General features: G+C 35.4%; 221 protein-coding genes, 1 other RNA gene, 8 pseudogenes and 3 riboswitches (2 of these 233 running past the window's edge). Of the genes and pseudogenes, 165 read left to right on the top strand and 65 right to left on the bottom strand.

Annotated features, from left to right (window positions below; all coding sequences use genetic code 11):
- The 14 genes from MUA40_RS10655 to MUA40_RS10590 form a co-directional block, all read left to right on the top strand.
- Positions 1-740: the 3' portion of a lipoate--protein ligase family protein gene (locus MUA40_RS10655; protein ID WP_262569556.1), read on the top strand. Its footprint begins 97 nt before the window's first position; only the last 740 of its 837 coding nucleotides appear in the window; its start codon lies off the left edge, out of view; it ends in the stop codon at positions 738-740.
- 357 nt (positions 741-1,097) lie between these two features.
- Positions 1,098-1,430 (top strand): YuzB family protein, encoded by a 333-nt coding sequence (locus MUA40_RS10650; protein WP_167732947.1) that lies wholly within the window; start codon positions 1,098-1,100, stop codon positions 1,428-1,430.
- A 280-nt stretch (positions 1,431-1,710) separates the two neighbouring features.
- Positions 1,711-2,247: a flavodoxin family protein gene (locus MUA40_RS10645; protein WP_016424353.1), complete on the top strand. Its 537-nt coding sequence runs from the start codon at positions 1,711-1,713 to the stop codon at positions 2,245-2,247.
- Positions 2,248-2,335: 88 nt separating this feature from the next.
- Positions 2,336-2,815: a GNAT family N-acetyltransferase gene (locus MUA40_RS10640; protein WP_050331720.1), complete on the top strand. Its 480-nt coding sequence runs from the start codon at positions 2,336-2,338 to the stop codon at positions 2,813-2,815.
- 25 nt (positions 2,816-2,840) lie between these two features.
- Entirely contained in the window at positions 2,841-4,139 is a 1,299-nt protein-coding gene (locus MUA40_RS10635; RefSeq protein WP_016424355.1) for an HD domain-containing protein, read from the top strand.
- 206 nt (positions 4,140-4,345) lie between these two features.
- Complete coding sequence (locus MUA40_RS10630; RefSeq protein ID WP_016424356.1) at positions 4,346-4,864, top strand: YwhD family protein; 519 nt, start codon at positions 4,346-4,348, stop codon at positions 4,862-4,864.
- 107 nt (positions 4,865-4,971) lie between these two features.
- Entirely contained in the window at positions 4,972-5,382 is a 411-nt protein-coding gene (locus MUA40_RS10625) for a YwiB family protein (RefSeq protein ID WP_016424357.1), read from the top strand.
- Position 5,383: 1 nt separating this feature from the next.
- Entirely contained in the window at positions 5,384-7,042 is a 1,659-nt protein-coding gene (argS, locus tag MUA40_RS10620; RefSeq protein ID WP_016424358.1) for an arginine--tRNA ligase, read from the top strand.
- A gap of 245 nt (positions 7,043-7,287) precedes the next feature.
- The gene (locus MUA40_RS10615) at positions 7,288-8,169 is read left to right on the top strand and encodes an ABC transporter substrate-binding protein (protein WP_016424359.1); all 882 of its coding nucleotides are present in this window, start codon (positions 7,288-7,290) and stop codon (positions 8,167-8,169) included.
- Positions 8,159-9,109 carry a FecCD family ABC transporter permease gene (locus tag MUA40_RS10610; RefSeq protein WP_016424360.1) on the top strand — a complete coding sequence of 317 codons (951 nt, stop codon included), beginning with the start codon at positions 8,159-8,161 and terminating at the stop codon, positions 9,107-9,109. The genes MUA40_RS10615 and MUA40_RS10610 overlap by 11 nt, the downstream gene beginning before the upstream one ends.
- A 56-nt stretch (positions 9,110-9,165) precedes the next feature.
- On the top strand, positions 9,166-9,870 hold the full coding sequence (locus tag MUA40_RS10605) for an HAD family hydrolase (protein ID WP_016424361.1): 705 nt from the start codon (positions 9,166-9,168) through the stop codon (positions 9,868-9,870).
- Positions 9,870-10,670, top strand: coding sequence for an alpha/beta fold hydrolase (locus MUA40_RS10600; protein ID WP_016424362.1), 801 nt, complete (start codon positions 9,870-9,872; stop codon positions 10,668-10,670). Before MUA40_RS10605 ends, MUA40_RS10600 begins: the two co-directional genes overlap by 1 nt.
- Positions 10,671-10,756: 86 nt before the next feature.
- Complete coding sequence (locus MUA40_RS10595; protein WP_016424363.1) at positions 10,757-11,263, top strand: SA0570 family protein; 507 nt, start codon at positions 10,757-10,759, stop codon at positions 11,261-11,263.
- A gap of 239 nt (positions 11,264-11,502) precedes the next feature.
- Positions 11,503-12,219: a hypothetical protein gene (locus MUA40_RS10590; RefSeq protein WP_016424364.1), complete on the top strand. Its 717-nt coding sequence runs from the start codon at positions 11,503-11,505 to the stop codon at positions 12,217-12,219.
- A 366-nt stretch (positions 12,220-12,585) separates the two neighbouring features.
- Here MUA40_RS10590 and sarA read toward each other — a convergent pair whose 3' ends face one another.
- The 3 genes from sarA to MUA40_RS10575 form a co-directional block, all read right to left on the bottom strand.
- Positions 12,586-12,957: a global transcriptional regulator SarA gene (sarA, locus tag MUA40_RS10585; RefSeq protein ID WP_016424365.1), complete on the bottom strand. Its 372-nt coding sequence runs from the start codon at positions 12,955-12,957 to the stop codon at positions 12,586-12,588.
- Between the two features lie 367 nt (positions 12,958-13,324).
- The gene (locus tag MUA40_RS10580; RefSeq protein WP_126496078.1) at positions 13,325-14,227 is read right to left on the bottom strand and encodes an efflux RND transporter periplasmic adaptor subunit; all 903 of its coding nucleotides are present in this window, start codon (positions 14,225-14,227) and stop codon (positions 13,325-13,327) included.
- A gap of 454 nt (positions 14,228-14,681) precedes the next feature.
- Complete coding sequence (locus MUA40_RS10575; RefSeq protein WP_016424367.1) at positions 14,682-15,611, bottom strand: DMT family transporter; 930 nt, start codon at positions 15,609-15,611, stop codon at positions 14,682-14,684.
- A 281-nt stretch (positions 15,612-15,892) separates the two neighbouring features.
- On the opposite strand from MUA40_RS10575, the gene MUA40_RS10570 reads away from it, so the two are divergent.
- Positions 15,893-16,144, top strand: a complete 252-nt coding sequence (locus MUA40_RS10570; protein WP_103356360.1) for a hypothetical protein — start codon at positions 15,893-15,895, stop codon at positions 16,142-16,144.
- A 68-nt stretch (positions 16,145-16,212) separates the two neighbouring features.
- On the opposite strand, the gene MUA40_RS10565 is transcribed toward MUA40_RS10570, so the two are convergent.
- Together MUA40_RS10565 and sroA are read right to left on the bottom strand one after the other, a co-directional pair.
- Positions 16,213-16,428 (bottom strand): DUF2922 domain-containing protein, encoded by a 216-nt coding sequence (locus MUA40_RS10565; protein WP_016424369.1) that lies wholly within the window; start codon positions 16,426-16,428, stop codon positions 16,213-16,215.
- Between the two features lie 16 nt (positions 16,429-16,444).
- Positions 16,445-16,648 (bottom strand): sigS mRNA-stabilizing protein SroA, encoded by a 204-nt coding sequence (sroA, locus tag MUA40_RS10560; RefSeq protein ID WP_016424370.1) that lies wholly within the window; start codon positions 16,646-16,648, stop codon positions 16,445-16,447.
- Between the two features lie 143 nt (positions 16,649-16,791).
- On the opposite strand from sroA, the gene MUA40_RS10555 reads away from it, so the two are divergent.
- From MUA40_RS10555 to MUA40_RS10520, 8 genes are read left to right on the top strand one after another with little or no spacing between them, the layout of a single operon-like run.
- Positions 16,792-17,340, top strand: a complete 549-nt coding sequence (locus MUA40_RS10555) for a tyrosine-type recombinase/integrase (protein ID WP_016424371.1) — start codon at positions 16,792-16,794, stop codon at positions 17,338-17,340.
- Positions 17,341-17,364: 24 nt separating this feature from the next.
- A complete protein-coding gene (locus MUA40_RS10550) occupies positions 17,365-19,746 on the top strand; it encodes a DUF4040 family protein (protein WP_167732945.1) in 2,382 nt (793 codons plus the stop codon).
- A complete protein-coding gene (locus tag MUA40_RS10545) occupies positions 19,733-20,158 on the top strand; it encodes a monovalent cation/H+ antiporter subunit B (RefSeq protein WP_016424373.1) in 426 nt (141 codons plus the stop codon). Before MUA40_RS10550 ends, MUA40_RS10545 begins: the two co-directional genes overlap by 14 nt.
- Entirely contained in the window at positions 20,155-20,502 is a 348-nt protein-coding gene (mnhC2, locus tag MUA40_RS10540; RefSeq protein ID WP_016424374.1) for a Na+/H+ antiporter Mnh2 subunit C, read from the top strand. The genes MUA40_RS10545 and mnhC2 overlap by 4 nt, the downstream gene beginning before the upstream one ends.
- Complete coding sequence (locus tag MUA40_RS10535; RefSeq protein ID WP_016424375.1) at positions 20,492-21,991, top strand: Na+/H+ antiporter subunit D; 1,500 nt, start codon at positions 20,492-20,494, stop codon at positions 21,989-21,991. The genes mnhC2 and MUA40_RS10535 overlap by 11 nt, the downstream gene beginning before the upstream one ends.
- Positions 21,992-22,474, top strand: coding sequence for a Na+/H+ antiporter subunit E (locus MUA40_RS10530; RefSeq protein WP_262569554.1), 483 nt, complete (start codon positions 21,992-21,994; stop codon positions 22,472-22,474).
- Positions 22,471-22,764, top strand: a complete 294-nt coding sequence (locus MUA40_RS10525; RefSeq protein ID WP_016424377.1) for a monovalent cation/H+ antiporter complex subunit F — start codon at positions 22,471-22,473, stop codon at positions 22,762-22,764. The genes MUA40_RS10530 and MUA40_RS10525 overlap by 4 nt, the downstream gene beginning before the upstream one ends.
- Positions 22,748-23,188 (top strand): Na+/H+ antiporter subunit G, encoded by a 441-nt coding sequence (locus tag MUA40_RS10520; RefSeq protein ID WP_016424378.1) that lies wholly within the window; start codon positions 22,748-22,750, stop codon positions 23,186-23,188. Before MUA40_RS10525 ends, MUA40_RS10520 begins: the two co-directional genes overlap by 17 nt.
- A 221-nt stretch (positions 23,189-23,409) precedes the next feature.
- Here the strand turns inward: MUA40_RS10520 and mntC are convergent, their stop codons facing one another.
- Genes mntC through MUA40_RS10505 form a run of 3 tightly spaced genes read right to left on the bottom strand, consistent with a single transcriptional unit; the run spans position 23,410 to position 25,929 of the window.
- Positions 23,410-24,339 (bottom strand): manganese ABC transporter substrate-binding lipoprotein MntC, encoded by a 930-nt coding sequence (mntC, locus tag MUA40_RS10515; protein ID WP_016424379.1) that lies wholly within the window; start codon positions 24,337-24,339, stop codon positions 23,410-23,412.
- Positions 24,336-25,175 carry a metal ABC transporter permease gene (locus MUA40_RS10510; protein WP_050331699.1) on the bottom strand — a complete coding sequence of 280 codons (840 nt, stop codon included), beginning with the start codon at positions 25,173-25,175 and terminating at the stop codon, positions 24,336-24,338. Before MUA40_RS10510 ends, mntC begins: the two co-directional genes overlap by 4 nt.
- On the bottom strand, positions 25,150-25,929 hold the full coding sequence (locus tag MUA40_RS10505; protein WP_016424381.1) for a metal ABC transporter ATP-binding protein: 780 nt from the start codon (positions 25,927-25,929) through the stop codon (positions 25,150-25,152). Before MUA40_RS10505 ends, MUA40_RS10510 begins: the two co-directional genes overlap by 26 nt.
- Before the next feature lie 119 nt (positions 25,930-26,048).
- Here MUA40_RS10505 and MUA40_RS10500 point away from each other — a divergent pair, with 119 nt between their 5' ends.
- The gene (locus MUA40_RS10500; protein ID WP_016424382.1) at positions 26,049-26,699 is read left to right on the top strand and encodes a metal-dependent transcriptional regulator; all 651 of its coding nucleotides are present in this window, start codon (positions 26,049-26,051) and stop codon (positions 26,697-26,699) included.
- A gap of 234 nt (positions 26,700-26,933) precedes the next feature.
- Here the strand turns inward: MUA40_RS10500 and MUA40_RS10495 are convergent, their stop codons facing one another.
- Positions 26,934-27,686 carry a M50 family metallopeptidase gene (locus MUA40_RS10495; protein WP_016424383.1) on the bottom strand — a complete coding sequence of 251 codons (753 nt, stop codon included), beginning with the start codon at positions 27,684-27,686 and terminating at the stop codon, positions 26,934-26,936.
- A 379-nt stretch (positions 27,687-28,065) separates the two neighbouring features.
- Between MUA40_RS10495 and tarA the strand changes: the two genes are divergently transcribed.
- Positions 28,066-28,833 (top strand): N-acetylglucosaminyldiphosphoundecaprenol N-acetyl-beta-D-mannosaminyltransferase TarA, encoded by a 768-nt coding sequence (gene tarA / locus MUA40_RS10490; RefSeq protein WP_051116762.1) that lies wholly within the window; start codon positions 28,066-28,068, stop codon positions 28,831-28,833.
- A gap of 304 nt (positions 28,834-29,137) precedes the next feature.
- Here tarA and tagH read toward each other — a convergent pair whose 3' ends face one another.
- The gene (gene tagH, locus MUA40_RS10485; protein ID WP_016424385.1) at positions 29,138-29,932 is read right to left on the bottom strand and encodes a teichoic acids export ABC transporter ATP-binding subunit TagH; all 795 of its coding nucleotides are present in this window, start codon (positions 29,930-29,932) and stop codon (positions 29,138-29,140) included.
- Positions 29,933-30,211: 279 nt separating this feature from the next.
- On the opposite strand from tagH, the gene MUA40_RS10480 reads away from it, so the two are divergent.
- From MUA40_RS10480 to tagD, 3 genes are all read left to right on the top strand, one after another.
- Positions 30,212-31,015 (top strand): ABC transporter permease, encoded by an 804-nt coding sequence (locus tag MUA40_RS10480; protein ID WP_016424386.1) that lies wholly within the window; start codon positions 30,212-30,214, stop codon positions 31,013-31,015.
- A 79-nt stretch (positions 31,016-31,094) separates the two neighbouring features.
- Complete coding sequence (tarB, locus tag MUA40_RS10475; RefSeq protein ID WP_016424387.1) at positions 31,095-32,186, top strand: teichoic acid glycerol-phosphate primase TarB; 1,092 nt, start codon at positions 31,095-31,097, stop codon at positions 32,184-32,186.
- 95 nt (positions 32,187-32,281) lie between these two features.
- A complete protein-coding gene (tagD, locus tag MUA40_RS10470) occupies positions 32,282-32,680 on the top strand; it encodes a glycerol-3-phosphate cytidylyltransferase (RefSeq protein ID WP_016424388.1) in 399 nt (132 codons plus the stop codon).
- A gap of 108 nt (positions 32,681-32,788) precedes the next feature.
- Here the strand turns inward: tagD and pbp4 are convergent, their stop codons facing one another.
- Positions 32,789-34,066: a penicillin-binding protein PBP4 gene (pbp4, locus tag MUA40_RS10465; protein WP_194513326.1), complete on the bottom strand. Its 1,278-nt coding sequence runs from the start codon at positions 34,064-34,066 to the stop codon at positions 32,789-32,791.
- A gap of 283 nt (positions 34,067-34,349) precedes the next feature.
- Here pbp4 and MUA40_RS10460 point away from each other — a divergent pair, with 283 nt between their 5' ends.
- Positions 34,350-36,095 (top strand): ABC transporter ATP-binding protein, encoded by a 1,746-nt coding sequence (locus MUA40_RS10460; RefSeq protein WP_016424390.1) that lies wholly within the window; start codon positions 34,350-34,352, stop codon positions 36,093-36,095.
- A gap of 184 nt (positions 36,096-36,279) precedes the next feature.
- On the opposite strand, the gene MUA40_RS10455 is transcribed toward MUA40_RS10460, so the two are convergent.
- The 3 genes from MUA40_RS10455 to MUA40_RS10445 are packed head-to-tail and all read right to left on the bottom strand — an operon-like array spanning position 36,280 to position 38,676.
- Positions 36,280-36,438, bottom strand: coding sequence for a FeoB-associated Cys-rich membrane protein (locus MUA40_RS10455; RefSeq protein WP_016424391.1), 159 nt, complete (start codon positions 36,436-36,438; stop codon positions 36,280-36,282).
- 14 nt (positions 36,439-36,452) lie between these two features.
- On the bottom strand, positions 36,453-38,447 hold the full coding sequence (gene feoB / locus MUA40_RS10450) for a ferrous iron transport protein B (RefSeq protein WP_262569553.1): 1,995 nt from the start codon (positions 38,445-38,447) through the stop codon (positions 36,453-36,455).
- Positions 38,440-38,676, bottom strand: coding sequence for a FeoA family protein (locus MUA40_RS10445; protein WP_016424393.1), 237 nt, complete (start codon positions 38,674-38,676; stop codon positions 38,440-38,442). Before MUA40_RS10445 ends, feoB begins: the two co-directional genes overlap by 8 nt.
- Before the next feature lie 466 nt (positions 38,677-39,142).
- Between MUA40_RS10445 and MUA40_RS10440 the strand changes: the two genes are divergently transcribed.
- From MUA40_RS10440 to MUA40_RS10395, 10 genes are all read left to right on the top strand, one after another.
- Positions 39,143-40,369, top strand: coding sequence for a NupC/NupG family nucleoside CNT transporter (locus MUA40_RS10440; RefSeq protein WP_016424394.1), 1,227 nt, complete (start codon positions 39,143-39,145; stop codon positions 40,367-40,369).
- Between the two features lie 496 nt (positions 40,370-40,865).
- The gene (locus MUA40_RS10435) at positions 40,866-41,699 is read left to right on the top strand and encodes a YitT family protein (RefSeq protein ID WP_016424395.1); all 834 of its coding nucleotides are present in this window, start codon (positions 40,866-40,868) and stop codon (positions 41,697-41,699) included.
- Positions 41,700-42,052: 353 nt separating this feature from the next.
- The gene (locus MUA40_RS10430) at positions 42,053-42,856 is read left to right on the top strand and encodes an ABC transporter ATP-binding protein (protein WP_016424396.1); all 804 of its coding nucleotides are present in this window, start codon (positions 42,053-42,055) and stop codon (positions 42,854-42,856) included.
- 24 nt (positions 42,857-42,880) lie between these two features.
- On the top strand, positions 42,881-43,885 hold the full coding sequence (locus MUA40_RS10425) for a FecCD family ABC transporter permease (RefSeq protein WP_016424397.1): 1,005 nt from the start codon (positions 42,881-42,883) through the stop codon (positions 43,883-43,885).
- Positions 43,882-44,898, top strand: coding sequence for a FecCD family ABC transporter permease (locus MUA40_RS10420; protein WP_126496085.1), 1,017 nt, complete (start codon positions 43,882-43,884; stop codon positions 44,896-44,898). The genes MUA40_RS10425 and MUA40_RS10420 overlap by 4 nt, the downstream gene beginning before the upstream one ends.
- 166 nt (positions 44,899-45,064) lie before the next feature.
- Positions 45,065-45,562, top strand: a complete 498-nt coding sequence (locus tag MUA40_RS10415) for a hypothetical protein (protein WP_016424399.1) — start codon at positions 45,065-45,067, stop codon at positions 45,560-45,562.
- 271 nt (positions 45,563-45,833) lie between these two features.
- Positions 45,834-46,001, top strand: coding sequence for a hypothetical protein (locus MUA40_RS10410; RefSeq protein ID WP_016424400.1), 168 nt, complete (start codon positions 45,834-45,836; stop codon positions 45,999-46,001).
- Between the two features lie 92 nt (positions 46,002-46,093).
- Entirely contained in the window at positions 46,094-46,276 is a 183-nt protein-coding gene (locus tag MUA40_RS10405; RefSeq protein ID WP_154840298.1) for a hypothetical protein, read from the top strand.
- Positions 46,277-46,902: 626 nt separating this feature from the next.
- Positions 46,903-47,970, top strand: coding sequence for a YkvI family membrane protein (locus MUA40_RS10400; protein WP_016424401.1), 1,068 nt, complete (start codon positions 46,903-46,905; stop codon positions 47,968-47,970).
- 42 nt (positions 47,971-48,012) lie between these two features.
- Positions 48,013-49,038, top strand: coding sequence for an alpha/beta hydrolase (locus MUA40_RS10395; RefSeq protein WP_016424402.1), 1,026 nt, complete (start codon positions 48,013-48,015; stop codon positions 49,036-49,038).
- Between the two features lie 160 nt (positions 49,039-49,198).
- Here the strand turns inward: MUA40_RS10395 and MUA40_RS10390 are convergent, their stop codons facing one another.
- Complete coding sequence (locus MUA40_RS10390; protein ID WP_016424403.1) at positions 49,199-49,726, bottom strand: GNAT family N-acetyltransferase; 528 nt, start codon at positions 49,724-49,726, stop codon at positions 49,199-49,201.
- A 145-nt stretch (positions 49,727-49,871) separates the two neighbouring features.
- Between MUA40_RS10390 and MUA40_RS10385 the strand changes: the two genes are divergently transcribed.
- The 8 genes and pseudogenes from MUA40_RS10385 to MUA40_RS10350 form a co-directional block, all read left to right on the top strand.
- Positions 49,872-50,792, top strand: coding sequence for an NAD(P)H-binding protein (locus MUA40_RS10385; RefSeq protein WP_262569551.1), 921 nt, complete (start codon positions 49,872-49,874; stop codon positions 50,790-50,792).
- 5 nt (positions 50,793-50,797) lie between these two features.
- Positions 50,798-51,478 (top strand): response regulator transcription factor, encoded by a 681-nt coding sequence (locus MUA40_RS10380; protein WP_016424405.1) that lies wholly within the window; start codon positions 50,798-50,800, stop codon positions 51,476-51,478.
- Positions 51,465-52,487, top strand: coding sequence for a sensor histidine kinase (locus tag MUA40_RS10375; protein WP_016424406.1), 1,023 nt, complete (start codon positions 51,465-51,467; stop codon positions 52,485-52,487). The genes MUA40_RS10380 and MUA40_RS10375 overlap by 14 nt, the downstream gene beginning before the upstream one ends.
- A 104-nt stretch (positions 52,488-52,591) precedes the next feature.
- Positions 52,592-53,353: an ABC transporter ATP-binding protein gene (locus MUA40_RS10370; protein WP_016424407.1), complete on the top strand. Its 762-nt coding sequence runs from the start codon at positions 52,592-52,594 to the stop codon at positions 53,351-53,353.
- Positions 53,343-55,241, top strand: a complete 1,899-nt coding sequence (locus MUA40_RS10365) for an FtsX-like permease family protein (RefSeq protein WP_016424408.1) — start codon at positions 53,343-53,345, stop codon at positions 55,239-55,241. The genes MUA40_RS10370 and MUA40_RS10365 overlap by 11 nt, the downstream gene beginning before the upstream one ends.
- A 684-nt stretch (positions 55,242-55,925) precedes the next feature.
- The gene (locus MUA40_RS10360) at positions 55,926-56,543 is read left to right on the top strand and encodes a DUF47 domain-containing protein (protein WP_016424409.1); all 618 of its coding nucleotides are present in this window, start codon (positions 55,926-55,928) and stop codon (positions 56,541-56,543) included.
- A gap of 14 nt (positions 56,544-56,557) precedes the next feature.
- The gene (locus MUA40_RS10355) at positions 56,558-57,559 is read left to right on the top strand and encodes an inorganic phosphate transporter (protein WP_016424410.1); all 1,002 of its coding nucleotides are present in this window, start codon (positions 56,558-56,560) and stop codon (positions 57,557-57,559) included.
- Between the two features lie 271 nt (positions 57,560-57,830).
- Positions 57,831-58,007, top strand: a pseudogene (locus tag MUA40_RS10350) (transposase); the annotation flags it as partial.
- 303 nt (positions 58,008-58,310) lie between these two features.
- On the opposite strand, the gene MUA40_RS10345 reads toward MUA40_RS10350, so the two are convergent.
- The 3 genes from MUA40_RS10345 to MUA40_RS10335 form a co-directional block, all read right to left on the bottom strand.
- Positions 58,311-59,126, bottom strand: a complete 816-nt coding sequence (locus tag MUA40_RS10345; protein ID WP_016424411.1) for a LysM peptidoglycan-binding domain-containing protein — start codon at positions 59,124-59,126, stop codon at positions 58,311-58,313.
- A 509-nt stretch (positions 59,127-59,635) separates the two neighbouring features.
- A complete protein-coding gene (locus tag MUA40_RS10340) occupies positions 59,636-60,880 on the bottom strand; it encodes an aminoacyltransferase (protein WP_016424412.1) in 1,245 nt (414 codons plus the stop codon).
- A gap of 651 nt (positions 60,881-61,531) precedes the next feature.
- Positions 61,532-61,870: a helix-turn-helix domain-containing protein gene (locus MUA40_RS10335; protein ID WP_037559186.1), complete on the bottom strand. Its 339-nt coding sequence runs from the start codon at positions 61,868-61,870 to the stop codon at positions 61,532-61,534.
- A gap of 78 nt (positions 61,871-61,948) precedes the next feature.
- On the opposite strand from MUA40_RS10335, the gene MUA40_RS10330 reads away from it, so the two are divergent.
- The 4 genes from MUA40_RS10330 to MUA40_RS10315 all read left to right on the top strand — a co-directional run bounded on the left by MUA40_RS10330 (position 61,949) and on the right by MUA40_RS10315 (position 64,852).
- Entirely contained in the window at positions 61,949-62,629 is a 681-nt protein-coding gene (locus MUA40_RS10330) for a type 1 glutamine amidotransferase domain-containing protein (protein WP_016424414.1), read from the top strand.
- Positions 62,630-62,643: 14 nt separating this feature from the next.
- Entirely contained in the window at positions 62,644-63,312 is a 669-nt protein-coding gene (locus MUA40_RS10325) for an SDR family oxidoreductase (protein WP_016424415.1), read from the top strand.
- A gap of 133 nt (positions 63,313-63,445) precedes the next feature.
- The gene (locus MUA40_RS10320) at positions 63,446-64,450 is read left to right on the top strand and encodes an NADP-dependent oxidoreductase (protein WP_016424416.1); all 1,005 of its coding nucleotides are present in this window, start codon (positions 63,446-63,448) and stop codon (positions 64,448-64,450) included.
- A gap of 42 nt (positions 64,451-64,492) precedes the next feature.
- Entirely contained in the window at positions 64,493-64,852 is a 360-nt protein-coding gene (locus MUA40_RS10315) for a DoxX family protein (protein ID WP_126496498.1), read from the top strand.
- Positions 64,853-64,943: 91 nt separating this feature from the next.
- On the opposite strand, the gene MUA40_RS10310 is transcribed toward MUA40_RS10315, so the two are convergent.
- A complete protein-coding gene (locus MUA40_RS10310) occupies positions 64,944-65,633 on the bottom strand; it encodes a response regulator transcription factor (protein WP_016424418.1) in 690 nt (229 codons plus the stop codon).
- Positions 65,634-65,654: 21 nt separating this feature from the next.
- On the bottom strand, positions 65,655-68,270 hold the full coding sequence (locus tag MUA40_RS10305) for a sensor histidine kinase (protein ID WP_016424419.1): 2,616 nt from the start codon (positions 68,268-68,270) through the stop codon (positions 65,655-65,657).
- Between the two features lie 167 nt (positions 68,271-68,437).
- Here MUA40_RS10305 and kdpF point away from each other — a divergent pair, with 167 nt between their 5' ends.
- The 14 genes from kdpF (at position 68,438) to MUA40_RS10240 (ending at position 81,328) form a co-directional block, all read left to right on the top strand.
- Positions 68,438-68,518, top strand: a complete 81-nt coding sequence (kdpF, locus tag MUA40_RS12165; protein WP_081635118.1) for a K(+)-transporting ATPase subunit F — start codon at positions 68,438-68,440, stop codon at positions 68,516-68,518.
- Positions 68,519-68,543: 25 nt separating this feature from the next.
- The gene (gene kdpA / locus MUA40_RS10300; RefSeq protein WP_016424420.1) at positions 68,544-70,220 is read left to right on the top strand and encodes a potassium-transporting ATPase subunit KdpA; all 1,677 of its coding nucleotides are present in this window, start codon (positions 68,544-68,546) and stop codon (positions 70,218-70,220) included.
- A gap of 15 nt (positions 70,221-70,235) precedes the next feature.
- On the top strand, positions 70,236-72,260 hold the full coding sequence (gene kdpB / locus MUA40_RS10295; RefSeq protein WP_016424421.1) for a potassium-transporting ATPase subunit KdpB: 2,025 nt from the start codon (positions 70,236-70,238) through the stop codon (positions 72,258-72,260).
- A 10-nt stretch (positions 72,261-72,270) separates the two neighbouring features.
- Complete coding sequence (kdpC, locus tag MUA40_RS10290; protein WP_016424422.1) at positions 72,271-72,834, top strand: potassium-transporting ATPase subunit KdpC; 564 nt, start codon at positions 72,271-72,273, stop codon at positions 72,832-72,834.
- A gap of 549 nt (positions 72,835-73,383) precedes the next feature.
- Positions 73,384-74,010 carry a Bax inhibitor-1 family protein gene (locus MUA40_RS10285; RefSeq protein WP_262569550.1) on the top strand — a complete coding sequence of 209 codons (627 nt, stop codon included), beginning with the start codon at positions 73,384-73,386 and terminating at the stop codon, positions 74,008-74,010.
- A gap of 19 nt (positions 74,011-74,029) precedes the next feature.
- Positions 74,030-74,137: riboswitch (TPP riboswitch) on the top strand.
- Between the two features lie 74 nt (positions 74,138-74,211).
- On the top strand, positions 74,212-74,796 hold the full coding sequence (locus tag MUA40_RS10280) for a thiamine phosphate synthase (RefSeq protein WP_016424424.1): 585 nt from the start codon (positions 74,212-74,214) through the stop codon (positions 74,794-74,796).
- A 5-nt stretch (positions 74,797-74,801) separates the two neighbouring features.
- The gene (thiS, locus tag MUA40_RS10275) at positions 74,802-75,002 is read left to right on the top strand and encodes a sulfur carrier protein ThiS (RefSeq protein ID WP_016424425.1); all 201 of its coding nucleotides are present in this window, start codon (positions 74,802-74,804) and stop codon (positions 75,000-75,002) included.
- 2 nt (positions 75,003-75,004) lie between these two features.
- A complete protein-coding gene (locus MUA40_RS10270) occupies positions 75,005-75,772 on the top strand; it encodes a thiazole synthase (protein WP_037559188.1) in 768 nt (255 codons plus the stop codon).
- Positions 75,772-76,779: a ThiF family adenylyltransferase gene (locus tag MUA40_RS10265; RefSeq protein ID WP_016424427.1), complete on the top strand. Its 1,008-nt coding sequence runs from the start codon at positions 75,772-75,774 to the stop codon at positions 76,777-76,779. The genes MUA40_RS10270 and MUA40_RS10265 overlap by 1 nt, the downstream gene beginning before the upstream one ends.
- A gap of 74 nt (positions 76,780-76,853) precedes the next feature.
- Positions 76,854-77,567 (top strand): YebC/PmpR family DNA-binding transcriptional regulator, encoded by a 714-nt coding sequence (locus MUA40_RS10260; RefSeq protein ID WP_016424428.1) that lies wholly within the window; start codon positions 76,854-76,856, stop codon positions 77,565-77,567.
- Between the two features lie 23 nt (positions 77,568-77,590).
- Entirely contained in the window at positions 77,591-78,067 is a 477-nt protein-coding gene (locus MUA40_RS10255) for a cupin domain-containing protein (RefSeq protein WP_126496502.1), read from the top strand.
- Between the two features lie 374 nt (positions 78,068-78,441).
- Positions 78,442-79,005 carry a ribonuclease FAU-1 family protein gene (locus tag MUA40_RS10250; protein WP_016424430.1) on the top strand — a complete coding sequence of 188 codons (564 nt, stop codon included), beginning with the start codon at positions 78,442-78,444 and terminating at the stop codon, positions 79,003-79,005.
- Between the two features lie 123 nt (positions 79,006-79,128).
- Positions 79,129-79,995, top strand: a complete 867-nt coding sequence (locus MUA40_RS10245) for a LysR family transcriptional regulator (protein WP_016424431.1) — start codon at positions 79,129-79,131, stop codon at positions 79,993-79,995.
- 127 nt (positions 79,996-80,122) lie between these two features.
- Complete coding sequence (locus tag MUA40_RS10240) at positions 80,123-81,328, top strand: sugar efflux transporter (protein ID WP_016424432.1); 1,206 nt, start codon at positions 80,123-80,125, stop codon at positions 81,326-81,328.
- Between the two features lie 253 nt (positions 81,329-81,581).
- Here the strand turns inward: MUA40_RS10240 and MUA40_RS10235 are convergent, their stop codons facing one another.
- On the bottom strand, positions 81,582-82,265 hold the full coding sequence (locus tag MUA40_RS10235; protein ID WP_126496504.1) for a DUF1129 family protein: 684 nt from the start codon (positions 82,263-82,265) through the stop codon (positions 81,582-81,584).
- A gap of 97 nt (positions 82,266-82,362) precedes the next feature.
- Between MUA40_RS10235 and MUA40_RS10230 the strand changes: the two genes are divergently transcribed.
- The 4 genes from MUA40_RS10230 (at position 82,363) to MUA40_RS10215 (ending at position 84,473) form a co-directional block, all read left to right on the top strand.
- A complete protein-coding gene (locus MUA40_RS10230; protein ID WP_016424434.1) occupies positions 82,363-82,818 on the top strand; it encodes a GNAT family N-acetyltransferase in 456 nt (151 codons plus the stop codon).
- 184 nt (positions 82,819-83,002) lie between these two features.
- Positions 83,003-83,383 (top strand): SA0632 family lipoprotein, encoded by a 381-nt coding sequence (locus MUA40_RS10225; protein ID WP_016424435.1) that lies wholly within the window; start codon positions 83,003-83,005, stop codon positions 83,381-83,383.
- 128 nt (positions 83,384-83,511) lie between these two features.
- Positions 83,512-83,811, top strand: coding sequence for a hypothetical protein (locus MUA40_RS10220; protein ID WP_016424436.1), 300 nt, complete (start codon positions 83,512-83,514; stop codon positions 83,809-83,811).
- 86 nt (positions 83,812-83,897) lie between these two features.
- Positions 83,898-84,473 carry a GNAT family N-acetyltransferase gene (locus MUA40_RS10215; RefSeq protein WP_016424437.1) on the top strand — a complete coding sequence of 192 codons (576 nt, stop codon included), beginning with the start codon at positions 83,898-83,900 and terminating at the stop codon, positions 84,471-84,473.
- A gap of 122 nt (positions 84,474-84,595) precedes the next feature.
- On the opposite strand, the gene MUA40_RS10210 is transcribed toward MUA40_RS10215, so the two are convergent.
- The 4 genes from MUA40_RS10210 to MUA40_RS10195 form a co-directional block, all read right to left on the bottom strand.
- Entirely contained in the window at positions 84,596-85,162 is a 567-nt protein-coding gene (locus MUA40_RS10210; RefSeq protein ID WP_037559190.1) for an LOG family protein, read from the bottom strand.
- A 168-nt stretch (positions 85,163-85,330) separates the two neighbouring features.
- Positions 85,331-85,780 carry a YaiI/YqxD family protein gene (locus tag MUA40_RS10205; RefSeq protein ID WP_016424439.1) on the bottom strand — a complete coding sequence of 150 codons (450 nt, stop codon included), beginning with the start codon at positions 85,778-85,780 and terminating at the stop codon, positions 85,331-85,333.
- Positions 85,781-85,783: 3 nt separating this feature from the next.
- Complete coding sequence (locus MUA40_RS10200) at positions 85,784-86,500, bottom strand: hypothetical protein (RefSeq protein WP_167732943.1); 717 nt, start codon at positions 86,498-86,500, stop codon at positions 85,784-85,786.
- A gap of 190 nt (positions 86,501-86,690) precedes the next feature.
- Positions 86,691-87,542, bottom strand: a complete 852-nt coding sequence (locus MUA40_RS10195) for an undecaprenyl-diphosphate phosphatase (protein ID WP_262569548.1) — start codon at positions 87,540-87,542, stop codon at positions 86,691-86,693.
- 365 nt (positions 87,543-87,907) lie between these two features.
- Between MUA40_RS10195 and MUA40_RS10190 the strand changes: the two genes are divergently transcribed.
- Together MUA40_RS10190 and cydC are read left to right on the top strand one after the other, a co-directional pair.
- Positions 87,908-89,542 (top strand): ABC transporter ATP-binding protein/permease, encoded by a 1,635-nt coding sequence (locus MUA40_RS10190; protein WP_126496506.1) that lies wholly within the window; start codon positions 87,908-87,910, stop codon positions 89,540-89,542.
- Positions 89,543-91,231, top strand: coding sequence for a thiol reductant ABC exporter subunit CydC (gene cydC, locus MUA40_RS10185; protein ID WP_016424443.1), 1,689 nt, complete (start codon positions 89,543-89,545; stop codon positions 91,229-91,231). It abuts the gene before it with no gap.
- A 383-nt stretch (positions 91,232-91,614) separates the two neighbouring features.
- On the opposite strand, the gene mgrA is transcribed toward cydC, so the two are convergent.
- Complete coding sequence (gene mgrA / locus MUA40_RS10180; protein WP_016424444.1) at positions 91,615-92,052, bottom strand: global transcriptional regulator MgrA; 438 nt, start codon at positions 92,050-92,052, stop codon at positions 91,615-91,617.
- A gap of 225 nt (positions 92,053-92,277) precedes the next feature.
- On the opposite strand from mgrA, the gene MUA40_RS10175 reads away from it, so the two are divergent.
- The 4 genes from MUA40_RS10175 (at position 92,278) to mdh (ending at position 95,818) form a co-directional block, all read left to right on the top strand.
- Complete coding sequence (locus tag MUA40_RS10175) at positions 92,278-93,270, top strand: CobW family GTP-binding protein (RefSeq protein ID WP_167732944.1); 993 nt, start codon at positions 92,278-92,280, stop codon at positions 93,268-93,270.
- 26 nt (positions 93,271-93,296) lie between these two features.
- Positions 93,297-94,205: an aldo/keto reductase gene (locus MUA40_RS10170; protein ID WP_016424446.1), complete on the top strand. Its 909-nt coding sequence runs from the start codon at positions 93,297-93,299 to the stop codon at positions 94,203-94,205.
- A gap of 80 nt (positions 94,206-94,285) precedes the next feature.
- Positions 94,286-94,567: a hypothetical protein gene (locus MUA40_RS10165; RefSeq protein ID WP_016424447.1), complete on the top strand. Its 282-nt coding sequence runs from the start codon at positions 94,286-94,288 to the stop codon at positions 94,565-94,567.
- Between the two features lie 291 nt (positions 94,568-94,858).
- Positions 94,859-95,818 carry a malate dehydrogenase gene (mdh, locus tag MUA40_RS10160; RefSeq protein ID WP_187364092.1) on the top strand — a complete coding sequence of 320 codons (960 nt, stop codon included), beginning with the start codon at positions 94,859-94,861 and terminating at the stop codon, positions 95,816-95,818.
- A 558-nt stretch (positions 95,819-96,376) separates the two neighbouring features.
- Here mdh and MUA40_RS10155 read toward each other — a convergent pair.
- From MUA40_RS10155 to MUA40_RS10145, 3 genes are read right to left on the bottom strand one after another with little or no spacing between them, the layout of a single operon-like run.
- Positions 96,377-97,090: a CPBP family intramembrane glutamic endopeptidase gene (locus MUA40_RS10155; protein WP_262569547.1), complete on the bottom strand. Its 714-nt coding sequence runs from the start codon at positions 97,088-97,090 to the stop codon at positions 96,377-96,379.
- 35 nt (positions 97,091-97,125) lie between these two features.
- Positions 97,126-97,398: a hypothetical protein gene (locus MUA40_RS10150; protein ID WP_016424450.1), complete on the bottom strand. Its 273-nt coding sequence runs from the start codon at positions 97,396-97,398 to the stop codon at positions 97,126-97,128.
- Positions 97,395-98,012, bottom strand: a complete 618-nt coding sequence (locus tag MUA40_RS10145; RefSeq protein ID WP_016424451.1) for a DUF1361 domain-containing protein — start codon at positions 98,010-98,012, stop codon at positions 97,395-97,397. The genes MUA40_RS10150 and MUA40_RS10145 overlap by 4 nt, the downstream gene beginning before the upstream one ends.
- 404 nt (positions 98,013-98,416) lie before the next feature.
- On the opposite strand from MUA40_RS10145, the gene norA reads away from it, so the two are divergent.
- From norA to MUA40_RS10105, 8 genes are all read left to right on the top strand, one after another.
- Positions 98,417-99,580, top strand: coding sequence for a multidrug efflux MFS transporter NorA (norA, locus tag MUA40_RS10140; protein ID WP_016424452.1), 1,164 nt, complete (start codon positions 98,417-98,419; stop codon positions 99,578-99,580).
- Between the two features lie 254 nt (positions 99,581-99,834).
- Positions 99,835-102,159, top strand: a complete 2,325-nt coding sequence (locus tag MUA40_RS10135) for a CDP-glycerol glycerophosphotransferase family protein (RefSeq protein ID WP_126496147.1) — start codon at positions 99,835-99,837, stop codon at positions 102,157-102,159.
- Between the two features lie 23 nt (positions 102,160-102,182).
- Positions 102,183-102,662, top strand: a complete 480-nt coding sequence (gene ybaK, locus MUA40_RS10130) for a Cys-tRNA(Pro) deacylase (RefSeq protein ID WP_016424454.1) — start codon at positions 102,183-102,185, stop codon at positions 102,660-102,662.
- A gap of 152 nt (positions 102,663-102,814) precedes the next feature.
- Entirely contained in the window at positions 102,815-103,570 is a 756-nt protein-coding gene (locus MUA40_RS10125; protein ID WP_016424455.1) for a DeoR/GlpR family DNA-binding transcription regulator, read from the top strand.
- Positions 103,567-104,490, top strand: coding sequence for a 1-phosphofructokinase (pfkB, locus tag MUA40_RS10120; RefSeq protein WP_016424456.1), 924 nt, complete (start codon positions 103,567-103,569; stop codon positions 104,488-104,490). The genes MUA40_RS10125 and pfkB overlap by 4 nt, the downstream gene beginning before the upstream one ends.
- Before the next feature lies 1 nt (position 104,491).
- A complete protein-coding gene (locus tag MUA40_RS10115) occupies positions 104,492-106,393 on the top strand; it encodes a PTS fructose transporter subunit IIABC (RefSeq protein ID WP_262569544.1) in 1,902 nt (633 codons plus the stop codon).
- Positions 106,394-107,124: 731 nt separating this feature from the next.
- Positions 107,125-108,480, top strand: a complete 1,356-nt coding sequence (locus MUA40_RS10110; RefSeq protein WP_016424458.1) for a hemolysin family protein — start codon at positions 107,125-107,127, stop codon at positions 108,478-108,480.
- 281 nt (positions 108,481-108,761) lie between these two features.
- Positions 108,762-109,721, top strand: coding sequence for a glycosyltransferase family 2 protein (locus tag MUA40_RS10105; protein WP_016424459.1), 960 nt, complete (start codon positions 108,762-108,764; stop codon positions 109,719-109,721).
- Between the two features lie 271 nt (positions 109,722-109,992).
- Here MUA40_RS10105 and MUA40_RS10100 read toward each other — a convergent pair whose 3' ends face one another.
- The 6 genes from MUA40_RS10100 to queC all read right to left on the bottom strand — a co-directional run bounded on the left by MUA40_RS10100 (position 109,993) and on the right by queC (position 113,760).
- Positions 109,993-110,412, bottom strand: a complete 420-nt coding sequence (locus tag MUA40_RS10100) for an Msa family membrane protein (protein ID WP_016424460.1) — start codon at positions 110,410-110,412, stop codon at positions 109,993-109,995.
- 431 nt (positions 110,413-110,843) lie between these two features.
- On the bottom strand, positions 110,844-111,098 hold the full coding sequence (locus MUA40_RS10095; RefSeq protein ID WP_016424461.1) for a GlsB/YeaQ/YmgE family stress response membrane protein: 255 nt from the start codon (positions 111,096-111,098) through the stop codon (positions 110,844-110,846).
- Between the two features lie 65 nt (positions 111,099-111,163).
- A complete protein-coding gene (locus tag MUA40_RS10090; protein WP_016424462.1) occupies positions 111,164-111,763 on the bottom strand; it encodes a hypothetical protein in 600 nt (199 codons plus the stop codon).
- A 191-nt stretch (positions 111,764-111,954) separates the two neighbouring features.
- Positions 111,955-112,668, bottom strand: a complete 714-nt coding sequence (gene queE / locus MUA40_RS10085) for a 7-carboxy-7-deazaguanine synthase QueE (protein WP_126496149.1) — start codon at positions 112,666-112,668, stop codon at positions 111,955-111,957.
- A complete protein-coding gene (queD, locus tag MUA40_RS10080; protein WP_016424464.1) occupies positions 112,661-113,092 on the bottom strand; it encodes a 6-carboxytetrahydropterin synthase QueD in 432 nt (143 codons plus the stop codon). The genes queE and queD overlap by 8 nt, the downstream gene beginning before the upstream one ends.
- Complete coding sequence (queC, locus tag MUA40_RS10075; protein WP_016424465.1) at positions 113,089-113,760, bottom strand: 7-cyano-7-deazaguanine synthase QueC; 672 nt, start codon at positions 113,758-113,760, stop codon at positions 113,089-113,091. Before queC ends, queD begins: the two co-directional genes overlap by 4 nt.
- A gap of 267 nt (positions 113,761-114,027) precedes the next feature.
- Between queC and MUA40_RS10070 the strand changes: the two genes are divergently transcribed.
- From MUA40_RS10070 to ltaS, 6 genes are all read left to right on the top strand, one after another.
- A complete protein-coding gene (locus MUA40_RS10070) occupies positions 114,028-114,621 on the top strand; it encodes an anthranilate synthase component II (RefSeq protein ID WP_016424466.1) in 594 nt (197 codons plus the stop codon).
- The gene (locus MUA40_RS10065) at positions 114,605-115,738 is read left to right on the top strand and encodes a chorismate-binding protein (protein WP_126496151.1); all 1,134 of its coding nucleotides are present in this window, start codon (positions 114,605-114,607) and stop codon (positions 115,736-115,738) included. The genes MUA40_RS10070 and MUA40_RS10065 overlap by 17 nt, the downstream gene beginning before the upstream one ends.
- Positions 115,739-115,740: 2 nt before the next feature.
- Complete coding sequence (locus MUA40_RS10060; RefSeq protein WP_016424468.1) at positions 115,741-116,352, top strand: aminotransferase class IV; 612 nt, start codon at positions 115,741-115,743, stop codon at positions 116,350-116,352.
- Positions 116,353-116,580: 228 nt separating this feature from the next.
- Positions 116,581-117,261, top strand: coding sequence for a carboxyltransferase domain-containing protein (locus MUA40_RS10055; RefSeq protein WP_167732961.1), 681 nt, complete (start codon positions 116,581-116,583; stop codon positions 117,259-117,261).
- The gene (locus tag MUA40_RS10050; protein WP_016424472.1) at positions 117,261-118,265 is read left to right on the top strand and encodes a 5-oxoprolinase subunit C family protein; all 1,005 of its coding nucleotides are present in this window, start codon (positions 117,261-117,263) and stop codon (positions 118,263-118,265) included. Before MUA40_RS10055 ends, MUA40_RS10050 begins: the two co-directional genes overlap by 1 nt.
- A 403-nt stretch (positions 118,266-118,668) precedes the next feature.
- Positions 118,669-120,609 (top strand): polyglycerol-phosphate lipoteichoic acid synthase LtaS, encoded by a 1,941-nt coding sequence (gene ltaS, locus MUA40_RS10045; protein ID WP_016424473.1) that lies wholly within the window; start codon positions 118,669-118,671, stop codon positions 120,607-120,609.
- 152 nt (positions 120,610-120,761) lie between these two features.
- Here the strand turns inward: ltaS and MUA40_RS12160 are convergent.
- Together MUA40_RS12160 and MUA40_RS10030 are read right to left on the bottom strand one after the other, a co-directional pair.
- A pseudogene (locus MUA40_RS12160) lies at positions 120,762-122,060 on the bottom strand (ISL3 family transposase).
- Positions 122,061-122,454: 394 nt separating this feature from the next.
- Entirely contained in the window at positions 122,455-122,727 is a 273-nt protein-coding gene (locus MUA40_RS10030) for a hypothetical protein (RefSeq protein ID WP_228446255.1), read from the bottom strand.
- A gap of 195 nt (positions 122,728-122,922) precedes the next feature.
- Here MUA40_RS10030 and MUA40_RS10025 point away from each other — a divergent pair, with 195 nt between their 5' ends.
- The 11 genes and pseudogenes from MUA40_RS10025 to MUA40_RS12185 all read left to right on the top strand — a co-directional run bounded on the left by MUA40_RS10025 (position 122,923) and on the right by MUA40_RS12185 (position 130,618).
- Positions 122,923-123,171: a hypothetical protein gene (locus MUA40_RS10025; RefSeq protein ID WP_016424478.1), complete on the top strand. Its 249-nt coding sequence runs from the start codon at positions 122,923-122,925 to the stop codon at positions 123,169-123,171.
- A 12-nt stretch (positions 123,172-123,183) separates the two neighbouring features.
- On the top strand, positions 123,184-124,044 hold the full coding sequence (locus MUA40_RS10020; protein WP_126496162.1) for a DNA/RNA non-specific endonuclease: 861 nt from the start codon (positions 123,184-123,186) through the stop codon (positions 124,042-124,044).
- A 16-nt stretch (positions 124,045-124,060) separates the two neighbouring features.
- Positions 124,061-125,038 (top strand): annotated as a pseudogene (locus tag MUA40_RS10015) (DUF1002 domain-containing protein).
- A gap of 327 nt (positions 125,039-125,365) precedes the next feature.
- A complete protein-coding gene (locus tag MUA40_RS10010; RefSeq protein ID WP_167732739.1) occupies positions 125,366-126,355 on the top strand; it encodes a YncE family protein in 990 nt (329 codons plus the stop codon).
- 46 nt (positions 126,356-126,401) lie between these two features.
- Complete coding sequence (locus MUA40_RS10005; protein ID WP_016424482.1) at positions 126,402-127,052, top strand: hypothetical protein; 651 nt, start codon at positions 126,402-126,404, stop codon at positions 127,050-127,052.
- 4 nt (positions 127,053-127,056) lie between these two features.
- Entirely contained in the window at positions 127,057-128,259 is a 1,203-nt protein-coding gene (locus MUA40_RS10000) for an MFS transporter (protein ID WP_016424483.1), read from the top strand.
- Positions 128,234-129,352: a DNA glycosylase AlkZ-like family protein gene (locus tag MUA40_RS09995; protein ID WP_167733290.1), complete on the top strand. Its 1,119-nt coding sequence runs from the start codon at positions 128,234-128,236 to the stop codon at positions 129,350-129,352. The genes MUA40_RS10000 and MUA40_RS09995 overlap by 26 nt, the downstream gene beginning before the upstream one ends.
- Before the next feature lie 273 nt (positions 129,353-129,625).
- Positions 129,626-129,847: pseudogene (locus MUA40_RS12200) on the top strand (transposase); the annotation flags it as partial.
- A 47-nt stretch (positions 129,848-129,894) separates the two neighbouring features.
- Positions 129,895-130,308 carry an IS3 family transposase gene (locus MUA40_RS12195; RefSeq protein ID WP_081635120.1) on the top strand — a complete coding sequence of 138 codons (414 nt, stop codon included), beginning with the start codon at positions 129,895-129,897 and terminating at the stop codon, positions 130,306-130,308.
- Complete coding sequence (locus tag MUA40_RS12190) at positions 130,238-130,393, top strand: hypothetical protein (RefSeq protein WP_476726650.1); 156 nt, start codon at positions 130,238-130,240, stop codon at positions 130,391-130,393. The genes MUA40_RS12195 and MUA40_RS12190 overlap by 71 nt, the downstream gene beginning before the upstream one ends.
- A 6-nt stretch (positions 130,394-130,399) precedes the next feature.
- On the top strand, positions 130,400-130,618 hold the full coding sequence (locus tag MUA40_RS12185) for an integrase core domain-containing protein (RefSeq protein ID WP_081635123.1): 219 nt from the start codon (positions 130,400-130,402) through the stop codon (positions 130,616-130,618).
- 515 nt (positions 130,619-131,133) lie between these two features.
- On the opposite strand, the gene MUA40_RS09985 is transcribed toward MUA40_RS12185, so the two are convergent.
- The gene (locus tag MUA40_RS09985; protein WP_037559058.1) at positions 131,134-131,949 is read right to left on the bottom strand and encodes a ZIP family metal transporter; all 816 of its coding nucleotides are present in this window, start codon (positions 131,947-131,949) and stop codon (positions 131,134-131,136) included.
- A 111-nt stretch (positions 131,950-132,060) separates the two neighbouring features.
- Here MUA40_RS09985 and MUA40_RS09980 point away from each other — a divergent pair, with 111 nt between their 5' ends.
- The 6 genes from MUA40_RS09980 to MUA40_RS09955 all read left to right on the top strand — a co-directional run bounded on the left by MUA40_RS09980 (position 132,061) and on the right by MUA40_RS09955 (position 140,602).
- Complete coding sequence (locus tag MUA40_RS09980) at positions 132,061-133,941, top strand: ABC-F family ATP-binding cassette domain-containing protein (RefSeq protein ID WP_262569537.1); 1,881 nt, start codon at positions 132,061-132,063, stop codon at positions 133,939-133,941.
- Between the two features lie 10 nt (positions 133,942-133,951).
- On the top strand, positions 133,952-135,733 hold the full coding sequence (gene recQ / locus MUA40_RS09975) for a DNA helicase RecQ (protein ID WP_016424488.1): 1,782 nt from the start codon (positions 133,952-133,954) through the stop codon (positions 135,731-135,733).
- 378 nt (positions 135,734-136,111) lie between these two features.
- The gene (locus MUA40_RS09970; RefSeq protein ID WP_262569536.1) at positions 136,112-137,071 is read left to right on the top strand and encodes an ABC transporter ATP-binding protein; all 960 of its coding nucleotides are present in this window, start codon (positions 136,112-136,114) and stop codon (positions 137,069-137,071) included.
- Positions 137,068-138,582 carry an ABC transporter permease/substrate-binding protein gene (locus MUA40_RS09965; RefSeq protein WP_016424490.1) on the top strand — a complete coding sequence of 505 codons (1,515 nt, stop codon included), beginning with the start codon at positions 137,068-137,070 and terminating at the stop codon, positions 138,580-138,582. Before MUA40_RS09970 ends, MUA40_RS09965 begins: the two co-directional genes overlap by 4 nt.
- Positions 138,583-138,899: 317 nt before the next feature.
- A complete protein-coding gene (gene hisC / locus MUA40_RS09960) occupies positions 138,900-139,949 on the top strand; it encodes a histidinol-phosphate transaminase (RefSeq protein WP_016424491.1) in 1,050 nt (349 codons plus the stop codon).
- A gap of 98 nt (positions 139,950-140,047) precedes the next feature.
- On the top strand, positions 140,048-140,602 hold the full coding sequence (locus MUA40_RS09955) for a 5' nucleotidase, NT5C type (RefSeq protein WP_016424492.1): 555 nt from the start codon (positions 140,048-140,050) through the stop codon (positions 140,600-140,602).
- Positions 140,603-140,673: 71 nt separating this feature from the next.
- Here MUA40_RS09955 and MUA40_RS09950 read toward each other — a convergent pair whose 3' ends face one another.
- The 3 genes from MUA40_RS09950 to MUA40_RS09940 form a co-directional block, all read right to left on the bottom strand.
- On the bottom strand, positions 140,674-141,603 hold the full coding sequence (locus tag MUA40_RS09950) for a diacylglycerol/lipid kinase family protein (protein WP_016424493.1): 930 nt from the start codon (positions 141,601-141,603) through the stop codon (positions 140,674-140,676).
- A gap of 180 nt (positions 141,604-141,783) precedes the next feature.
- A complete protein-coding gene (locus tag MUA40_RS09945; protein ID WP_126496557.1) occupies positions 141,784-143,286 on the bottom strand; it encodes a peptide MFS transporter in 1,503 nt (500 codons plus the stop codon).
- A 690-nt stretch (positions 143,287-143,976) separates the two neighbouring features.
- Positions 143,977-145,482: a peptide MFS transporter gene (locus MUA40_RS09940; RefSeq protein WP_262569535.1), complete on the bottom strand. Its 1,506-nt coding sequence runs from the start codon at positions 145,480-145,482 to the stop codon at positions 143,977-143,979.
- Positions 145,483-145,827: 345 nt separating this feature from the next.
- Between MUA40_RS09940 and MUA40_RS09935 the strand changes: the two genes are divergently transcribed.
- Both MUA40_RS09935 and MUA40_RS09930 read left to right on the top strand, forming a co-directional pair.
- The gene (locus tag MUA40_RS09935; protein ID WP_194513308.1) at positions 145,828-146,208 is read left to right on the top strand and encodes a transposase family protein; all 381 of its coding nucleotides are present in this window, start codon (positions 145,828-145,830) and stop codon (positions 146,206-146,208) included.
- Positions 146,166-146,333: pseudogene (locus MUA40_RS09930) on the top strand (transposase); the annotation flags it as partial. The gene MUA40_RS09935 and the pseudogene MUA40_RS09930, both read left to right, overlap by 43 nt.
- Before the next feature lie 299 nt (positions 146,334-146,632).
- On the opposite strand, the gene queF reads toward MUA40_RS09930, so the two are convergent.
- Together queF and MUA40_RS09920 are read right to left on the bottom strand one after the other, a co-directional pair.
- On the bottom strand, positions 146,633-147,133 hold the full coding sequence (gene queF, locus MUA40_RS09925) for a preQ(1) synthase (RefSeq protein ID WP_016424497.1): 501 nt from the start codon (positions 147,131-147,133) through the stop codon (positions 146,633-146,635).
- 16 nt (positions 147,134-147,149) lie between these two features.
- Positions 147,150-148,037 carry a DMT family transporter gene (locus MUA40_RS09920; RefSeq protein ID WP_050331612.1) on the bottom strand — a complete coding sequence of 296 codons (888 nt, stop codon included), beginning with the start codon at positions 148,035-148,037 and terminating at the stop codon, positions 147,150-147,152.
- A gap of 622 nt (positions 148,038-148,659) precedes the next feature.
- On the opposite strand from MUA40_RS09920, the gene nrdI reads away from it, so the two are divergent.
- The 3 genes from nrdI to nrdF all read left to right on the top strand — a co-directional run bounded on the left by nrdI (position 148,660) and on the right by nrdF (position 152,252).
- The gene (nrdI, locus tag MUA40_RS09915) at positions 148,660-149,058 is read left to right on the top strand and encodes a class Ib ribonucleoside-diphosphate reductase assembly flavoprotein NrdI (protein WP_016424499.1); all 399 of its coding nucleotides are present in this window, start codon (positions 148,660-148,662) and stop codon (positions 149,056-149,058) included.
- Positions 149,021-151,126, top strand: coding sequence for a class 1b ribonucleoside-diphosphate reductase subunit alpha (nrdE, locus tag MUA40_RS09910; protein ID WP_016424500.1), 2,106 nt, complete (start codon positions 149,021-149,023; stop codon positions 151,124-151,126). Before nrdI ends, nrdE begins: the two co-directional genes overlap by 38 nt.
- Before the next feature lie 145 nt (positions 151,127-151,271).
- Complete coding sequence (gene nrdF, locus MUA40_RS09905; RefSeq protein WP_016424501.1) at positions 151,272-152,252, top strand: class 1b ribonucleoside-diphosphate reductase subunit beta; 981 nt, start codon at positions 151,272-151,274, stop codon at positions 152,250-152,252.
- 503 nt (positions 152,253-152,755) lie between these two features.
- On the opposite strand, the gene MUA40_RS09900 is transcribed toward nrdF, so the two are convergent.
- From MUA40_RS09900 to MUA40_RS09890, 3 genes are all read right to left on the bottom strand, one after another.
- Complete coding sequence (locus tag MUA40_RS09900) at positions 152,756-153,070, bottom strand: CHY zinc finger protein (protein ID WP_016424502.1); 315 nt, start codon at positions 153,068-153,070, stop codon at positions 152,756-152,758.
- 24 nt (positions 153,071-153,094) lie between these two features.
- Positions 153,095-154,027 (bottom strand): UDP-N-acetylmuramate dehydrogenase, encoded by a 933-nt coding sequence (gene murB / locus MUA40_RS09895; protein ID WP_037559060.1) that lies wholly within the window; start codon positions 154,025-154,027, stop codon positions 153,095-153,097.
- Positions 154,028-154,171: 144 nt separating this feature from the next.
- Positions 154,172-154,690 carry a GrpB family protein gene (locus MUA40_RS09890; RefSeq protein ID WP_016424504.1) on the bottom strand — a complete coding sequence of 173 codons (519 nt, stop codon included), beginning with the start codon at positions 154,688-154,690 and terminating at the stop codon, positions 154,172-154,174.
- 115 nt (positions 154,691-154,805) lie between these two features.
- Here MUA40_RS09890 and MUA40_RS09885 point away from each other — a divergent pair, with 115 nt between their 5' ends.
- The 3 genes from MUA40_RS09885 to MUA40_RS09875 all read left to right on the top strand — a co-directional run bounded on the left by MUA40_RS09885 (position 154,806) and on the right by MUA40_RS09875 (position 157,686).
- On the top strand, positions 154,806-155,702 hold the full coding sequence (locus tag MUA40_RS09885; protein ID WP_262576391.1) for an EMYY motif lipoprotein: 897 nt from the start codon (positions 154,806-154,808) through the stop codon (positions 155,700-155,702).
- Positions 155,703-155,908: 206 nt separating this feature from the next.
- Positions 155,909-156,229 (top strand): bacillithiol system redox-active protein YtxJ, encoded by a 321-nt coding sequence (gene ytxJ, locus MUA40_RS09880; protein WP_016424506.1) that lies wholly within the window; start codon positions 155,909-155,911, stop codon positions 156,227-156,229.
- Positions 156,230-156,567: 338 nt separating this feature from the next.
- Entirely contained in the window at positions 156,568-157,686 is a 1,119-nt protein-coding gene (locus MUA40_RS09875; protein ID WP_016424507.1) for a glycerate kinase, read from the top strand.
- A 174-nt stretch (positions 157,687-157,860) separates the two neighbouring features.
- On the opposite strand, the gene pepT is transcribed toward MUA40_RS09875, so the two are convergent.
- The 4 genes from pepT to gdpS all read right to left on the bottom strand — a co-directional run bounded on the left by pepT (position 157,861) and on the right by gdpS (position 161,814).
- Positions 157,861-159,093, bottom strand: a complete 1,233-nt coding sequence (gene pepT, locus MUA40_RS09870) for a peptidase T (protein ID WP_016424508.1) — start codon at positions 159,091-159,093, stop codon at positions 157,861-157,863.
- A gap of 22 nt (positions 159,094-159,115) precedes the next feature.
- A complete protein-coding gene (locus MUA40_RS09865) occupies positions 159,116-159,610 on the bottom strand; it encodes a threonine/serine exporter family protein (protein ID WP_037559194.1) in 495 nt (164 codons plus the stop codon).
- 26 nt (positions 159,611-159,636) lie between these two features.
- The gene (locus tag MUA40_RS09860; RefSeq protein WP_016424510.1) at positions 159,637-160,398 is read right to left on the bottom strand and encodes a threonine/serine exporter family protein; all 762 of its coding nucleotides are present in this window, start codon (positions 160,396-160,398) and stop codon (positions 159,637-159,639) included.
- A 345-nt stretch (positions 160,399-160,743) separates the two neighbouring features.
- Positions 160,744-161,814, bottom strand: a complete 1,071-nt coding sequence (gene gdpS / locus MUA40_RS09855; RefSeq protein WP_016424511.1) for a GGDEF domain-containing protein GdpS — start codon at positions 161,812-161,814, stop codon at positions 160,744-160,746.
- 672 nt (positions 161,815-162,486) lie between these two features.
- On the opposite strand from gdpS, the gene MUA40_RS09850 reads away from it, so the two are divergent.
- Positions 162,487-163,539: a glycosyltransferase family 4 protein gene (locus tag MUA40_RS09850; protein ID WP_016424512.1), complete on the top strand. Its 1,053-nt coding sequence runs from the start codon at positions 162,487-162,489 to the stop codon at positions 163,537-163,539.
- Positions 163,540-163,803: 264 nt separating this feature from the next.
- Here the strand turns inward: MUA40_RS09850 and MUA40_RS09845 are convergent, their stop codons facing one another.
- Positions 163,804-164,439: a YigZ family protein gene (locus MUA40_RS09845; protein ID WP_016424513.1), complete on the bottom strand. Its 636-nt coding sequence runs from the start codon at positions 164,437-164,439 to the stop codon at positions 163,804-163,806.
- Positions 164,440-164,997: 558 nt separating this feature from the next.
- On the opposite strand from MUA40_RS09845, the gene fakB1 reads away from it, so the two are divergent.
- The 21 genes from fakB1 (at position 164,998) to MUA40_RS09740 (ending at position 189,769) form a co-directional block, all read left to right on the top strand.
- Positions 164,998-165,882, top strand: coding sequence for a fatty acid kinase binding subunit FakB1 (gene fakB1, locus MUA40_RS09840; protein ID WP_126496226.1), 885 nt, complete (start codon positions 164,998-165,000; stop codon positions 165,880-165,882).
- A gap of 249 nt (positions 165,883-166,131) precedes the next feature.
- Entirely contained in the window at positions 166,132-167,421 is a 1,290-nt protein-coding gene (locus MUA40_RS09835; RefSeq protein WP_016424515.1) for a DEAD/DEAH box helicase family protein, read from the top strand.
- A gap of 14 nt (positions 167,422-167,435) precedes the next feature.
- On the top strand, positions 167,436-168,089 hold the full coding sequence (locus MUA40_RS09830; protein ID WP_037559062.1) for a ComF family protein: 654 nt from the start codon (positions 167,436-167,438) through the stop codon (positions 168,087-168,089).
- Between the two features lie 64 nt (positions 168,090-168,153).
- Positions 168,154-168,714 carry a ribosome hibernation-promoting factor, HPF/YfiA family gene (gene hpf / locus MUA40_RS09825; RefSeq protein ID WP_016424517.1) on the top strand — a complete coding sequence of 187 codons (561 nt, stop codon included), beginning with the start codon at positions 168,154-168,156 and terminating at the stop codon, positions 168,712-168,714.
- A gap of 279 nt (positions 168,715-168,993) precedes the next feature.
- On the top strand, positions 168,994-171,522 hold the full coding sequence (gene secA / locus MUA40_RS09820) for a preprotein translocase subunit SecA (RefSeq protein WP_167732768.1): 2,529 nt from the start codon (positions 168,994-168,996) through the stop codon (positions 171,520-171,522).
- Between the two features lie 29 nt (positions 171,523-171,551).
- Positions 171,552-172,656, top strand: a protein-coding gene (gene prfB / locus MUA40_RS09815) for a peptide chain release factor 2 (protein WP_126496224.1) whose coding sequence is annotated in 2 segments (ribosomal slippage) — positions 171,552-171,623 and positions 171,625-172,656 — 1,104 coding nt in all. Because the reading frame shifts where the segments join, the coding sequence is not laid out codon by codon here.
- A 596-nt stretch (positions 172,657-173,252) separates the two neighbouring features.
- Positions 173,253-173,894, top strand: a complete 642-nt coding sequence (locus tag MUA40_RS09810) for a YfbR-like 5'-deoxynucleotidase (protein WP_016424521.1) — start codon at positions 173,253-173,255, stop codon at positions 173,892-173,894.
- A 5-nt stretch (positions 173,895-173,899) separates the two neighbouring features.
- A complete protein-coding gene (locus tag MUA40_RS09805; RefSeq protein ID WP_037559196.1) occupies positions 173,900-174,145 on the top strand; it encodes a CsbA family protein in 246 nt (81 codons plus the stop codon).
- A gap of 226 nt (positions 174,146-174,371) precedes the next feature.
- Positions 174,372-176,354 carry an excinuclease ABC subunit UvrB gene (gene uvrB, locus MUA40_RS09800; protein WP_016424523.1) on the top strand — a complete coding sequence of 661 codons (1,983 nt, stop codon included), beginning with the start codon at positions 174,372-174,374 and terminating at the stop codon, positions 176,352-176,354.
- A 5-nt stretch (positions 176,355-176,359) separates the two neighbouring features.
- The gene (gene uvrA / locus MUA40_RS09795) at positions 176,360-179,203 is read left to right on the top strand and encodes an excinuclease ABC subunit UvrA (protein WP_262569526.1); all 2,844 of its coding nucleotides are present in this window, start codon (positions 176,360-176,362) and stop codon (positions 179,201-179,203) included.
- Positions 179,204-179,206: 3 nt separating this feature from the next.
- Positions 179,207-179,581: an SHOCT-like domain-containing protein gene (locus MUA40_RS09790; protein ID WP_016424525.1), complete on the top strand. Its 375-nt coding sequence runs from the start codon at positions 179,207-179,209 to the stop codon at positions 179,579-179,581.
- 448 nt (positions 179,582-180,029) lie between these two features.
- Complete coding sequence (gene hprK, locus MUA40_RS09785) at positions 180,030-180,971, top strand: HPr(Ser) kinase/phosphatase (RefSeq protein WP_016424526.1); 942 nt, start codon at positions 180,030-180,032, stop codon at positions 180,969-180,971.
- Positions 180,971-181,807, top strand: coding sequence for a prolipoprotein diacylglyceryl transferase (gene lgt / locus MUA40_RS09780; RefSeq protein ID WP_016424527.1), 837 nt, complete (start codon positions 180,971-180,973; stop codon positions 181,805-181,807). Before hprK ends, lgt begins: the two co-directional genes overlap by 1 nt.
- On the top strand, positions 181,808-182,290 hold the full coding sequence (locus MUA40_RS09775) for an acyltransferase (RefSeq protein WP_016424528.1): 483 nt from the start codon (positions 181,808-181,810) through the stop codon (positions 182,288-182,290).
- Between the two features lie 17 nt (positions 182,291-182,307).
- On the top strand, positions 182,308-183,747 hold the full coding sequence (locus MUA40_RS09770; protein WP_016424529.1) for a tetratricopeptide repeat protein: 1,440 nt from the start codon (positions 182,308-182,310) through the stop codon (positions 183,745-183,747).
- 63 nt (positions 183,748-183,810) lie between these two features.
- Complete coding sequence (gene trxB / locus MUA40_RS09765; RefSeq protein ID WP_050345948.1) at positions 183,811-184,749, top strand: thioredoxin-disulfide reductase; 939 nt, start codon at positions 183,811-183,813, stop codon at positions 184,747-184,749.
- 376 nt (positions 184,750-185,125) lie between these two features.
- The gene (rapZ, locus tag MUA40_RS09760; RefSeq protein ID WP_016424531.1) at positions 185,126-186,034 is read left to right on the top strand and encodes an RNase adapter RapZ; all 909 of its coding nucleotides are present in this window, start codon (positions 185,126-185,128) and stop codon (positions 186,032-186,034) included.
- 1 nt (position 186,035) lies between these two features.
- Positions 186,036-187,031 carry a gluconeogenesis factor YvcK family protein gene (locus MUA40_RS09755; protein ID WP_016424532.1) on the top strand — a complete coding sequence of 332 codons (996 nt, stop codon included), beginning with the start codon at positions 186,036-186,038 and terminating at the stop codon, positions 187,029-187,031.
- 46 nt (positions 187,032-187,077) lie between these two features.
- Complete coding sequence (gene whiA, locus MUA40_RS09750; protein WP_016424533.1) at positions 187,078-188,022, top strand: DNA-binding protein WhiA; 945 nt, start codon at positions 187,078-187,080, stop codon at positions 188,020-188,022.
- Positions 188,023-188,535: 513 nt separating this feature from the next.
- Positions 188,536-189,117: an ATP-dependent Clp endopeptidase proteolytic subunit ClpP gene (gene clpP, locus MUA40_RS09745; RefSeq protein WP_016424534.1), complete on the top strand. Its 582-nt coding sequence runs from the start codon at positions 188,536-188,538 to the stop codon at positions 189,115-189,117.
- Between the two features lie 163 nt (positions 189,118-189,280).
- Entirely contained in the window at positions 189,281-189,769 is a 489-nt protein-coding gene (locus MUA40_RS09740; RefSeq protein ID WP_016424535.1) for a GNAT family N-acetyltransferase, read from the top strand.
- A 148-nt stretch (positions 189,770-189,917) separates the two neighbouring features.
- On the opposite strand, the gene MUA40_RS09735 is transcribed toward MUA40_RS09740, so the two are convergent.
- The gene (locus MUA40_RS09735) at positions 189,918-190,820 is read right to left on the bottom strand and encodes a TIGR01777 family oxidoreductase (RefSeq protein ID WP_016424536.1); all 903 of its coding nucleotides are present in this window, start codon (positions 190,818-190,820) and stop codon (positions 189,918-189,920) included.
- 666 nt (positions 190,821-191,486) lie between these two features.
- On the opposite strand from MUA40_RS09735, the gene MUA40_RS09730 reads away from it, so the two are divergent.
- Positions 191,487-192,170, top strand: a complete 684-nt coding sequence (locus tag MUA40_RS09730; protein WP_016424537.1) for a prolipoprotein diacylglyceryl transferase — start codon at positions 191,487-191,489, stop codon at positions 192,168-192,170.
- A 235-nt stretch (positions 192,171-192,405) separates the two neighbouring features.
- Here MUA40_RS09730 and MUA40_RS09725 read toward each other — a convergent pair whose 3' ends face one another.
- Positions 192,406-192,627 carry a hypothetical protein gene (locus MUA40_RS09725; protein ID WP_016424538.1) on the bottom strand — a complete coding sequence of 74 codons (222 nt, stop codon included), beginning with the start codon at positions 192,625-192,627 and terminating at the stop codon, positions 192,406-192,408.
- 311 nt (positions 192,628-192,938) lie between these two features.
- Here MUA40_RS09725 and MUA40_RS09720 point away from each other — a divergent pair, with 311 nt between their 5' ends.
- The 12 genes from MUA40_RS09720 (at position 192,939) to ssrA (ending at position 205,301) form a co-directional block, all read left to right on the top strand.
- Positions 192,939-193,952, top strand: coding sequence for a sugar-binding transcriptional regulator (locus MUA40_RS09720; RefSeq protein WP_371665245.1), 1,014 nt, complete (start codon positions 192,939-192,941; stop codon positions 193,950-193,952).
- A 76-nt stretch (positions 193,953-194,028) separates the two neighbouring features.
- Positions 194,029-195,036 carry a type I glyceraldehyde-3-phosphate dehydrogenase gene (gene gap / locus MUA40_RS09715; protein WP_126496223.1) on the top strand — a complete coding sequence of 336 codons (1,008 nt, stop codon included), beginning with the start codon at positions 194,029-194,031 and terminating at the stop codon, positions 195,034-195,036.
- Positions 195,037-195,168: 132 nt separating this feature from the next.
- Positions 195,169-196,359 (top strand): phosphoglycerate kinase, encoded by a 1,191-nt coding sequence (locus MUA40_RS09710; RefSeq protein ID WP_016424541.1) that lies wholly within the window; start codon positions 195,169-195,171, stop codon positions 196,357-196,359.
- A 54-nt stretch (positions 196,360-196,413) separates the two neighbouring features.
- Positions 196,414-197,175: a triose-phosphate isomerase gene (tpiA, locus tag MUA40_RS09705; protein ID WP_050331581.1), complete on the top strand. Its 762-nt coding sequence runs from the start codon at positions 196,414-196,416 to the stop codon at positions 197,173-197,175.
- 2 nt (positions 197,176-197,177) lie between these two features.
- A complete protein-coding gene (gpmI, locus tag MUA40_RS09700; protein WP_016424543.1) occupies positions 197,178-198,698 on the top strand; it encodes a 2,3-bisphosphoglycerate-independent phosphoglycerate mutase in 1,521 nt (506 codons plus the stop codon).
- A gap of 129 nt (positions 198,699-198,827) precedes the next feature.
- Complete coding sequence (eno, locus tag MUA40_RS09695) at positions 198,828-200,132, top strand: surface-displayed alpha-enolase (protein ID WP_016424544.1); 1,305 nt, start codon at positions 198,828-198,830, stop codon at positions 200,130-200,132.
- A 211-nt stretch (positions 200,133-200,343) separates the two neighbouring features.
- Positions 200,344-200,811 (top strand): hypothetical protein, encoded by a 468-nt coding sequence (locus tag MUA40_RS09690; RefSeq protein WP_016424545.1) that lies wholly within the window; start codon positions 200,344-200,346, stop codon positions 200,809-200,811.
- Positions 200,812-200,879: 68 nt separating this feature from the next.
- Positions 200,880-201,113 carry a preprotein translocase subunit SecG gene (gene secG / locus MUA40_RS09685; RefSeq protein ID WP_016424546.1) on the top strand — a complete coding sequence of 78 codons (234 nt, stop codon included), beginning with the start codon at positions 200,880-200,882 and terminating at the stop codon, positions 201,111-201,113.
- Between the two features lie 97 nt (positions 201,114-201,210).
- A complete protein-coding gene (locus MUA40_RS09680; RefSeq protein ID WP_016424547.1) occupies positions 201,211-201,951 on the top strand; it encodes an alpha/beta hydrolase in 741 nt (246 codons plus the stop codon).
- A gap of 82 nt (positions 201,952-202,033) precedes the next feature.
- Entirely contained in the window at positions 202,034-204,388 is a 2,355-nt protein-coding gene (gene rnr / locus MUA40_RS09675) for a ribonuclease R (protein ID WP_167732552.1), read from the top strand.
- Between the two features lie 15 nt (positions 204,389-204,403).
- Positions 204,404-204,868 (top strand): SsrA-binding protein SmpB, encoded by a 465-nt coding sequence (gene smpB, locus MUA40_RS09670; RefSeq protein WP_016424549.1) that lies wholly within the window; start codon positions 204,404-204,406, stop codon positions 204,866-204,868.
- Between the two features lie 73 nt (positions 204,869-204,941).
- Positions 204,942-205,301, top strand: a transfer-messenger RNA (tmRNA) gene (gene ssrA / locus MUA40_RS09665).
- 136 nt (positions 205,302-205,437) lie between these two features.
- On the opposite strand, the pseudogene MUA40_RS12150 reads toward ssrA, so the two are convergent.
- The 6 genes and pseudogenes from MUA40_RS12150 to MUA40_RS09635 form a co-directional block, all read right to left on the bottom strand.
- Positions 205,438-205,608: pseudogene (locus MUA40_RS12150) on the bottom strand (ISL3 family transposase); the annotation flags it as partial.
- A gap of 507 nt (positions 205,609-206,115) precedes the next feature.
- The gene (locus MUA40_RS09655) at positions 206,116-206,469 is read right to left on the bottom strand and encodes a hypothetical protein (RefSeq protein WP_016424551.1); all 354 of its coding nucleotides are present in this window, start codon (positions 206,467-206,469) and stop codon (positions 206,116-206,118) included.
- Complete coding sequence (locus MUA40_RS09650; protein WP_228446186.1) at positions 206,462-206,617, bottom strand: hypothetical protein; 156 nt, start codon at positions 206,615-206,617, stop codon at positions 206,462-206,464. Before MUA40_RS09650 ends, MUA40_RS09655 begins: the two co-directional genes overlap by 8 nt.
- Before the next feature lie 483 nt (positions 206,618-207,100).
- Positions 207,101-207,526 carry a hypothetical protein gene (locus tag MUA40_RS09645; protein ID WP_016424552.1) on the bottom strand — a complete coding sequence of 142 codons (426 nt, stop codon included), beginning with the start codon at positions 207,524-207,526 and terminating at the stop codon, positions 207,101-207,103.
- Positions 207,527-208,240 (bottom strand): annotated as a pseudogene (locus tag MUA40_RS09640) (SAR2788 family putative toxin); the annotation flags it as partial.
- Between the two features lie 158 nt (positions 208,241-208,398).
- Positions 208,399-209,529, bottom strand: a complete 1,131-nt coding sequence (locus MUA40_RS09635) for an NAD(P)-dependent alcohol dehydrogenase (RefSeq protein WP_126496220.1) — start codon at positions 209,527-209,529, stop codon at positions 208,399-208,401.
- 1,816 nt (positions 209,530-211,345) lie between these two features.
- On the opposite strand from MUA40_RS09635, the pseudogene MUA40_RS12080 reads away from it, so the two are divergent.
- Positions 211,346-211,492, top strand: a pseudogene (locus MUA40_RS12080) (DUF3885 domain-containing protein); the annotation flags it as partial.
- A gap of 172 nt (positions 211,493-211,664) precedes the next feature.
- Here the strand turns inward: MUA40_RS12080 and MUA40_RS09630 are convergent.
- Entirely contained in the window at positions 211,665-212,921 is a 1,257-nt protein-coding gene (locus MUA40_RS09630) for an MFS transporter (protein ID WP_262569512.1), read from the bottom strand.
- 38 nt (positions 212,922-212,959) lie between these two features.
- Complete coding sequence (locus MUA40_RS09625; RefSeq protein ID WP_126496218.1) at positions 212,960-214,324, bottom strand: LLM class flavin-dependent oxidoreductase; 1,365 nt, start codon at positions 214,322-214,324, stop codon at positions 212,960-212,962.
- A gap of 66 nt (positions 214,325-214,390) precedes the next feature.
- Positions 214,391-214,502: riboswitch (SAM riboswitch) on the bottom strand.
- Between the two features lie 850 nt (positions 214,503-215,352).
- Between MUA40_RS09625 and MUA40_RS09620 the strand changes: the two genes are divergently transcribed.
- Positions 215,353-216,564, top strand: a complete 1,212-nt coding sequence (locus tag MUA40_RS09620; RefSeq protein ID WP_262569511.1) for a serine hydrolase domain-containing protein — start codon at positions 215,353-215,355, stop codon at positions 216,562-216,564.
- A gap of 209 nt (positions 216,565-216,773) precedes the next feature.
- On the opposite strand, the gene MUA40_RS09615 is transcribed toward MUA40_RS09620, so the two are convergent.
- Positions 216,774-217,277: a GNAT family N-acetyltransferase gene (locus MUA40_RS09615; RefSeq protein WP_126496216.1), complete on the bottom strand. Its 504-nt coding sequence runs from the start codon at positions 217,275-217,277 to the stop codon at positions 216,774-216,776.
- 375 nt (positions 217,278-217,652) lie between these two features.
- Positions 217,653-218,072, bottom strand: a complete 420-nt coding sequence (locus MUA40_RS09610; RefSeq protein WP_016424563.1) for an organic hydroperoxide resistance protein — start codon at positions 218,070-218,072, stop codon at positions 217,653-217,655.
- 140 nt (positions 218,073-218,212) lie between these two features.
- On the opposite strand from MUA40_RS09610, the gene MUA40_RS09605 reads away from it, so the two are divergent.
- Genes MUA40_RS09605 through MUA40_RS09595 form a run of 3 tightly spaced genes read left to right on the top strand, consistent with a single transcriptional unit; the run spans position 218,213 to position 220,571 of the window.
- Positions 218,213-219,217, top strand: coding sequence for a D-2-hydroxyacid dehydrogenase (locus MUA40_RS09605; protein WP_126496215.1), 1,005 nt, complete (start codon positions 218,213-218,215; stop codon positions 219,215-219,217).
- A gap of 21 nt (positions 219,218-219,238) precedes the next feature.
- The gene (aroD, locus tag MUA40_RS09600) at positions 219,239-219,970 is read left to right on the top strand and encodes a type I 3-dehydroquinate dehydratase (protein ID WP_016424566.1); all 732 of its coding nucleotides are present in this window, start codon (positions 219,239-219,241) and stop codon (positions 219,968-219,970) included.
- A 52-nt stretch (positions 219,971-220,022) separates the two neighbouring features.
- Positions 220,023-220,571, top strand: a complete 549-nt coding sequence (locus tag MUA40_RS09595) for a nitroreductase family protein (protein WP_126496214.1) — start codon at positions 220,023-220,025, stop codon at positions 220,569-220,571.
- Positions 220,572-220,706: 135 nt separating this feature from the next.
- Here MUA40_RS09595 and MUA40_RS09590 read toward each other — a convergent pair whose 3' ends face one another.
- On the bottom strand, positions 220,707-221,027 hold the full coding sequence (locus MUA40_RS09590) for a thioredoxin family protein (RefSeq protein ID WP_016424568.1): 321 nt from the start codon (positions 221,025-221,027) through the stop codon (positions 220,707-220,709).
- A gap of 299 nt (positions 221,028-221,326) precedes the next feature.
- Between MUA40_RS09590 and MUA40_RS09585 the strand changes: the two genes are divergently transcribed.
- The 8 genes from MUA40_RS09585 to MUA40_RS09550 all read left to right on the top strand — a co-directional run bounded on the left by MUA40_RS09585 (position 221,327) and on the right by MUA40_RS09550 (position 226,712).
- Entirely contained in the window at positions 221,327-221,683 is a 357-nt protein-coding gene (locus MUA40_RS09585; RefSeq protein ID WP_016424569.1) for an arsenate reductase family protein, read from the top strand.
- Positions 221,684-221,754: 71 nt separating this feature from the next.
- On the top strand, positions 221,755-222,135 hold the full coding sequence (gcvH, locus tag MUA40_RS09580) for a glycine cleavage system protein GcvH (RefSeq protein ID WP_016424570.1): 381 nt from the start codon (positions 221,755-221,757) through the stop codon (positions 222,133-222,135).
- 78 nt (positions 222,136-222,213) lie between these two features.
- Complete coding sequence (locus MUA40_RS09575) at positions 222,214-222,609, top strand: toprim domain-containing protein (protein WP_016424571.1); 396 nt, start codon at positions 222,214-222,216, stop codon at positions 222,607-222,609.
- Complete coding sequence (locus MUA40_RS09570; RefSeq protein WP_016424572.1) at positions 222,575-222,889, top strand: thioredoxin family protein; 315 nt, start codon at positions 222,575-222,577, stop codon at positions 222,887-222,889. Before MUA40_RS09575 ends, MUA40_RS09570 begins: the two co-directional genes overlap by 35 nt.
- Positions 222,890-222,929: 40 nt before the next feature.
- Positions 222,930-223,040: riboswitch (SAM riboswitch) on the top strand.
- Between the two features lie 95 nt (positions 223,041-223,135).
- On the top strand, positions 223,136-224,164 hold the full coding sequence (locus tag MUA40_RS09565) for a methionine ABC transporter ATP-binding protein (RefSeq protein ID WP_167732566.1): 1,029 nt from the start codon (positions 223,136-223,138) through the stop codon (positions 224,162-224,164).
- On the top strand, positions 224,157-224,852 hold the full coding sequence (locus MUA40_RS09560) for a methionine ABC transporter permease (protein WP_016424574.1): 696 nt from the start codon (positions 224,157-224,159) through the stop codon (positions 224,850-224,852). The genes MUA40_RS09565 and MUA40_RS09560 overlap by 8 nt, the downstream gene beginning before the upstream one ends.
- A 25-nt stretch (positions 224,853-224,877) precedes the next feature.
- Positions 224,878-225,699, top strand: a complete 822-nt coding sequence (locus tag MUA40_RS09555; protein WP_016424575.1) for a MetQ/NlpA family ABC transporter substrate-binding protein — start codon at positions 224,878-224,880, stop codon at positions 225,697-225,699.
- Between the two features lie 191 nt (positions 225,700-225,890).
- Positions 225,891-226,712: a MetQ/NlpA family ABC transporter substrate-binding protein gene (locus MUA40_RS09550; protein ID WP_016424576.1), complete on the top strand. Its 822-nt coding sequence runs from the start codon at positions 225,891-225,893 to the stop codon at positions 226,710-226,712.
- A 255-nt stretch (positions 226,713-226,967) separates the two neighbouring features.
- Here MUA40_RS09550 and popT read toward each other — a convergent pair whose 3' ends face one another.
- Complete coding sequence (popT, locus tag MUA40_RS09545) at positions 226,968-227,819, bottom strand: polyprenyl-phosphate transporter PopT (protein ID WP_016424577.1); 852 nt, start codon at positions 227,817-227,819, stop codon at positions 226,968-226,970.
- 309 nt (positions 227,820-228,128) lie between these two features.
- Between popT and sufC the strand changes: the two genes are divergently transcribed.
- The 3 genes in view from sufC to MUA40_RS09530 are tightly spaced (at most 28 nt apart) and all read left to right on the top strand, a layout consistent with a single transcriptional unit that may run on beyond the window.
- Complete coding sequence (gene sufC / locus MUA40_RS09540) at positions 228,129-228,899, top strand: Fe-S cluster assembly ATPase SufC (protein ID WP_016424578.1); 771 nt, start codon at positions 228,129-228,131, stop codon at positions 228,897-228,899.
- Between the two features lie 21 nt (positions 228,900-228,920).
- Positions 228,921-230,228, top strand: coding sequence for a Fe-S cluster assembly protein SufD (gene sufD, locus MUA40_RS09535; RefSeq protein WP_126496213.1), 1,308 nt, complete (start codon positions 228,921-228,923; stop codon positions 230,226-230,228).
- Positions 230,229-230,256: 28 nt separating this feature from the next.
- Positions 230,257-230,686, top strand: partial view of a cysteine desulfurase gene (locus tag MUA40_RS09530; RefSeq protein ID WP_262569504.1) — the start only. Its footprint extends 812 nt past the window's final position; 430 of the gene's 1,242 nt are visible here — the first part of the coding sequence; its start codon is at positions 230,257-230,259; its stop codon lies off the right edge, out of view.

Here is a 230,686-nt window from a genome sequence, read left to right as displayed (position 1 = left end):
CGTTTTCGGAAAGTGTGGGCAAAGATTTATCTCCGAATGTAGTAAGAACATGGGTTCATCAACATACAGTGATTTTAGGTATTCACGATTCGCGACTCCCTCATTTGCAAGACGGTATTCGTTATTTGACAGATACACGCGGTTATAATGCGATTGTCCGTAATTCAGGTGGTTTAGGTGTTGTTTTAGATCAGGGTGTATTAAATATTTCACTGATGTTTAAAGGTAAAACGGAAACCTCTATCGATGAAGCTTTTACAGTGATGTACTTATTAATTAGCAAAATGTTTGAAGACGAAAATGTAGACATAGATACACACGAAATTCAACATTCTTATTGCCCAGGTAAGTTTGATTTGAGTATCAATAATAAAAAGTTTGCTGGCATCTCACAACGGCGTGTACGGGGTGGAATAGCTGTGCAAATTTATCTTTGTGTTGAAGGCTCAGGCAGTGAACGTGCTGAATTAATGCGTGCATTTTACGAACATGCGCTTCAAGGTGAGAAGACAAAGTTTACGTATCCAAGCATTGAGCCAGATTGTATGGCATCTTTGGAAGAACTTTTAGGTCATTCTTTAACTGTACTAGAGGTCATGTTTAAATTGCTTTATGCGATTAAAGATTTGGGCGGTACACTGAATATGGATCCGATTACTTCATTTGAATGGGAGCGCTATGAAGGGTATTATGAACGAATGTTAGCGCGTAACGCGAAAATGAATGCAAAAATGGAATAAATAGTGCTGTATTGATTCAAATGATCGATATTAATGAGACATAGTGAGAGTTCGATCTCCGAAAAGTTTTAAATAAAATAAAAGCAGTAACTGACTGGATTGCACATATGCTTAAAGCAGGCTTTACTCAATTCTAGTCATTTTTGCTGGAGTGGAACAACGAAATTAAACCGATTTCTGTTCCACTCCTTTTTTATGGGAACTTTAACGTTGGGCGAAGGACGGTCTTAATAAAGTTTTTTAAGTGGCGTATAAATAGGGGTTGACGTTCAATATCTCTAAAGATTTGTAACTTGAAAAATATTGAAAAAAGAGTAAAATGGATAGAGCTAAAAAATTGAGAGGTGGGACGCTAAAGTGAAAAATAAATTCATGGTTTGCGATGATTGCCAAGCGGTTAACATTAAAACATTGACGCAAAAGCTTAAAAAGTTAGACCCTGAAGCGGAAATTGAAGTGGGCTGTCAATCATATTGCGGACCAGGAAGACGTAAAACTTTTGCGTTTGTGAACAATCGACCACTCGCTGCGCAAACTGAGGAAGAATTGATGGAAAAGGTGACGAAACAACTTCAAAAACCAAGAGATACAGAGGAAGAAGAACGTCTCAGAAAGCGTAATGAGGAGCGTAAGCGTCGAAAAGAAGAACAAGATCGTAAGCTGAAAGAAAAACTCGCTAAACGTCAATAAGCGATTAAATCATTGAATTGATTCAAAATAAATAAGAGAGAAATGGCAACAGGCATGTACGGATACAAAGTTGTTTTATGGTGTGGCGTACCTAGAAATAATGATGTCATTTTAAATCCTTAAAAAGGTTAAGACGTGATGGTGTCTTAGCCTTTTTTTATGAGTTATTGCCGGTTTTGAAAATGTTGTCCACATGCAAGATAAAGGAATTCATGCATATTTAGCGCTTTACATGGGAATAGTATTCATACATTCAAAAAAGTAAAAGGGATGATATTTTATGATTACGGTGCTATTCGGGGGAAGTCGAGATCACGGCAATACGGCTGCACTGGTTAAAGAAGCATTAAACGGGCACGACCATGAATGGATTAATTTGACAAAATTAAAGTTTAATCCAGTGAGAGATGTCAGACATCAACATGAAACGATACTGGATTACAATGATGACTATCAAGAAGTCATTGATAAAGTACTACAAAGCGATGAAGTGATATTTGCTTCACCGGTTTATTGGTACAGTGTGAGTGCGACATTAAAATCATTTATTGACCATTGGTCGGAAACATTACAAGATCCGCGTTACGTTGATTTTAAAGAAAAAATGGCGAAAATCAACTTTAGATTAATTATTGTGGGTGGCGATAGCCCTAGAATTAAAGCGCTGCCTTGTGTGCAACAGATTGAATATAGTTTGCAGTATTTAGGTGCACACTTACAAGATTATTTAATTGGCTATGCAGAACGTCCTGGTGATATTCGTGATGATAACTATGCAATGAAAGAGGCAAAGCGTTGGAACCAGTTTTACGCGTGACGAAATAAATATTTTCAATCCTATTTAATTGTGCATTTATGGTATAATAGTATGTATTCTATAATGCAAGTAAGGAGCGAAATGTTGAATGTATGAAGTAAGAATTGCTACACCTGATGATGTCATTGGTATCCGCGATGTTGCGACCAAAGCGTGGTACAATACGTATTTGAATATTTATGCGGCTTCCACTGTGAACGAATTACTCGCGGCTTCATATAACGAAGAGCATTTGCGTAAAAGATTAGAAGACCAACTCTTTATTGTCGCAATTGAAGATAAAGAAGTAGTAGGTTTCGCTAACTTTATACAAGGAAGCGAACTTTATTTATCAGCGCATTATGTGCGTCCACATTCACAAAATAAAGGTTATGGACGTTTATTGTTAGAAAAAGGACTTTCGCACTACGATGGTCAATATGATGCTGTCTACCTTGAAGTCGATACGCAAAATGAAAAAGGTGTCGCATTTTATGAACAAGAAGGCTTTGAAGTATTACGTACATATGAACATGTGATGTATGGTGAAACGATGCATCTCGCCCTTATGAAAAAAAGACTGAGATAAAATTGCGATTAAGGAGGATTTTCGATTGACGAAATCAACTTATGCAGCACGTAAATTACCAGAAGAAAAAGTTTTCAAAGATCCGATTCATCGCTATATACACGTACAAGATCAATTGATTTGGGATTTAATCAAAACGAAAGAATTCCAGAGGTTACGCCGAATTAAACAGCTCGGTACACTCAATTTAGCATTTCATACTGCTGAACATAGCCGTTTTGGTCACTCACTTGGCGTTTATGAGATTGTTCGACGCATGATTGACGAATCGTTTAGAGGACGGCCAGAGTGGGATGATGCAGATCGACCACTAGCGATGTGCGCGGCCTTGTTACACGACTTAGGACATGGGCCATTTTCCCATAGTTTTGAAAAAATATTTGATACAGACCATGAAGCATATACTCAGGCGATTATTGTAGGAGACACGGAAGTCAATAAGGTACTGAAACGTGTCAGTGATACTTTTCCAAATGAAGTCGCCGAAGTGATTAATAAAACGCATGACAATAAGTTAGTTATTTCAATGATTTCATCACAAATTGATGCAGATCGAATGGATTACTTACAACGAGATGCTTATTTCACGGGTGTGTCTTATGGTATGTTTGATATGGAGCGCATTTTAAGATTGATGCGACCTTCGAAAGATGAGGTACTGATTAAAGAGAGCGGAATGCATGCCGTTGAAAACTTTATTATGAGTCGTTATCAAATGTATTGGCAAATCTACTTTCACCCTGTAAGTCGGGGTGGAGAGGTTTTACTTAATCATTGTTTTAAACGCGCGAAATACTTATATGAACAAGGCTACGCTTTTAAAATCTCTCCAAGAGATTTTGTGCCTTTTTTTGAGAATAGAGCAACAGTTGAAGAATATATTAAATTAGATGAAACAGATGTTACATATTACTTAAAAGAATGGATGGAAGAAACCGATCCGATTTTAAGTGATTTGTCGCGTCGCTTTATTAATCGTGATTTATTTAAATATCTACCATTTGATGGTTCAATCATTACGATTACTGAGTTGCGCGATTTATTTCAACAGGCAGGTATCGACCCTGACTATTATTTTGTCAGTGATTCATTTTCAGACTTACCTTATGATTATGACCGACCTGGATCTAATAGACAACCGATACATTTATTACAAAATAATGGTAGTATTCGAGAAATCAGTAGCCAATCGCTCATTATTTCAAGTATTACAGGCATTAAACGTGAAGACTATAAGCTCTATTATCCTAAAGAGCTCATTATTAATATTGAAGATCTCGAGATAAAAAGTACTATTATTAATCTTTTGAATGAGTTAAATTAATCAATTAGTGATTGAGTGAACCATGCGTCTTGCCCATATGAAAGGGCACAAAAGATCATGTTGCCGTTAAGGATAGGATTGGGCATTCGCTTTGAATGAGGCGTGTCTTACTTCTTATCATTCTTACTGATTGGGAAGACGTCTTTCAAATCAATTTTTATTCTTCACTTGTATTTGAGAGATTATGTTTGATGGAGGGACATGCAATGGCGGAGAAAAAAGGCTTTAATTTTAATATTATTAAAAAAGACCCGCTAGATGGTCATAAAGGAACGAATTTAGGTTCCATTAGTTTAGATAATGTGGCACCTGTTTTTATAGATATCGAAGCACAAGAAGCGTTTATAGATATTGGTGCGATGCATGCACGTGCTAAAGTAGAGCGTGGTGTGAAATGGATAACAGACAAGGAAGTTGTTGATGTTGATGGCGCAAAAGCCTATTGGTTATGTTGGGTCACAACAGAAAGAGGCGAGCAAGGACCCTATTACGCTGGCGTGACTGCAGCTTATATGCTTGTTAATAAGTCGATTCGTCGGGGATATAAAAGTATGCCTGAACATGTGAATATGATGGATAAATCGATGAAGCACAAAGTCATTGTCGACCATATTGGTGCAGACAATCGTAAAGTCCTCGCTGAATTTTTAAAATCGCATCATCCTGAAATGTGGCGCAACTCAGATGTGACGTTGCATCAAGCGTTGAACGATGAAGCAAACTAACATTTTCCAGAAAAAGGGAGCCGGACATGATGTCTTGCTCTCTTTTCTTTATTGTATTGTGTGATATAATGGCTTGTATTATTCTATAAAGTAAGGTGAATGACACTGTGGAACATAATATCAAAGTTGATGTGCGTCAAATTGTAAAAAAAGATGGAGAGAAGGACATTTTCTCCCATCAAACGACTGGGCAATGGTTGAAAAAAGATGCAGACTTCATTCGATATCATGAAAAAGTGGATGACGCTGCTGTAAATGTGACCGTGAAATTAGCGGATGACAGTATCAAGATTATTCGTAAAGGTGATATCAATATGACACTTCATTTTGTTGAAGGTCAAGATACGACCACGTTTTATGAGTTTCCGCATGGTAAAATGGTATTAACCGTCCACACAATGAGTATATTACATTTTGTGAGCGAAAATGGTGGGAAACTTAAAGTGTATTACGCCTTATTTCAAGGAAATGAACAAATTGGAAAATATCAATACGAAATTAAATATAAGGAGATATAAGATGAATATTATCGATCAAGTTAAAGACACTTTAGTTCAAGAAATTAAAAATAGTATTCAACAAGCGCAAATCGTGGACACAATTCCTGATATTAAAATTGAAATCCCAAAAGATAGTAAAAACGGGGATTACTCAACAAATATCGCTATGGTTTTAACAAAATTAGCAAAGCGCAATCCGAGAGAAATTGCGCAACTTATTGTTGACCATTTAGATACGGAAGCGGCACATGTAAAATCTATCGATATCGCTGGACCAGGGTTTATTAATTTTTATTTAGACCCAAGTTATCTCAATGTTGTGATTGATCAAGCGTTAGAACAAGATCTCGCATTTGGTCGTGTAGCTGAACCTAAAAACGAAAAGATTCTAGTTGAATATGTATCAGCCAATCCTACTGGGGATTTACATATTGGGCACGCACGTAACGCTGCAGTCGGGGATACGTTAAGTAATGTACTTGATGCAGCCGGCTATGACGTAACACGTGAATATTATATTAATGATGCAGGTAATCAAATTACAAACCTAGCCAAATCTATTGAAGCACGCTATTTACAACAATTAGGACATGATGCGGAAATGCCACAAGATGGTTACCACGGTCAAGACATTAAAAACATAGGTGCAGATTTAGCAGAAAAACAACCGCATCTAGTTGATTTATCAGAAGATGAACGTTTAAAAACGTTTAGAAAACTAGGTGTAGATTATGAAATGGAAAAATTAAAGCAAGATCTTGCTGATTTTAATACGCATTTTGATCATTGGTTTAGTGAAACATCACTCTATGAGAAAAATGAAATTAAAGCGGTTCTCGCTAAAATGGATGAATTAGGCTACACATATGAAAAAGATGGCGCAACGTGGTTACGTACGACTGATTTTAAAGACGATAAAGATCGTGTATTAATCAAAAAAGATGGTACTTATACGTACTTCTTACCTGATATTGCGTATCATTATGATAAAATTCAACGCGGCAATCAAAAACTAATCAACTTGTTCGGTGCAGATCATCATGGCTATATTAATCGTCTGAAAGCTTCATTAGAGACATTTGGCGTTGACAGTAATCGTTTAGAAATACAAATTATGCAAATGGTACGTTTAATGCAAGATGGTGAAGAAGTCAAAATGAGTAAACGTACAGGTAATGCCATTACACTACGAGAAATTATGGACGAAGTCGGTGTAGATGCAGCGCGTTATTTCTTAACAATGCGTAGCCCAGACACGCATTTTGACTTTGATATGGCGCTTGCAAAAGAGCAATCACAAGATAACCCTGTTTATTATGCACAATACGCACATGCACGTATTTGCTCTATCTTAAGACAAGCAAAAGCACAAGGTTATCAAGTAGAAAAAGGTGCAGATTATCAAACAATCACAAATGAAAAAGCGATTGAATTATTAAAGAAAATCGCTGAATTTGAACCGATGATTGAAAGTGCAGCAGAAGCGAGAGCCCCTCATCGTGTGACAAATTATATTCAAGATTTAGCTGCGCATTTCCATAAATTTTATAACGCAGAAAAAGTATTAACAGAAGATGATGCAAAAACTCAGGCACACATCGCATTAGTTGATGCAGTGCGTATCACATTACGAAATGCATTACATTTAGTTGGTGTTTCTGCACCAGAACAAATGTAAAATTAGTTTGTAAATCATAAAATTAAAAGTAAATTAAGGTAGAAATCTAGCAAATGAAGCATAGATTTCTGCCTTCTTTTTGGTTATTCAATCTTCGAATATGCATGAAAATTGATTTTGGGGCATGGGCTGTCTGCGACAGGGCTTCAAATTTTACATTATTTATTATAGAAAATAATTTTTATGAACCATTAAACTTTAGAAAATGATAAGATATATGAAATAATTAAAATAGGAGTGAAACCATGAGGGGGAAAAGTTTTATAAGCACCTTACTACTCATTGTAGTTGTGCTTGCTGGCTGTAATTTTAATGCAAATCAATCTAAGGATACGGGAAAATCAACGAGTAGAGTACCAGAGCGCATTATTTCTTTGATGCCTAGTAACACAGAGGTATTATATGCATTAGGCATCGGTGATAAAGTTACCGGCGTTTCTACAGTGGATGATTATCCAAAGGAAGTAAAGCAAAAAGAAAAATTTGATGCGATGCATTTAAATAAAGAAGCTTTGATTAAAGCGCAACCAGATTTAATCTTAGCGCATGAATCTCAAAAAGCGACACAAGGAAAAGTGTTAAAAGATATGAGTGAAAGTGGTATTAAAGTGGCATATGTAAAAGATGCCCAATCAATTAATGAAATGTATGAATCATTTGAACAAATTGGAAAACTTACAGGTAGAGAAAAACAAGCAAAATCTTTAATCGATGAGACAAAAGCAAATATCAAGAAAGTAACAGATAGTGTTCCAAAACAGAAAAAAGAGCCTAAAGTATTTATTGAAATTGCTTCAGAACCAGAAATTTATACCGCTGGAAAAGGCACATTTATGAATGACATGCTTAAACAACTGCACGCTAAAAATGTATTTGATAATACAGAAGGATGGCCGAAAGTGAGTAAAGAGCAAATTATAAAGAAAAACCCTGATGTCATGGTGTCGACTGCAGGCGTCTCAACAAAGGACTATCAACAAAGCGTGAAACAACGTGGTGGTTTTGAACAAATTCGCGCAGTGAAAAAAGAGAGCGTCGTGGCTTTAAACGATGATATGTTGTCTCGACCTGGACCACGCTTAGATGATGCCATGAAATTGTTAAGAGATGCCATATATGAAAAATAAGGCCTTGCGTGGCTTAATCAGTATAATGCTTTGGATAATTGCACTGATTGTTGTCTGTGCGTATGGCCTTCTTAGCCAAATTGAATGGGGGAGTCCGTTGGCGGCAACATTGATATTAGAGGTCAGACTCCCACGCATATTATTAGCACTTTTATCAGGTATGGGTTTAACTTTAGCGGGGCAAATGTTTCAAATCATTTTGAACAATCCACTGGCAGACAGTTTTACGCTAGGGCTGGCAAATGGTGCGACAGTGGGTGCAGCATGCGCTGTTCTTTTAGGCCTATCTTTTAGTTGGATTGCCCCGTTTGCGATGATAATGGGGATGGTCTCACTTTTCATTGTGATTGCTGTCGCATATTTCATAACACGCGGTTATCCCACGCGTTCACTGATTCTAGCCGGAATATTAATTGGTTCTCTACTAAACGCGATATTATTTTTAATGGTGCAATTTAATCCTACAAAATTACGAAATATTGTGGCGTACATGTTCGGTGGATTTTCTGCTTCAGAATATCGAGAGGTCACCTATGTAAGTATTGTCTTAGCCCTAACATTAGGTGCAATATTGATATGTCTTCCTAAAATTAAGCTATTACAAATGAATACGTTATCGAGTGCTGCTTTAGGTCTTCACGTCGAACGTTTATCAATCGTCGTTTTATTATTGGCGACGGCGATTTCAACCGTTATTATAGGTTTTGTTGGCGTCATAGGATTTATTGGCATGGTGATTCCTCAATTTGTACAACGTATCAGTCAACAATCCCTTACGATTAAATTGTTGCTTAATCTCGTGATTGGGGGAACCGTGATGGTATTAGCCGACGTCTTAGGTGCGCAATTGCTTGCGCCGATTCAAATACCAGCAAGTATTGTATTGGCAATAATAGGTATTCCTTTAATGTTTTATCTCATGATAGTTGAACGGCGATAGGCAATTGACTATGATAGAGTTATGTAATTTTCAAGAATGACAATGAGGGGAAATCAATGGACTTAACACAAATTAAAGCAATAATATTTGATTTAGAAGGTACTTTATTGGATCGTAAAAAGTCTCGCGATAAATTTATCGAAGAACAGTATGAGCGATTTCATGATTACTTAGTACGTGTACAGGCCTCGGATTTTCGTAAAAAATTCATTGAATTAGATGACGATGAAGACCATGATAAACCGGACTTATACAAAGAAATTATTAAGCAGTTCAACGTTGATCGATTAAGTTGGAAGGACTTATTTCATGACTTTGAAATGCATTTTTATCGTTATGTGTTCCCATTTTACGACACGAACTATACGCTAGAAAGATTGAAAGCAGCGGGATATAAGATTGGCGTTATTGCAAATGGTAAATCTAAAATAAAACAGTATCGTGTTTATGCACTGGGTATTGAAGAATACGTCAATCATTTATCCACTTCAGAAACGGTCGGCTTCCGCAAACCACACCCACGTATTTATGAAGATATTTTAGAAAAGTTAGATGTTCAACCTGAAGAGGTTATCTATGTCGGGGATGACGCATTAAACGATGTTGCGCCGGCGCATGCGATGGGAATGGTGAGTGTTTGGTATCGTCATGAAGGACAAGAAGATGAAGTCGTCCCTCTAGATTCAGAGATGGATTATGAAATCACAACACTTGAAGAGTTGTTAGATATTTTAAATGTAAAGCGGGAGGCTGAAAAGTAATGGAACTATTTAGGACATCTGATGGTACGGCATTAAATTATCGCTCAATGGGTAAAGGTTATCCTATCGTCATGATACATTCGATATATATGAACCATACGGTTTTTGAAGACATTGCCACACGATTGGCACGTTATTTTCAAGTTATATTAATCGATTTACGTGGACATGGTTATTCCGATAAACCGTTGGCGATTGATTTTCATGAATATAGTCAAGATATAAAAGAGCTCATGGACTTTCTTTATATTGAAAGTGCGACAGTAATAGGAAATGAGTTGGGCAGCACGGTCGCGTTAGATCTGACTTTGAGTGCGTCAAATAAAGTTTCTGAGTTAATACTGATTAATCCTACTGTCGATGATACTTTGTTACCACATGAGCGATTATTCCGCAAATACGCAGAAACAATTCGAACATGTAATGAATCTGAGCAAGAAAAGTTTTTAGAGAAGCATTTATATCATGCTAAAGGAAAAGTACGTAAATTTCTTAAAAATGTGAATGATTCTGAGGCGCTATTAACAGATTATGAAAAAACAGCTGTTGATCATTCATTTACGGAAAATGGATTGGAAAAGATTTTACCTGAAATTCATGTGAGAACGCTCATTATTGCAGGTCAGGCAAATGAACGCGTGACACCGAATGAGTCAAAGCATGTTGCTGAGTTAATGCCAAATGCGACATATGAATTATTCAATAAGTCAGGTGTTTACCCATTTGTAGAAGAAAAAGAAAAATTTCTTAAACAAGTCAAAGATTTTATGCAAAGAACAACGCATCATATGGAGTTGTAATATTTTTGTAATCAAATCGTTATTTTATGATGATTACGGGTATGGATAACTAAAGATAACGGCATAAAAAAAGGAGTGTGCGCTTTATGAAAAAGCTAGTCAGTGCAATACTTATCGCATGTGTGACATTGTTGACTACGTACACAGGAACAGCAAACGCAATGACAGGAAACGATTTGGAGTCAGTTAAAGCATTACAAAATGGTGATCAAACAATTGAAGGGGTAACGATTGGTCAAAGTTTGAAGGATGTTTTTCGTGAAAAAGGAAAAGGGATTCATACGCAACAAGCCTATGGACACGATCATTATTATGAGTATCATACTAAAAAAGGGCTCATGATTGTAACTACAAATGGACAAAGCGAGCAGTCTAAAGTAAAAAGAATTAGTATGAGTTACCAAGCGCTCAACGGACCAAGTTATGAGGATGTAAAAAAAGAAGTTAGCCAAAAAGCGATTACACGTGCACATTATAATTCTGTAACAGGAAATAATGGTTACGTGGTAGATGGTAAAGTATCTTATCAATTTGCATCTGAAAATCCAAAAGATCAGCACTTAAAACTTTATCGCATTGATTTAGAAGCTTAATCGTAAAAGGTATCCTTTAAAGATGTCTTTTGTACATGACCTTGCCGGGGCGGGGCAATGAAATCAAAATGATTTCTGCCTCGTTCCTTTTTATTTTATAGACTTTGTAATCAATATTATTTTTGAGCATAACGATCAAAAGGACAGTAACTCAAATAAGACTTCACTAAATTGTTGGTGGCGTATACGTTAGGTTTCTAATATAATATGATTATGTATTAAGTGAGACGGAGGATTATATGAGAGTCAATAATCGTACTTTGCTAGAGAATGTAGAAGATTATTTGAAGCATAAAGGTGTTTCTCCGCATTTGATTGATGATGTAAAAGAAAATTTAAGGAAAGATATTCAAAAATCAGAAGCGGAAGATAAAGATTACATTGAGTATCGCCAGAAATCACCTGCTGAAATTATATTAATTATTCAAAAGAATTTGTTTACACTACAGTTTAATCCAGTGGTGTTTTTTATTATCAATTTTATCTTGATTTCATATCTATATGACAAACAGCTCGTTGCATTTGGTGCGGCAACAGGCTTATCACTAGTTTATATTTTAATTATTTTACCCATTTCAATTATTATTTATATGCGTATCATGCATAAAAATTATTTATATCGCAATAAATTCGAAAGTTATATCGGCGTCGTTTTAGCACTCGTTGCGTTTGTTTTAATTATGATGAATGCCTTCGATTTTAATTTAGGTATTCATGTCGTTACACAATATGCACATATGGCTGTAGCTTTTATTGGGTTAATAATTATGGGTATAGGCCTGTATTTAAAACATCTTGAGTACACTGGTATCGGTTTACTATTACTGCAAAAGACGATTGATGTTATTATTTCTGATGGACAAGCAGCACAATTAATCTCCATAGCGATATGGGTGATGATTCTCGTCTTGATTATTTTTTACACCATTGAATTATCATCAAGAACGAAATCATAAGATTCACATATTTAACGCGTATTAAATGGAAAAGATAAAATCATAAAAAGTGATTAAAAAGAGTGAGTAAAACAATGAACGTGACGGTTCATTCGCTTTATTCACTTTTTTTAAAACGAGGACTGTGTGAAGCTTCATTTAAATTAAGTGGTAGAAATAGATAAGCACTGCACGTAATAAAGAGAGTTGGAAAATGGAGTGTAGCAGTGCGAGATGATAGGTATCCTAAAAACCACTCATCCTAAGTACAACCATATGAGAAATGGTCGATTTTGTGAGTGGTTTTTAATTTAATTAATCTCATTTGTGTTGAGACTTTCCCCATATTAAGATGAATGATCTATGAATAATCAGTGATGTAAATTCTTATTGCGGTCTAATATCAGTAGATTTGATTGTTTCATTCACACGTTCTAATAAAGCATTAATTTTTTCGCGTTGTTCATCATTAATCAATATAAGTACTGTACGCTCATCGTTTTCATTACGACGCTTATCGAAATAACCTTCTTGAGATAAATTTTTAACAGCTTTAACAACTTGAGGTTGTTTGTAATTCAAGTTGTTAATAATATCTTTCAAGTAGTATTCCTCTTCAATACGATAGCTTAAGTGTGTTAAAACAGCGAATTCTTCAAAACTAATTTTGAACTCCTTTTTAATCACACTTTTCAATCTATCGGCATAAGTAACCATGGATAATAATTCAAAACAATCTTTGACTCTTGTAACAGCCATTCTCATAACCTCCCATTTGTATAACCCTTAAAAGATTAACTCAAATCATAATACGCATATATGCTATAAATATCAATGAATTAATCCAGTGCTCACTTTATATTATAGCAAACAAAGTCTATCTTACACCATAATAATATGCGATTATAATTTATATTTAATTTATTTCGCGTGCAATTATTTATTACAGCATATCTAATTGGTGCAAAATTGTAAAATAAGAAAGATATCTGTAGAACAATCTTAAATGAAATGACGCTTATTCATTCTCTACAATATAACTTCTTATATAATGCTCTTTTACCCACTATTCCCTTTAAATAACTAAAAATTGCAATAAAATGTAAAAAAATGATAAATATCATGTTTAACTTGGTTCTAAAATATTTGCATTTGGATTTCTAACAACTTTTTCTCCAATAAAAACACCTTTATCAATTAAAAGTTGCTCATTTATTCTATCATAATTTATTATTCGTTTAATGAATTTTCCATTTTTATTTATAACAACAGAATTACGGTCAAAAAGTGTGTCTTGGGGTAAGACGATACGTGATTGTTCGATTTGTAAAGTGAAGTGTGTACCAATAGGAAAGTTTTCAGCTGTTTTAACATTGAAAGAATAGGTGGAAAAACTGGAAGAATTATCAGAAGTGGTAGGTACTGAAGATATAGAAGTCACCGTGCCTTTGTAAGTTTTGGTATCAAAAACTTTCTTGACAGATACAGGCTGATTAACTTTGATCTTCGTATACAAATTTTCCGGAACTATAAATGATAGGTGCTGTTTTTTGGAATAAACCTCAAGTATTTTTTCATTCTGGAAACTCGGAAAATGTTTGTGCAAATGCACGATTCCTTCAAAGGGAGATTTGATTGTTGTGTTTTGTTGCTCTTGGAGTTGAGCAATCTGAGCACGATAGTTTAAGGTGTTGGAAGGATTTCGATTTTGTTGGATAAGATGAGAAAGAAAGTTGATTTGGTGGGCTTTAGCAGCATTGTGGTAAGTGAGAAGTGGGTCATTTATTTTTACAGATTGTCCATCTACAACCTCAATTTTTTTAACTTCTCCTAACGTTGTTTGATTTACAATCACTTTTTGATAGTCCGATTGCACAATGCCATTTAACACTAAAGGCTGAGAAGCACTGGCACGCACCATTTTTAAATCAGAGTTTTCTGATTGGTTATTAAAAAATAAAAAGAATGTCATAAAAGAAAAGGGCAGCAAAATAAATAATAAGACAATACATATTAATTTTTTTGTCATCCGAGTACCTCACATCAAATAGATATTTATATTATACTGAGTTATAAATGGGATGCAAGTTGAAAAATATATAATATCAATTTTTTTATTTATATATAAATGTATATCGTAAACTTAAATGTTTTGATGAGTGCAGACTATAATTGTGCAAAATATAGATGGGATGATGACTAAAAAAGAAAATCATTAAAAATGTGTATAGAAAAATGCACAGGAACATTTAAACTAATTCATGTGCATTGAATGATTTTATCGTAATATAAAAGAATTGAAAGAAGAAAAGAAAGTGATGACATATGCAGCTACTTAATTTAAAAAACCTGAATGTTTCATTCGAAAGACAACAAAAGTGTCTAAGGATAGTGTCATATTGAGTGAACGAGGAAGGTTTGCAGATTGCACTTAAATTTGATTTAAGCACAATCCGAGTTCTTCCAGCCTGTAAAATATGTTATTAGCGTAATTGAATGAGTACAATCGCTATAATAATTACAACAAAGCCAATAAGGCGTTGGGAAGATAAACGACGCGGTGGAACACCTAATAATCCAAAATGATCAATGATCATGCCCATAATAATTTGACCTAACATGACAGTGATTAAAGTAAATGTTACGCCAATATGTGGGGTTAAAATAATATTCGTAGTAACAAAAATGACGCCAAGCGCACCTCCGATAAAATGCCACCATTTCAAAGGACCATTTGATGCATGAAATGTACTAATAGAAAATTTACGGTGAACAATTAGGGTTAATAAGATCAAAGCTAGTGATCCAACTGTAAAAGAAATGAGTGATGCGAAATAAGGGGAGTGCACACTTTGACCTAAATGACTGTTGATTGCAGTTTGGATTGGAGGTGCGAATCCAAATAAAATACCTACAATTATCCATAAAGGCGTTTGATGCGTCGTACGCACAACTTTTGAGCGCTTTTGAATATTCATTAAAATAATACCAATGAGTAATAAAAGAATACCAAAAGCCTTTAAAATGGATAACGGCTTGATGTCTACGTTAAACCAACCGAACGAGTCTATCACGACACTCATTAATATTTGACCTGCAATTGTAGTGACAACGGTGAGCGAAGCCCCAATTTTAGGGAGTAACAATAAATTGCCTGTTAAAAAGATAACCCCCATTAATCCCCCTACGTACCAATAATAATCAATTTGATAATGACGAAAAGAAGCCATCGAAAAAACATGTGGATTCATGATTAAATTAACAATGATGAGCCAAAGTGTTCCAGTCGAAAATGAAATAGCTGAAGCATAAAACGAGGAGTGCGTATAAAGACTCAATTTTGAATTGATAGAAGTTTGAATCGGGACGACACTACCTGCGATAAGCCCTAAGATAAGTAAAAGTGAAAGCATATCATGTCCATCCTTATTGTTTAATTAAGATAGTGTTATTATAGCAAAATATAATAAGATAGCACTTAAAGGGATTTATCGAATTTTAATTTCAAAAAGTTTAATATTTTAGATAAAAGAAAGTTACGATATATTTACAAACGCAAGTTATTTTGATTAAGATAGGGAGGAGTCATGAAAATTGTTGTTGAACTTAATTGTATTAATCACATGAAGGTTATTTAAGTTTAACGCATGACTGAGGCATTTATTTGAAGAATTGCATGATGTAAGAGAAAGTTGTGATAAATTTGTACGAACATGAGATCGTACGTGTCATTGATGAACAAATGTTTTTTATCAATGTAAAACCGTCAACCCAACTTCAAGAGGGACAATATGTTGAAGTTTTAAACCCTTTTAAGTCTTACAAAACGTTAGCAAGGGTTGAAGAAGTATTTGAGAAATATGCGATATGTTATAAGTTGGGGAAATATAAGATATTCTATGGTGATGAAGTGAGAATTCGACCTCATTATCAAAAGAATGACTAGAAAAGAGCCTGTCACGTTTATTTGTGACAGGCTCTCGTTATTTATTTGGTATGCGCATGGTCTTTTTATTAGAAAAGGACTGTAACGGACTTATCAATCAGTTGTGCACCTACTGCTTTTTGAATGTCGCCCCCTTTACTATCGAGTATGTTCAATTGCACAATCTTATTTGCTTGTGTTTCTACGAGTTCTTTTGTGATAGAAGTGTCTAATTTTGGAAGAGAGAGTTTAATATTCTTTTGTGATGCGTCGGAAAAAGTAATTTCTAAAGTTTTTGTATTCATTTTTGTATGCTCCTTTTTATTGAATGTATTCAGATGTTAAAACTTCGATAGTGTCATATTGTTCGCCAGTCAGTGCTTGAATGGCATTGCTAAAGGCTTTAAGTTCTTCTCGGGTTGCAGTTGGCTTAAGTTGTGTAAAACGTCTTGAATTTTTAGTTGTTTTACCCTCCGGTGTTATTGATGTTTGCGTCAGAATAAGTGTGATTTGATGGATGTTCATTTTTCTGACCTCCTTTCACTCTATATATCGAAAGGGAAAGAGAAAAAGCGCACCTTAAAAATAAAAAAATTTATGAAAATTCTTTCATGTTACTTAAATATAGTTTATCATGAAATAAGAAACATTATGAGAGGTGGAATAGCGTGAACTGTGTAGATCCTATCCGTGACAAACAAGATATTCATCGAATGTATGAATTTTTAAAGGCACATTCAATGCGTGATTATTTATTTTTTAAATTTGCTATTCATACTGGAATTAAGTTAACAGAGTTGCTTAATTTCAAAGTGTCTCAATTTCTTTCTGATAAAGGCGTCAGTATGACACGTTGGTATGAAACGGACTCAAATATACGTGTTGTTATTCCTGAACAATTACATAGAGAGTTAGAACAATACATTCAGGCAGAAGCAATCTCTGGTGATGACTTATTGTTTCGATCGAAACGTACAAATAAAGGGCTTAGTCGACAGCAAGCTTATCGTATTGTTAATAATGCGGCACACCAATTAGGAATTGAGCATATTGGTTTAACAACACTTAGAAAAACTTTTGCTTATCACGCATATAAATCTGGAATTTCAGTTTCAATCATTCAAAAATATCTTGGTCATCAAACGGCTTATGAAACAATGAAGTTTATAGGTATTTCTAAAAAGGAAATTAACACGACCATCGCTTTAAATTTATAAAAATAGAGAAAGGGAGGCGTGAAGATGTTAAGTGGATTGCTTTTATTTTTAATAGCAATAATGGTCATACTTGTCATAATGATGAAGTGGAATACAAAACAATTACCTGGTTTTGTTGCATTACTTGCTCCCCTTGTTGCATCAATAATCTTTTTAATAAACATCCCTAAGGTATTAAACAATCAACTAATCATTGAAAAGATTCAGTGGTTACCTGCTTTAGATATTAACCTCGTACTCCGCTTGGATGGATTGAGTATGTTTTTTGCCTTACTTATTTCCGTTATTGGTGTCGCTGTATTCTTTTATGCAACACAATACTTATCCTATGAACATGATCATTTACCCCGATTTTTCACATATTTAGTTTTATTTATGTTTAGTATGTTAGGAATTGTACTTTCTGATAACACGATCTTGTTATACGTTTTTTGGGAGTTAACAAGTGTGTCATCGTTCCTACTGATTAGTTATTGGTACGATAAAAGTGAGAGTCAAAACGGTGCAATTACTTCGTTTATGATTACAGTTTTAGGTGGCTTAGCCATGCTAGTCGCTTTCGTAATGTTATATTACGTGGCAGGAACGTTTTCAATTAGTGAATTAATACATCAAAGACATACGATTGCACAGCATCCTTTGTTTATCCCCATTGTATTGTTATTGTTACTCGGTGCTTTTACTAAATCAGCACAGTGGCCTTTTCATTTCTGGTTACCAAAGGCGATGGCTGCGCCTACACCCGTAAGTGCCTATCTACATTCAGCGACAATGGTAAAAGCAGGTATATTTTTACTTTTAAGATTTACACCCATTTTAGGTTTGAGTGATACTTATACTTATATTGTGACGGCTATTGGGCTTATCACTATGATATACGGTTCGTTTACCGCGATTAGACAATTTGACTTAAAAGGGATACTCGCTTATTCAACAATTAGTCAATTAGGTATGATCATGACGATGGTTGGATTAGGCGGCGGTATTGCTAAAGCGACGCAGAGTGGGATGATTGAAATCTATACTTACTTATTATGCGCAGCGCTTTTTCATCTTTTCAATCATGCATTATTTAAAGGGACATTATTTATGGGCGTAGGTTTAATCGACCATGAAACAGGTACACGTGATATCCGACAATTAGGTGGTTTAAAACGTTACCTGCCAATTACCATGGTTGTCATGTCAATGGCTGCACTTTCTATGGCAGGTGTCCCGTTATTAAACGGCTTTATTAGTAAAGAAATGTTTTTTGAAGGGTTAATTCGATCCAATCATCTGTCTGCTTTCAATCAACCGATGATGATTGCAATTGCACTTGTAGGTTTTGTTGCTAGTATCTTTACCTTTATTTATTCAATCAATATGATAAAGACGACATTTTTTGGCTCATTTCAGTTGAAAAAAGCGATACATGAACCTCGTTTGTTCATTACACCCGCGATGATAATGGCGTTTTTATTACCGATTGTATTTATTGTTCCACAGTGGGTAGGGACTTATCTTATTCAACCCGCATTTTTAAGTTCAGTTCGTTCAACCGCTTTTGCATCTGCAGTTCCACATTTATCAGCATGGCATGGGTTTAATATACCTTTACTTATGAGTTTAACGATTATCGTTGTGGGGCTTATTGTAGTATCATTCGTAGATTTACGACGCTATCTGTCTTTAAAAGAAAATCAAATGTCAGTATCACGTATGTGCAATGATTCATACCGCTCAATGGAATTTTATTGTGGATATGGACTGCGTAGTTTGATGAATAATCGTTTGAATTCTTACATTATTATTACGTTGATTATTTATTTTGTAATTCATCTCTACGGTTTGATCCGTACGGGCGTCCCAGAACTTTCACGTATCGAAGTCACTGAGTACCATATCTTTCATATACTTCTTTTAGTAACGGTAGTTCTCATTGGATTTGCGCTCATATTTATTAGACAACGTTTAACGATGGTTATTCTTACAGGCGGCATTGGTTACGTTGTGGCATTATTCTTTATTTTAATGCGTGCACCTGACTTAGCGTTAACACAACTCGTTACTGAAACGATTACGACAGTTTTATTTATCGTAAGTTTTTCAAGATTACCGAATATTCCACGTGGTAAGTTCAATATGAAAAAAGAAACCGTTAAAATCTTAGTTTCTTTACTTACTGCAATTACAGTAATCGGTATTGTTTTTATTATCCAACAAGCGAGCGCAATAGAAACAATTTCTGTTTTTTATCATGATGCTTATGAAAAATCAGGCGGTAAAAATATCGTTAATGCCATTTTAGGTGATTTCAGAGCATTAGATACACTGGCAGAAGGTTTAGTTTTAATTATTGCAGGACTCGGTATTTATACATTACTTAACTATAAAGATCGGAGAGGTCAAGATGAAAGAGAATGATTTAGTACTCAAAACCGTAACAAGAGTGGTTGTATTTATCATCTTAACATTTGGCTTTTATCTCTTCTTTGCAGGACATAATAATCCTGGAGGCGGATTTATTGCCGGCCTAGTGTTAAGTTCAGCATTTATCTTAATGTTTTTAGCATTTGATGTGAAAAAGGTATTGGAAGCTTTACCTATTGATTTTAGAAAGCTCATGATTATTGGTGCGCTTTTGTCACTCGCAACTGCAACTGTGCCCGTGTTTTTTGGTAAGAACATCCTTTATCAAGAGGATTGGCATGTGATTTTCCCTTATTTTGGTGAAGTACATTTATCGTCCGTTACATTATTTGAAGCGGGAATCGCCCTAGTTGTTGTCGGTGTGGTCGTAACGACAATACTTTCCCTGAGTGGAGGGAGATCATGAATATTATTTTATTGATTGTAATTGGATTTTTAGTCTTTATTGCTACCTATATGGTGCTATCTAAAAATTTAATTCGTATCGTTATTGGCATCGCGATTTACACGCATGCAGGCAACCTTATTATTATGAGTATGGGTGAATATACCGCACAAAAAACTGAGCCATTGATTGTGAGTGGTCATCAAAACTTTGTTGATCCATTATTACAAGCGATTGTTTTAACTGCGATTGTAATTGGATTTGCAATTACTGCATTTTTGCTTGTCTTAGTTTACCGTACTTTTAAAGTGACTAAAGAAGATGAAATCGATGTATTAACAGGAGGTGAAGAGGATGAACGATAATATTTTAGCCGTACCCATACTCTTACCACTTCTGGGGGCACTTCTTTTAGTCATTTTGAACAAGCAAGTGCGATTATCACGCTTTATTGCCCTTTTTGTGCTATTGATATCATTTATCGTCTCACTCGTGATGTTAATTGACGTGTACAATCATAAGCCGATTGTTTTGAATTTCGGTAATTGGGAAGCACCGTTTGGTATTCAATATGTCGGCGATGCATTGAGTTTAATACTCGTTACGACAACATTTTTAGTCGTGTTTATGATTGTCGCTTTTGGTTTTGGACGCGGTGAAAAGCGTGCAAGTCGATATTATTTATTATCTTTCGTCTTATTTTTAACAACCGGTGTCGTGGGCTCCTTTCTGACTTCGGATTTGTTTAACTTATATGTCATGTTCGAAATCATGCTTCTTGCTTCATTCGTGTTAGTGACATTAGGACAATCTGTAGAGCAATTGCGTGCGAGTATTATATATGTCGTTCTCAATGTAATAGGTTCATGGTTTTTCCTGATAGGGATTGGCCTTTTATATCGTCAAATCGGTACCTTAAATTACACGCATATCGCGATAAGAATTCATGAAATGGATGATCCAACGGCAATTCACTTAGTGGCGATGTCATTTATTGTCGCTTTCGGATCAAAAGCAGCCCTTGTTTTATTTATGTGGCTTCCAAAGGCATATGCCGTGCTCAATACAGAACTTGCAGCCCTATTTGCATCGTTAATGACAAAAGTTGGCGCATATGCTTTGATTCGGTTCTTTACGTTAATTTTCAATAAAAGTGGTGAAATTGTCGAACCACTATTAATTGTTATGGCAGGTCTCACAATGATAATTGGAGCCATTGGGACGATTGCGTATCGAGATATTAAAAAGATTGCCGCTTACCAAGTTGTATTATCTATCGGATATATCATTTTTGGTTTAGGTACGCATACATTTAATGGAATTAATGGCGCAATTTTTTACTTAGTAAACGATATCGTTGTAAAAGCGTTACTGTTTTTCATTATAGGTATTATGGTTTACACAACGGGTTACCGCCAATATCGTTACTTAACAGGATTAGCCAAAAAAGAGCCATGGCTAGGCGTGGCTTTTATTATTGTGACATTAGCTATTGGAGGAGTGCCACCATTCAGTGGATTTCCTGGGAAATTACTTATTTTTATCGGTGCAGTTGAACATCAACATTATGTCGGCTTAGCGTTGATGATTATCACAAGTTTGATAGGGATGTATAGTTTATTCCGAGTCTTCTTTTATATGTATGCAGGAAATCGTAATAAAGGTGCAGAAATTCAATTTAAGCCTATCAAGTCAAATAGAAAGTCTATCGTTTTATTTATGACTGCACTCACATTAGCGATAGGTCTTTGCGCACCGGTGATATACCAAGTTACAGCACAAGCAACGGATTTATCCATGAATATCCAAAAATATGAAAAAATGGTTAATCCTGGATTGCGAGGTGGCAGTTAAATGAGACAAATTGCATTGAATATGATGATAGCCATCCTATGGGTGCTGTTCCAAGATGAAGATGCTTTTAGTTTTCCAACATTTGTGATTGGTTATTTAATAGGTATTGTCATTATTTATTTACTTCATAAATTTTTTAATCAAGAATTCTATCCTAAAAAGATTTGGGTGTCGATTAAATTTTTATTCACGTATCTCTATCAACTATTGACTGCAACATTCTCCATAATCAATTATGTATTATTTAAAGCGAATAAAATGGATCCTGGTTTAGTAACTTATGAGACGCAGCTCGATACAGATTGGGAAATTACGTTTTTAACAATTTTAGTGATTATTACGCCGGGATCGACTGTTATTCGTGTGAATCGTGAACCTAACATCTTTTTAATTCACGCTATTGATACGACTGAAAAAGAAAAGAAAAATTTATTGAAAAGTATTAAAAAATACGAAGAACTCATTGTGGAGGTGACGAAATGATAACTGAATTAACGCAATTCTTCTTGTCGAGTGCATTAGTTATCTTTGCTGTGTCATTAGTTGTCGTATTGTTTCGTTTGATTGAAGGACCTACAACAGCAGACCGTGTCGTCGCATTTGACGCAATGAGTGCAATTTTAATGTCAACAGTAGGGGTTCTGAGTCTTTTATTCGAAACATTTTCATTTTTAGATTCTGTACTGTTGATCGCTATTATTTCTTTTTTAAGTTCTGTTACGATTTCTCGCTTTATTGAAGGGGGGAATGTATTTCATGGCGATGACAAATGAAATCATCCAATTGTTAGCAGCTCTCCTTGTATTTGCAGGAAGTATTATTGCGCTTATAAGTGCAATTGGTTTAGTTCGCTTTAAAGACGTCTTTTTACGAATTCATGCAGCCACAAAAGCTTCGACGGCAGCAGTTTTATTGACACTGGTGGGTGTATTTATTTATTTTATCTTTGCGCAAGGTTATGTCAGTGTTCGTACGATTTTAGCATTGGTCTTTATTAATATTACTTCACCCGTTGGCGGTCATTTAATCTCGCGTGCCGCTTATCGAACAGGTGCTTATATGTATCAAAAACATGAAAATCATGAAAATACAGATCTGAATAAAGAAGATGTAGATGAGGAGACGAAGCGTCGAATTCGAATAGAAAAAAGAGCGAAACGACGCAAAAGAATATACTCTCGCTTAGATAAAGACTAATTTTGAAAATTGATATTGAATCATATCATTTTTATAATTTCTAAATAAGTTTTTAATAGTTCCTTTAGCTAACTTAGTTATTAATACGATTTTTAGGATTTTGAGAAGTTTATCAAGCGAACTTCATTATTTAAAATAATAAAAAAGCGTGAACCAATGGTGATGAATTGGTCACGCTTTTTTATATGATGCATATTTCTATTGATGTATCAATGGGGTTGTTATTTCATGCTTTTATGAATTGTTTCGATGTTAGATTTCATCATTTTGTAGTATGAATCTCCGTTACTACCTTTTTTACCAATAGAGTCTGTGTAAACTGTGCCGTAAATTTTCGCACCTGTTTCTTCTCCTAAGCTCTTCATGCTCTTATCACTTACACTTGTTTCAAGAAGAAGGTTTTTGATGTGATTTTGTTTAACGAAGTCAATCGCTTGTTTCATTTGTTCTGGTGTACCTTGGTTTTCAGTGTTGATTTCCCAAATATAACCTGGTGTTACATCATATTGTTTTGCGAAGTATTTGAATGCACCTTCACTTGTAATCATGACACGTTTTTCTTTTGGAATATCACTAAATTCGTCTTTACTTTTATTGTTTAGTTTTTCTAATTTGTCTAAGTAAGATTTACCATTTTTTTCAAAAGTAGATTTATGTGATGAATCTGCTTTTTCTAATGCATCTTTGATGTTTTTAACGTATTGGATCCCATTATCTAAACTTAACCATGCGTGAGGATCAATGTTGTGTTCTGATTTTTCACCTTTTTTCAAGTAGATAGGATCAACATGTTTAGAAGCTTGAATAACTGAAGAATCGTCTAATGATTTGTTAGCTTGTTTTAATGCTTTTTCAAACCAACCATTCCCACTTTCTAAGTTGAACCCATTATAAATAATAATATCGGCGTCAGTTAATGCTTTAACGTCTTTAGGCTTAATTTCATATTCATGAGGGTCTTGACCGACAGGAACGATGCTATGAATTTCTGCTTCATCGCCTGTAATATTTTTTGCCATATCATATAAGATTGAGTTTGTTGTTACAATCTTAAGTTTATGATCTTTATGTCCTTGATCAGAAGAGTTACATGCTGTTAAAAGAAAAACAATCGATAAAATCGATAAAAGTGTAAGAATTCGTTTACTCATGATTTTTGATACGCTCCTTTATGTGAGATGTTGTTAAATTTAGTCAGTGCAAAAACAAGTGCATACAATATTGCAGCGATGAGGACGATAACCGCACCACTTGGTAAATTCAATATAAAGCTAACATAGATGCCTATTGTAGAGCTGATAACGCTAAACAAACTAGAAACGAGCATCATTGTAGATAATCTTTTTGTTATGAGATAAGCTGTTGAAGCAGGTGTAATGAGTAGGGCAACAACAAGGATGACACCTACAGTTTGAACACTTGCCACGATAACGAGTGCTAAAAGTAACATAACAAAATAATGCATAAATGTAGTATTGAGCCCACTCATTCGACTGAACACAGGATCAAATGTAGACATTTTTAAAGGTCGAAAAAGAATGATAATCAAACTCAATACAATGATACTAACAACCAATGCAGTATAAAATGCGGACTGAGTAATGGCTAAGATATTACCAAAAAGAATGTGATATAAGTCTGTTGCTGAATGAATTAAGCTGATTAAAATAATACCTAAAGCGAGAAAGGCGGTAAATGTAATACCGATTGCTGCATCCTTTTTAGTTTTTGATTTGTCCGAAATATAACCAATAATTGTACTACTGAGCATACCTGTAATAAGTGCGCCGATAAACATAGGAATATTGAAAAGAAATGATAAAGCAACACCAGGTAAGACGGCATGACTCATTGCGTCCCCCATAAGTGAAAGCCCTCTAAGAACAATCAAACATCCGACAACGCCACATACAATGCCGACTAAGATGGCTGTAATCATAGCCCGTGACAAAAATTGATATTCAAAGAGATGTTGAATGAATGACATCTTGTGATGACTCCTTTCCATGGGGATTTTGGTCTTGTAATTTTGTTGAATGGTGTCGACTTAAAAAGACAGATTCTATGTTTTCTGTTTTTAAGGCTTCGGAACTTGCGCCTAAAAATGCGACAGATTGGTTTAAGAGTAAAATACGATCAAAATATTCAGAAGCTGTTGTGAGGTCATGATGTACAATTAAAATGAGTTTACCTTGCTGTTTTAATGCTTTAAGTTTGTTGTAAATGATGTGTTCACTTTTGAAGTCGATACCTACAAATGGCTCATCAAGCAAATAAACCACGCTATCTGACATGAGGGCGCGAGCGATGAACACACGCTGGAGTTGTCCGCCACTAAGCGCATGCAATTGTCGTTTGCGTAAATCAAAAAGTTCTAACTCTTTTAATAACGCGTCTCTTTTATCGCGAATGGATTTTGGTACACGTTTAAACCATCCGATTTCTTGATAGCAGCCAGATAAAACTAAATCCTGTACATTGATTGGGAAGTCAAGATCAAGTACAGATTTTTGTGGTATATATGTAATATCTGTTAAATGTTGTTGTGTCGGTTTTTGGTTAAGTAAAATCGTGCCTTCAGCAGGTAATTCGCCAATAATAGATTTGATTAAAGAGGACTTACCACTCCCATTGGGGCCCATAATTCCAATCATTTCACCATTCAATGGTAAATCTAATGTGATGTTTTTCAAAACATGTTTTTGACCTAAAAATAGGTTTAGGTTTTTTATGGATAACATATTAACACCACCTTTCTTGTGTTTTAGGTTACCCTAATAAAGTATATTATAAATAGAAAATTGTCAATATCAATAGAATTCGTGATACAATAAATTGTATATGTGAAAGAGGTGAGCATATGTTAACTGAGGAAAAAGAAGACTATCTTAAAGCAATTTTAAGTCATGATGGCGTTCATAGTTATGTGTCAAATAAAACGTTATCAGGATTTTTGAATATTAAACCTCCATCTGTGAGCGAAATGGTAGGACGCTTGGAAAAAGAAGGCTATGTCATAACGAAGCCTTATAAAGGCGTAAAGTTATCAGAACTAGGACTGACTTATACATTAGATGTAATTAAGCGACATCGTTTAATAGAATTATTTTTAATAAAGATTTTAAATTATACGTGGGAAGAAGTTCATAGTGAAGCAGAGGTGCTCGAGCACCGTGTATCTGAACTATTTGTGGAACGTTTGGACGAGCTGTTGAATTATCCGGAAACATGTCCGCACGGTGGTGTGATTCCACGAAACAATCAATATGAAGAAATTTATAAAACCCCGTTATTGCAGTTTTATGCAGGGGATACAGTGACGATTCGACGTGTCCGTGACCGATCGGAGTTACTTGTATTCTTATCGAGCAAAGCTTTATCAATCGGTGATACCGTTACAATAGTAGAAAAAGATGAAATCAATCAATTATTAGAATTGCAAAATAAAGACGAAAAAGTTACATTAAGCTATCATAACGCAGATGTAATCTTCGTTGAAAAAGTACAATAAAAATAAGCGAGTCATCATTTTAATATAACGTAACAAGAGGCTGGGACATCAACCCCAAAATAAATAGCGCTGAGATGATTTTAATAGAAAATCGTCTCAGCGCTTCTTTTTATGATAAAACTTCGCATTCAATTAAGCTAAATTGAGTTGAAACTTCAGCCCCTAAGCAAACGCGTTTATGGAGTCATGATTATCAAAAAACTATGTCCAAAACCCTTTATCATGCATGCTTAGCTATGAAAAGATATGAAAGCTATATGTCCATGTGTAATAAAGTGTTAGGAGATTGACTGCAATCCAAAACATTGAAAATAAAAATGTCGGAAGGTGCGTCAACGCTTTTAGTGCGGTTCCATCCCACTGGGTTTGTGAACGTGAAAATGTGAGTTGCAAAATCGTTATCGTTGATAATATGACTTCTCCTAATAAAGTTCCTAAAATAAAATGATAAACGAACATATATATGAAGGAATAATTTGTTAAGTTTTCAGATTGAATCCCAAAATAACCGATAAGTGTTAAGAATAAGATAATCAAAATCGGAACTAATTTTCTAGAGGTCTTCCATGTGAAATAAATAAAAATTAAAATGTATAGCATCAATAATAACGCGCCCTGGCCTTTACTTTGAAGATAAAGACCTAAACATAACATCATCGGAGGTGTTAAATATCCACCTAGCGTTGTAAAGATTTGTCCTGTTCGATGGCGACTTTGTGTGACAGCGTATCCTTGTTGCCCTGTCGCATTACGTTCACGTCTAGTTGCGACAACTACAAAATCTATCACGCGACCACCAGATAATTTATTAAATAAGATATGTCCCCATTCATGAGTCAAGACAGGAATATAATTCATTGCAATATCTAGTATAGAAAATAAAGGGCGATGATGATAATAGCGACTGATTAAGTAAATTGCAGTTAGGGTGCAAAGTAATACACCTGAAATTGGAATCGGCGAAGTCAACCAAGAATATCCGTGCATATATGTCCATCCTTTCAGAGCCAATATAATGATTATAACGGTTGAACGAAAAAGGGACTATGGACTAAAGTCTTAAAGTTGAAAGTATAACTATACGAAGACACCTATTCAATTGAGGGTAAATATTCATTTTCAATAGACGATGAAATGAGGACGTTGCGCTCTTTTTAAAATAGGAGAAAAACAGCCTCATACTTTAGCATGAAAAGATTTCTTTTAGCTTGATTTTGGTGTAAAATGTGTTAAAGTAACATAAACATATTGTAAACTAAAAGTAAAAACAAACTGAAATGATAGAGAGAATGAAGGTGAAACTATGGCAAAAGTAATGCCTAGTGGAGAGCGTGAGGGAACTTTTACACATCCTGATATCACGACAATGCAAGAAGCATATCGTTTAAAAGACAAAAATGCACAAGTCAAAGTGATGAATGTTATGTTTGATAATGTCAATTTATTAGACATGCATCAAAATATTTTAAAATATATGCATAGTGAGACAAAACACAATTTATTCATCGTGACAGCAAACCCAGAAATCGTTCATTACGCTTCAGAAAACCCGAAATATCATAAAATGATTGAACAGGCAGATTATATTGTGCCTGATGGAACAGGAATTGTTAAAGCGGCGCGTATTCTAGGCCAACCTTTACAAGAACGTGTTCCTGGTATCGAAGTAATGGAAACATGTTTAAATATTGCTGATTTAGAACATAAAAAAGTGTTTTTACTTGGTGCAACATCACCTGTCGTTGAAAAAGCGGCAAGACGTATCCAACGACAATTTCCAAATATTGAAATTCAAACACACCATGGTTTTATAGACATTACAGATCAAGAAGTCATCGAGCAAGTGCGTCAGTTTAATCCGGATTTCATTTTTGTTGGCATGGGTTATCCTAAGCAAGAACAATGGATTCAGCACAACCGACATCATTTTGATCATACATTGATGATGGGGATTGGTGGTGCTATTGATGTTTTTAGTGGGGAGGTTAAAAGAGCACCTTATGTGTGGCGCGCACTTAATTTAGAATGGGCGTATCGTTGTTTGACAGATATGAAACGTATCCGTAGATTACAGAGAATTCCTAAATTCGTTGTAGGGGTTTATAAACAGAAATATTTCGATCAATCAAAATAATTTAAAGGTAGGGCGATGAATTGACGCTCTACCTTTAATTATTTAAAAATGAAGCAAGTTATACGACGGTAAATCAAATGTATCAGCTACCAGAGCTGTAGCACGGCAAGGAGAGCGTTATCATCATAATAAAAACATAATATCAATCATAAAAAACGCGAGCGATTCAGGTCGTATTTAAAGGGACGACTGGAGTTGCTCGCGCTTTGTTTGAAAAAATTGATTGAAACACTAAGATTTATTGAATGAAAGGTATCATTTTTGGGTATTGTGCAAATATGCAATTGCATGATTGATGATCCGTTTATTTTACAACAAAACGTTTTTCATCTAAGCTGCTTCGAAAAGCTTTTTGATCAGCAATGGATTTTTTCTTAAAGTCTTTAAGGAAAGCTTCATACTGAGGAAGTACATCATCAACTGAACCAAATTCTTTAAGTTGGCCTGCTTCAATCCAAGCAATTTTAGTACAAAATTCTTTCACTTGGCGCAAGTTATGACTTACAAAGAAAATCGTTTTTTGTGCTTCTTTAAATTCATAGATTTTTTTCAAGCTTTTTTGAGTAAACGTTTGGTCACCTACAGAAAGGGCTTCATCAATGACGAGTATTTCAGGGTTAATTGTTACACTGATTGAAAAGCCGAGTTTTGAGCGCATCCCACTTGAATATTTTTTCACGGGTTGGTATATAAACTCACCAAGTTCACTAAACTCTACAATTTCAGGTGTTAATGCTTTAATTTGATGTTTATCGAATCCCATGCATAGCATTTTAAATTCGATATTTTCCATGCCGGTTAAATTACCATTTAGGCCAGCGTTAATCGCGATGACACTCACATCACCTTTTTTATCAATATGACCATTAGTCGGCGTGAGCGAGCCACCAATCATATTGCTGAGTGTTGATTTACCTGAGCCATTAATACCGACGAGACCGATTACATCACCAGCATAAGCCTGAAACGAAATGTCTTTTAAAGCATAAAATGTTTTGTTTTTATGCTTTGGCCATAAAGCATCTTTGATACGCTCTTTATTGTTACGATAAATACGATATTCTTTTGTCACTTGATTAATATTGACAGTTGGATTCATCTGAGAACATTCCTTACATTAATTGATAATATTTATGAGAATTTCGTTTTTTGCTTTCATCATTCGTTGTCTATAGATTATAATATATTACTAAGTGGTTGTTAAATTTGTGAAGCTATTGTAAAGTATTAGGGATACAATGTATCTATTTTACTCAAATAGTTGAACATTTTCAATTAAAGAATAGGTGATGAGACACTCTAGGTCAATATATTCATTTTATAGCGACCTTGTTTTGGTATTGAGTGAATTATCCAATATGTGAAAGCGTGGTAAATTATGAATTCAGTTAGAATCGTATTAAAGGAGCATTTAAAAAGTTTCTACCTTATTCAACGGTTAGCACAATTCCAACTTAAAATTTCAAATCATAATAATTATCTTGGATTAGCTTGGGAGATTATTAATCCGGTAATACAAATTTTGGTTTATTGGTTTGTCTTTGGATTTGGGATTCGTAGCAACCACCCAATAGAAGGGATACCGTTCATATATTGGCTATTAGTCGGTATTAGTATGTGGTTCTTCATTAACCAAGGTATTTTAGAAGGCACGAAATCGATTACGATGAAATACGGTCAGGTTGCGAAGATGAACTTTCCACTATCGATTATTCCAACTTATATCGTCACAAGTAAACTTTATGGTCACTTGGCACTTGTATTCGCTATTATAATATTGTGTATTTTATCTGGTATTATGCCAACAATTTATATCATTCAGTTATTTTTATACATTCCGTTTGCATACTTCTTCACGATATCTGTAACACTATTAACGTCAACGTTAGGTGTGCTCGTGAGAGATACACAAATGGCAATGCAAGCATTATTAAGGGTCCTTTTCTATGCATCGCCTATATTATGGCACCCTGCAATAGGGTCATTAGCAGAAAAGATTTTGAAGTTTAATCCAATCTTTTTTATAGCAGAGAGCTACCGTGCTGCGATACTGTATCATCAATGGTATTTCATAGAGCATTGGCATCTTGCACTATATAATGTATTGGTTACAGTTGTAATATTTATCGTTGGTTCGATGTTACATATGCGCTACAGAGATCACTTTGCAGATTTTATGTAATGAGAACACGCCTTCAATACAGTGGTTTGTGTTGGGGGCTTTTTGTTCATTCGACAACATTTTAAGGCGGTGAAGAACAATGATGCGATATTATATTAAAATGTTTTATATTTATATTATTAAATTTTTAAGTCGTTTATACAGTCATTTACGTGTGGATGCGAACCATATTGTTTTTTTAATGACTTTTAAAGAAGATGAATTGCCCATTATCTATCAATTAAGTGAAAATGGTTTTCGCGTTACTGTTTTTGCGAAAAAGAAGGATTTCAGTTTTTTAGAGAATCGACAAAATATTACTTATCACCCACTTAAATTTTCTTCCATTTTGAAACAGTTGTCAGCGCTAGCAACCGCTAAGATTATCTTTATTGATACGTATTATTTATTAATGGCAGGATTAAATAAAAAGAGTGGACAGACAGTCATTCAAACTTGGCATGCGGCAGGTGCGCTTAAAAAGTTTGGTTTAGAAGATCGCTCAGTAGATTTAAACAATCACAAATTAGTCGAACAGTATCGTGCTGTCTATCAAGCAACAGATAAATATCTCGTAGGCGGCCAACAAATGTCACACTGTTTTGAAAAAGCTTTTGAAGCGGAATACGAGCAGTTGATTGGGTTTGGGAGTCCGCGCTTGACCACATATCGACAATTAGATATAGAAGCACACAAGCAAAAGTTAAAGCAGGAGCTCGGAATCGAAAATAAAGTTGCTGTTTATTTACCAACCTATAGAGAGCAAGGTCAAAATAATCGCACTATCGATAAAGTGACTTTTGAAACGACTGTACCGGGATATACTTTATTGAGTAAGTATCATCCTACAGTTCCTGCTGCAGTGAACAACACAAAAGTATGCACACTTGATCTGATTGTTATGGCAGATTTAATCATTACAGATTATAGCTCACTTGCGATAGAAGCGAGTATTATTGATACGCCTGCACTCTTTTATGTCTATGATGAGGCTGAATATGATGAGATCAGAGGTCTCAATGAATATTATCAAGCCATTCCACAAGATTACAAAGTTTATAATGAGCATGACTTATATGCCCGTATTAGAAAAGGAAACTTAAAACCACTATTTGAAAAGTGGCACCAATTTAATACGAGAGAGAGTCTCAATCAGGTGGTTAATTATGTAGAAAAACTCGTGAGGATTTAAAATCTATATTCATATATTTTAGGAATTAAGAATTGTTTATGCTATAATTTTAACAAAATGTAAATATATTAATAGATTATTAAGGAGATGTAAAGATGAAGCGTGTCATTACATATGGAACATACGATCTTTTACACTATGGACATATTGAATTACTACGACGTGCTCGTGAAATGGGAGATTATTTAATTGTTGCGCTCTCAAGTGATGAATTCAATCGAATCAAAAATAAAAAGTCATATTACAATTTTGAACAACGTAAAATGATGTTAGAATCGATTCGTTATGTAGATCTTGTGATTCCTGAAAATGATTGGGGTCAAAAAGAAACTGACGTAGAAAAGTATGAAATTGATACTTTCGTAATGGGTCATGACTGGGAAGGCGAATTTGATTTCTTAAAAGACAAATGTGAAGTGATTTATTTAAAACGTACAGAAGGCATTTCTACAACTCAAATTAAGAAAGAGTTGTATGGTAAAGATGCAAAATAGTCGTAAATTAAAAAAGGCTTAGAAATTTTGAAGTTACCAAAATTTCTAAGCCTTTTTTTGATTGTCGCATAGGTTGCTTGAGACTCAGTGTAAAACAATGAGTTTATTTTATTTACGACGGAATCGGCTCATAAGACTGTAAAATACGATAGATAGAAAGACGACAATAACACCGAAAGCGAGGATCGTCATCCATGGATGTGTTTGCCAACTTGAAATGACGACAGATTTAGATTCATAGATAAATGGGTTTTCTACTTCTACTTTAGGTGGTCCATCATGTTTTGTGATGAATTTACGATCATAATCAAGATGAACATGGTTATCATCAATCACAAAATGATAAGGTTTTTTTAGGTTTTTAGGAACGACGTCATATAAATCTTTTGTGACGTAATACGTTTTACCATCGATTTTATGCTTCCCTTTAGAGAGGACTTTTTTATAGTCATATAATGCAAAACTATAATTAATCGCGCTCGCGCTCATCATATTCCGTTGTTTTTCGCCACCGAGGTGTTTATAATCGCCAGCTCCCATAATGATGTGAAATATACGGAATTTTCCACGTTTTGTCGTTAAGGAATTATTGTAATCTGCAATATCACTAGAACCTGTTTTTAAGCCATCTGTGCCTTCTAAGCTCATATTGCCACCTTCTAGTAAATCATTAAAAGTGTAATAGGTTACACCGTGTTGTGTAGGTGCGATTTGTTTAGTGAAATGTAAAATTTTAGGTGTATCTTGAACGGTATGTTGCGCTAAAATGGCGTAATCATGGGCTGTTGAAATAGAGGAAGACTCATTTTGGTATCTTTTAGGAACAAATTCTAATAGCAGTCGATTTTCTGCACCAGTTGGATTCACGTAATGCGTGTGATTCATACCTAAAGATTTTGCAGTCTGGTTCATTTTATCTACAAAATCAGATGTATTGTCAGAAACTTGATTAGCCAAAATAAGTGCAGCCGCATTACTTGAAGCAGAAACAGTAATTTGAAGTAACTCTGCTATTGTATAAGTCTCACCCGGATAAAGCTTTGTATTACTTAATTCCGGTAGTGTTGACATTCTATAATGCTCAGGTGTGATTTTAACTGTGTCATTTAATGATAATTTTTTCTCTTTTACCGCTTGAAGTGTTAAATACATTGTCATAAGTTTTGTCATTGAGGCTGGATACCATTCTTTTTGACTATTATAGTCGTATAAAATTTGGCCAGTTTGACTGATATTGATGACACCTTCAGGTTGGAACGGCAAAGTTACCGGATAACCACTTTGTTGAGCAAGTTCAACAGGTGAAGGTGTATATGCACGCGCGAAAGGTGTTATAATTGTGGTAGCGAAGAATACAGCCACGATAGATAGTATTAATTTTTTCATTTGCATACAGACTCCTCAATCTAAAACTATAAATTGATAAACAACAAACGTCATTTTATCATAAAGCTTGTTGTTAATAAATCGGTACTTTGGCTGATTTTTTACAAAGGTGCCCTTGTTTTAGTTACGAGTCGTAGTCATTGTGGTTTAACAAAAAACACCGATTTTAATTATGCTAGGTAAAAATGACTAAAATTTAATGCGGTAGACTGCTCGCACAAAGAAGGAAGACTCACGGATTACTTATTGCGAAGAAAATTACGAATAAATGAGGTATGTCACTATGAGAAAAGATAACCCACTCCTATATTTATTGAAAAAGATTTCATGGCCGGTGGGTCTCATTATTATCGCTGTGATTATCGCTTCATTAGGAAGCCTTAGCGGCCTGCTTGTTCCACTCTTTACTGGGAAGATGGTAGATAAGTTCACAGTTGCATCGATTAATCCGATCTTCATTGTTATATTGCTCGTTGTGTTTATCTTAAACGCGTTATTGAGCGGTATCGGATATTATTTGTTGAATAAAATTGGTGAAAAAATCATTTATGCCATCCGTTCAGTGTTGTGGCAGCATATTATTCATTTAAAGATGCCATTTTTTGACAAAAATGAAAGTGGTCAATTGATGAGTCGTTTAACTGATGATACGAAAGTGATTAATGATTTTATATCACAAAAGTTGCCTAACTTTTTCCCATCCATTATTACGTTGATTGGTTCTTTAATTTTATTGTTTGTTTTAGATTGGCAAATGACGCTATTAACATTTATTACAATTCCTATATTTGTGTTGATTATGATACCACTCGGTAAGATTATGCAAAAAATCTCAACAAATACACAAAGCGAGATTGCCAATTTTAGTGGGTTATTGGGACGTGTTTTAACTGAAATGCGCTTAGTGAAAGTAGCAAACACAGAAAAGCGAGAATTAAATCTTGCACATGATAATTTACTTAAAATTTATGGATTAGGGTTGAAACAAGCCAAGATAGCGGCGATTGTTCAACCTGTTTCTGGCATAATCATGTTATTAACAATTGGGATTATTTTAGGTTTTGGTGGCTTGCGTATTGCTTCTGGCGCTATTTCTGCAGGGACACTTGTAGCCATGATATTTTATGTATTAAATTTATCAGTGCCACTTATCAATTTATCTACACTTATCACGGATTATAAAAAAGCAGTAGGGGCAAGTAGCCGAATTTATGAAATACTACAAGAGCCAATGGAAGTCATTGATGATCCGAGCGAGACACATCTGATTGAATCAGGAGATTTATCATTTGAACACGTTGACTTTAGCTACGATGTTGCGCCTGTTTTAAAAGACGTCTCTTTTAATGTTGTTAGAGGCGAAGTGACAGCGTTCGTTGGACCATCGGGTTCAGGGAAAAGTACAATCTTCAGTTTGATTGAGCGTATGTATGATGTTAATGGTGGTGATATTACATATCATAATCAATCTATATACAATCTTTCCCTAACGGATTGGAGAAGAAAAATAGGTTACGTTATGCAAAGTAATGCAATGATGAATGGCACGATTAAAGACAATATTTTATATGGTATTGATCGCGAAGTTTCTGATGAAGAGCTTATCCATTATGCACGACTTGCACATTGTCATGACTTTATTATGGAATTCGAGCAAGGATACGATACGATTGTGGGTGAACGTGGCTTGAAATTATCAGGTGGTCAACGTCAACGTATTGACATTGCACGTAGTTTTGTCAAAAATCCGGATATTTTATTACTGGATGAAGCAACGGCGAATTTAGACAGTGAAAGTGAGCGTAAGATTCAAGAAGCATTAGATGTGTTAATGGAAAATCGCACTACGATTGTCATTGCACACCGTCTATCTACAATTAAAAAAGCAGGGCAAATCATCTTTTTAGATCAAGGACGTGTTACAGGTAAAGGCCGACATGAAGTATTAATGCAGACTCATGAAAAATATCAACAATTTGTAGAAACGCAAAATTTAACTGATAACAAAACAACAAAGCGTGATGCGTAATTTTGTGAAGGATTTTATCCATCAGGCATTTTTATGGTATGCCTTTGATGCAATTAAAGCGCCTCGCGATGTTATGTTGTTAGCTAAAGGAAAGGGTGGTATGTTGTTTCGTTTCAACGTTTCACCTCATCTATTGTTAAATCAATAAAGGAGAATTTCAGCGAATGAAATTCTCCTTTTTGTATTACTGCAAATGTTTTGGTAACTGTTTAGTAGAACAAGATTTGTTGACCTCACAAGCGCTACATTGTCCTTGCTTAGATTTTTTTATATAACGTGTCGTTACAAAGACAACGTAACAAACTATAAGTGCAATGAGTATTAAATTTAAAAGTAATGTCATTAACGGTTTCCCCCTTAAAAGAAAATTGAACCGATTTGATAAACTGCGAGTGATAAGACATAAGCAATCGTGACTGGGTAAACGAGTGCGAGCAAGGTCCATTTCCATGATGTCGTTTCTTTACGAATCGCCGCGACAGTCGCCAGACAAGGTGTATATAGCAAAATAAAAACCATAAATGAATAAGCAGATAAAGCTGTAAAGTGTGACGAAATCATTGATACAAGGGCGTTTTCATCTACTGAATAAATGATTGCCATCGCACTGACAACTACTTCTTTGGCTAAAAATCCTGGTATTAATGTAGCAGCTGTTTGCCATGAACTAAAACCTAAAGGTGCGATAAGAGGTGCAATAGCAGCCCCGATTAAATGCAAGAAGCTTTGTTCTACCGGTACATGAAACCCCGATGGACCAGAATAATTGAGCAGCCAGATGATGACAGAACCAGCAAAAATAAATGTCCCTGCTTTTTTAACAAATCCTTTTCCTTTTTCCCAAGTGCTTCTCCATAATGTTTTAATAGATGGCAAGCGATATGGGGGTAATTCGACTACAAAAATAGAAGTGTCTTTTTTCAAAATTGTTTTTGAAAGGACCCAACTGACGAATAAAGCTACGATGATACCAAGAACATAAAGACTTAAAACAACGAGTGCTTGATGTTGCGCGAAAAATATAGCAACAAACAATCCATACACAGGAAGCCTTGCAGAACAAGACATAAAAGGGGCAATCAGTATTGTCGTTAAACGTTCTTTTTCTTCTTCGATACTTCTTGCGGCCATAATTCCAGGTACATTACAACCAAACCCGATAATCATTGGGATAAAAGACTTTCCGTTTAGTCCAAATTTTTCCATAATTCGATCCATAATGACTGCAATTCGTGCCATATAGCCAGAATCTTCTAACAAAGATATGAAGAAAAACAAGACAAGAATCTGAGGAACAAAGACAAGTACGCCTCCGACACCAGCGATAATTCCGTCTGTGACTAAATCTTGAAGTGCTGGATAGATACCGAGATGTATCATAGCATCACGTGTAAAGTCAGTTAAAGGGCCACCGAAAAATTCATCCAGTTGATCTGATAAGGGTGTACCTATCCATGTAAATGTCGTTTGAAAAATCAGCCACATGATACCAAGAAAGATAGGAATCCCTAAAATTTTATGTGTCAGTAACGCATCTATTCGTTCTGTAACATAGTGTCGTTGCGTATCTGGATATTGAACAACGTCTGCCAATATAGCGTCAATGTAGGATTGTCTACACTGAACAATATGATGTTCAATGTCAATTGTATGTGTAGACATAAATGCATTTTTAATATCATTTAATGCGTCGCACGTTTGAGAATCTAAGTACGTTAGAACAGATGGATTTTTGAGTAAATATTGAATCGCTAAAAAACGATATTGTGCCTTTTCTAATTTCAATTGAGAAGGCATTGCTTGTTGTAATTGTTGAAGCAAGTTTTCAATCGCTTCACCATAGTTGATTTTTAAAGGACGTTGTTTTGAAATATGATGATCTGTCAGGGCGTTAAGCATATCATCACTACCCTTTCCAGTTCTTGCAATGACTGGAATGACAGGGACGTGTAATTTCCTCATGAGTTTCTGATAGTCAATCCGAATGCCACGCTTATTAGCAACATCTATCATGTTTAAACCTATGAGGATTGGTGCGCCGAATTCTAACAATTGTATCGTCAAATTAAAATTACGTTTGATTTGTGCGGCATCTATAATATTAATCATGCCGTCGAATGATTCATGTAATAAAAAGTCAGTTACAACAGTTTCGTCACGCGAAATAGGAACTAAATCGTAAATGCCAGGTAAATCAATTAAATGACCATTTTTCTTTTTTAATTGCCCGACCTTTTTTTCAACAGTGACACCACTCCAATTGCCAACATAAGCATAAGAGCCGGTAAGTGCATTAAACAATGATGTTTTTCCAACATTAGGGTTCCCTAAAATACAATATGCATTACTCATAGGCCTGCTCCAATAGGATGTCACAAGCATCACAATTTCGTATACAAATTTGTTGGCCGTTAATTTTTAAAGTACAAGGCCCTTTAAATAAACCTTTTTGATGAATAGATAAGCAACAACCTTCCACACATCCAAGCGCGCGTAAACGATGCTTCAAATGAATGTTTTGCGTTTCTAAAGCTTTGACTCGATAGTTTCTTCCAACCTCAGCATTTGCAACATGTAACATACTCCCACCTACTTATCGTTAATGATAATCATTTTCATTTAATTATAGAATACCTTGAATTATATTTGTTAGCAATAGTGATTTTAGAAAGAATATGTAAAATTATTGAATTTAATCAAAAATTTTGTTGGACTAGAACGGCATTCAGCTGGACTTTAAAGTCTAAATAACGTGAAATAGTCAAGTTTTACTCGTCGCTTCATTTAAGGCGGATGCACAATCCATTCAGTTTAACAATATGCGAATCAGTTTGGATATGTGTGTGATAGTTAGCTAGGTCGGCATGACTCGATGAACTGCATTGTTCATCTCGACATATGAGAATGTCGTTTGTCGTGGGCTATACGTAATGGAAGAAAGAGGGGTTTTTGACCTAAATATTATTAAAAAAACATATTCTCACTATGTCATACGCGTGGTATACTTGTTGTGTTAAAAACAGTTGAAAGGTAAGAGGTAAATCCTTATGTATTTGATCATTAACATTATTGGTTTGTTTGTATTTTTGGGTGTTGCATATCTGTGTTCACGTGACCGTAAAAATATACAATGGGGTTCTATCGCTGTCTTAGTTGTATTGAACCTTATCTTAGCTTGGTTTTTCGTATACTTCCCTGCTGGAACTTTAGCCGTTAAAAAAGCAGCAGAAGGTATCTCTTGGGTAATAGATGCTGCATTTGCAGGTATAGGTTTTGCATTTAAAAGTTGGACAGAAGTCAAACAGTTAGATATGGCTGTTGCTGCGCTTTTCCCTATTTTATTAGTTGTGCCTTTGTTTGACATTTTAATGTATTTCCGTATTTTGCCATGGATTATGCGTGCAATTGGTTGGGTGTTAGCCAAAATTACACGTCAACCTAAATTTGAAGCATTCTTTGGTATTGAAATGATGTTTTTAGGTAACACTGAAGCACTTGCGGTTTCGAGTGAACAATTAAAGCGCATGAAAGAAACACGTGTGTTAACGATTGCAATGATGTCAATGAGTTCTGTATCTGGTGCGATTGTTGGGGCTTACGTCACAATGATTCCAGGTGAATTAGTATTGACAGCCATCCCATTAAATATTGTTAATGCGATGATTGTAGCTTCAATTTTGAATCCAGTTAAAGTTGAAGTAAATGACGATGTTATTTATGACTTACGTGAAAATGAAGCGCGTCAACCGTTCTTCTCATTCTTGGGAGATTCAGTATTAAATGCTGGTAAGCTTGTTTTAATTATCATTGCTTTCGTTATTAGTTTTGTTGCTTTAGCAGAATTGGCAGACCGTTTGATCCACCTTATCAGTAGTGGTATTGCACACTTATTCCACTTAAAAGGAAGCATTGGTCTAGACCAAGTTTTAGGTGTATTTATGTGGCCGTTTGCATTCTTATTAGGTCTACCGTCAGATGAAGTGTGGAAAGTTGCACAAAATATGGCGAAGAAAATTGTGACAAACGAATTTGTTGTCATGGGTGAAATTACTGGTGAAATTAATAGTTATACACCGCACCACCGCGCTGTTATTTCTACATTCTTAATTTCTTTCGCTAACTTCTCAACAATTGGTATGATTATCGGTACATTAAAAGGGATTGTTAATGAAAAGACGTCTGATTTTGTTTCTAAATATGTACCAATGATGTTATTAGCGGGTATTTTAGTTTCATTATTAACAGCAGGTTTTGTAGGTTTATTCGCTTGGTAATTGTGATTCCGGTGAGCGACGGAATGAAAAAATGAGGGAGCAGGACATCATCGTCCTGTCTCTCTCTTTTTTATGTGTAAGTGATGATATTGAAAGGTTAATGTCTTAAACTGTGAGTAGCCCATATCAGCTTATTATTCCAAATGAAATTAACGCATAAAAGAAGCAGCCCAGCGCTTGCTGAACTGCCTTAGACGGGAAATGAATAATTTAGATTGATATTCGAGCATGATATCAACCTCGAGCAAAAAATCTCTCTTACTATAAAAAACACAAAGGAGATGGCCTCTTGTTGACTAGTAAACTAGCAACAAATAAGGTAATTCATATTATACACACTTTTACACCATAAGTAAACTAAATATTCAGAAATTTAACACTTTAATAAAATCTTTTACACTAACTCGGAATTCAAGGGTACGAATTGTCATAAAGTTGTGATAATATGGCTAATGACAATATAAAAAGACAATCTTAAGATGAAGGGAATGGTTTGGTGAGCAGAACAATTAGAGATTTAATTTTAGTCGTTTTAGGTGCGTTTATATTTTCAGCCGGCGTAAATGCATTTATTATCACTGCGGATCTTGGTGAAGGCGGTGTAACAGGGCTCGCAATCATTTTATACTATGCATTTCACTTATCTCCAGCTATCACAAACTTTGTGGTGAATGCGATTTTAATCGGTGTGGGGTATAAATTTTTAAGTAAAAGAAGTATGTATTTAACCATACTAGCGACGGTATTGATTTCTATTTTCCTTAGTTTAACTGAGTCATGGCATGTAAAAACGGATGATGTCATTATTAATGCGATATTCGGTGGTTTCTCTGTAGGATTAGGAATCGGTATTATTGTATTGGCGGGAGGTACGACTGCAGGAACAACTATTTTGGCGCGTATCGCAAATAAATATTTAGATGTGAGTACACCCAATGCCTTACTCTTCTTCGATTTAATTGTTGTGCTGATCTCGTTGACAGTCATTCCTTTAGACCGTGCTCTGTTAACAATTATTAGTTTGTACATAGGTACAAAAGTAATGGACTTTGTTATAGAAGGATTAAATCCTAAAAAAGCTGTAACCATCATCTCTAAAGAGCCAGATCGCATTGCTAAAATGATTGATGAAGATATAGGCAGAGGTATTACTATACTCAACGGTCGCGGTTACTTTTCAAAAAAAGAAACAGATGTTTTGTATGCAGTGATTAGTAAAACGCAATTATCACGGACGAAGCGCATGATACGAAAAATTGATGAAAACGCGTTTGTAGTCGTCCATGACGTTCGTGATGTATACGGTAATGGCTTTTTAGTAGAAGACTAATTTAAAAGGACATTTTTAAGAAAAGTGGATATGAGTAGCATGAGTGGGATAGTTACCAAATAGTTTGGACTATCTCACTTTTTTATTTTTGTTAAATAAAAGTATCAATCGTTTAACAAACAGACGTTTTTCGTTTCGTTTAATGTATGTATATCAATTAAGTTTCAGTTAGAAATTTCTAGCAAAGGATGATATACTAACAAATATATGATAATGATTATCAATTGGATGAAATAGATCTACAAAATAGCGTGATATAAATAGAAAACTGGTCACGTCTATCTCGTAATGTACAAATAACGCTTTTCATAATAGGAATGGAAGCGGAATCGTTTTAAGAAAGAAGGATGACGATGAACAGATTAATAGGTAAAGAAGTTTCTATCGGATATGGTGAACGTGTCATTGTGAACAACTTAGACGTTGCTATACCAGATGGGAAAATTACGTCCATTATAGGGCCAAATGGTTGTGGGAAGTCTACATTACTGAAGGCCTTATCACGATTACTGAATACTAAAAGTGGCGAAATCTCTTTAGATGGTAAAAATATTCATACACAATCTACAAAAGAAATTGCGAAAAAAATCGCGATTTTACCTCAATCACCAGATGTAGCAGATGGGCTAACTGCGGGTGAATTGGTTTCTTACGGTCGATTTCCACATCAAAAAGGGTTTGGACGTCTTAATGAAGAAGATAAAAAAGAAATCGATTGGGCGATGCGTGTAACAGGAACAATTGATTTTAAACATCGTGCAGTCAATGATTTAAGTGGCGGTCAACGTCAACGCGTATGGATTGCGATGGCTTTGGCTCAAAAAACAGATATTATCTTTTTAGATGAACCGACGACTTATTTAGATATTTCACATCAACTTGAAATTTTAGAGCTCGTACAAGAACTGAATGCGAAACATGGGACAACGATTATTATGGTCTTACATGATATTAACCAAGCAATTCGTTTTTCTGACCATCTGATTGCGATGAAAAATGGTGATATCGTTAAGCAAGGTGAAACGCATGAGGTGTTAACGAACGAGATTTTAGAAAAAGTATTTAATATTGATGCGGAACTGAGCACTGATCCTCGAACAGGCAAGCCAATGTTAGTGACTTATAATTTATTGTGTAAGCACTATGAGAAAGCATAAAGCGGTAAGGCATGGCGTATTCAAATGTTAAATAAAATTAAAATTGTTAAATTAAATTATGCATTGCAACTGATTTGTGCACTTGTGATACTCATATTTGTGTTTGTTCTTTCTATTTTATTGGGTGAGGCGCATGTCAATTTGTCAACGATTGCTGCAGCCATATTCCATTATGATCCATCGATTCAAGCACATAATATTATTTCTGAAATTCGTATCCCGCGTAATATTGGAGCGGTATTAGTAGGGGTTGCTTTAGCCACAGCGGGTGCAGTGATTCAAGGCGTCACAAAAAATGGATTAGCAGACCCCAGTTTAATTGGTTTAAACGCTGGGGCTGCTTTTGCGTTGGCAGTGACTTATGCATTTTTCCCCTCTGCGCCTTTTACGGTGCTTATTTTGGCCGGATTTATAGGCGCTATTTTTGGCGGTACAATCGTGATGATGATTGGCTCGTCAAGACGTGATGGATTTAATCCAATGCGGCTGATTCTTGCGGGTGCAGCGGTTAGTGCTCTTTTGACTGCATTAAGTCAAGGGATTGCATTAATTTATCGTCTGAATCAGTCTATTAATTTTTGGAGTGCTGGCGGTGTGTCCGGTACAAACTGGCAACAAATTATGATTAGTGCGCCCATTGTGTTAGTTGTTTTAGCTTTATTTATTCTTATAAGTCGCCAACTGACGATTTTAAGTTTAGGTGAAACTTTGGCAACTGGTTTAGGACAAAATGTAAAATGGATTCGTACACTAGCTTTAGTGCTCTCAATGTTATTAGCGGGGATATCAGTGGCGATGGTAGGTCAGATTGCTTTTATTGGTCTGATTGTGCCCCATATCGTACGTTATTTAGTAGGAACTGATTATATCAAAGTACTCCCAATGGCAGCGGTCATGGGTGGAACGTTAGTCCTATTGGCAGATTTAGTTGCAAGATTACTGGGAGAAGCGCCTATGAGTGCTATTATTTCTTTTATAGGTGTCCCTTATTTCTTCTACCTCATTCGAAAAGGGGGTAGTACGATATGATTCATCCAAAATTGAAACGGAAGCAACGCATTGTTTTAGTGACTGCTATTATCGTACTCTGTTTAGCTATAGTCTGGAATCTCACAACTGGTGAATATGCGATGTCCTATCGTCGTATTATTCAAACGTTTTTAGGCCAAGGGAATGCAGCAGATCAATTGATATTGATTGATTTCCGATTGCCGCGTATGTTGATTACACTTATGGCGGGTATCGCTCTAAGTTTGAGTGGCGTGATTTTACAAAGTGTGACTAAAAATCCATTAGCAGAGCCTGGTATATTAGGTATTAATGCAGGAAGTGGCTTTGCTATCGCATTGTTTATCGCAATTGGTCAAATCCAAGCGGATCAGTTTGTTTATGTTTTACCTATCATCAGTATGGTAGGTGGACTGTTGACGGCTTTTGCAATTTTCATCTTGAGTTATCAAGGGGATAAAGGTCTTTCTCCAGCAAGTATGGTATTGATTGGTGTCGGGATGTCGACTGCGTTGTCAGGTGCTGCGCTTACGCTAATGTCGACATTTGACAAAGATCAATCTGAATTTATAGCCACTTGGTTGGCAGGCAATATTTGGGGCGATACATGGCCTTTTGTATTCGCGTTTTTACCTTGGCTTATTATTTTAGTGCCTATTGTTATCTTTCAATCTGAAACTTTAAATATTTTAAATACAAGTGATACGATTGCTAAAAGTGTGGGTGTTCCGCTTAATAAAGCACGTATTTTATTAATTTTGATTGCTGTTCTCTTGTCTAGCGCTGCAGTGTCAGTGGCGGGAGCAATTGGATTTATCGGCTTAATGGGGCCTCATATTGCAAAGTCAATGGTAGGACCAAGACATCAATTATTTATACCGATTTCTATTGTCATTGGTGCTTTACTGCTGACTGTTTCAGATACATTAGGAAAAATTTTATTACAACCGAGCGGCGTACCAGCAGGTCTCGTCGTTGCTGTGATTGGTGCGCCTTACTTTTTGTATTTGATGTATCGAACACGTTCTGTATGATTTCAATCCTTCGACTGAGCGTGATAGATATAAAATATGTTAGAATGTAAATATATGAGATAATACGATAAAAATATAACTTAATGTGGCAGGTCAAACTGCAATCTTAATGTAATTATGTTAAGATAGTGGTAAATGGACATAGGCACATTCAGGAGGACAAGCCATGCAAGATTTAATAAAGAAACATGTCTTAAACGGCGAATTTGAAGCGGTAAAAAACTTAATGTCTGCAACTGACTTTTTAGCTTTTGAAGAAGCGTATATCTCTAGTGCACATGAGGAAGAAAGTGTCATGTATTATACATGTTTGCTTGATATGATTAAAGCGGAAGAAACAGCAGAAATTCATGATTTAGCTTTCTTATTACTTGTATATCCATTGAGTGATGTGCCAGGCGCATTAGATGCTGCATATTATCATGCTAAATCATCAATTGATTTGACTGAAGGTAAAGAAGTAAAAAGTTTATTACAAATGTTACTGTTGCATGCAATTCCAGAGCCTGTTATTTCTGATAAAAGGGCTTTTAGTGTTGCAAAACAAATCTTAAAGCTTGATCCAAATAATAAAGTGGCCAGAAACGTATTGAAAGAAACAGCGAAACGTATGGATCAAGTAGTGGTTGATTTTGATCAATTAAACCATTATAAAGACGCATAAAGCAATGTACGATCGCAAACGGATGTATGAACGAGGCGGAAATTTTATCCAACAAGATTTCTGTCTCGTTTTTTTATTGCATCACCTTGAATCGAAGTGCCTATCATCAATATTGTCGTGTCTAATTGATACATTAAGCAATAGATTTTTTGGTTCTTCATTTTTTATGGTGGGATGACATAAGTCATCCTGCTTTTTTGTACAAAAATAGCGCAAATGCCTCTATAATTTTAAGTGACTAAACCAAAAATAAAGGAGACATATTGCGCCTATGTGTAATGATATATTAAAGTTACTAAAAATTAAAGATAATAATATTAAAATCACTAAAGTGGAAGAAGATGTAGTTATTAGAGGTAAGAAATCTAACGTCATCTTTGGTACCCTTTCATACAAGCCTATGACTTGTCCTCACTGTTATCATACGAATCCAAACTGAATACACAAACACGGAAAACGTTTATCGCGAATTACTTTTTTAAGATTCCAAGAGATAGCAGTGTATTTAAATCTGTTAAAACAACGTTTTAAATGTATGGATGGAAAGTGTTACGCTTCTACAGAAAGTATGAGGATATCATTGCTTATACGATTGGAACCCCTCAATTCAATAATGGTGCGATTGAAGGAATTAATCAAAAAGTTAAACTGATTAAATTTCATATGGCTATCGCAACTTTTATAACTTCAAAATCGCATTTTTATTATTTTTAGACTGTATAAAAGATCAAAGAAAAAAGCAATGCCACTTTTCAATAGTGAAATTGCTTAAATAGATTGCGTATCGAGTCGAGACTCCCGAGGCATAGAGCCGAAACCGAAAATCCATTTTGGCTTCTTATGAGCTACAATAAAAGCCAAAATTAGTTGAGGTAAGGCGCCTGGGAAAGCGAGACTCGAAGAAGCAATCGGAAGTTTGCGACTTAATTATTATAGACACATAACCACCATATAAAGTGTACAGCCGATTTTTTGTAGTTAAAGATAAGTAAAGGTTGAAATTTAAAAGGGGATTTTCGAGACTTAAATGAGTATAAAATTACTCTAAAAGCGTACGTAAAAACTTTTGGGTTCAAAAAATACCTATAAAATTTTAAGAATTCTATGAAATCTTTTGTTGAATCTATTCATAATTAGAATAAATATGCATAATTGATTGCCTGTAACGTGTGTTTATTCATAAAAAAGTATAAAAAACTGTAAGAAAATCATTTGATAATGCGCTCATAGCTGTCATATCAAGCCTTTCAGATAGTTGATAGGCGTATCATAATTTGAAATTAATGGAGTAATATGTTTTAATGTTTTACGTGTTTTGCTAACGAGGAGGTCAAAACAGTATGCAAAAATATAGTGAAGCTATAAAAATAGCTTTTGCCTATGTAGGCGTTGTTGTAGGTGCCGGTTTTTCAACTGGGCAAGAAGTCCTACAATTCTTCAGTAGATATGGTATTTATTCCTATATAGGTGTACTTATTTCAGGTTTAATCCTGACATTTATCGGGCGTCAAGTTGCAAAAATTGGGACAGCCTTTGATGCAGATAATCATGGATCGACACTTGAGTATTTATTTGGTAAAAAAATCGGTCTTGTCATCGATTATGTATTAATTTTGTCACTTTATGCCGTAACAATTACGATGATTGCGGGTGCAGGCTCTACATTTGAAGAGAGCTTTGGTGTACCTACATGGTTAGGCGCGCTTTTGATGTGTATTGCCGTCTATATCACATTACTTATGGATTTTAATAAGATTGTAAGAGCTTTAGGGATTGTAACCCCTGTATTAATTGTTTTAGTTGTACTGATTGCTGTCACATTCTTATTTAAAGGCAGCATTCCTATTTCAAAAATCAACAGTGTTGTTGAAACACCAAATATTGGTTTAGCAATTTGGAATGGATTCAATTATGGTGGTCTTGCTTTTGCAGTAGGATTTAGTACTTTAGTTGCAATCGGTGGAGATGCATCTAAGAGACTAGTCTCTGGTTTAGGTGGTCTTTTAGGTGGGGTTGTCTATTTAGTATTATTAGGTTTAATTAACTTCGCTTTACACTCAGAATATACAGCGATTAAAGATTCTGCCATCCCAACATTAGTTTTAGCGGGGAAAATATCTCCAATTTTAACATTTGTATTATCTATCGTGATGTTAGCTGTAATGTATAACACAATTTTAGGTTTGTCTTATTCATTTGCAGCACGTTTTACAACACCTTATACAAAAGGTTATTATATTATGATTTCTATACTTGTACCGTTAGCATACGGATTAAGTTTCGTAGGCTTTGAAGGACTTATTAAAGTGGTTTACCCAATTATGGGGGTTATTGGCCTCTTTATCGTGCTTGCGGTTATTGTTAAATATCTCTATCGTAAATCTCAAGATAAGAAATTTATTGCTTAATTGATTAGATGTGTTACAATTTTTCCGAAAGGGAAGATTGGAATGACGAATCATAGAAAAAGATGGATTGTGATCACATCAATCATTTTACTCGTTATAGCCGGTCTGATCGCCGGCTATTTTTTTGAGCCTCGACTATCGAGACAGGAACAAAATAGAGTATCAATTCAAAATAAAAATGTTTCAGTATTTAAAGACATTACTTACATGGAAGGCTTACCGAATAGTCAACTCGATATTATTATGCCTAAGCATGTGAGCGCGGATGAACAGCTACCTGTGATTTTTTGGGCGCACGGTGGAGGATTTATCGCTGGGGATAAGCAATACAAAAACCCACTACTTGCGAATATTGTTGAGCATGGCTACGTTGTAGTTAATGTCAATTATGCACTCGCACCAGAGTATCAATATCCGACACCACTCATTCAAATGGATCGAGCGGTCACGTTTATTAAAAATCACGAAAGTAACTTGCCTATTGATTTAAATCAAGTCATTATTGGTGGCGATTCAGCAGGTGCACAAATTAATAGTCAATTTACTGCAATTCAAACGAACCGCGCATTACGTGAAGAAATGAATTTTCGACAACAGTTTACACCTGAACAAATTAAAGCGGCTATTTTCTTTGGTGGTTTTTATGATATGAAAACCGTTCGCTCAACTGAATTTCCAAGAATTAATTTATTTATGAGAAGTTATTTAGGTGTGAAAAAATGGGAAATGAGTTCGAAAAATATTGCTGAAATGTCCACAGAGAATCAAATTACTAAAGATTTTCCATCGACATTTTTATCTGTAGGGGATGACGATCCTTTTATGAGTCAAAATGAAAGTTTTGCGAATGCCCTAGAAGAGAAAGGTGTCTCGGTGGATCGATTCTTCTTTGATGGTTCACATCACTTGAAACATCAATACCAGTTTCATCTCAATAAACCAGAATCCAAAGAGAATATTCAAAAAGTCTTAAGCTTTTTAAGTAGAAATACAACAGGCACACAAGTCGGTCCGGATAATAAAGATACGGACCACACTGAAATTAACTTAAATCCATACGATAACTAAGTAAAAGCACTGAAATCATAACTGTGGATGTGCATTCCAAAAATGGGGCTCAAACCTAACTTTATGGAATGTACATCATTTTAATAGATTTCAGTGCTTTTAAATATAAAAATATGACGATTATGTGAGTCGAACTTCATAAAATGATAAAATAGAGATATTAAGGCGTTGGATTAGAAGAAGAGGATAGCAAATAAGCCATAATAAACGAGTTGTAGTAATGATTTTCAATTTTGAGTGTATGTTGAAGTTCACCCTCAATTTTAAATCCTGCCCGTTCATAGAATTGAACAGCTGCTTTATTTTCAGTAACAACGCTTAGAGAAAGGCGTGTAACCCCGTGTTGACGGCACCATTCCATACATTGTTGTAAAAGTTGATACCCAATGCCTGCATTCTGGTATTGACGTAGCACACCAATAGATATTTCAGCAATATGTGCAATCCGATGAAGCGTTTTTGTTTTAACTGTTAAATAGCCGACAAGTTGCTCCTCTTTTTGAGCAACGAAAATAGCTAAATGAGGTGAAGTGATGACTTCTTCCATTTTTGAAATGGCATTTTCAAATGAAGGCATATATTCACCTGGATCGTAAAGCATATATTCAGATTCTTCAAAGACTTGTTGCATGAGTGTGGTGAATGTATTGACATCGTTAATGCTGACTTCTCTAATTGTTACTGACATGCTTTCAACTCCATTTCATGTTTTTAGTTCGCCTCGTCATTAATAGAGATTCACATTTATTGTAACGTAAAATAAGACATTTAGGAAATTTCTATAACACGGATCAACTGTTAAATATTAGGTATTGATAGGAGAGGAGTTTACGATGAAACCCAATGTGTTGCTAGCTGGTGGTACAGGTTATATTGGCAAAACACTCATTCATACGCTTGCTGATCGTTGCTTTATTCATACGATATCTAAATATCCTAAAAAGCAGGCACAGTCAGCAGTGAATTGGATTGAAGCGGATATTTACAATTATCTTGATGTTTTAAGAGCGATGCATGGTATAGATATCGCGATTTATTTTTTAGATCCAACGAAACATTCAGCTAAAATGACAAGAGCTTTAGCGAAAGATTTGAACCTCATTGCCGCTGATAATTTTGCGCGTGCTGCGGCTCAGCAAGGTGTCAAAGAAATCATTTATGTTAGAGGTAGTCAATTTGATAATGAAACAATCCAACAATTGGGTAGATATGGTGTATCGGTGCGATGTACGAGTAAAAAAGTGAACCGACCTCATATTTCTGTTGAATTCCAAGGTGCCAAATATAATGATATACGCCTTGTACATCATATTCCGAAGCCGTTGAAGTGGCATTTAGATAGCTTTATCCATCAAATGGGGATATGGCTGTCTCAAACGCCGGGAACGCGGACTTCGATTCGACATGTCGATCATCGAATTGAAGTCTATGATAAAAAGCAAAAGCGATTGTTGATGATATTTGAACTTAATAAAATAGATGACACGCTCTATAGACTTGAAATGGTCAAAGGACGTTTGGCAAAAGTTAAAGGGGGCAATCACGCCATTATTGAATTTCGTTATATTCAACAATTAGACGCGGTCATTGTGCATTTATTTGATTATATTCCACGGGCATGGTGGCCGATTGCTTACTTTATTCAAGTCCCATTTTTTCAAATGTTAGTGAGAGGATTTGATATGAAATGTCGCATTCAAAACTATTATGATCGCCAACAAAACGGTGAAGATTTGCACTATACGAAGGAGTGACGGATTTGGATATACTACTGGTAGAAGATGATCAAACATTATGTCAACAAATCACTGAGGCATTGATGTCATGGGATTATCATGTCACTTGTATTCAAAACTTTGATGAAGTTTTTCAAGAATATCAAAAAGCTGATCCTCATATTATTTTAATGGATATTACATTGCCCAAATTCGATGGCTTTCATTGGACGCGACAAATTCGTCAGCATGCGAATGTACCGATTGTATTTATATCATCACGTGATCATCCAATGGATCAAGTGATGAGTATGGAGATTGGCGCAGATGACTATATACAAAAACCGTTCCATATGCCTGTTCTGATTGCTAAGTTACAAGCGATTTTTCGGCGTGTGTATCAATATAATCAAGAAGAACGACGGACCATCTTGTGGCGAGACAGTGTTGTAGATTTGTCGAAAGGAACGATAGTAAGAGCTGATCAAACAGCAGTGTTATCTAAAACTGAAATGCTTATTTTAGAGGTTTTACTCAAGTATAAAAATCAAATTGTCTCTCGTGACACGTTAATGACAGCGTTATGGGATGATGAAGCATTTGTAAGTGATAATACACTCACTGTAAATGTCAATCGTTTACGTAGAAAATTGGCAGATATCGGTTTGGATGGTGTCATAGAAACAAAAGTAGGGAAAGGTTATCTCGCACATGAAAACAATTAAGTGGATATTTTATTTTTTAAGAGAGCGTATCGCTTGGATTGGTTTACTGGTTGCGTTGGATTTACTTTTTTTATTACTTGGTGCTTTAGACGAAAAGATATCACTTGATAGCTTGTGGTATTTCATAGGATTGAAATGGCTTGTGAGCATTGCGTTTTTGATACGTACCTATTTGAAAGAAACACGTTTTTATCAGCGTCTAGAATCTTATGCGGAAGTCGAATCATTGCAGCATCGCTATTTAGCAGAATCACCTTTTGAAAAGATGACATTAGATTATTTACAGGTGAAAATTCAACAACTTCAACAGTCTATGGGTGAACAACAAGAATGGATTAATTTGAGTGAACAAAGTATGACAGAGTTTATTCACGATATTAAAACACCCGTGACGGCGTTAAAATTGTTAATCGAAAAAGAAGAAGATAGTGAGCGCCGAAACCAATTGATGTTTGAATGGTCTCGCATTGATTATATGCTCGATCAACAACTGTTTTTAGCGAGGCTGAATCATCAATCCAATGACATGTATTTCGAAAGCGTCAAGTTGCGTGCCATTCTAATTGAAGAAATTCAACAAACGCGTCATCTCTGTTTACAAAAAGGGATTGGATTTGATTTGGCTGTGTCAGACACGCTAACGGTTTATACGGATAAGCGATGGATTCGTATGGTCATTCGTCAAATTATTTCAAATGCGATTAAATACTCTGACCATGCGTACATTTCGATTTATACGACGTTTGAAGATGATCAAGTGCATTTACATATTCAAGATAGAGGAAGCGGTATAGCAGCACACGATTTGCCACGTATTTTTCAACGCGGTTATACGGGTAAAAATGAGCATTATCAACAGGTCTCTTCAGGTATGGGGCTTTATTTAGTCGATGCTGTACGTGATGCTTTACGTATTCAAGTGACTGTAGACTCTCAACTTGGTGAAGGCACAACAGTCTCAATTCATTTTCCAATGCAGAACGAAAACATTGCACGCATGTCAAAGTGACAAAAATGTCACATAAGACATGCGTTTTGTCACATGATACGCACGATTTATCATTGTATTCACTATAAAATAGCATTATAAATTTGATGAAGGAGTGAGGAATCGTGTCCATTTTAAATGTGAGTCATGTTAGTAAAATATATGGGAATAAAAAACAAAGCTTTGAAGTTTTAAAAGACATTAATTTCAAAGTTGAAGAAGGCGCATTTGTAGCGATTATGGGGCCTTCTGGTTCGGGTAAGACGACATTATTAAATGTTTTAAGTTCAATTGATTACGTATCAAGAGGAACGATTGAAGTGAACAAACAAGACATCACGCGTATGTCGAACAAACAACTCTCTCACTTCAGAAAACAAAATGTCGGTTTTATTTTTCAAGATTATAATGTTTTAGACACTTTGACTGTACGTGAAAATATCATGTTGCCTTTATCTATCGGAAAAATGAATAAGGCTGAAGCGGAGCAACGCTACCAAGAAGTGACAGATGCGCTCGGAATCACAGATTTGAGCCATAAATATCCGAATGAAATATCAGGCGGTCAAAAACAGAGAACAGCAGCGGCACGTGCATTAATTAGTAAACCTGCGATTATTTTTGCAGATGAACCTACAGGGGCATTAGATTCTAAAAGTGCACAAGATTTATTAAAACGATTAGATATGATTAATCGTCACATGAAAACAACAATTGTGATGGTGACACATGATCCGGTAGCAGCAAGTTATGCGCATCGCGTGATTATGTTGAAAGATGGTCAAATTCATACAGAATTGTATCAAGGGGACAAACCCGCTTCACACTTTTACCAAGAAATCATTCAAAATCAAAGTGTGTTAGGTGGTGTACAGCATGCGTTTTAGTCATATTGTACTTAAAAATTTCCGCCAAAATTTGCGCCATTATGCGATATATTTGTTTTCTTTGCTACTCAGTATCTCGTTGTACTTTAGTTTTGTGACATTGAAATATACAGACGATATTACGCATTCAGAGTCCGCAAAATTATTGAAAAACAGTGCAGCCATTGGTGAAAAGTTTTTATTTGTCATTATTATTGTCTTTTTACTTTATGCAAATTGGTTGTTTATTAAAAGAAGAACAAAGAGTTTTGCGCTATTTCAGTTAATTGGTTTGTCGCGTAAAGACTTAATGCGCATGCTCGGGCTAGAACAAATTGTTATTTTCATTTCGACAACATTCATTGGGGGCATTATAGGCTTATTTGGTTCACGCCTACTCTTATTAATTATTAAAAACGTAGCGCATTTACCGCTGGAAATCAAAATTGCATTTGAGCCTCAAGCTTTAGGTGTCACTTTAGTTCTTGTTATCTTATCTTTCTTGCTTATTATGATTCAAAGTTACTTGTTCTTAAAGCGACGTTCTATCATCCAAATGATGAATGATATCAAGCAAACTGAAGCGCCTCAAGCCCAAATTACTAAAAGAGACGTTATTTTAGGAATACTCGGTATTGTAATGATTGGTACCGGTTATTACCTTTCTGTCATAATGCTAAGAGAAGCAACGCTTATTATGACATTAATACCATTGATTTTATTAACTACAGTGCTAGGCGCCTACTTTTTCTTTAGAAGTTCGGTGTCACTTATTTTTAAAGCACTTAAGAGAAGTAAACATGGCTATGTGAATGTGACAGATGTTGTATTTACAGCTTCTATTATGCACAGAATGAAGAAAAATGCTTTTTCTCTAACCGCTATTGGTATTATTTCTGCCATTACGATAACGATTTTATCTTTTGCGGCTATTGGCCAAGCGAATATTCAAAAAAATGTAGACATTATGAGTCCTCATGAATTTACTTATATGAAAGAAAAATCAGCACAACAATTTGAAAATCAATTAAAATCGCATCACATCCCATATGACAAAAATGTCTTGCATATGATTGATGTATCCATTTTGAAAGAAGGGAGTGATGTGGATAAAAACTACACTGTTACACCCGTTGTAAGCGATAAAGAAATTGATGATGTGCAGGTGAATAAAGGTGAGGTTGCATTTGTAAATGGAAGCAGTGTCTCTAACAACATCTCTGGTTTGAAAAAAGGCATCCAAATGCGACTAGGGAATGATAAAAAATACGTCCAATTAAAAGTTAAAGATATTTCAAATCAATTTTATGTTGCAAATAGAATTATTATTGGGCAGTCACTTGCAGTAGTGAATGACAAAGATTTTAAAACTTTACAAACAACGCAATTAAATAACAAAGAAAGTGGCCCAACGACGCAAATTGGATATGATTTGAAAAATGAAAAAGATATCAAAGCAGCTGAAAAGTGGAATCAACAATATAATAAGGAAATACCTCAAAACCGATCATCATTGCTTACCGAACAACTACAATTTTCAGGAATGTTTTTATTTGTGAGCAGCTTCTTAGGTATTGCGTTCTTAATTGCTGCAGGATGTATTATTTATATTAAACAAATGGATGAGACAGAGGATGAGATGCAAAACTATCGTATTTTACGCAAAATGGGTTACACGCATCAAGATATGTTTAAAGGTTTAGCATTAAAAGTCGTATTTAATTTTGGATTACCATTGATCATCGGATTGCTTCATGCAGGCTTTGCTGCAAGAGCATTCAATGAATTAATGGATGGCCAAAGCTTTATCCCTGTATTCATTGCGATGGGTGTATATACAATCATCTACTTTGTATTTGCACTACTCGCTTACATGCATTCACGACGTAGCATTAAATATTCGATTTAAAATAGTAAAATTTAATCCGATATCATGACGTAATGAAATATGTCATTATTTTAAATCGTTTTAAAGGCATGATAGAAATCTTAAAATATAGAGGTTTCTATCATGCTTTTTTGGTATATAAAACGGGTCATCTACATTTGAAAAAGATTTGTACCGGGCATATGATATTGTCTGATGATATACATTTTTTAGTTTTAAAAGGAATACATATTTTATAAATATAACAATAAATCATTTGAATGATAACAAAAACTTATCATATTTTTGGGTGACTGATAGGCTAAATCTTTTAAATTAAACTTTAAAAATATTTTCAAATTCTTTAAAAAGTTTATAATAACCCTACATTAGAGATTAATAATACCTTAATAGTTACAGAATTTTCGAAAATAAACGTACATTTAATAAAATACGTTGATGATTTTAAGAGGGCAAATACCTTAACAAAATAAAATGTTAAGGTTTTGTAAATTTAATTGTGGCGCTTTAAAATATATGCTATTTTCAAATAGGAATTGTGAAAAAGGTTGAAAGCATGTAACAACAATGAAATAAGAAAATCAAAAGGTGATATGACCCTATCAAGCATCTTATGAGTTAACAAAGGTTTAACATTATCTTATAATTAAAGTAATAAAACTTTTACAAAAGTGATTGGGTAATCGCTGAATGGAGGATTTTAAGATGATTAGGAAGAAAAAGGATAAGTTCATGGAACGCCTAGAGGATATGATCTTCAATTTAGACCGTGCAGCAATTGAGTTCGGTAAAATGGATTTCAATACACACCTAGACTTGCGAGCTTATGCTGACAATATCAAGACGTATGAATCACATGGTGACGACTTAATGCACCAAGTCATAACAGATTTAAACCAAACATTCATTACGCCAATCGAACGTGAAGATATTATGTCATTGTGTAATGCGATTGATGATGTCTTGGATGCAATGGAAGAAACATCGGGTATGTTTGAGATGTATTCGATTGAATATACAGATGAGTATATGCTTGAGTTTGTGGATAATATTCAAAAAGCAATTGGCGAGATGAAATTGGCCATTGGTTTAATGACAGAGAAAAAACTTTCACATATGCGTGTACACTCTATCAATATTAAAGAATATGAGACAAATTGTGATGGCATTTTACGTCAGTCTATTAAACATATTTTTAATAGTGAAACAGACCCTGTTACTTTAATTAAAATTAAAGACATCTATGAAAGTTTAGAAAATATTGCCGACCGCTGTCAGGCTGTTGCAAATAATTTTGAAACAATCATAATGAAAAATAGCTAAGGGAGTCCTTGTTTATGGAGTTTTTGTTGCTTATTACGGTAGCTATCATTATCTTTTCGTTATTATTTGATTTTATCAACGGGTTTCATGATACAGCCAATGCAGTTGCGACGGCAGTATCAACGCGTGCGTTATCACCGAGACAAGCCATTTTGTTGGCAGCATTTATGAACTTTATCGGGGCACTGACTTTTACGGGTGTAGCCTCAACAATTACAAAAGAAATCGTCGATCCATTTACGTTAGAAAATGGTCTCGTTGTTGTGTTAGCAGCGATTTTGGCGGCTATTGTATGGAATTTAGTGACTTGGTATTACGGGATACCGAGCTCATCTTCACACGCGTTAATCGGTGCAATTGCAGGTGCGGCAATTGCTTCTGCGGGTTCTTTTAATGTGTTACACTACCAAGGCTTTACGAAAATTGTGTTAGTGTTACTGTTATCACCCGTGATTGCATTTATCGTTGGTTTTATTATTTATACGATTGTCAAAACGATTTTTAGAAATGCGAATTTAACAAGAACCAATCGTAATTTTCGTATCTTTCAAATATTCACAGCGTCTTTACAATCTTTTTCTCACGGTACAAACGATGCCCAAAAATCAATGGGGATTATTACATTAGCGTTAATTGTAGCGAATTTACAAACGAGTGTTGAGCCTGCATTATGGGTTAAGGTCTCTTGTGCAACGGCAATGGGATTAGGAACAGCCATTGGGGGCTGGAAGATTATTAAAACAGTGGGCGGTAACATTATGAAAATTCGCCCAGCAAATGGTGCGTCAGCTGATTTAGCTTCAGCGTTGACAATATTTGTCGCATCATCACTTCATTTTCCATTATCAACAACACATGTTGTATCTTCATCTATCCTAGGGGTAGGTTCTTCAAATCGAATTAAAGGTGTGCATTGGAATACAGCGAAACGTATGATCGTCACTTGGGTCATTACATTACCAATTTCAGCTGTTATTGCTGCAGTCTTTTATTTGATTTTAAACTTGTTCTTATAATAGAGAAGTATCTATAGCTTAAGCGTCTCTGTCTATTGCAAGATGAATGTGCAATAGCATATGCAAACGGACAAACACGACTTTATTAGGTTCTTCATTTTTATGGTGGGATGACATAAGTCATCCTGCTTTTTTGTACAAAAATAGCGCAAATGCCTCTATAATTTTAAGTGACTAAACCAAAAATAAAGGAGACATATTGCGCCTATGTGTAATGATATATTAAAGTTACTAAGAATTAAAGATAATAATATTAAAATCACTTGGAACCCCTCAATTCAATAATGGAGCGATTGAAGGAATTAATCAAAAAGTTAAACTGATTAAAAGAGTTTCATATGGCTATCGCAACTTTTATAACTTTAAAAATCGCATTTTTATTATTTTTAGACTGTATAAAAGACCAAAGAAAAAAGCAATGCCACTTTTCAATAGTGAAATTGCTTAAATAGATTGCGTACCGAGTCGAGACTCCCGAGGCATAGAGCCGAAACCGAAAATCCATTTTGGCTTCTTATGAGCTACAATAAAAGCCAAAATTAGTTGAGGTAAGGCGCCTGGGAAAGCGAGACTCGAAGAAGCAATCGGAAGTTTGCGACTTAATTATTATAGATACATAACCACCATATAAAGTGTACAGCCCTTTATTACTACAGCATGCTATAAAAATTGATAATTTTAAACAATAAAAAGCCATTAGAAGTTTTTTCGCTTCTAATGGCTTTTTTTATGACGTATGTTTCAAAATGAATTAGTGAATATAATTATATTGAGACGCAACTGAAGCAGGAATTGTACGATAATCAACAACACCTGGAGGCGTATTGTAATTCATTTCTGAAATAAGAATGCTACCATCTGGATTTGTACGCTCAACATAAGCTACGTGACCGACTGGACCTTCAAAGTTTTGCATAATAGAGCCAACAGTAGGATTGTGATCTACTGTATATCCATCAGCTGCTGCATTGCTAGCCCAATGATCGGCATTCCACCAATACGTACTGATAGGTTGGCCTGTTTCAGCACGACGGTTGAACACGTGCCATGTACATTGACCCCAGTCGTATAAATTTTGATGATTAAATGTTGGAGAAGTATAGCCTCCGTTACCTGTGGATGAACCATTTGCGCCACCGCTTTGAGGGGCTTGTGCACCACCAGAACCACCAGGGATTTTTAAAGTTTGTTGTGGATGGATCAAATAACTATTTAAGCCATTTGCACGCATCAAATCTTGGACACTGACACCATATTGTGCGGCAATAACATTTAAAGATTCGCCTGCTTGTACAACGTGTGAACCATTATTAGATGATTGTGCTGTTGCAGCACCACCAGCACCGCTGCCTCCACCGATTGAGAGGACTTGACCAGGGAATACCATGTTATTGTCTAACTGATTGGCTTGTTTAATTTGATCAACAGATGTGCCGTATTGTTGTGCGATTGACCATAATGACTCTCCAGATTGAACCGTATGTTGCGTTGAAGCTTCGGCATCATGATGCGTTAATAATGCAGCTGCGCCAGATGCCATCGTAAATGCAAATGCGAATTTTTTCAATGTATTTCCTCCTTAGTGACACTTAGATTTTAAATCTCTATCATTTATGAGTGTTCTAATTTGTTATGAATACACTACCCATGATAACAAAGAATAAATCATATAGGGCACTTGTTACGAATTTGTAATGTTGTGGAAAATTTTATTTAATTTGACGGATGACTTTAAACATTGTAATGCCCGAATTGCTGCATGCTTTTTAACTGACAGAAAATTTTGTTTTGTAAGATGATTTTAATATAACGCCATCTCATTTACCTAGTTAATCAAGATGAACTCTAATAAATAAACGCGTGTGATAATTAAGGGATAAATAGGTGGGCAAGTGGACGGATAATTTCACTTATAGAAAGGGCGTATTGATAAAATGGCAGTGGGTAGCTGGATTGCACAGGGGCTTGTTGTAAGCTTTGTGCAATCCGAGTAGTCATCCCCATGCCTTAAACGGAAGGCAGATATGAATTGATGGTAAAAGATGAGGAAACCGTCATAAAACGACGGTCTATCAATTAACGCTCTCGGTTGAGTAATTTGTAAATGAAATACCAGTTTTTCTTAATAGGCTTAACGAAATCACCGATATATTCTTCAACGTGTGCATTAAATCCTTTTTTGAATTGTTGAACACCGTAGTCTTCTGCATCTTTTGAAAAATCGCCTGTTACGCCATAAAAATTGTAACGATCAATGTGATGGTCTAGGCTAAATTTAATCATTTCCCATTGTAATTTATAAGCACCCATAAATTCATTATATTTCGGGTTGGATCCGCTAGATAAATAGTACATTTCATGATTGTTATAGATGTATAAAGCAGCGGCTAAATCAAGTACTTCACCATCACTTTCGATGAGCGATTGAATTCTTTCAATTTTTTTGTTTGAGCTTTGAAGTCGTTGACGTAAATCTTGTACTTTTGATTTCTGTTTTTTAGAATTAGGATTTTCTTCTAATTTTTCTTCTGCTGAAGTTAACGTTTCTGTGATGGACTGATGTTGTGATGTTAATGTGCTTAAGTAATCTTTCAAATTAATAGTCGCAATTTTTAAAGCAGAATTTTTATAGATTTTTTGCATTTCTTTAAAATAGTCTAAATCTCTAAATGAAAAGCCGTGTTTTTCTTCAGCCATTTTAAAAAGTTTGAAGAAGCGTTCTGTTTCATCAATACTTAATTCTTCAACTTGTACATGTATTTCTTCGGTCTTTTTAATATTTCTGCGTGTTTGGTATTGCATTGCTTTTAATAAGTCTGCTTCTGTTTTATCTTTTAGATCAAGGACTGACAGCCATCTAATTTGGCTCAATGGATGATAACCAATCGAATAGCCTTGATGTTTATAACCAAGCCCTTCAAGTGTCGTTTTAAATGTTTCATAATGATGCGACGCAATGATTTCACCATCTGCATTGTATTCGTTGATGACCATATAAGGATCAACTAATGTAAATAAGCAGTTTTGTTTTTTCAAATACTGTGTGAGATTTTCAAAGAAAAACGTTACTAACTCAGTGTTATGAAAATCCATTACTGGCCCTCTATGTGAGTAAAAGTATTTAAAGAATTTCATCACACGAGCTTCTGTAAATAAACAACCTGCAATCACTTCGCCCTCATCGTTTTTAACACCGACAATATGAACGTCTTGGCTTTTATTATCTCTATATTCGAAGAGATCTTTACTTTGCGTGTAATGCGAAAAATTCTCTTGAGCAAATGAATCAAATTCTTGTTCAGTTAAATTTAAAAATTGCATAATTTCGTCCTTTCAGTAAGCAAGATATATTCGTGATATTAAAATTTGAAGCAAAAAAGCGAGTTTCAATACATAAGCGCTACACTCTCATCCTATTTCATTAAATCCACATCAAACTACATATCATGTAAGCGATAACAAAAAGTGATATCATATTAATATGTAAGGGGCGCGCCGTCTCACATGAAGTTGATGCATAGCAACTATTTTGATATACTTAGTGATTTTAAAATCATCATTGCGCTCACATTGCATTTCCCCACTATAATGCTGATGTTGCGTTTGTTAGATAAAAATGTAACTGCATCCATGACGATGATATGGAATGTTTCAGTACGAATAAGCTTGATTAGAGCGTGCAAATATGAATTGTTCAAAGGTTTAGAAATGAACAGTTACAGGCTATTTAAAATAAAAGGTAATTTAATCGTAGTTGTTATAGCTATGTTTTTTATTGAATATGCTGAATACTTTAATTGCACTTACCTGTTAAGAATATAACAATATTTTGCTGTTTTCAAGCAAGGTTGTAAATAAGAATATAGGCTGCAATATATAATGAAACGGCGTCTCTAGTAGGAAAAGAAATGTTCAAGTTCAGATCATTTATGAATTGACGTTAAGTTTGACATATTAATGGAAGAATGAGGTTTATATTTGTTTGAGTTCCTTTTCGAGAATGTTAATTTGTTTCGTCAGCGAGGCTTTTTTTGTATTAAGGACTTCCAAATGTAACGTTAAAATGGTTTTAACGTCTGTTTTCTTTTCATAGAGCATATTGGTGTTTTTCTTAATTTCTTTCAAAGTCATATTTAATGTACTTAAGCATTTGATAAACTTAATCATTTCAATATCATCTTTTGAATATAATCGTTTATTATTCGAATCTCTTTCTATAAATTTTAAAATCTCTTTTTTTTCATAAAATCTTAATCTGCTTTTGGATATATTGCATATTTCTGCAACATAATCGATATAATATTTTTCCAATGTGAGCATATCCCTTCTCTTAAAGTAAGGTTTAACTGTTATCTTATTATATATAATCATTTCGTAGGAGGAAATACAATGAAAAAAGCTTTAATTGTAATGACAAATGTATCTAAATATGAAAATTTAAAAAGAGCAACAGGTGCTTGGTTTTCTGAAGTCACGCATTTTGCGAAAGACTTTTATGATGCGGGTTACGAAGTAGATTACATGAGTCCAAAAGGTGGCTATGTACCACTTGATCCTGTAAGTCTTACACCAGATATGATGTCTGATGATGATTGGGCATACTATACGGATGATAACTATATGCAGAACTTTGGTCATACATTATCTCCAGATGAAGTGAACCCTGAAGATTACAGTATTATTTACTTTGCAGGTGGTCACGGTGTAATTTGGGATTTAAGAAATAATGAAGCAATCAATAACATTGCGGTTAAAATCTACGAAAACAACGGAATCGTTTCTTCTGTATGTCATGGGGCAGTTGGCCTATTAGACATTCCATTTGAAAATGGTTTCTTAGTAAATGGTAAAGAAGTGACAGGTTTTACAAATAGTGAAGAAGAAGCAAACGGAACAACTCAAAATATCCCTTACTTATTAGAAGATGAGTTTGTAAGCAAAGGGGCACAATTTAAAAAAGATGCAGATTGGCACCCATTTGCGGTTGTAGATGGTCGTATTATTACAGGTCAAAACCCGCAATCAGGCCATGCTGTAGCTGAAAAAGCATTAGCGTTATTAAAAAAATAAAGGAGTGAATGACATTGTCTCAATTAATTATAGGTGCAAATGGTGGCGTAGGTAAACACCTCGTCAATAAACTGAAAGCGCAAAACGTTGATTTTACTGCAGGTGTAAGAAAAGAATCGCAAGTTGATGCATTAAAAAATGATAATGTCTCAGCGATTTATGTAGATGTTGAAAATCAATCTATTGATGAACTGAGTGAAACATTTAAAAACTTTGATCAAGTTCTTTTTTCAGTTGGCTCAGGGCCTAATACAGGCGATGATAAAACAATCATTGTTGATTTAGACGGGGCTGTTAAAGCGATTAAAGCGAGCGAGCAAGCTGACGTTAAGCATTTCATTATGGTATCTACATTTGATTCACGCAGAGAAGCATTTGATGAATCAGGCGATTTAAAACCATATACAATTGCAAAACATTATGCCGACGACTATTTACGTCGTACGAACCTTAAATATACGATTGTACATCCAGGTGGTTTAACAAATGACAAAGGGACATCAAAATTTACCATTGCTTCTAATGTAAGAGGTAAAGGCCCTATTAAAATCACAAGAGAAGACGTTGCTGAAGTATTAGCAGAAGTGGTTGTTAATGATGCACTTCATGGTAAAGAATTCCAAATCATTAATGGTGATGCATCACTTTCAGATGCAGTAGCAACATTTCTAGAAGAAAAATAAAGCGAATGTGAGTAAATAACGATGAATCACGTGCTTTGATAGGGCATCATATCGTTTTTAAAAGCGAGCATCTCAAGTTGTTAAGTTCAGTACAACGAGATGTGTCGTAATCCATTAAGAACGGAGGCTAATTATGCAAAATGAACAAATTGTTTTAGCAAAAAGACCTAAAGGTGTACCGAAAGATGATACTTTTAGATATGAAGAGATAGAAACTGTTGAGCCAAAGCAAGGTGAAGTTCAACTGGAAGCAGTTTATATTTCAGTTGATCCATACATGCGCGGTAGAATGAATGATTCGAAAAGTTATGTTAAACCTTATGAAATTGATGCGCCTATTCACGGCCATATTGTGGCGAAGGTAATTCAATCTGAAGCGGATAACTTTAATGTAGGTGACTATGTGACAGGTGTCTTACCTTGGCAAAAAATCATTACCGTTGATGCACAAAAAGTAAATCCGATTCCTTCAAAAGAAGTGCCATTATATTTGTATTTAAGTGTTCTTGGTATGCCTGGTATGACGGCCTATACAGGTTTATTAGAAATTGGAAAACCAAAACAAGGTGAAACAGTCGTTGTATCAGCGGCATCTGGCGCTGTAGGTTCTGTTGTAGGACAAATTGCTAAAATTAAAGGTGCTAGAGTCGTAGGTATTGCGGGTGGTGACGAGAAAACATCCTATTTAACGGATACACTTGGCTTTGATGTTGCGGTCGACTATAAACGTGATGACTTCGCTGAAAAACTTGAACAAGCTGTTCCAGATGGCATTGATGTGTATTATGAAAATGTAGGTGGCGCATTATCAGACGAAGTATTCAAACATCTCAATCAGTTTGCGCGTGTACCGGTGTGTGGTGCCATTTCAACATATAACAATACAGAGGCTGAATTGGGACCAAGAATTCAAGAAACTTTAGTGAAGAGCCAAGCATTGATGCAAGGCTTTGTAGTAGCTCAATTTTCTGATTATTTTAAAGAAGCAAGCGAACAACTTGCAAAATGGGTCTCTGAGGGTAAAATAAAATCAGAAGTAACAATTGATAACGGTTTTAATCAATTGCCTACAGCTTTTAGAAAATTATTCTCAGGTGATAACTTTGGTAAGCAAGTCGTGCAAGTTTCTGAAGAATAACTGAAATTAAACCCAAACTTTAAAGTCAGCAAAGGAGAAAATATGAAACAACTTATCGCAAAATTATTATTTAGCACTATGTTTTTCCGAAGTGGACAAGCCCATTTTAAAAACAAAGAAATGTTTTTAAGAATTGTCCCATCTTATTTGCCTTTTAAAGAAGCAATTGTGAAATATTCAGGTATCGCAGAATTCGTACTTTCTGCCTACATTTTATTAGGCAAAAACAGAAATCGTGTAAGAAAAATTGTAAGTGGCTTTTTATGGCTTGTCTTTCCAGCAAACATTTACGCTGCAAGAAAGCAAATTTCATATGCAGACAGTGAACGTAAGACAGTGAAAGAACATGTGATTCGCTTACCATTGCAATTTGTATTTGCATTCCTAACTAAATTCTTATAGAATCGTCGCAAAAATTTGAATGAAGCCGGCGCCAAAACTAAGTTGTCATTTCTTAATTTTGGCGCCGGCTTTTTCATAGTTTAAGTCGAAATCAATGCCAATATTGCATTTGATAACCGATACGAGGGCGGGTAATAATGAGTTGTTTAGATGACGGATGCGCTTGGTTAAGTTTATTGCGCAATGATGTCATATGGACACGTAGGCTCGGCATCTCTGATTTATTCACATAACCATAAATAGATTTGAGTATCGTATCGTATGTGAGTACTTTTCCTACGTGCCGGCATAATAATTCTAATAATGCAAACTCATTAGGCGTTAGACTTAACGTCTCGTTATTAATACGTGCTGTTTTAGACTGATAAGACACGACTAAAGGTCCATTTTCGAAGACGATATCTTTATGATCTTGCATATTTTTTAATCGTTGCACAACTCTAATGCGTGCACGTAATTCATCAACATTAAAAGGCTTTGTCATGTAATCGTTCGCGCCGTTATCCAATGCATCAACAATCGTTTGCTCATCCAGTCGTGCGCTGATTACGATAATAGGGATATCAAAAGTTTGACGTATCATTTTGATGAGGTCCAAACCATCAATATCGGGTAATCCTAAATCTAACAAAATAATATCGGGTGCTTTTGAACGAATTTGAAAATTAGCGTCTTTGCCGTTAGTCGCAGTGAGCACTTCATAATAATCAAGGGTTAATGAGACGTCGAGTAAGTGTGTAATCGCATCATCATCTTCTACAACGAGTATTCTAACATTCACTGCACTGCCTCCTAAATTTTTTTAGTATTCATAAGGTAGGTTGAAATAAAATATACTACCATGTGGCTCGTTTTGTCGATATTTTAACTGACTGTCATGTTTTTCTAAAATGGACTGAACAAGATAAAGACCGAGCCCCATACTGTCTTTTTTATTATCTTTGAAGAACTGATGTTTATGAAAAGGTTGGAAAACTGTATGTTGCTCTTCATCAGTTAAGCCAGGACCATGATCAATGACCTCAAACAAAATCTGCTCTTCGTTTTTACTGATGACTAGCGTGATTTTAGTTTCAGGTGGTGTATGTTTTAAAGCATTTTCTATCAAATTGAAAATGGCTTGTAAAATGAGTTTGCTGTCAATATTAACAAAACAAATATCATGAAATGCCGTGACCTTAACTTGATGATTTAATCTTCTCCGTTCTAATACAGATTCGATTTCTTCAACTAATTCTTCAATGAGGTAAAGTTGACGATTTAATTTCACATTTGAATGTTCGAGTTTCGTAAGTGATAAAATATTTGAAACTAACATGTGTAAATATTGGGCTTCATCAAACGAGCGTGAAACCAACTGATGTTGTTCTTGTTGAGGCATCTCTTTGCCGTAAAGTAATAATACATCTAAATTACCGATAATTGATGTTAAAGGTGTTCGAATATCATGGGAGATCGAACGTAGAAAGTTTGAACGTGTCATTTCTCGCTCAGCACGCAACATCGATTCACGTGTTTGACGCAACAAGCTCAAGTTTTCTACCGCAAGCGAAATTTCATTAAGCATAGATTCTAAAATAGAATTATCATAAGAATCAATGACTTGCGGTTCAGAAAAATGTATAGAAACGATGGCTTTGACAGGATTTGTTCCTATTGGGATTAATAAATATTGAATCCCTGGAAAAGTGTCTGTCGTGGCGCCTGCACGTTTTTGGTTTTTAATAATCCAACTCAATGCTTGTTGATGTCGTGAATAATCGGCATGCGGACCTTCAATTGGAATCGTTTTTGAAATTTTTTCATCTTCAACTAAGTAAATCGTAACTTCTTGATTTAAAAGGTGTTGAATTTGATGTCGAGCATTAACTAATAAATCCGGAATGGTATAGGTCTGTTTGATTGAATCATTAAATTGTAACAGGATATCTGTACGATAAAGTTGATGTTTCGTTACGATGTACTGGTGTTTAATTTGTTTTAATAGTCCGCTTGTCACGATGCTGACGATAATACTAATGGTGAATGTAATAGGGTAATCAAAACGATAAACTTCGAAAGTGAATCTTGGCACAGTAAAAAAGAAATTAAAGACAAATACGTTTAAAATTGCCGCGAAAAAACCGATGAGGTACGACTGTGTCCACATACTTAAAACAATAATCCCTAACAAAAATAATAGAAGAATGATGGTGTCTTGCTCGCCATGGTCTGCACTATAAACCCATAGACCCAAAAGTACACATATTGCTTGAATAGTAATCATTTTAAAAATATCGACAGTCCAACGTTTCTGTTCTACCTTTTGATTGTGTCGTTCATGCTTCGCTTTCATTTGGATATGCTTAATCGGCACGATTTCTATTTTATAATGATGCTTTAAATCCAGTAACTGGTCAATGAGAGGACGTTTGAAAATATCGTTCCATTTGTCACTAATATGTTGACCAATAACAAGTTTAGTAACTTTTTGGGATTTGCACCAGTCGTCGAGACCCGATGCAATTTGATTATCATAAATCACTTTAACGGATGCCCCTAATGATTGCGCAAGCATTAAATTTTGATGAACCTGACTTTCATTAGCGTAGTGTCTGCCTTCATGATCAAACACATCAATATAAACAGCTGTAAATTGTGCATGTTCACGATTGGCGATACGTCGCGCTTCTCGAATAACGGTTTCGTTGCTGATGCTCCCACTAATTGCGACGGCGACATGAGGCGTAATATCAATATTTTTCTTATAGAGGTGCTCTTTTTGGCTCATAATATCTGCGGCTGTTCTGAGTGTTAATTCCCTTAATTCTGAAAGGTTCTCATAAGTGAAAAAATGAGTGAAGGCCGTATCGAGTCGTTCTTTCTTATATACTTTTCCTGCTTTAAGGCGATTGATGAGCTGTTTAGGTGAAATATCAATCACTTCTATCGCATCACTCGACATAATAAATTGATCTGGCACCCGTTCTTTAATTTTGACGCCTGTCATTAATGATACTTGCTCGCTCAAACTTTCAATATGTTGAATATTTAATGTGGTATGGACATCAATTCCGTGGGAAAGAATTTCTTCAATATCCATATATCTTTTTTCATGACGCTCTTTTGAGATATTCGTGTGCGCTAATTCATCTATAAGAATGATAGCAGGCGCATCATCAATGATTTGATCAACATCTAAATACTGGAATGTATGACTCCCGTGGTTTTTAGATTTAGTTTGAATGACGGGGAGTTTTTCAGCTAGCGCTTGGGTTTCTTTACGTTGATGTGGCTCTATGTAACCAATTTTAATATCAGCGCCTTCTTGATATGCATCTATAGCATTAGATAACATTTCATAAGTTTTACCCACACCCGGAGAATAACCAAGGTATATTGTCAGGGACCCTCTTTTTATCGTTGGATTACGCTCCATATTTTTCACCTCTTTTAATTCATCATAAACTTCAAATCTTATATTTTCTATAAAAAAATACGTTTTTCTTTATCTTAATAACTTCTTAATAAAACGATGCAAATATTAATAATCTCCTTATAGAAATTTTTATATAATGATTCCTGCAATAAGGAGGAGGTCAAGAGATGATTATCGTATTAGGTCTCATTGTCATCGTATTAATTGGCTATTTAGTATACGCCTTAATTTACAGTGAAAAGTTTTAAATTCAATTATTGATGGAGGGAAAACATGGAAGTCGTTATCTTTTTAATCATCTTTCTTTTATGCGCATTTTTATTAAGTCGATACTTATATAGTGTTGCATTATTAACCCCTACACCTGCAGATAAGGTGTTTTTAGGTGTGGAAAAAGGGATTTACAAAGTGTTAGGAACAAAGTTAGAGCACATGTCGGGTAAGACATACCTGAAACATTTTCTACTATTTAATGGACTAATGGGAATTGTGTCGTTTCTATTGTTATTGACTCAACAATGGCTCTTTTTAAATCCGAATCATAATTTAAATCAATCGGTTTCATTAGCGTTTAATACAGTTGCTTCGTTTTTAACGAATACGAACTTACAGCATTACGCTGGAGAATCAGGACTCACATATTTAACACAGATGATTGTCATCACTTATTTGATGTTTACGTCTAGTGCTTCAGGTTATGCGGTTTGTATTGCGATGCTGCGTCGACTAACAGGAATGACAGATGTCATCGGCAACTTTTATCAAGATGTTGTGCGGTTTATCGTCCGCGTTTTAATACCGCTATCATTTATTGTGAGTATTCTTTTGATGAGTCAAGGCACACCACAAACTTTAAAAGGTAACTTAACGTTGCATACGATCACAGGCAAAATTCAACAAATCGCATATGGTCCTATTGCTTCATTAGAGTCCATTAAACATATCGGTACAAACGGCGGAGGCTTTTTAGGCGCCAACTCATCAACACCATTTGAAAATCCGACTGTATGGTCGAACTATATTGAAATGTTGAGTATGATGTTGATTCCTGGTGCGCTTGTCTTCCTATTTGGAAGAATGTTGACAAAAAGTGGTAAGCAAATTCATGCGCACGCTTATGTCATATTTGGAACAATGTTGTTATTTTTCTTAGTTTTCTTTGCGATTGCCATTATTTCAGAGTACAAAGGTAACGTTGTGTTATCTCATTTAGGTGTAGTTGGACCGAATATGGAAGGAAAAGAAGTAAGATTTGGCCCAGGACTTTCAGCACTCTTCACGACGATTACAACAGCATTTACGACAGGTACCGTTAATAATATGCACGATACGCTTACACCGTTGGGTGGTTTTGTACCTTTAGTATTAATGATGCTTAACGCCATTTTCGGCGGTGAAGGTGTCGGATTAATGAATATGTTGATTTTCGTCTTATTAACAGTATTTATTTGCAGTTTGATGGTAGGGAAAACACCAAACTATTTAGGAATGAAAATAGAAGGACGAGAAATGAAGCTCATCGCATTAACATTTTTAATTCATCCGATATTGATTTTAGTTGCGACTGCATTCGCTTTTATTATTCCTGGTGCGAGTGACGCATTAACGAATCCTTCATTTCATGGTATCTCACAAGCACTTTATGAAATGACATCATCGTCAGCCAATAATGGTTCTGGGTTTGAAGGACTCGCAGATGATACGACGTTCTGGAATGTCTCAACCGGTATCGTCATGTTGATTGCGCGTTATATACCTATCATTTTACAAATCATGATTGCTTCAAGCTTAGTTAATAAAAAAGCATATCAAAAAGATGATCAGACCGTGGCTATCGACAAACCTTTCTTTGGTGTATCACTCACAATTTTTATTATTTTATTGAGTGGTTTGACATTTTTACCAGTGTTATTACTTGGACCTATTGGAGAATTTTTATCATTAAAATAAAGGAGGATATGTTGAATGAATCAATCATCTCATGTCTTGAATGGCGCGATCGTCAAACAAGCCATCAAAGAGAGTTTTATAAAATTAAACCCTGCATATCTCATTAAAAATCCAATTATGTTTGTTGTAGAGGTAGGGATGGTTTTAACTTTAATAATGACGATAGTTCCACAAATTTTTACAGATGATGCAATGTCACGAATTTATTTATTTACGATTTTTGTGATTTTATTATTGACGATTCTGTTCTCTAATTTTTCAGAAGCCATTGCTGAAGGACGTGGTAAAGCACAGGCGAACAGTCTTCGTGAAACAAAATCAAATATGGTTGCACGTCGAATTATAGGCGATGAAAAATATGAAACGATTGACGGTTCTGCGTTAAAACGTGGGGATCGCATCCTTGTTAAAGCAGGGGAAACCATCCCATCAGACGGAACAATTATTGAAGGGATTGCAACGGTTGATGAATCTGCAATTACAGGGGAATCAGCACCAGTGATTAAAGAATCAGGTGGCGATTTTTCAGGTGTTATTGGTGGCACAACTGTAACATCGGATTGGCTTATTATTGAAGTCGATAGTGAGGAAGGGGCTACGTTTTTAGATAAAATGATTGCCTTAGTCGAAGGTGCACAACGTAAAAAAACGCCAAATGAAATTGCACTTTTTACCTTACTTATCACTTTAACGATTATCTTTTTAGTTGTTATTTTAACGTTTTATCCTATTGCACAGTACTTAAAACTGAATGTGCCCATTGCAACGTTGATCGCATTAACAGTATGTTTAATACCGACAACGATTGGGGGATTACTTTCAGCTATTGGTATTGCTGGGATGGACCGTGTGACACAGTTTAATATTTTAGCTAAAAGCGGACGTTCCGTAGAAACATGCGGGGACGTAGACGTATTAATTTTGGATAAAACCGGCACAATTACTTATGGTAACCGTTTAGCGGAATCATTGATGCCTGTGCATGAAGAATGGTACGACAGATTACTCGTCGCAGCTTACGAAACTTCTGTTTATGATGATACACCTGAAGGCAAAAGTATTGTTACTTTGGCGCAAGCTTCATCGGTTCAATTACCGGATGAAGTCAAAGGTGACTACCAACCTTTTAAAGCGGAAACACGTATGAGCGGTATTATCATGGGTGATCGTGCTGTCTTTAAAGGGGCACCTAATAGTATGATTAAATATGTTAAACAAAAAGGCGGCAGGGTACCTTCTAATATTGAATCGCTGGTTACTGAAGTCTCTAGTAAAGGCGGAACACCTTTAATCGTCGTTGAAGATCAAACCATTTTAGGCGTTATTTACTTAAAAGATGTCATTAAAGAAGGATTGGTCGAACGTTTTCAAGAGTTACGTCAAATGGGCATCGAAACAGTTATGTGTACAGGTGATAACGAATTAACTGCCGCGACTATTGCGAAAGAAGCGGGTGTGGATCGTTTTATCGCAGAATGTAAGCCAGAAGATAAAATAAAAGTCATTAAAGAAGAACAAGAAAAAGGGCATATCGTCGCGATGACAGGAGACGGAACAAACGATGCGCCTGCATTAGCACAAGCCAACGTTGGATTAGCTATGAACTCAGGTACATTAAGTGCAAAAGAAGCAGCAAATCTAATTGATTTGGATTCAAATCCAACTAAACTGATGGAAGTTGTTAAAATCGGTAAACAATTATTGATGACGAGAGGTGCGTTGACAACATTTAGTATTGCGAATGATATTGCGAAATATTTTGCGATTTTACCTGCAATGATGATGGTCACTGTACCGGAAATGAGTATTTTAAATATTATGCGTTTGAATTCTCCTGAATCTGCAATTGTTTCAGCGTTAATATTTAATGCACTGATTATTGCATTATTAATTCCAATTGCGATGAAAGGTGTGCGCATTAAAGGTGCTTCAACGGAGACCATCCTCATGAAAAATATGTTGGTATATGGATTGGGTGGTATGATTGTTCCGTTTATTGGAATTAAACTCATCGATCTCATTGTTCAATGGTGGATATAGGAGGGTGTATATGAAAGCGATAAGAAGTAGCATAGGACTCGTTGTAATGACAATGGTTTTGTGTGGTGTCCTCTTTCCATTGGCTGTAACGGCAGTTGGACAGACGTTGTTTCATCACCAAGCTAACGGAAGTCTTGTGACACAGAATGGTAAGGTAGTAGGTTCAAATCTCATTGGACAGCAGTGGAATGAACCTCAGTATTTTCACGGAAGAACGAGTGCTGTCAAATATAATATGGATAAAACGACATTAAAAGAAAAAGGGGTGGCTTCTGGTAGTGATAACTATTCAAATGGCAATCCTGAACTTAAAAAGAGAGTAGAAGACTTAAAACAAGATGATGGTCACCATACACCGATTGATGCGGTGACAGAATCTGGTTCAGGTTTAGATCCGGATATTACGGTGGATAATGCAAAACAACAGGTGGCACGTATTGCAAAACAACGAAATCTCTCACCACAACAAATTGATCAATTAATTACTAAGCAAGCACATAAAGGAACGATGTATGATGACTATGTGAATGTGTTGGCGTTAAATATGGCGTTAGATCATTTGTCAGCACATTAATTGTTGATTGTACAGTGGCCGTTGTACGGTTTATGATGAGATGAGGCTGGGGTTATTTCCTCAATTCAAACGCTCTAAGATTGTTTTTAATTAAACTGTCTTAGAGCGTTTTTGATGTTGGATTACTTGTATGGATGGCTTCGCTTTCCGAGGGGACAGCCTCAGCCTGTAGTCTTCGGCTTGTCCTGTTCCCTCAGGCGTCTCGCCATCCATGCATCGTCAAAAATATACAGTGCTTCATTGTTTTAAATTCAAACGTGCATCGATTCATCGTAACAGTGAGTCATTGAACAGTGTGCAATTTCTAATGGCTTAATAAGGGCGTTGAAGTGTTTTATAGGTTGATACCCAGGCTGTTTCAACTGAATGTAAAATAAAAAATGACGTAATAAAAAGGGCCATAAGACGCGAATTTATCGAGATGAAAATTTAATGCGATATTGAATGAGGTCTAAAAAGTGCATTTTCGGGTACAAGACAAGAGACTTTATTTTATTCGTAACACAATCTATCGTAAAATATAACAACCAAAAAGAAAGGAGAGAAAAGATGTCATCATCAACACATCAACCCCCTAGTAAGGCTTATGGAAAAGTTTGGCTCTTTTTTGTTTATTATTGGCTTATTTTTGGGATTTCAACTTATTTAGGTCAATTTTTACCAGAAGCATGGCGCCAACCGCTATCGATAGGATTACTTATCCTTATTCTGATTTCGATGGTTGTCCAACGTGTACGTTTTAGTGGTCCTATCATTTCACATATTTATACCATTGTTGCAGGCTTATTATCCTATGCCACATTTATGTATACGTTAGAAGATTTAGGGCCAAGTGTATTTTTTAACACTGTTTTATTAGCGATTGCGGCGTTTCTTATCTTTGGCTTTTTAGGTTATTTTTTGATAAAAGATGCTTCAAGTATTGGAAAATATTTATTCGTGACACTTATCGCTTTAATTTTAGCAAGTCTACTTGGGTGGTTTATCCATAACCCGATTTACCATACGCTCATTGCGGTGGTAGGTTTGTTATTATTCTTATTGTATACGCTTTATGACTTTAATCGGATGAAACGAGGACAATTTTCACTTAGAGAGATGGGTTTCAATTTGTTCTTAAACCTTTTCCGTATTATTCGTTATGTGTTAGAATTAACACGTATGGTAAAACGTTAACGCAATTGAATAGATAAAACGATTCCACTGGAAGTGCCATTGCGAATGGCTGAGATTGAAATGCGATTTCAAAATTCCTGAACCTGATCCAGTTCGTACTGGCGTAGGAAAGTGGCTGAATTCGTGGGAATAACACGCTACTTTTCTTAATTTGATTTATGAAAAGTAGCTTTTTTTGTTGCGTTAAGGAGGATGGATACGATGATTGTAGTGGTTACACCTTATCAAAGGCTTGATTATACGCATATTCAACGCTTGTGTGCAATTGAACCTGATATTGATGGCGTCATTTTCAGGACACCTATGAGAAAGCCTGAACTAGAAAATTGGATTTTAAAGTTGCATGATGAAGGTTTTCCAAAATCTAAAATGATTGTACATACGGATGTGCAGCTTGCCGAGCAATTGGGCATTCATCGCCTTCATTTCAGAGAAGGTGATGTTAACGCCGAACATATCAAACAGAAGTCGCCGGATTATCGTATTAGTATGTCTACGCATTCTGAAAATAGTATTCGCTATGCGCAAGCCCAACATTTTGATTTCGTATTGTTTGGTCATCTCTTTCCCACACCCTCTAAGCCCCATCAGCCACCACGATCCTCTAGTGAAATTGCAGCAGTGTTGTCTATTGACTTTCCTATTATTGCAATTGGAGGCATTCGTCTTGAGACAATCCAAAACGTTCCTACAGGTTTTTCGGGGATCGCATGTATCGGAAGTGCGTTTTCAAACGAAATCCATCAGTTTAGACAAATGGTCACTTATTGGCGTGCAAAGGAGTGAAGGTAATGCAAGTATATGTGAATGGTGAAAGGCAACTTTTCGATGAAGGCACTACGATTCGTGATATATTGAATCACTTTGGTATTGAATCAAAACGCATGGCAGTTGAACGTAACGAAGAAGTTGTAAAACGCTCAGAGTGGGATACAACTGAAGTGCGTGAAGACGATCAGTTAGAACTTTTAGAATTTGTTGGAGGCGGTTAATGATGTTTAAAATTGGTAATTTAAGTTTCAATTCAAGATTGTTTTTAGGAACAGGTAAATTCGAAAATGAAGAGATTCAATCTCGTGCAATTGATGCATCTGAAACAGAAGTACTTACATTTGCGGTACGCCGAATGAGTTTGTATGATGAAAAGTTGCCGAACCCTTTAGCCAATGTGGACTTATCTAAATTTACGACATTTCCAAATACAGCAGGTGCGAAAACGGCTGAAGAAGCAGTACGTATTGCTGAATTGGCAAATGAAGCTGGTGTATGTGACATGATTAAAGTAGAGGTAATTGGTGATGATGAAACATTATTACCTGATCCCCTCGAAACTTATAAAGCATGTGAAATTTTATTAGAAAAAGGCTACATTGTTTGTCCATATATTTCAGATGATGTTGTGTTAGCGAAACGTTTGGAAGCGCTCGGTGTACATGCCGTGATGCCACTTGCTTCGCCAATTGGTACAGGAAGAGGGATTAGCAATCCTTTAAACTTACGTTATATTATAGAAAAAAGCCAAGTTCCTGTTATTGTGGATGCGGGGATAGGTTCAGCAAAAGACTGTGCGGAAGCGATGGAACTTGGGGCAGATGCGATATTATTAAATTCTGCAGTATCACGTGCTAAAGATTCTGTGAAAATGGCAGAAGCAATGAAAAAAGGTATTGAAGCGGGTCGCTTGAGCTATGAAGCGGGTCGTATTCCTATTCGCTATAATGCTGTTCAATCAAGTCCATCAGAGGGGTTAGGGTTCTTATAATGACCCGCTATAACAGACAAGAGAAATTTAAACCTTTTGGTCAACAAGGACAAGTCCAACTGCAACAATTACATGTGATGGTTATCGGTGTTGGTGCGCTAGGCAGTGGTATCGCAGAGCAATTGACGCGAAGTGGTGTCGGCCGTTTAACAATTGTTGATAAAGACGTGGTGTCCTTATCTAATTTACATCGTCAAAGTGGCTATACTGAAGCAGATGTACAAGCTATGACGCCGAAAGTATTTGCATTACAACAACATCTGTCAGCAATGAACCATGAAGTGACGATAGAACCATTGAATGAGGAGATTACAGCAAGGAACATATTGGGTATCCTCAATGAAACGCAACCCGACATGATTTTAGATGGACTTGATCGATTTGAAACACGTTATTTAGTTAATGAAGCCTCTAGAAAGTTAAATATTCCTTATATTTATGGGGCAGTAGTGGGGAGCCAAGTGAGTGTTTTTCCAATTCATCAAGATGGTCCATGCTTACATTGTGTAATGCCAGACGTACCAGATACAATGGAAAGTTGTGATATTAATGGTGTTCTTCCGCCCGCTGTTCATATGGCGAGTAGTCTGGTTGTAGCAGAAGTCTTCCATTATTTGATGCATGGTGATTTTTCTTATCGTATGACGACAATGGATATTTATCGTGGCAAAATGAAAACATTGTCTATCAAAGCATTGAAAGAAGAAGATTGTAAAGTTTGTGCTCAACATCAATATGATCGATTAAATCATAAACAACTTGAACAAACACAATTACTGTGTGGTGGCGTTTATCAATATAGACTCTCTCCAGAGCAGTTTTCAGCAAAAATCCATCCTAGTGTGACATGTTTAATCGAAAATCATTTTATTAAACGATTACAATATAAAGACTATGAAATGACATTATATCAAGATGGGCGGTTGTTGATTTATCACGCGTCAGATCAGCAAACGGCGCATGAATTAGTACAACGATTATTCGTACAACCTGTTCACATTGAGTAGAATTTGCCATACTGTAAAATTTCCATGTATAATAAAGAGTATTCAAAAAAGCATGTGAAAGCGAGATGGAAGTAATGGGACGTAAATGGAATAACATTAAAGAAAAGAAAGCACAAAAAGATAAAAATACAAGTCGTATTTATGCAAAATTTGGTAAAGAAATCTATGTGGCCGCAAAATCAGGAGAGCCAGATCCAGAGTCAAACCAAGCGTTAAAACTTGTACTTGAACGTGCTAAAACTTATTCTGTACCCAACCATATTATTGAAAGAGCAATCGACAAAGCTAAAGGTGGCGGCGAAGAAAATTTCGATGCGTTACGTTATGAAGGTTTTGGTCCAAGTGGCTCCATGGTCATCGTTGACGCTTTAACAAACAATGTTAATCGTACGGCATCTGATGTAAGAGCCGCATTTGGTAAAAATGGAGGAAATATGGGTGTTTCTGGTTCAGTTGCTTATATGTTCGATCACACAGCGACATTTGCCTTTGAAGGTTTTGATGCAGATGCTGTACTTGAAGCATTAATGGAAAACGATATAGATGTTCGTGACGTAGTTGAAGAAGGTGATTTGACAATCGTCTATGCTGAACCTGATCAGTTTGCTACAGTTCAACAAGCTTTACGCGACATGGGCGTCACTGACTTTGAAGTTGCAGAATTTGAAATGTTACCGCAAACAGAAGTGCAACTTTCTGATGAAGACCAAGCGACTTTTGAAAAATTGATTGACGTATTAGAAGACCTTGAAGATGTACAACGTGTCTTTCATAATGTTGAACTATAATAAATCTTTGGGAGGCATTTATTATGAATGTTCAAGAATGGATACAGCATCTTAATTTAACCCCTCATCCTGAAGGGGGATATTATCGTGAAACGATATTAAGTCCAGATCAGACAGAAGGCCGTCCAAATTATTCAAGCATTTATTTTTTATTAGAAGACGCAAACATTTCTCATTTTCATCGCATTGATGCTGATGAAATATGGTACTTTCATGCTGGGCACACACTCACAATTCATATGATACATCCTGATCACACATATGAAACTGTGCAACTTGGTCCCGATGTAGCAAATGGTGATGTATTACAATTTGTTGTACCTAAAAATACCATTTTTGCATCTTCTATTGAACAAGAAAATAGTTTTGCGGTAGTAGGTTGTATGGTACAACCGGCATTTCAATTTGAACATTTTGAATTATTCACACAAGATGAGCTTATAGAAACTTATCCTGAGCATAAAACAATCATTCAAAAATATGCGAAAAAGAATGTGTAAATGAAAGGGAATGAGGAATGTGACCTCATTACATCAATCCCATAACATATAGGGCGATGATGGGAGACAGTGGTTGTGATTTTAAACATACTAAGGTGGATGTTAAGGTGATGAGAACCTAACGATTGTATACACTTTAGTATGTTTTTTGTTTCATATTAAGATGTATGAAATCGTACGATGTTCTCATCTTTCAGAAAATCAACGTCCACGCTTAAATTGAACGCATAATAAATATTACACAGCACGCAGCTTTAGACAGACTGACATCTATCATCGAGGCATGGATGAACAAATTTCAAAACGGTTAGAAACTGAGAGAAGTGACATATAACGCTGATTTATATATAATGTACGAAAGGGGGTTGGTGGCTGTGAAAGTGAAATATATTGATAAACGTCACTGGCGTCGCCTCTTAGACCATGATTATATCGAAGTTAAAGTGAACAATAACAAATTTAAAGGCATCATAGGTTTAATTACAATTAAAAAGGTGAGAGAGCCATTAGAGGTGACTGTTGTAGGTAAAAAGATAGTCGTGGCTGATGATAACTATCAGTGGTTGCAAATATTACCAGAAAAAAAGCGTTACAGTATGACTGTCATGTTTAATGATAAAGGACAACCATTGCAATATTATTTTGATATTAATTTAAAAAATATTACGCAAAAAGGTAAGGCACGCACGTTAGACTTGTGCTTAGATGTGCTCGCACTACCTAACGGCCGATATGAACTTGTTGATCAAGACGACTTGGAATATGCACTGAAAACGAAGCAAATTACAAGAAAGCAATACCACGAGGCTTATGTGATTGCACACCAACTCATGATCCAGATTGACGAGGACTTTGAAAGTATCGAAAGACGGGCAATGTACTGCTATCAGAAAATCAAGCATAAGTATCAGAAAAAAGAAAAGCATAAACAGTATTAGTGATTAAAAGAAATGTTTTTCACACACCGTTACAACCAACCCAGCGTGTGCTGTGAAAGTATACAAGCACACTGGACAATGTTCTGTTTGTCTAGTGTTCTTTTATTTTGAGGAGGCGCTACGATGAAGATTGATGATTATCGGTTGTTAATTACTTTAGATGAGACACGTACATTGAGAAAAGCAGCTGAAAGACTATACATTTCTCAACCTGCAGTGACGCAACGTCTTAAATCTATAGAAAGACATTTTGGTGTTGAGATTTTCATCCGAACAAAAAAGCAGTTAATTACGACAACTGAAGGTGCGATGGTAATAGCGCATGCAAAATCAATGTTAAAGCAAGAGCGCTTGTTTCAAGATAAAATTAAAGCACATGTGGGTGCGATTAACGGGACACTATCGATTGGTTGTTCATCACTGGTGGGTCAAACAGTGTTACCTGAAGTGTTAAATCGTTATACAACTGAATTTCCAAATGTTGAAATTGAATTACAAGTGGGTTCAAGTGAACATATTAAAGCGAATCATAACGATTATCATATTATGATTGTTCGCGGGAATCCTTTGCTAAATATGCATAATGATCATTTAATGGACGATAAACACTATTTTATTTATCCTAAAAATAAAAAAGATGAGCTACATAAATTGCCTTTCATCGAATTTCAGGCTGATCCAGTTTACATTAATCAAATTAAAACGTGGTATCAACAACATATGTCTCAAGATTATCATGCAAGAATTAAGGTGGATCAAGTTGCAACATGTAAAGCGTTACTTTTGAGCGGTGTTGGCGTGACCATATTACCAGAAATTATGGTGAAAGACTTAGATATTACACAATTCGAGATGTTAAAAGTAGACATAGAAGCACATTCGCTCGTGCGTTCTACATATTTAAGTTATGACATGAGTATGATGCAATTACCGCAAGTGAGCTCATTTATTAATGTTTTCAAAGAATATCTACATCTTGATCAGATGTAACGCATACCATTGCACGTTTACGTGCGATGGTTTAAGGGCGTGCTTTTTTAGGTAAACAGAAGAAAAAGTAAGGGATGATGTAAAGTCATTTAAGAAAGAAGATAATTACGTATTAAGGAGAAAACAAATGTTTCGGGAATTATTAACTATTAAAAATTATAAGCTCTTTTTAGTCAACATGATGCTGATTGGCATGGGGATTGCCATTACAGTACCTTTTTTTGTGCTATTTGCAACAAACCAACTCGGGATGACTACCAATCAGTTTGGATTATTATTGGCACTTGCGGCAATTAGCCAATTCACAATGAATAGTATTGTAGCGCGTTTTTCAGACACACATGCTGTGAATCGTAAGTTATTAATTATTATTGGGTTATTTATGGGCGCGATTAGCTTTGCACTCCCCTTTTTTATTCATTCTATTACGCTATTTATTATTTTATATGCCATTTTTCAAGGGCTGTTCGCGCCTGCAATGCCACAACTTTATGCATCTGCGAGAGAATCTATTGATCAGTCGACTTCAAGCAGTCGCGCCGTTTTTGCGAATTCTGTGCTGCGGTCTATGTTTTCATTTGGTTTCTTATTTGGACCATTAGTGGGCAACATCCTTAATCAGTCATGGGGCTATAGCGGGCTGTTCGGAGGCACTGTCGCAATCATTTTGACAACGCTACTTTTACAAGTCTTCTTTTTTAAAGATATCAAGACGAAACAACCCACGCGTACAGCGACACATACGGAACAAAATGCGCCTTCTATGTTGAGACATCGCTATCTTATCGTGCCATTTGTTGCTTTTGTGTTATTACATATTGGGCAATGGATGTACACACTCAATATGCCACTTTTTGTTACGAAATATCTTGGTGAAGAAGAGAAATATGTAGGTCATTTAGCAAGTTTATGTGCAGGTTTAGAAGTGCCTTTTATGATTATTTTAGGCATTGTTGCGAGTAAGGTTCAAACACGAACGCTGCTAGCTATTGCGGCTGTTTGTGGCAGTCTCTTTTTTGGAAGTATCGGCGTGTTTGAAAGTGTGAGAATGATGTTAATCGGTCAAGTCTTACTTGCAGCATTTTTAGCTGTTTTATTAGGTATAGGGATTAGCTACTTTCAAGATATTTTGCCACAATTTCCAGGTTATGCTTCAACATTATTTGCAAATGCAATGGTTGTCGGCCAGTTGTTAGGAAACCTGCTAGGCGGTGCCATGAGTGATTGGATTGGTTTAGGCAATGTCTTCTATGTCTCTGCATTATCATTAGCATTAGGTTTTGTATTGATTTTATTTACTAAAAAAAGCCCAAAGACAGTTGAAGCGAGCTAAATTCGATACAGAAAAGAGGCTGGACAACTGAGGAGATAAATAGGGCTTCATTTGCGAAGTGATTTAAATAGTAACTAAAAAACGAGGCTAGGATATGCTCCTAGCCCCTTTTTTAATCATTTAAGCACAAATTAAGGGTGCGAAGAAGTTTTATTTTTTACGCCTGCCTTCAAGCACCTTAGTACTTTTGAAGATTCATATGTAATATAAGAAAGCGTCGTCGCTTTACTTTGGACGGTGGCCGTGCTTAACTTTAGCGCCATGAAGGTCCGGTCTGTTTCTGTTTGTGATTCTGTAAATAAGCACCTACAGGCACAATAATGAGTGATGCCACAATAAAAGCCCAATTGCTGATATGAATATAAGGACCAAACTGTAAAAAGTTTTGTGGGAAGAAGAAAACAATAAAAATAATCACCACTAAAGCGATTAAAACTATGTAACCTAAAAGCCAGGCAATTCGGGAATAGCTAAAAGCTTGCAGCTGTACCATTTTAAAGCAAGCCCAAACAAACAAAAATGTAATAAAAATACCTAAAATAAAAGTGAACGGGAAAGTATAAAGATAAATTCGGGTATCATTGATAAAGAAGCCTAAAAAACCTTTTAAAAAGCAAAAGAGGCCTAATAAAAAAATAATATGTTGGAAAATATAACGAAATATATTGATAAATGTATGGTTGGGTAACTCTTTAATCGTTTGGATTGCATGTTTTTTGGGATCATGATTAAAAAAATCCATCGCATGCATCCCTTTATTTTCAGCATTAAGCAAATGCGTCAAAATACGTTGTAGAACAATTTCTGAGTCATGTGCATTGACCCGCATATCTGCGCGTACATATGTCATATAGCTTTCAAATATTTGACGGTCTGTATTATTTAAGCGCAATGACTTAACATTATTTTCTTTCATGAGTTCGTTAGTTGTCTTCATTGGTCATGCACCTCCCTTTATTCGGTTCAACATTAAACTGTCACTATTATGACGATTTTATAGAAATAAATCAATACTTAAGAGAGAGGAATCCCTTATGTTTTTACTGAAACCAGAAAATCACCATTATATACATCAAGTGGCATCAATACATGTACAAATGTTGTATGAACAGCGTCATAGCAATAAAAAGACTGTGAGTCAGATGGAAATTGCATTATACGAAGAAATGATTGAACGTCGGTTGCGCTATACACAAGACTGGCTAGGTGTGATGAGGGAAGACGACGATAGAGTTCAAGCGTATGGATGGGCGCATTTTGATGGTACTTCTCAAACAGTGACGATTGAATCTCTTTATGTAACACCTGCTTATCGTAAACAAGGCTATGCAGAGCAATTCAAACAAGAAATTGAGCAGTGGGCAATCAAACGAGGGGCACATCAGTTGATTGGCAAAGTGGATAAGAATAATGAAGCTATGATAGCATTGAACCAAAAGTTAGGTTATCAAGTCGAAAAGTATACGATGGTTAAAAATCTTGAGCATTAAGACGTTAGGGAAGTGCGAATCGAGCTGTTTTCGAAGATAGTCTCTATTTTTGTAATAAGGAAAGGCTAAAGAAGTTAAGAGTGAATTCAGATTTTTTATCACGATGCGCATAGCCTCGTTATGCTAGAAGTGTAAAACCATGATAGAATAAAAGAGAAGTATTTTTTGATATGGGAGAAAGAAAATGAAAAAATGGCTAATTATACTTGTGACACTCACATTTGTTTTGTCTGGTTGTGGGAAGAGTGAAAAGGATAAACTGCAAAATGAAATTCAATCGCTAGAAAAAGAGCAAAAAACACTCCAACAAGAAAATGAGAAGTTAAAAAAGCAAGGTGATGATTTAGATCATCAAATTAAAAATGTAGAAAAATCTATTGATGAAGGTAAATCAACGGATACAGAAAAGAAAAAAGATAAACCGCAAGAAAAAGAAAAAAACCATCAAAAAGCCAATCATACAAAAGAACCAACAAGCGCTAATGAAAAGGCGTCTACACATAAAAAGACGAATGAAGTGCATAAAGAACAAGCAACTTCAGATTCAAACGACAAGCAACATTAACCACACGCAAATTATAAAGGCGCGTAATGGAAAGCCTTCACTCATTGACTACATCTCAAGCGTTTGATGTTAAAATGGAGAGGGTATTAAAAACACATATATGAACGTACAGAAAAGAGGGATTGCACATGTATGAAAAGGAATTTGAGTTATTAGAAGGTCGCGACATGTCTTTAATTGAACTCGGACGTGAGCTTGAAAATATTACAGGTTATTCAATTATAGATGCAACAGGTGAGTTGAAACGTGTAATTGCATTAAAACCAAATTTTGATCATGATTGGGAAACGTATGTCGCAACATATCGTTTGAACCATAAAAATGATTTTGTTGATGCGACATTTACAACAAGTAAAGGTCAAAATCCAAATCGCATAAAAGAAGTACCCGTTAAAATCCAACTGATTAGCTACATTTCAAAGGCATAATGGATATGGCATCACTTTTGCAGCTCTATGGCTATTGTAGCTATAGAGTCTATTTTTTATGAGCTGTTACAATGGGGGGATCATCAATGACAGTATATATAGAGACAGCACGACTAAAGCTAAGAGATTGGCAAGAGGAAGATTTACTACCTTTGCAACAATTAAATGCAAATCGCCAAGTCAGACAATATTTTCCGAGCCTGTTAAGCTATGAAAAATCAAGACTTGATTTTGAAGCGATGAAAACTTATCTTTCTAAAAATGAAGTCGGTTTATTTGCGGTTGAATTGAAAGCGACAAAAGAGTGGATTGGTTTTATTGGTGTGAATTACATACCTAAAACGAGCGACTATCCATTTGATAATTTACCTTTTTATGAAATTGGTTGGCGTTTATCACCAGAAGTGTGGGACAACGGAATTGCCACTGAAGGGGCGGAAGCGGTTTTAAATTATATTAAACAGCGAGGAGTATCCGAGGTATATGCCATCGCTGCACGCATTAATCGTCCTTCTATTCGTGTAATGGAGAAAATCGGAATGTCTTTTTATGATGAATTTGAAAAAAGAGAGCTAAGCCCGCATCATGTCTTAAAACAACAAGTTAGATACCACAAACCGCTTTATGATGACGTGGCAGAGGCGCATAAAAAGTCGTCGTAATTAAATAGAAGAAATGTCCAAAAATGGTGAAATGAAAAAAGGGAGTGGCATCAATCCCTAACAAGGGTTTTATTATACCAACTCCCTTATATGGCGTAACACGCTATCTCGAATGATTGGGATTAATCATATGTCCGTGTTGAGATAGGTTTTGCATTTTTAAGGCCTTCTAATAAACTTTCAGGCGTTTCATAAAGGCGTGCGAGATGCGTATATTTTTCATCAATAAATCCTTCTTTAATCATATGTTCAATTAAATTTTGAAGCGGATTAAAAAATTGTTTCGTATTATAAATACCAATTGGTTTTTGATGTAACCCAATTTGTGCCCAACTATAAATTTCAAAGAATTCTTCTAAAGAACCTGCACCGCCAGGAGCCATCACAAAAGCATCAGCTAAATCAGACATTTTTTGTTTTCGCTCATGCATCGAATCTACTAAGATTAATTCTGATACTTTTTGGCTTGTGATTTCTCGTTCATCTAGAAACTTAGGCATAACACCTATCACGCGTCCGCCATAATCTAAGACACCTTCTTGTATGGCGCCCATGATACCAACAGAACCTGCCCCAAAAACTAACTCAATTTGATGTTCTGCGAGGTACTTTCCTAGAGCGTATGCTTCTTTCACATATGTATCATCGTGACCTTTGCTTGCACCACAAAAAACAGCAATTCTTTTAATCATATTGCCTCCTCCTTAATATTGATGAATCTATTTGAGTATCATCTTCCAATGACCCGGTTTAGGTGACACATAATACGTAAAACTTGAATTAAAGGCGTCTACGCAATCGCGTCACCTTTTTTAATCACTGATTTTAAATAAAAAATTATGAAATCAGGTCATCTGTTACTGTTGTGTCTCAATTAATTTTAACAATTGTGATTCAAAAGATAAACGTTGATCTTGATTAAAAGCTTTTGGCCCTTTGGGATAACGTTTTGATTTTCGACGTTCTTGTTGATGATAATAACGTTGTGTGAGCAAACGTTCTATATTTTGAGCCGTATATAAATGTCCTGTATGATGCAAAACATATTTGACTTTATTTAAAAGTAAGCTCGCTAAACCATAGTCTTGTGTGACAACAATATCGCCGGGTTGAGCATATTGAAGAATCATAAAGTCAACGGCATCTCGACCTCCATCGACATATTTCACTTCAACGTGTTCGGGAAATGATTGAACAGAAAAATGGTCGTATGTGCGAAAGAGATATACAAAGATGCCTGTCTCAGACGTCAAACGAATAATCGAATCTACGACTGGACAAGCATCACCATCTATCAATATACGCATTGATTAATCCTGCTTGTTACGTGCATTTTGAGATGTGTCATTTAACTGTTCATCTTTTTGGAAGGATTTCATATTTGCTTTCAATGCTTTTTCACGTGCTGTTATATTCTTTTCTTCTTCTTTACGCAGTGCTTCTTGATGTTTTTTTAATTTTTTATTCATTTTTTCGATTTCTTTTTTATTTTGTTGCTCGATTTTATCGCCACGCTGCTTTGTTTTCAAATCTATGCTTCCAGGTGTATGACCGACTTTTTCTTCATACTTTTGCATTTTTTCCATATTTTTAACTAAGTTTTTTTGACGTTGCGCTAACGCTTTATCTTCTTCTTTATGGCGTTTTGAAATTTGTTTGTCTAATTTCTTTGAAAGTTTATCGATTTCTTTGCGATTTTCTTTCGCTAGCGCTTCACCACGCGCGCGTACATTTTCAGGGCGCATATAGCGTTGTTTTTCCGCTTCTTTTTTCATCGCTTTATTATAATCATGACGTTGTTTTTTAGTTTGAACACGATTTTTTAAATGGCTAGAACCAGAGACGACAGAGTCTTTAACATACCCAGCAGCATGTCCTGCTTTATGTGCTACTTTTTGAGAGGTATGCACGGTCGTTTGCGTCACTTTTTGTACATCTGGATGAGACTTGAACTTTTTACGTTCAACAATGAGTGGGACGAGAAAGACAGGTAAGATGTTTATAATTGTTTTGATCGTTTTGTTCATGAACGTTGCCTCCATTTGTGAGTATACTTATGTGTTATTACCCTTTCGCGCTTGGAAATAAACGCTTAAAGGTCGAGGTGAAAAAGCGTATGTAAAAGAGGGCGCCTTTAATCTTTAAGTCAACTGCTAGAGATTAAAGTACGCCCTCAATTTGACCCATCACTGAGATGATGATTGTGCGTGCCCCTTTTTATAAGATACCGTAGTAAACGACTGCGATAACGACGACGAGCACAATTCGATAAATAGCGAAAGGTAGTAACTTCACGTTTTGAATCAATTTTAAGAAAAGTTTAATTGAAATAAAACCAAAGATAAATGCAGCTAAAAAGCCTAAAATGTAAAACGGGATATGCGCAAATTGAATATAATTATAATGCTTTACGATGGATAAACCACTTGCCGCAAGCATAATAGGCACAGCCATCATAAAAGTGAAATCTGAGGATGATTTGTGGTCTAACTTCATCAAGACCCCTGTAGAAATTGTTGATCCTGAACGAGAGAAACCCGGCCACATCGCAATAGCTTGAGAAAGTCCGATAACAAAAGCTTGGAAATAGTTAATCTCATCAACAGTTTTTGGATTTCGAACGTTGCGACTATACTTATCAGCTAAAATCATATAAATTGCGCCAAGGAAAAGGCCAATGAGAACAGTTGGTACACTGAATAAATACTTTTCAATTAAATCATCAAATAAAAATCCTAGTATACCAGCAGGAATCATACCGACAATAATATGTGATAATTTCAAACGTCGTGGCTTAGAACGTCGACCTTCTTGACGTTCAGGTGCATACTTACCAATATGTAACATTTCGAAATATTTATGTCGGAATACCCATGCTGCAGCAAAAATGGAACCTAGCTGTATGACAACCTTAAATGTAAAAGCAGATTGTGAGCCTAAAAATTCAGTCGACTTGAGCCACATATCATCGACGAGAATCATATGCCCAGTGGAAGAAACAGGTGCAAACTCTGTGAGACCTTCCACAATACCGAGAATGATTGCTTTGATCAATTCAAAAAATAACATACAAGTACCCTCTATTCATTTTTGTTTATTTGTTAATATAATATAGCATATGATAGCACAAGAACCCCTCACATGTCTTTAGTTAACCTATATTCTAGGACCAAAGTATGAAATCAAACTTAGATAACATGAAGAGATATCTAAAAGAGGACGTTATCCTATCTTAGTAAAAATAATTAAGTCTTGATATCAAAAGGTTGATGATATTCGAAAATCTGTCACATCTTCGAAACGAGTTCAGGCGCATTGATTCAGCGTACGAACATCATGAAAATCGATTGAAAATACCAATTTAATTTTTAGCTTTCTGCCTTATAAACAATGTAAAATAGAAAAATAACGCATCCAAAATGGAGGCACGAAAAATGAAACAATTGCATTCATGGGCAAAGAAATTTTACTTATATCCATTATTAATGGCGGTTGTCTGCTTAGCTTTAGCAATCACAGTCGTGACACAAAATATTACGATCGGTGTGATATTAGACCGTCTACTTACAAATAAATCCACCCACTGGTTACCGATAGTGACACTTTTAGCAGTGGCACTTTTAATGAGAGCAAGCTTAGATTATTTGAATTCGTGGTTAGGTGAAAAACTTGCGCATCGTGTTCGGGCGACGATTCGACACCGTTTATTGAAACAAGTGAATCAACAAGCCGTTGGTGAAAGATTAACAATGGCTACTGAGACACTATCCGATATGCTACCGTTCTATCGAAATTATCTACCTCAAGTTTTTAAATCTACGTTTATTCCATTTGTCATTATTGTTGTCATGTTTAAAATCCATATTCCTGCAGCACTGATTATGTTAGTGACTGCACCTTTTATTCCAGTCTTTTACATTGTGTTTGGATTGAAAACACGAGATGACGCCAAAGACCAAATGACTTTTTTAAACCATTTCAGTCAACGTTTTCTCAACTTGACTAAAGGATTAGTCACTTTAAAATTATTTAATCGTTCAGAACAAGCGGTGGAGACTGTTTCACAAGAGAGTACACAATTCCGTGACAAGACGATGGTCATTTTAAGAAGTGCTTTTCTTTCAGGATTGATGCTTGAATTTATCAGTATGCTAGGCATTGGACTGGTCGCTTTAGAAGTAGGGTTAAGTTTGATTGTCTTTAAATCTATTCATTTCTACACAGCAGCTATTGCGTTAATTATGGCACCTGAATTTTATAATGCGATTAAAGATTTGGGACAAGCATTTCATACCGGAAAAGAGAGTGAAGGCGCAAGTGATATTATTCATGAGGCGCTCGATAATAAATTGCCGAGACAAAAGTTACCTGTGATAGATACCACACAGACCTCTCTCATCCAAGTTCGAGAGCTGTCATTTCGTTATGAAGGTATGGCGAATGAGGTTCTGAGTGATATTCAATTTGATATTAATAAAGGGGACAAAATTGCGCTTGTAGGCCCTAGTGGTGCTGGAAAATCAACATTGATTCAAATCTTACTTGGAGAATTGGCGCCACAAAAAGGATATGTTTCCTATCAAAACGCCCACCTTAAGATCGGTTATTTATCGCAAAATCCATATATTTTTAATGCAACGATTGCTGAAAACGTAAGTGTATTTAACACAGTTCCGCGTGAAAAAATAATGACTGTTCTGCAAGCGGTCAACTTGTGGGATAAAATCAATGCTTTACATGACGGCATTGATACCCTGATTGGAGAGGGTGGTGAGATGATGTCAGGAGGAGAAATGCGTCGAATAGAATTGGCACGTCTTTTGTTAATGCAGCCAGACTTTGTTGTTTTAGATGAGCCTGTTGCTGGATTAGACCGCGCAACTGAACAGTTGATTCAACAAACGTTGGATGCCTATTTTAATGAGACGACGCGTTTGACGATTGCACACAGACAACAAACGATAGCACATGCGAACCGTCGAATTTATTTACAAGACGGAAAGGTACGCTCTGATGATACCCAAATTCAAATTGATTTCAAAGCGGATCAACAGGATGGTGATGTTTAAATGAATCAATACAATCAAAAATTAAACCGAACCATTAATATTAAATGGAACAAAGATATATTAATGGCCATCTTTATAGGTGTTGTAGGGAGTGCGGTTGCTTTAGGCATGTTTTTCTTAAGTGGCTATATGATTACACAAAGTGCGCTAGGTGCGCCTCTCTTTGCATTAATGGGACTCATTGTTACAGTGAAATTATTCGGTTTTACTCGTGCAATTACACGTTATTATGAGAGACTACGTTCTCATCGGGCCACATTTACGATGTTGCGAGATGTACGTGTACAACTCTACCGCGCTTTAATTCCAATCGTACCGGATGTATTTCGTAAATTTCGTTCAAGTGACTTATTAGGTCGTATGGTGACACAAGTGGAATCTTTGCAAAATGTGTATTTACGTGTCTATTATCCGCCTATTGTGATAGGAATAACGACTTTATTAACAGCGGGGGTCCTATTTTATTTTTCATGGACACATGCGGTATTAATCCTATTCACGATGGTGTTAACGCTGTTGGTTTTGCCTTGGCTGCAAGCACAACAAGCTAAGCAAGTTCAGACGACTGTTAATCAATCTCAACAACAATTTATGCATGAGTATCATGACAGAATTTTAGGACATAATGAACTGCGACGCTTCAATAGTTCTGAAAAATATGAGACTAAGCTTTCCAAAAGCGAAACCCACTTTAATTCAGCAGAACATCATTCACAACTCGGACATTTAAAGTATGCGTATGTGAGAAATATTATAAGTATGGTTGCACTCTTGGTCAGTATCATCCTAATTATTGTGATGGTCGAAAAGCAATATGTGGACGTTGTTTATGCGACAAGTATTATTTTAATGATTCTGACATTACTTGAACAAGCAGTGCCAATGAGTCAAGTGGCTTATTATAAGAGTGAGACAGAACTTGCGCAACAAAGTTTATCAGAAGTGATGCGCGAACAAGGTAGTGAAAAGGGGCACCAAAATTTAAATATTGCAGACATTGAGAACGGCGAACCAATGTTCAATTTGACAGATGTGTCACTACGTTATGAACATCAACAAAGACCCATTTTATCTCATTTGAACTTAACGATTCATCAAGGTGAGTATGTGGCGATTGTTGGAGAATCAGGTGCAGGAAAATCAACGCTATTATATCTTTTGATGGGCTTGTACGAGACAACAGAAGGTCAAATAACGATCAATCAGATGCCTATAGGCCAACTCGATACGTCGCATTTTCATGCGCAAATCAATACCTTGTTACAACAACCGCACTTTTTCGATGGTACAGTGTATGATAATTTATTGACCCAAGCGTCAGAGACAGAATGTCGTAAAGTGTTAGATCAATTGCAGTTAGCGCATATTCCATTAGAACGACCGATTACGATGACGAAAACGGCGCTTTCTGGTGGAGAATTTCAACGATTAGCTATTGCACGTATGCTGCTTCGTCGACAACCAGTTTGGATCGTTGATGAGCCAACCACTGCGTTAGATATCGAAAATTCAAAATTGGTCATGCAACAGCTTCATCAACAAGCGCAAACGTTGATTGTCGCGACACATGATATGGAATATTTAAAAGGTTTTGATCGTGTGATTGTTATGCAAGAAGGAAAAGTGGTAGGAGATATGTCCCCAGAATCATTTTTGACGCAATATGTTCATCACCCCATTGAACTATAAACCATATGTGTTGAAGCGATAGCCTAATGATAGATGAGATGTGCAATGTAGAGTAGAAAAAGGCAAAATAAAAAAAGTGCGTGAATGCAAAGTCGTTTATGCATTCAACGCGCTTTCAGTCGTTGATAAAGTATGTATAGATAAACCAAGGTGGTCAATATCAAATACCTCATTTTTTTGATATGATTTCAACCTGTTAGGATTTTATGAAAAGTAACAGGTTGAAAAGTCAATACTACGATTTCCCCAGTATGATTTCGTAAATATTGATTCGGTCCCCAAAAATCAAAGTCTATCTATAGCAATACACTGTCATATTTGAAACTTAGAATAACTGATTTTATCACCCATTAAATAGAACACACTTCAAGAACTGTTAATTATTATTTCTTTTCTTCAAATGCAGTAATTACTTTTTCAAGTAATCGATTGAGCTCCTTAACCTCATCAGTTGTTAATGATGAAGCTTCAGTAACAAGTTGTGATGCATTTGCGAGCTCTGGTTGCATATCTTTGCTTTTTTCAGTTAAATGTACAAACACTTCACGTTGGTCAATTTCAGAACGTTCTCTTTTAATGAGATTAATTTGTTCCATACGCTTTAATAATGGTGATACTGTACCCGTATCAAGCGCTAAGTCTGTTACAACTTTCTTTACATTAACAGGAGAATGGTCCCATAAAATTTCTAATACTAAAAATTGTGGATACGTGAGATTGTATTTTTTGAAAATTTTGTTTGAATAATAACGATTAACTTGTCTTTGTGCGTTATACAAACTAAAACATACTTGCTCTTTCAAGTTTAAATGGTCAGACATAATTAGTTCTCCTCCAGACATTCTATTCGTTTTCTCTCTCTATCACGAATGGGAACCCGTCCATAATCGAGTGGATTTAAGCCGTTCTCACTTAAATCTATGCTATCCTTAAAATATAGCATGCGGTAATTTTAGAAGATAAAGCGTACTTTATCAAGTTAAAAGTCAGACATACACATATATTATAACAGATTTGTAGATTTATTAAGAGAAAGGATTAAATTTATGCTTAAAAATAAAACGCGTCTTACAATCGTTAATGGGTTTTTAGGAAGTGGCAAAACCACATTCTTAAATCATTATATGACGCAAATATTAAAAAAAGATGAGAAAGTCGCACTCATTGTAAATGAATTTGTAGATTTTGATGTGGATAGTCGAATTTTAAAGGATTACAACGTCAAAAAATCCATATTGCAAGGCTGCATTTGCTGTGATTTACAACATGATTTAATTGCAGTTTTATATCAACTGAGTCAACAAGAAAACAATGTTGATCATATTATTATTGAAGCGACAGGGATTGCAAATCCGATTGATGTTTTGATAGCTTGCCAAGACCCACTTATTGCGCAAGCCTTCGAAAATCCAGAAGCGATTTGTATTGTAGATAGTTCAAGATTTTTATCTCGACAAAACTATTCGAAACAAACGCTTGATTTATTAGAAGACCAAGTTCGGGCGAGTCAAACGATTGTTATTAATAAGGTTGATTTATTAACAAATGACAGCGACTTAAAGGAAATTGTAGAAGCGATTGAAACCATTGCTCCCAAAAGTCGTGTGTTAATTTCAGACCATGGACAAGTGCAACAAACTGTCATTGAAAACACAGGCGCTGAGTATACGTTACCTGAGCATGCACATCGTCACGGACATCATGCGCACCATAATCATGAACATCACCATGATGGTAATCATCATCACGACCATCATCATGCGCATTATACAAGTCTAAAATATACTTTTAGTTCAGCAATTTCACAAGCGCAGTTGGTGCAGTTTATCCTAAAATTACCTGAAAATGTGTTACGCTTAAAAGGTTACGTTAGACTTCGAGAAAGTCCGAATGAAATGTATTTAATTCAATATGCTCAAGGTTTGCCTACGATTGAAAGTGTTGGAGATGTAGATTTTCCATCATCAGTCGTTTTGATTGGGGAGCAATTAGATGAAGCCAGACTCAGAAATAATTTGGATGTGCTACAATTTAGCTAATATGGATCAATCAAGAGGTGTTATTTATGGAGAAGATTGCAATTAATCAACATGTACACTATTCAAGAATTATTCAAGGATTTTATCGTGCAGATCAGTGGGGAATGACACCACAAGAAATGAATCGCTTTATTCATGAATTGGTTGAGCGAGGTGTCACAACCATGGACCATGCAGATATTTATGGCCATTATACTGTAGAAGGGATGTTCGGCAAGGCGCTTGCGTTATCTCCTGCGCTTAGAGATCAACTGCAGATTGTGACAAAGTGTGGGATTGTCCAGCCAAACACGATTCACCCTCATCAAACCGCACATCGATATGATCTTAGTAAAATACATATTAAGCGTGCAGTAGAGCGGTCTTTAAAAGAACTTCAAGTTGATTACTTAGATAGTTTACTCATTCACCGACCTTCACCACTGATGCAGCCTTGTGAAATTACAGATGCTGTGAAAGATTTGGTCGATGAAGGTAAAATTCGTTCGTTTGGTGTATCTAATTTTAAACGCGCACAATATGAATTGCTTAATCGATGTTTGAAAGACGATAAATTTCATATTGCAGTGAATCAAATTGAAATTTCTCCACATCAATTGATCGCTTTTCAAGATGGCACGATTGATGATATGCAACGCGAAAACGTCAAATTAATGGCTTGGAGTCCTTTTGCTGGTGGTGCACTATTTCAAAATGACGATCAAAAAGGACAACGTGTTATGAAGGAACTTAAACGGATTGCACAAGCACATCACACAACTGTTGAAGCCGTTGTTTCGGCTTGGTTTAAAAAGCATCCTGCTCAGATTATGCCGATTATAGGGACGCAACAGTTAGAGCGACTTGATCGTGTAATCCAAGGGCTTGATATTGAATTATATGACCAAGAATGGTTTGATATATTTACTGCGGCACAAGGTTATGATATTCCATAATTTGTCACAACTTGTCGGTGCATCATATTTAAAAACATTGTAAAATCGGATTATTATGAATTGAAGTTAGGGGCAGTCTTATGACAGAAGAAGAAAAAATTAAACGTAGTCGTTTTAAACGCAACGTCATCGCTATACCTTATATTATTTTTGCACTCATCGTTGCATTTTTATTTATCTTTTCACCTGATACGGTTTGGTTAGTGACAGTTTTTGGTATTTTTATGGTTTATAACGTCATCGCGATGTTCATCGCATTCTTATTTAAATACGGTCGTACAGCATTGTATTTATTAATGATGACCGTGTTAATGATTGGCGCATTTTCGTTATACTTATATATGTTTTTCAAATATCACTAATGTAAAGAATGGCACTTTTATCATCAGCTTATTGAAAAAGACTGATGTAAAAGTGCTGTTTTTTTGATAAGGACGCAATGTTTATGACCTAAAGTAACGAGAATTTGATAAGTATCGAATCGCTTTTGCGTCAAACGAAGTATCGCATTTGGACTTTATGATAGGGAGGCGTTTTTTGTGTCTATCGATTTGTGAATGGAAGATAAAAAAAGATGCAAATGATTTTACTCTAAAAATGAAAAAAAGCAACTCGAGGGTGTTATAATAAAGACGATGATATACAAGGGGGTAGTGAACATGAAACGTAAAAAAGTTTCTATCATTGGATCAGGTCATACAGGGGCAACATTAGCATTTATTATTGCGATGCATGGTCATGCAGATGTCTTACTTGTAGACCGAGAAAAAAATGAATCGGTGATGAAAGGGAAAGCCTTAGATATGCAACAAAGCGGTGCAATTTTAGGGTTTAATGTACATGTGCATGCAACTGTGGACTATGCAGAAACTAAAGATTCTGATGTTGTTGTAATTACAGCTGGCTTGCCAAGACAACCGGGGATGAGTCGAGACGATTTAGTTCAAACGAATGAAGAAATTATGGTCGAGGTCACTCAAAAAGTAGTTAAATATTCGCCAAACTGTACAATTATCGTATTAACTAATCCTGTTGATGCGATGACTTACACCGTTTATCGCACGTCCGGCTTTCCTAGTGAAAGAGTGATGGGTCAATCAGGCGTTTTAGATACAGCGAGATTTAATACTTTTGTAGCTGAAGCGCTCAACGTCGCAGTGAAAGATGTGACAGGGCTTGTTTTAGGTGGACATGGAGATACTATGGTCCCTTTAATTCGTCACAGCCAAGTGAACGGCGTGTTATTAACTGAACTTATGCCACAAGAACAAATAGACGCTATTGTTGAAAGAACAAGAAAAGGTGGCGCAGAAATTGTAAAACTATTAGGCAACGGCTCTGCATATTATGCACCTGCTGCAGCAGTATATGAAATGGTTCTTGCTATTTTAGAAGATCAGAAGCGGGTACTTCCAACAATTGCATACTGCCAAGGGGAATATCAATTAAATGATATTTATATTGGTGTACCTGCCATCTTAGGTGCGAATGGTGTAGAACGCATTATCGAATTAGAACTGAATGAAGACGAACAGCAACAATTAGCACATTCGGTTGAAGCGGTTGAATCCGTTAAAGCCTCATTAAAAACAACGTCATCACAATCACATTAAATCGACGTATAAAAAATAGATTAAGTTTGGGCTAGTGCCATTTTAGAAGATGACTCGATTTTTAAATTTGTATAGACATTTTTAAAAATTGAGTCATCTTTTATGTGAAAAACAAAATATTGAATGACACTGTGATTTTATAACAAAGGAGCCTGGGACATAAATACCAAAATAAATAGCTCGAAGATGATTTTGATAAAAATCGTCTTCGAGCTTCCTTTTTATTATCATGCTTCGTATTATATAGGATCGCTTTCCGAGGGGACAGCCTCAGCCTGTAGTCTTCGGCTCGTCCTGTTCCCTCAGGAGTCTCGCTATAAATACTTCGCTTATATATGTAATCATTCACCATTATACTTAAAAAAAATAAGGCACTTTCGTATAATTTAATTCATCACAACAAAAACTAAATTAATGAGGTGCCTAAGGAAATTAGTCGCATCTAGTGCGGCTAAACTGATGATAAAAGGAAAACATACGAGATTTTTCGTTTTTTACGAAAACCTCGGATTTCATCGATTATTGAGACAATTTTGTCTCAGGCTCGTATCGATTACACTATGCGTGAAGCTGAATCACCATAATGATAAACGCCATAAAGTTGTTAAACATGTGCATCATAATTGAAACTGCAATATTGCATCCACTTTTGATGTAAGTATAGACAAATAAAATTCCTAATAATAGATATGGGAAAATTTCAAATGGAGATTGTGCCGCTTGCATATGTAAAAGTGCAAAAACGACAGCGGAAATGATTCCCATTATTACATATCCAAATTTTTTTCCGAGTTCCCCAATTAACACATGTCGAAATAGTAACTCTTCCGTAATAGGAGATAAAATAACAATGCTTAAAAACGCAAGCGGTAACCATTTAGGGTCATTGAAAAAAATCATCAAGCTCTCTTGATTACCTGTTTCCTTAAATTTCCATTGTTCTGGTAAAAATTTAAAAAGGTACGTTATGAGCCCATTGGCAAAAATATAAAGGAAATAAGCACCAATCATTGTACCAACATACTTTCGAGACGCTTTAAAAGCATGGATTATTTTTTCTTTCCAATGATGTAGATGGGACCAAATTAAATATCCAATCACCGTTAATGCAGTGATAACCCCGATAAAGATAAATAATAAACCTACTGGGAAAATATGCAATGGAACTAACAATAAGTGAAACAAATTTGCTAAGATGACTTGAACTAAAATATAAATCACAAATGCCCATAGGTCTCGCCAGGCAACAGGATGATTTGAAGATGCGCGCATAAGATGACCTCCATATATGAACTATGATGATACTATTAAACCACAAAAATGATTAAATACAATGCAACAAACTCTAAAAACGTCAAAATATAACTATACTTTAGTAATAATTTTGTTTTAAATGCGACATCCCAATCTTTATGAAAACGTTCGTAATAGAATAACTGTATTAAAAACAACGCGATACCGAACGGAAATGAAAAGACAATAAGACATACATACCATGGCCAATTCATTTGAGAATAGAGTATAGCAATGATTGCTTGTATCAATACGATGGCAATGACAAAAATAAAGAGCATATTCATGATTGACTACGCACCCCTTTCACAAATATTAATAAGAGTGCTTGTAAGCCAACGATTAACGAAATGAAAATCATGGCAGGGGTATCAATGGCTTTTAACGTTGACCATATGACAGAAAATGGATGGTTAATGACGTGTACACTATGGAAGCGTAAAAAACGACCTACATAAATACCGACGCCATTTAAAATCATCATGCCAAGCAGGACTAAAACCCTAAACCACTTCGATGTTATCATATGATAAAGTTCTAATGCGATTAATACATAACAGTATGCCGCAAACATGACGGAAGCTGTCAATAAAGCAAAATTGGTCCACTCTATGAGATTAAGACCTGATAGAAAATCAAAGCCAAAATGATTAAGATGTATCAAATCTGTCACCATATAAAAGGTATTAGGTAACATTAAAATAAACACTGTTAAAAACACTAAAAATAATGGCCATTCAAACCAGCGTTTTGGAAGAAAGAGTTTAAGCAAAAATACAAGCTCTAAAGGAATGTAGGCAAGTGTAATATTCAGTGCTATAAATTTATATTGTGTAGGTGAAAAAAGTGAGATGATGAATAAGACAATATAAAATAAACGTGTAATATAACGTGCTTTCATTATCAAGCCTCCTTCTATGTGATGCGCAAATAAGGATAACTTGTTATGAAAAAGGATTCAAATATTTTATAAGATCAGAACAAAAAAATATACATATAATTAAATTTGTTACTCATTGAAATAGGGTAAATGAAGGGTATGGAAGAAATTAGGAGTAGCCTAAAGCCTGATGTTATAAGGGCATATTGTGTATCGTGATTAAATAGAGCGCCTTCAATTATAAGCCGATGAGATGAGAAGTTTTGTAAAGTGGACTATCTATTTTGTAAAGACAAAAATAAACGCTCAAATTTTATTTTAAATAGATATTTTAAATGGTTTGATTTGAGTTTTTGTTCTTTATTTTGTTAAGTCGTTGTTATATAATGTTTTAATATTTTGAATACATTGAGGGAGGGAAGTGTATGAATAAACAGTTTATTATTTTATACTTAAATATTTTTCTAGTATTTCTAGGAATTGGTCTCGTAATTCCAGTACTTCCTATCTATTTAAAGGATTTAGGGTTAACTGGTTCTGATCTCGGAATACTTGTTGCTGTTTTTGCGCTTGCACAAATGATTATTTCACCTTTCGGAGGTGCATTAGCTGACCGTTTAGGTAAAAAATTAATTATTTGTATTGGGCTTGTGCTGTTTAGTGTTTCTGAATTTTTATTTGCAGCGAGCCATACATTTTCATATTTAATCCTTTCTCGCGTATTAGGTGGTTTGAGTGCAGGAATGGTTATGCCAGGTGTGACCGGTTTGATTGCAGATTTATCACCCTCAAAAGATAAAGCGCGTAACTTTGGATATATGTCAGCGATTATATCAGCAGGCTACATTCTCGGTCCCGGCGCCGGCGGTTTCTTTGCCGAAATCTCACATCGTATGCCGTTTGTTGTGGCCGGGGCACTTGGTGCATTAGCTTTTGTCGGAACGGTCATCTACGTCCACTCTCCAAAAAAACAAACGACACAAGGTTTTCATCAGTTTGATAACGCCGAACTAGGAAAAATTAATTATAAAGTATTTATTACGCCCGCCATACTGACGTTAATCCTTGCATTTGGTTTATCTGCATTTGAAACGTTATTCCCGCTATATACAGCAGATAAAATTAATTTCAAACCGGTAGATATTTCAATTGCCATTACAGGTGGGGGCATCTTGGGAGCCATCTTCCAAGTGTTCTTGTTTGATAAAATGATGCGTTATTTTAGTGAATTGAAATTTATTGCTTATGCTTTGATCTATTCAATGATTATTTTAGTATTAATGATTTATGCACATACGTATTGGCATGTCATGTTATTATGTTTTGTTGTCTTTATTGGCTTTGATTTAATTCGCCCAGCCCTTACCAATTATTTTTCAAATATAGCAGGACATCGTCAAGGATTTGCAGGAGGACTGAATTCGACATTTACAAGTATGGGGAACTTTATTGGACCATTAATTGCAGGAACGCTTTACGATATCGATATTGAATATCCGTTATTAATGTCCATCGCTTTTATGATATTAGGTTGCGTCGTCATTGTCATTGAAAACCAGTTTAGAGCGAAATATCAAAAAAGCAAGTAATGATTGCTTTGCTTAAAATCAAAACATGCGCCCATGTGGGTGAATGATGAAATGACACCTCGTTGATAGAAATATGGGTTGAATGGCTGTAAAATAAGCCACCCATCTTAATTCTATGAGCGAGGTTTTATTCTTGAATACATAAAATGATAGTGGAAAGTGAGAAAGTGCAGGCTAATGTTTTCAGCCGAAAAGGCAAAGCATTCGTGATATAATAGGAGAAATTGAAAAGTAAAATTAGGAGCGAATTCGATATGCATATTAAAATATTGGGTTATCATATTTTTCAAAAAGGAGGCACAACAAGAAGTAATTTAAATTTGATTCAGTCGTTGTGCCAAGCAGGTCATCAAGTGACTTACGTCAACTATATGGGTGTGAGAAAACAACGATTAAAGTCACTGATAGCAGAAGAAGGTGGGCAACTAAAAAATGTGAAATTCCAATCGTTTCTTGGTGCAAATTCTATTGCGCACGCAGATTTATTGATCATCACACGAGAAGACTTTTTTAAATTTGCACGCGAAGTGAAGCAGCTTTCACCTGAAACAGTGATACTCGGTGAAATTCACAGTCCGTTAGCTTATATTTCACCGCATATGGACTTGGCGTTAGAAGCGGTCGATGCAGTACGTGTAAGTACAGAAGCCATTGCACGAGCATTCGAACAACGCTATGATTATCCGTACGTGTTTCCGATGTATGTCAATACAAGTCATCTAAAAATAGCGAAAGCCCCTACAGCTACGACTTATAATTTATTAATTAAAGCACGTTTTGAAGACGAAATTAAAGATATTTCTTATGCATTAAAAATGATGCGTTATTTCATACACGAACGTCACCAATCACAGATTCATTTGTATCTTCAAGGCTATGGGCCTTCACTTGAACTTTATGAGAATTTAGTACGCTATTATCGTTTAGAAAGCAATGTTCATATCAATGAAGCAGAACCAGAATCTTATATTTATTTTTCATCTTCGCCCTATGAAACATTGGGCTATTCTATACTAGAAGCCATCGCACAAGGGCATCGTGTATGCCTTTATCCTGGAGATGATCAGGTGTTGAGAGCTATTTACACACCTTTTCATGCTGTGCACTGGCTTCAAAAAGATTTAAAATCAGACGCCGATACGTTGATGCAAGCTTTTAGTGCGCAGTACACGGATGAAGAGAGACAAGAAGATATTGAGGTTTTAAAACAACAATTTATCCGTATTAATGATACAAATGCGCTCATTGCTAAAACGATGGAAATCGCACAACAGCATCAAGTGAACCAAGCTGAGATTCAGCCCCCAAAAATAAAAGCGAGATATCAATTTGCTCAGGAAATGGCGAAAAGATTTGCAATCCAGACAAAACAAAATTTAGAGTCCTCATCTAAAGGACCGCTACGTAAAGGTTCTCGCGTTTATAATAAAGTTCGCCAAGCTATTTTTAAAGTCGAAGGACGTGTGAAACAACGCCAAATTCATCAACGTCAAGTCTCTAAAAAACACGTCTTTGTTGAATCTTTTCATGGCAAAAACTTTTCAGGGGATCCTAAATACATTGCCTGTGCACTTAAAAGATTAGATCCAGAATTAGAAATTTACGTAAGTGCTGCAGATCCGTTAGTTGAATTGGAGATTAGAGCTTTCGGCATGACACCGATACGATTTGGTACACGTTCATATATGCGTGCTTTTGAGAAAAGTGCCTACGTTATAATTAATGGGAATTTATGGGATCGATTAGTGAAACATCCACAGCAATGTGTTGTTCAAACATGGCATGGTTTTCCGTTAAAACGGATGGTGAATGACTTAATGGATGAGCAAGAACGTCAAAAGCAAGCGCTGCAATTTGCCCCGCGTATGAAAAAATGGGATGTTTTGCTTTCATCTTCACCACGTTATGAACAATACATTCAATCTGCCTTCCAATTAAAGACGCATCCAAATTTAAAAATATTGCGTGAAGGCGCACCGAGAAATAGTGATTTGATGCGCTATCAAGACGATGTGGAGAGAAGATCAACAATCCAAGAAAAGTATATGTTTACTAAGAATGAAGAGAAGCGATATATTTTATTTTGTCCTACATGGCGAAAAGATACACGTCAATCCGTCTCGACACTTGATATTGTGTCATTGATAGAAGGGCTGCCTGATCAGTATGAAATGATTGTTAAACTGCATCCGAACGAGGGGCATTTACGTGAAGTGTATGATCGATTACATCCAAGAATTCATTGTTTCTTCAATGAATTGGTTGATATTCAAGAGTTGTATTTAATTTCAGATGTCTTAATAACAGATTATTCGTCAGCAATTTTTGATTATGCACACTTAGATCGACCTATACTTATCCTTGAGGAAGATACGACGCGTTATCAACAAGATATCGGTTTTTACTTTGATATTGAGCAATTTACAAACATTCAAAAAGTAGGTCAAAACATCGAACAAATTCAGCACATGATTTTACAAAATAAACATGTCGATCATCAAAAAATGACAAACGAACTTATGACCTATGATCAAATCGAGAGCGATAATAAAGTGGCACAGTTTATCTTAGAACAATAGTAAGACTTGAAAGAAGGGATATCATGGCAAAGCAAAAGAAAACAAATGCGATGCGCATGTTAGATCAAGCGAAAGTAGAATATGAGATACGTACTTTTCCTGTGAGTGATGCACATATTGAAGGGCATGAAGTTGCTGCTTTAATTCAAGCAGAGACAGATACGGTATATAAAATACTCGTACTTGAAAATGATGACCATGCCCATTTTGTGTTCGTTATTCCAGTTAATGCACACTTAGATATGAAAGCAGCAGCGGCTGCCGTCAATGAGAAAAAGTTGCATCTTATGCCTTTAGATGATTTGAAGAAAGTAACAGGTTATATCCGCGGTGGATGTTCACCTATAGGGATGAAGACACATTTTCCAACGACGATTCATACGGCAGTTTTAGCTTGTGAAACTGTATTTGTGAGTGCAGGTCAAAGAGGTGTACAAATGGGAATTGCACCAGAAGACTTAATTCGAATGAGTCAAGCACAGACAGTTGATGTAATCCAGTAAGTGAAATGACACATTTTGGTTGTTTTTGATTGAAAAATGACTAAAATGTGTCTTTTTTATTTATTATATGGTTGTTATTGGTTAGTTTTGATTGAAAACGATTGATTTTTGAAAACGGATACACTATAATGAAGGCGAATTGAGGTGGGAAGATGTTAACTGAGAAAAGACATGAAATGATACTCGACGCATTAGCACAACATAACTTTTTGTCATTACAACATCTCGTCGAATATACAGAGTCAAGTGCCTCGACGATTCGAAGGGATTTATCTCGGCTACAAGAAGAGGGCAAGTTAACACGTGTGCATGGTGGCGCAAAATTAATTAATAATCCTAAAGAGCCAGAACTTTACGAAAAAAGAACACAGCATATTGAAGAAAAAGTGGCCATTGCTAAAAAGGCGGCCCAACTCGTTAATGAGGGAGATTGCATATATCTCGACGCTGGCTCGACGACGTTAGAGATGATTCCTTATCTGAGTGCGAAAGAGATTACCGTTGTGACAAATGGTTTATCTCATGTTGAAGGCCTACTCAAACAAGGTATCCCAACTAAATTGATTGGCGGAGATGTGAAAGGAAATACGTTGGCTGTTGTAGGCGGTCGAGCTGTTGATTTTCTAAAGCATTATCGCTTTAACAAGGTGTTTCTTGGTGTGAACGGGATTGATATTGAGGCAGGCTTTACAACACCTGATGAACGAGAAGCGATTGTTAAAGAAACGGCCGTGTCACAGGCGCAACAAGCTTATGTACTCGCAGATACTTCCAAATTCAATGAACAATTTTTAGCGACGATTCATACACAAGAGCGACCCATTATCATCACTTCAGAAAAAGTGAAAAGTATCAATGGTTATGCACAATATGATTCACATTTTGAAATTTTAGGAGGGCAATTATGATTTACACAGTGACGTTTAATCCATCCATCGATTATGTCATGTTTGTAGATAATTTTGAAACGGGCGGACTGAACCGTACGACAGACACTGCTAAATTTGCAGGAGGTAAAGGGATTAACGTTTCCCGTGTCTTACAAACATTAGATACGCCATCCACGGCTCTCGGTTTTGTAGGTGGATTTCCTGGGCAATTTATCGAAGACACATTAAAAACAGCGGGTATTCAAACTGCATTTACCCACGTCAATGAAGATACACGTATTAACATTAAGTTAAAAAGTGGTGACGAGACGGAAATTAATGCTGCCGGTCCGCATATTACTGATGCACAAGTCGAAGCGTTATTTGAACAACTTCGTAAAACAACTGCAGACGATGTAATTATTGTTGCCGGAAGTGTACCGAACTGTTTGACTGGAAGTATTTATTCCGACATTGCAAAAATCACGCAACAAACAGGAGCACAATTGGTTGTAGATGCTGAAAAATCATTAATTGAAGGGATATTACCTTATCGCCCACGCTTTATTAAGCCGAATCAACATGAACTAGAGCAGATGTTTAATGTCGCAATTAAGACTGATCAAGAAGTACTTAAGTATGCACGTCAATTAGTTACAAAAGGTGCACAGGCCGTTATCGTGTCTCTAGGTGGTGCAGGCGCGATTTATGTTGATGAGAAGGAAGCCTATCGGATTCAAGCACCACAAGGTCAAGTGATTAATACAGTCGGTTCAGGTGATAGTACAGTGGCAGGCATGGTTGCAGGATTAACTCAAAAATTAACAGTTCCAGAAGCATTGAAACTCGCGATTGCTTCGGGCTCTGCAACGGCGTTTAATCATGATCTAGCAGAATATGACAAAATCCAAGAACTGAGAGCACGAGTGACAATCCAACCATTATACGAGGAGGGGTAACATGAGAATTACAGAGTTACTCACTAAAGAAACGATTGCTATGGATCTTTCTGCGACAACAAAAGATACAGCAATCGATGAACTTGCACAGCAATTAAATCAAGCAGGAAAATTAAGCCATCTAGAAGATTTCAAAAAAGCCATCCACGCACGGGAACAACAAAGTTCAACAGGAATTGGTGAAGGGATTGCAATTCCACATGCAAAAGTAGCAGCTGTAAAACAACCTGCGATTGCATTTGGTAAGTCAAAAGCAGGGATTGACTATGACAGTTTAGATATGCAACCCGCACATCTCTTCTTTATGATTGCGGCACCTGCTTCAGGGGCACAAACACACTTAGATGCATTAGCGAAACTCTCAGGTATTTTGATGGACGAAAAAGTGAGAGAAGCACTTTTAAATGCAGAGACGCAGGAAGATGTATTAGCAATTATTAATCGTGCAGATGATGAAGCAACAGATGAAGACAGTGCTGAAGACGCACAACCTATTGTCGATCAAGATCAACCTTATGTATTGGCGGTTACTGCTTGCCCAACAGGTATTGCGCACACTTTTATGGCAAGGGATGCATTGAAAAAACAAGCTGAAGAAATGGGCGTTAATATTAAAGTAGAAACAAATGGTGCAGGTGGAATCAAAAACAAATTGACTTCAGAGGATATTGAACGCGCTAACGGGATTATTGTGGCAGCGGATGTGCATGTTGAAACAAACCGTTTTGATGGAAAAAATGTTGTTCAAGTACCTGTTGCTGATGGTATCAAGCGCCCAGAAGCTTTAATCAACAGTGCTTTAGATACATCAAGAAAACCTTTTGTAGCTGCCTCTGGACAGCAAACTGAAGAAAGTAATGAAAAATTAGGTGTCGGTAAAACAATCTACAAACACTTGATGAACGGTGTTTCTAACATGTTACCACTCGTTATAGCAGGTGGTATTTTAATGGCGATTGTGTTTATGATTCATCCAGATGCATTTGACCCGAATAGTAGTCATTACAACGCTTTTGCAGCAACGTTATGGCAGATTGGGAACAAAAGTGCATTTGCATTAATTATTCCTATTTTAGCAGGTTATATTGCACGAAGCATTGCTGATAAACCTGGTTTTGCCGCAGGTCTTGTTGGTGGGATGCTCGCTATTTCAGGTGGTTCAGGATTTTTAGGTGGTATTATAGCTGGTTTCTTAGCTGGTTACATCACTGAAGGGATTAAAAAATTAACAAGAAACTTACCTCAAATGTTAGAAGGTTTAAAACCAACATTGATTTATCCAATATTTTCTGGATTCTTGACAGGGATATTGATGATTTATGTTTTCAATACGCCGGCCGCATGGTTAAATAACGGCTTAGTCAATGGATTAGATCATTTATCAGGCAGTAATATCGTATTGCTTGGTGTTGTTATCGGTGCGATGATGGCCATCGATATGGGCGGACCTTTCAATAAAGCCGCATATGTATTTAGTACTGCTGCATTAACAGCGGGTAATACAGCACCAATTTCTGCAGCAATGATCGGCGGTATGGTGCCACCTATCGCAATCGCGCTTGCAATGTTAATTTTCCGCTCAAAATTTACAAAAGAGCAACGTGGTTCTATTATCCCGAATTTTGTAATGGGTGCAAGCTTTATCACTGAAGGTGCAATTCCGTTTGCTGCAGCTGACCCATTGCGTGTCATTCCTTCCATGATGATTGGTTCAGGCGTAGCGGGTGGACTTGCCCTATTGTTTGGTGCATCTATTAACGCGCCACATGGTGGATTGGTCGTTATTATCGGGACTGATCCAAGTCATGCATTTTTAACAATTGTTGCCATTTTGATTGGTGCTATTGTAAGTGCGGTCATTTATGGATTGTTGAAAAAGGCTCCAACAAAACCTACTATTTAAAAAATAAGATGATTATTAATAGTAAGGTGATGAGATCATTTACAAAAGCCGATAAGAATGGAAAGTAAAGTGATAGATTTAAAGCGTTTCGGTCATCAATACTAAATTAAATAGCGTTAAGATGGTTTTAATAGAAAATCGTCTTAACGCTTCTTTTTATGATAAAAACTTCGTATTGTATGACTTCGCTTTCCGAGGGGACAGCCTCAGCCTGTAGTCTTCGGCCCGTCCTGTTCCCTCAGGAGTCTCGTCATCCATACTTCGTTTATGCATATAATTATTCACTATTATAGTTAAGAACAAGTCGCTTTTGCTTAGTCTAGTCAGCTTTGCATAGGCAATACAACGAAATCTTTGTTGCACATGTGACTTCAGCCCCTAAGCAAGCGAGTTCATGAAGACAAATTAATCCAATATTTTATGTCCCGAACGCTCTGTTTTATACAGAAACAGATTGCTTTTAAATAATGTGATGAACTAAGAATGGCTGAGTGAAAAAGATGTGCGTGTTATATTGGAAATCCTACTAAAGTACGATAGTTTCATAGTATTATTTCACTAAAAGTTATGGTATGATAAAATTAATATTTTTATGTCTGGAGGTAGCTCAATGGGAAGGATTTAGGCATGAACACGCTGTTGTGTCACTTAGGTCATATACACTTATCATCATCGCTTTCTATTGAGCGATGCAATTAACGGAGGTGAATCCCTATCTATTAGGGAACTAATTGGATAGTACGACCATATTATATTTATTTATATTTTTTGCATTAATTGCCTTAACTACTGTATTTGTCGGTTCAGAATTTGCATTAGTTAAAGTAAGAGCATCACGCATTGAACAGCTAATTGCTGAAGGGAATGGCAATGCGCGTGTTGTAAAAAAAATGATTTCAAATCTTGATTATTATTTATCAGCCTGTCAGCTAGGGATTACAGTGACATCTCTAGGCTTAGGGTGGTTAGGTGAACCTTTATTTAAGCACTTATTAGAGCCACTGATTGGACTCATTCATATTCCTGATGCGATTGTGACAACCGTATCAATTGTGACTGCATTTATTATCGTGACATACATTCACGTTGTTATCGGTGAGCTTGCACCTAAAAGTTTAGCAATCCAACATACAGACCGCATCGCATTATTATATGCGAGACCTTTATATTACTTCGGTTTTGTGATGAAACCGTTAATTTGGTTAATGAATGGTTCTGCGCGTTTAATTATTAGAATGTTTGGCGCTGATCCAAATGCTGGTAATGAGGCGATGTCTGAAGAAGAATTGAAAATCATTATGAACAACAGTTATCATGGTGGTGAAATCAACCAAACTGAACTTGCGTATATGCAAAATATTTTTTCATTCGATGAGCGTCATGCCAAAGATATTATGGTGCCACGTACGCAAATGATCACATTGAACGAACCTTTCAATGTAGATGAGTTATTAGAAACAATTAAAGAGCATCAGTTCACACGTTATCCGATTACTGAAGATGGTGACAAAGACCATATTAAAGGATTTATCAACGTAAAAGAATTTCTGACAGAATATGCATCGGGTGTGCCAATTAAAATTGCCAACTATATTCATGAATTACCAATGATTTCAGAATCAACACGGATTAGCGATGCGCTTGTTCGAATGCAACGTGAGCATGTGCATATCAGCTTAATTATTGATGAATATGGCGGTACAGCTGGGATATTGACGATGGAAGATATTCTTGAAGAGATCGTTGGTGAAATTCGTGATGAATTTGATGATGATGAAATCAATGATATTGTCGAGCTCGATGAACAAACATATCAAATCAACGGTCGTGTACTACTAAGCGATTTAGAAGAAAAGTTTGGTATTTACTTTGAAGACTCAGAAGATATTGATACAATCGGGGGCTGGCTTCAAGCTCAAAATACAGACTTAGAACAAGATGATTACGTCGATACAACTTATGATCGTTGGGTGATATCAGAAATCGAAAATCATCAGATAATTCATGTATTGTTGCGTTATGAATACAACTTAGAACGTCCTCGACAACGTGATGAAGATGATTATGAACTTCAAGAAGAATCTTGAAGATAAGTATCATCATACTGAAAAGTGAATGATTTTAATGAGGAGTGTCCATGACATAAAGTGGACAACTCCTCTCTTTTTTTAGATTTTATATTCGACGCTATCATAGACTGGAAAGGGCTTTGAGATTAAAACCGAATGATCATATGCTATCCTTTAGAGGTAGGGATAGCGCCTTGCGTGAGCGCGCGCTTTTCTAATGAACGTTACTTTTATGTAGGAAATGGGTAGAAACAAAAGGATGAGACATAGAAAAAGTAGATAGAGTAGGTGCACAAATAATGAAATTACGTGTGATTGTCCCATGTTATAACGAGAAAGACGTACTACATCAAACCATACAACAATTGATAGGAATATTAGAAAAAGACAGTGTTGCACAAGTGTATGAGTATGATTTGTTGTTTATTGATGACGGGAGTCACGATAATACGATTACAATACTTCAAGAGGCAGCCAATGAAACGCAACATCTTAAATATATCTCATTTAGTCGAAATTTTGGTAAAGAAGCAGCAATGTTTGCAGGATTTGAACATAGTGTAGATTGTGATGCGGTTGTGATGATTGATGCAGACTTACAACATCCTCCAGAACTTATACCTGATATGGTAAAAGCATACCGGGAAGGCTATGACCAAATTATCGCAAAGCGTAATCGCGAAGGTGAACACGCTTCTCGGAAATGGATGACGCGCTGTTACTACAAAATGATCAACTATTTCATTGAAGATATTGAATTAGAGGATGGCATTGGTGACTTTAGACTTTTAAGTCAACGCGCGGTGCGTTCGTTAGTAAGTTTAGAAGAGTATAATCGTTTTTCTAAAGGCTTATTTTCATGGATTGGTTACCGTAGTAAAGTGATTCAATATGAAAATGTTGAGCGGGAAGCAGGACAATCAAAATGGTCAATAAAAAGTTTATTCAATTATGCTATAGATGGATTGATTTCATTTAATTATAAGCCACTACGTACAATGATTTACTTGGGATTGTTCATTTTTTTAATGAGTATGGTTTATATTATTTACTTATTTGTTGATACACTTATCCATGGTGTTGATGTTCCCGGCTATTTTACGTTAATTGCGGCGATATTATTTATTGGTGGTATTCAACTCGTCTCTATTGGAGTGATGGGTGAGTATATCGGGCGGATATATTATGAGGTAAAGCGACGACCGCAATACATTGTGCAAGCCTCTAATGTAGAAACACCAAAGTTTGATAAAAAGTAACAAGTATCAATTTTATTTTTAATCTTCATAGGGGCGACTGTTTTTTGTGGAGCGTAGGATGACGAAATCAAAACGATTTCTCTCCTACGCTTTTTTTATTTCAAAACAATGGTGAACTTGCTTTAAAGAAGGGCAAAGTGTATGTTGTAAAACTTAGAATAGATTTAAAACGATGCATAGGCCACGTAGTGCACAACTAATACGAAAATGCGCGCAAATGATGTTGAAAATGACCATTTTTGTTGTACGACCATTGTATTTTTCAAACGCATCATTTCAATTTTAAGCTTTTTGAATAAATTTTAGCGCACAATAAACTCAACACAAAATAAAGTAAGAAGAAAACAATCAAGTGAGGTATGGAAAGTGAATGTTCTTTTAAATTCATAATAGAGCCATTTGTCTCATAGGAATAATGACAAGCAAAGATTTGAAAATGAGAGTTATTTAATATGGTATTTGCAGAAATAACATAATATGCAATATTGAAAACACTCATTGTTAATAATGTCAATATATTATAAGATTCTTTACTCATAAATAAAGAGAGGATATTAATCAAAACAGGAACTAAAATAATCGTAAATGCCATAATCATTAAACCGATATTAAACTTTAATATGAACATTAGAATTGAAAATAATATATTTAAAAAGAGTGCAAATAGTGCAGCTTTATAATTCATTTTCATTAATCATCTCCCATATTATCAATATCTAGTGGATAGAGATAAATCATCAAACACTGTATAAAATGTAAAATTTAGATTGTATTGGTTGCGTTCAAAGATTCAAAATCATAGTTATAAAAAGGCCAAGACCTCACTATGAAGAGAGGTATGCCTTTAAAAGTATTATATGTAAACTAATTTTAAAAAGCAATATTATAGATAAATAAATATTAGTGAGTAAAATACATTCGTTTTATATTTAAAGTTTAAATTTTATACAATGCAAAAAGAAGCTTTCTGAGGATAAAGTCGCGGATTGATGAATGGTAGTTATGTAGCGTTTATCAAGGCGCATTAAGGATGACAGTGTTATACAAACACGATACTTTAATACCTTTTTTTATACATAAAAAAATACATGAGCCAAGGCCCATGTATTTTAATATTCAAATTTATTTTTTACCACGCATTTTACCTAATACTAATGACACAATTGCGATAACAAGAATTGCACCAATTAATGCTGGTAAAATATAAACGCCGCCTAATGATGGGCCCCAATGACCGAATAGCCAGCTACCAATTGCAGAACCGACTAAACCAGCGATAATGTTACCAATAATACCACCTGGGATATCTTTACCTAAAATTGCTCCAGCAGCCCAACCGATAAGACCACCGACGATTAACATAATTATAAAACCCATAGTGTATGCCTCCTTTTTTTCTATACCATAAGGTTCTACAAGTAAATACCACATTTATGGATAGTTTAATCATTTTTTGGTAAGATAAATATTTTTTCAATCGTTAACGTTGCCCAAAAGCCGATGTAAACTATCACAAAAAGGTACCAAAAAGGCGTGAGGCTAACCATTGTAATCATTGATAAGAGAATCAAAGTGCCACCCATCCAAATGGGATGCTTTATTTTCAAAACTTGATAAAATTTTGAAAAACGCGGTGAGTTTAACGTAGTTGAAAATTGTAATATCCCACCAAATAGAAAAATGGCAGGGGCTAAATACGGTACAGACATATAAATCGATGCTTCAGATGTCCGTGCCAAAATGACAAATAAAATACTAACCATAATGGTCAAAATACCAATAAAGAATTTTTGGTGTCGAATTTTAAATGCATGATGCGTGTAATCTAAATGATATTGTAAGATCAACCATGTTAAATACATTAACATCGTGGCGAGTGTAATAAAATTAAGCTTATTCAATAAGATTGGGTTCACAAAACTACTCAACGTGAGTGATAGTATCACCGAACTGAGTCGAATATATTGATAGTGATGTCGATGTAAATCAACTAATAATGTCCCAATCACGATAATAATGTTTAAGATGACAAATAAGGCCATTATGTTCTCCTAACTATTCGCAATTCATTTTTCCATTATATCAATCTCATCTCTTATTAGCATTTAATAACACTTTAAATCTTTATAAAATTTAATAGATGAAGGAAAATCGTCATACAGACAGGTTTCCTTCATCTATTAATCTCCATCCTCAAGAGAGGATATACTATATGGATGAAAGGCTGAGTGAGTTAAACGCCTTTCTTATTACTCCAAACTAATGTGTGCAATTGTGGCAACACGTATACTTCATTCATTTCTGCATCTTCAGTGACACGATCAATCAGTTGTTCATAATGTTCAAGTAATTTTTGAGTATGGTGTTCGACATGATCTTCAAGATAAGGATTTCCAACTTGTAAATAAAATGGAAGGTGAGGATAGCGATGATGAATCATTTTAGCGAATTCATAATCCGCATCATCAAATACAACAACCTTTAAATTAATCTGGGACACGTCACATTGCGCGATCACATGATTTAATCGCTCCAAATCTTGTTTCATACCAGAACTTGGTGGTTTCGGTGAAATCGTTAAATCATCAATTTGACGCATCCAAGGTTGGAAATGGCTTCCTTGTGTTTCAAGAGCGGTATGGACGCCGTGGGATTGACAAACATCGATTAATGCTTGTATCCCTTTAATGAGTGCAGGATTTCCACCCGAAATCGTGACATGATTAAAGCGATCACCACCAATCGCTTTAAGTTGGTCGAAAATGGCTTCAGCGGACATCATTCGGATTTCATCTTTCATGCTGCCATCCCAAGTGAATTTAGAATCACACCAACTACAACGAAAATCACATCCAGCTGTGCGCACAAACATTGTCTTTCTACCGATAACACGACCTTCACCTTGGATTGTAGGACCAAAAATTTCGAGTACAGGTATTTTAGCCATGCTTTGGCTCCTGTTTTTTCGGTCGATAGACGACATAGCTTGTAGGTGTTTCGCGTAAAAAGATCTGAAGACATTTTGGCGCATGTGGTAAATCTTTTAAATGTTCAGCGACAATTTCGTAAATTGTTTGCGCTACGATTTCAGTAGAGGGGCTTTTGCCTTGAAAATGTGTTAAATCATTCAATAAATAATGATCAAATTTGTCATGGATGAGACTTTTAAGTTCACTAAAATTAATGAGGAAACCAAGTTCATCTAAGGCATCGCCTGCTATCGTAATATTTACAAAATACGTGTGCCCATGAACGCGCATGCATTTACCCGCACGTTCATCAGGGATAAAATGTGCAGCTGAAAAGTTAAAGTCTTTATTGAGTTCGTACGTATAATCATGATTTACAGATGGATAAATTTGTTGCATCATGATTTTTCACTTCCTTTCTCAGCAAGATATTGTTCTAAACCGCGTTGACGTAAGCGACAAGCTGGGCATTCGCCACAACCTTCTGCGATGATGCCGTTGTAGCAAGTAAGTGTACGATGACGCACATAATCAAGTACGCCTAATTCATCACTCAATGCCCATGTTTCTTTTTTATCTAACCACATTAATGGTGTATGAATAACAAAATCGCGTTCCATCGATAAGTTGAGCGTGACATTCATTGATTTAATAAAGACATCACGGCAATCTGGGTAACCCGAGAAATCTGTTTCACAAACACCTGTAATAATATGTTTCGCACCAATTTGATAGGCGAGTGCACCGGCAAAAGAGAGGAAAAGTAAGTTTCGCGCAGGAACAAAGGTGTTAGGTATTTGTTCATCCGTCTTTATTTGCATGTCGTGCGATGTCAGCGCGTTTGGTGTTAGTTGAGATAATAAACTCATATCAAGAATATGATGTTTAAGCCCTTGATCCTCTGCGATTTCTTTCGCAACTTCTATTTCTTTCGCATGACGTTGACCGTATTCAAAAGTAACCAACTCCACCTCTTTGAAATGTTTTTTCGCATAAAAGAGACAGGTTGTACTATCTTGGCCACCACTAAATACAACGACTGCTTTTTCATCATTGAGCACCTTAGACATAATTGTTTCGCTCCTTATTTTATGTAGAGATCCTAAAATAAGACATAAAAAAAGCCGTCTCTATAAAAAGATAGACGGAAGGTGTCTAGTTTTTTATAGAGGGTTGGAAGCTAGGAACCTCTTTAATTCAATTACGTTCCATACTGTAATACATTTAGGCGCAGAAATCAAGTCATCCTTATATTTTAAAATGAAATTGGCTAGAACTTTGTCAATTATGCGCACATTTGTGATAATAGAATTATTAAATAAAAATGAGGCAAAAAAATGATAGTCATGATAGATAATAAAGATTCATTTACGTATAATATTGTTGATTATTTAGAGGTAGAGAGTCAGCAAACAGTAAAAGTCATTGATGTCGATGAGGTATCTCTTCCTATGCTGGAGCAGTTGAAACCGAGTGCTATTGTGATTTCTCCGGGACCTGGTGCACCCGAAGATTATCCAATATTGTTTGACGTAATGCGCACATTTGAGAAAGAAGTCCCAATTTTAGGTATCTGTTTAGGATTTCAACTTATTGTGACGTATTATGGCGGAAAAATTATTCATGCCCCGCGTCCGGTTCACGGTCATACGACACGTTTGCGTCATGATGGGTCAACGTTATTTCATGCGTTGCCTAAATCTTTTAACGTGATGCGTTACCATTCATTAATGGCTAACCCTACCACAATACACACGCCTTTAGTCGTTTCAGCGTTGAATGAAGATGACATTGTGATGGCAGTGCGCCATATGCAGTGGCCAATTTACGGTTTACAGTATCATCCGGAGTCCATTTTGTCAGAGTACGGACATGAACAAATGAGAAATTTTTTAAGAAAAGCAGGGATTATCGATGATTGTGAAGTTTAATTATAAATATTATAGCGATGCAAATACAACGACATCTTATCGATATCATTTTGAGCATCCCGTTGAGCAAAGGATTGCTTATGAAATTGAAGAAGTTGGACCTTTAATTGATGAAGCAGAAGCCTACCAACGACAAGGCTATTATGTCGCGCTTTATTTGCCTTATGAGGCAGCGCCTTATTTCCAACGCGACTTCATTACGCATACACCAAAGCATCATATTTATGCAGCCTATTATGTGTTTGATGCACCAGTGAACGCTGTTGAAGAGGAAGAAAGAACAGAGAAGGCAGTCGGACGTTTTCATTTCGTGACACCGCCGGAAACCATTAAGCAACACATTCGCAAAATTCAAGATGAAATCACTGCTGGGTGGACATACCAAGTCAACTATACGACGCGTCTTAAAAGCTTTGATGCGATGTCGATTTCAGCTTTGTACCAACGCTTTACTCAGACCGCGAATGGGGACTATACGGTATTAATAGACACTAAAGAAATTAAAGTAGCATCTATTTCGCCAGAATTATTTTTTCAATTAGGCGATTTCGAAACAAATCCTCGTACATTGGTAAGTAAACCGATGAAAGGGACGATGCCTCGAGGGATTACGGTGAAAGATGATCAAGCTAATGAACAAACGTTAAGAACTTCTCAAAAAGACAGAGCCGAAAATGTAATGATTGTTGATTTATTAAGAAACGATATTGCACGTGTAGCGAAAAAAGGGACCGTTCAAGTGAAACATCCATTTGCGATCGAACGTTATCAGACTGTTTTTCAAATGACAACGATGGTCACAGGGGAAATTTCAGATGATACAACTTATCAAGATTTACTGCGTGCGCTATTTCCTTGTGGTTCGATTACCGGGGCGCCTAAAATCAATACGATGCGTATCATTCATGAACTTGAAGCGACACCCCGTCATATTTATTGTGGTTCGGTAGGCTTACTTCATCCGAATGGCCGTGCGATTTTCAACGTACCGATTCGGACGATTGAACGGATCAATGAAGTTTTTTATTACGGTGTAGGTGCAGGCATTACGATTGATTCTGATCCCGACAAAGAATATGAAGAATTTTGTGCGAAAACTAAAATATTAGAGGGATAGTTATGAAATTATTTGAAACGATGCGGCTTGAAGCGGGCCAGATTGCTCGCCTTCAATATCATTATAAAAGAATAAGAAGTGCGAGCCAGTCATTAAACATCCCCTTTGACTCTGAACGATGGCAACACAATTTGAAGCATGTTCAAACACAATATCCTAGTGGACTGTATCGGGTCAAGCTGATTGTGCATCAATCTGGGGAGATGCAAGTTGAAGTTGGTGCGCTTGGTGAAACCAAAAAGATGACTGCACAGTTGATACCATCAAAAAATCAAGTACCTACGTGGCAACGAATCTACAAAACATCTGAACGCGATTATTTAACACATGATCATACGACACAGTTAGCACTTTTTTATGATGCGGATGGAAAAATTTTAGAATTCGATATAGGGAATGTTGTTGTCGTGCTTAACGGCCAATCTATCACGCCCAATTACGCACACGATTTTTTGCAAGGGTGCATGCGCCAAATGCTACTGGAGCAACATAAAATTACTGAGCAGTATTTTACAGTGGGCGACTTGTTAGAAATGTTACAACAAGGTGGTCAGTTGTGGATGATTAATAGTTTGCGTGAATGGGTCCCTATTTCACTTGAACTAAAGAATTAGGTGATTTTATGATAGTGGTATATTTATTAGGATTTATGATCGTACTCTGGCTTGGCCAATGGATAGGTAATCAACTTATTTTTCATCAAAAGCGTTTTTGGGCCTATGTATGGATGCTATGTGTGCTCATTATTCAAGGGGGAATCATATACGGGTTGATAAGTGAATTGGCACCCCGTGTCATTGAGGTTTTAAGCTTATTTTATGATAATTAATAGAGGTGGAAAAATGAAAGTATATAGTCAAGGGGATCAAGCGATAGTGGTCTCTTTAAAAGGGGCTGTCACGCCAACAGCGACACAAAGGTTACTGATGATTCGTAATTATTTAGTCGCTCAAAATTACCCATATATTACTGAGATTGTCCCAACGGAAACAGATATGCTCATTTCTTATGATGCATATATGATGATGAGACATTTAAAAATAGCGTCTCCTTTTTTACATATGAAATCGCTTATTGAACATATTGATATCAGTGATGCTGTTTTTGAAAAACAACAGCGCTGTATTAAAGTGCCAGTGGAATATGGGGGCATACACGGTTTGCATTTTGAGAAAATCTTAGCGGAGTTGAATATGGATGCGCAAACTTTTATTCAACTCCACACGGAATCAGACTATTTCGTATCGATGATGGGTTATTCGCCAGCTTTCCCTTATTTAACGGGCGTTGATCCTCGCATTATAGTCAATCATATGGCGAATGAGCCACGTGTGATTCCTGCGGGTTCTATTATTATGGAAAATAATAAATGTGGTATTACAACGACTGAAACGTACGGCGATTGGTTAGTGATTGGGCGTACACCATTACAATTATTTCAACCGAATAAAAAAGATTTTGCAAGAATTTCGTTAGGAGACCAAGTGAAGTTTACAGTTGTAGCACAAGGAGGGGATGCATAATGGCCATCATCATAGAAGATAGTGGATTGTTTTCGAGTTTTCAAGATTTTGGAAGACAGGGCTATGAACATATGGGTGTTATTCGAAGTGGGGCGCTCGATGTGCTCGCTCACGAAATTGCGAATCGACTCGTTGGTAATGATCGGAATGAATCGACGTTAGAAATGACACATAAAATGGCTAAAATTCGGTTCACGGAGCCGACATTAATTGCATTCTCAGGTGCACAAGTTTTAGCACATACAGACGAAATGCAAGTTCAAGTTAATAAACTGTATTTAATGAACAAAGGCGATGTGCTTTCTTTTGATCATTTATATCGTGGTGCACGAGTATATCTTGCGATTGCAGGTGGCTTTGAATTGGATGAATGGCTGAATTCGACTTCAACTGACATGATTTCAGGAATAGGTGGATTTCAAGGTCGTCGTTTAAGAGATGGCGACACCGTCAATATGAAGCGGGATTATAACGAAAGGCATCATCAATTGTTTAAAAAATTGGAAGAGCGAAAGACTGTGTCATGGGGTGTTGATGGTTATGCACTCTCTTTTAACTATTTATCTGATGTTGTGCATGTCATCCCGAATAAAGGTACAGAAGACTTTGAAGAAGCTATTCTCAAACGTTTTACTCAAAGTGAATACCAAATTTCGAGCAAGGCCAATCGTATGGGAATGATATTAGAAGGCCCATCCATTAAAGCCTTTTACAAAGATATGCCCCCACATCGGTCAGTCAAACGAGGTACTATTCAAGTTAAGAAAGAAGGCGCACCGATAGTATTGCTTAATGATCATTATACGTTAGGTAGTTACCCACAAATTGGGACAATCGCTTCTTATCATCTATCTAAAATTGCACAAAAAAGTCAAGGTTCAAAAATTAAATTTCAGTTTATTGATGTGTTACAAGCTGAACAAAATTTAGTGAAGTATCATCAGTGGCGGAAGCAATTATTCCAAGGAATAGAGTTTAGAATGCAAAGCGAGTTGTTAAAATAAGCGTTTAAACGAGTTAAATCTACAAGATGTAGAAATACAACTATGGGCCGAGTCATTTAAAGCGTGATTTATGTATAATCATATACGTTCTGATTGAGAGGCGAGTATATTACAATTTTATATTGCATATCCTTACATCAATTTAAAGCAGTGTTTTTTAAAATATTAAGCCAATATAAAGTCAATATAAACCCAGATTGAAAGCCATTTTAATCTCAATCAAACGAACGGCTTTCGATTGAATTTTTGTCTTAATGGGTATATATTGTTATATTGAACTTAATCATGTATATTACAAGAATATTACATATTAATAAAGCTTTTAGTGGAGAATTTTACAAATTTAGAGAAATTATTAAACGATTGAATTTTAATCAACAGATAAAACGACGGGGGAACAAATATGGAAAAAGGAAAAAAAAGAATAGGTATATTTGCGTTTTTCCTACTGACGGTTTTAACCATCGCATTAAAAACGTATTTTGCTTATTATGTTGACTTGTCACTTGGTGTTAAAGGATTAACACAAAACTTAATTTTACTCATGAACCCATATAGCTTAGTTGCATTGCTATTAAGTGTGTTTTTATTTTTTAAAGGTAGAAAAGCCTATTGGTTTATATTTACAGGAGGTTTCTTATTAACTTTCTTACTTTATGCCAATGTCGTCTATTTCCGATTTTTCTCAGACTTCATTACTTTTAGTACATTAAACCAAGTAAGCAATGTGGACTCAATGGGCGGTGCTGTTGGGGCATCATTCCAATGGTATGACTTTGTTTATTTTATTGATACATTAGTGTACTTATTCATTCTTGTTTTTAAACAAAAATGGTTAAGTAAAAATGTGTTCCATAAAAAATTCGTGCCAGTTGTGATGGCAACAGCGATTGCTTTATTCTTCTTGAATTTAGCATTTGCAGAAACAGATCGACCAGAGTTATTAACACGTACATTTGACCATAAATATTTAGTCAAATATTTAGGACCTTATAACTTCACAGTTTATGATGGCGTGAAAACAGTTCAAAACAATCAACAAAAAGCACTAGCTTCTGAAGATGATTTAACAAAAGTGTTAAATTACTCTAAGCAAAAAAATGTTGAACCGAACATGCAGTATTACGGTAAAGCTAAAGGTAAAAACGTCATTAAAATCCACTTAGAAAGTTTCCAAACCTTTTTAATTAATAAAAAGATTCATGGACAAGAAGTTACACCATTTTTGAACAAACTTTCATCTGGTAATAATGACTTTAGATACTATCCGCATTTTTATCACCAAACAGGTCAAGGTAAAACATCGGACGCTGAGTTTACTATGGATAACAGTCTTTATGGTTTACCACAAGGTTCAGCTTTCTCTTTAAAAGGAGATAACACATACCAATCATTACCAGCTATCTTACATCAAAAAGAGGGCTATACGACGAATGTTATGCATGGTGACTACAAAACGTTTTGGAATAGAGATCAAGTATATCGTCATTTCGGTATTGATAAGTTTTATGATGCGACATATTTTGATATGTCACCAGAAAATCTTGAAAACTTAGGTTTAAAAGATAAAGTCTTCTTCAAAGAGGCAGCATCATACTTAGATAAAGAAAAACAACCTTTCTATTCTCATTTAATTACGTTAACGAACCATTATCCATTTACGTTAAGCGATAAAGATGCATCGATTCCGAAAGGGGATACAGGTAACCCAACAGTCGACGGTTATATTCAAACTGCACGTTACCTCGATGAATCTTTAGAAGCATTTATTAACGATTTGAAAAAACGTGGTTTATACGACAACTCTGTAATCATGATTTATGGTGACCACTATGGTATTTCTGAAAATCATAATAAAGCAATGTCTCAATTGTTAGGTGAACCGATTACGCCAGCGAAGTTTAATGACTTAAATGCGACTGGTTTTTGGTTGAAAGCACCTGGTGTTGAACCAAAAGTGGATGAAACATATGCAGGTCAAATCGACGTGATGCCTACATTACTTCACTTAATGGGCATTGATACGAAAAACTATTTGATGCTTGGTACGGATATGCTGTCTAAAGATCACAAACAAGTGGTGCCATTCCGTAACGGTGACTTTGTAACAAAAGACTACAAGTATGTAAATGGCAAGGTATACAGCAATAAAGACAATCATCCAGTAGAAAAACAACCTGCTGATTTAGAGAAAAATAAAAAGCAAGTTGAAAATGACTTAGAAGTCAGCGATAAAATTTTAAACGGCGATTTATTCCGTTTCTACAAAAACCCAGACTTCAACAAAGTGAATCCATCTAAATATAAATATCCACAAGGTCCAAAAGCAGACATTAAGCAATAATTTCGGTTTGTATAAGGCTATTGATATCAAATAGTGACATTGTGGAATATAACTTTCCCATTTGAAATGGTTAGGGGTTGAGACATATAAATGTCTTGACCCCTTTATTTATAGGGTTCTTTGTCAACGTCGGTTGGCGAGACGATAACGCATTAAGCAACGTTATTTTGTTGTTTAATGCGTTTTTTATATTCACTTACAAATACCTTGGAAATGATTAAGATTCGATTCCTAAAATTCCAGAAATTTCTATAACCATAAGAAACCCGTTTAATCAGTTTTATTTTATTATTAATGCCCTCAATTGGCCCATTCGTTAAATGTGGGTAACGCATCGTATTTGAGATATAGGGCAAGTATTTGATGAATGTTTGAATGACGCGCTTGAGGCCTTGTGAAATATCTTTTGTCTTTGAATACTGTAAGATGAACTGTAATTGCTGGATATCGTTTGATTTCAGAGCACTTAAAAGACGATGCCCTGTTTCATATGTCTCTTTGAGTCTCTCATCAAGGCCCAATAAATACTGAACTAAACTGTATTGACTCTGCCAAGACTTAAAAAGTCTGTATGACTGATATATCATTCGATCCAAATCTAAGGGCGCTTTTAATAGTAACTTCCAATAACGCTTTAATTTATTATATTGAGGTCTGTCTTTTGTCCTAAAACCATTCATAACTTGAACTCGGCATCGATTGATTTCACGATTGATTGCTTGCACGATATGAAAGCGATCAATAATCATCTCCGCATGAGGAAATAAGTCTTGAATGAGTGCGATATAAGGCGGAAACATATCTATAGAGATGGTTTTCACTCTTTCACGTTGCTTTCTAGAGAACTTTAAAAAATAGGCTTCTCATTTATGTTTGCGACGATCAGGTAAAATATCGATGATATCATGGGTTACACTATCACAGTAAATAAAGCTCATCGCACCTTCGACACCTTTCGTTGATTTGAATTCGTCAAAAGCTAAGTGCTCCGGTAAAACATGATGTGCCTGCGTCTTCACCGAATCACTTACCTCTTTTAAATGGCGATGGACAGTTGAAGGTGATACACATAGACTTTCAGCGACATCCTTTTCAGAGATGACTTTAGATAGTTTCCGGATCATCATGCATTTGACCTCATTTGAGATGGTACATCGGGGTTGAATATAAGGTGTTTGAGCTGTAAAGGTTTGTTGACAAGCTTTACAGTAAAAGCGCTGTTTCTTCAATTTTAAATAAGCAGGTCTTTCAAAAATTAATCCCATATAAACTTTCGTTTTACGAAAGCCATGTTTAATAATTAAATGGGCATCATTTTTAATTCCACAACACGCACAAGCACTGGGATGATATGTCAATTGGCCTTCGTATAATAATGCCTTTACGTTTTTATGAACATGTAATCCTAGATTTTGAGTGATTTTTAAATTTTTGATATTAATTCCAAGCATTTCTGATATATCATTACAGGTAGGCACAATATCTCCTTAATCGTTGGTTTAGGCACTTACAATTATAGAGATATTTGTGCTTTTTTAATATCAAAAATTAAAATAACGGTCAGTGAATATTTCGCCAACCGTTAAAAATATACAACCTAGGAACGCCTCCAGTGTGCTCAAAAGATTCTTTTAAACATTGAAATAATGTATCTTGTTTTCTATCCCAAGTTAATGTGATATACTTCATTTTTGAATAGTGTAGAACGTAAAGAAAGATATTGAATTGATAACGTTTGCCAAATTTATCATGCATGACCATATCTTCTTTCCAGTCTACTTCAGCAGCTATACCAGGGCGTTTTTCTACCCGTATAGTTGCTTTTTTAATTTCCTTTTCTTTCTTTTACTTACAATATTCTCTTAGAATCGTATACTTGCCTTCATATCCTTTTTCAGAAATATATTTATAAATCGCCATAGCCGTACAACCTAACTCTAATTTTTCGTCTATGAGCGTTTTATAGGGTTCTAATTTTGATACTCTCTTTGCCGTTTTCTTTGTTTTTAATTTTTTCAACTCATTGCCTTTCCCAGCTTCATAATATTTTTTAACTGTCCTTGGATCGCAATGATATTGTCTAGCCAGCTCAGCGTAATTTGGTTTTATGCCTTTCATAATGTAAAATAACACTCCTTCGTATATATCACGTCTCAATCAAACAACCTCCATTCAAAGATTGAGTTAAGACATGATTATATATTTTAGAAAATAAAAAATGTAGGAAAAACAGCATTTTCATTCCGCCATTTTCCTACATTTTATAACCGCCATTTACAGCATGAAATAGCAGTGAATGAAGGTGTGTATATTATGGAGAAAAACAACACTATTTATACTGGTAAGCTTCAAAGTAATAATTTAGATGATTTAATTCGTGAAAGTTCTGAACCACAGCAACTCATAGATGTTAATGAAGTAGCTGAAAGATTAGGTGTAACAAGACAAAATGTTACTATGCACGTCAAAAATAAAAATTTTAAAGTTGTGCCTAAGCCTTTATTTTATTATGAGAATAAAAGTTACACTAAATATTTTTGGATTGCTGAACAATTTGAGTAAAGGAGTAATGCAATGAAGATATTTAAACCACTGATAGCCTTATTATTATCACTTATTGTATTAAGTGGTTGTGATACAGAAAAGGCAATAAATGAAGTTGATAATTTAATAACAACTATTAGTGATTTCAGTAAATCAGATACACCTGAAATAAAAAACAGTAAAGAAGATATAAAACTTATTGGTGCTGAAACTAATAGTGAAAACTATGCTTTTATAAACGACAACAAGACAGAATTAAGTCAGGAAGATCAAAATTTATTAAATAAAAAAGGTAATGACCGTTTTTGGGCCGATTATCCTGATTTGGATAAATACGGTAGAGCAGGCAAAGTTAAAGCGTTGATTACAAATGAAGCTGTTCAAAGTCATTCTTCAAAAGCACAAAAAAGACCATCATTTGATTACGGTGTTCATGTAGCTGGGGAGTATAAAGATGGAACATATAACCCTGAAAAGCAGGCATGGGAAGGCGAGAACTCAAACAACCAAATATTACAATTAGATGGGTATAGGGGTTATATATATAATAAATCTCATTCGCTTGCCTGGTCATTGGGCGGAGATATGGAAACACATAATTTAACATTAGGTACTAGGGCGCAAAATGTTGGATCTAATAAAGACCCTGAAGGTGGGGGCATGGGTTATCCTGAAACGCAAATAAGAAATGCAATGTATGATAATCCTGAAACAAAAGTGTTTTATGAAGTTACGCCCGTTTATAAAGATGATGAACTTGTGCCAAGAGGTTCCCACGTTAGAGCCTACTCAATTAATGATGACGGCCAAACAATAAATATCAATGTTTGGATTGCGAATAAACAAGAAGGCGTTCAGATTAATTATAAGGACGGTAGTTATAACTATTAAAAAGGGTTAAATAAAAATGAAAAAATTAATGGTTAGTACAGCAGTAGTAACATTATTATTAACTGTTCCAGGTATGGCCAAAGCAGAAAAAAAGTAAGATTGGGATAAGCCTGTTTTTTATAAAGGGCGCTGATCTTGAAGGTCAAGGTTTACAACAGACTGAAGATGATTTAGGCGTGAAAGATGACTATGAAACATACAGCGTAACAACAGATGACGTTAGTAAATATATTCCTAATAGTGGTAATTTAAGTTATATATATTCAAGTACAACTATTAAGCATAAAAAATGGGGTAATGGTGTAGATGTGGAAATAGACACACCTGATAACATTACAAAGGTTACAAGTGAACAATATCAAAACGCGTCAATCACAGCAGGTATTAAAGACGCTGAAATTCATATAGCTTCAGTTGAAAAAGTTACTGGAGAAGGTGCGTTAGCAGGTATTTATAAAGCTTATGAAGAAAAAGGTAACAAATTAAATTCTGAAGATATCCAAAACTCAAATAAAGAAATGCAAGATTTAACTTCAATATCTGAAGAAAATCAAAATAAATATGGGTATTCAGACGAAGCTTTAAACGCGTCTATAGCAGATATTAAACAACAGTTAGCAGATATAAAGAAAAAACAAGATGAACAGATTACGCCAAAACAAGTTGAAGACATAGTTAATAAAGTGCTTGATGAAAGAGGATTGTCTGGAACTTTAACAGATAATCAAAAACAAATGATAACTGAAAATAGGGCTAATGTTGCAAATTCTAACGCTTTAACTTCAGATCCTAAAGCATTTGCTAAAAATGCAAAAGTCGCTTTGAAAAGTATAGAAAAAATTCAGGCGATTTATTAGATAAAGCTAAGGAAAAAGCTAAAGATTTAAACACAGAAGAAAATAGAAACTTTTTACAAAAAATTTGGGATAGCATTTTACAAATTATTCAGACTATCATAGATTTCATTTCAAGTTTATTTAATCGTATTTTTTAATCAATGAATAGGAGGTTTGACGTGTTATTGAGTATAGATAAAAATTCTAAAGATGTAGCGTTAAAGAAGGTTAGCGATAACGAATTATTGTATTTAATGAGTTGTTAGAATAGTTTTTCCGTTGCTGGTAGCTACTATATCAAGGATATGAACAAATTATATTATGAATTTAATTTTGCAAGACAACCCATAGCAATGACAGATACGTATATTAATAAAAAATTCGAATAAGGACATTTTATATGAATAATTACTATTTTTGTATATTTAGTTGACTTTTCAGAATTTTTAGTATATTAATTAAAGTATAAAAATGGAGGTGTTTTCATGAAAGAAAAGTTTATTTATGTAACTAATACTGATTCAAATGACATTTCTGTAATTAGTAGTAAGCAGGAGAGCGAATTAACTAGGATTCCTGTAGGAGGGAGTCCTAGAGGTAGTATGGCTTTACACAAAAGCTTGCCTTATGGTTACGTTTGTAATTGCGCAGGTGATACAATTTCAAAAATAGACCTTACAAATAACAAAGAAGATAGCAAAATCAAAGTAGGACTGGCTCCTAGGGGGGTATGTGTCGATCCTAACAAAGAAATTATATATGCTTCTAATTCGGGATCAAGCGATGTTTCTATTGTTTCAACTGAAAATGATCAGGAAATTTCACGTATTAAGGTTGGCGAGAACCCTAGATTTTTATCTGTATCTTCAGATGGGAAATATTTAAGTGTACCTTGCTCTGGTTCAGATAGTATTTATATTATTGAATTAGGTGAGAATATTTTAGATTCAAAAATTAGTTCAATAGTTGAATTAGGCGAAAATGCTAAACCATATCACGCATTTACACACAAAAACTATAATGTCTATACAGCAAATACTCATAGGCATTCTGTAAGTGTTATTGATTTGCATAAAAAGACATTGATTACTGAAATACCCGTAGGCTATGGACCAAGAGCTGTTATAGCTGATCCTTATAAAAACCTTGTATATGTAAGTTGTGAAGCTTCGAATTCAGTAAGTGCAATTGATATAAATAAAAATGAAGAAATAAAACATATTGATGTTGGTCCTACACCTAGAGGATTAAAAATTGATGAGGAAAGCGAAACTCTATATGTTTCAGCTTTTAAACGAACTATGATTAGTAAATATAATCAAGATGGCGACGGTTTATCTGTAGTAGACCTGAAAACGTTAGAAAGAAAGGGATATGTTAAAACAGGATTAGGACCTTGTAGTGTATCTATATATGAACCAAGTTCAGAAACACTTATTAATACTTATGAAACTAACAATAGTACAACGGTATAAAAAAGGGGGATACTCCCTTTTTTATAGTTTTGAGGAGATTAATAGTATGAATATAAATATACTAGAACTTTTTAAATGGACTGAATTACCAAAAAAAGGAGCTACTGGAAATCTTTCAAATCAATACGAAGGATTAAGATGGCTTTCTCAAGAAAGAGTTAAAGGAAAGTGTTGGCCGTATAAGTTAGCTATAGAGACATCTTTAGAAGTCTTGGCACCATTTGATATTACGTGTGAACCATTGGTAGAAACTCAAGTTAGCGTAAATGATGAGATGGAATTAAACAAACTATCAGAGTTTACTGAAACTACTTTTTGGATAAAAAGAGAAAAAATATATATCGGTATTCGAAATTCAAATTGGTTTAGGTTATATCAATATTTCAGCAATGGAAGTTGGCATCCTGTGTTTATACCTAATGGGCAAGGTAGTTTAGAATGGAGGTTAGGATGGGGAATAGAGATCCCAGAAGGCTATTCAATATTAATACAACCAATTGAAGGAGAATCAAGATTTAGAATTCATCCTGGTATTTTAAATGAAAAAAAATTAAAAGAGATGAATGACACTGGTTTGGGATTATCTATAGCAATAGAACCTATAGTTGAACATAAAATAAATAAAGGCGATTTATTGTGTCGAATATATGTCGTTAAATTGGATTATAAGTTAAATGTAGAATACCTGCGAGGTTAGTATAATGATTTCAATTTTAAAACAAAAGAATTTTTTGAGTTTAATTAGTGGTAGTTTTATTTCAAATCTAGGAGATGCCATGGCTAATTTATTTTTAGTTTGGTTGATATATTCTATAACTAATCAACCTATTTATATTGCCATCGCATTACTTTGTTTAGAAGTACCTGCAATTCTATTTTCTCCATTAATTGGGAGACTAATTGATAAAAATATAAAAATAATTACATATATATCGTTTTTATCAAGAGCTATAGTGTTTTTTATAATACCAATATTATTATACGATAATAATGTATATATAGTATTCATTTTACTCTTTATTTCGGGTACGTTTTCATCAGCTAATGATATATTATCAAATATTTTAATACCTAAAGTTGTTAATAAAAATGAGTTAATATCCGCTAATAGTATTCATTATATCCAATTTGATATAGCGCTTATTCTAGGGCCGATTATTTCAGGGATTTTCTTGAATTTTCATTATAATAGTATTGGTTTTATAGTGAATGCAATTACATTTTTAATTTCATTATTTCTATTTTTAAAACTTATAAATAAATTGGATAATAAAAAACTTAGTGACATAGCTCAAAAAGATATTTCAAAAAATTATTCTTTGAAAAAAATTTTAAAAGAAACTAGTGTTTTATCATTGTTAATAAATAACTCATTTTGGAATCTATTTATATGGGGGGTATATCCGGTTGTGATACCTATATTTATTAAGAGTGAAATTGGTGATAGTCCAATAATATTTTCTTTATTTTCATCTCTTTTGTCTTTAGGCATAGTTGTAGGAAGTGTTATTATTTCTAAGTTAAAAGTTAGAAGTAATAGAAAGATCATTGATTTTTCTATCATAGCGCATGGAGTAATATTTTTTGCTATAGGTATATCTAATAATGAATTTTTCTTTCTTTTGCTAGCATTATTATTTGGCATTATTTCTGTTCCAGCAATGATATTTTCTAAGACTTATATACAAGAAAATATACCTGAGCAAAATCAAGGGGAAATATTTTCTTTATTTTATTCTTTTAGTACAGCAGGCTATCCTTTGGGATTGGCTTTATCAGGTTTTATAGTTAATGTACTAGGTGTTAAGTATACTATTGTTATTTTATCAACAATTTTAATAACAATTGTTGCTTTTTCGATTATAATCAGAGGTGTTTATGCAAATATCAAACAAACAAATTAAAAATTTTAGTATATTCAAACAGAAGTTAAATAAAGGTAATTATTTTACTGATATATATGATGCTCTTGATAATATAGGTATAGTTCAGTTAGATAGTATTAACGTTTTTCTTAAGACCCAAGATTTGTATTTTGTAAATAGAATTAAAAGTTATGAGCAAGAAGATTTATTAAAATGTTATGAAAAATTTAAAATAAGTGAAAATTATAGTAGAGCGCTAACTATAAATAATATGCAAGATGATAATAAACATTTTTGGAGGCAGGCTAGCTTCTATGAAAAATATAAAAGGTCTTATAACACAGACGATTTTGATTTAATGGAAAAGATATTAGAGTCTATTTCAGAAAATACGCTATTATCGTTTAAAGAATTAACTAACATCTATAAGTATAATAAGTCTAAAGGGTGGAAAAAAGGCAAAATACAAGATTTAACAGATTTTTTATTTAGAACGGGACAGATAGGAGTTTTAAGAGATAAGAATTTTCAAAGGTATCTATATAAAAAAGAAACTATAGATAATTCGTATAGCTATAAGGAATCTTTAAAATATTATGTGTTGTGTTCTCTTGAAGGATTAGGTGTATTAACAGCTAAGGAAATAGCATTTGAATGGAAAGTGAAAATTAACGACGTTCAAGAGGTTTTAAGTGAATTAGAGAAGTTAAATGAAGTGAATGCTTTGTTTAATGAAGCTGAAAAGCATTATATACTTAACAAAGATATTGAGTGTTTTAATAATCAAAGTAGTGAAATAGTATCTAAAAATGTGTTTTTATCTCCTTTTGATAATTTAATTTATAATAGAACACGATTAAAAAAACTTTTTTCTTTTGAATATAGATTAGAGTCTTATATTCCTAAAAAAAAGAGGAAAAATGGCTATTATGCTTTGCCAATTTTAATAGAAAATAATTTAATAGGCACTATAGATTTAAATTACAATAGAGAGGAGAATGAATTAATAGTTTTATCATTAAATATCCTACAAGCATATAGAAATAGAAAAATAGAAAAAAAAGTGTTTTGTCTTTTAGAATATTATGCTAAAAAAGTAGGTGCTAAAAAAATTACTAGATCAAATTATTAAGCAGGTGGTTTATTTTTGATATAGAAGAATATAAATATAAATTATGCATTCCTTGTAGTATTTTGAATCATTATGAACTATGTCCTAATGATGATAGTTATATATATTGTTCAAGAGAAGAAGTGATGCGAGACTAAGAAACGGACACAGTAAGTTGATAGGAATTTAATGTATAGTAAAAAAAATCAATTTATAGGAGTGTCAGTGATGGCGAGAAGAAAATACGATTATAGCTTTAAAATGGAAGCAATTCAATGAGTAGAATCAGGGAGACGTGCCTCAGAAGTTTCGAGAGATTTAGATATTCCTATTCAAACCTTAACAAGATGGCTGAGTATATACCGTAAAGACGGTGAAAAAGGTTTTGTTGGTAGCGGTAAACGTACGTCAAATACACAAGTAGAAGCAGATTTAGAAAAGCGATTAAGAGACTTAGAGGAAGAAAATAAAATCTTAAAAAAGGCTATGCACATCTTTGCCAAAGACCAGAAGTAATATATAAGTTTATCTATGAACACCGACATGAATTTCGTGTCGTAAAGATGTGCCAAGTACTAGGTGTTTCGAGAAGTGGTTATTATGATTGGAAAAATCGCAAGCCAAGTACGCGTACAGTGAAGCGTGAAGGTTTGAAGAAGTATATTTATCAAATCTATATTAAAAGTCAAAAACGATACGGAAGCCCCAAAATCACACAAATACTAAGGCGTCACGGACATACTGTAACTCAAAGAACTGTCAGTAGAATGATGAAGGAACTCGGTATAAGGTCTATCACAAAAAAGAAATACAAGGCAACGACCCATTTAAAGCATCATCTTCCTGTATACCCCAATTTATTGAACCAACAGTTTAAAGTATCACAACCTGGCAGCGTTTGGGTGGCTGACATCACGTATGACAAAAGAATTTGTGATGTCAGCTTTAAACAAAGCGTATACAATTCAAGAACCTAGAGAAGGCCTAATCCATCACTCAAATCAAGGAAGTCAATATGCCTCAATAGAGTATCAAAATTTACTACGTGAAAAAGGGATTTAGAGCAGTATGAGTCGTAAAGGAAACTGTTACGACAACGCATGTATAGAATCTTTTCATAGTATCATCAAAAAGGAATTGATACATCATCAGAACTATAAAACTAGGAATGAAGCGATGTTTAGCATTGTGGAATATATCCTTACTTTTTACAATTCTAAAAGCGTACATTCAACGTTGAATTATATGACTCCCATTGCATTTGAGAAGAAATACGCAACAAAATAACCTAGCTCAGAATGTACTTTTTGATTTTTAAAAGTACATGATGGGCTAGGCTAGCAAGCGAAGCGCGGTAGAATTCTCTTTTTCTGTGTCCGTATTCTTGACATAAATCCAAAGTTACTTCGAAATATTATTTTTAATGACTTCAGTCAGTTGGGTACGATAACAGTGTTAAACAATAAACTACTTGCTATGTGAGCGGTCAATCAGAGTTATTCTAAAAGAGCCCTGCTTAACGTTATAATTAAGGTGTTCAAGCCAAATTAATAACGAAAGCAGGGATTTGTTACGTCTAATAAAGCGATAAAAAATGAATGTGTAAATATCAATTATAAAGATTATAGAAGGGTATATAATGCCAAATCATACTCATCTATTACTGGATATTCTTAAAAAAATCTCAAATTTCAGGAAACATTTAAATAGAACCGTTGAGTACTGAACTATAAACCAGGCAATGTAAGATGTAATAAGCTAAATATCCAAATTAATAGCAATTCTTATAATTGATTTTCCTATTAGCCTAATGCAACATCGAGTATCATCATTATGGTAAAACCAAGCATCAAACTCAAAGTTGCGAGGTCTGTATTATCCCCAGATTGTGAATCTGGAATCAGTTCTTCAACAACGACAAAAATCATTGCGCCTGCTGCAAATGCCAATGCATATGGTAATATTGGCGTCACGACCAAAACAGCTGCAGCACCTATTGCTGCAAAAATCGGTTCGACGAGCGCTGAAGCTTGCCCGTAATTAAAAGCGCGCCACTTTGTTTGACCTGATGCGTGTATAGGAAGTGACAATGCGGCACCCTCAGGAATATTTTGTATGCCGATCCCTATTGCCAACCCTAAAGCGCCAAGCCATGTTGCATGTGCATTTCCAGTTGCAATACCGCCGAACGCAACCCCAATCGCAAGCCCCTCTGGTATGTTGTGCAAAGTAATCGCGAGTAATAGCAATGTGTTTTTATCTAAGTGCGTCTTGACACCCTCTTGTCTTTGTGACGCTTCTTTTGCATTGCGATGGATATGCGGGATGACCCCATCTAAAGAACGGATAAATACGCCCCCTAGAAGAAAGCCAATCGTCGCAGGTAACCACGGCGTCGCACTGTCAGCACTGCTTTCAATAGCAGGCTGCAAAAGTGACCAAAAACTCGCAGCAATCATAATACCGGCTGCGAAACCTTGCATTGAACTCAGTACACGTGTATTGACCTTTTTAAAAATAAATACCACTGCAGCCCCTAATGCAGTTAAAAGCCAAGTCACGATACCTGCAATGAGTGCTTGAAGAAAGGGCGGTGCATTTGAAATATATTCCACCAAGCACACCTCTCTTTATATCATTTGTTCCAAAAAAAGTGTATAATATATAGAACTGATTTAAGGTTAACAAATAAATACGAGTAAATCTATAAGAAAAAGGGTGCATGTGTTGTGGAAGCGTATAAAATTGAACACCTCAATAAATCGTATGCGGATAAAGTGATATTTGATGATCTTCATCTATCCATTTCTCATCAAGAACGAATTGGATTAGTAGGAATTAATGGGACAGGGAAGAGTTCGTTATTAAAGGTGATTGCAGGTAAAGACGATGACTTTGATGCCGAACAGTCGCATCCTAAAAATTATCGCATTCGCTATGCTGCACAAAATCATGATTTAAATCCCGAGATGACAGTGTACGAAACAGTATATGGTGCAAACTCTAAAGAGTTACAAGTTATTAAGCGTTATGAAGAAGCCACTGCAACTTATGCTGAAGTACAAAGTGACCAAGCTTTTGATGCAATGATGGCAGCGCAAACAGAAATGGACAATTTAGGTGCATGGGATTACAGTGCTGAAATTAAAACGATACTTTCTAGATTAGGTATTCATGATACAACGCGGCAACTCGGATCTTTGTCAGGGGGCCAACAAAAGCGCGTTATTTTAGCACGTACATTAATTGAAAAACCAGATTTACTGCTTTTAGATGAGCCGACCAATCATTTAGACTTTGAATCTATCCATTGGCTTATTCAGTTTGTAAAATCTTACCCGAAAACAGTTGTCTTTGTGACGCATGACCGCTACTTTTTAAACGAAGTGGCGACGCGCATTGTAGAACTGAAGAATGGTCAGCTAGAAACGTATCCGGGTAATTATGAGGCCTATATCGCGATGCGTGCAGAACGAGAAGAAATCGAAGCACGCCAACAAACCAAGCAACGTGCCCTATACAAACAAGAACTTGCGTGGATGCGTGCGGGCGTTAAGGCGAGAACGACGAAACAACAAGCGAGACAAGATCGGTTCCATGATTTAGAAAAGCAAGTCAATGCGCAAAAATCACAGGAAAAAGGATCACTAGGTCTTGCTTATTCACGCTTAGGTAAACAAGTTTTTGAACTAGAAAATGTAACGAAAGCAATCAATCAACGCACGTTATTTGAAAATATTACAACATTGATTCAAAAAGGGGCACAAATTGGTATTGTTGGACCGAATGGCGCTGGTAAAACAACATTATTGAATATTTTAGCAGGAGAAGACACCGCATATGAGGGTGTCGTTAAAGTGGGTCAAACGGTTAAAATTGCTTACTTTAAACAAACAGATGAGCGTTTAAATCGAGATATTCGTATGATTGATTTTCTGCGAGAAGAGAGTGAATTAGCCCGTCAAAAGGATGGCACAACCATTTCGATTACACAGTTGTTGGAGCGTTTTCTCTTTCCGAGTGCGACTCATGGTAAAAAAGTATATAAACTGTCTGGTGGAGAACAGAAGCGCTTAAATTTACTTAAATTGTTAGTTCATCAACCGAATGTTCTATTATTAGATGAACCGACGAATGACTTAGATACTGAAACATTGACGATCCTTGAAGACTATATTCAAACTTTTGGTGGAACAGTCATTACCGTAAGCCATGACCGTTACTTTTTAAATAAAGTCGTCGATTGTTATTGGTATATTCATGACGGGCAATTTGATGTGATATTAGGACAATTTGAGGACTATCTTGCTTATCAGAAACAATACGTTGAAGCATCAACACAAGTGAAAGATTCGAAAGATACGCCAAAAGAACAACCGAAGAAAAAGAAAAAAGGATTATCATATAAAGAAAAAAGAGAATACGACATGTTAATCGTTAGAATTGATGAAACAGAAACACGTCTCAAAGCCATTGACGAAGAGATGATTGAAGCCAACGCAGATTATTCCAAAATCAAAGCATTGAGTGAAGAAAAAGAAGCGCTTGAGACGCAATATGATTTAGACATCACGAGATGGAGTGAACTAGAAGAAATTTTAGAACAGTAAGAGGGATAATATGGAGCAAACACTGTCGCATTATTTTGGATACCAGAGTTTTCGTCCTGGTCAAAAAGAAATTATTGAATTGATTTTAAATCATCATCACACATTAGGTGTTTTACCTACTGGGGGTGGTAAATCAATTTGTTATCAAGTGCCAGGACTGATGTTAGAAGGTACAACAATTGTAATCAGCCCGTTAATTTCATTAATGAAAGATCAGGTCGATCAATTGAAAGCGATGGGCATTGCAGCGGCTTATTTAAATAGTAGTTTAACTGCACAAGCCCAAAAAGAAATCGAGCAACAATTAGTCGATGGTGAATTAAAATTTTTGTATGTCGCACCAGAGCGATTCGAGAGTACGTATTTTGAAATGCTGTTGCGCCGTGTCAATATTGCGCTTGTCGCATTTGATGAAGCACACTGTATATCGAAATGGGGCCATGATTTTCGTCCAAGTTATCAAGCGGTCATTCAACGGGTCCTAGCTATGCCTCAACATTTTGCGATTATAGCACTTACTGCGACTGCTACGACGGAAGTACAACAAGATATTATGTCGCGCTTGATGATTCACCCTAATCATGTCGTAAAAACGAGTATTAGACGTCGTAATTTAAAATTTCAAGTCAATGCGACTTATCAAAGACAAAAGTTTATTGTTGATTATGTTAAAAGTCATGCGAAAGTTTCAGGCATTATTTATTGCTCTACCCGTAAACAAGTAGAGGCGCTTTATGAAGCACTTGAAGATGTCGGTGTCGCTGCAACTTATTATCATGCAGGGCTGACATCTAACCAAAGAAACGAAGCACAAAATGATTTTTTGTACGATCGTATTCGCGTCGTCATCGCCACAAATGCCTTTGGTATGGGGATTGATAAATCCAACGTTCGTTACGTTATTCATTACAATATGCCGGGTGATTTGGAATCATATTATCAAGAAGCGGGACGTGCAGGACGAGATGGTTTAGAAAGTGATTGTATATTATTGTATAGTGATCGTGATATCAGTTTACATCAGTATTTTATTAGTAGTTCAAAAGCGGATGATGATTATAAGGAACGCATGGGTGAAAAGCTTACGAAGATGATCCAATATACTAAAACAAGTAAGTGTTTAGAAGCTACACTCGTTCATTATTTTGAGCCCAATGAAAAATTAGAAGAATGTCAACAATGTAGTAACTGTGTAGATAAAAATAAAACGTATGACATGACAAATGAAGCTAAAATGATTGTCAGTTGTGTTGCACGTTTAAGACAAAATGAAAGTTATCAAACAGTGATTCAAGTATTGCGTGGTGAAAAGACAGACTACATACGTCATCACGCGTATGAGACACTTTCCACATATGGCATCATGAAACATTATACGACAGGTGAATTACATCATTTAATTGACGAGTTACGCTTTAAAGGTTTTTTAAATGAACACGATGAAATTTTGTTGTGTGATCAATCTGTCGAGACGTTATTGTATGACGAAACGAAAATTTATACGACACCTTTCAAACGAAAATCAAAAGAAACTGTTAATATTAATACTGTCGAAGGTGTTGACCGTATTTTATTTGAAAAATTAGTTGAAGTACGTCAACATATGAGCGAAAAAATGAATATTCCACCGACGAATATTTTTACGGATTATACATTAGAAGCGTTTGCGAAACGAAAGCCACTTTCAAAGCAAGATATGATTCAAATTGAAGGTGTAGGTAGTTATAAATTAAAACACTACTGTCCTGAATTTTTAACAGCTATTCAAGATTATAAAATGCATAGTTCATAAATAATACGTCGGAGTGACTATATTAAAGGATAGGTCGTTGTAGCAGTAGAAAATAAAGCAGCACAGACAATGCAGTCTGTGTTGTTTTTTATTGCTTTTTTGAGACAATGTTTTTGTAAAGACAATTAAAAATTTTGATCATCGCCTGCGATAAAATGGATTAGATTATTGATATACATAATGGCGTTAAAAGAAACAGTTTATATAAAATTGAATGCTACTTGTAACGTATTATTTTATAGATTAAGCTCGATTAAAAATTAGAGGCAAATTGAGTTATTTTTTCAATGAATTATGATTTAATAAGTATAAGTTTCAAAGTTTGGGGTAATTGAGCTATATAAATGAAAATCAATAAAATAGAGAACGAGGGATTCAATGATTAAGTTTAATAATGTAACGAAACGTTACGGTGATAAAGTCGTTGTTGATCAAGTCGATATGGAGATTCAAGAAGGCGAATTTTTCGTTTTAATTGGACCATCAGGATCGGGCAAAACGACAACGATGAAAATGATTAACCGTCTTATCCCCTTATCAGACGGCTATATTTACTTTAAAGAAAGACCTATTAGTGACTATTCTGTGTATGAGATGCGCTGGGATATGGGGTATGTGTTACAGCAAATTGCGCTGTTTCCACATATGACAATCCGTGACAATATTGCGCAAGTGCCTTTAATGAAAGATTGGTCTAAATCAAAAATTGATGCGCGTGTCGATGAGTTATTGACAATGGTAGGTTTAGAACCTGAACAATTTAAAAATCGTAAGCCTGACGAGTTGTCTGGCGGTCAACGTCAACGTGTCGGTGTCGTGCGTGCACTAGCAGCTGACCCGCCTGTCATTTTAATGGATGAACCTTTCAGTGCTTTAGACCCGATTACACGTGAAAAATTGCAAGATGACCTTTTAAGCTTACAAAGTAAAATCAAGAAAACTATTGTGTTTGTGACGCATGATATTGAAGAAGCTTTTAAATTAGGCGATCGGATATGTTTACTGAATCATGGACGTGTTGAACAAATTGGGACACCTAATGACTTTATTAAAACGCCTAAAAACGATTTTGTACGCCAATTTTTAGGAAACTTGACCGGTGTGGTATTAAATCATTTTACACTTGGAAAAGTAGCCGAACTTGCAGGAAGAAAGCTTGATACGAACGAAACATTAGATTATCCGGTTGTCGATCATAATCAAGCGGTCAGCGACGTCTATCGCGAACTCGTATCACATGATGCAGTTATTGTTACGGTCGATGCACAATCTAGGTTATTGTCACGACAAGATATTTTTAGTTTCTTATCAAAAAACCAGGCAGGTGAATCTGTATGAATACCATCCTCAATACTTTAAGTGATCGAAAAGGGGAATTATTAGCTCGATTACTTGAACATATTCAACTGTCTTTTGTTGCATTACTCATTGCAGTGCTTATTGGTGTGCCACTTGGAATCCTTTTGACAAAAACAAAGAAACTGTCAGAAATTGTCATTAATATCGCTGCTGTATTACAAACGATTCCATCGCTAGCGTTACTGGGCTTGATGATTCCATTATTTGGTATTGGAACAGTGCCGGCTGTCATTGCTTTAGTTGTGTATGCCTTATTACCTATTTTACGTAATACATATACGGGGATAACAGGTGTTGACGATTCATTAGTTGAAGCAGCTAAAGGGATTGGTATGAAGCCTATGAGACGACTCACTAAAGTAGAGTTGCCTTTAGCGATGCCTGTCATTATGGCCGGGATTCGAACAGCAATGGTATTAATTATTGGTACTGCGACACTTGCTGCTTTGATTGGTGCTGGTGGCCTTGGGGACTTAATCTTATTAGGGATTGATCGTAACAATACGTCTTTAATTTTAATTGGTGCGATACCAGCTGCGATTTTAGCTATTTTATTTGATGTCGGTTTAAGAATACTGAGCCACATTTCTTATCGTAAAATGTTAATCACATTGGGTGTGATTTTACTTGCGATGTTCCTTGTTACAGTGGCACCGTTGTTGTCTCACAAAGGTGAAAAGATTACAATCGCCGGTAAACTCGGAACAGAACCTTCTATTATCACAAATATGTATAAAATATTGATTGAAGATCAAACAGATTACACGGTCGATGTTAAAGACGGTATGGGTAAAACGAGCTTTTTATTCAATGCCCTTAAATCTGATAAAATCGATGGCTATCTTGAATTCACGGGTACGGTGTTAGGTGAGTTAACGAAAGAAACACCAAACTCAAAAAATGAAAAAGAAGTGTATCAACAAGCCAATCAAAGTCTTGAGAAAAAGTTTGATATGACTTTATTAAAACCGATGAAATATAACAATACGTATGCACTTGCGGTTAAACGTGATTTTGCAGAGCAACACGGTATTAAGACGGTCAGTGATTTACGAAAAGTGCAAAGTGAAATTAAACCAGGTTTTACTTTAGAATTTAATGATCGTGAAGATGGTTATCCAGCTATTAAAAAATTGTATCACTTGAATTTTAAAAATGTGAAAACGATGGAGCCTAAATTACGTTATCAAGCTGTCGAGAAAGGTGACATTAATCTCATTGATGCATACTCGACGGATGCGGAATTAAAACAATTTGATATGGTCGTATTGAAAGATGATCGAAAAGCTTTCCCTCCTTATCAAGGGGCACCATTATTTAAAAAATCGTTTATTGATAAGCATCCTGATGTTGAGAAAGCATTAAACAAACTACAAGGTAAAATTTCTGATGAAGAAATGCAAGAAATGAATTATCGTGTTGCAGAAAAAGATGAAGATCCATATCAAGTTGCAAAAGACTACTTGAAAAAAGAAGGACTCATTCATTAAAAAGCATATCGAATGATATATATGTAAAATAACGTAAGCACTTCAAATATAACTTACGCCATTGAATGCTTTGAGACGGGATAGAACGGTGAATCTTCTGTAGAGAGATGACCCTGCTATCCCGTCTTTTTAGATTTTAATCAAAAAGCGTGCAATATGACTAGAAACCTAACTATAATTAATATGTAGCGTATATGAAATGTTTTATAACAAGTAGGACCATCGATGATGATGGCTACACACTCTAGCATTTTAAAGTAAAACTCGTTATAATAGTTAACATATTTAAAAAATTCTGACATATAGGAGGGCTAGAAATGAAATCTCAAATTTCTAAATTACGCGCTTATCAACCAGGCTTATCACCAGAAGGACTTAAGAAAAAATATGGCATTGCAGGTGAGCTATATAAACATGCTTCAAATGAAAATGTATATGGCCCTTCTCCATTGGCAAAACAAGCGATTAAGGATCATGTAGATGATCTCTTCTTATATCCAGAACCCAATGCACCGCTTTTACAACAAGCCATTGCTTCTCATTATGGTGTTGAGCCATCACAAGTTATTTTTGGAGCCGGCCTTGATGAGATGATTGTAATTATTTCTAGAACAATGGTTCGAGCAGGGGATAATATTGTCACAAGCGAAGGTACTTTTGGACAATATTTCCATAACGCTACTGTAGAAGATGCCGAAACAATTCAAGTGCCACTGATTGAAGGCGCATTTGATTTAGATGGGATTGCAGAAGCGGTAAATGAGCAAACAGCGTTAGTTTGGATTTGTAACCCTAACAACCCGACAGGTACTTATCATACACACGCTGAAATAGAAGCATTTTTAGAAAAAATCCCAAAAGATGTAACTGTACTTTTTGATGAAGCATACGGTGAATATGTCACTGCAAAAGACTTTCCAAATACGATTGAATTAATGAAAAAATATGATAACATTGCGATGATGCGTACGTTTTCTAAAGCATACGCACTTGCTGGTTTACGTATCGGTTATTTAGTTGCGACAGCTGAATTGGCTGCACAATTAAATGTATTACGACCACCATTCAATACAACACGTTTATCAGAGCAGGCTGCTTTAAAAGCATTTGAAGATCAAGATTACTTACAAAAAGTTGTGGAACGTAATCGAATTGAGAGAGAAAAATTTGATGGTTTAGAGACTTCTGTAAAGCTTTATCCATCGGAAACGAATTTTATCTTTGCACAAACAGATCGAGCAAAAGAACTAGACGAACAGTTGCTGCAAAATGGAATCATTGCACGAGGGTTTCCAAATGGCGTGCGCATCACTTTAGGTTTTCCAGAGCAAAATGAAGTGATTCGCAAAGTTTTACAATCCTTTTAATACATTGATACTATTGAAATAAGGGCGTGTTATAGAGGCATTAAAGCATGACTGTTTTGATAGCCTTCTAAATGAAATGAATAATAGGGAGCGATTAGATGAGAGCGTCAATTGGGATAGACATGGATGAGGTTTTAGCTGATACGACGGGAGCACTAATCGATGAATTTAATCGTCGTACCGAACTAGGTATAACCGTAGAACAAATTATTGGACGTAAAATTTACGATATTATGCCTGAGCATACCGCAGAAATTCGTGATATTTTAGCGTCTGAAGGGTTCTTTCGACGCTTAAATGTCATGAAAGATGCACAGGGAGTCGTTAAAAAACTTGCTGAACATTACGATATTTACATTGTAACTGCAGCGATGGATGTGCCAACATCTTTCCATGATAAATATGATTGGTTGTTAACACATTTTCCATTTTTAGATCCACAGCAATTTGTTTTCTGTGGGCGTAAAGGTATCGTTGCGACGGATTATTTAATTGATGATAGTCCTCGACAATTAGCGATTCATACAGGTAAACCTTTAATGTTTACAGCGCCACATAACGAAGGGAATACGGACTTCGAACGCTTAAACAATTGGAAAGAAGTTGAAGCTTACTTTTTAAGTGATATTTCTGAAACAGAGTCTTTATCATAGAAAGTTAGATTAAATACAACCGCACAATAAAACACATGTGTCAGTGACTTTTTTACTGACACATGTGTTTTTTATTGATTATTTTCAGCGGGTGGAGCTGTTAATAATTGAATTGCATTTGGAATAATTTCAATCGTGGTTGGTGTTGTCATATCGATTTCACCATCTATATCGACGCGCATTTCAGGATCAGTCGTAATTTTGATTGTATGACTGGAAATATGCTGGATATTGTCGCTAATTTCATTCCAAGTCATACTATCCCTTAAACTGAAAATATCTTTAAGGATACTCATACTGTAGTTATTAAAGATAAAAGTGTTGAGTACACCATCTGAAGGGGACATATCTGTTAAGGGGATTTTTCCGCCTCCAATAAATCGGCCATTTGCAAATAAAAGCATAGACGTTTCGCCAGAATAACTTTGTCCATCAATTTCTAAAGTATATTTAAAATGTTCAGGGTTTGTTATCGTTTTAAACGTAGACGAGATGTAGCTTAATTTTCCGAAGAGGTCTTTTGATTTGCCTTTAACATTCTCCGCATTTTGAACCATTAAACCAATCCCAGCAAAATTGAGGGCGTAGCGCTCGTTCACTTTCATGACATCATAAGTTTGCGGCGTCGCAACTAAAAGGTCATGACTCGCTTCACCGGCTTTATTCGTTAAATTGAGTGTCTTTGCGAAATCATTAAACGTTCCACCTGGGATGACGCCAATTGGAATATGAAGTTCGTGTTTGAGGACACCATTGACAAGTTCATTAACCGTACCATCGCCACCTAGAATAAAGAGCACATCTATGTATTCAACATTGTTACCGTCTTTTATTGTTTTGCAGTAACGTTCAATATCGCCTTCATTTTCACTCAGTTGGATGGAAAGCCTTTTACAAAGTTGTGAAAGTGCAACTGTCACTTCCCCTATGCCTTCATGGATATTTTGAAGGCCTGAATGTTCATGATAAAAAAGTAAACCGTGTTCATATTTCGGGGCCATTGTGTTGACTCCTTTCGTTAATCTTAGTTCTCATTGTATATCTAAACGTAGTGTATGTTAATCATTTTAAACAGATCTAAAAAGAGTAGGAGAAGTCTAAAGTTGAACTTAGATTTCTCCTACTCCTGTTTTACTTTATTGTATTTGAAGTCAATTATGCTATCCGTTTAAAGTAATGTTTTAACGAATACCTTTCATCGCTTTAAGAATAAGTGGTGTACCAAGTGCAACGAGTAGAGCAACGACAACAGCAATACCACCAATTAAACCGAAGTAGTTTTGATCTCCAATAATAGGTTGTAACTTTACAAGCTGTGCGTTAATTGCTTGTGCAGTTGCATTTGTCAGTAACCATAAACTCATCATTTGTGAATTGAATTTTTCAGGCGCTAGTTTTACCGCTGAACTGTTACCTGTTGGAGAAATACATAATTCACCAATAACACAAATGAAATAAGATAGAACAATCCACATAAACCAAATTTCTGAGCCATTATATGCGTATATGACAACCATCATTAATATAAATGAAATACCTGCTAATACGAGACCAATCGCAAATTTGATAGGTAGACTCGGCTCGAAGCGACCTAATTTACGCCATAATAATGAAATAGCAGGCGCTAAGACGACGATAAAGAATGGGTTAATCGATTGGAACCATGTCACTGGAAAAGCGCTATGCCAACCTAGCAAATTAAATGTGAGGTCCGCTTTTTCATCCGCATAAACGTTGAGTACGTTGGCGCCTTGCTCTTGAATAGACCAAAAAATAACGCCGACAATAAATAAAGGAATAAATGCAATTACACGTGAACGCTCAACATCAGATGTGTCTTTACTAACAATCATAATGAAGAAGTATCCAATCGGTAAAGCAACGCCTAATATTAAAACGATGAGACTAATTAAATCAAATGTAAGTGTTCCTGTTGCGTATGTAACGCCAAGTAAAATCAGTAAGAGTAAGCCTAAGCTTCCAAATGTGATGCCATATTTTTTCTTTTCTGATGGACTTAATGGGTGAGGTGCAGTTGTTCCAATATCGCCTAAATTTTTCTTATGGAATAGCAAATAGAATAAAAGTGATAATGCCATACCAATTGCGGCAATAAGGAATCCACCATGGAAGTTGCCCGTATTTCTAAAATGATCCAATACAAGTGGAGAAAGAAATGCCCCCATATTTACCGACATGTAAAAAATAACAAAACCTGAATCGACACGATCATCACCTTTAGGATATAAGCGGCCAACAATGTTAGAAATGTTCGGTTTCATTAAACCAGAACCTACAATGATAAATACCATTGAAGCAAGTAATCCGGATAATCCAAACGGTAAACTTAAACAGATATGACCGATAATAATCAGTAATGCACCGTAAACCATCGAGCGACGTGTACCCAGTATACGGTCAGCAATCCATCCCCCTAGAATGGAAGTCATAAAAATTAATGAACCGTAGACAGCCATCAACGACTGGGCAAAAGTTTTTTCAAGGCCTAAACCACCTTGACCTACATTGTAGTAAATATAGTATATCAGAAGGGCTCTCATACCGTAATAACTGAATCTCTCCCAAAATTCAACAGTATAGAGTACTCCTAAACCACGAGGGTGTCCGAAAAATCCTTTTTGAGGAATGGTCTGGACAGCTTTTTCGTGTGATAATTCTGACATTTTAATCAATCCTTCCTGTCTGAACAAAGCATATAGAAGCCATTTTACGCCTGATATATTTAAATTTCAATAAGTTTCTGAAAATATAATTTTGAAAATGTGAATTTTGTATGACGACAAAATATTTTGAATAATTTTAATTTTATCACTTTATCTATCAAGCGTGATTGAATGAATCTGAAACGAAGTAGGGCACTATTTAATAGTGTGATTACTTTAAGGCACCTAAATCGGTTATGACAAGTGATCTATTGGATGGTCTAAAACATTCAATAGATGACGCACATTTAAGAAAACAGTGGTCATTCGTGTTGGGACTTATTAAGGTAAAAGTGCCTGTTTCACTTGCTTTAAATAGATTTCTAAAATAAAAGATTAAACTTTCCAGACTCTCATATGGTACCAAATAATAAAATAAGAAGAAAGTAATTGATTTTGAGCATTGTATTAATAAAAATAACCAACAAATAACAAATCAAGTTATCAAGCATAAAATAATTTCGTAGAGATAGACTTAATTAACGCCCGATATGATAGGGAATCTATAGCAGATTTTAGTTTAGGTGAAACATTTTTAGTAACAGAGAAATAACGCTTTATCAGATAAATAAAAAGGAAGTAGAACTGAAATCGAATCGATTTCGTTGTTCCACTTCCGCTTCTTAATCGTGCCATCGTTGAAGTTAAATGTTATTTAACACCTTGCATTAAGTTTTTAATGAATGGTGCGATACAAATTAAAACGATACCGATGAGAAGTGCGACTGCACCAGAAATTAAGAAATATTGGTTGGTACTAATATGCGTATACATCGTTACCATTTGTGCGTTAATCCCTTGTGCCATCGCGTTAGATAAGAACCACACACTCATCATTTGTGCGGTAAAAGCTTCTGGCGCTAATTTAGTAGTTGTCGATAAGCCAATAGGGGATAAGCAAAGTTCACCCATCGTTACAATTAAGAAACTTGCAACCAACCAAAATGGATTAATTAAATCAGCATCGCCAGGGATAACCATGATTAAGTATGAAACCCCTGCTAAAATAACACCAATTGCAAATTTGATAACAGTAGGTGGATTAAAACGGCCTAATTTCACCCACAATATAGAAAATAATGGTGCAAGCGTAATGATAAAGAGTGGATTTAGCGATTGGAACCAAGCAGGTGGAATATGAAAATCGATGAGTCCACCCGTCACTTTTGCTAAATCAAGTTGTGTTTTAGTATCAGCGAATTGTGCAAGTACAGTTGAACCTTGCTCTTGAATCATCCAAAACGCAACCGATGCAATGAATAAAGGAATATATGCGTAAACTCTTTTGCGTTCATGATCGGCTGTTTTTTTACTTAAAATAATTTTAACAAAATAAAAGAGTGGTAAAAACACACCTAAAAGTGTAATAAAGGTTGCGAATGTACTTATCGTTAACAGTTGTAATAGATTTAAAATAAAGCAAACTACTGCAATGACAACAGCCACAATAATAACGATTTTGATTAATTTTGAACGCTCTGCTTTTGTTAATGGATCAGGTACTTCTAATCCAGCAAGACCCAAATATTTTCTATTCGTGATGTAGTATGTAACCAACCCAATAAACATCCCTACTGCAGCAATAGCAAAACCAAAGTGGAAACCAAGGTTCACTTGTGCCCAACCTACAATAAGTGGGGAGAGTAATGCCCCTAAATTAATACTCATATAGAAAATTGTAAAAGCCGCGTCTAAGCGTGGATCATTTTTTTCATACAATAAGCCTACTGTTGAGGAAATGTTAGGTTTCAACATCCCTGTCCCAATAATTAACACGAGTAATGCAATTAAAAGGATTACAAAGTTATTGGGTAGAGATAAAAGAATATGCCCGAGCATAATGAGTGTTCCTCCGTAAAACAGTGCGTGACGTGTGCCTGTAATACGGTCGGCAATCCATCCACCGATCACACCACTCATATAAACTAACGCACCATAAATAGACACAATTTGTAGTGCGACACCTTGATTGAGGCCAAATCCCCCTTTAGCGATAGAATAATAAATATAGTAAGCTAAAATGGCTTTCATACCATAGTAGCTAAAGCGCTCCCAAAATTCAGTGAAAAATAATGTACTTAAACCTTTAGGATGCCCAAAAAAACCTGTACGTGGCGTACTGTTCAATATTTCTTCCTTTGTGTAATGTGCGCCCATAAAAAAAGTCCCCCTCTTCGCATGAAGTTAAAACTATTCTATAACTAAATTGTAGATTAAACAAGAAAATGATTAATATGATATACAACTCAGCTTTATACATTTCAAAGAAAATAATTCATTTATGTACATATTTTTAGGTGTGATGATATAGATTGAAAGAGGTTTGTTCTAAAAAGAGGAGAGGCGCTGCGAGATATGAAAAGCCGTTTTACCATAAAAAAGGGTTCTTCATTTTTTATGGTGGGATGACATAAGTCATCCTGCTTTTTTGTACAAAAATAGCGCAAATGCCTCTATCATTTTAAGTGACTAAACCAAAAATAAAGGAGACATATTGCGCCTATGTGTAATGATATATTAAAGTTACTAAAAATTAAAGATAATAATATTAAAATCACTAAAGTTGAAGAAGATGTAGTTATTAGAGGTAAGAAATCTAACGTCATCTTTGGTACCCTTTCATACAAGCCTATGACTTGTCCTCACTGTTATCATTCGAATCCAAACCGAATACACAAACACGGAAAACGTTTATCGCGAATTACTTTTTTAAGATTCCAAGAGATAGCAGTGTATTTAAATCTGTTAAAACAACGTTTTAAATGTATGGATGGAAAGTGTTACGCTTCTACAGAAAGTATGAGGATATCATTGCTTATACGATTGGAACCCCTCAATTCAATAATGGTGCGATTGAAGGAATTAATCAAAAAGTTAAACTAATTAAAAGAGTTTCATATGGCTATCGCAACTTTTATAACTTCAAAAATCGCATTTTTATTATTTTTAGACTGTATAAAAGACCAAAGAAAAAAGCAATGCCACTTTTCAATAGTGAAATTGCTTAAATAGATTGCGTACCGAGTCGAGACTCCCGAGGCATAGAGCCGAAACCGAAAATCCATTTTGGCTTCTTATGAGTTACAATAAAAGCCAAAATTAGTTGAGGTAAGGCGCCTGGGAAAGCGAGACTCGAAGAAGCAATCGGAAGTTTGCGACTTAATTATTATAGATACATAACCACCATATAAAGTGTACAGCCCAAAAAAGAAGCGCTCAGACGACTTTCTATTAAAAATCATCTGAGCGCTATTTATTTTGAGATTGATGTCCCAACCTCGTGTGCTTTAAATGTATTTAAATAAAATTATCTGTTATCAATTGTTTCAGGATATAAATCGTGATTCATCATGCGATAGTCGGCCATTTTTTCATATTTTGTATCTGGACGACCATAGTTTGTATAAGGATCAATTGAAATACCACCACGAGGTGTGAATTTACCCCATACTTCAATGTAGTGAGGGTCCATTAATTCTATAAGGTCATTCATGATAATATTCATACAGTCTTCATGAAAATCACCATGATTACGAAAACTAAACAAATAAAGTTTGAGTGATTTTGATTCAACCATTTTTACATTTGGAATATATGAAATATAGATGGTAGCAAAATCAGGTTGACCTGTAATTGGACATAAAGATGTGAATTCAGGGCAGTTGAATTTAACAAAGTAATCTCGTCCCTGATGTTTATTATCAAACGTTTCTAATACGTCTGGACGATAATCAAAATCATATGTGTTGTTTTGATTGCCGAGTAATGTAATATCCTTTAATTCTTCTTTTGAACGACCTTTAGGCATGGGTATGCCTCCTTCTTTAATTTGATTGTTGCTTTTTATGACGATGTTCAGAGTAAGTTGAGCGTCTTGCTTTTTCAAACATATAATAACTTGCACCTAGAATAATAATATAACCAATGACAGCATAGAAATCAGGTGCTTCTTTGAATAAAACAAAGCCTATGAGTGCTGTAAAGATGATAGAAGCGTATGTGAAAATAGAAATATCTTTTGCCGGTGCGTAACTATATGCGACAGTAATGCCGATTTGACCAACAGCCGCTGAAAGTCCTGCTAAAACAAGGTAGATGATTTGTATACGGCTCATCGGTTCGTACGTAAATATCACAAACGGTAACAGTGCAATAACTGAGAAGAATGAAAAATAAAAAACAATTGTGTAAGGTGCTTCGCGTGTACTTAGTGCACGTACAGCTGTATAAGCAGAAGCTGCAAAAATACCGGACAATAAGCCTGTCAAGGCAGGTAATATTTCTGAAGAAAATTCAGGTTTGACTACAAAAAGCATCCCAACGATTGCGACAAGCATCGCTGTAATTTGATACTTTTGAATATATTCTTTTAAAAAGATTAAACTTAATAGAATCGTCCAAAATGGGTTGAGTTTCATAAGTATGTCTGCATCGCTTAAAACCATATGATCAATGGCATATATATTTAACAACACACCCGTTAATCCTAAAATCGAGCGTGTAATGAGTAAAGGTTGACTGCTGAGTTTACCGAAAAAGGGTTGCTTGAATTTAATAATAAAGAAAAGGGGAATAAACATCGCTACAAAATTTCGAGCTAATGATTTTTGAAATACGGGCAAATCTCCCGCGAGACGAAAGAACACAGCCATAAAGCTAAAACCAATCGCAGAAATTAAGATAGCAACGATGCCTTTCATTTTTGAATTCATTAAATCGCCTCTTAATTATAAAAATTTGACTTATACATCGTAGCATAAAAAGCGTTACCGTGCATTATATCTTGAAATTTTGTGAAGGAAGTGTACAATAAAGGGGAACATATGTTCTATTTGCGTCGCCTAGTAATCCTTTTATCATCAAAAGTCAAGCGTTAAAAATGTTTTCTTACAGAAAAAATTTTTCTGTTTCCTAAACCTATTGATACTATCGCTTTTGATGACAATCGGTGACAAAAGTTCATATTTATCTCTTTAAAAACAGAAAGGACTTATGTATAATGAAACACATAATATAGTACCGACAAATAAAAACAAACACTATATATTGTGTTTGAAAGATGAGAAATAGGATAAAAACAGATGGAATTGATAGAGGATTACACGTTTTTGCACATTCTATTTCTTTTCTTCTCTACATGTAGTGTTATTAATTTTTTGATGAACGATTGCATGATGAATATAACAATTTGCGAAATGCGCGCATCATTTTAAAGCGCATATGACAACAAATATATGTTCGCATTTAATTTAATGAGAATTATATTGTGATTGAGAGAAAACAAAAGCAATTATATAAAAAGCGTTCATTTAATATGAAAGGCGGTTATTCAATATGAAAGTCGTTTTTTATTCTTTTACCGGCAATGTAAGACGCTTTGTTAAGCGTGCAGAACTTGATAACACACTTGAGATTAATGAAACGAATGCATCCAAAGAGATAACAGAACCCTTTATTATTGTGACAAGTACAATTGGTTTTGGAGAGGTGCCTCAACCAGTACAACAATTTTTAGGGAAAAACCATGAATATTTAAAGGGCGTTGCAGCAAGTGGAAATCGCAACTGGGGACAAAACTTCGCAAAGGCTGGCGTAACAATTTCTGATGAGTACAATGTCCCTTTATTATTGAAGTTTGAATTACATGGGAATGCCCAAGACACAACAGAATTTAAAGAGAAGGTGGTCAATTTTTATGAAAACTATGGAACAAAAGCAGTACAATCACATTGAATTAAACAATCAAGTCACAAAGAGAAATGAAAACGGCTTTTTTCAAATAGAAAAAGACCAAGAAGCGTTAGCGGTGTATCTTGAAGAAATTAAAGATAAAACCGTTCATTTTGATAGTGAATTGGAGCGCCTTCACTTTTTAGTTGATAATAATTTTTACTACAACGTATTTAACGAATACAGTGAAGCGCAACTTGCTGAAGTCATTGCATTTGCATCTTCAATTCCATTTGCATTTGCGAGCTATATGTCAGCAAGTAAGTTTTTTAAAGACTATGCACTTAAAACCAATGATAAATCAAAATACCTTGAAGATTATCATCAGCATGTCGTGATTGTGTCACTATACCTTGCAAAAGGTAATGTCGCTTTAGCAAAACAATTTATTCAAGCGATGATTGATCAACGTTACCAACCAGCGACGCCTACATTTTTAAATGCAGGACGTGCGCGCCGTGGGGAACTTGTATCATGTTTCTTATTAGAAGTGGACGACAGCTTAAATTCCATTAACTACATAGATTCAACTGCAAAACAACTGAGTAAGATTGGTGGCGGTGTCGCTATTAATCTATCCAAACTACGTGCCAGAGGCGAAGCAATCAAAGGCATCAAAGGTGTAGCAAAAGGTGTGCTCCCTGTTGCTAAAGCTTTAGAAGGTGGCTTTAGTTATGCCGATCAGTTAGGTCAACGTCCAGGGGCAGGTGCAGTATACCTTAATATTTTCCATTATGACGTGGAAGAGTTTTTAGACACTAAAAAAGTAAATGCCGATGAAGATTTACGTTTGTCTACGATTTCTACAGGTCTAATTGTGCCATCTAAGTTTTTCGAACTAGCAAAAGAAGGTAAAGACTTCTTTATGTTTGCACCACATACGGTTGAAAAAGAATACGGTGTCACACTTGATGACATTAATATTGATGAATATTACGACCAACTTGTTGAAAATCCAAATATTATGAAGAAAAGCAAAGACGCACGTGAAATGTTAAATATGATCGCGCAAACACAATTGCAATCAGGCTATCCTTATTTAATGTTTAAAGACAACGCCAATCGTGTGCATGCGAACTCTAATATCGGCCAAATCAAAATGAGTAACTTATGTACGGAGATTTTCCAATTACAAGAAACATCTGTCATTAATGATTATGGTATTGAAGATGAAATTAAACGAGATATTTCATGTAACTTAGGTTCATTAAACATTGTCAATGTAATGGAATCAGACAAATTCAGAGATTCTGTGCATACAGGTATGGATGCACTGACTGTTGTAAGTGATGAAGCTAATATTCAAAACGCACCTGGTGTAAGAAAAGCAAACAGCGAACTTCATTCAGTTGGCTTAGGTGTGATGAACTTACACGGCTATCTTGCGAAAAATAAAATAAGCTATGAATCAGAAGAAGCTAGAGACTTTGCCAATGTTTTCTTCATGATGATGAACTATTACTCAATTGAACGTTCTATGGAAATCGCAAAAGAACGTGGCGAAACTTTTGTTGGCTTTGAACAAACGGATTATGCGAATGGTCGCTATTTTGAGCGTTATACATCTGAAGACTTTTTGCCACAATATGACAAAGTCAAAGCATTATTTGAAAATCACGATATACCAACACGAGAAGACTGGAAAGCATTACAAGCTGAAGTTGAAAAATACGGTCTTTACCATGCATACCGCTTAGCGATTGCACCAACTCAAAGCATCTCATATGTACAAAATGCGACAAGTTCCGTTATGCCAATCGTGGATCAAATTGAACGACGCACATACGGAAATTCTGAAACATTTTATCCAATGCCATTTTTATCACCGCAAACGATGTGGTATTACAAATCAGCATTTAACACAGATCAAATGAAATTAATCGACTTAATTGCAACGATTCAAACACACATTGATCAAGGTATTTCTACAATTCTCTATGTAAACTCAGAAATCTCAACACGTGAATTATCTCGACTTTATGTTTATGCACATTATAAAGGGCTTAAATCTTTATATTACACAAGAAATAAATTACTTAGCGTCGAAGAATGTACAAGTTGCTCAATTTAGGCATAAATTGATGCCGAATTCATATTAAGCATAAGTGCATCTCTATTATCATGCTTGGGGCAACGAAATCATTGATTTTAGCCCCATACATGCGTGATGCATAGATCGTGATACTAATAAAAAAGATAAGGAGAAATGGAAATTAATGATAGCTGTAAATTGGAATACTCAAGAAGATATGACGAATATGTTTTGGCGTCAAAACATTGCTCAAATGTGGGTTGAAACAGAATTTAAAGTTTCAAAAGATATTGCGAGTTGGAAAACTTTAACTGAACAAGAACAAGATGCCTTTAAAAAAGCATTAGCCGGGTTAACAGGATTAGACACACATCAAGCTGATGATGGTATGCCTTTAATCATGATGCATACAAGTGACTTACGTAAAAAAGCGGTCTATGCTTTTATGGGGATGATGGAACAGATTCATGCGAAAAGTTATTCACATATTTTCACAACATTGCTTCCTTCAAGTGAAACAGATGAGTTATTGGACAAATGGGTAATTGAAGAGCCACATTTGAAATACAAATCTGAGAAAATTGTCGGAACGTATCATAAATTATGGGCGAAAGAAACAACGATATATGATCAATATATGGCGCGTGTTGCAAGTGTGTTTTTAGAAACATTTTTATTCTTCTCTGGTTTCTATTATCCACTTTATTTAGCAGGACAAGGTCGTATGACGACATCTGGAGAAATTATTCGTAAAATTTTATTGGATGAATCCATTCATGGTCTATTTACTGGACTGGATGCACAAAGTTTACGTAGTGAGTTATCCGAAAGTGAAAAACAAAAAGCGGATCGTGAAATGTATAAATTATTAGAAGATTTATATGCAAACGAAGAATCTTACACACGTAAATTGTATGAGCCTCTTGGTTTAGCTGATGACGTGCTTAATTATGTACAATATAACGGTAACAAAGCACTTTCTAACTTAGGTTTTGAACCGTACTTTGAAGAAAAAGAGTTCAGCCCAATTATTGAAAATGCTTTAGACCGTACAACTAAAAACCATGACTTCTTTTCAGTAAAAGGAGACGGTTACGTATTAGCGCTTAACGTTGAAGGCTTACAAGACGAAGACTTTATTTTTGATGACAACGATAAAGCATAAAAGATATGAACTCCTCTTTTTCTAGGCGTGATGACATGTTAGACGCCGGGATGTCTTGAGGAAGTCTATACAATTTGATCGAGCAACCTCACCTCCAACTGGTGAGGTTGTTTTTGTAGCTCTTTCAAATAGAACTGAAGCGCAAAATGTAGAGGTGAATCTAAGTCAAGAATACGGTCAAACAAAAAAGAGAATTTTTGCAGCTCATATCATCTAACTTTGAAAGCACGCTTTGAGCATTGGATATATTCCACAATGCTCAACATCACTTCATTCTATAATTAATATTTAAAGATGAGGTTGGGACGGGATATCCAATCTTATTTTGATAAGACAATTAAAAGAGCGGGGCAAAAATCGTGTAGATTTTTGTCCCACTTTAGCTGTTCATGCTAGGGGAGGCATGATTCACCCCAGTCATTCCTTTTCAGTCATTTCACTAATGTGAAGTTATGATAAACAAAATAAAAGAATTTCTGATTTTAGCTCAAATGAAAGCCATATTAAATCTCGAAATAGTGATGATAATGGAATTTACATCGATTGTTAAAATGGGCATCACATTCTGGACAAGCTTCCGACATCATATAAGTTTCAATTGACATTTCATGGCCGCAAACGCCACACATAATGGCATTTACTTGGAATTCATCTGAGTGCCAGCGTTTTGGGCGATGCTTCTCAGATTCATTATGGCACTTAAAGCAAGGGTAATATTTTTCACAGCATTTAAACTTTATTGCAATAATATCATAAGGCGTATGATAATGAATACATCGTGTTTCTTTATCTACAGTGGCACCATACACTTTAGGCATGCTATTCGCTCCTCACATCAGTTACTATTGATCTTCTAACTTTTCTCCAATAATGCGAACTTCACGTTCTAATGCGACATCAAATTTCTCTTTTACAACAGATTGAACATGGTGGATGAGACTTTCATAATCTGTTGCTGTCCCGTTATCAACATTTACCATAAATCCTGCGTGCTTCGTCGATACTTCTACGCCGCCAATACGATGCCCTTGCAAATTTGAGTCTTGTATGAGTTTCCCAGCAAAATAGCCAGGTGGGCGACGGAAGACACTCCCACATGATGGATATTCAAGCGGTTGTTTTGACTCTCGGCGCGCTGTTAAATCATCCATCTTTTCTTGAATACTTTCGAGCTGACCAGGTGTTAGGGTAAAGGCAGCTTCAAGGACAACATAATGTTGCTGTTGGATAATACTATTTCGATAATCGAGTTCTAATTCATTATGTGTGAGTTGGAGCAATTCCCCTCGTTCGTTAATCACACGTGCATAATCAATGACATCTTTAATCTCGCCACCATATGCGCCAGCGTTCATATAAACAGCGCCCCCAACTGAACCTGGAATACCGCAAGCAAATTCAAGCCCTGTCAGTGACAAATCACGTGCTTTTCTTGAGACGTCAATAATTGCTGCACCACTACCCGCAATGATTGTCGCATCAGAAGCTTCAATATGATTTAAATCTAACAAACTTAAAACAATGCCTCTAATCCCACCATCGCGAATAATAATGTTAGAGCCATTACCTAAATAAGTTACTGGAATTTGGTTATCGTAAGCGTATTTTACGACTTTTTGTACATCTTTATATGAATCAGGCGAGATATAAAAGTCTGCTTTACCTCCAGTTTTTGTATAAGTATAACGTTTAAGAGGCTCATCTACTTTAATGATGCGTTCTGGGACGAGCGCTTTTAATCCTTGTAAGATGCTAGAATGATTCAAAATTAACATCCTTTCTTTGTCTGTATTCATTGATAATATAATTATTTCTGCACTAAAGTTCTGTTTAATATTTTATTTTAGAAATGTCGGCAGAAATTTATTTAATTCTATTTTAACTGTTTTATGATAAAGCGTCATGTTTTAATCGAAATTCTAAGATGAATATTGGCGCAGATTTTTAAACCATTGTGCTTTTTGTGCTTCATAATCTCGAATAGCTAACGTTGTACCTGTCAATTGCTGTTTTTGTGTTGAAAAATAGTCAATGGCTTTTGGATGGGATGTTAACAAATCGTGATATTGCGCATACTGTTCGAAAATAGGGGTGTGACGTTGGAGAATATGCAGTCGGACTTCCTGTTTTAAATCAATTAAGTTATTAAACTTTGCCATCATGACCTTTTTTTCATAAGGATGATGCAAACGATAAAATCCAGCATAATTTAATCTTTTTTCATCTAATGAAGTAATGTCATGAAGGTTGTCCACACCGACTAAAATGTCTAGGATGGGCTCAGTAGGATAGTTAAAATGAAAGGTCCCTCCGATATGCTGTGTACTTTTCACTGGAGACTTCAATAAGTTAAAGAGAATGTCTCGATATTTTTGATATTGTTGCGCATAAAAATCTTGGTGTTGCGCAGTAATAAAAGGTTGAACATGACGATACATGTGAAAGCCTCCTTATGGCTAAAATAAGGCATTTTGCTTAATTCTGCATAACTATAACATATATTATTTTCAAGTTAAATATGTTTCTGTATAATACGAATTAATAAGGGGTGCAATGATGAAAAAATGGATTAAAATTATAATTTTAAGCTTTTTAGCGCTCACGTTACTTCCGGCATGTATGCATTCGTCTGAAGACCAATTAAAAGCGTTTGATCAACACATGAAAATAGTCAATGAAAAAGAACGCGTATTAAGCAAAACACTCAATCAAATGGACTTAAATCAAATTCATTATTTAAGTCAAACTGATACGACAGATAAAAATAAACAAGCTTTTAATGACATAAAAAAAGCAATTGATCAAAAGTTAAAGCCAAAATTTAAAGATTATCGAGAGGCAGCCAATCAACTACCGGCACGAGATGATTCATTGAAAGCATTAAAATCAACATATTTAAAAGGAATTGATCAAAAAGAACATGAAATCAAACAATTAGATTTATTTATAGCACTTTGTCAAAAATCTATTCAATCTAATGAAAAAATTCTCGATTCTACACAAGCATTTGAAAAACACCGTAGTCGTGTCGAGTCGCAAATGAACTTGGCGAAACAAACAGAGCAAGGTTCAAGAGAAAGTGAAATGCTTGAAAATAAACTCATTAGTAACAACCAAGCGATTAAAGAAATAGCAGAAAAGTCAATGAATGCTAAAAGTGAAAAGGCGCAATTAGATGCCATCCATAAAGAAATGTTACCGCTCATTCAAGGACAAATAAAAGAATTAAACAAAACGCAATTAAAAGACAGTGCCACAAATAACGCGCGTCAAAATGCGATTGAAATGTATTACAAATTAGAACGTTATTATCAAGAAAGAGCGAAAACGATTCAATATAGTGAAAAATTATCAAAATTTGATGTGAATCAATTAGTAACAAAAGGAGACGATTTAGAACGTTTCGATCAACCTTTTGAAAAGGAAAAAAGAAAGTTAGAGTCTAAATAATATCACTCATAAGACTAAGGATTAATGGGGAATCATTTGCTTCATAAGGAAGGAAAGAACGGATTTCATACGTGTAGATTTCCAGTTTCAATCAAAATTAAAGGTTAACAAGGATAGATTATGTGTGTATAATGGTACACATTGAGAAAAGTTGAATTAAATGATAGATAAAAGACAAACAGAAAATATACTTAGAGGTGAAGAGAATGGCGATAAAGCTAACTTCGATTGACCAATTTGAGCAAGTGCTTGAACAAAACAACTATATTTTTATATTAAAGCATAGTAACACATGTCCGATTTCTGAAAATGCATTTGATCAGTTTAATAAATTTTTATATGAACGTGATATGGACGGTTATTATCTCGTTGTTCAAGAAGAAAGAGAGTTATCGGATTATATTGCTGAAAAAACAGGTATTCAGCACGAATCACCACAAGCATTTTATTTTGTAAATGGTGAGGTCAAATGGCATGATAGCCACAATAATATTAATGTATCTTCACTTGCGCAAGCTGAAGAGTAATCAATTTGTAAAAAGGAACGCTTATAGGTTATTGTAGAATCACTACAAAATGTCTATAAGCGTTCTATTCGTTTGTATTCAATTATAAGTCAACGCTATAATATGGAGTGGTTGAACAATCCATGATTATTAAAATGGACAAACAGGGAGAAAATGGAAGTTTAATCTTTCCAAAAAGCAAACCTTGTTATAGCATTTATGCCAGCAAGGCGCCTATTGTATCATAAGCCTAGCGCTCATAGTACGCTAGCAGTTTGAGTAGTGAAAAAACAGTATAATCAATGATGAATCGTTTCGATTTGATATTTAAGTGATATGAGAGATAAGAGGGTGACAAAATGAAAGTTTTAGTTGCGATGGATGAATATAATGGCATTATTTCGAGTTATGATGCTAATCGCTATGTGGAAGAAGCTGTAGCGAGCCAATTAGAATCGGCAGATATCGTTCAAGTTCCATTATTTAATGGTAGAAGAGAATTGCTGAACGCAGTATTTCTATGGAAGTCTGGAACACAATATCGAATCTCTGTGCATAATGCTGAAATGCAAGCCGTTGATGTCACATACGGCCAAACAGATGATGGTTTAACAGTGATTGAAGCAAGTCAATTTTTAACAGGTCAAGCGTCACACGTCAATTTGACAAGCTATGGTCTGGGTGAAGTCATTCGACATGCGTTAGATAAAGCGGCACAACATATCGTTATTTCAGTTGGTGGCATTGGTTCCTATGATGGCGGTGCGGGTATGCTAGAAGCGTTAGGTGCACGTTTTTATGATGACGAGGGCCAACGTGTTGATATGACTAAAGGCGCACGCCAAATTAAACATGTTCGCCGTATTGATACAAGTGATTTGGATCAACGGTTACAACAATGTCGTATTCAAGTTCTGGTCGATTTTGAAAGTAAGTTATATGGTAAACAAAGTGCGATTATGAAAACTTATACAGAACAGCAAATAGAGAGAACGCAAGCTGTAGAAATTGATAATCTATTATGGTATTTGAGTGAGTTATTTAAAAACGAACATCAATTGTTGTTAGGTCCTATTGAAAGAGGCGGTGCAGGCGGAGGGATTGCTGCTACTATGGCGGCACTCTTTAATGCCGAAATCAATACAAGCCATGAACTTGTGGATCAAATTACAGGACTTGACCAATTAGTTGGACAAGCAGATTTAATCATTTTTGGTGAAGGCATAGATGAACAAGATGAAATTATCGATACATCATCATTGCGCATCGCTGAATTATGTCAAAAGCATGATAAAGTTTCTGTGGCATTGTGTGGCACTGCAGATAAATTTGAACGTTTCGAAGCTTTAGGTGTAACGGGCATGTTTAATAGCTTTATCGAAATGCCAAAGCAATTGACGGATTTCAAAATGGGGATTCAATTACGCCATAATACAATACAAGCCATCAAGTTATTGCGCACGCATTTACCACAATAAATGTGGCTTAGGATAACACCAATTTAAGTGGTTTTAATGATAACTTCTAGATTGAGACGTTTTAAATTATCTCCCTCAATGAAGAATGATTTAAAAGAGAAATACAGTCGATAAAAAAGAGTCAGAGAATACAGCTTCTCTGACTCTTTTTGACCTCTTTTGATAGTCATAAAGTTATGCTTTTTGATTTTCAGCCACTTTTTGTACGATACCAATGATGACTTGAACTGCTTTTTCCATAACATCAATCGATGCATATTCATACGGCCCATGAAAATTGTCACAGCCTGTGAAAAGATTTGGTGTAGGTAAACCCATAAATGATAATTGTGAACCATCTGTACCGCCACGGATAGGTGCAGTATTTGGCGTAATACCTAAATCTTTATAAACGGCTTTAGGAATATCTATAATATGTTGAAGTGGTGTGATTTTTTCTGCCATATTATGGTATTGGTCATGAATGACAAGGTTTACAGGATTGTAATAATACTGTTCGTTTATTTTCTCTTGAATTTCAATTAAAGTTTGTTTTCGATTTTCAAATGAAGTACGATCATGGTCTCGAATAATATATTGTGATGTCACTTTTTCAACATTACCATTCATTTGCATCAGGTGGAAGAATCCTTCGTAACCTTCTGTGTGCTCAGGAACTTCGTGAGCAGGTAGCGATTGATGAAAAGTATTCGCTAGATTTAAAGCGTTGACCATTTTATCTTTTGCAGAACCGGGATGAACATTGACGCCTTCAAAAGTAACCGTTGCTTCTGCAGCATTAAAACTTTCATATTGAAGTTCCCCTAATTGACTGCCATCCATTGTATAAGCAAAATCCGCATCAAAACGTTCAACATCAAATTGATGTGGTCCACGACCAATTTCTTCATCAGGAGTGAAGCCTACTCGGATACGACCATGTTTAATTTCTGGATGCTCTAATAGATAACGTAATGCTTCCATGATTTCCACGACGCCTGCTTTATCATCTGCACCTAATAATGAAGTGCCATCAGTCGTCATTAAAGTATGTCCTTTAACTTTAACGATGTCTGGAAAAACTTCAGGATTGATTTCACGTCCAGATGTACCTAATTTAATAATGCCACCGTCATAATTGTCGACGATTTGAGGATTGACATTTGCAGCATTAAAATCAGGAGAAGTGTCTACATGCGCTAAAAAGCCAATAGTTGACACCGGCGCTTCAATATTGGCTTCTAATGTCGCAAATAAATAGCCTTGATCATCCAAATCTGTTTGCAATCCCATCGCTGTCAATTCTTCCTCTAAAAGATGTAATAAATCCCATTGTCTTGTAGTGGAAGGTGTTGACTCACTATTTGGATCAGATTGTGTATTAATTTTAGTGTAGCGTGTAAGTCTTTCAATAATTTGTTCTTTCAAGTTGACCACTCCTTCTCTTACGTTAAATACGATTATTCATATGATATCCTTTACGATAAGTCTTACCTTTTAGTTTACCATAGTAATGCTTGATGCGTGTATAGATGTAATAGAAGATCTCAGCGCAGAGTATTCCAAAAGCAATCGCGCCTGATGTTAGTGTGACTTCTAAAAACTGGTTTACAGCGGGTGTATAGGAATTTGATACTAAGAGTCGTGTTGCCTCATAAGCTGCGCCTCCGGGTACAAGAGGAATGATACCAGGTAATATAAAAATAATGACAGGGCGTTTATAACGTCGGCTCATCGTATGGCTCATAACCGCTAATATAAAGCTTCCAAGAAAAGCAGCCATCACGATACCGTAGTTCATATCTACAGTGAATTTATAAATAGACCAACCCATTGCACCAACAAAGCCTGACGCAACTAGCAATCGCTTAGGCGCATTGAATATAACTGAAAATAGCATTGTAGAAAAAAAACTAATCATAAACTGCGCAATATAATACAAAATGACTGTCAATGCTTCCCACACCTTTCTTAAAATATGAGTAAAACAATCGCGACGCCTGCACCGATTGCAAAAGAGGTCAATGCCGCTTCGACACCTCGAGACATTCCGGCAAGCAGTTCTCCCGCCATTAAGTCACGAATGGCATTCGTAATTAAAATACCTGGGACAAGGGGCATAACACCAGCGATTGTGATAATATCCTGATTGATTGCCCAGCCGATCTTAGTAAAAAAGGCAGCAATCGTAATCACGACCATTGCACTTATAAATTCAGAGAAAAATTTAATCTGTATAAAGCGTTGTACTAAATCAAATGTTAAAAATGCCGCGCCACCTGCAATAACTGCATAAATAAAATCATGTGCGACACCGCCAAACATGAATAAGAAGAAGCCACATGCAATGGAAGCGGATATAAATTTAATAATAAACGAATACTGTAACGAAGCATGGTCTAAATGAATTAACTCCGATTTTGCTTCATCTAATGTTAAAGCATTTCGTGAGATTTTTCGTGAGATATTATTAGCCATTGCAATTTTTTCTAAATCCGTCGTACGTTCACGCACACGAACAAGACGTGTATTCGTACGATCATTTAAAGAAAAGATGATGGCTGTAGATGTGACGAAAGCATATGTATCTTCAAGTCCATAGCTTGCAGCAATTCGGCCCATTGTATCCTCAACGCGGTACGTTTCAGCACCACTTTCGAGTAGGACTTTGCCTGCAAGTAAGACAACGTCAATGACTTTATCTTCATCTATAATCGTTAATGCCTCTGCCATGACTATGCCTCCTTTTTAATAACAATCAATTGTCAGTCTACATTGGAATAAAGGGTCTTGCAATATATAATACCCATGTTTTCAAAAAATCATAAGCAAAAGCTTTATATATAGGGAATAAATAATATTTTTCATAATAGGGTCACACAAAAAATCATCTTAAAATAATTACACATTAGAAAAAAGGAGATTCATTTATGCGCTATATGCTTAGGTTTCTGAACAAGGCGTTATTGTTCTAGAATTGTTTTTTAATTTGAAATAAAGCGACTAGAAATATAGAGATCAAAAAAGACACTTGGCGTGATTGAACATGTCTTACGCGAAGTGTCTAAAATATTTTGCTTATTGTAATTTAATAATTGGATTAAACATCACTTTATTACGGCCTTCATTTTTTGCAACGTGGAGCATGTCATCTGCATCTTTAAAAACTTTTCGATGAGATTTATGTGCGTCACTATCTAAATAACCAACACCAATCGATACAGAAAGTTTAATTACCGTTTTATCAGGAAGGTGAAAATTAGACTTTTCAACTGCTTTTCGAATGTTTTCGGCGAGTTTCACACATTCATCTAAAGAATAATGACGAAGGACAATCGAAAATTCTTCACCGCCATTACGAAAAATTTTAGTCTTTTTAGGCACGTAATTTTGGAATAAGTGAGACATTTGTTTTAAAACAGCATCTCCAGCACGATGTGTATGTGCATCATTGACATCTTTGAACCCATCAATGTCTATCAGCAATAAAGCTAAACTTTGGTTATTATCATCTGCAATACGTGAGACTTCGTTGAGATGACGGTCAAATTCTTTAACATTTCCTAATCCCGTCAAATAATCCACCGTTTCTTCATTTTCGTAACGTTCGATTAAAGAGAAAAATCTTAATAAATCAACATAGAAAATCGCTGTTACTAAAGTAGCAATCACAGAAAGTGGTATTAAGTAGATGACTTCTTTAATATCATACGATGGCATGAATAATGCAATAACGGTCAAAATAATGATACTTAATACATTCAAAATTTGAATTGCAACGACATGGTTCTGTTTTAAAAATGGTCCGATAGTGCTCACAACACCTGCAATGATAATGAGTGCTATAGCATAAGTTAAAGATGTAGATAATACAAAATAGCCAACAAGCGCAATAATCATGGCTGAAATAAATGTGTAAAAGGAATTTGTATAGCGTCCTAAAAATAGTAAAGGAACAAAAGAAAGCTGAACCATATAATGTTCTATAGGTACAGGATATAATGCTAATAATAGTCCAACAATTGTCATCAATACGGTGATATAGCTTTTTGAAAATCTAAAATCGTGTGATTCTGCGTATTGGAGACGATGAAATAAATATATACCAGCAATGGTTACTGAAATATTATAGATAATAGCTTCAATCATAATTTATGACTCCTTTTCTTTACCATTAGTTATTGTAAGTGAAATGTTACATTTTGTCATTCATTTTTATAAGAGAAAATCAGAATTTTAAATGATAAAACGTCGTATTAGTATTTTTATAATAAGTTAAAAAAATTAAAATATCACAATTGTGTCAAATAGTTGTCGATTATGATGCATTGAATGATAATGAGAATAATCGTAAAAGAATATACAATGATAATGAAAAAGAAAATAATAATTTTCGCTCCTATAAATGTTATTAAAGGCATTTACATGTTAATATATGATAATATAATAAAGTGTTTGAAGCGTTTGAATGGTAGGATATATAACAGGATTGAGCGTGTAAAACCATTTTTAAATTGATTTTAATGCAAATAGTTTTATTTTAAAATAAACCGCATGAGTATTTGATTCATGCTCAAAGCGCAATCGCGCACAAGGTGACGTATGCGCTTTACAAGCGTGCGCAATTTACCGTTTGAAGTTTATAAAAGATGAATGTTGGTTCTAACTTCTAGATTGTCTTATACAAAGCATTCTAACTTTTATTTATGTTTTAGTACAGTTCATTCTTTACGTTAAACTTTCTAAAGGTAGCTCATTATAAATATGCTGTTGTTTGTCGAATATTAATAAAGAAAATTTTCATTTATTGAAGGTGAACTGATGTATACTTTAATACTCATTGGCGTTTCAATGATAGTCAGTTTGATGATTATACCGGTCGTTATCGCTGTTTCTAAAAAATTGGATATTGTTGATAAGCCTAATTTTCGTAAGATCCACACTAAGCCTATTTCAATGCTGGGAGGATCGGCGATTTTACTCTCATTTTTAATTGGTATATGGCTTGGAGAACCTATTGAAAGGGAGATTAAGCCGTTACTTCTAGGTTCAGTTGTGATTTATTTAGTGGGTTTGATTGATGATTTATATGACCTTAAACCTATTATTAAGTTAATAGGTCAAATATTAGCAGCAACTGTAGTTGTCTCTTATGGGGTGACCATAGATTTTATTTCCTTGCCTATTGGACCGACAATTCATTTTGGGTGGCTAGGTATCCCGATTACTATTTTTTGGATTGTTGCCATTACAAATGCCATTAACCTTATTGATGGTTTGGACGGCCTAGCTGCAGGGGTATCTGTCATTGCATTAGCTACGATTGCATTTATTGCCATCTTACAAGGTAATATCTTTATCATCATGATTTGTAGTGTATTAATTGGTTCACTACTCGGTTTTCTCGTATTCAATTTCCACCCTGCAAAAATATTTTTAGGGGATAGCGGGGCGTTATTGATTGGCTTTATTATTGGCTTTGTATCATTACTTGGTTTTAAAAATATTACATTTATATCCCTATTTTTCCCGATAGTCATTTTAGCTGTACCATTCATTGATACTTTATTTGCAATGATTCGTCGAGTGAAAAAAGGGCAACATATTATGCAAGCAGATAAATCGCACCTCCATCATAAACTGTTGGACTTAGGTTATACACACCGTCAAACCGTTATACTCATTTATTCCATCGCTTTCATGTTTAGTGTTGTAAGTATTATTTTATATTTATCACAACCATGGGGCGTATTCTTAATGATTATTCTGATTGTGGTTACAATTGAATTGATTGTTGAGTTTACGGGATTAATTGACGATGATTATCGACCGCTACTTAACTTAATTTCAAAGCGAAAAGAGAGCAGAAAATAGTGTAGTCTTTTCAAATTCATTTTGATGACAGAATCTTAAGGATGGATTTAGTATTAAGAAGATGAAGTGCTTTTATCGAAGCAAATATTAAAAATTTAAAGCGTAATTCAACGAAGTTCGTTTGTTCATCAACAAGTTAGAACGGGATTGGGTGTATAGCCCATTCCCGTTTTTATTTGCTTTTCATGAAAGAATATTGAGGATGTATGCATCAATGATTTTTCACAAGTTATGAAAAGGTGAATCGATTTTTGAAGTCATTCGTTAATCGATATCGAAAGGCAAACGTTTAACAGGATCTTCTTCCATAGTGAACTTGCCTTGCGTATGTTGGTTTACAAATTGAATATACGCATCGTAATCTTCTTCTAACACATCAATATGATATGTAACTTGATCCGTATAATTTGTATCTCTTAATATGAAGTTGGTACTTTGAAGTTCGTGCTCAAACTTACCTGTCAGTTCATATGCAATCGACAGTCGCGTTGGAATTGCAGGCTTTAAAGTAACACGTCCAATATCTTGGATGACATCTCTCACTGCGCCACCATATGCACGAATCAGACCGCCCGTACCTAATTTAATGCCTCCAAAATAACGTGTAACAACGACCGCTGCATTATGAACCTCCAGTTTTTTTAACATTTCTAACATAGGAACTCCTGCAGTACCACTAGGTTCACCATCGTCATTTGCTTTTTGGATTAACATGGTATCCCCAATTGTATATGCTGAGCAATTGTGTGTGGCTTCACGGTGTTCTTTCTTTTTGGCCTCTATAAATGCTTTTGCTTCTGATTCATCTTGTACAGGTTTGATATGTGCAATGAATCGTGATTTATTAATTACATTTTCTATGATATGCTCATCTTTTATTGTAATGACTGAATCTGTCATAAATGTCACCCTTTATTGTTCAAATTACGTTGTCTATTATACTATATTAATAAGCTTCATATAAGGTTAGGCAAATGTTGCAATCATTTTTTGTGCTTGATGTCACACCACGATGTGTGATGATTTTTCTTATACGCGTTAGCAGTTATCATGAATGAATCAAGCGTCTTTCATGTATTGTTAAAGCATAATAATTGATGTGCGTGAAGTGATTGTATCCACAATACCTATTGGAAACCTATGAAAACTGTTGATATAATTATAAATTGTTGTATGTTAAAACAATAGCAATATAATAAGAAATCTGATATAAAAGAAAGTATCAAGTACATATTGTAAGGATTTGTGTCTTTCGGTTGAATTAAACTGGAGGTGTAAAGGCGTGTGTAGGTTTCGTTTAAATATGCATCGCCATACTTGACAACATTCGAGTCCGAACAGCACACATTGACAATTATCGCTATCTTTTCGATTAGCGTTCATATCACTTAAATCATATCAAAGTGATTGCAAATAAAATACACGATTGTGTTTTAGCTTTTAGAGGAGGAAATAAAAATGAAGATAGCTGTGATGACTGATTCAACAAGCTATATCCCTCAGCATGTTTTAGAAAAATATAATATTCGTGTTGTACCATTGAGTATTACATTGGAAAACGGTGAGAATTATAAAGAAAATATTTCAATTTTTGCAGATGAATTTTATGATATATTAGAAAAATCAGCGACAATTCCGACGACAAGTCAACCCGCAATTGGCGAGATGATAAATGCTTATGAAGCATACAAAAATGAGGGCTATACAGATGTAATTACGGTTCATCTTTCAAGTGGTATTAGTGGTGCGTATCAAACAGCATTACAAGCAGCTGATATGGTTGAAGGTATTAACGTTCACCCAGTCGATTCAAAAATTGCATGTTTACCAGAGGGTGCACTTGTTATTCGTGCGTTAGATCTAATTGCTCAAGGTTTAGATGTACAAGAAATATTAGCCGATTTGATTGAAATGAGAGATCATACGGGTGCTTTTTTAGTTGTAGATGATTTGAAAAATTTACATAAAAGTGGCCGAATTACTGGGGCGCAAGCATGGATTGGAAACTTACTCAAAATGAAACCCGTGCTTACATTTGAAGATGGCTTAATTGTTCCTTATGAAAAAGTCCGTACTAAAAAGAAAGCGTTGAAATTAATCGAACAAAAAGCAATTGAATTAGCTGATCAATTCGATACAGCGACAGTGATGGTGATCGGTGGTAATAATAAAGAAGAATCACGTGATGTTTTTCAAAGTTTACGCGAACGTTTCCCTGAGAAAAACATTGCATTTTCTGAATTTGGTCCTGTGATTTCGTCTCATTTAGGATTAGGTGGATTTGGGATTGGTGTGACGAACCGTGATATCCGTTTACCTGAAGCAGATGAAGAAGTTGAATAAACTTATTCAAAGTATAAGGCATTTTAAAACCAAACGCTTAGTGTTGGTTTTAAGATGTCTTTATTTTTTTGTGATGTTTAAAGACGAATCCGCTTATAAAAGATGTTTCATTGCCAGTTATTTAAATTCATCGGCCTGTCATTGATTTTTGAATAGCATGAAGTTATAAAACAATGTGCAAATATTTTTGAAAGCGAGAAAGTAATTCATTGGACATAAACGTGTATACAGGTGAAAGGGGCCACTTAAATGTATCTTAACGGACAACTAATTACTGATGTAGCGCTATGTAGGGAAGTAGATATCGAAACACAAAAGAAAGGCATTGAACGAACGAAACAAGGATGGCTTTGTGCGAGATGTGCGACAACAGCGCCTGAACATTTTTATCGTTACAAGAGTCCGTACCACGATAACACAGTTGTATATTGTCGCCACTGTATTCAAATGGGGCGGATTGATAATTTAACGACGGTCTTTATAACGAAAAGTTTAATGAAGTGTACAACAGGTGTGTATCATCTCACTTTCCAGTTGTCGGAACAGCAACAATTTGCTTCTGATCGTATTGTACAAGCGGTTATGAATTTCGAAAGTTTATTAGTTCATGCTGTAACAGGTGCTGGGAAAACAGAGATGATGTTTGAAGCTATTGCACGCGCAAGACGCGCCGCCTACAATGTGGCAATCGTTTCTCCGCGACTAGATGTTGTGATTGAACTCAGTTATCGTGTTCAGCAATCATTTGAAAGCGAAGCGATTGATGTGCTACATCAAGCGAGCAAACAGCAGTATGATGCGCATTTTGTAATTTCAACTGTACACCAGCTGTATCGATTTAAAAATCATTTCCATGTAATATTTGTAGATGAAGTAGACGCTTTTCCTTTGTCGATGGATACGACTTTAATGAGCACAATTGAAAATGCCGCAAGAACACATAAAAGTTTGATTTATATGACAGCTACGCCACCTAAAAAATTAAAAGCACAGTTTGATAATGAACATACGATTACTTTACCTGCTCGTTTTCATCAAAAGCCACTTGTCGTCCCACGTTTTAAATACTTTAAAGTTCGTTTTTCCAAAGTTCAACTTTACCTTCTTAATCAAATGAAACATCAACAAAAACAGCAACGAACCACACTGATATTCTTTAGTGATATTCAACAAATGCGAAAATTTTTTGAAACGTATCGTCATCAAATAGAGCAACTGCACTTTGTGCATAGTGAAGATAGTGCGCGCATAAAGAAAGTTGAAGCCCTACGACAAAAAGCGTATTCAATTATGTTAACAACCACGATATTAGAACGTGGCTTTACAATGGCAGACTTAGATGTCTGGGTGGTTGACAGTCATCGATTTTCTGCAACAGCATTAATTCAAATTGCTGGACGTGTAGGGCGGAAAATGCAAAGCCCAGGAGGCGATGTATGTTTTTTCCATGAGGGAAGAACAACAGCGATGTTTACAGCACGACGTGAAATCAAAATGATGAATCGAATCGCGAGGCAGAGAGGGTGGATTGATGGGTGAGATGCCATTACTGTATGAAAACGTATGATGAAGAGGTGGGGATACGATCGCTTTTTTTAAAGCCAAAAATTGTATGTATAAGTTGTGACGAAGCTATCCAAGCTTGCCGTTTTAATAAAGAGGGCCGATGTCCTTATTGTTTAGGTGCCTATACATCTGGATATTGTCGTAATTGTGATCACCTCAATCTTTCTACGCAACCCTTTGAAAGGATAAACGCGATTTTTCATTATCAAGGTTTTATTAAAACGCTCTTTCACCAATATAAATTTTTACAAGATGTGGCGCTAGCAGAGATTTTTGCTTATTATATTAAAATACCAGCACATGATATTGATTTCATTGTTCCTATGCCCTCAAGTCGAGAAAATGATATCAAACGTACTTTTAATCCAGTAAAGACGATATTAGATTTTCAAAAAATCGCTTATGTTGATTGTTTAAAGATGAACGTACGACCGAAACAATATACTTTGACGCCAAGCGAACGATTTAAGGTTCAGAATCCGATTTATTTTGAACATGATGAAAGTGTGATTTGTTTAGAAAACAAGTCTATTCTACTTATTGATGATATTTACACAACGGGGCATACAGCGCATTGTGCCGCAGATGTATTATTACAACAAAAAGTCAGAAAATTAAGTATGTTAACGTTTGCGAGATAGCGTAAACATGTTAAAATATAAGTAAGGAATATATTTTAAAAAGAGGTTGAAAGGAGCGAGCACTATGATTAACTTTGAAATTCATGGAGACAACCTCACAATCACAGATGCTATCAGAAATTATATTGAGGAGAAGATTGGTAAATTAGAACGTTATTTCACTAATGTACCCAATGCAACTGCTCATGTTAAAGTTAAAACATACCAAAACTCTAGCACTAAAATTGAAGTGACAATTCCTTTGAAGAATGTTACACTTCGTGCGGAAGAACGTCACGATGATTTATATGCCGGAATCGATTTGATTAATAATAAACTTGAACGTCAAGTCCGTAAATATAAAACACGTGTAAACCGTAAAAATAGAGATCGTGGTTTTGAAGAAGACGTTTTTGTTGATGTTGAAGGTGCAGAACCAGAAGTTGAAAACGAAGCTACAGATTCTGATATCGAAATCATCCGTTCAAAAACATTTAGTTTAAAACCAATGGATTCAGAAGAAGCGGTTTTACAAATGAACTTATTAGGACATGATTTCTTCGTATTCAATGACCGAGAAACAGATGGTACAAGTATTGTATATCGTCGTAAAGATGGAAAATACGGTTTAATTGAAACTGAATAATCAATATGTCGAGTAAGAAAGCGTGAATTTCACCACTTAGGCATCGTTTTTGAGCCTATCATTATAGCGAATGGAGTTCATGACATATTGGATTGATATTTAAGAAATCTATGGTAGACCATTGCCATAGATTTCTTTTTTAGTAAAATACGCGTATGATAGTAGTGTGATAAATAACGACGGCAATGTAACTGAGTATTTGAGTATAAATTTATACTCAAAAATGGTATGATGAGTTGTTGTAAGCGACACAGTATTAACGCTAAAGGAGCGAACAAAATGGGTTTTTTAACTAAACTGGTTGACGGTAATAAAAGAGAAGTCAAACGTTTAAGTAAATTAGCAGATAAAGTCATAGCCTTAGAAGAACAAATGGCGCTATTAACTGATGATGAAATGAAAGCGAAAACGAAAGCTTTTCAAGAAGAAGTACAAAAAGTTGAAGATATTAGAAAACAAAATAATAAGTTAGATGACATTTTACCTGAAGCATTTGCGCTCGTCCGTGAAGCCTCTAAACGTGTATTCAATATGACACCTTACAAAGTTCAAATCATGGGTGGGATTGCTATCCATAATGGTGACATCGCTGAAATGAGAACAGGTGAAGGTAAAACATTGACTGCAACAATGCCAACGTATTTAAATGCACTCACTGGTCGCGGTGTGCATGTCATTACAGTCAATGAATATTTATCTAGTGTACAAAGTGAAGAAATGGCTGAACTGTATAACTTTTTAGGTCTATCTGTAGGCTTGAACTTAAACAGTTTGAGCACTATCGACAAACGTGAAGCGTACAGTAAAGACATTACGTACAGTACAAATAACGAACTTGGTTTCGATTATTTAAGAGATAACATGGTGAACTATAAAGAAGACCGTGTTATGCGTCCGCTCAATTTTGCAATTATTGATGAGGTTGACTCTATTTTAATTGATGAAGCACGTACGCCTTTAATTATTTCTGGAGAAGCCGAAAAATCAACGTCACTTTATACGCAAGCCAATGTTTTTGCGAAGATGCTTAAATCTGAAGAAGATTATAATTACGACGTACAAACAAAAGCGATTCAATTAACTGAGCAAGGAATTGATAAAGCTGAGCGTATGTTCAAAATAGAGAATTTATATGATGTCAAACACGTTGATATTATTCACCATATTAACCTTGCGTTACGTGCACATTATACAATGCAACGCGACGTTGACTATATGGTGACAGGCGGCGAAATTTTAATTGTAGACCAATTTACAGGTCGTACAATGCCTGGACGTCGTTTTTCAGAAGGATTGCATCAAGCAATTGAAGCAAAAGAAAACGTAAAAATTCAAAATGAGTCTAAAACAATGGCCTCAATTACATTCCAAAACTATTTCAGAATGTATAACAAGTTGGCTGGTATGACAGGGACAGCTAAAACAGAGGAAGAAGAATTCCGTAATATTTACAATATGACAGTAACGCAAATCCCAACCAACCGACCTGTTCAACGTCACGATAAGTCCGATTTAATTTATGTGAGTCAAAAAGGTAAATTCGATGCGGTTGTCGAAGAGGTTATAGAAAAACACCGTAAAGGTCAACCGGTTTTACTAGGGACAGTTGCGGTTGAAACTTCTGAATATATTTCTAACTTGCTTAAAAAGCGTGGTATTCGTCATAGTGTATTAAATGCTAAAAACCATGAAAGAGAAGCTGAAATTGTTGCGGGTGCAGGTCAAAGAGGATCAGTAACAATTGCAACAAATATGGCCGGTCGTGGTACAGATATTAAACTTGGCGAAGGTGTAGAAGAACTCGGAGGACTTGCTGTTATTGGCACAGAACGACATGAATCTCGCCGTATTGATGACCAATTACGTGGTCGTTCAGGTCGTCAAGGCGACCAAGGGGACAGTCGTTTCTACCTTTCATTACAAGATGATTTAATGGTGCGTTTCGGTTCAGATCGAATGCAAGCGATGATGAACCGATTGGGAATGGATGACTCTACGCCGATTGAATCTAGAATGGTTTCTCGTGCTGTAGAATCTGCGCAAAAACGTGTTGAAGGTAACAACTTTGATGCACGTAAACGTATTTTAGAATATGATGAAGTTTTACGTAAGCAACGTGAAATTATGTATGAAGAGCGAAATCGCATTATTGATGAAGTTGAAAGTTCAGAGCTCGTGATTCAAATGATGAAATCAACGTTGCAACGAACATTGAATTATTATGTGAATGAAGACGAAGAAAAAATGGATTATGAACCTATTATTCATTATATCGAAGACGTTTTCTTACATGAGGGTGACTTAAAAGAAAGTGAAATTAAAGGTAAAGACCAAGAGGATATGTATGAAGTCATCTGGGCTAAAATCGAGGCTGCCTATGAGCGACAAAAATCTCAATTAGGCGATCGTATGCCAGAGTTTGAACGTATGATTCTCCTTCGTTCTATCGATGATCATTGGACATCACATATCGATACGATGGATCAATTAAGACAAGGGATTCACTTACGTTCATATGGTCAACAAAATCCTTTAAGAGATTATCAAAATGAAGGTCATGAGTTATTTGATATCATGATGCAAAGCATTGAAGAAGATGTAAGTAAATATATCCTAAAATCAGTAATTACTGTGGATGATGATGTGGAGCGTGAAAAAACAAAGGAGTTGGAGGGGAAGCACGTCTCAGCTGAGGACGGCAAAGAGAAAGCTAAGCCCCAACCTTTTGTAAAGGACCAAGAAATTGGTCGTAATGAGCAATGTCCATGTGGTAGTGGCAAAAAATATAAGAATTGCCATGGAAAATAAGTTGTTGAACATTTGAAGGAGAGATAAATATGGAATTATCAGAGATTAAGCGTAATATTGATGACTATACCTCGAAATTAGAACAACTTAGGGGGTCTCTTTGACTTAGAAAACAAAGAGACAAATATTCAAGAGTATGAGGAAATGATGGCTGACCCACATTTTTGGGACAATCAAAACCGCGCTCAAGAAATCATCGATAAAAATAATGCGTTAAAGTCAGTAGTTCAAGATTATTATGAAGTCGCAGAAACGATTGAAAATATGGAAGCAACCGTTGAGCTCTTGCAAGACGAATATGATGAAGATATCAAGCAAGATATAGAGGCTGAAGTCATCGATTTTGAAGAGAAGCTTAATCATTTTGAATTGCAACTCTTACTTAATGGTGAACATGATGCGAATAACGCAATTATAGAGTTGCACCCCGGTGCAGGTGGAACAGAATCTCAAGATTGGACCAATATGTTGTTACGTATGTATCAGCGTTTTTGCGAGCAACAAGGATTTAAAACGGAGATTGTTGACTACCAAGCGGGTGATGAGGCGGGTGTCAAAAGTGTTACCATGCTTGTGAAAGGTCATAATGCTTATGGCTATTTGAAAGCTGAAAAAGGTGTTCATCGTTTAGTACGTATTTCACCTTTTGATTCTTCTGGCCGACGTCATACGTCTTTCGCATCTTGTGATGTAATACCTGAGTTCAACAACGAAAAGATTGAAATTGAAATCAATCCTGATGACATTTCCGTTGATACTTTCCGTGCTTCTGGTGCCGGCGGACAACATATTAATAAAACAGAGTCTGCCATTCGTATTACGCACCATCCAACTGGTATTGTGGTGAACAACCAAAATGAGCGTTCACAAATTAAAAACAGAGAAGCTGCGATGAAGATGTTAAAAGCAAAGCTTTATCAACTTGAGCTCGAACAAAAAGAGCAAGAGTTAGCGGCTATTCGTGGTGAACAAAAAGAAATTGGATGGGGAAGCCAAATTAGATCCTATGTATTCCATCCGTATTCCATGGTAAAAGATCATCGAACAAATGAAGAAACAGGCAATGTCAATGCAGTGATGGATGGCGATATTAGTCCATTTATTGAGGCTTATTTAAGACATCTCATGCATTAAGTTGTATCAAAATAGGAACGAAAAATGAACCCTATGATATTAGGATTCATCTTCGTTCCTTTTTTATACATGTTTTTCAAATTAAAAATGAAGAACCTTTATAACTTCAAAAATCGCATTTTTATTATTTTTAGACTGTATAAAAGACCAAAGAAAAAAGCAATGCCACTTTTCAATAGTGAAATTGCTTAATAGATTGCGTACCGAGTCGAGACTCCCGAGGCATAGAGTCGAAACCGAAAATCCATTTTGGCTTCTTATGAGCTACAATAAAAGCCAAAATTAGTTGAGGTAAGGCGCCTGGGAAAGCGAGACTCGAAGAAGCAATCGGAAGTTTGCGACTTAATTATTATAGACACATAACCACCATATAAAGTGTACAGCCATTAAATGCTAAAAAAACTGATATTGATGGTGCGTCGGCTCGTTTGTTTTTTAAACTTTATGACTTCGCGTAAAGAATTATTTTAAATTGTATTCATTTTTGTTAAATATCAGTGAAAGCTGTAAAAACAAGTGAAAAATTCAATATAAATGTGTTAATATAATCAACAAATAGCTTGCATGCGCTTAATTGATTTTAGAGGAGGTTGGCTATGGGCGTCCATCAATATTTTAAAAGATTATCAGATTTAGAAAAATTAATTCGTTTACCGGGAAAATTTAAGTATTTTGAGCATAATGTAGCGGCACATTCATTTAAAGTAACAAAAATCGCCCAATATTTAGGCACTGTTGAAGAGTATCATGGGAAAACAGTGGATTGGAAAAGTTTATACGAAAAGGCATTAAATCATGACTTTGCAGAGGTTTTTACTGGTGATATTAAAACACCTGTCAAGTATGCAAGCGGTGAGTTAAAAAAACTCTTTTCACAAGTTGAGGAAGAAATGGTTGATACTTTTATTAAGGAAGAGATTCCAGAAAAGTATCAAGATATATATCGACGTCGATTACAGGAAGGGAAAGATGATTCTCTAGAAGGACAAATTTTATCAGTAGCTGATAAAATTGACTTACTGTATGAAACGTTTGGAGAAATTCAAAAAAGAAATCCTGAACCGCTATTTTTCGAAATTTACGAAATGAGTCTCGAAACCATCATGCAATTTGATCATTTGTACTCAGTTCAAGATTTCATAGAGCATATTATTCCTGAAATGTTAACAGAAAGATTTATCCCTAAAACGGAATTAAGAGAAACAACAATGCATATCCTTAATAAAAGAAAGATGTGATTGGATTGATCTGGTATATATTAGCCGCATTTTTTCCATGTGTACTTGTTGTTCTTTTCAGTACGGTAACGAGAAGTAAATGGATAGGGACTCTCATTACTCTTGTAGTTATAGGGGCTTCAGTCTACAAAGGCTTCTTTCATAATGAATGGATTATTTTCTTAGATGTTGTCTCATTGCTAGCAGGATATCTCATTATGGATTACTTAGAGAAAAACCGGACTGAGCATGATGATGACAGTGGAATATAACATTTAAGAATATTTACATTACAAATGTTATATTTAGAATGATTATAAAAATAAATATTTTTCACCAGGAGTGAATCTGAAAAGCAAGACATGGCAATCAGATACGCTCCTTTTTGACATGTTAAAACATCGCGCAAGCACAATCACGTGTTACGAACAAATGTTTGTATTTTTTAATTGTATTCTGTTAAAATATGAGTATTAAGTTGATAGGAGGCGAACAGGGATGGAGCATCATGATTTTAAAATTGCTTCAAAATTTGATCCACAAGGTGATCAACCTAAAGCAATAGAGGCGCTTGTGAAAGGGATTAAGGAAGGCAAGCGCCATCAAACATTGTTAGGGGCTACTGGAACAGGTAAAACCTTTACAATGAGTAATGTGATAAAAGAAGTAGGGAAACCAACATTAATTATTGCTCACAATAAAACGCTCGCAGGACAACTCTACAGTGAATTTAAAGCCTTCTTTCCTGAAAACAGAGTAGAGTATTTTGTGAGTTATTATGATTATTACCAACCTGAGGCGTATGTTCCATCTACTGACACATTTATAGAAAAAGACGCATCTATTAATGACGAAATTGATCAACTGCGTCACTCTGCAACAAGTGCGTTATTTGAGAGAGATGATGTCATTATTATTGCAAGTGTAAGCTGTATTTATGGTTTAGGGAATCCGGATGAATATCGTGACTTGGTAGTAAGTATTCGTGTCGGAATGGAAATGGATCGCAGTGATTTATTGAGAAAGCTTGTTGATGTGCAGTATACACGTAACGATATCGATTTTAAACGGGGAACTTTCAGAGTGCGTGGAGACGTTGTTGAGATTTTCCCAGCTTCACGTGATGAATTATGTATTCGGGTTGAATTTTTTGGTGATGAGATTGATCGAATTAGCGAGATTAATTATTTAACTGGGGAAGTTCTTAAAGAACGAGAACATTTTGCGTTATTCCCTGCATCACACTTCGTAACACGTGAAGAAAAAATGAAAATTGCAATCGAAAGAATTGAAAAAGAACTTGAAACACAACTTGAACATTTAAGAAGTGAAAACAAACTTTTAGAGGCACAACGTTTAGAACAACGTACAAATTATGATTTAGAAATGATGCGAGAAATGGGATTCACTTCAGGGATCGAAAATTACTCGGTTCATTTAACATTAAGACCTTTAGGTTCGACGCCGTATACGTTGCTAGACTATTTCGGTGACGATTGGTTAGTGATGATTGATGAATCACATGTGACTTTACCACAAATCCGGGGTATGTATAATGGTGACCAAGCACGTAAAAAGGTACTGGTTGAGCATGGTTTTCGTTTACCAAGTGCGTTAGACAATAGACCTTTGAAATTTGAAGAATTTGAAGAAAAAACGAAGCAACTCGTATATGTTTCAGCAACACCAGGACCTTACGAACTTGAACATACTAACGAAATGGTGGAACAAATTATTCGACCAACAGGCTTACTAGATCCTAAAATTGAAGTACGACCTACGAAAAACCAAATCGACGACCTGTTAAGTGAGATTCAAGAACGCACAGAGCGTAATGAACGTGTCTTAATTACGACCTTAACGAAAAAAATGAGTGAAGACTTAACCACATATCTTAAAGAAGCAGGTGTCAAAGTTAATTATCTCCACTCAGAAATTAAAACGCTTGAACGTATAGAAATCATTCGAGATTTAAGAATGGGAACATTTGATGTATTAATTGGTATCAACTTGTTGCGTGAAGGTTTAGATATACCAGAAGTTTCTTTAGTTGTGATTTTAGATGCTGATAAAGAGGGCTTTTTACGTTCTGAACGTTCCCTTATTCAAACGATTGGTCGTGCAGCCCGAAATGACAAAGGTGAAGTTATCATGTATGCGGATAAAATCACTGACTCTATGCAAGTCGCAATCGATGAAACCGAACGACGTCGTGAAATTCAAATGGCTTACAATGAGGCGCACGGCATAGTGCCTCAAACAATTAATAAGCAAATTCATGATGTGATTAGTGCGACTGTGGAATCTGATGAGACAAATGAAGATGCACGTACAGAAGTGCCGAAGAAAATGACGAAAAAAGAGCGTCAAAAAACGATAGAAAATGTCGAAAAAGAAATGAAAGAAGCAGCAAAAGCACTGGATTTCGAAAAAGCAACAGAATTAAGAGATTTATTATTCGAATTAAAATCAGAAGGGTGAAAAGCATGAAAGAACCGTCGATTGTTGTGAAAGGGGCACGCGCCCATAATTTAAAAAATGTTGATATTGAATTACCTAAACAAAAATTGATAGTGATGACGGGTTTATCTGGATCAGGTAAATCCTCATTGGCTTTTGATACGATTTATGCTGAGGGGCAACGTCGATACGTCGAATCATTAAGTGCATATGCACGTCAATTTTTAGGTCAAATGGACAAGCCTGATGTGGATACAATAGAAGGCTTGTCACCTGCAATATCAATAGACCAAAAAACAACGAGTAAAAATCCACGTTCTACAGTAGCTACGGTAACTGAAATTTATGATTATATTCGTTTGCTATATGCACGTATCGGCAAACCTTATTGTCCAATTCATGGTATTGAGATACAATCACAGACTGTACAACAAATGACGGATAGAATTATGGCGTTAGAAGAACGGACAAAGATCCAATTAATGGCACCTGTCGTTAATCATCGTAAAGGAACGCACGAAAAATTATTGAATGATATTAGTAAAAAGGGATATGTGCGTGTCCGCGTTGATGGCGAGATAATGGACGTGACACAAGTGCCAGAACTTGATAAAAATAAAAATCACACCATTGAAATTGTTGTCGATCGTTTAGTAGTCAAAGCAGGTATTGAAACGCGTCTGGCTGATTCAATTGAAACCGTATTAGAACTTGCAGATGGTCGTCTTGTTGTCGATGTCATTGACGGAGACCAACTTGAGTTTTCTGAAAAACATGCATGTCCAATATGTGGTTTTTCGATTGGTGAGCTAGAGCCAAGAATGTTCAGTTTTAACAGTCCATTTGGTGCATGTCCGACTTGTGATGGTTTAGGAACTAAATTAACCGTTGATATTGATTTAGTTGTTCCTGACAAAGACAAATCCCTTAATGAAGGGGCGATTGTCCCATGGGAGCCAACGAGTTCAGATTTTTATCCAACGTTATTAAAACGTGTGTGTGAAGTTTATAAAATCAATATGGATAAACCTTATAAAAAATTAACTGATCGACAAAAAAGCATTATTTTGCATGGTTCCGGAGATAAAGAAATTACTTTCTCATTCCAATCGAAAAATGGACAACAGCGTACACGTACGATGCCGTTTGAAGGGGTCATTCCGAATATTGAGCGCCGTTACCATGAATCGCCTTCAGAATATGTCCGTGAAATGATGCAAAAATATATGGCAGAACAACCTTGTGAAACGTGTCATGGACAAAGATTAAGTCGAGAAGCACTTTCAGTTTATGTTGCTGGAAAAAATATTGGTGAAGTCGTTGAACAATCTATAAAAGAAGCGCTTGATTACTATGAAAATATCGAATTATCAGATCAAGATGCCCAAATTGCGCGTTTAATTTTAAAAGAGATTACATCTCGTTTATCCTTTTTGAATAACGTAGGTTTGGATTATTTAACGTTGAATCGTGCATCAGGTACACTGTCAGGAGGAGAAGCGCAACGTATCCGTTTGGCAACTCAAATCGGTTCACGTCTTTCTGGTGTCCTTTATGTACTTGATGAACCTTCGATTGGTTTGCATCAGCGTGATAACGATCGTCTCATCAATACGCTAAAAGAAATGCGCGATTTAGGAAATACATTAATTGTTGTCGAACATGATGAAGATACCATGATTGAAGCGGACTATCTTGTCGATATCGGACCAGGTGCAGGTGATCATGGAGGTCATGTTGTTTCTAGTGGTACACCTAAACAGGTGATGCGAGATAAAAAATCACTGACAGGTCAATATTTGAGTGGTAAAAAGTTTATTCCTGTTCCTGAACATCGTCGAGAAAAAACCGACCGTAAGATTTCAGTGAAAGGCGCGAGAAGTAACAACCTTAAAGGTGTAGATGTTGATTTTCCGTTGTCAGTGATGAATGTGGTAACTGGGGTTTCAGGTTCTGGAAAAAGTTCGCTTGTTAATGAAGTATTGTATAAATCTCTTGCTAAAGCGATCAATAAATCAAAAGTGAGACCTGGTGCACATGATGAAATTACAGGTATAGAAGAGATTGATAAAATTATAGATATTGATCAGTCACCTATCGGTCGTACGCCAAGATCTAATCCAGCCACATATACAGGTGTTTTTGATGATATACGAGATGTTTTTGCCTCAACGAACGAAGCAAAGGTACGAGGTTATCAAAAAGGACGTTTTAGCTTTAATGTGAAAGGCGGACGTTGTGAAGCATGTAAAGGTGACGGTATTATCAAAATTGAAATGCATTTCTTACCAGATGTTTATGTACCTTGTGAAGTATGTGGAGGGAAACGTTATAATCGCGAAACTTTAGAAGTCACATATAAAGGTAAAAACATTTCTGATGTTTTAGAGATGACAGTTGAAGACGCAGTCCATTTCTTTGAAAATATCCCTAAAATCAAACGTAAATTACAGACGCTTGTGGATGTAGGTTTAGGTTATATTACGTTGGGTCAACCAGCAACAACACTATCGGGTGGTGAAGCACAACGTGTGAAACTCGCATCTGAATTGCATAAACGTTCAACTGGACGTTCAATTTATATTTTAGATGAGCCAACAACAGGTTTACATGTTGACGATATTAGCCGATTATTAAAAGTTTTAAATCGACTTGTTGACAATGGTGATACAGTCGTTATTATTGAACATAACCTTGATGTCATTAAAACTGCTGACCATTTAATTGACTTAGGGCCAGAAGGTGGTGACGGTGGCGGGACAATCTTAGCAACAGGAACACCTGAAGAGATTGCCGCACATCCAACTTCATACACTGGACGATATTTGAAAGAAATATTGGCACGTGATAAAGCGCGACAGGAGGGCTAGTAAATGAAAGAAGCAAAATTCAAAGTGTTAGAATTACTACAAGCTGGAAAGATTTCAGTAGAAGAAGCAGCAATACTATTAGATGCAATGGCAACAGACACAACGACAGCACAAGCGCAAACGAACCATTCAGATACTCAAAAAACCGAAGCAAAAGCCGATGATACAAATGTAGACAGCGATTTTAAATCTTCAGTAGAAGACTTTGTCCGCGATACATTTGAAAATGTGAGTGAAACACTACGTCAAGGCGTTGAATATGTCAATCAACAGCGCGAACAAGCAAAGCAAAATAAAGAAGCACACCCTATTGATCCTTTAAAACAATTTGAAAAAACATTAAAAGAAGTGACAGATAGATTGAATAAAGAAAAGTAAATGCCCTTTATTTAACAGATGATCATTGTGATTTCGCACTAAAATGATAGTGTAGAAATTGTTCTTATATGAGTCCCTAAAATTCATGTGATTTATGAATTTTGGGGACTTTTTTATCTGTCTAGTGGTAGATGTTCCTTCTTAAATAGTAAAAATGTTAAAATGAATAGGGTCATTGAGTAGAGTGAACCGTTTTTAATGGATGAGACACAACGAGTTAAGATGAATGTAAAAGTTTTTTAATAATGAAATACATCTCATTCTTTCGCATTTCATGTATAATATAGGACATAATTAACCACGATAGGCACAGTACATCGGATAGGACTGCGTTAAAAAGAAGTGTGATTAAGTAAGCGCGTGGAGATTAGTCTCGCAATAGACTGTTATTTTGCGTCTTTCTATATGATGATTAACGAGAGATAGAGTGAATACTGAGGTGACTGACATGTTAACAACTCAAGATTTAGTAAAGCGATTTAATTTGAAAGTGATAGCTGGTGAAGCAGGTTTAAACCGACCTATTCATAATACAGATATCTCTAGACCCGGTTTAGAGATGGCAGGCTATTTCTCGCATTATGCTTCGAATCGAATTCAACTATTAGGTACAACAGAACTTTCGTTTTATAATTTATTGCCAGATGAGGATAGACAGGGGCGGATGAGAAAACTTTGTCGTCCAGAAACACCAGCAATTATTATCACGAGAGGACTTGAAGCGCCTGAGGAATTGTTAGAAGCGTCTAAAGCATTAGATACACCACTCATTTATGTGGACGAAGCTACGACACGTGTCATGGGACGTCTCACGTCTTATCTTGAGCACGAATTAGCAAATTCTACAGCATTACATGGTGTACTGGTAGACGTGTATGGGATTGGGGTATTAATTACTGGAGATTCAGGCATAGGTAAAAGTGAAACGGCTTTAGAACTTGTGAAGCGCGGTCATCGTCTGGTCGCAGATGATAATGTAGAAATTAAGGAAATCAATAAAAACGAATTGATTGGTAAGCCGCCTAAAATTATTGAGCATTTACTAGAAATAAGAGGGCTAGGAATTATTAACGTGATGACGCTTTTTGGAGCAGGTTCTATCTTGACGCAAAAACGCATACGGCTGAATATCAATCTTGAAACGTGGGATCAAAACAAATTATATGATCGCGTTGGATTGAATCACGAGACGCTTAAAATTTTGGATACGGAAATTACTAAAAAAACAGTCCCAGTTCGGCCAGGAAGAAACGTGGCTGTCATTATTGAAGTAGCTGCAATGAATTATCGACTCAATATTATGGGCATTAATACAGCAGAAGAATTTAATGAACGTTTAAATGCTGAAATATTAAAAAATAGTACACATCAAAAAGGAGATAAAGAATGATGATTGGTTACATCAATCCTGTAGCAATTGATCTAGGTGGTTTGCAAATCAAGTGGTATGGGATTATTATAGCAACTGCAATATTAATTGGTTATTGGTTTGCACAAAAAAGTGCACAAAAAGTAGGCTTTAAAGAAGACGATTTAATTAATATTTTAATTGTCTGCGTCGTTGTCGCTATCGTTACTGCACGACTCTATTTTGTTTTATTCCACTTGGATTATTACTTACAAAATCCCGCAGAGATTATTATGATTTGGCGTGGAGGGATAGCGATCCACGGTGGCCTAATTGGTGCGTTTGCCATGGGAATGTATTATTGTTATCGCAAAGATTGGCATCCTTTACAACTCGGCGATATCGTTGCACCTAGCATTATATTGGCGCAAGGGATTGGACGCTGGGGGAATTTCATGAACCATGAGGCTCATGGTGGGCCAGTTAGTCGCGCCTTTTTGGAACAATTGCATTTACCACAATTCATAATTGAGAATATGAAAATCGACGGTATTTATTATCACCCTACTTTTTTATATGAATCCATATGGAATGTGATTGGTTTTATCATTCTAATTCTTTTACGTCGACGTCTTCGCATTGGCGAAACATTTTTTACGTATTTAATTTGGTACTCAATTGGACGTTTCTATATCGAAGGCTTGCGAACAGATAGCTTGATGTTAACTGAGACGATTCGAATTGCACAGCTTGTCTCTATTATCGCTATTGTGATTGGTGTAGCACTGTTTATATGGAGACGATTTAAATCCAAAGCACCGTTGTATCGAGAAGCAAGTGTTTTAAATTGGCCTTGGGAAAAGAAAGGGTCACGTTAAATGAAAAGACGTTTAACGGTCATTCCGACCAAAACGCATAATGCGCTTTGGCACATGTATGACTATCAAAGTTTTACAAAATTGTTTAAAAATACATTAATTATTGAACTGGCGCGATTTGTACCGAGTTTGAAATTCAAACGCTGGCTCTATCGACATATTTTGAAGATGACAATCGGGCCATATACGGCGATTGCTTTCAAAGTGACACCTGATATTTTTTATCCTGAAAAAATAAAAATAGGCAAAAATGTCATTATTGGTTATAATACAACACTACTGACACATGAATTTTTGACCGATGCACTGAGAGTAGGAGAGATTGAAATTGGTGACGATACGATGATTGGAGCTAATGTTACAATTCTTCCTGGTGTTAAAATTGGTGCGCGTACTAAAATCGGTGCAGGCAGCGTTGTTTCAAAAGATATACCCAATGATGTCATTGCTTATGGTAAACCGATTCAAATAAAAGAACAATAAGAGAAAGAGAGGTGGCAATGATGACACAAAAGAATAATATTATACAGTTGTGGTCTGATGTCTCTGTTTATGAACGTTTGGCACAACAGAAAATGCAACAGCAAGATTATGTGAAAGCACAGCGCTATTTAGAAAAAGTGTTAGAATTGTCACCCGATCATTTTGAGGCGAAGCAACAACTTGCGACTTGCTTAATCAAATTAAATGCACCAAGCAAGGCAGAAGCCATTTATTACGAAGAAATCAGTAAAGGCTCTGAACTCGAGGCCTCTTATTATGAACTTAGTCAATTAAACATTGATTTAAATGAACCGAATAAAGCTTATTTATTTGGTTTGAGCTACGCGTTTATCGCGGAAGATGAAGACTACCGCGAAGAACTTGAGAGTATGTTTGAAGTTTCTTTTACTGGCGAAAATGAACTTGAATTAGAAAGCCAATTGTTTGTAACACAAGTCGTTTTTCAATATTTGTTTGGGCAAGGGCGCTTGTTAGATGCCAGAGCGTACTTACTACGACAAGATGAAGTCATTCAAGAAAATCGCCTCATTCGAAATTTACTTGCCATGTGCTATCTCTATTTAAACGAGAACACGATTGCAAAAGAAATGTTTGAACGGCTTTTGAAAGAAGACGCTTCAGATGTCCATGCTTTATGTCACTATACTTTATTGTTGTATAATATGAATGAACAAACACTGTTTAATCACTACCTCAAACTACTCAATAAAGTCGTCCCAATTAACGATGAAGAATCTTTTAAATTGGGAATCGTGTTAAGTTATTTAAAGCAATATCAAGCATCACAATATTTACTCTTACCCCTCCACCGAAGAGGAAAATTTCAAACTTTCCAGCTTTTTCATGCACTTTCATATAATTATTATTACCTGGGTCATATTGAACAAAGTGAATATTTTTGGCAAGCATTGACACAATTTCTTAAAGCGAATCCTGGTTTTCCACCTTGGGTCGTGGATGAAAGTAGACAGTACTTTAACCGTCATATTGAACCACTATTAACCAGTGAGGATCAGCATGAACGTCTTTATGGGCTCTTTTTATTGAATCAATTAAATGGTAAAGAGGTTTTAATGACGAAAGATGTATGGGATATATTAGAAACACTAGGCGATTATGAGAAACTCTATCTTTCCTATTTAATACAAAACCTACAGCTCACAAAGTTACATTTTATACACAAAGGAATGGAAAAGCTTTATCACCTCCCTAAAACTAAAGGTGATGATGCATTATTTTTAAGTTGGATTAATTATGCAGATAGTTTATCGGTGGAAAAAATAGATGTTGATGAAGTAAACGCATATGTTGCGGCAGTTACCTATTTGTATTTTAATGCTGGTGCACAATCATTAAATCGACAAGAGCTCATTGAACTATTTGACGTGTGTCCAGAAATGTTTGAAATTGCGCTCAATTGGTTGTTGAGCATATAAGTTTGAGTCTCGTATTTAAATGTTGTAAAATTTTTATGATGAAATTAAGAGGAGGAACGAATCATGTCAGAACAAGTAAGATATGATGTTGCAATCATCGGTGCAGGCCCAGCAGGTATGACAGCTGCGGTTTATGCTTCACGTGCGAATTTAAAAACAGTTATGATTGAACGCGGTGTGCCAGGTGGACAAATGGCGAACACTGAAGAAGTTGAAAATTTCCCAGGTTTTGAAATGATTTCAGGACCGGATTTATCAAATAAAATGTTCGATCACTCTAAAAAATTTGGTGCCGAATACAAATATGGTGATATTAAAGGCATCGAAGATAAAGGCGATTACAAAGTTATCGATCTCGGCACAAGCGAAATCGAGGCAACTGCTGTGATTATTGCAACAGGTGCAGAATACAAAAAAATTGGTGTACCTGGAGAAGAACAACTTGGTGGCCGTGGTGTGAGTTACTGTGCTGTATGTGACGGCGCCTTCTTTAAAAATAAAAATGTCTACGTTGTAGGTGGAGGAGACTCTGCTGTTGAAGAAGGAACTTATCTAACAAAATTTGCAGATAAAGTGACTATTGTTCACCGTAGAGATCAATTAAGAGCACAAAAAATATTACAAGATCGTGCGTTCAAAAACGAAAAAATTGATTTTATTTGGAACCATACACTTAAATCAGTTAACGAAAAAGATGGTAAAGTAGGTTCATTGACGTTAGTTTCAACAGTTGATGGCACTGAACAAACAGTGGATGCGGATGGCTTATTTGTCTATATCGGCATGAAACCTCTTACACAACCGTTTGAAAACTTAGGCATTACAAATGAAGCAGGCTATATTGTCGCAAATCCAGACATGAGCACAGCTGTTAAAGGGATTTATGTAGCTGGAGATGTTCGTGAAAAAGGATTACGTCAAATCGTAACAGCAACAAGTGATGGTAGTATCGCAGCAGAAAGTGTTCAAGCGTATATCGAAAGCTTGCACGATGAAGCTTAATCACGATTTTAAGTAATCGTTTTATAAGATTGAAGTTAATCTGTTCGAATACGCTATATTTTGCGTGTTCATATATTAAATAAACGACACCCTATACAGGTGGGACAATGGAATCTAACGTAACAACGAGTTTCCAAGTCCCACTCTTTTTATTTATCATTGTTTTTTATGCTTATGAAAATAGTGCTTTGTTATGACAAGATGATCAGAAAATGAGTGCTAGCCGAGTTGTTAAAGTATATTGGTAGAGACTATCATTGTTACATCATCATCAATACATACGGTTATGAAAAGTGTTAAATTTTAGCTTTCTGTCTATGACTTTGAAGGATTTTCATGTACACTAAAAGAGAATCTTAAGGGATGGTGGTCAACAATGCAACATGAAGAAAACAATGAAATCGTTAAAAGTGAATTACTCGTCATTACAGGACTTTCAGGCGCTGGAAAATCTGTCGTTATTCAGAGTTTAGAAGATTTAGGCTATTTTTGTGTCGATAATCTTCCACCTATTTTATTGCCTAAGTTTGTAGAATTAATGGAGCAAGGCAACCCTTCGTTACAAAAAGTAGCGATTGGTATCGACCTAAGAGGACGAGAATTTTTTAAATACTTAGTGCGTGAAATAGATGCTGTGCAAAGTAGAAAAAATGTAATCGTAGATGTACTGTTTGTAGATGCTGAAACGGAAAAATTAATTTCTCGTTATAAAGAAACACGCCGTAAGCATCCGCTTCAAGAGCAGGGCGATTTAACTCTAGTTGCAGCGATAAATGAAGAACGTAATTTACTTGCCGAAGTGAGAAGTTTGGCCAATTATACTTTAGATACTACAAAGTTAACACCGAAAGCATTAAGAAAAAGAGTATACGAGAATTTTAATAAAGAGAATAAATCAACATTTACAATCAATGTGACAAGTTTCGGTTTCAAGCATGGTATTCAAATAGATGCAGATTTGGTTTTTGATGTACGCTTCTTACCGAATCCTTTTTATGTAGAGGAGCTCCGTCCGTTGACAGGTATGGACGAAGAAGTATATAAATACGTGATGAAATGGAAAGAGACGAATACATTTTATGAAAAATTATTGGATCTCTTATTATTCATGATTCCTGGATATAAAAAAGAAGGGAAATCACAACTTGTTATTGCAATTGGTTGTACAGGAGGACAACACCGTTCTGTCGCATTAGCACAACGATTAGCTGAGGAACTTAAGCAGACGTATGATTATAACATATATGTTCATCATCGTGATGCACATATAGAAAGTGGCGAATAAAATGAAACAACTCAAATTAGTGCTGATTGGCGGAGGGACAGGCTTATCTGTTTTGGCAAGGGGTCTCAAATCCTTCCCAATAGATATTACAGCGATTGTAACAGTCGCAGATGACGGCGGAAGTACAGGCAAAATCAGAAGCGAAATGGATATACCAGCACCGGGTGATGTAAGGAACGTACTGGTTGCATTGAGTGATGTCGAGCCGCTGTTAGAACAGCTGTTCCAATATCGATTCGAAAAGGATATCATTAGCGGCCATTCTGTTGGCAACTTATTGATTGCCGCATTAACCAATATTACGAATGATTTTGGCCATGCGGTAAAAGAGCTCAGTAAAATCTTGAATATCAAAGGACGCGTCATACCGTCTACAAATTCAAGTGTCGCGCTTAACGCAGAGATGGAAGATGGAGAAATCGTAACGGGTGAATCTAATATTCCTCGAAAACATAAAAAAATTAAACGTGTCTTTTTAGAGCCGGCTGATGTGAAACCGATGGATGAAGCTGTTGCAGCACTAAGAGAAGCAGACTTAATCGTTTTAGGGCCTGGTTCTCTTTATACGAGTGTGATTTCTAACCTTTGTGTCAATGGCATTGCCGAAGCTATTGTCGAAAGTGATGCTAAAAAATTATATGTTTCAAACATAATGACCCAGCCTGGAGAGACAGATGAATATACAGTTACAGATCATATTCGTGCCATTCATCAACAACTGGGTGCAAATGTCATTGATTTTGTGATTGCGAATCAATTACCATTCTCACAAGAAATACTTCAAAAGTATGAAGACAAAGGTGCTAAACCTGTTTATTGTGATGAAGAGGTATTAAAGGAACAAGGTGTTCAACTTGTAACAGGAGAGCATCTCGCTGAAATTACAGAGCACGAATACGTGAGACATCGAACAGAAATATTGGCAGAGATGATTTATGAAATTGCATTACAAGAAATTAGTACAATTCAATTTGACCCTGATCAATTCAAATCATAACTTTAGCCATATTGATTCTTGATAAATAGAAAGGAAACGATTCATTATGAGCTTTGCATCAGAAATGAAAAATGAGCTGACAAGGATTGAAGTTGATAAAGATAACGCTAAGGCAGAGCTCAGTGCTTTAATTCGTATGAACGGGGCCTTAAGCCTATCGCATCAACAGTTTGTCATTAATATTCAAACTGAAAATGCCACAACTGCAAGACGTATCTATACACTAATAAAACTTGTTTTTCAGGTTGAAGTCGAAATATTAGTACGTAAAAAGATGAAATTAAAGAAAAATAACATTTATATATGTCGAATAAAAATGAAAGCAAAAGAGATTTTAGACGAGTTAGGAATACTTAAAAATGGAATGTTTAGCCATGATATCGATCCAACTATGGTTAAAGATGACGAAATGAGAAGAAGTTATTTACGCGGCGCATTTCTCGCAGGAGGTTCAGTTAATAACCCAGAAACTTCATCATATCATCTAGAAATATTTTCTCTGTATGAGGGTCACTCTGAAGGACTTACGCAATTGATGAATACATACGAGCTCAATGCGAAAAGTTTGGAGCGTAAAAAAGGTTGGATTACGTATCTTAAAGAAGCGGAACGTATAGCAGAATTTTTAAGTTTAATCGGTGGTTACCAAGCATTGCTCAAATTTGAAGACGTTAGAATAGTCAGAGACATGCGAAACTCTGTAAATCGACTGGTAAATTGTGAGACAGCGAATTTAAATAAAACGGTCAGTGCAGCTATGAAGCAAGTTGAAAGTATTCAACTGATAGATGAAGAAATTGGGATAGATAATTTGCCGGATCGACTGAGAGAAGTGGCAAAATTAAGAATTGAACATCAAGATGTCTCATTGAAAGAATTAGGTGAAATGGTCAGTACGGGAACCATTTCGAAATCGGGCATCAATCATCGTTTAAGAAAGTTAAACGAAATGGCGGATAAAATCAGAAGCGGAGAACGATTTGAAGTGTAAAAAGTAGGCAATTAATCAGTCTGGATAACCTGTTTTTTATGTTATATTTCAATGCTATTTGATAGTGCATTTCGTAAAGTATGCGCGATATGGGCTTAGACATCAATTCAAAAAAATGGTGCTCAGAGACTTTTACTAGAAAATCGTCTGAGCGCTTTCTTTGTATAATAAAACTTCGTAAGAAATGACATCGTTTTAAATCACTGAAGTTCAATATAATATGGTATATGATTAACGAGTAAAATAAAAAGAACCCCATCGTTAGGGGGCCTTGATTTTAAAAAGTAAGATAGCCCCCTCGAGAGGAATCGAACCTCTATTGTAAGAACCGGAATCTTAAGTGTTATCCATTACACTACGAGGGGTAAATTGAAACGTACACTCATCATTTTACCTTCATGCATTGTAGGGGTCAACTCTTAAAATAGTGAAAGTTAAAAGCGTAATTTTTGACCATGTTTGACTTTTAGGTTAGAATAAAATCAAATCAAAGAAATTAGGAGGAAATAATCTATGAATTTAATTCCTACAGTAATTGAAACGACAAATCGCGGGGAACGTGCATATGACATTTATTCACGTTTATTAAAAGACCGTATTATTATGTTAGGGTCTGCTATTGACGATAATGTAGCAAACTCAATCGTATCACAACTTTTATTTTTACAAGCACAAGATGCAGAAAAAGATATTTACCTCTATATCAACTCTCCTGGTGGTAGTGTAACAGCTGGATTTGCGATTTATGATACAATCCAACATATCAAACCAGATGTACAAACAATTTGTATTGGTATGGCTGCTTCAATGGGCTCATTCTTACTTGCAGCAGGAGCTAAAGGAAAACGTTACGCGTTACCTAATGCTGAAGTGATGATTCACCAACCACTTGGTGGGGCGCAAGGTCAAGCAACTGAAATCGAAATTGCTGCGAACCACATTTTAAAAACACGCGCAAAATTAAATAAAATCTTAGCTGAACGTACAGGCCAAGATATTGAAAAAATCGAGAAAGACACTGATCGTGATAACTTCTTAACTGCTGAAGAAGCTAAAGCTTATGGCTTAATTGATGAAGTAATGCAACCAGAATAATAGAGAAGTTTCTGTTATTTATAAGATGATGAACCTATCTCATCTTAATATGTAATGAGTGGAGCAATGAAATCTGAAAGCGTATTTTAGATTTATGCGCCACTCTTTTTTAATGAAAAAATAAATAGGCTTTATTTAAATGAGGGAAAAGGGGAGAAAAGACGTGATAAGACAGGCACAAGTGAATGATCTGACTCAAATTCAAGAAATCTACAATCATGCGATTAAGCATACGACTGCTGTCTATACATATGAAACAGTAACATTAGAAGAACGTGAAAAATGGTTTCAAACGAAACAACAATTACAACAACCTGTATTTGTATACGAACGGAATGGGGAGGTCTTAGGCTTTGCTACGTATGGTCAATTTAGAAATTGGCCCGCTTACCAATTTACGATCGAACATTCTTTATACGTCAGTCCTAATGCGAGAAGACAAGGCATTGCTTCTCAATTATTAGAAATATTAATTCAAGATGCCCGTGAAAAACAGTTTCAAACGATGGTGGCAGGTATTGATGATCAAAACATACAAAGTAAACTGTTACATGAAAAATTTGGATTTCGACATATGGGAACGTTAGAGAAAGTTGGATATAAATTTGAACAATGGCTTAATCTTGCGTTTTATCAGATACAATTAAAATAAAGTGTCTTTATGTGCGCGATTTAATTAGCGATAACATTAAAAATCAGAACTGACATGTATGGTGTTTCAACGTGTCAATTCTGATTGATTATATCACTAGAAATGATATCATCGGAGCACTTTTAGCATTCAACACGGGTCAGTTCACTTAATGGCTATAGATGTCATTAAGTGCAAGTGAAAGCGTTGGATAATTAAATGTAAAGTGGAGCTGATTGAGTTTTTGAGGGACGATGAATTGTGTATCAAGTACCAATGTTGACATTTTCCCTAGAACTAGTCGCATAAGTGTAGCTGGCATCCATGTGTAGTGGGGGCGATGCAACGTATTTCCAAGTATTTTCCCAAACTGATTTTGCGTTTCAGGCGCAGGTGCAGCAAGGTTGTACACACCGGAAGCTGTTTTATGATCAATCAAGAATAGAATTGCGCGTTTTAAATCTTCAAGATGAATCCATGAATACCATTGATGACCACTACCGATACGCCCTCCTACAAAGAAACGATAAGGTTTTTCGATCATAGGCAGAGCGCCACCATTTTGAGAGAGGATGAGGCCAAATCGGCCTAAAATCACACGTGTACCTAGTGATTCAAATAGTGAAGCCTGCTTTTCCCATTGATAAACGATTTCGGATAAAAGATCATGTGGTGTTGTACGAAAGTCTTCCGTATACGTTGCAGTATGAGATGGTGGATAATATCCCATCGCACTTGCGTTGAAAAGCACACTCGGCTTTTGCTTGCGTGTTTTAAATAAGTCATATAGTGCGCGCGTGGATTGTATTCGGCTTGTCATCATAAGTTGTTGATGCGTCTTTGTCCATCTTTTATTTAACGTCGCGCCTGCTAAGTTAATAACGATATCAATGTCGGGGACTTTTTGTTCCCAACCCGTTTGATTCCAATTTATATATTGAATACGCGAAGATTTTGAACTTCGATCGCTACGTGTAAGGATGTAAATCATTGAATCAGGTCGTTGTGAAATGTCTTCAACTAGTGCTGTACCAACCATACCTGTGCCACCAGTTATTAAATAATTCGTCACTTAAACCACTCCTTTTGACTTGTTCATATTATTGTCATAGAACAGACATTAACTTTTCACTTTAAATGCATTAAAGTGTGTTTATTAATTCACAAAGTGCGTTATAATAGAAGTACCTTCGATAATTAATACATCTCTTAATTAAATTCAGTATACCCCATAATATATACGACGAAGGTAATTTTTGACTCCCTTTAGTTGAGGCCTGAATGATGCAGCATTCAGACCTCTTTTTATTATCTTCGTTTATGTTTAGATGATTAATGGTGTAATAGTTAATCATTTCCTCATTATGATTATTTTTAAACTTCACCTTGAAAGTAGTATCAGCAGATGACGCATGGAAGTTTTTTAGATTCAATAGCAATTTGGACTTAATATGCCCCATTTCGTTACAATAGTAATGAATCATAGTTTTGGGTAGTGTTGTTTCATAAAAGGTGAGTGAGATGGATCATGGTTTTGATTTAGGAGATTTCGATAATTGGTGCCTTGTCGTTTTGAGTGATATGATTTATATTGAATGTTATTAATTTAAAAGTCACATAGTCGTCAACTTTCTAATATTGTATAATTGTAATATCACAAGGCAGACAAGACGTAAGTTTAAAAATAAATATAGCTTAAACTAAATAGATTGAGATCTTAATAAAGAGAGGGAAAATCATGTCAGCACCAAAAAGAAGTGGACAAGGACCAAAATATGCTGAAAACGGGAAAAAGAAAAAACGAGGTTTAGCGATTATCAGTATTATTGTCGTATTATTATTGCTAGCAGGATTAGTGTTTGCAATCTTTTCATTCGTCGATCAATCACACCGAAGTAGTGAGCGATTAAAAGAGAAGTCTATTGAGGAACAAAAAGAAAAGCGTGATGCTGAAATTAAAAAAGAAAAAGAGAAAAAAGCGCAAGAAAAGAGAGAAAAAGAAAAAAGTATTGAAAAAGAACAAGCGGAGCAAGAAAGATCTTTAGAAGCGGCGCGTCAACAATCGATTGAAGCGGAACGTCAAGCAGAGTTACAAAACCAACGTAATCAGCAGCAAAAACCTAAATCAACAGAGCCGAAAACAGAAAAACCTAAGAAAGAAGAGCCGAAGACTGAGGAACCTAAAAAAGAACCGAAGACGAATGAAAAACCAGATAGTTCAGAACCAAAATCGTCGGAACCGAAGACGAATGAACCATCTTCAAACGAACCTAAAACGCCACCATCTTCAACACAGGAGCCTAAAAAGGAACCTTCAACACAACAACCTAATGGTCATTCTCAACAACGACCTCAACAAAATCAAAACCAAAACCAAGGCCAAAATCAAAAACCGTCAGAAGATAAAAGTAATCAACATTAAAATGGCTTAAGAAATACACTTTGAAACGCAAAGTAAACGAAGAACGGAAGATTTTGAACCGTATCGTGTTGCGCGGTTACTATATGAATAAGATAAAGAAAAGGCATAGTCAACTCAACGCATAAAGCGTGTGGCTATGCTTTTTATTTTGCAACTTTATTATTTCTAATCACTTGATATGGATGTTGACTAGAAGTATAAAATGCGCATTTCGACTTATTTCTTCTTGTTCATATTAAAAAAGTAAATTGAGTAATAATGTTAAAAGTATTGATAAAAAAATGGAAAATAAACAACCTGGCAAGCAGCCTACAGGCGTACACCCATAGTAACGCGTATAGGTATAATTTCCACCTTCATATCTATTTTCGTTTAAACCGCGTTGTATATCTTCGGGGCGACGATAGCGTGGATCTGAAGGGTCTATAACCTCGGGCTGTTCGGAATCTCTTGACATAGAATCACCTCTTTATGTAAATATATGAAATAACTTAACGTCTTGCAATAAAATAGATAATGATGTTTAAAAATGGTGTAACGTGCTATAAATGAAATGGAAGTCATATGAGATTATTGTTGGTCGTTATTCGTCCAACCTTTTATTGAATTGGGATGGTTTATGACTTGCATTTTATCTTTTTCAGTAGTATGATGGGTTTGTAAACAACAAGATATATTTTTTTACAGTGCTTGGGACTATAAATGTCAAAGCGTGGCTCAAAGTTGACCATCTAATTGACTATTAAGGGGGCATTTACCTTGGAACGTATGATTCAAGTGCAACAAAAAATTGTGCCTGACTTGATAGACAAAATGTATCGAAGGTTCTCTATTTTAGCAACGATTCAGAAATATCAACCTGTAGGACGACGAACTTTGAGTGAGATGTTGAATTTGACAGAACGTGTTTTACGTTCAGAAACAGATTTACTTAAACATCAAGAGTTAATTTCTGTCAAACCCACAGGTATGGCGTTGACAGTAGAAGGTAAGGATGTAGTCACACAGTTGAATGCTTATTTCAATCATTATTCTGATTATCATCGCCTTGCTCAAACGATTAAAGGTCAATACGATATCAATGAAGTTCATGTCATTCCGGGGAACAGCGATACAGATTCTGCTGTAAAGGTAGAACTTGGTCGAATTGCTGGGCAACTGCTTGAAAAGCAATTGTACGATCGTGCAATTGTTTCAGTAACGGGTGGTTCAACTATGGCATCAGTTAGTGATGCGATGTCGAAACTTCCCTTCCATGTTTTGTTTGTTCCAGCACGCGGTGGCTTAGGTCAAAATGTTGTTTTTCAAGCCAACACAATTTGTTCTAGAATGGCACAGAGAACCGGGGGCGACTACACTACACTATACGTCCCTGAGCAAGTGAGTGAGTTGACTTATCAAAATTTGATGCAAGAACCTTCTGTTATCCAGACATTGGATAAAATTAGAGAGTCTCAATTCACTATTCATGGTATTGGTGATGCGCTGAAAATGGCGAAACGAAGACAATCGCCATTAGAAGTCATCGAAAAGCTTCAACATCATCATGCTGTCGGTGAATCGTTAGGATACTATTTTGATCAACAAGGTAACATCATTCACAAGGTTAAAACGATTGGAATTCAGTTAGAAGAAGCTCAATCAAAAGCACACATTTTTGCTGTAGCGGGTGGTGCGTCGAAAGGTCTTGCAATTAAGGCATACCTTAAAATCGCTTCTCCCAATACTGTTTTAATTACAGATGAAGCTGCGGCAAAAGTCATTACGAGTGAAACAATTTAGTTATAATAAAAAGTGCGTGATTTGTTTAATTTTGAATTGATCCACTTTTTAAATATCATTAAAGGAGGCCATTAACATGGCAGTAAAAGTAGCAATTAACGGATTTGGTAGAATAGGTCGTTTAGCATTTAGAAGAATTCAAGATGTAGAAAACATTGAGGTCGTAGCTGTAAACGATTTAACAGATGACGATATGCTTGCACATTTATTGAAATATGACACAATGCAAGGACGTTTTACTGAAGAAGTGGAAGTAATTGATGGTGGTTTCCGTGTGAATGGTAAAGAAGTGAAATCATTCTCTGAACCAGAACCTGCTAAATTACCTTGGGGTGACCTTGGTGTAGACGTAGTATTAGAATGTACTGGTTTCTTCACAGATAAAGAAAAAGCTGAAGCACACATTCAAGCAGGCGCTAAAAAAGTATTAATCTCAGCACCGGCTAAAGGTGATCTTAAAACAATCGTATATAATGTTAACCACGACGATTTAGATGGTTCTGAAACAGTTGTTTCAGGTGCATCATGTACTACAAACTCATTAGCACCTGTTGCAAAAACTTTACACGACGAATTCGGTATTGTTGAAGGTTTAATGACTACAATTCACGCATATACTGGTGACCAAAATACACAAGATGCACCTCACAGAAAAGGTGACAAACGTCGTGCGCGTGCTGCTGCTGAAAACATTATCCCTAACTCTACAGGTGCAGCAAAAGCAATCGGTTTAGTTATTCCAGAAATTGCCGGTAAATTAGACGGTGGTGCACAACGTGTTCCAGTTGCAACTGGTTCATTAACAGAATTAACAGTTGTTTTAGATAAAGAAGTGACTGTTGAAGAAGTAAACAAAGTAATGAAAGCAGCAACTAACGAATCATTCGGTTACACTGAAGACGAAATTGTTTCTTCAGACGTTGTAGGTATGACTTACGGTGCATTATTCGATGCAACTCAAACTCGTGTAATGACTGTTGGCGACCGTCAATTAGTTAAAGTTGCTTCTTGGTACGACAACGAAATGTCATATACTGCTCAACTTGTTCGTACTTTAGAACATTTAGCAAGCCACGCTAAATAAAATAGATTAAAATAGGATTGTAAGTACGACTATATGTGCTTCGAACTATTTTGTAGCTTGTAGTAAGCGGAGGAGCACAAACGCTTCTCCGCTTATTTTAAAATTCATGACTTTTTATGAGGAGGATTCTCGATGGCAAAAAAGGATGTAACAGATGTTGAGTTAAAAGGTAAAGTTGTACTTGTGCGTGCAGATTTCAATGTTCCAATGAAAGACGGCGAAATTACGAACGACAACCGAATTGTTCAGGCATTACCAACATTAAAATATATCATTGAACAAGGTGGGAAAGTTGTTGTTTTCTCACATTTAGGTAAAGTCAAAGAAGAAAGTGATAAAGAGAAACTCTCATTAGCACCGGTTGCGAAACGTTTATCAGAAAAACTAAACAAAGAGGTTCAGTTTATTCCAGAAACACGTGGAGAAAAATTAGAATCTGCCATTAAAGCATTAAACGAAGGCGAAGTTTTAATGTTTGAAAACACACGTTTTGAAGATGTAGATGGTAAAAAAGAATCTAAAAATGATCCTGAACTTGGTAAATACTGGGCATCTTTAGGTGACATTTTCGTCAACGATGCTTTCGGTACAGCACACCGTGAACACGCTTCTAACGTAGGAATCTCAACACACCTTGAAGCTGTTGCAGGTTTCTTAATGGAAAAAGAAATCAAATTCATTGGTGGCGTTGTTGAAAATCCTGAAAAACCTGTTGTTGCGATTTTAGGTGGCGCTAAAGTATCTGATAAAATTGGCGTCATTGAAAACTTATTAAAAATAGCAGATAAAGTGTTAATCGGTGGCGGAATGGCGTACACTTTCTTAAAAGCACAAGGTAAAGAAATCGGTCTTTCACTACTTGAAGCAGATAAAATTGATTTTGCCAAAGATTTATTAGACCGTGCAGGGGACCAAATCGTATTACCAATTGACGGTAAAGTGGCAAAAGAATTTTCTAACGATGCACAAATTACAACTGTATCTATCGATGAAATCCCTACTGATCAAGAAGCAATGGACATCGGACCAAAAACTGTTGAGTTATTCAAAAAACAACTTGAAGGTGCACATACAGTTGTATGGAACGGCCCAATGGGTGTTTTTGAATTTAGTAACTTTGCTAAAGGTACAATTGGTGTATGTGAAGCGATTGCAGAACTTAAAGATGCAACAACAATAATTGGTGGTGGCGATTCAGCTGCTGCAGCTATGCAACTTGGTTTTGAAGAAGACTTTACACACATTTCAACTGGTGGCGGTGCGTCATTAGAATATTTAGAAGGTAAAGAATTACCTGGTATTAAAGCAATTGCGAATAAATAATTTTAAAGCGTGAATATAGAAAGCAAACTAAGAATTAAGAGGGAGTGTTCTGAAGTGAGAAAACCTATTATCGCTGGAAACTGGAAGATGAATAAAACAGTTCAGGAAGCTAAAAATTTTGTAAAAGAGCTACCAGCATTACCAGATACAAATGAAGTTGAGGCAGTGATTTGTGCACCAACAATTCAATTAGATGCATTGATTTCTTTAACAAAAGAAAATGTTGCACCGGGTCTTAAAATTGGTGCGCAAAATACTTATTTTGAAGAAAATGGTGCTTTCACAGGTGAAACATCTCCTGTTGCTTTAGAAGATCTAGGTGTAAGTTATGTCGTTATTGGTCACTCTGAACGACGTGAGTTATTCCATGAAACAGATGAAGATGTCAATAAAAAAGCGCATGCTGTATTTAATCACAACATGACACCTATTATTTGTGTAGGCGAAACAGACGAAGAACGTGAAAACGGTAAAGCAAATGAAGTTGTAGAAGCACAAGTAGAAAAAGCTTTAAAAGGTTTATCAGATGAACAAATTAAAAATGTAGTCATTGCATATGAACCAATTTGGGCAATTGGTACAGGCAAATCGTCTACTGCTAAAGATGCGAATGAAATGTGTGCAGCTGTTCGTCAAACCATTGCAAAATTAACAAGTGATGAAGTTGCACAATCAGCACGTATTCAATATGGCGGTAGTGTAAAACCAAATAACATTAAAGAATATATGTCTGAATCAGATATCGACGGTGCACTTGTAGGTGGCGCATCATTGAAAGTTGATGACTATGTTCAATTGTTAGAAGGTGCGAAATAATTATGGCCAAAAAGCCAACAGCTCTTATTATTTTAGACGGATTTGCAAATCGTGAAGAAGTCCATGGTAATGCTGTCAAATTAGCAAACAAACCTAATTTTGACCGCTATTTTGAAAAATATCCGACAACGCAAATTGAAGCGAGTGGTTTGGATGTAGGTCTTCCAGATGGCCAAATGGGTAACTCAGAAGTTGGACATATGAATATTGGTGCTGGACGCATTGTGTACCAAAGTTTAACACGTATTAACAAATCTATTGAAGAAGGTGACTTTTTCGATAACGCGGTTTTAAACAGTGCAATCGATCATGCGTTGAATCATCAATCCGCATTACATGTTTTTGGTCTGCTTTCTGATGGTGGTGTGCACAGTCATTACGAACATCTTTATGCGATTTTAGAACTTGCTAAAAGAAAAGGTTTAACAAAGGTTTACGTGCATGCATTTTTAGATGGTCGTGACGTTGATCAAAAATCTGCACTTAAATATATTGATGAAACTGAAGATAAATTCAAAGAACTTGGTGTCGGTCAATTTGCTTCTGTTTCTGGTCGTTATTACGCAATGGACCGTGATAAACGTTGGGAACGTGAAGAAAAAGCACACGATGCGATTCGTGGATTTGATCATGTCGTTAAATATCCTTCAGCACACGAAGGGGTTCAAGCAAACTATGATAACGATTTGACAGATGAATTTATCGAGCCGTTTGTTGTAGAAAATCAAAATGATGGTGTAAATGACGGTGATGCAGTCATTTTCTATAACTTCAGACCTGACCGCGCTGGACAACTTTCAGAAATCTTTACAAATAAAGCTTTTGATGGTTTTGAGGTTGAACAAGTTAAAGATTTATATTTTGCTACATTTACAGGCTATAATGATCAAGTTGATGCACATATTGTATTTGAAAAAGTTGATTTGAAAAATACAATCGGTGAAGTTGCACAAGATAACGGTTTAGTGCAATTAAGAATTGCAGAAACTGAAAAATATCCTCACGTGACTTACTTTATGAACGGGGGTCAAAACGAGGAATTCAAAGGTGAGCGTCGTCGTTTAATCAATTCACCTAAAGTTGCAACTTATGATTTAAAACCTGAAATGAGCGCTTATGAAGTTCGCGATGCATTATTAGAAGAATTAGATAAAGGCGATTTAGATCTTATTATCTTAAACTTTGCGAACCCAGATATGGTGGGTCACAGTGGTAAGTTAGAACCAACTATTAAAGCAATCGAAGCTGTAGACGAATGTCTCGGCGAAGTCGTTGATAAAATCATCGATATGGGTGGTCACGCAATAATCACTGCTGACCATGGTAACTCTGATGAAGTGTTAACAGATGATGATCAACCAATGACAACGCACACAACAAACCCTGTTCCAGTAATCTTGACTAAAGAAGGCCATACTTTGCGTTCAACAGGACGCTTAGGTGACTTAGCGCCAACATTACTTGATATCATGGGCTTAAAACAACCAGAAGATATGACTGGTGAATCATTAATCGAGCACTAAATCATTTTGAAAAATAAGTATTACTCGTTATAATAACAATGAACAGCCAACCTGTTTTGGATAAAATAATGTCTGTTTAAAAAATTAAGAACAGATCATAAAATTGATTGAAAAAGGAGATTTAACATTATGCCAATTATTACTGATGTATACGCTCGCGAAGTACTAGACTCACGCGGTAACCCTACAGTTGAGGTTGAAGTTTTAACAGAAAGTGGTGCGTTTGGTCGTGCACTCGTACCTTCAGGTGCATCAACTGGTGAACACGAAGCTGTAGAATTACGTGACGGAGATAAAGCACGTTATTCAGGTAAAGGTGTAGAAAAAGCCGTTGAAAACGTAAACGAAATTATTGCACCAGAATTAATCGAAGGTGAGTTCTCAGTACTAGAACAAGTTTCAATCGATAAAATGATGATTCAATTAGATGGCACTGCTAACAAAGGTAAGTTAGGTGCAAACGCAATTTTAGGTGTTTCAATTGCTGTCGCACGTGCAGCTGCAGACTTCTTAGGTCAACCATTGTACAAATATTTAGGTGGATTCAATTCAACTGTATTACCTACACCAATGATGAACATTGTAAACGGTGGTTCTCATTCAGATGCACCAATTGCATTCCAAGAGTTCATGATTTTACCAGTAGGTGCTGAAACATTCAAAGAAGCATTACGATGGGGCGCAGAAGTGTTCCACGCATTGGCTAAAATCTTAAAATCACGCGGTTTAGTGACTGCAGTAGGTGATGAAGGTGGATTCGCACCTAAATTCGAAGGTACTGAAGATGGCGTAGAAACAATCATCGAAGCTATTAAAGCAGCTGGTTTAGAACCAGGTAAAGATGTTTACCTTGGATTCGACTGTGCTTCTTCTGAATTCTACGAAAATGGTGTTTATGATTACACTAAATTTGAAGGCGAAAATGGTGCAAAACGTACAGCTGAAGAACAAGTTGACTACTTAGAACAACTTGTTGATAAATATCCAATCCTTTCTATTGAAGATGGTATGGATGAAAACGACTGGGAAGGTTGGAAGTTATTAACAGAACGTATCGGAGATCGCGTTCAATTAGTTGGAGATGACTTGTTCGTAACAAATACTGAAATTTTATCAAAAGGTATTGAACAAAACATCGGTAACTCAATCTTAATCAAAGTTAACCAAATCGGTACTTTAACTGAAACATTCGAAGCAATCGAAATGGCTCAAAAAGCTGGTTATACAGCTGTTGTATCGCACCGTTCAGGTGAAACTGAAGACACTACAATTGCTGACATTGCAGTAGCTACAAATGCAGGTCAAATCAAAACAGGTTCTTTATCACGTACAGATCGTATCGCAAAATACAATCAATTATTACGTATTGAAGATGAATTATATGAAGCAGCTAAATATGAAGGTTTAAAATCATTCTATAACTTAAACAAATAATATTAAGTTAAATAGATGAATTAAATGATAATTGAGAGGTTGAGTAACACTAATTTGTTGCTTAACCTCTCGTTTTTTCATTCAAAACTTTAATATAAGTGGAGTGCTCAAATAGATATCGTTGTGTTCGTTTTATTTCGACCAAGACTTAGATTTTCAATGTGTTTTGAAACTGATATAATAATATTAAAAGTATAAGAAGGAGTCTTTTATGTCACAACTACAAAACTCTGAAATGCGTGCACAACATACCGGCAAATTATTAGGCTATATTTCATTTTTATTTGCGGTCTGCTTAGTGATTCATCAGGTCGTTATTGTTGATGGTCATGTGATTACGTATATGTTGGAACATTCGGGTAATAAGGCAACAGAAAATAGCATCAATGCAATTAATAACAGCTTACGCTATGTAGGCATTTTATATGTTTTAGCCTATGCAGCAGGTGTCGTTGCACTTAAAAATCAACATCCTTATTTATGGTGGTTTATGCTTGCAGTCTTTATTTCCCAATTATTTAATGCGCTACTCAATCCACCCATCCTTTATGCAGCGATTTTTCATGTGAAAGGATTTTTCGCACTAGTTCCTTATCTCCTCGTGAATTTAGGTTCTTTAGTTCTCGCGATAATGATGATTACCGTAAGTGTGAAGCGTAAATCGACATTTAATCTTTAAACTATATTGTGAATATACGGCAAATATGGTAAAATAGCTTCCGTATATGATGAATGGAGGACAGTCTGATGCATACCTTTTTTGTAGTATTACTCATTATTGACTGTATCGCACTCATCACGGTTGTTTTATTACAAGAAGGTAAGAGTAACGGCTTATCAGGCGCAATCAGCGGTGGTGCTGAACAGTTATTCGGTAAGCAAAAACAACGTGGTGTAGATTTATTTTTGCATAGATTGACAATTGTACTATCGATTATTTTCTTTGTATTAATGTTAGGTATCAGTTACTTTAATATGTAGAGTCCGGCCGTTGAAAAGTCGGGCTTTTTTGTTTGTATGTACGATTTTTTATCGATAGAATGAATCATATGAGTGTTTGAAAGGACGAGATTGTATTATGAAAATTCAACTACCTAAGCCTTTCTTTTTTGAAGAAGGGAAACGCGCTGTGTTATTATTACACGGTTTTACAGGTAATAGTTCAGACGTACGCCAGTTAGGCCGCTTTTTACAAAAGAAAGGCTATACTTCCTATGCGCCTCATTATGAGGGACATGCAGCGCCACCAGAAGAAATTTTAAAATCAAGCCCACATGTGTGGTATAAAGATGCAGTGGATGGTTATGATTACTTAGTAGAACAAGGCTACGATGAAATTGCTGTAGCAGGTTTATCATTAGGTGGCGTATTTGCGCTGAAATTAAGCTTAAATCGCAGTGTGAAGGGTATTGTAACCATGTGTACGCCGATGTACATTAAAACAGAAGGTGCAATGTATGAAGGTGTTTTAGAATATGCTAGAAACTTTAAAAAGTATGAGGGGAAAGATGAAGCGACGATAGAAAAAGAGATGGTAGCATTTCATCCGACTAGTACTTTAAAAGAACTCCAAGGTACATTGCAAGAAGTCAGAGATGCTGTAGATGAAGTGATGGATCCGTTACTCGTGATTCAATCAGAAAACGATGAAATGATTAATCCGGATTCTGCTAATATCATATACAATGAAGCTATTTCTGAAGATAAGCATTTATCATGGTATCAAAATTCAGGTCATGTCATTACAATTGATAAAGAAAAAGAAGCTGTGTTTGAAGAAATTTATTCATTTTTAGAAACATTAGATTGGTCTGAATAGCGCATATTAAAAAGTCAATTTTAAATACGTGACAAGTTAGAAAGTCATTTAAATCAGATTTTAAATAGAAAGGAGGAGCAAGATGAATTTAAAAGAAGAGATTAAGGCAATTATCCAAAGCGCTGATTATGAACCGATGTCAGTGTCTGACTTCCAAGATGCATTAGGATTAAATAGTGCAGATTCATTTCGTGACCTCATAAAAATATTGGTTGAGTTAGAACAATCAGGAATGGTTACACGGACAAAACAAGACCGTTATCAAAAACGCGGACCTAAACCAGGCATTGTCAGAGGAACATTAAGCCAAAATAAGAAAGGGTTTGCGTTTCTTAGACCTGAAGAAGAGGACATGGAAGATATCTTTATACCGCCTACAAAAATTAATAGAGCAATGGATGGCGATACGGTTATCGTAGAAGTGAAAAAATCTCGCGGCGACTTCCGTAAAGGAAAATTTGAAGGTGAAGTAAAGGCGATAGAATCACATTCGATTAAACAAGTGGTTGGTACATTCTCAGAAGCCCGTCATTTTGGTTTCGTGGTGCCTGATGATAAAAGAATTATGCAAGACATCTTTATTCCTAAAGGGCAGGATTTAGGTGCGATTGATGGCCATAAAGTTCTTGTACAAATTACAAAGTATTCTGATGGAACTAATAATCCTGAAGGCCAAGTATCAGCGATTTTAGGCCATAAAAATGATCCAGGCGTAGATATTTTATCCATCATTTATCAACATGGAATCGAGATAGAATTTCCAGATGATGTTTTGAAAGAGGCTGAACGCATTCCTGAAACAATTCAACCGTCAGAACTTGAAGGACGTCAAGATTTGCGTCAAGATTTAACTATTACCATTGATGGCGCAGACGCGAAAGATTTAGATGATGCGATTGCAGTCAAAAAATTAGATCATGGAAATACTGAATTAACAGTAAGTATTGCTGATGTGAGTTATTACGTCAAAGAAGGTTCTGCACTCGATCGAGAAGCTTATGATCGTTCGACAAGTGTGTATTTAGTTGACCGTGTAATACCAATGATTCCACATCGATTAAGTAACGGAATTTGTTCGTTAAATCCAAATGTTGATCGTTTGGCGATGAGTTGCCGTATGGTCATTAATCCTGAAGGTAAAGTCATCAAACACGAAATATTTGATAGTGTGATTCATTCTAATGCAAGAATGACATATGAAGCTGTGAATCGTATCATTACTGATAGAGATCCAGAAACACGCCAAAAATATCGTGAGCTTGTACCCATGTTAGATTTAGCTAAAGATTTATCTCAAACATTAATCGATATGCGTAAAAAACGTGGCGAAATAGATTTTGATATCAAAGAGGCTAAGGTTTTAGTCAATGAAGAAGGTATTCCAAAAGAAGTGGTTACACGTGAACGTGGTGAAGGTGAGCGACTTATTGAATCATTTATGTTGATTGCCAATGAAACGATAGCAGAACATTTTAGTAAGATGGAAGTTCCATTTATTTACCGTGTTCATGAACAACCAAAATCAGAGCGATTACGCCAATTTTTTGACTTTATTACGAATTTTGGCATCATGATTCAAGGAACAGGGGAAGATATTCATCCAAGTACTTTACAAAGTATTAGTGAAGAAATTACGGGAAGACCAGAAGATATGGTCATATCCACAATGATGCTTCGCTCAATGCAACAAGCGCATTACGATGCAGAAAATTTAGGTCATTTCGGTTTAGCAGCTGATTATTATACGCACTTTACATCACCTATACGACGTTATCCAGACTTAATCGTACACCGATTGATTAGAAAATATCTTATTGAAAAGTCGATGGATGGAAAAGCGAAACACGAATGGGAAGAAAAGTTACCTCAAATTGCTGAGCATACGTCACAACGTGAACGTCGTGCGGTCGATGCGGAACGTTATACGGATGAACTTAAAAAAGCAGAGTACATGATTCAACATATTGGTAATGAATTTGAAGGTGTCATTAGTTCAGTAGCAAACTTTGGTATGTTTATTGAACTCCCAAATACAATTGAAGGGATGATCAATGTTCAAAATATGACCGATGACTATTACCATTTTGATGAGCGACAAATGGCGCTTATCGGTGAAAGAAAAGCGACTGTCTATCGAATTGGTGATGTTGTAAAAGTCAAAGTGGTTCATGTAGATGTAGAAGAACGACAAATTGATTTTCAAATTGTAGGCATGCCTATTGATTTTGGTCGACAACGAGATAAAAAAGCACGCGGTAAAACGATACAAGCAGCAACAAAAGGTAATCAGTTTGAAAAGAAAAAAACTAAAAAGAAAAAGCAGAAGCAACGTAAAGGAAAAAACGCACGCCGTCGTGAAAAATCTGGAAATACACAGCATCAACCTTTTTATAAAGGGAAAAGTGTGAAGAAAAAAGCACGAAAAAAGAAAAAATAATTTGAGGTGAAACCAATGCCAAAAAAATCAGGTAAAGGCACATTAGCAGAAAATCGTAAGGCACGTCATGATTATAACATCGAAGACACGATTGAAGCGGGCATTGTGTTGCAAGGGACTGAAATTAAGTCGATACGTCGTGGAAGTGCGAATTTAAAGGACAGCTATGCACAAGTTAAACGCGGTGAAATCTTTCTTCACAATATGCATATCGCACCTTATGAAGAAGGTAATCGTTTCAACCATGACCCAAGACGTATACGCAAATTATTGTTGCACAAGCGAGAAATTACTAAACTCGGTGAACGTACACGTGAAATCGGATATTCGATTATTCCGCTCAAGCTCTATTTAAAGCATGGAAATTGTAAAGTATTACTTGGTATTGCAAGAGGCAAGAAAAAATACGATAAACGTCAAACTTTAAAAGAAAAAGCTGTGAAGCGAGATATGGATCGTGCAATGAAACAAAAATATTAAAGCATTGCTAAGATTGTAAAATTTTGATATGATATAATGTGCTTTCGTATAAAGAAAGCACATTTAGAATAACGGGGACGTTTATGGATTCGACAGGGGTCCCCAGAGCTCATGAAGCGTGTCGGAGGGTTGTCTCCGTTATCAACACATCAGTTTATAATAACTGGCAAAACTAACAATAATTTAGCAGTAGCTGCGTAATTGCACTCTGCATCACCTAACCGCATCGCCTATGTGCTGTTAACGTGATTCAACTTTAGTAGGATACGCTCGTCACTGCCGTTTGAAGTCTGACGAGAAGAGATCAATCAAACTAGCATCATGTTGGCTGTCTATCGCCTTGCATGATGTGAAATTCATGGATAGACTACACACGTAGAAACATTTGTATCAGGACCTTTGGACGCGGGTTCAAATCCCGCCGTCTCCATACTTTAGTCTATAACCCTTGTGGTTATGGGCTTTTTTTATTGGCTCTATGTCAACGTCGGTTGGCGAGACGATAACGCATTAAACAACGTTATTTCTTGTTTAATATGTTTTTTACATTCACTTACAAATGCTTTTTGAATGACACACTTGAGTCCTTGTGAAATATCTTTTGTTTTTGAATCCTGTAAGATGAACTGTAATTGTTGGATATCGTCTGCTTTTAAAGCACTTAAAAGACGATGCCCCGTTTCATATGTCTCTTTGAGCCTCTCATCAAGACTCAATAAATAATGGACTAAACTGCATTGCATCATAACTCAATCGTCTCTATCGTTGGAAAGTCCTATAGATTAGAAAAGCATTTCCTTTCAGAAAAGGAATAAAACTGTATATTCTTATTTAAGTGAAATTGTACGTATTTATCTTGACGTTTATAGGTGATTTATTGAAAAACTATCTTAAAGGGGGAGTTTTTATTGATTTAATAATATTAAACATACATATGGTATTTGCTAGAAGAAGAAAGGAATAAAAAACACATCATTTCTAGGTGAGTATCTAAAACTCCAGATGAAACGACCAGAAACGAATTACGTGTATTAAAGAAATAACTTAAACAATGTGACGAAGAAAAATCACACTTTGAGCCACAACTGAAACAAGCACAACGTTCAGAAACGATTGAGCGTAAGAAAATAGAAGATGCTGAGAAATAAACGAAAAAAGTACCCTAATAGAACTAAAATTATAGATGATGTTCTATTGGAGGGTTAAAATTAAAAAGAGCCTAGCAAATCAATGCTATGCTCTTATTTTTATACTCTTAAATCAAGATATAACTTTTGTGCATATGGTAATAATTCAGGTATATAATTTCTAGCGTAGCCTTCTATAAATCTTAAAGCTTGAGAGTCTGTTATTTCGTCATATTTAGCTATATTTTTAATTAGTATAGATTTAAATTCTTCAATGTTCATATCATCAGTATTTTTGTTATTAGACAACCTTATAAATGCCATCAATACTTTTTCATATTCATCTAGAGTGATACCTAAGTCTAAACATAAAAGACTTATTGATTTTGTATTGTAAGGATGATGTCCTACGATTTCAGCTAGTTCTGAAACTGCTTGATATAGTAACCTTATATCATCTTTATTTTCAAACATTATTTTCACTCCTAAACAAGTAAGTTAATACCTTTTTTACTGCAACTTTAACTTGACCAGCGAGGCCTTTTTCAACGCCAGCTTCTACTAATCCTCTATACACTGCATCAGCAACTGAGTTAGCTGGGACTTCAGATAATTTTAACAAAGGGCGTAGTTCTGCATCAATTGCTTCGAAATTTTTTGAAACAGCATTTGCTGCTTTTTGATTGTCAGTAACAGTTTTAACTGCACATACTAATTTACCCTTAATAGCTTTTTTAGTAAGTTATATCCTGGTTTTAATTGTCCATTTTTCATGTGGTCATCTTTCATTCCCATAAATGCCGCATCATGACCTGTTGTTGAATAGCGCTTTCTGTCACCATAAATTTCCTTTTGATTCTCATATTTAATTTTACGTTCTCTAAGATCATTAATTGCTTTTTTGCTTTTTTTAATTTGGCTTCGCTATTTTCTCAATGTTTTACGTTCTTGAGTATTGGCCGTATTTTCGATTTGAGAAATTTAATTTTTTTCTTTGTTCTCTAGATAGGTTTCAATTTGATTCATCTCTTCTTTAGATAACTTTTCTGAGGATTCTTTTTTTATTTTTGGAATTATGTCCCAGCCCTTTTGGTTTAATTATGAATTATGATTTAGCGTATTTAATAGCTATATCATTTTTAGGGTCTTTTTCAAGTACTTTATTTGCAACCATTTCAATATTCTCTTTACTAATCATATCGAAATCTGGTTCATCCAGAATCTCTAAAAATTCATTCAACAAATTTTGATTTTTAAATTGTGAAATCTCAAGCGATTGCCAATAGTGATAATAAGCTAAATCATAAGCACTAACTACATAATTAAAATGAAAATGATAGATGCTTGCGACCATTTCGTGATATTCAATCGTGTTAATTTGATTAGCAAGGTTTGATAAATAATATGCTAATTTTTCGTCTGAAATGTCGTTTGACATAAAGTATGTTAAAACATTGTCCAAGTCTTTGTTTTCTAACATTCTTTGCAATTCAGTTGGTAATAAATTTAATATAATGTTAGTGCTTTTCATTTATTTGCCTCCATTCGATACATATATTTTACTTTTTTCGTGTGTAGGTTACGACTACTGTTCTAGCACTCATGGTAAGTGTTTTTTAATATACAGTATTCTTATTTCTGCTTTGCTTTCCCTGTCTCATAACATGTGACATTACTTTAGAAACGTCACTCCAATTATTTTTAGTTACTTTGCTCCAATTATGTTTACTAGCAAGAATGTGTTTTCCTTTATTAGCTCCTAAATGGGCTATTGAAGGTAAAACTTTACCAAAGCTTTTAGTTTTAATAGCGTTTTGAGTTGCGCTCTTTCCATATTTTTTACAGCGTATTTCACACCATATCTAGCTACAGCTGCTAATATTATTAATGGCCATGCAGATGATTTAGCTTCAATTGAGTTGTGTTTTATTATTTCACTAGTATCTTTGTCGATAAATGTAGCTTCATACTCTTCATTTTCAAGTTGATCTATTAAAACATTAAACTTCTTATTTATTGATTCGCCATTTTCAACAATATAGCTACCTTTGACTTCCATTGTATCAGTATCCAAATCATATTGAATATTTGCCTTTAAATCAATATCTTCTTTAGGTAATTCAATAACTGGATCTGCATCGCTATTTGTTTTATCAATAATTTCTACTTCATTTGGATTTTGTAAATTATTTTTATGTAAATCTTATTGTGTGATTTCATTACTAGAAATTTCACTTGTTTGGATTATACATGGTTTTGAAGACTGAGCAATTGGTGTAGCAAAAAAAGAGATTAAGCAACGCTATGCTACTTAACCTCTATATTTTATTCATCAGTCCTATTTGACAGAAAATCTATACGAGTTGGACGGTGTGGTTTAAATATTTTAGAGTTATGTCATATTTATTTTTCAGCACTACTAACTTTGTATTCAGGGTCTATAATCAGTACAGGTTTGATTACTTTTCCAGTGTTGGAATCTAAACTTGCTTGATTAATCTCTTCAAATTTGTAGTATTGAATTAATCTATCGAAATTAAATTTTCCTTGTTGATATAATGCTATCAATTGAGGAATTTCAATTTGTGCAATGGCATCACCCATTAAAACCCCTTTGATTGTTTTGTTTTGAAGAACTAAATCTAAAAATGGATTAATATCTATAGTTTTGGGGGTAACTGCTACTGGTGCAGCAATGCCTTGTGCACTCAGTATCTCAATAGAAGATTTCATGATATCACGCACTCCGGTTGTATCTACAGAAAATTTGACCCCTTTATCTTGAGTGATACGTTTTACTGCTGAGCATATGTCTTCTTTAGAGCTATTGATAACATGTGTTGCCCCTAATTCTTTAGCGATTTGTAGTCTATAATCATGAATATCAATAGCAATTACAGTCGTACATCCTTGAGCTTTTGCTAACATTAAGGCAGCAAGTCCAACTGCACCTGTGCCAAATACAGCTATACTATCTCCTGATTGAGGTTTTAAGCCATTTACGACGGTACCAGCACCAGTGAGAAAGCCGCATCCTAGTGGGGCGACTAATCTTAAGTCAATGTTATCATCGATTTTAACTAAATTCTTATAGTTCGTTAAGGTATACGTGGAAAATGCACTTTGAGTAAAAAAGTTCGAAACCGGTGTACCATCTTGTTTTTTGAATACATAAGAACCATCAAGTCTTGTGCCACTCATATTTAGCGCTGCCCAAGATTTACAAGAAGAGGGGTGCCCAGATTTGCATTGCATGCATTCACCACAAATATTATAGGTCATTAAAACGTGATCACCGACCTTGAAGTTTTTTGCTGCTTCTCCAACTTTAACGATAATACCAGCGCCTTCATGACCCAAAACTGCAGGTAACGGTATTTCTGCCTCTCCAATTCTAATTGCCTCATCTGAATGACATATTCCAGATGCAACGACTTTTACAATAACTTCGTCTTTTTGCATATCTTGGAGCTCTAATGTCTCAAATTCATAATCCTTGCCAACTGCATTCACAACGGCTGATTTTACTAACATACTATACACCTTCTATTATGATATATGTGTAATATAACACTAAGTGCATTTTTTCACAAATAAAAAATGCTATAAAATTTTAAGTGAATAAATAAATATAAAAAATGATATTTAAAAAACAATGTGTTGAATAGAAAGAATATATTGTATTTAATGCTTAGAAAGTAGATAGAGAAGCCTTTTTATGTTTATTACGTCAACTTGAATAGATGAGATATATTTTTGAGAGAGGATAAATAGCAAATAGAGAGTTAATTTAATCATTTTTTCACTAGCGTATTTCATAGCTATAATGTGTATTGTTTTTTTCATTACTTCATTGTAACCTTAAATAATTTAAAATAGCAGTACTCGAAATTGAATCAATAAGGAATGTGATCAGCTATGGGATTTGTCATGATATCACTTTAGATTATAATAGAGATAAATTAAATTTCTAATATGACTGTACTTTAAGCGTTGCTACATCTTATTTTATAAAAAGGTTTTTGCGGTGAAATCATGAAAACAATATATCAATTACTTATAGGAAGAATAGCGATAAATATTGGAGATAGTATTATATTAATTTCATTAACTTGGTATATTGCTACTCAATATGATAACCCCGTATATTTAGGCATAATAGGCGCTATTGTAGGTATTATAGATGTGTGTATGATATTCTTAGGACCGATTTTAGATAGATATCATATTAAAAAATCCTATATCTAAGTACGATGATACAAATTATTTTAGTCACTTTGTTAGCATTGTTATTTTATAGTGGACACATGGGTTTAATAAAGATGTATATATTATTGAGTTTGTCTTTAATATTTTCATCTCTCATTTATCCAGCAGAGAGTGTCTTAAATCCTATCTAAAGATGAAGATGAAATCATGAAGAACAATTCATTATTTCAACTTACTTATAAAGGTTTAAATATTATCCTAGATAGTTTTATTGGTTTTTTATTAAGTGTCATATTAATTCAAAATCTCATGAGCTTGAATATATTCATATTTCTAATCGCGTTTATCATGTTTAAACTATTAAAAGTCAACATAGCTCACCAGAACGGTCATCCGAATGATCAATATAAAACAATCAGCACAGAATACATGGAAGATTTTAAGGAAGGCCTACGATATGTTTCTAACAAGAAAATTCTTAAATTGTTGCTTCCTTTATCTCTCATTAATTTTTCAATATCGGCTGTTACAGTTATTTATCCGAAATTGGCACTAGCATATGGTCATGATAGTAAATATATGCTGTGCTCCTTTTCGCTAACGGTTTAGGTATGATGATAGGATTTTTAGCAGCTCCAAAGGTCATTAAGCAATTTAAATTTAACAAGTTGTTATTTCTTAGCTTCTTGATTTTATCAATCGTGTGGTTCATTCTTTATTTATTTGGGACACATAGTATCATCGTTTGTTCGATATTGCTATTTTTATCAATCTTTCATTTATTAAGCTTTTCAAATTTTGCCTCCCAAACATATGCTTGGTCGAGTCGCAACAACAAATGAAACACTTTTGAGTATTCTTATACCGATTGGTGCACTGGTAGGTGGTACTTTGCCTAATATTTTTAATTCGATAAGTATCAATTTTATTTTAATCGCTATTTTGAGTATAGCAATCTCATTATTCTACTTGTTAGATAAAGATATTCAACGTATAAAAAAGTTAAATCTTCTAAAGTGAGGTAGCAAGGGTTTTACTCTGTTAGCAAAAGTGGTGTTGAGTGCTGTTAGACTAAAAACAGCTACGGTAATAGGGAAAATTAAGTTAATAAGGGCTTAACATTATGTATTTTAATAAAGCTAATTTGGATATTAAAAATTTGTCTTATTTTAAAGAATACTTAAAAGTGAATGACGATACTGTTTTATGCGATGGGGTTGCATATCATTGTTCTATAAAGGATATTAAATATAAGAAGCTAATAAAGGTTATAGCCAATCAAGATTTTATATGAGGCGCATTATTAGCTTAATTAAGAGTGATCAGATAAAGTTACTTGCGCGCTTTTGTATCAAAACAGGACCTGTGATTGCATCACAAGTCCTATTTAGTATAGTATCTTAATTTTGAAGTAGCGGCTGGAATGATTTTTATTGTCTGACTCTTTTCAAAGTAGTCAATTATCCTTCTGCGTACGGATCTTTTGTGATGATATTGCGTTCTTCTGGTGTTTTTAAAAGTTGAACTAGAAAAGCGGAACTTAAATAAATAGCTGCTATTAACCACATCAGGCCTCGTGTTCCAATCGTATCGTGTAATAATCCTACAAGACCAGGTCCTATAAATACGCATAAACCGGCACCTAAGTTTAATAGAGACATGGCCGCGCCTTTATGACTATCGCCAACTAATGAAGGGGTTAAAGCGTTGATTGGGACAAATCCAGCAAGGCAAATTCCCCAAAGTATACCTATAATAGCGATAAGAATAACATTTCCTCCGAACCATTGAGGTACAAAATATAAGCCGATGGTGAATAAGGCACAGCCGACACCACCAAACCAACGAATCGTGGTACGCCAGCCCAATTTATCTCCAATCCAACCAAATATAAGGTTAAATATGACATTTGAAGTGAAAATAGTGCCCCAAATATTCAGCCAAGTGGTCGTTGTGATACCCTTTTCCGACAAATAGACAGGTAAGAATAGAGGGAAAGCATAAGTAGCTATAGAATTAATAACGCGAACTAAGCATGCAACGACGACGCGTGGCTCATATGCAACGATTGTGAAGCCTTCTAAAAGTTGTTGCCATTTATTTTTATGTGAATGACTTTCATTTTTAACAAAGATGTCTTTGTTAGCAACGATTGCTAACAGGGCACCAATGATGACCCAAATTAAAGCGGTCCATAACGTTCCAATATACCCTAATACTTTAATAGCAATAGATGAATAATACGCACCAAAAACATACATTCCTGCTACAAATACAAACCAAAACCAATCGACTGCGGTTCCTAATTTGTGTTGAGGTGAGCGATATGTAATCCATACGAGAAAAGCATATGCAAATAAAGGATAGCCAAATCCACGTACACTATAGGTAATAATCATCAAAAAATACTGTTCAGAAGGTAAAGCCCAACTAATGAATAATATTTGTCCAATGATATAGATAACTGTACCTGTCAGCATCACTTTTCGTGGTCCAAACATTTCAACTAACACACCAGAAAACCATGATGCAATGGCTATGGTTACACCGTAGCCAGTAGTGACATAGGCAGCTTGTTGTAGTGTCAAACCATGGTCAATAAGATAAGGACTAATCCATGCGGCTTCTAAACCGTCTCCCATCATAAATATTAAAACACCTACGTAGCCCCATAATAATGAAGGTGGAAATCCAAGCTTTGAGACTGAAATTTTCATATAATCCCTCCCTTTAGAAAATAAAAATACAGTAGTTTTTAATTTGAAAGTTGACGTGCTGGATGATCTTCACGAATGTATTTTGCACCTTTACCAAATAGGTTTTCTCGAAGTGTCTCTCCTTCATAATCTTGTCGATAAATGCCTCTTTCTTGAAGGACTGGAACCACTTTTTCAACAAACTCTTCAAGTGTGCCCGGAGAATAGGCTTGTGCAACATTAAATCCGTCTACATCAGCATCACGAATCCATTCTTCCAGTTGATCTGCAATCTTTTCAGGTGTACCTACGAAGCGGACTGGACCTGTCCCTAAGCCATGAAATTTAATCGCTTCTCTCAACGTCCATTTGCGATTTGGGTCTTTAGTATACATATCCATAGCATGTTGAATCGCACCGGTTTCAATGCTTTCTAGATATTGATCTGGATCGTATTGAGAGAAATCAATACCGGTATGTCCACTCAATAAAGCAGCTGTTCCTTCATAACTGACCAGTTCGACCAATGCTTGATGTTTTTCTTCAGCTGCTTCTTCAGTTTCTCCAATGATTGGCATAATAAGCGGTAAAAATAACAATGAGTTTTTATCACGCCCGAATTTTTCTGCGCGTGCTCTTACATCCGCGACATAAGCTTTACAAGCATCTAAAGAGTGCTGAGTCGTAAAGACGGCTTCTGCATGTTTTGCTGCAAAATCACGACCCCGTGAAGATGCGCCTGCTTGGAAAATAACAGGTGTTCGTTGCGGTGAAGGATCAACAAGATGAGGACCCGGAACATTGAAAAACTTGCCTTTGTGATGAATTAAGTTGACTTTATCAGGATCAGTATATGTATCACTGTCAATATCTCTGACGATAGCTTGGTCATCCCAACTCTTTTCCCATAATTTGTAAGTGACTTCTAAAAATTCATCCGCACGATCATAGCGTGTTTCTTTTGGCAAGCGCTCTGTGAGACCTAAGTTGACAGCCTCACTTTCTAAATAAGAGGTAACGACATTCCATCCGATGCGTCCTTTAGATAAGTGATCTAGTGTAGAGAGTTGTCGCGCTAATTGATAAGGTTTTGCATATGTTGTCGATACGGTAGGTGCAAAACCGAGGTGCTTCGTAACTGCTGCCATTGCTGAAATCGTTGCAATAGGATCATAAGCAGGAAATTGAACTGCATATTTTGTGGCAGCCCTATGAGAATTTTCATAAACACTATAAGTCCCTAAAACGTCAGCCATAAAAAGGGCATCAAACTTTCCTTTTTCGAGTGTTTGCGCAAGATGCGTCCAATATTCGATATCTCCATGAAGATGCCCTTTATCTTTTTCGTGTTTCCATAAACCTATGGAATGCGGTGATGGAGACTGTTGGACAAAACCGTTTAAATGTATTTGTTTCTTTGACATAAAAAGACCCCCTAAAAAATAAAAACAATACTTCTTTATTGGAAAGATAAGAAGTATTGCCATGTAATCTTATCTTCTAACCGATACGAAGACCGTATCAGTTACTGGAATTGGCACAGTGCCGTAGCCTGTTGCCGAAGCTTCATAGGGCCAGTCCCTCCGCTTCTCTGGATAAGTTTTATATGAATTTTCTGAAAATAATATATTTTGCATTTTAGTGGGTGTCTTTTAAAAAGTCAACTATACTTATCAAATTACTAATAATATTAAATATTAAAGATTGTAAAAACTGAAATAGAAGTTAAAGCATTCATACTTAAATTTGAAATGAATTGTGTATAGGAGGGTTTTAAAGAAACTGTATTGCATTTTAAAATAAGGTAAATATATAGTAAAAATAATATTAAGCGATTAAACATAAAGAAAAATTTATTACACTTAGGAATTAAAATAAACCATTTACGCAAAAAGTAACAAATTTTTAGAAAGAGGTATTACAATAAAAATGTAATCAAATAAAAGGAGATGAAAGAAATGGCTGACATTTTCGGTTTTATCAAAAAAGTATTTGACTTATTAAGTAGCATCCTTGTACACGGTGAACCAAGAAACTAAACGATTGAGGCTGAGGCAGAAAAAATTGTCTCAGCTTTTTTATTTTAAATAGATAAAAATGTTCTTGTATATGCTTTGAAATAATAATGTATATAAAGTTAGGTTCATTCACTCAATGTGCTTCCTTAAAATTTATCATTTTTTCAGACATTAATACTTCGGATTTATAAAGCTTTTAATGTGTAAAATAATCATAGTGGACAATAAAATCATTAAATATTTTTGCAAAGTATTATGTTCGTGGTAAACTCTATATTGTCCAGTCATAGCTCAATGATGGGGAGATGTTCACTTTCTCTTATTGAACAGTGGCCGAATACCAAGTTTTAGATTGAGACAGGTTTATCATAACTGCAATCGATGATGTCTAAATCTGGAACTTGTCTAATGATTATAAGAGGAGTAAAACGAGAGTGAATAAAAAAAATAAATCATTATTAGTGAACGTATTCGTTTGTTTTGTTGCATTAGTCATATTAATAGGCAGTTTGAGTTTATACCGTTATTTTAAAAAGCAGCATGAACAAGAGCTGACAAATTTTCAAGCGAGTCAGCAAGAGAAAAAGAAAAATAGCATTGAGAATATGGATCATATTCCTCGCTTAAAAACGGTACTTGATCAAAAGAATCTGAATTATACCCAAATTGACCAGTATTTAAAAAATGTGCAATTTAACGGTTCTATCGCTGTTTTCGAAAATGGTAAGTTAAAGATGAACAAAGGCTATGGATTTCAAGATTTAGAGAACGGGAAACCGAATAATCCTAATACCCTTTACTTGATTGGTTCAGCTCAAAAGTTTTTAACAGGAATGATGGTTAAAAAACTCGAATTAGACGACAAAATTAATATTAACGATGACGTGGATCAATATTTACCTCATTTTGAAACGACACCGAAAATTACGTTGAAAGACTTGATGTTACATCGTAGTGGTCTTTACAAGTACAAAGGTTCTAAAGATATTCTAAATTTAGATGAGGCTGTCGATTCGATTCAAAAAAGAGGTGTAGATCCGAAGCATTATTACAAACACTTCTATAATGATGCAAACTACCTCGTGCTCGCAAAAGTGATTGAAGAAGTGACACATCATACTTATGCCGAAAATTACTATAAATATTTCGGTAATCCTTTCCAACTTAAACATAGTGCATTTTACAATGATGTACGTTATAAAGAAGATATGGCGAAAGGCTATCAATTAAATAAAAATGCACCTGTATTTAAACCACCTATGTTTTTGAATCAATATTATGGGGCAGGCAATTTATATATGTCAGTACATGACATGGGAGTGCTCGTTAGAAAGCTTCAAATGAATAAAGTTTTCCCATCAAAAGATACAAAGCCGTATCTTCATGAGTTAATGACAACCCGATATCCTGAAAAATATCGCTACGGTTTTTACACTTATCCTGACCATAATCGTATTAATGGTATTTTTTACGGACAAACTTTCACGTCGTATTTTAATGACCGTTATATCGTTGTTTTAGCGACGAATTATGAAAACCCTAAACCTAACTTAAACGAATCTAAAATTAAACACATTTATTATAATATTTTAAAACAGCATAAAGTGACAAATCATCCTGGTTTAACCGTAGCTACAAACGAATAACTAAAAGAAGCATGAATGAGAGTATGAAATTAAAAGAATTTCTGTCTCATTCATGCTTTTTCTATTTTTAATGCGCACTATCAATAATGATTTCGTGTAATGCTTTTGATATGAATGATTCAAGTTTGGCTTTGAAAATGTGGTCATGATGTGTACTGAGGAAAAAAGTATATATTGTGATTGTAAGGGGAGTCAAATATGCTTACGGACTAACATGTGTAGTAAATCAGCCAATGTTCCTCGATATAATGATCATCGATTTTTCTAGCTTTTTCTTCTAGGCCTAAAAATTCGAAACCAATTTTGTCAAAGAATACTTTAGCTGTAATATTATTTGATGCAACAGATACCATAATATTTTCTATGCCATGATTTTTGGCATATTGAATAAAGGCATCGATTAATTGATGGGCTAGCGATTCATCGCGATATTGAGGTGTGACATATAAACTTTGGATAAAGGCTTTGTGTTTTTTAGTGATGTGCTGGCTATGGTAAAGTTGTAAAAATCCAACGAGCGTTTCATCTTGAAAAGCACCGAAAACGAGATTTGTATTTTGATTTTCAGGATTGAGAAGATTGTGGATTTCTTCGTCTGTAATTTCAGGGGGAGTATTGAATTCGTGTAAAAAAGTGAGTGGATCATTCTGGTAAGCTTCAGTCATGAGTTTTTTAAATTGACTGGCATCATTATCGGTTAATATTTTAATCATAGGCAACCTCCCGCTTCTTGTTTAAAAATTTCTTCAATTACAATCATAATAAATAACATTTAAAATTTCAATGTTATTTTAGGTTTTATAGATTTTATATATTTAATATATAAATGGACGTGGTTTTATTGCTTTGTCTCGTTAAAATGTAATAGAATTAAATTTTTGGCTTATGATGAGATGACTCAACTGAGAGGAAACGGATTTAAAATCAAAGAGAGATTAGCGATAGAAGGAAGCGCAAATAAGGTTCACGGCTATGATTAAAATGGAGTCATGCGATTAAAAGTATCAGACATATGAATTAGAAATATAAAAAAGCGATGAAACACGAAAATCAAATCCGTTGTTTCACCGCTTTTTTTATAGATTTATCTATTCAACAACTTCTACATCAAGTGTTACATCGATGTTGCCTTTTGTAGCTTTTGAATAAGGGCAAAAGGCATGTGCTTCTTCTAGTGATTTTTCAGCATCTTCTTGTGAGATGTTTTTAACTTTTGCGCGTATATCAACGGCTAATTTAGGGCTTTCACTGTCAGGGTCTTCTTGAAGTTTAACCGTTAAATCGACAACGGGCTCTGCTTTACGAAAACCGTTTCGTTTTAAGATTAAATCAAAAGCACCATTGAAACATGAAGCATAACCTGTTGCGAAAAGTTGTTCAGGGTTTGTTTCATTTTCTTTAGCGTTATCAGGAGGCGCTAGGTCAAATTCCAATTTTTTATCGTCTGTTTGTACGTGACCTTTACGACCACCTGTATTAGTTGCAGTTGTTTCATAAATTGTTGACATCAATGATTCCTCCCTTAAATACGTATCTGTCAATCTTTACCCATTTACTTAGTTTTTAATCATCACATCTTTTCAAACAAGCAGTGATACGCTATAGTGAGTATATTCAGAAATGACTGACAACTTCAGGAGGGATTAATATGACAAAAATTAAAGTATTTGATGTTAGAGAAGATGAGTTACCAGCGCTTCAACAATGGATTGAAGCGCATAAAGGGACAGTTGAAGTAGAATTAACAGCGTCTCCTTTAAATGAGCAACAACTTGAAACATTAGATGATGTCGATGGGGTGACAATTTCGCAAACGACATCATTTGATAGTGCTTACTATGAGCGATTAGTAGATAAAGGGATTCATCATATCGCACAGCGTTCAGCAGGTTATGATCAATTTGATTTAGAAGTTGCCAACCAATACGGCGTTAAAATTTCCAATGTGCCAAGTTATTCTCCTCAATCCATTGCTGAATTTGCGGTTACACGTACATTGGAATTAGTACGTCACACACCACAAATTGATAAAAATATTGCGACACAAGAATTTACTTGGAACTTAAATCTACAGGGACGTACCATAGAATCGCTAAAAATTGGGGTCTTAGGTACCGGTCGTATCGGACGCCGCGCTGCTAAAATTTTTAGTGGTTTTGGTTCAGAAGTTTTAGCTTATGACTTACTTCCTGATGATGATTTGAGAGATGTTGTGACATATGTGGATAGCTTGGAAGAACTCGTTTCAAAAGTAGATGTATTAACATTACATATTCCTGGCTCAAAAGAAAACCATTATTTGATTAATGAGGCGATACTACGTCAAGCGAAACCAGGCCTTATTATCATTAATGCTGCCCGTGGTAGCGTTTTGGATACACAAGCCCTCCTTAAAAGTTTAGATGAAGGGATTGTTGCAAGTGCGGCAATCGACACCTATGAAAATGAAGGGGCATATTTTAGACATGATTGGGGAAATAAAAAATTAGATGATCCAGTGTTACAAACGTTGTTAGAACACGAAAATGTGTTGGTTTCTCCACATGTTGCATTCTATACGGATGAAGCCGTTAAAAATTTAGTGGATATCCCACTAGAAGATGTTTTATCATTTATTACGACAGGTCAAGCTGTAAATATTGTCAATCCATAAATGAGAAAAGGTGAATCGCCATTGAAAACACAAATTGTAGCAAGTTTTATGCCACGTCAAAAGCAGTTATCAAATGAACAACGCGCATTGATTCAACAAAATGCGGCTTATTTTGACATTCTTGAATTGCGAATTGACGCCTTAACAGAATGTCACACCATTGTTGTCGAACAACTTATCGATCAAATTTTAGAAAACTATCCAACTAAGCCATTCGAAATCTTAGTGACTTATCGTACACAAAGTCAAGGTGGAGAAGGGCATTACGAAAGGAAAGACTACTTTAAGTTGTTGCGCGGATTAACACAATTAAAACAGATTGATTTAATTGATATTGAATGGGTGCCTGATCAACAAGAGCGAGGGGAGATTGTATCACAAATTCACCAAGCGGGAATGGTTTCGATTGCTTCATACCATAATTTTGAAGAAACACCACCGATAGAAGTGTTGAAAAAAACCTACTATCATATGTCTCAACTAGGAGCCAATCATTTAAAAATTGCAGTCATGCCGAGAACGACACAAGATGTGTTAGTGCTACTACAAGCGCTTTCTGAAACGAGTGACGCCTTGCAACAGTGGGTGACAGGGATATCAATGTCACAATTAGGTTTGATTTCACGAACTGCTCAAAATACTTTTGGTGGGGCACTTTCATATGGTGCATTGGAAAAAGGGGTGGCTCCCGGTCAACTTCATGTTAAACAATTGGCAGAAGTACTTCCATTGTACAGTTTATTTGAAAGTTAAAAGACTCTCGTTTATAATTGATAATGATTATCATTTTAAGGGGTAGATAGAGATGGAGCTTCGTGAAGCAATTAGTTCAAGAAGAAGTATTAAGAAGTTCAAAAGGGATATGTATATTGATGAGTCTGCATTGAAAGAAGCAATATTAGAAGCGGCTGACGCACCAAATCATGGTATGCGCGAACCGTGGCGCGTTGTCTACGTGCCTAAAAATAAATTAGGCGAAATGAGCCGAGAAATATCAAAATATGCATTCCCAAAAGATAAAGAGAAACAAGAAAGTCATTATGAGGCCGTTACAAATTTGGGAGGATTTTTAGCGCTTATTATGACATGTGATGCGAGACAGAGAGAAGAAAATGAGAACTATCTAGCTATCGGTGCCTTCGCACAAAATCTATTGTTGTTATTGTATGAAAAAGGCATCGGAACATGTTGGAAAACACCGGATTATATTTTTAAACCCAAAATCAGAACTATCTTTGGCGTGGCGCCAGATGAAAAACTTGTTGGTTTTATTTATTTAACAGACTTAGAGGATGAGGCAGATTTTCCGAAAGTAGAACGCAAAAATAGAGGGATATTAACAGAGTATATTTAGTCCAAAACGTTGTTTGAATTGGATTACTGAAAGTGTTCTATTAAACGCATCTCAAAGTAGATAAGGGATAACGCACTTGTGTGTATAGATAAATAGAGGGGCTAGGACATCATCTCGTCCTAGCCCCTCAAATGATTAGCCTAAGCTTTCAGCTAAGTAGCTTTCAACTTGTTCAGGTGATTTTGCATTAGCAGAGTGTAAGTGGTGTAATTTTTGGCCATCTTTAAAGATTAAAATACTTGGAATACCCATAACTTCGTATTCTTCCACTGCTTGATCAAGTTCATCACGATCAACAGAATACCATTCATATTGATTGTATTTTTCAATAATTGGATCAATCCACATATCCATCGCTTTACAGTCTGGACACCAGCCAGCTTCAAATTTAATAATAACAGGTTGCTCGCTTTGGATGATTTGATTGAATGATTCCATGTTAGTAATGCGTTGCATCTAAAACATCTCCTTTATATCTATTACGTAACGACATTATAACGGATTTCATAGGTGAAGTCATCTATGTGATTCATTGATAAACAACGGCATAAGTCGTGCATCTCCTAATATTTAACCGTATTGATATTGGGTATAAAACAAGTGAAGCAGTGGGTGTCTAGTGAAACTACACAATGTTCCACTCGTCTATATAAATTTAGTATCAAACAATGTAGCAATGAATTTTTTGAAAAAAACAAGCATTTTAATTAATAATTTGATATATTAAAATTAATTGGAATAAGGAGGTCAAAGGCATGATCAAATTTTATCATTATCCAAATTGTACAACATGTAAAAAAGCAGCGAAATTTTTATCTGATCATGGTGTAAGCTATGAACCTATCGATATTGTACAGCATACACCGACAGAAAAAGAATTTCGTCAAATTATAGAAAAATCAGGCTTGGATATTAAAAAGTTCTTTAATACACATGGCGCAAAATACAGAGCGTTAAACCTTAAAGACAAATTAGAAAATATGAATGAAGATGAAAAATTAAGTTTACTTGCTTCTGATGGCATGTTAGTAAAGCGACCATTAGCGATCTTAGGTGATAAAGTGACAGTCGGCTTTAATGAAGAGGTCTATCGCAATACTTGGCTATCATAAAATAGTTGATAGAACCGTTCCAATATGTCATGATAAAATTGTAATTGTAAACATTATAGGAGGGGATTAACGTGGCAGTGCCAAGCGAATTAAAATATTCTAAAGAACACGAATGGGTAAAAGTTGAAGGTCAAACAGCAACAATTGGAATTACAGATTTTGCGCAAAGCGAATTAGGTGATATCGTCTTTGTTGAGCTTCCAGAAGTGGAAGATGAACTTACTGAAGGTGAAACTTTCGGTAGTGTGGAATCAGTTAAAACTGTTTCTGAATTATATTCTCCTGTATCAGGAAAAGTCATCGAAGTGAATGAAGGTTTAGAAGACGAACCTGAAGCGGTTAACGAATCACCTTACGAAAAAGCTTGGATGGTAAAAGTTGAATTAAGCGATGAAAGCCAATTAGATGCATTACTAAGTGCAGCTGATTATGAACAAATGATTGGTGAATAATGCCCGCATAAAGACTCCTCGGTAATCTGATTATCAAGGAGTTTTTTGTACTCAAATATTTTTTAGAAGGTGAAGACCATGGCGATGATCAATAAGGTTATTGTTGTAGAAGGTAAATCTGATAAAAAACGTGTTCAAGAGGTGTTGTTAGAACCTGTCGAAATTATATGTACACATGGAACGATGGGAATTGAAAAATTAGACAATATGATTGAATATTTGTATGATAAACAGGTCTACATTTTAGTAGATTCAGATGCGGAAGGTCGAAAAATCCGCAAATGGTTTACAACTTATTTGAGTGAGCGCATCGATATTTTCATCGATACGAATTATAGTGAAGTGGCACGTTGTCCACGCGATTACCTCTCTAATGTATTACAACATTTTGGATTTAAAGTAAAAAAAGATTTTTATGTTAAAGGGAAGTATTCATATCATGAGTGTTTCAGAGCAATTGAACAATATATATAGAAATAGTGATCAAAACGTTCATCTCATATTCGGTTATACACCGATGTGTGGGACATGTAAAATGTCTGAAAGAATGTTAGATATTGCCAATGAGATGACACAATTACCAATTGTGAAAATAGATTTAAATTTTCACCCAGATTGGAGTCAAGCAAATGAAATACAGTCTGTGCCTGTGTTAATGATCATGCATTATGATCAAGAAGTAGAAAGATTGTATGCTTTTCAATCTGTACCGTACTTATTAGAAAAATTAAAAAAAGTGATTGACGCATGTTGATTACAATGATAAGATTAATATCAATTAAATAGTCAGAAAACTCTTATCCGGAGTGGTGGAGGGATGTGCCCTATGAAGCCCGGCAACCGTCTAGTATATAGAAATGGTGCCAATTCACATAAAGTAAAAATTTTACTTTTGAAGATGAGAGAAAAGCGATTCGTGTTAGTGCTTTCTCTTTCATTTTTAAAAAGAGAAAGCATTTTTTATTTTGCAGATAAGAGGGGAAACACAAGGAGGAACAGTATGATTGAGCTTAAAAATATCGTTAAAAAGTACGAGAGTAAATCAAAATCTGTGACAGCTGTAGATCATGTTGACCTAAAGATAGAGAAGGGTTCAATCTATGGTATTATCGGATTTTCTGGTGCTGGTAAAAGTACTTTAATACGATTATTTAATTATCTAGAAACACCTACATCGGGCGATGTGGTTATCGGCGGGGATAACATAGGTCAGCTAAGTAAAGCAGATTTACGTAAAAAACGACAAAAAGTCAGCATGATTTTCCAACACTTTAATTTATTGTGGTCAAGAACGGTATTGGATAATATTATTTTTCCACTAGAAATTGCAGGTGTTGCAAAAAGTGAAGCAAAGCAGACAGCATTAGAGCTCGTTGAACGTGTCGGTTTGAAAGGGAGAGAGCATGCGTATCCTTCTGAATTATCAGGTGGTCAAAAACAGCGTGTCGGCATTGCCCGCGCACTGGCCAATGATCCAGAAGTCTTACTGTGTGACGAAGCAACAAGTGCACTTGACCCTCAAACGACAGATGAAATATTAGATTTACTTTTACAACTTAAAAAGGAAAAGAACTTAACGATTATTATTATTACGCATGAGATGCACGTCATTCGTCGAATTTGTGATGAAGTATCTGTAATGGAAAATGGTCGTGTCATTGAGCAAGGTAAAGTTTCTGATATTTTTGAAAATCCACAGCACGCAGTGACACGTCGCTTTGTTCAAGAAGACTTGAAACCGAGTGATGAGAGCGATGAGCTTGTAGCGACATTTCCTCTAGCAAAGGATGATATTTTAATTAAATTGACTTTTTCTGGCGATAATACAACACGTCCGATATTGTCCCATCTTTCGCAAGAATATCATCTTTCAGCCAATATTTTAGAGGGGAATATTAAACATTCAAAAACGGGCACTATAGGCTATTTACTCGTGCACATTCAAGATGTCTCAAAAATAAATTTTGATGAAGTACAAGCGGACTTAGAGTCACAAAATATCGATGTAGAGGTGGTCAGTCATGGGTAAGAGTTTTAGCGAAATACTTCAAGAGATGATAACAATGCCGAATGTACGTTGGCCTGATGTTTGGGTAGCGACATATGAAACGCTATACATGACAATCATCTCAACAGCATTCTCATTTATATTTGGGCTCATTTTAGGTGTGATTCTGTTTTTAACATCTAAAAGTAAATCTAAAGCAGGTCGTGTATTTTATAGTATTGTTTCTTTCATTGTGAATTTATTTAGAGCGATACCATTTATCATTTTGATTTTATTATTAATTCCATTTACAAGTTTACTTTTAGGCACAATCAGTGGTCCAACAGGTGCTTTACCTGCTTTAATCATTGGGGCATCCCCTTTCTACGGCCGACTCGTAGAAATTGCACTTAAAGAGATTGATAAAGGCGTTATTGAAGCGGCGAAATCAATGGGAGCGACAACTTGGACAGTCGTATTAAAAGTATTGATACCAGAATCACTACCAGCCTTAATTTCAGGTATTACTGTAACAGCGATTGCTTTAGTAGGATCAACAGCAGTAGCAGGTGTTATCGGTGCAGGTGGTTTAGGTAACTTGGCATACTTAACAGGATTTACGCGAAATCAAAACGACGTTATTTTAGTTTCAACCATTTTAATATTAATTTTGGTATTTATTATTCAATTCTTAGGGGATTGGATAACAAATAAAATAGATAAACGCTAATAATAGTGAAGAGGAGACTGTATTAATGAAAAGATTTTTATCGATTATTGTTGTTCTTGTTGTTGCAGTTGCTTTAGCCGCATGTGGAAATGGTTCTGATAGTAAAAAAGAAGACAAAAAGATTGTTGTTGGTGCTTCACCTGCACCACACGCTGAGATCTTAGAAGAAGCAAAACCATTATTAAAAGATAAAGGTTATGATTTGGAAATTAAAACAATTAACGATTACACGACACCAAACAAATTGTTAGATGCTGGCGAATTAGATGCAAACTTTTTCCAACATACACCTTATTTAGACACTGAGAAAAAAGACAAAGGTTATAAAATTGAATCTGCTGGTAATGTTCATTTAGAACCTATGGCGGTTTATTCAAAAAAATATAAAAGCTTAAAAGATTTACCAAAAGGTGCAGAAATTTTCGTTTCTAACAACCCAGCTGAACAAGGTCGTTTCTTAAAATTCTTTGTTGATGAAGGTTTAATTAAGATTAAAAAGGGTGTAAAAATCCAAGACGCAACATTTGATGATATTACTGAAAATAAGAAAGACATTAAATTCAACAGTAAACAATCTGCAGAATTCTTGCCAAAAACATATCAAAATGGTGAAGGTGATGCGGTAATCATCAATTCAAACTTTGCAATCGAGCAAAAATTAAATCCACAAAAAGATTCTATTGCAGTTGAAAAAGGGAATAATAACCCATATGCAAACTTAATTGCTGTTAAAGAAGGTCATAAAGATGACAAGAAAATTAAAGCTTTAATGGAAGTATTACAATCCAAAGATATTAAAGACTTTATTAAAAAGAAATACGATGGTGCAGTTGAACCAGCGAAATAAAAAGCTTAGTGACAGCGTGTTTCAAATGTTTGAACACTTGTCAGCGAGATATGTATCCATGATTTGAATTAAATTTAATGCGTAGTACAAACGATCATCGACTATAAGTGTATGAAAGTGAATGTACTACGCATTTTTTATACCTATTCGCACTTAGAATCAAGCTGTTGTTATTTGAAAGGAGCATACATATGAAAAAATTAACGTTATTACTTACATCTATTGCAGTATTCGCACTTGTATTAACGGGCTGTGGACAAGATAAAACGAGCAAAGCAGATGACAAAAAAATAGTTGTCGCAGCAACACCAACACCCCACGGTGAAATTGCTAAAAAAGCTGGCGAAATTATGAAAAAGAAAGGTTATGATGTTCAAATTCGCGAAGTCAATGACTACAAAATCCCAAACAAGTTATTAGATAAAGGCGATGTCGATGCTAACTTATTTCAACACGTTCCTTACTTAAAAGAAGAGAAAAAATCACACGGTTACAAAATTGAAGAAGTTGGCAAAGTTTTAACAACACCTATGGGCGTCTACAGTAAAAAACATAAAAGCTTAAAAGATTTACCTGATGGTGCGAAAATCTATATTTCTAATAATCCAGCAGAAGAAGGACGTTTCTTATCATTCTTCGTAAAAGCTGGGTTAATTAAAATCAAAGACGGCGTTAAAATTGAAGATGCAAAATTAGATGATATTGTTGAAAATAAAAAGCATTTGAAATTTGATAACCAACAAGGGGCAGAGTTTTTACCTAAAACGTATAATAATAATGAAGGCGATGCGGTTATTATGAATTCAAACTATGCGATTGACAATGGTTTGAAACCACTTAAAGATTCTATTGCGGTCGAGGATGAATCGTCACCATTTGCGAATATTTTAGCTGTCAAAGAAGGCCATAAAAATGATAAGAAATATCAAGAGTTTCTAAAAGCCTTACAATCTGCTGAAGTGAGAGACTACATTAAAAAAGAATACGATGGTGCAGTGATTCCTGCAAAATAACATTGATAATTAAGGGAACAGTCTGAGAATTTCATCTCGTAATTGATAATATGGATTCAGTAACGGGCTTTTCCTTCTTTAATAAGAGGTTTAAAGATTGTTATTGATGGGGAGGAAATGAAGTTGCTTCTAAGTGGAATCAATCAAAAATGTACCGAGTTTCTTCCTATTTAAATAAATAATAATTTTATAATAATCAATGAAAAGGCGGGGCAATGAAGTCAAATCGATTTCTGTCCCGCCTTTGTATATGATTTAGGACTCATTAGTGAAGCGACCTAAAATAAAACTAATTATAAATCCTAAGATAAGTGTGATTATCGATGCTAACCATGTAAGGCCCTGATTAGGCAAACCAGGAAAAACTGAAAATAGTGAACCAATCACTAAACCGAGTATGGCTGCATAAGTGAGATAAGTGTAATGCTTTAACAAATACGTAATCACTTTACTTGCGATTAGAAACCCTACAACTATCCCCATACCTACCATTAAAATAACAGGTAAAGCTTCGAAATTGAAACGTACAATTTCAGAAATGGAATAAGTTACAGTACTGTATACACCGAATAATAATAATATAAATGACCCAGAAATCCCTGGTAATAACATTGCACTTGATGCACATACGCCAGCAATAAAATATTTAATGAGCATTGGCAGGGACAAATCAATATGGCTAGGTGCAGCATGTGAAGTCTCCCCTTTAAAATATGCCATCAATGCAAGTGCTATAATAGCCACTCCCATAATGATCCAATGTTGGATTTTGTAGGTTTGTTTGTAGTGTGAAATACGTAATAAAAATGGAATAATCCCTAAAATTAATCCAAAAAAGAAAAACATCGTTGGTATTAAGTGTGTTGCTAACAGATAATTGATAACGCTACTTAAAATGCCGATTGCCAAAGCCATTCCGATAATAATAGGTAATAAAAACAAGATACTTTTTTTGAAATGCTTTGAAAAAACACCACTTACAGAAGCGATAAAATCATCGTAAATGCCTAGGAGTAATGCGATTGTTCCGCCACTGACGCCGGGAATCAGATCACTAATGCCCATCGCAAAACCTCTAGGGATATTTGAAATCTTAAATTTCGACATGATTCTATTCCTTTCCTTAGTTTATCGTTACATCATACCACATTATAACTGATTTCAATCCTATGTCATCTATAATATATGTCAAAAATGACGAATGAGAACAGGAGGGATGTGATTATCAATAACTTTTCTAAAAAAGATTCTGGTTTGCTTTCTCAAGATGTCTTGTAATATAACCCGAAACGGTTTATAATTCCCATCATTTCCGTTATAATAAGCAATTAGAGACCAAAGAAAACTTTTTGACGTTACATTAAAATTATTATAAACTAAACTATGGAATCTAACATTATTTTGGAGGGAATATTAATGCCATCAACATTAGAAATTAAAGACTTACATGTGTCTATTGAAGATAAAGAGATATTAAAAGGTGTCAATTTAACGATCAATACTGGGGAAATTCACGCGATCATGGGGCCAAATGGTACTGGGAAATCTACTTTATCATCAGCAATTATGGGGCATCCGTCATATGAAGTGACGAAAGGTGAAGTATTATTAGATGGGGTCAATATTTTAGAATTAGACGTAGATGAACGCGCTAAAGCGGGTCTATTCTTAGCAATGCAATACCCATCAGAAATCACAGGTGTTTCAAATGCAGACTTCATGCGTTCGGCTATGAATGCACAACGCGAAGAAGGTAACGAAATTAACTTAATGCAATTTATTAAGCAACTTGATAAACAAATGGATTTCTTAGACATGGACAAAGATATGGCACAACGCTACTTAAACGAAGGCTTCTCAGGCGGTGAGAAAAAACGTAACGAGATTTTACAATTAATGATGTTACAACCTAAATTTGCTATTCTCGATGAGATTGACTCAGGTCTTGATATTGACGCTTTGAAAGTCGTATCAAAAGGGATTAACGAAATGCGTGGCGATGAATTTGGTGCGTTAATTATTACACACTACCAACGTTTATTAAATTACATTACACCGGATCACGTTCACGTTATGTATAATGGTATCGTTGTAAAATCTGGTGGCTCTGAATTAGCGAAACGTCTTGAAGAAGAAGGTTACGAGTGGGTTAAAGAAGAATACGAAACAGCTATTTCAAATCAATAATCATCATAGGAGGAAATAATTATGACTACTGAAACATTAAATATTTCTGAAGCACAACTTGTTGATTATTCCCAATCTCAAAACGAACCTTCTTGGATGACAGAGTTAAGAAAAGAAGCGTTTAAACAAGCTGAATCTTTGGAAATGCCAAAACCTGATAAAACGAAATTAAATAAATGGGATTTCGATTCATTCAAACAGCATGAAACACAAGGTGCTGTGTTCCATGATTTAAAGGAATTACCAAGTGAAATTGACCGTATTATTAACGTTGAAAATACAGAAAACCTTGTGATTCAACATAACAATACATCTGCATATACAAAAGTTAATGATAAAGCACTTCAAGATGGTGTGATTATTGAGCATATAAGCGAAGCGTTAATCAATCATAGTGATTTAGTTCAAAAGTATTTTATGAAAGATGCTGTTACGGTAGATGAACACCGCTTAACTGCTTTACACACTGCTTTAATGAATGGCGGAATTTTTGTATACGTTCCTAAAAATGTCGTTGTTGAACATCCAATTCAATACGTTGTACTTCATGACGATGAAAATGCGAGCTTCTTTAATCACGTTCTTTTAGTGACTGAAGAGAGTGCTGAAGTGACTTACGTTGAGAATTATCTATCAACGACAAGTGGAGAAGGAAATCAATTAAATATTGTTTCTGAAGTTATCGCGGGTGCCAATTCTAACATTTCATATGGATCTGTAGACTTCTTAGATAAAGGTTTCACTGGACATATTATCCGTCGTGGTGTGACAGAAGCAGATGCAACAATTAAGTGGTCTTTAGGTTTAATGAATGAAGGCGATCAAATCATCGACAATACAACAAATTTAATTGGTGACCGTTCAACTTCTGAATTGAAGTCAGTTGTAGTCGGACGTGGCGATCAAACAATTAACTTAACATCAAGAATTGTACAATATGGTAAAGAAACAGATGGCTACATCTTAAAACATGGTGTAATGAAAGAAAGTGCCTCATCCATTTTCAATGGCATTGGACATATTAAACATGGAGGCTCAGGTTCTGCTGCTAACCAAGAATCACGTGTGTTAATGTTATCTGAGCATGCACGTGGGGATGCGAACCCTATTCTTCTTATTGATGAAGACGATGTAGAAGCAGGACACGCGGCGTCTGTAGGACGTGTTGATCCTGAGCAACTTTACTATTTAATGAGTCGTGGTATTTCACAACGCGAAGCAGAACGTCTTGTCATTCACGGATTCTTAGACCCAGTAGTACGTGAATTACCAATTGAAGATGTACAACGTCAATTACGAGAAGTTATCGAATTAAAAATAGGCAAATAATACAATTCTAGAAAGGTCTGTGATTGTAGTGGCCGATACAAAATTAGATGTAGAAGCAATTATCAAAGACTTTCCCATTTTAGACCAAAAAGTCAATGGCAAACGTCTTGCATATTTGGATTCAACAGCAACAAGTCAAAAGCCTAAGCAAGTGATTGATACATTACGTGACTATTACGAGCGATACAATTCTAATGTTCATCGTGGTGTGCATACATTAGGCTCACTTGCAACAGATGGTTATGAAGGTGCACGCGAAACGGTACGTCGTTTTATACATGCGAAACACTTTGAAGAAATTATTTTCACACGTGGAACAACAGCATCTATAAACATGATTGCACATAGTTATGGTGATGCAAATGTGGAACAAGGCGATGAAATCGTTGTAACCCAAATGGAACATCATGCGAATTTAGTGCCTTGGCAACAGCTTGCACACCGTAAAGGGGCGACCC

The organism is Staphylococcus schleiferi, assembly GCF_025558325.1.
In the GTDB taxonomy this organism is placed as follows: Bacteria; Bacillota; Bacilli; order Staphylococcales; family Staphylococcaceae; genus Staphylococcus; species Staphylococcus schleiferi.
The sequence above is the reverse complement of the archived record's forward strand: the minus strand, read 5'-3'. Positions and strand labels throughout refer to the sequence as shown.

Coding starts and splice junctions, on each gene's coding strand:
- MUA40_RS10495 (WP_016424383.1), bottom strand. CDS start 27,686: ATGCACGGATATTCTTGGTTGACTTCGCCGATTCCAATTTCAGGTGTA.
- sarA (WP_016424365.1), bottom strand. CDS start 12,957: ATGGCTGTTACAAGAGTCAAAGATTGTTTTGAATTATTATCCATGGTT.
- MUA40_RS10500 (WP_016424382.1), top strand. CDS start 26,049: ATGTTAACTGAGGAAAAAGAAGACTATCTTAAAGCAATTTTAAGTCAT.
- MUA40_RS10270 (WP_037559188.1), top strand. CDS start 75,005: ATGTTTAAAATTGGTAATTTAAGTTTCAATTCAAGATTGTTTTTAGGA.
- MUA40_RS10615 (WP_016424359.1), top strand. CDS start 7,288: ATGAGGGGGAAAAGTTTTATAAGCACCTTACTACTCATTGTAGTTGTG.
- trxB (WP_050345948.1), top strand. CDS start 183,811: ATGTCAGAACAAGTAAGATATGATGTTGCAATCATCGGTGCAGGCCCA.
- MUA40_RS09945 (WP_126496557.1), bottom strand. CDS start 143,286: ATGTCAGAATTATCACACGAAAAAGCTGTCCAGACCATTCCTCAAAAA.
- MUA40_RS09570 (WP_016424572.1), top strand. CDS start 222,575: ATGAGTGTTTCAGAGCAATTGAACAATATATATAGAAATAGTGATCAA.
- MUA40_RS09690 (WP_016424545.1), top strand. CDS start 200,344: ATGTCACAACTACAAAACTCTGAAATGCGTGCACAACATACCGGCAAA.
- MUA40_RS10395 (WP_016424402.1), top strand. CDS start 48,013: ATGACGAATCATAGAAAAAGATGGATTGTGATCACATCAATCATTTTA.
- MUA40_RS10055 (WP_167732961.1), top strand. CDS start 116,581: ATGAAAGTATATAGTCAAGGGGATCAAGCGATAGTGGTCTCTTTAAAA.
- sufC (WP_016424578.1), top strand. CDS start 228,129: ATGCCATCAACATTAGAAATTAAAGACTTACATGTGTCTATTGAAGAT.
- MUA40_RS09835 (WP_016424515.1), top strand. CDS start 166,132: ATGTATCTTAACGGACAACTAATTACTGATGTAGCGCTATGTAGGGAA.
- MUA40_RS09680 (WP_016424547.1), top strand. CDS start 201,211: ATGAAAATTCAACTACCTAAGCCTTTCTTTTTTGAAGAAGGGAAACGC.
- MUA40_RS10460 (WP_016424390.1), top strand. CDS start 34,350: ATGAGAAAAGATAACCCACTCCTATATTTATTGAAAAAGATTTCATGG.
- MUA40_RS10150 (WP_016424450.1), bottom strand. CDS start 97,398: ATGAATATGCTCTTTATTTTTGTCATTGCCATCGTATTGATACAAGCA.
- nrdE (WP_016424500.1), top strand. CDS start 149,021: ATGAAAACTATGGAACAAAAGCAGTACAATCACATTGAATTAAACAAT.
- MUA40_RS10195 (WP_262569548.1), bottom strand. CDS start 87,542: ATGTTATTTTTTGAATTGATCAAAGCAATCATTCTCGGTATTGTGGAA.
- MUA40_RS10545 (WP_016424373.1), top strand. CDS start 19,733: ATGAAAGAGAATGATTTAGTACTCAAAACCGTAACAAGAGTGGTTGTA.
- MUA40_RS09755 (WP_016424532.1), top strand. CDS start 186,036: ATGAAACAACTCAAATTAGTGCTGATTGGCGGAGGGACAGGCTTATCT.
- MUA40_RS10065 (WP_126496151.1), top strand. CDS start 114,605: ATGATTGTGAAGTTTAATTATAAATATTATAGCGATGCAAATACAACG.
- MUA40_RS09790 (WP_016424525.1), top strand. CDS start 179,207: ATGAAAGAAGCAAAATTCAAAGTGTTAGAATTACTACAAGCTGGAAAG.
- MUA40_RS10235 (WP_126496504.1), bottom strand. CDS start 82,265: ATGAAGACAACTAACGAACTCATGAAAGAAAATAATGTTAAGTCATTG.
- MUA40_RS10430 (WP_016424396.1), top strand. CDS start 42,053: ATGAACAGATTAATAGGTAAAGAAGTTTCTATCGGATATGGTGAACGT.
- MUA40_RS10565 (WP_016424369.1), bottom strand. CDS start 16,428: ATGAATACAAAAACTTTAGAAATTACTTTTTCCGACGCATCACAAAAG.
- clpP (WP_016424534.1), top strand. CDS start 188,536: ATGAATTTAATTCCTACAGTAATTGAAACGACAAATCGCGGGGAACGT.
- whiA (WP_016424533.1), top strand. CDS start 187,078: ATGAGCTTTGCATCAGAAATGAAAAATGAGCTGACAAGGATTGAAGTT.
- MUA40_RS09875 (WP_016424507.1), top strand. CDS start 156,568: ATGAAAGTTTTAGTTGCGATGGATGAATATAATGGCATTATTTCGAGT.
- rapZ (WP_016424531.1), top strand. CDS start 185,126: ATGCAACATGAAGAAAACAATGAAATCGTTAAAAGTGAATTACTCGTC.
- ltaS (WP_016424473.1), top strand. CDS start 118,669: ATGGAAAAAGGAAAAAAAAGAATAGGTATATTTGCGTTTTTCCTACTG.
- MUA40_RS10630 (WP_016424356.1), top strand. CDS start 4,346: ATGGCGGAGAAAAAAGGCTTTAATTTTAATATTATTAAAAAAGACCCG.
- tagH (WP_016424385.1), bottom strand. CDS start 29,932: ATGAATCCAACTGTCAATATTAATCAAGTGACAAAAGAATATCGTATT.
- popT (WP_016424577.1), bottom strand. CDS start 227,819: ATGTCGAAATTTAAGATTTCAAATATCCCTAGAGGTTTTGCGATGGGC.
- MUA40_RS10510 (WP_050331699.1), bottom strand. CDS start 25,175: ATGTCATTCATTCAACATCTCTTTGAATATCAATTTTTGTCACGGGCT.
- MUA40_RS09645 (WP_016424552.1), bottom strand. CDS start 207,526: ATGAAAAGCACTAACATTATATTAAATTTATTACCAACTGAATTGCAA.
- MUA40_RS09845 (WP_016424513.1), bottom strand. CDS start 164,439: ATGACAGATTCAGTCATTACAATAAAAGATGAGCATATCATAGAAAAT.
- MUA40_RS10245 (WP_016424431.1), top strand. CDS start 79,129: ATGAAGATTGATGATTATCGGTTGTTAATTACTTTAGATGAGACACGT.
- MUA40_RS10220 (WP_016424436.1), top strand. CDS start 83,512: ATGTATGAAAAGGAATTTGAGTTATTAGAAGGTCGCGACATGTCTTTA.
- MUA40_RS10155 (WP_262569547.1), bottom strand. CDS start 97,090: ATGCGCGCATCTTCAAATCATCCTGTTGCCTGGCGAGACCTATGGGCA.
- MUA40_RS09710 (WP_016424541.1), top strand. CDS start 195,169: ATGGCAAAAAAGGATGTAACAGATGTTGAGTTAAAAGGTAAAGTTGTA.
- ytxJ (WP_016424506.1), top strand. CDS start 155,909: ATGGCGATAAAGCTAACTTCGATTGACCAATTTGAGCAAGTGCTTGAA.
- MUA40_RS10390 (WP_016424403.1), bottom strand. CDS start 49,726: ATGTCAGTAACAATTAGAGAAGTCAGCATTAACGATGTCAATACATTC.
- MUA40_RS09885 (WP_262576391.1), top strand. CDS start 154,806: ATGATGAAAAAATGGATTAAAATTATAATTTTAAGCTTTTTAGCGCTC.
- MUA40_RS10090 (WP_016424462.1), bottom strand. CDS start 111,763: ATGGCCTTATTTGTCATCTTAAACATTATTATCGTGATTGGGACATTA.
- MUA40_RS10005 (WP_016424482.1), top strand. CDS start 126,402: ATGAATATAAATATACTAGAACTTTTTAAATGGACTGAATTACCAAAA.
- MUA40_RS09770 (WP_016424529.1), top strand. CDS start 182,308: ATGATGACACAAAAGAATAATATTATACAGTTGTGGTCTGATGTCTCT.
- gpmI (WP_016424543.1), top strand. CDS start 197,178: ATGGCCAAAAAGCCAACAGCTCTTATTATTTTAGACGGATTTGCAAAT.
- uvrA (WP_262569526.1), top strand. CDS start 176,360: ATGAAAGAACCGTCGATTGTTGTGAAAGGGGCACGCGCCCATAATTTA.
- MUA40_RS09635 (WP_126496220.1), bottom strand. CDS start 209,529: ATGTTAGTAAAATCAGCCGTTGTGAATGCAGTTGGCAAGGATTATGAA.
- nrdF (WP_016424501.1), top strand. CDS start 151,272: ATGATAGCTGTAAATTGGAATACTCAAGAAGATATGACGAATATGTTT.
- MUA40_RS10575 (WP_016424367.1), bottom strand. CDS start 15,611: ATGCTTTCACTTTTACTTATCTTAGGGCTTATCGCAGGTAGTGTCGTC.
- nrdI (WP_016424499.1), top strand. CDS start 148,660: ATGAAAGTCGTTTTTTATTCTTTTACCGGCAATGTAAGACGCTTTGTT.
- MUA40_RS09965 (WP_016424490.1), top strand. CDS start 137,068: ATGAATACCATCCTCAATACTTTAAGTGATCGAAAAGGGGAATTATTA.
- pfkB (WP_016424456.1), top strand. CDS start 103,567: ATGATTTACACAGTGACGTTTAATCCATCCATCGATTATGTCATGTTT.
- MUA40_RS09830 (WP_037559062.1), top strand. CDS start 167,436: ATGAAAACGTATGATGAAGAGGTGGGGATACGATCGCTTTTTTTAAAG.
- MUA40_RS10640 (WP_050331720.1), top strand. CDS start 2,336: ATGTATGAAGTAAGAATTGCTACACCTGATGATGTCATTGGTATCCGC.
- MUA40_RS10525 (WP_016424377.1), top strand. CDS start 22,471: ATGATAACTGAATTAACGCAATTCTTCTTGTCGAGTGCATTAGTTATC.
- MUA40_RS10200 (WP_167732943.1), bottom strand. CDS start 86,500: ATGAACAAAACGATCAAAACAATTATAAACATCTTACCTGTCTTTCTC.
- recQ (WP_016424488.1), top strand. CDS start 133,952: ATGGAGCAAACACTGTCGCATTATTTTGGATACCAGAGTTTTCGTCCT.
- MUA40_RS10455 (WP_016424391.1), bottom strand. CDS start 36,438: ATGACATTACTTTTAAATTTAATACTCATTGCACTTATAGTTTGTTAC.
- MUA40_RS09625 (WP_126496218.1), bottom strand. CDS start 214,324: ATGTCAAAGAAACAAATACATTTAAACGGTTTTGTCCAACAGTCTCCA.
- MUA40_RS10255 (WP_126496502.1), top strand. CDS start 77,591: ATGAATGTTCAAGAATGGATACAGCATCTTAATTTAACCCCTCATCCT.
- MUA40_RS10550 (WP_167732945.1), top strand. CDS start 17,365: ATGTTAAGTGGATTGCTTTTATTTTTAATAGCAATAATGGTCATACTT.
- MUA40_RS09655 (WP_016424551.1), bottom strand. CDS start 206,469: ATGTTTGAAAATAAAGATGATATAAGGTTACTATATCAAGCAGTTTCA.
- eno (WP_016424544.1), top strand. CDS start 198,828: ATGCCAATTATTACTGATGTATACGCTCGCGAAGTACTAGACTCACGC.
- pbp4 (WP_194513326.1), bottom strand. CDS start 34,066: ATGAAAAAATTAATACTATCTATCGTGGCTGTATTCTTCGCTACCACA.
- mgrA (WP_016424444.1), bottom strand. CDS start 92,052: ATGTCTGACCATTTAAACTTGAAAGAGCAAGTATGTTTTAGTTTGTAT.
- gap (WP_126496223.1), top strand. CDS start 194,029: ATGGCAGTAAAAGTAGCAATTAACGGATTTGGTAGAATAGGTCGTTTA.
- MUA40_RS10520 (WP_016424378.1), top strand. CDS start 22,748: ATGGCGATGACAAATGAAATCATCCAATTGTTAGCAGCTCTCCTTGTA.
- MUA40_RS10215 (WP_016424437.1), top strand. CDS start 83,898: ATGACAGTATATATAGAGACAGCACGACTAAAGCTAAGAGATTGGCAA.
- MUA40_RS10170 (WP_016424446.1), top strand. CDS start 93,297: ATGGAGAAGATTGCAATTAATCAACATGTACACTATTCAAGAATTATT.
- gdpS (WP_016424511.1), bottom strand. CDS start 161,814: ATGATTGAAGCTATTATCTATAATATTTCAGTAACCATTGCTGGTATA.
- tarA (WP_051116762.1), top strand. CDS start 28,066: ATGCAAGAAGCATATCGTTTAAAAGACAAAAATGCACAAGTCAAAGTG.
- MUA40_RS10315 (WP_126496498.1), top strand. CDS start 64,493: ATGAAACAACTTATCGCAAAATTATTATTTAGCACTATGTTTTTCCGA.
- argS (WP_016424358.1), top strand. CDS start 5,384: ATGAATATTATCGATCAAGTTAAAGACACTTTAGTTCAAGAAATTAAA.
- MUA40_RS09720 (WP_371665245.1), top strand. CDS start 192,939: ATGATTCAAGTGCAACAAAAAATTGTGCCTGACTTGATAGACAAAATG.
- MUA40_RS10320 (WP_016424416.1), top strand. CDS start 63,446: ATGCAAAATGAACAAATTGTTTTAGCAAAAAGACCTAAAGGTGTACCG.
- MUA40_RS10265 (WP_016424427.1), top strand. CDS start 75,772: ATGACCCGCTATAACAGACAAGAGAAATTTAAACCTTTTGGTCAACAA.
- mnhC2 (WP_016424374.1), top strand. CDS start 20,155: ATGAATATTATTTTATTGATTGTAATTGGATTTTTAGTCTTTATTGCT.
- MUA40_RS10135 (WP_126496147.1), top strand. CDS start 99,835: ATGCATATTAAAATATTGGGTTATCATATTTTTCAAAAAGGAGGCACA.
- MUA40_RS09935 (WP_194513308.1), top strand. CDS start 145,828: ATGTGTAATGATATATTAAAGTTACTAAAAATTAAAGATAATAATATT.
- sroA (WP_016424370.1), bottom strand. CDS start 16,648: ATGAACATCCATCAAATCACACTTATTCTGACGCAAACATCAATAACA.
- MUA40_RS09590 (WP_016424568.1), bottom strand. CDS start 221,027: ATGCAACGCATTACTAACATGGAATCATTCAATCAAATCATCCAAAGC.
- MUA40_RS10415 (WP_016424399.1), top strand. CDS start 45,065: ATGCAAGATTTAATAAAGAAACATGTCTTAAACGGCGAATTTGAAGCG.
- MUA40_RS09725 (WP_016424538.1), bottom strand. CDS start 192,627: ATGTCAAGAGATTCCGAACAGCCCGAGGTTATAGACCCTTCAGATCCA.
- MUA40_RS09810 (WP_016424521.1), top strand. CDS start 173,253: ATGGGCGTCCATCAATATTTTAAAAGATTATCAGATTTAGAAAAATTA.
- MUA40_RS09955 (WP_016424492.1), top strand. CDS start 140,048: ATGAGAGCGTCAATTGGGATAGACATGGATGAGGTTTTAGCTGATACG.
- queE (WP_126496149.1), bottom strand. CDS start 112,668: ATGGCTAAAATACCTGTACTCGAAATTTTTGGTCCTACAATCCAAGGT.
- MUA40_RS10240 (WP_016424432.1), top strand. CDS start 80,123: ATGTTTCGGGAATTATTAACTATTAAAAATTATAAGCTCTTTTTAGTC.
- MUA40_RS10590 (WP_016424364.1), top strand. CDS start 11,503: ATGAGAGTCAATAATCGTACTTTGCTAGAGAATGTAGAAGATTATTTG.
- MUA40_RS10595 (WP_016424363.1), top strand. CDS start 10,757: ATGAAAAAGCTAGTCAGTGCAATACTTATCGCATGTGTGACATTGTTG.
- MUA40_RS10330 (WP_016424414.1), top strand. CDS start 61,949: ATGAAAAAAGCTTTAATTGTAATGACAAATGTATCTAAATATGAAAAT.
- kdpF (WP_081635118.1), top strand. CDS start 68,438: ATGATTATCGTATTAGGTCTCATTGTCATCGTATTAATTGGCTATTTA.
- MUA40_RS09995 (WP_167733290.1), top strand. CDS start 128,234: ATGCAAATATCAAACAAACAAATTAAAAATTTTAGTATATTCAAACAG.
- MUA40_RS09850 (WP_016424512.1), top strand. CDS start 162,487: ATGTATACTTTAATACTCATTGGCGTTTCAATGATAGTCAGTTTGATG.
- MUA40_RS10205 (WP_016424439.1), bottom strand. CDS start 85,780: ATGCGTATATTGATAGATGGTGATGCTTGTCCAGTCGTAGATTCGATT.
- MUA40_RS10375 (WP_016424406.1), top strand. CDS start 51,465: ATGAAAACAATTAAGTGGATATTTTATTTTTTAAGAGAGCGTATCGCT.
- uvrB (WP_016424523.1), top strand. CDS start 174,372: ATGGAGCATCATGATTTTAAAATTGCTTCAAAATTTGATCCACAAGGT.
- MUA40_RS10230 (WP_016424434.1), top strand. CDS start 82,363: ATGTTTTTACTGAAACCAGAAAATCACCATTATATACATCAAGTGGCA.
- lgt (WP_016424527.1), top strand. CDS start 180,971: ATGATTGGTTACATCAATCCTGTAGCAATTGATCTAGGTGGTTTGCAA.
- queC (WP_016424465.1), bottom strand. CDS start 113,760: ATGTCTAAGGTGCTCAATGATGAAAAAGCAGTCGTTGTATTTAGTGGT.
- MUA40_RS10225 (WP_016424435.1), top strand. CDS start 83,003: ATGAAAAAATGGCTAATTATACTTGTGACACTCACATTTGTTTTGTCT.
- fakB1 (WP_126496226.1), top strand. CDS start 164,998: ATGAAGATAGCTGTGATGACTGATTCAACAAGCTATATCCCTCAGCAT.
- MUA40_RS10010 (WP_167732739.1), top strand. CDS start 125,366: ATGAAAGAAAAGTTTATTTATGTAACTAATACTGATTCAAATGACATT.
- MUA40_RS10645 (WP_016424353.1), top strand. CDS start 1,711: ATGATTACGGTGCTATTCGGGGGAAGTCGAGATCACGGCAATACGGCT.
- MUA40_RS09860 (WP_016424510.1), bottom strand. CDS start 160,398: ATGGCAGAGGCATTAACGATTATAGATGAAGATAAAGTCATTGACGTT.
- hisC (WP_016424491.1), top strand. CDS start 138,900: ATGAAATCTCAAATTTCTAAATTACGCGCTTATCAACCAGGCTTATCA.
- MUA40_RS09610 (WP_016424563.1), bottom strand. CDS start 218,072: ATGTCAACAATTTATGAAACAACTGCAACTAATACAGGTGGTCGTAAA.
- MUA40_RS10355 (WP_016424410.1), top strand. CDS start 56,558: ATGGAGTTTTTGTTGCTTATTACGGTAGCTATCATTATCTTTTCGTTA.
- MUA40_RS10535 (WP_016424375.1), top strand. CDS start 20,492: ATGAACGATAATATTTTAGCCGTACCCATACTCTTACCACTTCTGGGG.
- MUA40_RS10020 (WP_126496162.1), top strand. CDS start 123,184: ATGAAGATATTTAAACCACTGATAGCCTTATTATTATCACTTATTGTA.
- MUA40_RS10505 (WP_016424381.1), bottom strand. CDS start 25,929: ATGTTATCCATAAAAAACCTAAACCTATTTTTAGGTCAAAAACATGTT.
- queF (WP_016424497.1), bottom strand. CDS start 147,133: ATGCCTAAAGGTCGTTCAAAAGAAGAATTAAAGGATATTACATTACTC.
- MUA40_RS10125 (WP_016424455.1), top strand. CDS start 102,815: ATGTTAACTGAGAAAAGACATGAAATGATACTCGACGCATTAGCACAA.
- MUA40_RS09775 (WP_016424528.1), top strand. CDS start 181,808: ATGAAAAGACGTTTAACGGTCATTCCGACCAAAACGCATAATGCGCTT.
- MUA40_RS10605 (WP_016424361.1), top strand. CDS start 9,166: ATGGACTTAACACAAATTAAAGCAATAATATTTGATTTAGAAGGTACT.
- MUA40_RS09585 (WP_016424569.1), top strand. CDS start 221,327: ATGATCAAATTTTATCATTATCCAAATTGTACAACATGTAAAAAAGCA.
- MUA40_RS10175 (WP_167732944.1), top strand. CDS start 92,278: ATGCTTAAAAATAAAACGCGTCTTACAATCGTTAATGGGTTTTTAGGA.
- MUA40_RS10165 (WP_016424447.1), top strand. CDS start 94,286: ATGACAGAAGAAGAAAAAATTAAACGTAGTCGTTTTAAACGCAACGTC.
- smpB (WP_016424549.1), top strand. CDS start 204,404: ATGCCAAAAAAATCAGGTAAAGGCACATTAGCAGAAAATCGTAAGGCA.
- MUA40_RS12195 (WP_081635120.1), top strand. CDS start 129,895: ATGTGCCAAGTACTAGGTGTTTCGAGAAGTGGTTATTATGATTGGAAA.
- MUA40_RS10305 (WP_016424419.1), bottom strand. CDS start 68,270: ATGGAGCGTAATCCAACGATAAAAAGAGGGTCCCTGACAATATACCTT.
- MUA40_RS10285 (WP_262569550.1), top strand. CDS start 73,384: ATGTCATCATCAACACATCAACCCCCTAGTAAGGCTTATGGAAAAGTT.
- hpf (WP_016424517.1), top strand. CDS start 168,154: ATGATTAACTTTGAAATTCATGGAGACAACCTCACAATCACAGATGCT.
- MUA40_RS10425 (WP_016424397.1), top strand. CDS start 42,881: ATGTTAAATAAAATTAAAATTGTTAAATTAAATTATGCATTGCAACTG.
- MUA40_RS10405 (WP_154840298.1), top strand. CDS start 46,094: ATGTATGGATGGAAAGTGTTACGCTTCTACAGAAAGTATGAGGATATC.
- MUA40_RS10050 (WP_016424472.1), top strand. CDS start 117,261: ATGGCCATCATCATAGAAGATAGTGGATTGTTTTCGAGTTTTCAAGAT.
- norA (WP_016424452.1), top strand. CDS start 98,417: ATGAATAAACAGTTTATTATTTTATACTTAAATATTTTTCTAGTATTT.
- thiS (WP_016424425.1), top strand. CDS start 74,802: ATGCAAGTATATGTGAATGGTGAAAGGCAACTTTTCGATGAAGGCACT.
- MUA40_RS10095 (WP_016424461.1), bottom strand. CDS start 111,098: ATGGGTTTTATAATTATGTTAATCGTCGGTGGTCTTATCGGTTGGGCT.
- MUA40_RS09890 (WP_016424504.1), bottom strand. CDS start 154,690: ATGTATCGTCATGTTCAACCTTTTATTACTGCGCAACACCAAGATTTT.
- MUA40_RS10420 (WP_126496085.1), top strand. CDS start 43,882: ATGATTCATCCAAAATTGAAACGGAAGCAACGCATTGTTTTAGTGACT.
- tarB (WP_016424387.1), top strand. CDS start 31,095: ATGATGCGATATTATATTAAAATGTTTTATATTTATATTATTAAATTT.
- MUA40_RS09970 (WP_262569536.1), top strand. CDS start 136,112: ATGATTAAGTTTAATAATGTAACGAAACGTTACGGTGATAAAGTCGTT.
- rnr (WP_167732552.1), top strand. CDS start 202,034: ATGAATTTAAAAGAAGAGATTAAGGCAATTATCCAAAGCGCTGATTAT.
- murB (WP_037559060.1), bottom strand. CDS start 154,027: ATGTTAATTTTGAATCATTCTAGCATCTTACAAGGATTAAAAGCGCTC.
- tagD (WP_016424388.1), top strand. CDS start 32,282: ATGAAGCGTGTCATTACATATGGAACATACGATCTTTTACACTATGGA.
- MUA40_RS09615 (WP_126496216.1), bottom strand. CDS start 217,277: ATGATTAAAATATTAACCGATAATGATGCCAGTCAATTTAAAAAACTC.
- MUA40_RS10410 (WP_016424400.1), top strand. CDS start 45,834: ATGTGTAATGATATATTAAAGTTACTAAAAATTAAAGATAATAATATT.
- MUA40_RS10610 (WP_016424360.1), top strand. CDS start 8,159: ATGAAAAATAAGGCCTTGCGTGGCTTAATCAGTATAATGCTTTGGATA.
- MUA40_RS09920 (WP_050331612.1), bottom strand. CDS start 148,037: ATGAATTCAAAAATGAAAGGCATCGTTGCTATCTTAATTTCTGCGATT.
- cydC (WP_016424443.1), top strand. CDS start 89,543: ATGAATCAATACAATCAAAAATTAAACCGAACCATTAATATTAAATGG.
- secG (WP_016424546.1), top strand. CDS start 200,880: ATGCATACCTTTTTTGTAGTATTACTCATTATTGACTGTATCGCACTC.
- MUA40_RS09605 (WP_126496215.1), top strand. CDS start 218,213: ATGACAAAAATTAAAGTATTTGATGTTAGAGAAGATGAGTTACCAGCG.
- MUA40_RS09595 (WP_126496214.1), top strand. CDS start 220,023: ATGGAGCTTCGTGAAGCAATTAGTTCAAGAAGAAGTATTAAGAAGTTC.
- MUA40_RS10030 (WP_228446255.1), bottom strand. CDS start 122,727: ATGAAAGGCATAAAACCAAATTACGCTGAGCTGGCTAGACAATATCAT.
- MUA40_RS10480 (WP_016424386.1), top strand. CDS start 30,212: ATGAATTCAGTTAGAATCGTATTAAAGGAGCATTTAAAAAGTTTCTAC.
- MUA40_RS10025 (WP_016424478.1), top strand. CDS start 122,923: ATGGAGAAAAACAACACTATTTATACTGGTAAGCTTCAAAGTAATAAT.
- MUA40_RS10100 (WP_016424460.1), bottom strand. CDS start 110,412: ATGAAAATGAATTATAAAGCTGCACTATTTGCACTCTTTTTAAATATA.
- feoB (WP_262569553.1), bottom strand. CDS start 38,447: ATGAGTAATGCATATTGTATTTTAGGGAACCCTAATGTTGGAAAAACA.
- MUA40_RS09630 (WP_262569512.1), bottom strand. CDS start 212,921: ATGAAAATTTCAGTCTCAAAGCTTGGATTTCCACCTTCATTATTATGG.
- MUA40_RS09900 (WP_016424502.1), bottom strand. CDS start 153,070: ATGCCTAAAGTGTATGGTGCCACTGTAGATAAAGAAACACGATGTATT.
- MUA40_RS10600 (WP_016424362.1), top strand. CDS start 9,870: ATGGAACTATTTAGGACATCTGATGGTACGGCATTAAATTATCGCTCA.
- MUA40_RS09565 (WP_167732566.1), top strand. CDS start 223,136: ATGATTGAGCTTAAAAATATCGTTAAAAAGTACGAGAGTAAATCAAAA.
- MUA40_RS09550 (WP_016424576.1), top strand. CDS start 225,891: ATGAAAAAATTAACGTTATTACTTACATCTATTGCAGTATTCGCACTT.
- secA (WP_167732768.1), top strand. CDS start 168,994: ATGGGTTTTTTAACTAAACTGGTTGACGGTAATAAAAGAGAAGTCAAA.
- MUA40_RS10115 (WP_262569544.1), top strand. CDS start 104,492: ATGAGAATTACAGAGTTACTCACTAAAGAAACGATTGCTATGGATCTT.
- MUA40_RS10445 (WP_016424393.1), bottom strand. CDS start 38,676: ATGTTACATGTTGCAAATGCTGAGGTTGGAAGAAACTATCGAGTCAAA.
- MUA40_RS09575 (WP_016424571.1), top strand. CDS start 222,214: ATGGCGATGATCAATAAGGTTATTGTTGTAGAAGGTAAATCTGATAAA.
- MUA40_RS10000 (WP_016424483.1), top strand. CDS start 127,057: ATGATTTCAATTTTAAAACAAAAGAATTTTTTGAGTTTAATTAGTGGT.
- MUA40_RS10365 (WP_016424408.1), top strand. CDS start 53,343: ATGCGTTTTAGTCATATTGTACTTAAAAATTTCCGCCAAAATTTGCGC.
- hprK (WP_016424526.1), top strand. CDS start 180,030: ATGTTAACAACTCAAGATTTAGTAAAGCGATTTAATTTGAAAGTGATA.
- ybaK (WP_016424454.1), top strand. CDS start 102,183: ATGGCAAAGCAAAAGAAAACAAATGCGATGCGCATGTTAGATCAAGCG.
- MUA40_RS10400 (WP_016424401.1), top strand. CDS start 46,903: ATGCAAAAATATAGTGAAGCTATAAAAATAGCTTTTGCCTATGTAGGC.
- MUA40_RS10190 (WP_126496506.1), top strand. CDS start 87,908: ATGAAACAATTGCATTCATGGGCAAAGAAATTTTACTTATATCCATTA.
- kdpB (WP_016424421.1), top strand. CDS start 70,236: ATGAATCAATCATCTCATGTCTTGAATGGCGCGATCGTCAAACAAGCC.
- MUA40_RS10280 (WP_016424424.1), top strand. CDS start 74,212: ATGATTGTAGTGGTTACACCTTATCAAAGGCTTGATTATACGCATATT.
- queD (WP_016424464.1), bottom strand. CDS start 113,092: ATGATGCAACAAATTTATCCATCTGTAAATCATGATTATACGTACGAA.
- MUA40_RS10360 (WP_016424409.1), top strand. CDS start 55,926: ATGATTAGGAAGAAAAAGGATAAGTTCATGGAACGCCTAGAGGATATG.
- mntC (WP_016424379.1), bottom strand. CDS start 24,339: ATGAGTAAACGAATTCTTACACTTTTATCGATTTTATCGATTGTTTTT.
- MUA40_RS10260 (WP_016424428.1), top strand. CDS start 76,854: ATGGGACGTAAATGGAATAACATTAAAGAAAAGAAAGCACAAAAAGAT.
- MUA40_RS09555 (WP_016424575.1), top strand. CDS start 224,878: ATGAAAAGATTTTTATCGATTATTGTTGTTCTTGTTGTTGCAGTTGCT.
- MUA40_RS10440 (WP_016424394.1), top strand. CDS start 39,143: ATGTATTTGATCATTAACATTATTGGTTTGTTTGTATTTTTGGGTGTT.
- sufD (WP_126496213.1), top strand. CDS start 228,921: ATGACTACTGAAACATTAAATATTTCTGAAGCACAACTTGTTGATTAT.
- MUA40_RS10060 (WP_016424468.1), top strand. CDS start 115,741: ATGAAATTATTTGAAACGATGCGGCTTGAAGCGGGCCAGATTGCTCGC.
- MUA40_RS10105 (WP_016424459.1), top strand. CDS start 108,762: ATGAAATTACGTGTGATTGTCCCATGTTATAACGAGAAAGACGTACTA.
- MUA40_RS09940 (WP_262569535.1), bottom strand. CDS start 145,482: ATGGGCGCACATTACACAAAGGAAGAAATATTGAACAGTACGCCACGT.
- MUA40_RS09560 (WP_016424574.1), top strand. CDS start 224,157: ATGGGTAAGAGTTTTAGCGAAATACTTCAAGAGATGATAACAATGCCG.
- MUA40_RS12185 (WP_081635123.1), top strand. CDS start 130,400: ATGAGTCGTAAAGGAAACTGTTACGACAACGCATGTATAGAATCTTTT.
- MUA40_RS10145 (WP_016424451.1), bottom strand. CDS start 98,012: ATGAAAGCACGTTATATTACACGTTTATTTTATATTGTCTTATTCATC.
- kdpA (WP_016424420.1), top strand. CDS start 68,544: ATGGAAGTCGTTATCTTTTTAATCATCTTTCTTTTATGCGCATTTTTA.
- MUA40_RS10340 (WP_016424412.1), bottom strand. CDS start 60,880: ATGCAATTTTTAAATTTAACTGAACAAGAATTTGATTCATTTGCTCAA.
- MUA40_RS10070 (WP_016424466.1), top strand. CDS start 114,028: ATGATAGTCATGATAGATAATAAAGATTCATTTACGTATAATATTGTT.
- MUA40_RS10530 (WP_262569554.1), top strand. CDS start 21,992: ATGAGACAAATTGCATTGAATATGATGATAGCCATCCTATGGGTGCTG.
- MUA40_RS09950 (WP_016424493.1), bottom strand. CDS start 141,603: ATGGCCCCGAAATATGAACACGGTTTACTTTTTTATCATGAACATTCA.
- MUA40_RS10385 (WP_262569551.1), top strand. CDS start 49,872: ATGAAACCCAATGTGTTGCTAGCTGGTGGTACAGGTTATATTGGCAAA.
- MUA40_RS09730 (WP_016424537.1), top strand. CDS start 191,487: ATGTCAGCACCAAAAAGAAGTGGACAAGGACCAAAATATGCTGAAAAC.
- MUA40_RS10580 (WP_126496078.1), bottom strand. CDS start 14,227: ATGACAAAAAAATTAATATGTATTGTCTTATTATTTATTTTGCTGCCC.
- kdpC (WP_016424422.1), top strand. CDS start 72,271: ATGAAAGCGATAAGAAGTAGCATAGGACTCGTTGTAATGACAATGGTT.